This window comes from Acinetobacter sp. ANC 3882 (assembly GCF_022549545.1).
In the GTDB taxonomy this organism is placed as follows: Bacteria; Pseudomonadota; Gammaproteobacteria; order Pseudomonadales; family Moraxellaceae; genus Acinetobacter.
Genome location: NZ_JAKZGB010000008.1, coordinates 1 through 180,288 on the forward strand (window position 1 = coordinate 1; position 180,288 = coordinate 180,288).

Annotated in this window: 155 protein-coding genes, 1 tRNA gene, 1 other RNA gene and 9 pseudogenes; 108 read left to right on the plus strand and 58 right to left on the minus strand. The window is 40.3% G+C overall.

Annotated elements, in window-relative coordinates:
- The 4 genes and pseudogenes from MMO42_RS13920 to rimI form a co-directional block, all read left to right on the plus strand.
- A pseudogene (locus MMO42_RS13920) lies at window positions 1-95 on the plus strand (elongation factor Tu); the annotation flags it as partial.
- A 201-nt stretch (window positions 96-296) separates the two neighbouring features.
- Window positions 297-1,178, plus strand: coding sequence for a metal-dependent hydrolase (locus MMO42_RS13925; RefSeq protein WP_241320957.1), 882 nt, complete (start codon window positions 297-299; stop codon window positions 1,176-1,178).
- A 223-nt stretch (window positions 1,179-1,401) separates the two neighbouring features.
- Window positions 1,402-2,286 carry a metal-dependent hydrolase gene (locus MMO42_RS13930; RefSeq protein ID WP_241321087.1) on the plus strand — a complete coding sequence of 295 codons (885 nt, stop codon included), beginning with the start codon at window positions 1,402-1,404 and terminating at the stop codon, window positions 2,284-2,286.
- A 105-nt stretch (window positions 2,287-2,391) separates the two neighbouring features.
- Window positions 2,392-2,841, plus strand: coding sequence for a ribosomal protein S18-alanine N-acetyltransferase (rimI, locus tag MMO42_RS13935; RefSeq protein WP_005292259.1), 450 nt, complete (start codon window positions 2,392-2,394; stop codon window positions 2,839-2,841).
- Here the strand turns inward: rimI and MMO42_RS13940 are convergent.
- The 4 genes from MMO42_RS13940 to trxB form a co-directional block, all read right to left on the minus strand.
- Complete coding sequence (locus MMO42_RS13940) at window positions 2,827-3,642, minus strand: arginyltransferase (protein WP_005150985.1); 816 nt, start codon at window positions 3,640-3,642, stop codon at window positions 2,827-2,829. The two genes, rimI and MMO42_RS13940, sit on opposite strands and share 15 nt — an antisense overlap.
- 28 nt (window positions 3,643-3,670) lie before the next feature.
- Window positions 3,671-4,402: a leucyl/phenylalanyl-tRNA--protein transferase gene (gene aat, locus MMO42_RS13945; protein ID WP_241320958.1), complete on the minus strand. Its 732-nt coding sequence runs from the start codon at window positions 4,400-4,402 to the stop codon at window positions 3,671-3,673.
- A gap of 86 nt (window positions 4,403-4,488) precedes the next feature.
- Window positions 4,489-6,045: a class I SAM-dependent methyltransferase gene (locus MMO42_RS13950; protein WP_241320959.1), complete on the minus strand. Its 1,557-nt coding sequence runs from the start codon at window positions 6,043-6,045 to the stop codon at window positions 4,489-4,491.
- A 117-nt stretch (window positions 6,046-6,162) separates the two neighbouring features.
- On the minus strand, window positions 6,163-7,113 hold the full coding sequence (trxB, locus tag MMO42_RS13955; RefSeq protein ID WP_004805153.1) for a thioredoxin-disulfide reductase: 951 nt from the start codon (window positions 7,111-7,113) through the stop codon (window positions 6,163-6,165).
- A 252-nt stretch (window positions 7,114-7,365) separates the two neighbouring features.
- Between trxB and MMO42_RS13960 the strand changes: the two genes are divergently transcribed.
- Window positions 7,366-10,458 carry a DNA translocase FtsK gene (locus MMO42_RS13960; protein WP_241320960.1) on the plus strand — a complete coding sequence of 1,031 codons (3,093 nt, stop codon included), beginning with the start codon at window positions 7,366-7,368 and terminating at the stop codon, window positions 10,456-10,458.
- Between the two features lie 81 nt (window positions 10,459-10,539).
- On the opposite strand, the gene MMO42_RS13965 is transcribed toward MMO42_RS13960, so the two are convergent.
- The 7 genes and pseudogenes from MMO42_RS13965 to MMO42_RS13995 form a co-directional block, all read right to left on the minus strand.
- Window positions 10,540-11,076, minus strand: coding sequence for a hypothetical protein (locus MMO42_RS13965; protein WP_241320961.1), 537 nt, complete (start codon window positions 11,074-11,076; stop codon window positions 10,540-10,542).
- Between the two features lie 159 nt (window positions 11,077-11,235).
- Window positions 11,236-11,523 (minus strand): PA4642 family protein, encoded by a 288-nt coding sequence (locus MMO42_RS13970; RefSeq protein ID WP_005150979.1) that lies wholly within the window; start codon window positions 11,521-11,523, stop codon window positions 11,236-11,238.
- A gap of 122 nt (window positions 11,524-11,645) precedes the next feature.
- Window positions 11,646-11,918 (minus strand): cell division topological specificity factor MinE, encoded by a 273-nt coding sequence (gene minE / locus MMO42_RS13975; protein WP_004655180.1) that lies wholly within the window; start codon window positions 11,916-11,918, stop codon window positions 11,646-11,648.
- 2 nt (window positions 11,919-11,920) lie between these two features.
- Window positions 11,921-12,733 (minus strand): annotated as a pseudogene (gene minD / locus MMO42_RS13980) (septum site-determining protein MinD); the annotation flags it as partial.
- Window positions 12,734-12,806: 73 nt separating this feature from the next.
- Entirely contained in the window at window positions 12,807-13,526 is a 720-nt protein-coding gene (gene minC / locus MMO42_RS13985) for a septum site-determining protein MinC (protein WP_241320962.1), read from the minus strand.
- 116 nt (window positions 13,527-13,642) lie between these two features.
- Window positions 13,643-14,701, minus strand: a complete 1,059-nt coding sequence (locus MMO42_RS13990; protein ID WP_241320963.1) for a preprotein translocase subunit SecA — start codon at window positions 14,699-14,701, stop codon at window positions 13,643-13,645.
- 27 nt (window positions 14,702-14,728) lie between these two features.
- Window positions 14,729-15,643, minus strand: a complete 915-nt coding sequence (locus tag MMO42_RS13995; RefSeq protein WP_005292278.1) for an acyltransferase — start codon at window positions 15,641-15,643, stop codon at window positions 14,729-14,731.
- A 390-nt stretch (window positions 15,644-16,033) separates the two neighbouring features.
- On the opposite strand from MMO42_RS13995, the gene MMO42_RS14000 reads away from it, so the two are divergent.
- Window positions 16,034-16,687: an OmpA family protein gene (locus tag MMO42_RS14000; RefSeq protein ID WP_241320964.1), complete on the plus strand. Its 654-nt coding sequence runs from the start codon at window positions 16,034-16,036 to the stop codon at window positions 16,685-16,687.
- Window positions 16,688-16,799: 112 nt separating this feature from the next.
- Here MMO42_RS14000 and MMO42_RS14005 read toward each other — a convergent pair whose 3' ends face one another.
- Window positions 16,800-17,222 carry a hypothetical protein gene (locus MMO42_RS14005; RefSeq protein WP_241320965.1) on the minus strand — a complete coding sequence of 141 codons (423 nt, stop codon included), beginning with the start codon at window positions 17,220-17,222 and terminating at the stop codon, window positions 16,800-16,802.
- Window positions 17,223-17,472: 250 nt separating this feature from the next.
- On the opposite strand from MMO42_RS14005, the gene MMO42_RS14010 reads away from it, so the two are divergent.
- The 10 genes from MMO42_RS14010 to MMO42_RS14055 all read left to right on the plus strand — a co-directional run bounded on the left by MMO42_RS14010 (window position 17,473) and on the right by MMO42_RS14055 (window position 27,263).
- A complete protein-coding gene (locus MMO42_RS14010) occupies window positions 17,473-19,512 on the plus strand; it encodes a UvrD-helicase domain-containing protein (protein WP_241320966.1) in 2,040 nt (679 codons plus the stop codon).
- Between the two features lie 38 nt (window positions 19,513-19,550).
- On the plus strand, window positions 19,551-19,991 hold the full coding sequence (locus MMO42_RS14015) for a DUF695 domain-containing protein (protein ID WP_277603348.1): 441 nt from the start codon (window positions 19,551-19,553) through the stop codon (window positions 19,989-19,991).
- 59 nt (window positions 19,992-20,050) lie between these two features.
- Window positions 20,051-20,503 carry a dUTP diphosphatase gene (gene dut, locus MMO42_RS14020; RefSeq protein ID WP_005150972.1) on the plus strand — a complete coding sequence of 151 codons (453 nt, stop codon included), beginning with the start codon at window positions 20,051-20,053 and terminating at the stop codon, window positions 20,501-20,503.
- 222 nt (window positions 20,504-20,725) lie between these two features.
- Entirely contained in the window at window positions 20,726-22,123 is a 1,398-nt protein-coding gene (locus tag MMO42_RS14025; RefSeq protein WP_277603349.1) for a phosphomannomutase/phosphoglucomutase, read from the plus strand.
- 12 nt (window positions 22,124-22,135) lie between these two features.
- A complete protein-coding gene (argB, locus tag MMO42_RS14030; RefSeq protein ID WP_241320969.1) occupies window positions 22,136-23,035 on the plus strand; it encodes an acetylglutamate kinase in 900 nt (299 codons plus the stop codon).
- Between the two features lie 122 nt (window positions 23,036-23,157).
- Window positions 23,158-23,934: a GNAT family N-acetyltransferase gene (locus tag MMO42_RS14035; protein ID WP_241320970.1), complete on the plus strand. Its 777-nt coding sequence runs from the start codon at window positions 23,158-23,160 to the stop codon at window positions 23,932-23,934.
- Between the two features lie 99 nt (window positions 23,935-24,033).
- Window positions 24,034-24,882 carry a class II glutamine amidotransferase gene (locus MMO42_RS14040; protein WP_241320971.1) on the plus strand — a complete coding sequence of 283 codons (849 nt, stop codon included), beginning with the start codon at window positions 24,034-24,036 and terminating at the stop codon, window positions 24,880-24,882.
- Window positions 24,883-25,165: 283 nt separating this feature from the next.
- A complete protein-coding gene (locus MMO42_RS14045) occupies window positions 25,166-25,621 on the plus strand; it encodes a bacteriohemerythrin (RefSeq protein WP_005292286.1) in 456 nt (151 codons plus the stop codon).
- A 245-nt stretch (window positions 25,622-25,866) separates the two neighbouring features.
- Complete coding sequence (locus MMO42_RS14050) at window positions 25,867-26,949, plus strand: hypothetical protein (protein WP_241320972.1); 1,083 nt, start codon at window positions 25,867-25,869, stop codon at window positions 26,947-26,949.
- On the plus strand, window positions 26,949-27,263 hold the full coding sequence (locus MMO42_RS14055) for an RnfH family protein (RefSeq protein ID WP_241320973.1): 315 nt from the start codon (window positions 26,949-26,951) through the stop codon (window positions 27,261-27,263). Before MMO42_RS14050 ends, MMO42_RS14055 begins: the two co-directional genes overlap by 1 nt.
- Before the next feature lie 62 nt (window positions 27,264-27,325).
- Here MMO42_RS14055 and bamE read toward each other — a convergent pair whose 3' ends face one another.
- Entirely contained in the window at window positions 27,326-27,724 is a 399-nt protein-coding gene (gene bamE, locus MMO42_RS14060; RefSeq protein WP_004805189.1) for an outer membrane protein assembly factor BamE, read from the minus strand.
- 111 nt (window positions 27,725-27,835) lie between these two features.
- Between bamE and fur the strand changes: the two genes are divergently transcribed.
- Window positions 27,836-28,273, plus strand: a complete 438-nt coding sequence (fur, locus tag MMO42_RS14065) for a ferric iron uptake transcriptional regulator (protein WP_005150955.1) — start codon at window positions 27,836-27,838, stop codon at window positions 28,271-28,273.
- A 96-nt stretch (window positions 28,274-28,369) separates the two neighbouring features.
- Here fur and MMO42_RS14070 read toward each other — a convergent pair whose 3' ends face one another.
- Together MMO42_RS14070 and MMO42_RS14075 are read right to left on the minus strand one after the other, a co-directional pair.
- Entirely contained in the window at window positions 28,370-29,488 is a 1,119-nt protein-coding gene (locus MMO42_RS14070) for a PilT/PilU family type 4a pilus ATPase (RefSeq protein WP_241320974.1), read from the minus strand.
- 24 nt (window positions 29,489-29,512) lie between these two features.
- A complete protein-coding gene (locus MMO42_RS14075; RefSeq protein WP_241320975.1) occupies window positions 29,513-30,550 on the minus strand; it encodes a type IV pilus twitching motility protein PilT in 1,038 nt (345 codons plus the stop codon).
- A gap of 126 nt (window positions 30,551-30,676) precedes the next feature.
- On the opposite strand from MMO42_RS14075, the gene MMO42_RS14080 reads away from it, so the two are divergent.
- A complete protein-coding gene (locus tag MMO42_RS14080) occupies window positions 30,677-31,363 on the plus strand; it encodes a YggS family pyridoxal phosphate-dependent enzyme (protein ID WP_241320976.1) in 687 nt (228 codons plus the stop codon).
- 183 nt (window positions 31,364-31,546) lie between these two features.
- Window positions 31,547-32,284 carry a hypothetical protein gene (locus tag MMO42_RS14085; RefSeq protein ID WP_241320977.1) on the plus strand — a complete coding sequence of 246 codons (738 nt, stop codon included), beginning with the start codon at window positions 31,547-31,549 and terminating at the stop codon, window positions 32,282-32,284.
- Window positions 32,285-32,344: 60 nt separating this feature from the next.
- On the opposite strand, the gene MMO42_RS14090 is transcribed toward MMO42_RS14085, so the two are convergent.
- Genes MMO42_RS14090 through MMO42_RS14100 form a run of 3 tightly spaced genes read right to left on the minus strand, consistent with a single transcriptional unit; the run spans window position 32,345 to window position 37,908 of the window.
- A complete protein-coding gene (locus MMO42_RS14090) occupies window positions 32,345-33,010 on the minus strand; it encodes an HAD-IA family hydrolase (protein ID WP_241320978.1) in 666 nt (221 codons plus the stop codon).
- A gap of 41 nt (window positions 33,011-33,051) precedes the next feature.
- A complete protein-coding gene (locus MMO42_RS14095; RefSeq protein ID WP_241320979.1) occupies window positions 33,052-36,648 on the minus strand; it encodes an AAA family ATPase in 3,597 nt (1,198 codons plus the stop codon).
- 9 nt (window positions 36,649-36,657) lie between these two features.
- Window positions 36,658-37,908, minus strand: a complete 1,251-nt coding sequence (locus MMO42_RS14100) for an exonuclease SbcCD subunit D C-terminal domain-containing protein (RefSeq protein WP_241320980.1) — start codon at window positions 37,906-37,908, stop codon at window positions 36,658-36,660.
- 164 nt (window positions 37,909-38,072) lie between these two features.
- On the opposite strand from MMO42_RS14100, the gene MMO42_RS14105 reads away from it, so the two are divergent.
- From MMO42_RS14105 to MMO42_RS14115, 3 genes are all read left to right on the plus strand, one after another.
- On the plus strand, window positions 38,073-38,855 hold the full coding sequence (locus tag MMO42_RS14105; protein ID WP_241320981.1) for a crotonase/enoyl-CoA hydratase family protein: 783 nt from the start codon (window positions 38,073-38,075) through the stop codon (window positions 38,853-38,855).
- 65 nt (window positions 38,856-38,920) lie between these two features.
- Window positions 38,921-39,373 (plus strand): GNAT family N-acetyltransferase, encoded by a 453-nt coding sequence (locus MMO42_RS14110; protein WP_241320982.1) that lies wholly within the window; start codon window positions 38,921-38,923, stop codon window positions 39,371-39,373.
- 285 nt (window positions 39,374-39,658) lie between these two features.
- Window positions 39,659-40,102 (plus strand): ABZJ_00895 family protein, encoded by a 444-nt coding sequence (locus MMO42_RS14115; RefSeq protein ID WP_241320983.1) that lies wholly within the window; start codon window positions 39,659-39,661, stop codon window positions 40,100-40,102.
- Here the strand turns inward: MMO42_RS14115 and MMO42_RS14120 are convergent.
- Both MMO42_RS14120 and hemB read right to left on the minus strand, forming a co-directional pair.
- A complete protein-coding gene (locus MMO42_RS14120; RefSeq protein ID WP_241320984.1) occupies window positions 40,099-41,217 on the minus strand; it encodes an FAD-dependent oxidoreductase in 1,119 nt (372 codons plus the stop codon). The genes MMO42_RS14115 and MMO42_RS14120 overlap by 4 nt on opposite strands.
- Window positions 41,218-41,499: 282 nt before the next feature.
- The gene (hemB, locus tag MMO42_RS14125) at window positions 41,500-42,513 is read right to left on the minus strand and encodes a porphobilinogen synthase (RefSeq protein WP_241320985.1); all 1,014 of its coding nucleotides are present in this window, start codon (window positions 42,511-42,513) and stop codon (window positions 41,500-41,502) included.
- Between the two features lie 170 nt (window positions 42,514-42,683).
- Here hemB and MMO42_RS14130 point away from each other — a divergent pair, with 170 nt between their 5' ends.
- The 6 genes from MMO42_RS14130 to MMO42_RS14155 all read left to right on the plus strand — a co-directional run bounded on the left by MMO42_RS14130 (window position 42,684) and on the right by MMO42_RS14155 (window position 48,841).
- Window positions 42,684-43,181, plus strand: a complete 498-nt coding sequence (locus MMO42_RS14130) for a thioesterase family protein (RefSeq protein WP_241320986.1) — start codon at window positions 42,684-42,686, stop codon at window positions 43,179-43,181.
- A gap of 307 nt (window positions 43,182-43,488) precedes the next feature.
- Window positions 43,489-44,112 (plus strand): class I SAM-dependent methyltransferase, encoded by a 624-nt coding sequence (locus MMO42_RS14135; protein WP_277603350.1) that lies wholly within the window; start codon window positions 43,489-43,491, stop codon window positions 44,110-44,112.
- Between the two features lie 230 nt (window positions 44,113-44,342).
- Window positions 44,343-45,758, plus strand: a complete 1,416-nt coding sequence (gene antA / locus MMO42_RS14140; RefSeq protein ID WP_241320988.1) for an anthranilate 1,2-dioxygenase large subunit — start codon at window positions 44,343-44,345, stop codon at window positions 45,756-45,758.
- Between the two features lie 3 nt (window positions 45,759-45,761).
- Window positions 45,762-46,253 carry an anthranilate 1,2-dioxygenase small subunit gene (gene antB, locus MMO42_RS14145; protein ID WP_241320989.1) on the plus strand — a complete coding sequence of 164 codons (492 nt, stop codon included), beginning with the start codon at window positions 45,762-45,764 and terminating at the stop codon, window positions 46,251-46,253.
- A 12-nt stretch (window positions 46,254-46,265) separates the two neighbouring features.
- Window positions 46,266-47,309: an anthranilate 1,2-dioxygenase electron transfer component AntC gene (gene antC, locus MMO42_RS14150; protein ID WP_277603351.1), complete on the plus strand. Its 1,044-nt coding sequence runs from the start codon at window positions 46,266-46,268 to the stop codon at window positions 47,307-47,309.
- Between the two features lie 197 nt (window positions 47,310-47,506).
- Window positions 47,507-48,841: an MFS transporter gene (locus MMO42_RS14155; protein WP_241320990.1), complete on the plus strand. Its 1,335-nt coding sequence runs from the start codon at window positions 47,507-47,509 to the stop codon at window positions 48,839-48,841.
- A 60-nt stretch (window positions 48,842-48,901) separates the two neighbouring features.
- Here MMO42_RS14155 and MMO42_RS14160 read toward each other — a convergent pair whose 3' ends face one another.
- Window positions 48,902-49,888: an AraC family transcriptional regulator gene (locus tag MMO42_RS14160; protein ID WP_241320991.1), complete on the minus strand. Its 987-nt coding sequence runs from the start codon at window positions 49,886-49,888 to the stop codon at window positions 48,902-48,904.
- A gap of 483 nt (window positions 49,889-50,371) precedes the next feature.
- Between MMO42_RS14160 and MMO42_RS14165 the strand changes: the two genes are divergently transcribed.
- The 5 genes from MMO42_RS14165 (at window position 50,372) to MMO42_RS14185 (ending at window position 57,191) form a co-directional block, all read left to right on the plus strand.
- The gene (locus MMO42_RS14165) at window positions 50,372-51,520 is read left to right on the plus strand and encodes an HlyD family efflux transporter periplasmic adaptor subunit (RefSeq protein WP_241320992.1); all 1,149 of its coding nucleotides are present in this window, start codon (window positions 50,372-50,374) and stop codon (window positions 51,518-51,520) included.
- 6 nt (window positions 51,521-51,526) lie between these two features.
- Window positions 51,527-53,053, plus strand: coding sequence for a DHA2 family efflux MFS transporter permease subunit (locus MMO42_RS14170; RefSeq protein ID WP_241320993.1), 1,527 nt, complete (start codon window positions 51,527-51,529; stop codon window positions 53,051-53,053).
- Window positions 53,054-53,316: 263 nt separating this feature from the next.
- Entirely contained in the window at window positions 53,317-55,356 is a 2,040-nt protein-coding gene (gene ggt / locus MMO42_RS14175; protein ID WP_277603345.1) for a gamma-glutamyltransferase, read from the plus strand.
- A 156-nt stretch (window positions 55,357-55,512) separates the two neighbouring features.
- Window positions 55,513-55,871: a transfer-messenger RNA gene (gene ssrA / locus MMO42_RS14180) on the plus strand.
- Between the two features lie 183 nt (window positions 55,872-56,054).
- Window positions 56,055-57,191 (plus strand): tyrosine-type recombinase/integrase, encoded by a 1,137-nt coding sequence (locus MMO42_RS14185; RefSeq protein WP_241320995.1) that lies wholly within the window; start codon window positions 56,055-56,057, stop codon window positions 57,189-57,191.
- A 58-nt stretch (window positions 57,192-57,249) separates the two neighbouring features.
- On the opposite strand, the gene MMO42_RS14190 is transcribed toward MMO42_RS14185, so the two are convergent.
- The gene (locus MMO42_RS14190; RefSeq protein ID WP_241320996.1) at window positions 57,250-58,128 is read right to left on the minus strand and encodes a hypothetical protein; all 879 of its coding nucleotides are present in this window, start codon (window positions 58,126-58,128) and stop codon (window positions 57,250-57,252) included.
- A gap of 511 nt (window positions 58,129-58,639) precedes the next feature.
- Here MMO42_RS14190 and MMO42_RS14195 point away from each other — a divergent pair.
- Together MMO42_RS14195 and MMO42_RS14200 are read left to right on the plus strand one after the other, a co-directional pair.
- Window positions 58,640-59,581 carry an inovirus-type Gp2 protein gene (locus MMO42_RS14195; RefSeq protein ID WP_241320997.1) on the plus strand — a complete coding sequence of 314 codons (942 nt, stop codon included), beginning with the start codon at window positions 58,640-58,642 and terminating at the stop codon, window positions 59,579-59,581.
- Between the two features lie 69 nt (window positions 59,582-59,650).
- Window positions 59,651-60,505, plus strand: coding sequence for a hypothetical protein (locus tag MMO42_RS14200; protein WP_241320998.1), 855 nt, complete (start codon window positions 59,651-59,653; stop codon window positions 60,503-60,505).
- Between the two features lie 99 nt (window positions 60,506-60,604).
- Here the strand turns inward: MMO42_RS14200 and MMO42_RS14205 are convergent, their stop codons facing one another.
- The gene (locus MMO42_RS14205; protein ID WP_241320999.1) at window positions 60,605-61,105 is read right to left on the minus strand and encodes a hypothetical protein; all 501 of its coding nucleotides are present in this window, start codon (window positions 61,103-61,105) and stop codon (window positions 60,605-60,607) included.
- A 112-nt stretch (window positions 61,106-61,217) separates the two neighbouring features.
- Window positions 61,218-62,339, minus strand: coding sequence for a hypothetical protein (locus MMO42_RS14210; protein ID WP_241321000.1), 1,122 nt, complete (start codon window positions 62,337-62,339; stop codon window positions 61,218-61,220).
- Between the two features lie 762 nt (window positions 62,340-63,101).
- On the opposite strand from MMO42_RS14210, the gene MMO42_RS14215 reads away from it, so the two are divergent.
- The 8 genes from MMO42_RS14215 to MMO42_RS14250 all read left to right on the plus strand — a co-directional run bounded on the left by MMO42_RS14215 (window position 63,102) and on the right by MMO42_RS14250 (window position 71,372).
- Window positions 63,102-63,419, plus strand: coding sequence for a hypothetical protein (locus tag MMO42_RS14215; protein WP_241321001.1), 318 nt, complete (start codon window positions 63,102-63,104; stop codon window positions 63,417-63,419).
- A gap of 63 nt (window positions 63,420-63,482) precedes the next feature.
- A complete protein-coding gene (locus MMO42_RS14220) occupies window positions 63,483-64,532 on the plus strand; it encodes a DUF932 domain-containing protein (protein WP_241321002.1) in 1,050 nt (349 codons plus the stop codon).
- Window positions 64,533-64,682: 150 nt separating this feature from the next.
- Entirely contained in the window at window positions 64,683-65,810 is a 1,128-nt protein-coding gene (locus tag MMO42_RS14225; protein WP_241321003.1) for a lambda-exonuclease family protein, read from the plus strand.
- A 226-nt stretch (window positions 65,811-66,036) separates the two neighbouring features.
- Window positions 66,037-66,933, plus strand: coding sequence for a hydrolase or metal-binding protein (locus MMO42_RS14230; RefSeq protein ID WP_241321004.1), 897 nt, complete (start codon window positions 66,037-66,039; stop codon window positions 66,931-66,933).
- An 87-nt stretch (window positions 66,934-67,020) separates the two neighbouring features.
- Window positions 67,021-67,251: an AlpA family phage regulatory protein gene (locus MMO42_RS14235; protein ID WP_101237609.1), complete on the plus strand. Its 231-nt coding sequence runs from the start codon at window positions 67,021-67,023 to the stop codon at window positions 67,249-67,251.
- Window positions 67,252-67,759: 508 nt separating this feature from the next.
- Complete coding sequence (locus MMO42_RS14240; protein ID WP_241321005.1) at window positions 67,760-68,983, plus strand: ABC-three component system protein; 1,224 nt, start codon at window positions 67,760-67,762, stop codon at window positions 68,981-68,983.
- Complete coding sequence (locus tag MMO42_RS14245) at window positions 68,980-69,468, plus strand: three component ABC system middle component (protein WP_241321006.1); 489 nt, start codon at window positions 68,980-68,982, stop codon at window positions 69,466-69,468. The genes MMO42_RS14240 and MMO42_RS14245 overlap by 4 nt, the downstream gene beginning before the upstream one ends.
- Window positions 69,465-71,372: a DUF3732 domain-containing protein gene (locus MMO42_RS14250; RefSeq protein WP_241321007.1), complete on the plus strand. Its 1,908-nt coding sequence runs from the start codon at window positions 69,465-69,467 to the stop codon at window positions 71,370-71,372. Before MMO42_RS14245 ends, MMO42_RS14250 begins: the two co-directional genes overlap by 4 nt.
- A 943-nt stretch (window positions 71,373-72,315) precedes the next feature.
- Here MMO42_RS14250 and MMO42_RS14255 read toward each other — a convergent pair.
- Window positions 72,316-73,314, minus strand: coding sequence for an NADP-dependent oxidoreductase (locus MMO42_RS14255; protein ID WP_241321008.1), 999 nt, complete (start codon window positions 73,312-73,314; stop codon window positions 72,316-72,318).
- A gap of 56 nt (window positions 73,315-73,370) precedes the next feature.
- Window positions 73,371-74,171 carry an oxidoreductase gene (locus MMO42_RS14260; protein ID WP_241321009.1) on the minus strand — a complete coding sequence of 267 codons (801 nt, stop codon included), beginning with the start codon at window positions 74,169-74,171 and terminating at the stop codon, window positions 73,371-73,373.
- 235 nt (window positions 74,172-74,406) lie between these two features.
- Here MMO42_RS14260 and MMO42_RS14265 point away from each other — a divergent pair, with 235 nt between their 5' ends.
- The 4 genes from MMO42_RS14265 to MMO42_RS14280 are packed head-to-tail and all read left to right on the plus strand — an operon-like array spanning window position 74,407 to window position 78,020.
- Complete coding sequence (locus MMO42_RS14265; RefSeq protein WP_241321010.1) at window positions 74,407-75,420, plus strand: alpha/beta hydrolase; 1,014 nt, start codon at window positions 74,407-74,409, stop codon at window positions 75,418-75,420.
- 38 nt (window positions 75,421-75,458) lie between these two features.
- On the plus strand, window positions 75,459-76,322 hold the full coding sequence (locus MMO42_RS14270; RefSeq protein ID WP_241321011.1) for an alpha/beta hydrolase: 864 nt from the start codon (window positions 75,459-75,461) through the stop codon (window positions 76,320-76,322).
- A 51-nt stretch (window positions 76,323-76,373) separates the two neighbouring features.
- Window positions 76,374-76,760 (plus strand): helicase, encoded by a 387-nt coding sequence (locus MMO42_RS14275; RefSeq protein WP_241321012.1) that lies wholly within the window; start codon window positions 76,374-76,376, stop codon window positions 76,758-76,760.
- A 9-nt stretch (window positions 76,761-76,769) separates the two neighbouring features.
- Entirely contained in the window at window positions 76,770-78,020 is a 1,251-nt protein-coding gene (locus MMO42_RS14280; RefSeq protein ID WP_241321013.1) for an NADH:flavin oxidoreductase/NADH oxidase family protein, read from the plus strand.
- 52 nt (window positions 78,021-78,072) lie between these two features.
- Here MMO42_RS14280 and MMO42_RS14285 read toward each other — a convergent pair whose 3' ends face one another.
- Complete coding sequence (locus tag MMO42_RS14285; protein ID WP_241321014.1) at window positions 78,073-78,513, minus strand: helix-turn-helix domain-containing protein; 441 nt, start codon at window positions 78,511-78,513, stop codon at window positions 78,073-78,075.
- A 284-nt stretch (window positions 78,514-78,797) separates the two neighbouring features.
- Between MMO42_RS14285 and MMO42_RS14290 the strand changes: the two are divergent.
- Window positions 78,798-78,911 (plus strand): annotated as a pseudogene (locus MMO42_RS14290) (arsenical-resistance protein); the annotation flags it as partial.
- Between the two features lie 264 nt (window positions 78,912-79,175).
- Here the strand turns inward: MMO42_RS14290 and MMO42_RS14295 are convergent.
- The gene (locus tag MMO42_RS14295; protein WP_241321015.1) at window positions 79,176-79,352 is read right to left on the minus strand and encodes a hypothetical protein; all 177 of its coding nucleotides are present in this window, start codon (window positions 79,350-79,352) and stop codon (window positions 79,176-79,178) included.
- A 352-nt stretch (window positions 79,353-79,704) separates the two neighbouring features.
- Here MMO42_RS14295 and MMO42_RS14300 point away from each other — a divergent pair, with 352 nt between their 5' ends.
- Entirely contained in the window at window positions 79,705-79,914 is a 210-nt protein-coding gene (locus tag MMO42_RS14300) for a hypothetical protein (RefSeq protein ID WP_241321016.1), read from the plus strand.
- Between the two features lie 39 nt (window positions 79,915-79,953).
- Window positions 79,954-80,136 (plus strand): annotated as a pseudogene (locus MMO42_RS14305) (hypothetical protein); the annotation flags it as partial.
- Window positions 80,137-80,854: 718 nt separating this feature from the next.
- On the opposite strand, the gene MMO42_RS14310 reads toward MMO42_RS14305, so the two are convergent.
- Window positions 80,855-81,034, minus strand: coding sequence for a hypothetical protein (locus MMO42_RS14310; protein ID WP_005292361.1), 180 nt, complete (start codon window positions 81,032-81,034; stop codon window positions 80,855-80,857).
- Window positions 81,035-81,200: 166 nt separating this feature from the next.
- Here MMO42_RS14310 and MMO42_RS14315 point away from each other — a divergent pair.
- The 3 genes from MMO42_RS14315 to MMO42_RS14325 all read left to right on the plus strand — a co-directional run bounded on the left by MMO42_RS14315 (window position 81,201) and on the right by MMO42_RS14325 (window position 82,011).
- Window positions 81,201-81,277 (plus strand) — tRNA-Met (locus MMO42_RS14315).
- Window positions 81,278-81,425: 148 nt separating this feature from the next.
- Window positions 81,426-81,692, plus strand: a complete 267-nt coding sequence (locus MMO42_RS14320) for a transposase (RefSeq protein ID WP_241321017.1) — start codon at window positions 81,426-81,428, stop codon at window positions 81,690-81,692.
- Between the two features lie 109 nt (window positions 81,693-81,801).
- Window positions 81,802-82,011, plus strand: coding sequence for a cold-shock protein (locus MMO42_RS14325; RefSeq protein ID WP_241321018.1), 210 nt, complete (start codon window positions 81,802-81,804; stop codon window positions 82,009-82,011).
- A 241-nt stretch (window positions 82,012-82,252) separates the two neighbouring features.
- Here MMO42_RS14325 and MMO42_RS14330 read toward each other — a convergent pair whose 3' ends face one another.
- Both MMO42_RS14330 and MMO42_RS14335 read right to left on the minus strand, forming a co-directional pair.
- Complete coding sequence (locus tag MMO42_RS14330; RefSeq protein WP_241321019.1) at window positions 82,253-82,879, minus strand: SDR family oxidoreductase; 627 nt, start codon at window positions 82,877-82,879, stop codon at window positions 82,253-82,255.
- A 245-nt stretch (window positions 82,880-83,124) separates the two neighbouring features.
- Complete coding sequence (locus tag MMO42_RS14335; RefSeq protein ID WP_241321020.1) at window positions 83,125-84,225, minus strand: MBL fold metallo-hydrolase; 1,101 nt, start codon at window positions 84,223-84,225, stop codon at window positions 83,125-83,127.
- A gap of 131 nt (window positions 84,226-84,356) precedes the next feature.
- Between MMO42_RS14335 and MMO42_RS14340 the strand changes: the two are divergent.
- Window positions 84,357-84,605, plus strand: a pseudogene (locus MMO42_RS14340) (hydrolase or metal-binding protein); the annotation flags it as partial.
- Between the two features lie 97 nt (window positions 84,606-84,702).
- Here MMO42_RS14340 and MMO42_RS14345 read toward each other — a convergent pair.
- Genes MMO42_RS14345 through MMO42_RS14355 form a run of 3 tightly spaced genes read right to left on the minus strand, consistent with a single transcriptional unit; the run spans window position 84,703 to window position 87,066 of the window.
- A complete protein-coding gene (locus MMO42_RS14345) occupies window positions 84,703-85,629 on the minus strand; it encodes an alpha/beta fold hydrolase (RefSeq protein ID WP_241321021.1) in 927 nt (308 codons plus the stop codon).
- A 55-nt stretch (window positions 85,630-85,684) separates the two neighbouring features.
- On the minus strand, window positions 85,685-86,479 hold the full coding sequence (locus MMO42_RS14350) for an SDR family oxidoreductase (RefSeq protein ID WP_241321022.1): 795 nt from the start codon (window positions 86,477-86,479) through the stop codon (window positions 85,685-85,687).
- Window positions 86,480-86,499: 20 nt separating this feature from the next.
- Window positions 86,500-87,066, minus strand: coding sequence for a hypothetical protein (locus tag MMO42_RS14355; protein WP_241321023.1), 567 nt, complete (start codon window positions 87,064-87,066; stop codon window positions 86,500-86,502).
- A 146-nt stretch (window positions 87,067-87,212) separates the two neighbouring features.
- Between MMO42_RS14355 and MMO42_RS14360 the strand changes: the two genes are divergently transcribed.
- The 4 genes from MMO42_RS14360 to MMO42_RS14375 all read left to right on the plus strand — a co-directional run bounded on the left by MMO42_RS14360 (window position 87,213) and on the right by MMO42_RS14375 (window position 92,234).
- Window positions 87,213-87,746 carry a TetR/AcrR family transcriptional regulator gene (locus tag MMO42_RS14360; RefSeq protein ID WP_241321024.1) on the plus strand — a complete coding sequence of 178 codons (534 nt, stop codon included), beginning with the start codon at window positions 87,213-87,215 and terminating at the stop codon, window positions 87,744-87,746.
- 760 nt (window positions 87,747-88,506) lie between these two features.
- Window positions 88,507-89,892: an outer membrane protein transport protein gene (locus MMO42_RS14365; RefSeq protein WP_241321025.1), complete on the plus strand. Its 1,386-nt coding sequence runs from the start codon at window positions 88,507-88,509 to the stop codon at window positions 89,890-89,892.
- A 49-nt stretch (window positions 89,893-89,941) separates the two neighbouring features.
- Window positions 89,942-90,838 (plus strand): bile acid:sodium symporter family protein, encoded by an 897-nt coding sequence (locus MMO42_RS14370; protein WP_241321026.1) that lies wholly within the window; start codon window positions 89,942-89,944, stop codon window positions 90,836-90,838.
- A 37-nt stretch (window positions 90,839-90,875) separates the two neighbouring features.
- Window positions 90,876-92,234 (plus strand): amidohydrolase, encoded by a 1,359-nt coding sequence (locus MMO42_RS14375; RefSeq protein ID WP_241321027.1) that lies wholly within the window; start codon window positions 90,876-90,878, stop codon window positions 92,232-92,234.
- 74 nt (window positions 92,235-92,308) lie between these two features.
- Here MMO42_RS14375 and MMO42_RS14380 read toward each other — a convergent pair whose 3' ends face one another.
- Window positions 92,309-93,307 (minus strand): AraC family transcriptional regulator, encoded by a 999-nt coding sequence (locus MMO42_RS14380; RefSeq protein ID WP_241321028.1) that lies wholly within the window; start codon window positions 93,305-93,307, stop codon window positions 92,309-92,311.
- Window positions 93,308-93,523: 216 nt separating this feature from the next.
- On the opposite strand from MMO42_RS14380, the gene MMO42_RS14385 reads away from it, so the two are divergent.
- The 5 genes and pseudogenes from MMO42_RS14385 to MMO42_RS14405 all read left to right on the plus strand — a co-directional run bounded on the left by MMO42_RS14385 (window position 93,524) and on the right by MMO42_RS14405 (window position 97,412).
- Window positions 93,524-94,555 (plus strand): fatty acid desaturase, encoded by a 1,032-nt coding sequence (locus MMO42_RS14385; protein WP_241321089.1) that lies wholly within the window; start codon window positions 93,524-93,526, stop codon window positions 94,553-94,555.
- Window positions 94,556-94,691: 136 nt separating this feature from the next.
- Window positions 94,692-95,168 (plus strand): DUF2147 domain-containing protein, encoded by a 477-nt coding sequence (locus MMO42_RS14390; protein ID WP_241321029.1) that lies wholly within the window; start codon window positions 94,692-94,694, stop codon window positions 95,166-95,168.
- Window positions 95,169-95,570: 402 nt separating this feature from the next.
- Window positions 95,571-95,981, plus strand: a complete 411-nt coding sequence (locus MMO42_RS14395) for a hypothetical protein (RefSeq protein WP_241321030.1) — start codon at window positions 95,571-95,573, stop codon at window positions 95,979-95,981.
- Window positions 95,982-96,022: 41 nt separating this feature from the next.
- Window positions 96,023-96,322: pseudogene (locus MMO42_RS14400) on the plus strand (hydrolase or metal-binding protein); the annotation flags it as partial.
- A gap of 751 nt (window positions 96,323-97,073) precedes the next feature.
- Window positions 97,074-97,412, plus strand: coding sequence for a hypothetical protein (locus MMO42_RS14405; protein WP_241321090.1), 339 nt, complete (start codon window positions 97,074-97,076; stop codon window positions 97,410-97,412).
- Window positions 97,413-97,868: 456 nt separating this feature from the next.
- Here MMO42_RS14405 and MMO42_RS14410 read toward each other — a convergent pair whose 3' ends face one another.
- Both MMO42_RS14410 and MMO42_RS14415 read right to left on the minus strand, forming a co-directional pair.
- Window positions 97,869-99,077 carry an FAD-dependent oxidoreductase gene (locus MMO42_RS14410; RefSeq protein WP_241321031.1) on the minus strand — a complete coding sequence of 403 codons (1,209 nt, stop codon included), beginning with the start codon at window positions 99,075-99,077 and terminating at the stop codon, window positions 97,869-97,871.
- Window positions 99,078-99,231: 154 nt separating this feature from the next.
- Entirely contained in the window at window positions 99,232-99,765 is a 534-nt protein-coding gene (locus tag MMO42_RS14415) for an Rrf2 family transcriptional regulator (protein ID WP_241321032.1), read from the minus strand.
- A gap of 599 nt (window positions 99,766-100,364) precedes the next feature.
- On the opposite strand from MMO42_RS14415, the gene MMO42_RS14420 reads away from it, so the two are divergent.
- The 3 genes from MMO42_RS14420 to MMO42_RS14430 all read left to right on the plus strand — a co-directional run bounded on the left by MMO42_RS14420 (window position 100,365) and on the right by MMO42_RS14430 (window position 104,369).
- The gene (locus MMO42_RS14420; protein WP_241321033.1) at window positions 100,365-100,880 is read left to right on the plus strand and encodes a sigma-70 family RNA polymerase sigma factor; all 516 of its coding nucleotides are present in this window, start codon (window positions 100,365-100,367) and stop codon (window positions 100,878-100,880) included.
- Between the two features lie 4 nt (window positions 100,881-100,884).
- Window positions 100,885-101,835, plus strand: coding sequence for a FecR domain-containing protein (locus tag MMO42_RS14425; RefSeq protein ID WP_241321034.1), 951 nt, complete (start codon window positions 100,885-100,887; stop codon window positions 101,833-101,835).
- Window positions 101,836-101,924: 89 nt separating this feature from the next.
- Complete coding sequence (locus tag MMO42_RS14430; RefSeq protein WP_241321035.1) at window positions 101,925-104,369, plus strand: TonB-dependent receptor; 2,445 nt, start codon at window positions 101,925-101,927, stop codon at window positions 104,367-104,369.
- A 117-nt stretch (window positions 104,370-104,486) separates the two neighbouring features.
- Here MMO42_RS14430 and MMO42_RS14435 read toward each other — a convergent pair whose 3' ends face one another.
- Window positions 104,487-104,948, minus strand: a complete 462-nt coding sequence (locus tag MMO42_RS14435; RefSeq protein WP_241321036.1) for a helix-turn-helix domain-containing protein — start codon at window positions 104,946-104,948, stop codon at window positions 104,487-104,489.
- A gap of 162 nt (window positions 104,949-105,110) precedes the next feature.
- On the opposite strand from MMO42_RS14435, the gene MMO42_RS14440 reads away from it, so the two are divergent.
- The 4 genes from MMO42_RS14440 to MMO42_RS14455 all read left to right on the plus strand — a co-directional run bounded on the left by MMO42_RS14440 (window position 105,111) and on the right by MMO42_RS14455 (window position 108,241).
- Window positions 105,111-105,977 (plus strand): metal-dependent hydrolase, encoded by an 867-nt coding sequence (locus MMO42_RS14440; protein ID WP_005292424.1) that lies wholly within the window; start codon window positions 105,111-105,113, stop codon window positions 105,975-105,977.
- A 128-nt stretch (window positions 105,978-106,105) separates the two neighbouring features.
- Window positions 106,106-106,786 (plus strand): glutathione S-transferase family protein, encoded by a 681-nt coding sequence (locus MMO42_RS14445; protein ID WP_241321037.1) that lies wholly within the window; start codon window positions 106,106-106,108, stop codon window positions 106,784-106,786.
- Window positions 106,783-107,550: an SDR family NAD(P)-dependent oxidoreductase gene (locus tag MMO42_RS14450; protein WP_241321038.1), complete on the plus strand. Its 768-nt coding sequence runs from the start codon at window positions 106,783-106,785 to the stop codon at window positions 107,548-107,550. The genes MMO42_RS14445 and MMO42_RS14450 overlap by 4 nt, the downstream gene beginning before the upstream one ends.
- 1 nt (window position 107,551) lies before the next feature.
- Window positions 107,552-108,241 (plus strand): oxidoreductase, encoded by a 690-nt coding sequence (locus tag MMO42_RS14455; protein WP_241321039.1) that lies wholly within the window; start codon window positions 107,552-107,554, stop codon window positions 108,239-108,241.
- Between the two features lie 20 nt (window positions 108,242-108,261).
- On the opposite strand, the gene MMO42_RS14460 is transcribed toward MMO42_RS14455, so the two are convergent.
- Window positions 108,262-109,767, minus strand: coding sequence for a PLP-dependent aminotransferase family protein (locus MMO42_RS14460; protein ID WP_241321040.1), 1,506 nt, complete (start codon window positions 109,765-109,767; stop codon window positions 108,262-108,264).
- 38 nt (window positions 109,768-109,805) lie between these two features.
- Between MMO42_RS14460 and MMO42_RS14465 the strand changes: the two genes are divergently transcribed.
- Complete coding sequence (locus tag MMO42_RS14465) at window positions 109,806-110,585, plus strand: aldolase (protein ID WP_241321041.1); 780 nt, start codon at window positions 109,806-109,808, stop codon at window positions 110,583-110,585.
- A gap of 5 nt (window positions 110,586-110,590) precedes the next feature.
- Entirely contained in the window at window positions 110,591-111,472 is an 882-nt protein-coding gene (locus MMO42_RS14470; protein WP_241321042.1) for a dihydrodipicolinate synthase family protein, read from the plus strand.
- Between the two features lie 61 nt (window positions 111,473-111,533).
- Here MMO42_RS14470 and MMO42_RS14475 read toward each other — a convergent pair whose 3' ends face one another.
- Entirely contained in the window at window positions 111,534-112,583 is a 1,050-nt protein-coding gene (locus MMO42_RS14475; protein ID WP_241321043.1) for an AraC family transcriptional regulator, read from the minus strand.
- 110 nt (window positions 112,584-112,693) lie between these two features.
- On the opposite strand from MMO42_RS14475, the gene MMO42_RS14480 reads away from it, so the two are divergent.
- From MMO42_RS14480 to MMO42_RS14500, 5 genes are all read left to right on the plus strand, one after another.
- Complete coding sequence (locus MMO42_RS14480) at window positions 112,694-113,497, plus strand: SDR family oxidoreductase (protein WP_241321044.1); 804 nt, start codon at window positions 112,694-112,696, stop codon at window positions 113,495-113,497.
- The gene (locus MMO42_RS14485; RefSeq protein WP_241321045.1) at window positions 113,494-114,240 is read left to right on the plus strand and encodes an acetoacetate decarboxylase family protein; all 747 of its coding nucleotides are present in this window, start codon (window positions 113,494-113,496) and stop codon (window positions 114,238-114,240) included. The genes MMO42_RS14480 and MMO42_RS14485 overlap by 4 nt, the downstream gene beginning before the upstream one ends.
- Before the next feature lie 14 nt (window positions 114,241-114,254).
- A complete protein-coding gene (locus tag MMO42_RS14490; RefSeq protein ID WP_241321091.1) occupies window positions 114,255-115,115 on the plus strand; it encodes a metal-dependent hydrolase in 861 nt (286 codons plus the stop codon).
- Window positions 115,116-115,185: 70 nt separating this feature from the next.
- Complete coding sequence (locus tag MMO42_RS14495) at window positions 115,186-116,415, plus strand: NADH:flavin oxidoreductase/NADH oxidase family protein (RefSeq protein ID WP_241321046.1); 1,230 nt, start codon at window positions 115,186-115,188, stop codon at window positions 116,413-116,415.
- Window positions 116,416-116,447: 32 nt separating this feature from the next.
- The gene (locus tag MMO42_RS14500) at window positions 116,448-117,323 is read left to right on the plus strand and encodes a metal-dependent hydrolase (protein ID WP_241321047.1); all 876 of its coding nucleotides are present in this window, start codon (window positions 116,448-116,450) and stop codon (window positions 117,321-117,323) included.
- A gap of 20 nt (window positions 117,324-117,343) precedes the next feature.
- Here MMO42_RS14500 and MMO42_RS14505 read toward each other — a convergent pair whose 3' ends face one another.
- On the minus strand, window positions 117,344-117,970 hold the full coding sequence (locus tag MMO42_RS14505) for a TetR/AcrR family transcriptional regulator (protein WP_005292452.1): 627 nt from the start codon (window positions 117,968-117,970) through the stop codon (window positions 117,344-117,346).
- A 127-nt stretch (window positions 117,971-118,097) separates the two neighbouring features.
- On the opposite strand from MMO42_RS14505, the gene MMO42_RS14510 reads away from it, so the two are divergent.
- Genes MMO42_RS14510 through MMO42_RS14520 form a run of 3 tightly spaced genes read left to right on the plus strand, consistent with a single transcriptional unit; the run spans window position 118,098 to window position 121,399 of the window.
- Entirely contained in the window at window positions 118,098-118,937 is an 840-nt protein-coding gene (locus MMO42_RS14510) for an SDR family oxidoreductase (protein WP_241321048.1), read from the plus strand.
- A 12-nt stretch (window positions 118,938-118,949) separates the two neighbouring features.
- On the plus strand, window positions 118,950-120,437 hold the full coding sequence (locus MMO42_RS14515) for an NAD(P)/FAD-dependent oxidoreductase (RefSeq protein WP_241321049.1): 1,488 nt from the start codon (window positions 118,950-118,952) through the stop codon (window positions 120,435-120,437).
- Window positions 120,438-120,472: 35 nt separating this feature from the next.
- Entirely contained in the window at window positions 120,473-121,399 is a 927-nt protein-coding gene (locus tag MMO42_RS14520; protein WP_241321050.1) for an alpha/beta hydrolase, read from the plus strand.
- Between the two features lie 248 nt (window positions 121,400-121,647).
- On the opposite strand, the gene adeC is transcribed toward MMO42_RS14520, so the two are convergent.
- Genes adeC through MMO42_RS14540 form a run of 4 tightly spaced genes read right to left on the minus strand, consistent with a single transcriptional unit; the run spans window position 121,648 to window position 127,715 of the window.
- Complete coding sequence (adeC, locus tag MMO42_RS14525; protein ID WP_277603347.1) at window positions 121,648-123,093, minus strand: AdeC/AdeK/OprM family multidrug efflux complex outer membrane factor; 1,446 nt, start codon at window positions 123,091-123,093, stop codon at window positions 121,648-121,650.
- Window positions 123,090-126,173 (minus strand): MexW/MexI family multidrug efflux RND transporter permease subunit, encoded by a 3,084-nt coding sequence (locus MMO42_RS14530; protein ID WP_241321051.1) that lies wholly within the window; start codon window positions 126,171-126,173, stop codon window positions 123,090-123,092. Before MMO42_RS14530 ends, adeC begins: the two co-directional genes overlap by 4 nt.
- 13 nt (window positions 126,174-126,186) lie before the next feature.
- Entirely contained in the window at window positions 126,187-127,290 is a 1,104-nt protein-coding gene (locus MMO42_RS14535; RefSeq protein WP_241321052.1) for an efflux RND transporter periplasmic adaptor subunit, read from the minus strand.
- A complete protein-coding gene (locus MMO42_RS14540) occupies window positions 127,287-127,715 on the minus strand; it encodes a DoxX family protein (RefSeq protein WP_241321053.1) in 429 nt (142 codons plus the stop codon). Before MMO42_RS14540 ends, MMO42_RS14535 begins: the two co-directional genes overlap by 4 nt.
- Before the next feature lie 319 nt (window positions 127,716-128,034).
- On the opposite strand from MMO42_RS14540, the gene soxR reads away from it, so the two are divergent.
- Window positions 128,035-128,526, plus strand: coding sequence for a redox-sensitive transcriptional activator SoxR (soxR, locus tag MMO42_RS14545; RefSeq protein ID WP_241321054.1), 492 nt, complete (start codon window positions 128,035-128,037; stop codon window positions 128,524-128,526).
- 394 nt (window positions 128,527-128,920) lie between these two features.
- On the opposite strand, the gene MMO42_RS14550 is transcribed toward soxR, so the two are convergent.
- Window positions 128,921-129,082, minus strand: a complete 162-nt coding sequence (locus tag MMO42_RS14550; RefSeq protein ID WP_241321055.1) for a hypothetical protein — start codon at window positions 129,080-129,082, stop codon at window positions 128,921-128,923.
- 365 nt (window positions 129,083-129,447) lie between these two features.
- On the opposite strand from MMO42_RS14550, the gene MMO42_RS14555 reads away from it, so the two are divergent.
- The 8 genes and pseudogenes from MMO42_RS14555 to MMO42_RS14590 all read left to right on the plus strand — a co-directional run.
- A complete protein-coding gene (locus MMO42_RS14555) occupies window positions 129,448-132,267 on the plus strand; it encodes a type VI secretion system Vgr family protein (RefSeq protein ID WP_241321056.1) in 2,820 nt (939 codons plus the stop codon).
- A 15-nt stretch (window positions 132,268-132,282) separates the two neighbouring features.
- The gene (locus MMO42_RS14560; RefSeq protein ID WP_241321057.1) at window positions 132,283-133,785 is read left to right on the plus strand and encodes a hypothetical protein; all 1,503 of its coding nucleotides are present in this window, start codon (window positions 132,283-132,285) and stop codon (window positions 133,783-133,785) included.
- On the plus strand, window positions 133,782-134,909 hold the full coding sequence (locus MMO42_RS14565; RefSeq protein ID WP_241321058.1) for a hypothetical protein: 1,128 nt from the start codon (window positions 133,782-133,784) through the stop codon (window positions 134,907-134,909). Before MMO42_RS14560 ends, MMO42_RS14565 begins: the two co-directional genes overlap by 4 nt.
- A 25-nt stretch (window positions 134,910-134,934) precedes the next feature.
- Window positions 134,935-136,086: a hypothetical protein gene (locus tag MMO42_RS14570; RefSeq protein WP_241321059.1), complete on the plus strand. Its 1,152-nt coding sequence runs from the start codon at window positions 134,935-134,937 to the stop codon at window positions 136,084-136,086.
- 222 nt (window positions 136,087-136,308) lie between these two features.
- Window positions 136,309-136,953 carry a DUF1910 domain-containing protein gene (locus MMO42_RS14575; RefSeq protein WP_241321060.1) on the plus strand — a complete coding sequence of 215 codons (645 nt, stop codon included), beginning with the start codon at window positions 136,309-136,311 and terminating at the stop codon, window positions 136,951-136,953.
- Window positions 136,954-137,005: 52 nt separating this feature from the next.
- Window positions 137,006-137,282: pseudogene (locus MMO42_RS14580) on the plus strand (hypothetical protein); the annotation flags it as partial.
- A gap of 39 nt (window positions 137,283-137,321) precedes the next feature.
- A complete protein-coding gene (locus MMO42_RS14585) occupies window positions 137,322-137,750 on the plus strand; it encodes a PoNe immunity protein domain-containing protein (protein WP_241321061.1) in 429 nt (142 codons plus the stop codon).
- A 15-nt stretch (window positions 137,751-137,765) separates the two neighbouring features.
- Window positions 137,766-138,122 (plus strand): annotated as a pseudogene (locus MMO42_RS14590) (DUF1911 domain-containing protein); the annotation flags it as partial.
- 67 nt (window positions 138,123-138,189) lie between these two features.
- On the opposite strand, the gene MMO42_RS14595 reads toward MMO42_RS14590, so the two are convergent.
- The 3 genes from MMO42_RS14595 to MMO42_RS14605 are packed head-to-tail and all read right to left on the minus strand — an operon-like array spanning window position 138,190 to window position 144,081.
- Window positions 138,190-139,662, minus strand: coding sequence for an efflux transporter outer membrane subunit (locus tag MMO42_RS14595; RefSeq protein WP_241321062.1), 1,473 nt, complete (start codon window positions 139,660-139,662; stop codon window positions 138,190-138,192).
- A 10-nt stretch (window positions 139,663-139,672) separates the two neighbouring features.
- A complete protein-coding gene (adeG, locus tag MMO42_RS14600; protein ID WP_241321063.1) occupies window positions 139,673-142,852 on the minus strand; it encodes a multidrug efflux RND transporter permease subunit AdeG in 3,180 nt (1,059 codons plus the stop codon).
- Window positions 142,853-142,857: 5 nt separating this feature from the next.
- A complete protein-coding gene (locus MMO42_RS14605) occupies window positions 142,858-144,081 on the minus strand; it encodes an efflux RND transporter periplasmic adaptor subunit (RefSeq protein ID WP_241321064.1) in 1,224 nt (407 codons plus the stop codon).
- Between the two features lie 214 nt (window positions 144,082-144,295).
- Between MMO42_RS14605 and MMO42_RS14610 the strand changes: the two genes are divergently transcribed.
- Window positions 144,296-145,309, plus strand: a complete 1,014-nt coding sequence (locus tag MMO42_RS14610; protein ID WP_277603352.1) for a LysR family transcriptional regulator — start codon at window positions 144,296-144,298, stop codon at window positions 145,307-145,309.
- A 186-nt stretch (window positions 145,310-145,495) separates the two neighbouring features.
- Window positions 145,496-149,002 (plus strand): annotated as a pseudogene (locus MMO42_RS14615) (GLUG motif-containing protein); the annotation flags it as partial.
- Between the two features lie 193 nt (window positions 149,003-149,195).
- On the opposite strand, the gene MMO42_RS14620 reads toward MMO42_RS14615, so the two are convergent.
- Window positions 149,196-149,777, minus strand: a complete 582-nt coding sequence (locus MMO42_RS14620) for a GNAT family N-acetyltransferase (RefSeq protein ID WP_241321066.1) — start codon at window positions 149,775-149,777, stop codon at window positions 149,196-149,198.
- A 110-nt stretch (window positions 149,778-149,887) separates the two neighbouring features.
- Between MMO42_RS14620 and MMO42_RS14625 the strand changes: the two genes are divergently transcribed.
- Window positions 149,888-151,234: a sorbosone dehydrogenase family protein gene (locus MMO42_RS14625; RefSeq protein ID WP_241321067.1), complete on the plus strand. Its 1,347-nt coding sequence runs from the start codon at window positions 149,888-149,890 to the stop codon at window positions 151,232-151,234.
- 399 nt (window positions 151,235-151,633) lie between these two features.
- Here MMO42_RS14625 and MMO42_RS14630 read toward each other — a convergent pair whose 3' ends face one another.
- Together MMO42_RS14630 and MMO42_RS14635 are read right to left on the minus strand one after the other, a co-directional pair.
- Window positions 151,634-151,993, minus strand: coding sequence for a hypothetical protein (locus MMO42_RS14630; protein WP_005150841.1), 360 nt, complete (start codon window positions 151,991-151,993; stop codon window positions 151,634-151,636).
- A 370-nt stretch (window positions 151,994-152,363) separates the two neighbouring features.
- Window positions 152,364-152,756 carry a DUF4440 domain-containing protein gene (locus tag MMO42_RS14635; protein WP_241321068.1) on the minus strand — a complete coding sequence of 131 codons (393 nt, stop codon included), beginning with the start codon at window positions 152,754-152,756 and terminating at the stop codon, window positions 152,364-152,366.
- 387 nt (window positions 152,757-153,143) lie between these two features.
- On the opposite strand from MMO42_RS14635, the gene MMO42_RS14640 reads away from it, so the two are divergent.
- From MMO42_RS14640 to MMO42_RS14655, 4 genes are all read left to right on the plus strand, one after another.
- Complete coding sequence (locus MMO42_RS14640; RefSeq protein ID WP_241321069.1) at window positions 153,144-154,487, plus strand: MFS transporter; 1,344 nt, start codon at window positions 153,144-153,146, stop codon at window positions 154,485-154,487.
- Between the two features lie 92 nt (window positions 154,488-154,579).
- Complete coding sequence (locus tag MMO42_RS14645) at window positions 154,580-155,590, plus strand: AraC family transcriptional regulator (protein ID WP_241321070.1); 1,011 nt, start codon at window positions 154,580-154,582, stop codon at window positions 155,588-155,590.
- Window positions 155,591-155,673: 83 nt separating this feature from the next.
- Window positions 155,674-156,780 carry an NAD/NADP octopine/nopaline dehydrogenase family protein gene (locus MMO42_RS14650; RefSeq protein ID WP_241321071.1) on the plus strand — a complete coding sequence of 369 codons (1,107 nt, stop codon included), beginning with the start codon at window positions 155,674-155,676 and terminating at the stop codon, window positions 156,778-156,780.
- 1 nt (window position 156,781) lies between these two features.
- On the plus strand, window positions 156,782-157,771 hold the full coding sequence (locus tag MMO42_RS14655) for a 3-hydroxybutyryl-CoA dehydrogenase (RefSeq protein WP_241321072.1): 990 nt from the start codon (window positions 156,782-156,784) through the stop codon (window positions 157,769-157,771).
- 60 nt (window positions 157,772-157,831) lie between these two features.
- Here MMO42_RS14655 and MMO42_RS14660 read toward each other — a convergent pair whose 3' ends face one another.
- Complete coding sequence (locus MMO42_RS14660) at window positions 157,832-158,299, minus strand: hypothetical protein (protein ID WP_005211234.1); 468 nt, start codon at window positions 158,297-158,299, stop codon at window positions 157,832-157,834.
- Window positions 158,300-158,446: 147 nt separating this feature from the next.
- On the opposite strand from MMO42_RS14660, the gene MMO42_RS14665 reads away from it, so the two are divergent.
- The 12 genes from MMO42_RS14665 to MMO42_RS14720 all read left to right on the plus strand — a co-directional run bounded on the left by MMO42_RS14665 (window position 158,447) and on the right by MMO42_RS14720 (window position 171,254).
- Window positions 158,447-159,559, plus strand: a complete 1,113-nt coding sequence (locus tag MMO42_RS14665) for an amidase (protein ID WP_241321073.1) — start codon at window positions 158,447-158,449, stop codon at window positions 159,557-159,559.
- Between the two features lie 18 nt (window positions 159,560-159,577).
- Window positions 159,578-160,744, plus strand: a complete 1,167-nt coding sequence (locus tag MMO42_RS14670; RefSeq protein WP_241321074.1) for an acyl-CoA dehydrogenase family protein — start codon at window positions 159,578-159,580, stop codon at window positions 160,742-160,744.
- Window positions 160,745-160,790: 46 nt separating this feature from the next.
- Window positions 160,791-161,318: a nuclear transport factor 2 family protein gene (locus MMO42_RS14675; RefSeq protein ID WP_241321075.1), complete on the plus strand. Its 528-nt coding sequence runs from the start codon at window positions 160,791-160,793 to the stop codon at window positions 161,316-161,318.
- A gap of 31 nt (window positions 161,319-161,349) precedes the next feature.
- On the plus strand, window positions 161,350-162,627 hold the full coding sequence (locus tag MMO42_RS14680) for an aromatic ring-hydroxylating dioxygenase subunit alpha (protein WP_241321076.1): 1,278 nt from the start codon (window positions 161,350-161,352) through the stop codon (window positions 162,625-162,627).
- 10 nt (window positions 162,628-162,637) lie between these two features.
- On the plus strand, window positions 162,638-163,123 hold the full coding sequence (locus tag MMO42_RS14685; protein WP_241321077.1) for an aromatic-ring-hydroxylating dioxygenase subunit beta: 486 nt from the start codon (window positions 162,638-162,640) through the stop codon (window positions 163,121-163,123).
- A 10-nt stretch (window positions 163,124-163,133) separates the two neighbouring features.
- A complete protein-coding gene (locus MMO42_RS14690; RefSeq protein WP_241321078.1) occupies window positions 163,134-163,871 on the plus strand; it encodes an SDR family NAD(P)-dependent oxidoreductase in 738 nt (245 codons plus the stop codon).
- 33 nt (window positions 163,872-163,904) lie between these two features.
- Window positions 163,905-164,858: a PDR/VanB family oxidoreductase gene (locus tag MMO42_RS14695; protein WP_241321079.1), complete on the plus strand. Its 954-nt coding sequence runs from the start codon at window positions 163,905-163,907 to the stop codon at window positions 164,856-164,858.
- A gap of 69 nt (window positions 164,859-164,927) precedes the next feature.
- Window positions 164,928-165,884, plus strand: coding sequence for a p-hydroxyphenylacetate 3-hydroxylase reductase component (locus tag MMO42_RS14700; protein ID WP_005292528.1), 957 nt, complete (start codon window positions 164,928-164,930; stop codon window positions 165,882-165,884).
- A gap of 151 nt (window positions 165,885-166,035) precedes the next feature.
- Complete coding sequence (feaR, locus tag MMO42_RS14705; protein ID WP_277603353.1) at window positions 166,036-166,977, plus strand: transcriptional regulator FeaR; 942 nt, start codon at window positions 166,036-166,038, stop codon at window positions 166,975-166,977.
- A gap of 122 nt (window positions 166,978-167,099) precedes the next feature.
- Entirely contained in the window at window positions 167,100-168,704 is a 1,605-nt protein-coding gene (locus MMO42_RS14710) for a GMC family oxidoreductase N-terminal domain-containing protein (RefSeq protein ID WP_241321080.1), read from the plus strand.
- Between the two features lie 39 nt (window positions 168,705-168,743).
- Window positions 168,744-170,231, plus strand: coding sequence for an aldehyde dehydrogenase family protein (locus MMO42_RS14715; protein ID WP_241321081.1), 1,488 nt, complete (start codon window positions 168,744-168,746; stop codon window positions 170,229-170,231).
- 87 nt (window positions 170,232-170,318) lie between these two features.
- Complete coding sequence (locus MMO42_RS14720) at window positions 170,319-171,254, plus strand: transporter (RefSeq protein ID WP_241321082.1); 936 nt, start codon at window positions 170,319-170,321, stop codon at window positions 171,252-171,254.
- 82 nt (window positions 171,255-171,336) lie between these two features.
- Here MMO42_RS14720 and MMO42_RS14725 read toward each other — a convergent pair whose 3' ends face one another.
- The 5 genes from MMO42_RS14725 to pcaF all read right to left on the minus strand — a co-directional run bounded on the left by MMO42_RS14725 (window position 171,337) and on the right by pcaF (window position 180,118).
- A complete protein-coding gene (locus tag MMO42_RS14725; RefSeq protein WP_277603354.1) occupies window positions 171,337-173,769 on the minus strand; it encodes a penicillin acylase family protein in 2,433 nt (810 codons plus the stop codon).
- 321 nt (window positions 173,770-174,090) lie between these two features.
- A complete protein-coding gene (locus MMO42_RS14730; RefSeq protein ID WP_241321083.1) occupies window positions 174,091-176,280 on the minus strand; it encodes a TonB-dependent siderophore receptor in 2,190 nt (729 codons plus the stop codon).
- Between the two features lie 238 nt (window positions 176,281-176,518).
- Entirely contained in the window at window positions 176,519-177,928 is a 1,410-nt protein-coding gene (locus MMO42_RS14735) for an MFS transporter (RefSeq protein ID WP_241321084.1), read from the minus strand.
- A gap of 182 nt (window positions 177,929-178,110) precedes the next feature.
- Window positions 178,111-178,893: a 3-oxoadipate enol-lactonase gene (pcaD, locus tag MMO42_RS14740; RefSeq protein ID WP_241321085.1), complete on the minus strand. Its 783-nt coding sequence runs from the start codon at window positions 178,891-178,893 to the stop codon at window positions 178,111-178,113.
- A 10-nt stretch (window positions 178,894-178,903) separates the two neighbouring features.
- Window positions 178,904-180,118, minus strand: coding sequence for a 3-oxoadipyl-CoA thiolase (gene pcaF / locus MMO42_RS14745; protein ID WP_241321086.1), 1,215 nt, complete (start codon window positions 180,116-180,118; stop codon window positions 178,904-178,906).
- Window positions 180,119-180,288 lie beyond the last annotated feature (170 nt).

The window sequence follows — 180,288 nt, forward strand, 5'->3', positions numbered from 1 at the left end:
TTCACCCGATCGCAATGGACCCAGGTCTACGTTTTGCGATCCGTGAAGGTGGTCGTACTGTAGGCGCTGGTGTTGTTGCTAAAGTAACTGCATAATCGCTTAGAGTGAAAAAAAACACCCCTTTAGGGTGTTTTTTTTCGCCTATTGTTCGACAATCTTTTTGTTAGAGTGTCCTTAACTGATACTACGCTGTCCTAAACTGCACTTAATTGATTCCGATAAAACCGTAATATAAAACTCAAGAAAGCGAACAAAAGTGCTCAGTGGAAATACACCACTGAAAAGGAGTAGGCAGCATGAATGCTAAAGTAAATGTTTCGAATCGTGCAGGTGCAAGTTTCCCAGTACGTCGTATGAATTTTGATTTTAATGAAGTTCCTGAGTATTGGGTGAGTGGTTCTGCTGGATTAACTCATTTTATGACTGGCCTATCTGCCTTGTTTCCAGATGGTGAGAAATTATTTATCGATTCAGTCCGTGCTGTTCGTTATCACCCAGCCATTAAAGACAATGAAAAATTGCAAAAAGAAATCAGTGCTTTTATTGGGCAAGAGGCAATGCATACCCAAGAGCATGTCAATTTCAATGCTTCAGCTCAAAAATATGGTCATGATATTGAAACTCTGGAAAGAAGAACGGGTGTTGTCATTCAAACGGGTCGTAAATTATTTGCCAAATTGGTTAAACCATTCGGTATGACCCAAGAAATGGTGGACTTAACAGCCACAACAGCACTTGAGCACTTTACTGCCACAATTGCATCGGAACTATTGCGTAACCAATATATCCAAGAATTGATGCAAGATAAGACCATGGAATATATGTGGCTATGGCATGCAGTAGAGGAAAATGAACATAAAGCAGTTGCTTATGATGTTTATGAAGAAATTTTTGGACGTGGTGTGAAAGCTTACGCTTTACGCAATAGTGCTTTGGTTGTTGCGATGGTGGCAATTTTCCTGACCCAATCTTCATTTGTGGTGAAGCTTTTGAAAGATGATGGAAAATTGAATTTAAAAGAATTAGGCATGATTTATAAATATGCTTATAGTCCATCAAAAGGAATTATTTCGGGTATGGCAGGTGAAATGCTGGCTTACTTTAAACCAGGTTTCCATCCGAATGACTTAGACACCGTACAATTATTGCAAGATTGGAAAGCGAAATTAGGTTTGTAATCTGTATAAATTCATTCGACAAACATCGTTTATAAAAGGGCAACTTGGTTGCCCTTTTATATTTTTAATCTTTCATTTCATAGAATATTTTGAACCTGTTGACATGTCCTAAGATGATGCTTTTCTGACCTTATCTGCACTTATTACCTGCATTTAAAAGAGCGTATAAATGAAGTATAGAAAGTGATCAATGATGAATATCTATCGTATAGGAGAACAAGGAATGAATGCTAAAGTCAATATTTCAAACCGAGCTGGCGCCAGTTTTCCTGTACGCCGAATGGATTTTGAATTTGGTGAAGTGCCCCGTTATTGGGCCAATGGTGATGCAGCATTAACACATTTTATGACTGCGCTTTCAGCACTATTTCCAGAGGGCGAACAATTCTTTGTGAATAGTACACGTGCGGTACGTAATGACCCTAAATTGGCCGATCAGCGGCTACAGAAAGAGATCAGTGCCTTTATTGGTCAAGAAGCGATGCATTCTAAAGAACATTTGGCTTTTAATGCTTCAGCACAAGCTTATGGTTATGATGTTCGTGAATTAGAAGCTCAAACAGGGCGTTTGATTAACCGTACCATTGGTGTTGCTTCAAAAATCCTTAAACCTTTTGGTTTTAGTAAAGAGATGATCGGACTGACTGGGACGTGTGCATTAGAGCATTTTACCTCAACCATTGCAGAAGAATTGTTAAGCAATCCAGACATTCAAGCGATGTTTATGGATCAAACCATGTACCATTTATGGATGTGGCATGCGGTAGAAGAAAATGAACATAAGGCGGTCGCTTTTGATGTGTATGAAGCGATGTATGGTCAAGGTGCGAAATCCTATTTTATGCGCTCACTTGCATTGGTGGTTGCAATGGGGCTGATCTTTATTACCCAGTCTTATTTCACGGCGAAACTTTTGCGAACTGATGACAAGCTTACATGGCGTGATACCAAATACATGATCAAATTTATGTATGGTTATAAAGGGTTTATGACCCGTCAAATTCCAACCTTATTGGATTTCTTAAGACCGAAGTTTCATCCCAATGATCAGGATACCACTGCGTTATTGAATAAATGGCGTGCTGAGTTGGGCTTTAATCTGAGTTAATTTCAACGGGCAGTGAAAACTGCCCATTTTTTTATTCAAATTTTGCTTTAAATTGCTGATAATCTGCATCAGTATTTTTAAAGGTTGTAGATCGTGATTCGATTGATGCAAGAAAAAGATTTAGATCGTGTTGCTGCAATTGAAGCTTTAGTCCAAACCCATCCATGGTCGAAGCAGCAGTTTCAGGAATCCTTTGCTGCCTATCAATGTACAGTTTATGAACAAGCCAATCGAGTGGTGGGTTTTTGTATTTTGCAGCCAGTTCTGGATGAAGCAAATTTATTGTTGATGGCAATTGATCCTAGTCAACAGGGCAAGGGACTTGGTTATGCGTTGTTAGAAAGTTCAATTCAACAATTAAAAAATAATCCGATCCAGATTTTTTTAGAAGTACGTGAAAGTAATACAGCGGCTATTCGATTGTATGAAAAGACAGGTTTTCATCAAATTGATTTACGCAAAAATTATTACCCAAATACGGATGGCTCAAGAGAGCATGCTGTGATTATGGTCAAAACATGCACTGATGATTTTGCGGCTTTATTTAATAATTAAATTATTCCACTCAGAGGGTAGAGTACTCATCAATGAGTTGCCAAGTTGATGAATTTCATTATCTGAGAGTGGGCGGTTGAGTCTACGCCACTGACCATCTAGTAATAATTCCAGTGGTGTATATTGCGATTTATAATTCATTTTAGATGAATGTGGCACCCAGTAACCTAGATATAAGTAGTCTAGGTTTAATGTGCGTACATATTCGATTTGTTTGAGGATTGCAAACACACCTAAAGAGCGGCGTTGTTCATCTGGATCGAAGAAGGTATAAACGGCTGAAAGTCCGTCATCCATCAAATCACAAGTTGAAACACCAATCAGCTTTTGATCTTTCCAAAGCTCGATAAAGAAACTCTCTGTGCAGCTATGCACCAAAAATTTTTCAAATTGATCCAGACTGGCAGGATACATATCGCCATCTGAGTGACGTTCATTAATATAACGTTCATATAGGTCGTAGTGTTGTTGAGTGGCTTGCGAGGTCGGCAAAATACTCATTTGTAAATCTTGATTGCGTTTCCATGCCTTTTTCTGGCTACTGTTCATTTTAAACTCTTGAACGGGAACGCGGCAGGATAAACATTGGCGACATAAATGACATTCTGGACGATAGACAAAATCACCACTGCGACGAAAACCAACACGAGAAAGTTCTGACAAAGTCACCACATCAATACGGTGAATTGGGTCTAAGAACACCATTCGCGCTGATTTGTTATCAAGATAACTGCAGTCATGTGGTGGCGTAATGTAATACTGTAAGTCATTTAAAAGGGACTTGGGTTGATATGATTTCATTAATCTGTCCCTCCAAGGTGTTAATCCGTTAACCGTCTAATTTTGCAAAAACTGCTATTGTTTTACTTGAAAATACACGTTCTTGATAACTTTTCCAATTGATAGAGGGGGCAATAATTACATCTTGTAACGATTTAAGATAGTCTTGGCGAGAAAGTGTACTCGCGCCGAGGTTTAAAAGGTGATCATTGACCAATTGGCAGTCAATCCAAGGCAGTTGATTTTCCTGTCCGATCAGCATTAGCGTATAGAATGCCATTTTAGAAACATCAGTTTCAGTGCTAAACATCGATTCACCGAAACAGCCTTTACCAATACTGACACCATAGAGTCCACCGACCAATTTATCCTGCCGCCAGACTTCAACACTATAAGCATAACCAGCTTCAAATAGCGCACAGTAGCCATCAATAATATCGTCACTAATCCAAGTTTCGTTGGTGTAGCTTCGAGGCAATGAACAAGAACGGATCACCTCTTCAAAGGCATGGTTAATGGTAATTCGATAATCATGCTTTTTCATATTGCGGATTAAAGATTTACTCGGTGTATAGGCATGGGGTTCGATCACGCAACGTGGTTCAGGACTCCACCAACAAATCGGCTCATCTTCATTAAACCAAGGAAATAAGCCATGCGTATAGGCTTCAAATAAAGTCGAGGGTGAAAGATCTGCACCAATACAGATAAATCCTTGACCTTCGGGATCAGCTTCAATTGGATTGGGGAAAATATATTGTGAAGGGGGGAGCTGTTGCATAGAAGAAAAAATTAATGAGACTGATTCTAAGCTAACTGAAGTTGTATTGAATGGCAATCTTTGTCATTGCCATTCAATCGCTGGGCTTAGTTAAATAGACGCAGCTGTTTGGCAATTTGGAGTTTGTTGCTATCTAAGAAAAGCTGCGCTTTGCCTTGGATAATTTCGAGGCTTTTTTCTCGATCAGTGACGGTTTTTCCTTCACTGTCTAAAACCAACCAATTCAACTGACTGATGACATCCTGAACATAATCTGCAAAGTCACTTGCTGCCGCTAAGCCATCAACAAAATGTGCACGGTAGAACAATTGATGGAAATGCTCAGTTGGGATGCCAATACCCGTTAATGGACTGATTAAGACACTATAGTTTTGATGGAAGTTGGCTTGCTTGAGTAAATAGTGATTTAAGCGTTGGCACTGTTCCAGCGTTTCTTGTTTTGGTTCCAATATTTGACAAGGTTGCGCCAAACCGAGGTGCGATAAAATTACCAAGGCGTTGAGAATTTTTGCATAATTTAACTGTGGAAAACTTTGCTCTAATTCCGCAATGGTCAATGGTCGATAATTTTCCTGCGCGAACTTATCACCAATTGGTTTATAAATTTCTTCGATTAAATTAAAGGTGCCTAATAAACCATTGATGCTGGTTGGCAGTTGTTCTTTAGCCGTAAGCAAGACAAAGGCCGTCTTACGTAGTCGCTCTTGCACTTGCAAAGGCGTTAAATTATTTTTACCGCGAATAAACAAGTCACGTCTGAATTGTGTGTTGGCAAAATAATCTCGACATTGCTCTTTGAAAATTGGATGTTCAATGGCATTTAAAAATGCTTGGTGTTGTTCGGAGAAATTGATGTTATCTAGATGAGTACTTAAATCAGTTGAACCTGCATAAGACAGTTTAATTTCATCTAAAATACGGACAATTTGTTGAAAAGAAAAGCATTGCCAGTCTTGGTTTAGGTATTCATGAATCAAGTAATTTGGATTTTGTTGCTTTAAATCCGCGACTTTTTGCAGTGCATTCGGATTGCGTTGTGCAAAAATAGGATTCTGTTTAAGTAGTTCATCACTGAACTCTAGGGCTTCATTGACTTTTTGTAAGGGATTGGTGCTTTTGCTATTGAACTTGAAGTGACTATGAAATAACTCTCGGATCGGCATATTGGCTGCCCAACCTGTTACACAGTTATAGCTGATATAGACAATACCATTGGGTTTTAAAAATTTACGGATGAATTTTAAAATAATGTGCTGGTTTTCATAGCTAATCCAGCTCCAGATCCCATGCAAACTGATTGAGTCAAACATTGGTAAGTCTTGGCGATTGAGCAATTCTTCAAAGCTGTCATCATAAAAATAATGTTCAGTCTTACTTTGTTCAGCCAGCTGATTGGCATGTGCTGCATGGGCAGGGTTAAAATCCGTACCATAAAACTTTGCTTCATTACAGGTTGCATGAATATTGATGCTGACGCCTTGACCAAAACCAAGTTCGCAATGGGTTTGGTTTTCCTGAAAATCGGGACTATCAATACCGTTTAACAATAAGCAAAACTTTTGGAAATTCGGACTGAGATCTCGATAATAGCCGTAAGTATAATTCACTTCAGTTTGATAGCCGTTCGTCCAGGTCGTTGTCATTTATATATCCTATAGACTGATTGTATGAATGTTTAAAAAGTCGTCAATTTTTCGATTGTAGGGGGGCTGGTAAAAAAAAACCACCAAAGATTGGTGGTTTTAGTTATTCTGGCCTGATTAGTTTAAATTATCGAGATATTTCTCTGCATCTAATGCTGCCATACAGCCTGAACCTGCAGAAGTAATCGCTTGACGATAGATGCTGTCCGCAACATCACCCGCCGCAAATACGCCTTCAATTGATGCCGCTGTCGCATTACCGGCAGTACCACTATGCACCTGGATATAGCCATCACGTAAGTTAAGCTGGCCATCAAACATACCCGTATTCGGCTTATGTCCGATTGCAACAAACAAGCCTTGAACTTGAACATCTTGCGTGCTTGAATCTTGAGTTGATTGAATACGAACAGCGGTTACACCAGTCTTGTCACCCAAAACTTCATCCACTTGATGGTTCCAGATAATGCTGATTTTGCCTTCTTTTTCTTTGGCAAAAAGATGATCTTGCAAGATCTTTTCAGAACGTAAGCTATCACGACGGTGAACCAGTGTTACATGTGCTGCGATATTTGATAAATACAGTGCTTCTTCAACCGCAGTGTTACCACCACCAACAACCATGACATTTTGGTTTTTGTAGAAGAAACCATCACATGTTGCACATGCGCTCACACCTTGCCCCATAAAGGCAGCTTCAGATTCAAGGCCTAGGTATTGTGCAGTTGCACCTGTTGCAATAATCAACGCATCACATGTGTACTCTTCCATATCGCCTTTAAGTACGAATGGACGGGTTTTAAGATCTACTTCATTAATATGATCGTAGACAATCTCTGTACCGAAACGTTCTGCATGAGCTTGCATACGCTCCATGAGTACAGGACCAGTTAATCCCTCTGGGTCACCTGGCCAGTTATCAACTTCAGTGGTCGTTGTTAATTGACCACCTAATTGCAAACCCGCAATCAGTGTTGGCTTGAGGTTCGCACGTGCTGCATACACTGCTGCGCTATAACCTGCAGGACCAGAACCCAAAATAATTAACCGTGAGTGACGAGCGCTCATTAAAGAACATCCTTTTTATATCAAAACTGCTAAAATTATACGTGAATCCGAAGGGGAGTGGGCTAAATCCATCGGGATAATACTGATTAACTCAATCGAATTGAGCTATATCCGAGCAGGATGTTAACAACAACAGTAAACAATCGTGCATCTTTTTTGTAAGAACGAGTGCATAATATAAAACTTATTGATTAAGGTAATTTAGACCTTAAAAGATACTAACAAATAACGAATTGGGTTACAGGACTGTATATGACTGCGGTGTCAAGTGTTTATGCACAACGCTTTTTAATGACATTATTTTTGATTTCTTTTGGCATTTATTTATTTCTTGCCACAGTGACTTATACACCATTTGATCCGGGTTGGATGCATATTTCCAGTGATACCCAACAGGTCTCAAACGCAAGTGGTGTAGCAGGGGCTTGGATCGCAGATTTACTGTTTGGATTTTTGGGTTGGGCAAGCTTGCTCATTCCATTGTTCTTGTTTATCGAGGCCATTCAGGTCTGGTGGCCAAGAAGCTTTTTAAACCGTCCATTTCGTTATGCTGCCCAGTTCTTCTTAATTCTTTCAATTTCAAGTTTATTGTATCTGCATTGGAACACACCAGCGGATACATTGGACAATGCGGCAGGCGGCATTATTGGTTATGAGTTGGGGCAGAGTTTATCTCAATTATTAACCATTTACGGTGCAACCCTGTTCTTACTGGCATTTAGTATTTTATTGCTCACCTTAGCCTTTGGTATCCAGTGGAATAAGACTTGGATCACTCTGAAAAATACGCCTGCCTATTTACAAGATCTGTTTTATAAAAATGTGCCGCAGCACGAATCTGCTTATGATCTCACTGAGCAATTGGCAACAGCTGAAACACCTGCGATTAAAAATAAAGCACAGGCTCAGCTAGAGCCAGAACAGAATCCTGTTGAAGATAAGACAACTCAAGTTCAGGCGAAACTGATTAAAATTGATGATTCACATCATCAATTGATGGCTGAAAAATTATTTGCCGATGTTGTGGCGAAAGAGCAACAGCACAGTTCGCAACCTCAAACTGCAGAACAGGTCGAAGATTTTGAACAGACCTTACAACGCGCTCATCAGTTCGAGACAGAAAGTCAACGTCTGGTGCAAACCGGTGAAGTATGGCGCGCATTACAACGTGATGATGCCAGTCATAAGCAGGAGATTGATGCGCTATTAAGAGCGGCTGATGATTCAGCGAATGCTTCAGCACACTATGCGCCTGCGGCAGGGACCAACTTGTCAACACAGCAAGCGAACACCAGCAACTTAGATTGGAATGATGATCAAATCTTTGATGAATTGTTGGCTGCTGTACCGAACAGTAAGACAGCGACAGATTTGCATACTCCATTTACACAAGAGCCTGCCACAGTTGCAAACCATCATGTACCTGAAGCTGAATTTGAAGCAGATATCGAAGCTTTAATTACCGAATCTGCACGATCGACAGAAATAACACAGCAATCATATTCTTCTCCAATCCAAACAGTAGCTCATCCGACTCAAGACGAAACGCACAGTACTGTCCATGAAGAATTGGATGATTTTAATGATCTTCTGGTAGACGATGAACCTGAAAACAGCAGTCCTCGAAGCACCAGCTATGCGCAATCATCTGCTTTCGTGAAGGCACCGATTGAAGTCAACTCAGTAGCCAAACAGACTTTATCTAAAGAAGCTTTCATTGAAGCTTGGCAAGAAACCGCGGGTAAAGCCGAGCCTGAGTCTGATTTAGAAATTGAAGATGACTTTGATTTAGATGCACCGTTGACAGATGCATTTGGCCGTCCAATGTCACGTTCAATGCAAGTTGCACAAAAACGCCGTGATTTACCAACCTTACCTGGTTTAGAGCTATTGGATGAAGTTGATCCAAATAAGAAAGTGAACTTTACAGCCGAGCAGTTGTCACGTCTTTCTGAATTGCTTGAGATCAAGTTGCAAGAATTTAACGTAAAAGCACAGGTGGTAGAAGCTCAGCCGGGTCCTGTTGTTACGCGTTTTGAACTGGATCTTGCGCCTGGTGTGAAAGCGTCTAAAGTCACCAATATTTCCCGCGATTTAGCACGTTCTATGTCGATGGCTTCTGTCCGTGTGGTTGAAGTTATTCCGGGTAAACCGTATATCGGGATTGAAGTACCGAATAGTAGCCGTGAAATGGTACGGTTGATTGAGTTATTGAAAACGCCAGCTTTTGAAGACCCTGCGGGTTTGCTCTCTATGGCGATGGGTAAAGACATTTCAGGTAATCCAGTAATTACTGACCTTGGGAAAGCACCGCATATGTTGGTTGCGGGAACGACAGGTTCGGGTAAATCAGTTGCAGTCAACTCGATGATTCTTTCGATGTTATTGAAATACACACCCGACCAGTTACGTTTAATTTTAATCGATCCAAAGCAGCTTGAATTAGCCAACTATAATGATATTCCACATTTGTTAACACCTGTTGTGACTGACATGAAAGATGCAGTCAGCGCGCTCAATTGGTGTGTCAATGAAATGGAACGTCGTTATAAACTCATGTCATTCCTAAAAATTCGTAAACTGAGCGACTATAACCGTAAAGTTGAAGAAGCAATTGCCAATGGTGAGGATCTGATTGATCCAACATGGAAAGCCAGTGATTCAGTTGTTGGTGAGCGTGCACCGCGTTTAGCACCTTTACCGTCGATTGTGATTGTTGCGGATGAGTTTGCTGACATGATCATGCAAGTTGGTAAAAAAGCTGAAGAAATGATTACCCGTTTGGCGCAGAAATCGCGTGCAGCGGGGATCCATCTTTTACTTGCAACGCAACGTCCATCGGTAGATGTAATCACTGGTTTGATTAAAGCCAATATTCCGACCCGTGTTGCATTACGTGTTAACAGTAAGATTGACTCACGCACCATTCTCGATGCAGGTGGGGCAGAAGACTTGCTTGGCCATGGTGATATGCTGTTCCTTGGGCCTGGTAAGATCGAACCTGAGCGTGTGCATGGCGCCTTTATTAGCGATGATGAAGTCAACCGTATTTGTGATGCTTGGCGTGAGCGTGGTGAGCCAGACTATGTCGATGAAATTCTGACTCCATTTGATGAAGAACCGACATCACGTGGTTTTGAAGATGGCGATGGTGATCCAAGTCGTGATGCACTTTACGACCAATGTGTATCCTTTGTCTTGGAAACACGTAAAGCATCAACCTCATCGTTACAGCGTAAATTTAGCTTGGGCTATAACCGTGCAGCACGAATTATAGACCAAATGGAAGAGAACGGGATCGTGAGCTCGATGGGCGCAAATGGTAAGCGCGATATTTTGGTTTAATAGAAATTTTCTAATAAAAAAGCCTCTTGTATAGAGGCTTTTTTATTGATTAATCTTTAGGTTAGGGCAAACGATATTCCTTTATGCTGATCCCATCAATAGGCCCGCGAGTACTAATAGCCACAACAGTGAGCCAATAATAATGACAACCACATGTGCAGTACTAAACTTTTCTTGGATTAGGCTATTAACTTCATCAGACTGTGTTTTGGCATAGTTAAATGCGACAAAAGCAGGAATCATGAAAATAAAATTGAATAGGCTAATCAACCAATAAGGATCAGGCAGATTACAGGCAAATGTTATGAGTAGATAGCCAACGAACAGCCATGCTGCTGAGAATGATCGCGTATAGCCATTTTCTTGGGCATAGCTTTGAATCTTATTAAACAGCGAATATAAGAAGAAGATTGAAAAAATGGCACGCACGGCAGGCATAATTTTTAAATTATCTTTGATTGCAAAAAAACGCCATGCTTTAAACATCCACCAAATTTGATATAAGCCAAAAGAAATGATGGATAAGACGATAAACTTCTTCATGCTGATAATTTTCAGATCAGCAAGGTGGTGTTTTATTGGTGGGGCTTCAATTAAATCAATGTCTGAGTTTGTCATTGTCTTTCTTGGAAAATAGGTTGCTGAAAATAGAATTGTTTTGGTTTTATTTTAATAAATTGAAAAATAGTGAGATGGCAGTCTTTAGATGATGCCACATAATTGAAAGTCTGAGTATAAGTAGCACAGATACATTATGTGGCTTTATTCGAGAAGTACTTAAGCAAACTTTGCCAAAACTTCCAAGAAACCATCTTTTTGGCGTGGGAACTGCGCAATCACATCATGAATGCGTTGTCCTTCAGGATTGGTTGCATTGAGATCACGACCATCAGCCAAAAACTGGGTAATCAAGCGTTCATAATCATTTGGACGCATATGTTTGAATGCATGGTAGAGCACATGAAAGTCAGCATTTACGCCAGTTGGAGGAAGTTGGTTAAGGTAGGCAAACACACGCTCATCTGACCATTCTTCATTGAAAGTTGCTGGCTGTGATAATGCCATGACAATCTCCTCAGTCTTATAAAATAATAAAGGCAAAATACTTGGAGTGGGGAAAGTCCTACTTTCCAAATCCACCCGCGTATTCTGCCTTTATTTGCGAAAAATCGCTAATGAAAAAACTTCTATCGATCTTCAGGTAAATTGATATTCATTTCTAACATTTCGATATTTGCTTCTGAACGAACTTGCATTTGGATATGCTGTTCATCCACACCACGAACATAACGACTCACAACCTGCATGATTTCTTTTTTCATTTGGTCGATTTTGTCTTGGCCTAGGCGACGGCCTAAACCTTGTTCAGAGGCAACAATTACCTTTAAACGATCTTTGGCAGTTTGTGCACTTGATGGTTTTTCATCACTGCTAAAAAGTTTACTCCAGAATCCTGCCATAATTACGCTCCAAATAGTCTAGCTAACCAACCTTTTGGCTGTACTGCAATGTGTCGATAAGGACGGTCTTCGCCAAGGAAGCGAGCCACTAAGTCATCATAGGCTTGTCCAGCTTTTTCTTCTGTATAGAGAATCACTGGTTTACCTTCGTTCGATGCTTGAAGTACGCTCGGACACTCAGGGATAACACCCAAAGTTGGCACACGTAAAATATCTTTCGAAATATCATCGATCGTCAGCATTTCTTGTTTATCCGCACGCTCTGGGTTAAAACGTGTAATACATAGGTGCTTACGAATACGACCTTCGTTTTGTTCCACTTTTTTGGTCTTGCTGTCCAGCATACCAATAATACGGTCCGAGTCACGTACTGATGAAATCTCAGGGTTTGTTACAATGATTGCTTCATCCGCATGGTACATCGCTAAAATTGCACCGCGCTCAATACCCGCAGGTGAGTCACAGATGATGTAATCGAACTCTTGAGAAAGTTCATCAATCACACGTGCAACACCTTCATCGCTCAACGCATCTTTATCACGTGTTTGTGACGCAGGGAGAATGTATAAGTTCTCAATCTCTTTATCACGAATAAGTGCTTGTTGTAGGCGTGCTTCATTATTAATGACATTGACAAAGTCATACACTACGCGGCGTTCGCAGCCCATGATCAAATCAAGATTACGTAAACCCACATCGAAATCAATCACAACAGTTTTATGACCACGTAGGGCTAAACCTGTTGCAAAAGATGCACTTGTTGTAGTTTTACCTACACCACCTTTGCCTGACGTTACGACAACAATTTTGGCCACCGAATCCACTCCTATTTATGGTCATACGCCCCTAAAAGGGCTTATTGGTGCTTTTAAAACTTCATTTGTTAAATTAAAACTGCAAGGCTTCAAATTCAAGTTCTTGCTTGTTATTTAAATAAATATGTACAGGCTTTTTGATCATATCTTTAGGAATATCATCTGCTACACAATAGGTCCCTGCAATAGAGACTAATTCTGCTTCGAGCGAATGGCAAAAAATACGCGCTGCAGCTTGTCCACCTGCACCTGCAATGACTCTACCACGAGCATTGCCATAAATGTGAATATTTCCAGATGCAATCACTTCTGATCCACTATTCATGCCAGCATTTAAGATAATATCGCCTTGATCTTGTACCAAACATTGGCCTGTCCGCAAAATCTCATCATGATAAGAGGTGATATATGCATTCGATGTATTTTTTTGTGGTGTTTGTATTGCTGAGTTATCGACTGCTTTAGCAGGAGCATGCTCAACCACTTGTTCTTTTGATGCTTTAATCCGTTGTAACGGTTGATCTGTAGGAAGAACAGGGAATTGGATGGCACGCGCCTCATCACCCAAAATGCCATCAATAACGGCCATAGGCTGTAAACCTAAATCGATTAATAGCTGAATTAATGCGATCAGCTCTTGCTCAACGGTACTGTCTAGAATGACCAATGTTCCGAGATAAGAACCTTCGTTCAGCGTGCTGGTAAGTTGCTGTCGGATTGCATTATGGTCATTTGTGTCGAAAGTCAGTCGACTAAAATTCACCATTCTGCCCGTAATCCGTATATCAGCCATAATTTATCCTTCAGGGCTTTTTAAGCGCTCTATTGTGTTAAAGCAGTTGTAAATAAAAGCAAATGCTAGAACAAATTACACGAATTCTCTAGCTTGATTGGTAATTTTTCTTGTAATCATTCTGCTTTTTTATCCAATTGATCATATTCTTGCAAAGTTTGCTGCCATTGCTTTACTTTTACTTGTTTTCGAATCGCTTCAAGGCTTTCAAATACCACGGATTCGACCAATTCTTCTAAGTACTGATTATCGATATTCAGCTCACTGACTTTCTCTGCAATAAATTGATAATTTTCATTTGGTCTTTGAACTGAGCCCGATGTAAATGGTTCAATTAAACCTGCGCTAATATTTTCGCCTAAGCGTTGTCCAATACTTTGGATTTGCTGTTCGATTCGGCTACCCACAATAGGAATCAAACGCAATAATTGCGTCAGTTCAGGCGTATCTTCAATGGCTTGATTGACAATAACACCTACTTTTTGAGTAATCACAGGTTGTTGTTGCTGTAAAGCAGTCGCTAAAGATTCTTGCAACATGGATGAAAGTGTCACAGTGAACAATTGTCGATGATGGTCAACAAGGTCATGGATAATTTTTTTATGACTGGAACTGGTTTGCAGCTCATGTCGGATTCCATCAATGACGGTAATGACAACACGATCAGACAGCTCTTCCATCACCACGCGATAGTAGAAAAGGGCTTTGGTCCGAATTCCATCTGGGACCACTTTATAGCCCAGTTCATGCAGTCGGTAGGCGATAATACCCGCGCGAAATAAACGTAAAAAACGGAAATGCGGAATAATCGCAATGATTTCGTACCAATGAATAAAGGGAAAGAACCACCAGCGCGCATGATGCTTTTGTACAATAGAGAGGAACCAGCGAATCGAGAGTTCAGCAATCAAAAAGATAATGAACCATGCTTCGGTGGTAATCACCCAAGGATGTAAATAACTACGATAGAAATCGAGTACATTCGGGAGGTGGATGGTATTAAAAAACCATGCACCAATATTACTCATCAAGAAAAAGTTCATGCCTAGGCAGAACAAATTAAAAACAATAATAAACACCATGAAAATGTCATAGACAAGGAACAGCTTGAAGAACTTGCTGCTCGGATTGACATAGCTATATTTAGAGTTTTTTCCTGAGTCCTGCTGGGTCATGTTTGTGCTCAATCCCTGATGAGATTATTAATGATACTTGGATTTCATTTGGGTAATTAACTGATCTTTTTCAGTCCAGATTTGGTCAACCCATTTTTGGAAGCGTTCACGATAAACGGGATCATCTTCATAATTACCACTACGTGCCCAATCTGGAATATCTATTTTACGTAAATCGACGGCAATACGTGAGACATCTCCCAGCCAAAATTCACCATAACCTGGTGCACCATCAGGATAAACAATGGTCATATCCACAAAAGCATCAATTTGATTGCCCAAAATATTCAGTGCCAAAGCTAAACCGCCTGCTTTCGGTTTGAGTAGGTTTTGATAGGGCGATTGCTGTTGCGCATGCTTTTCAGGGGTAAAACGTGTGCCTTCTAAATAATTCAATAAAGTAAAAGGTTGGCTGAGTAACTGTTCACATGCTTTACGCGCTTCCAGCATATCACGTGATTTTAGCTCTGGATTTTTTGCAATTTGTTCTTTGGTATGGCGCTTCATCATCGGGAAGCCCAAAATTTTGAATGCTTGTCCAACGAAAGGAATAAAAATAAGTTCCCATTTGGTAAAAAAGCGGGTCAGCGGCATACGGGTTAAACCAAAATATTGATTCACCGTGGTATCCACCCAACTTTGATGGTTACACATCATGAGATATCGACCTTGTAAATTGAGATCGAGTTTTTCATCAATACTAATATCCCATTTTAAGTTGGGTAATATATGTTCAATGAGTTGGTTATTGACCTTAATCCAACTGTTGGCGAGTTGAATATTGGTTTCATCTATTTTCGCTGATTTTTTGAATAATTTGGTGAGACCTAAAGCCAGAACAGGAGGGCCATGAAAAAAAGTGCTGCCTGTAATCACTGAGCTGACGGCCAATCCTTTACTGGTCTTTTGCAATAAGGATGCTTTTTTATTTGCGGTAGACATAAATCAAACCTTGAGTGCAGATATTTGGAAAAGAGGTGGTTCAACTATAAACAACAGAGGTTGAAATACAACTGTATATTTGATTGATGTGACAATTTTTATATATTTAGGTGGCTTAGGGGCTTTTTTCCGATCAACGTTGCAAATCTTTCGCTTACCAATTACTAAAACTTGCAAGATGGTTTTGTGTGATGAATATCTCTAAAAATATTTTTTATGATAATTGATGCAACAATGAAGGGATTGTGTGGTTCTGTTCAAGTAAAATGCATCAAAATATTACAAAAATATAAATAAAGTGTTTATTATTAACAAAATATCAATGGTCTAGCTCAATTTTCTCATTCATTATTTGTCCAGACAACAAAATACATAGACAGGAGCTACGCGATGCGTGCATTAGTAATTTCAACACTCGTAGGGGCTGGATTGGTACTTTCTGGTTGCCAAACAACAGGTAATAACATTGGCGGCGTTGAGTATGACAAATCTGCTTTAGGTGCATTAATTGGTGCAGCTGCGGGTTATGGTGTATCTAAGGGTAACGCAAACTCAAGTAAGCAAAACAACCGTGCTGCGGCAATTGGTGCGATTCTCGGTGGTGCTGGTGGTTTATACCTCGACAACAAAGAGAAAAAATTACGTGAACAAATGGCGGGTACTGGTGTAGAAGTAGGCCGTAACCCAGATGGTTCTGTGCAATTGATCATGCCAGGTAGCATTACGTTTGATACAAACAAATCAAACATCAAACCTAATTTCTACGGTACTTTGAATAAAGTAGCGCAAACTTTAGGTGAAGATAACAAGAGTGCGATCCTTGTAACAGGTTATACAGATAACACGGGTAATGACTCAATCAATATCCCATTATCTCAAGCACGTGCTCAATCAGTTAAAAACTACTTAGCTGGTCAAGGTATTGCGGGTAGCCGTATTGATGCGCAAGGTTTAGGTTCAGCGAACCCAATCGCTTCAAACGCGACTGCTTCTGGTAAAGAGCAAAACCGCCGTGTAGAAATCAGCATTTATGCTAAACAGTAATTTTTACTGATTTGAAAAAGCCACCTTCGGGTGGTTTTTTTATTGGAATTAAAATTAAAAAGGAATTCTTTTGTAAAATGAAGAATTCCTTACTGAAAATTTTATAACTTGATTATTTGATTCTGACTAGACGAGCATTTGCATCAGATGGGAGAGATATTCTGTATTCTAGTTCAGCATTTGATTTAATATTGGCTTCTTGTGAGTCAACAATTGAGGGGCAAAGGTTATTTTTACTAGTTTCAAGTCTAAAAATATAAGAATCAGGTTTTAAAAAAATTGTTGCTTGTTCATTTTGTTTGAGCGAAAAAGATTTTTGATTATTAATATATAAATCGTACGAACAACCAAAGCCTGTTAATCCTTTATCTCGGAAGAACACAACTTTTGCTTCTAAGGTACCTTCACTTTTTGTAAAGTAACTTTGTTGATAGATTCTTTGAGGAGGTACAACATTTGCACTCTCAGATGTTGTTGGTGTGGTTGCACAAGCAGATAGAATAGTTATTAGGCTAAGTACCGCTAGAAACTTCATGCTAATTCCTTAATAAATATAGATGTTTGTATCTAATCTTGATTTATTTTTTAATCAAAAATTCATTTTAAGATAATTAAAACCAATATTCTAATTATACTTTTTGTATTGAGCGACAAATTGTGTCGTTATTAAAAGTTGAAACATCATAATTTATACATATCCCTAGATTTACTATTGGGATTCTAAAACAGAGATGTCTATAATTGTGCTCGAAAAAACAGGCTCGGAAACGAGAGAGGTACGTCCCATGTCATCTGCCAGTCAACTCAATGACAAGCAACTTGAAGCCATGAAATATGTTCAGGGGCCATTGCTGGTACTTGCAGGTGCAGGTTCTGGTAAAACCTCTGTAATTACCCGAAAAGTTGCGTTTCTGGTGCAGCAGTGTGGTATTCCTGCCTATCGTATTACGGCAATGACCTTTACCAATAAGGCTGCACGTGAAATGAAAGAGCGTGTCGGAAAGCTACTTTCTCGTGAAGAGGCAAAAGGTCTTTCGGTTTCGACCTTCCATACCTTTGGTTTAAACTTATTACGTTTAGAATTAAAACATCTACCGCTTAAAAATAACTTCTCTATTTTAGACGCCGATGACTGCAAACGAATTTTGATGGATTTGATGCAGCGTGACAATTTGTCTGGTGCAGAGAGTAAAGAACTTCTTGCTAAGGCAATGAAGAAAATTTCAGATTGGAAAAATGATCTGATCGTACCAGAACAAGCGCATTCGACCTGTGAAACGGTTGAAGACGTCCAATTTGCTCATCTTTATCAGCTGTATGAGCGAAATCTGCGTGCCTACAATGCAGTCGATTTTGATGACTTGATTGTAATGCCAACGCGTTTGTTACAGGAAAATGCCGAAGTCCGTGACAAATGGCAGAACCGTGTGCGCTATTTATTGGTGGATGAATATCAAGATACTAACACTGCGCAATATACGCTTGTTAAGCTGCTCGTGGGGGTGATGGGGCAGTTTACCGCTGTAGGTGACGATGACCAGTCCATTTACGCTTGGCGTGGTGCAAAGCCTGAAAACATGGCCTTGCTGAAAGATGATTTCCATAATCTCAAAGTTATTAAACTTGAGCAAAATTATCGCTCGACCAGTCGTATCTTAAAAGCAGCCAATGCCGTGATTGAGAATAACCCGCATATCTTTGATAAGAAATTGTGGAGTGATAAAGGTCATGGCGAAACCATTCGTGTCATCACCTGTTTAAACGATGATGATGAAGCTGAACGCGTGGTGAAAGATTTGATCACGCATAAGCTGATGAATGGTAAAAACTGGAAAGATTATGCGGTGCTGTATCGCGGAAACTTCCAAGCGCGTGTGATTGAGACGCAACTACGTCAAATGCAGATTCCTTATAAATTGTCTGGTGGTCAATCCTTCTTCGCACGCTCGGAGATTAAGGATGTGATGAGCTATTTACGCTTGATCATTAACCCTGAAGACGACAGTGCGTTCTTACGTATTATTAATACGCCAAAACGTGCGATTGGTCCTGTGACCTTAGAAAAACTTGGTTTATTCGCACAAGAGAATACCTTGTCTTTGCTGACAGCATCTTCAGATCAGCGTTTGGCAATGGTCTTGCCGAAGAAGGCATCAACTCAATTACATGAGTTTGCCGAATTTATCGCGACATTTACACGTGAATTACTCGATGATGATGAACCAATGCCAAAGGTTCGTCAGATGATCAATGAAGCAGGTTATATCGATTATATTCGTGAACAGGCAGCGACGCCTGCGCAGGAAAAAACCAAGCTCGACAGTATCGAAAGCCTTTATAGCAGCATTCAAAATTTATTGAATCGTACTGATGATGTCGATGAGAAGAATATTGAAAGCGTGATTCGTAAATTGGTGCTGCTAGATATGCTTGAGCAGCAACAAGAAGAGGAAGATACCGATAAGGTGAATTTGTTGACGCTGCATGCAGCGAAAGGTTTGGAATTCCCTTATGTGTATATGATTGGTTTGGAAGAAGAGTTATTACCGCATAAAAACTCGATCGCATCTGAAACTGTCGAAGAAGAACGCCGTTTGATGTACGTGGGCATTACCCGTGCACGTCAAGGCTTAACGCTAACCCTCGCGGAGCAGCGTAAGAATGGCGGGCAAATGCGTCAAATGACACCAAGTCGCTTCTTGGACGAGATGCCACAAGATGATCTGGAATGGCATGGTCGTAAAAAGAAATTGGCACCCAATGTTGATCCGAAAGAACAGGCTCAACAGTACCTCGCTAATTTAAAAGCATTGTTGAAAAGATAATTATCGTGAAGCAGTACATTTTTATCGCTTTTCTATCATTGCTGTTCTTTAGTCAAACTGTAGCAGCAGAGGAAACGTACTTTACTGCAAAAGGTCATGAAGATGGGAAAGTTCTAGTATTCCGTGGTAAATATGCAGAAGATGTTGTTAAATCAAATTATCCATATTTATTAAGAATTTATTGGGAATATTCAGATATAAACAAGAGTGGGATGCCCGATGCTACAACGATGGATTTACAATTTGATTTTGAAGAAGATATTTCTAAATTAGATACCAAAGATCTAAGCCAGCTTGTTTTAGTCGTAACTGGAAATTCTAGAAAAGAATGGGTTTGGTATGTAAAAAATCCCATTGTTTGGAAAAAGAAACTCTACCAAGTTTTAAAGGATAAGCAAACTTATCCAATAAAAATTATTGAGACTTATCAACCAGATTGGGATTTATTTTCAGATTTTATGAGAAATTTAAAAGATTAGTTGATTACATATCTTCGAGTCTTTGGAAGTAGAAGTTTTATATTTGAAAGGTTAGCTTTATGAAAGTTCAAGTTAAAGTATTAGACGCACGTTTAGGTCAAGAGTGGGCGTTGCCTTCTTATGCGACGACAGGTTCAGCAGGTTTGGATTTACGTGCGTGTTTAGATGAAGCGATTGATATTGCTGCAGGTGAGACGGTTTTAGTAAAGACAGGTTTGGCGATCTATATTGAAGATCCAAACTTTGCTGGTCTAATTTTACCGCGTTCAGGCCTAGGCCATAAACACGGTATCGTATTAGGCAACTTGGTAGGCTTGATTGATTCAGATTATCAAGGTGAGTTGATGGTGTCGGTTTGGAACCGTGGACAAAACACCTTCCGTTTAGAGCCTGGTGAACGTTTAGCACAGTATGTGTTGGTTCCTGTGGTACAGGCAGAATTCGAACAAGTGGACGAGTTTGTTGCGACTGAGCGTGGTGCAGGTGGTTTTGGGCACACAGGAAAACAATAAGTTTTTTCAGTAATTATCACTTTAAATGCAATGTTTTGCTGAAAAACGTTGCATTTTTCATATTGATTGTTGCCTCGATATATATTACAAAGCAGCTGACAAATTATTATTTTAATTTTTCTGAATAAGGGTGAGTTAATTTCTTAATAGTTTCTGCTTTTTTTATGGATCAAAAGATTATAAAAATAGGGGCTTACAGTGAATATAAAACATACATTTCCTCTGAATATTTTCCGCGCCTACGATATTCGCGGAAAGTTGAGCAATTTAACACCGAATATTATTTGTTCTATCGCCTATGCTTTAGCATCACAATATAAAAATGCTGAGCAAACCCATGTTGTGATTGGTTATGACGCACGTTTAACCAGTCCAACCTATGCTCATATCCTTCAACATATTTTTGAACAACAGGGTCTACAGGTGACCAATATTGGTTGTTGCTCATCCCCAATGATGTATTACATTGCCCGTGACTTTGGGGGTAATGGTGTGATGGTGACAGCCAGCCATAATCCGAAATCTGATAATGGAATTAAATGGATTTTAAAAGGTGAACCCCCAACCCCAGAAACCATTCAACAGGTGGGGCAGTTCGCACAAATTTCTATACCCAATCTTGAACATATTCTGCATTTAAAAAATACTGCACATCAGATTGTTGCCCAATATTGTTTGCAATATCAGGATGCATTGCTCAGTGACATTCAGTTAGCACGACCATTAAAAGTCGTTCTAGATGGATTACATGGTTCGGCAGGGCGTTGCGCCAAACTGGTTTTAGAAAAACTGGGCTGCAAGGTGATTGCTTTACGCTGCGAAGCCAATGGACATTTTCCTGATCACGCACCAGACCCGTCTCATGCAGAACATTTAGTAAAATTACAAGCCGCTATTTTTGCTGAAAAGGCCGATCTTGGTATTGCATTGGATGGTGATGGGGATCGTGTAGTTTTGTTGGATGAACATGCACATATTATTAGCCCTGACCGTTTACTTTCACTGTTTGCTCAGATGTGCTTGCAGCAACATCCACATAAAGAAATTGTATTTGATGTGAAGTGTTCTCGTATGGTGGCTGATACCGTACAGCGTTTGAATGGGCAAGCGAAAATGATCCGCACAGGCAGTAGTTTCCTGCGTACTTATTTGTCTCAATCGCAAGGACGTGCGATATTCGGTGGTGAATATGCAGGTCACTATGTTTTTAATGATGGACGTGGCTTTGGCTATGACGATGGCTTGTATGCTGCGCTACGCGTGATGGAGTATTTAACCCAATCTGAGGCAACCAGCCTGTCTGATTTATTGGCAGCGTATCCAGAACGGTTTTGCACTGAAGATACCTATATTGGGACACATGATACCAATCCTAAGCAGGTTTTAAATGATATTGAAATTTTAAGTCACCGTTTAGGCGCTCGTTTAAGTAAAATTGATGGCGTAAGACTTGATTTTGACGATGGATTTGGCATTATTCGAGCATCAAATACTGGTGAATATTTTACCGTCCGTTTTGATGCTGATAATCAGAACAGATTAATTGAAATTCGTCAGAAGTTTGTTTCTATGTTGCAAGACCAATATCCACAGATTGCACAAGAACTCGCACAGGCCTAAAAGGAGAGACGCATGCCACATGAGCATATCGGCATTGATAAAGCAAAAATTTTGATCGAAGCTTTGCCGTATATCCAACGTTTTGCAGGAAAAACGCTGGTTGTAAAATATGGTGGTAATGCGATGACTGATCCTGAGCTGGAAAGTTCATTTGCCCGTGACATCGTGTTGTTAAAAACAGTAGGTTTAAACCCTATCGTTGTGCATGGTGGTGGTCCACAGGTGGATTCATTGCTAAAACGTCTAGGACAAGAGTCTGATCGTATTGATGGCATGCGCGTGACCGATGAAGCAACCATGGAAGTGGTTGAAATGGTACTTGGTGGTAGTGTCAATAAATCGATCGTCAACCTGATTAATCAACATGGTGGTCGTGCGATTGGTTTGACTGGTAAAGATGGTAATTTACTACGTGCACGTAAACTGCTGATGGAAAAACAGGAGACGGACGGTTCTATTTCGCAAATTGATTTGGGTATGGTTGGTGAAGTTACTGGCGTGAAAACTGATGTGCTGGAAATGTTTACCCAAAGTGATTTCATTCCTGTCATTGCACCATTAGGTGTAGATGAAGAAGGCAATACTTATAATATCAATGCAGATCTCGTGGCTGGTAAAGTTGCCGAAGCTTTGGGTGCCGAGAAGTTGATTTTATTGACCAATATTACGGGTGTGTTGGACGAAAATAAGAACCTGCTCACAGGCTTAAGTACGCAAGAAGTTGATCGTTTGATCGAAACAGGCGTGATTTATGGCGGTATGATTCCAAAAGTTGGCTGTGCCTTAGATGCGGTTAAAGGCGGTGTGGTCAGTGCGCATATTGTCGATGGTCGTGTGCCACATGCGAGCTTGCTGGAAATCTTTACTGATCATGGTGTGGGTACACTCATTACCAATCGCGCGAAACATTAATTTTATTTGTTTTAAAGAGACCTCAAGCAGGTCTCTTTTTTTGTCATGACCTGTTCATGTTTTAGTCATCGCAATGTCATTTAAGCAATTTAAGGTAGGTCTAGTCATAAGGAGCTTTCATTATGCTAGAAAAACTAAATCAATATCGCCAGACATTGACTTTACCTTTACGCCACAAGCCAGCTCAAAATCAATTCCGTTTTGAATGGGTGGATAATTTAAAAGAATTACAAGAAGTACAACGCTTTAGAGCAACGCAATTTAGTCATCAATTTGGTATGAACTTTGAAGACGGTCTAGATCAAGACCTTTATGATTTTGGTTGTGAGCATGCGGTATTACGTGAAAAATGGACAGGCGAAATTGTCGCTTATACCCGTCTTAAATTGTTCCAAGGCAATGAGATAGGGCAAAGTTATAGTGCCCAAGAGTTCGAAATTGTCCCGCATTTATCTCACTTACCCAGTGTCTTAGAAATTGGACGTACTTGTGTGCACCCTAAATTCCGTTCGGGTAAAGCACTCTCAATGCTCTGGTTGAACTTGACCCCTAAAGTACTTTGGTCAATGCGTGCTAAGTATTTAATGGGCTGTGTCAGTATCCATTTGGATGATAATTTGGCACGTGCCTATTATACCCATCGTCAGATTCAACAGTTGGGTGATCATCAGACCATTGATATCCGTTCAAAACGTAGCTTTGAGCCAGAGCGTCCCGATTATAGCTTTCCACAAGATGAACGCATGCCAAAACTGTTTCAGACCTATTTAGGAATGCAGTCGAAACTATCGAAACAAGCATTTTATGACGAAGATTTTAAATGCTTGGATTATTTTGTTTTCCTTGAAGTGAATAAAATTGCTACTTCTTTTGTGATGAACAAAATGGTGCAACGTTAGTGCCTTATCATTCTTAATCTAATAGTGAGCACATATTAAGATTTACAAGGCATCTGCACCTCATGCACAATAGGCATAGATGTTAGATAGTTAAAAGATATGTGCCAGCTATTAGGAATGAATTGCGCCACCCCGACAGATATCACTTTTTCTTTTCGTGGTTTTTCTCAACGAGCAGGGGTGACGTCTGATCATTGTGATGGTTTTGGAATCGCTTTTTTTGAAGATAAAGCTTGCCGTTTGTTTGTTGACAATCAATCTGCGGTCGAGTCGCCAATTGCCGATCTGATACGTAATTATCCGATCAAGTCTCGCAATGTCATTGCACATATCCGTAAAGCGACACAAGGTAAAATTAACCTTGAAAATTCACATCCTTTCTTGCGTGAACTTTGGGGCAGACATTGGATTTTTGCCCATAATGGTGATTTACACGAGTTCAATCCTATACTAAGTGGACGATTTGAGCCTGTCGGTAATACGGATAGTGAACTCGCGTTTTGCTATTTACTGGATCAATTTGTGGAAGAATTTGGCTATGTTGAACCCAGTTTAGAAGAGATCTTTTCACTATTAGAACGCATCTCACCACAAATTGCAGAACACGGCACATTCAATTTCTGTTTGTCCAATGGCAAAGCATTATTTAGCTATGCGACCACTAAGCTGCATTGGTTAGTACGTGAATATCCATTTCAACCTGCGCATTTAATTGATCTCGATGTTGAAGTCGATTTTAGTCAGGTCACCACACCGGAAGATCGCGTTGCAGTGATCACTACAGAGCCTTTGACGCATAATGAAGCATGGAAGGCATACCAAGCAGGGGAAATGATTTTATTCCAGCACGGTAAACCGATTCAGCATGCGCTTACGCGTGTGGAACGTTTAATTCGAGAAGCAGAAAACCCAGCATTAAAACGAGTAACCAAAGCCGATCAGTATTAATATATAAGATATAACTAGAATATATATTTAGCAGGTTTTTTTGATGAAACCTGACTGCTGTTTTTCTAGTTATATCAATAAAATTAGATAGATAATTTTTCTTATTGGTTAAAAAATACTTGAGTGTTTTGATCGGTATAAATATTAAAATAAATAGAAAACAATAGGTTAATTTATTTCTTTGAAAATATTTAAATTCTGACAAAAATGCTGTGTTTTTATTTAATTCATTTGCCGATATTATATTCTTATTCAATAAATCAAATATGGTTTGGGGTTCGATATGGGTATGAAATGGTCTGTCGAATATAATACAGGAATCGAGGTGATCGATGATCAACATCGTCGTATTCTAGATTATATTAATGAAATTTATGAATTAAAAGATAGTGATGATCGTGCAAAATTAAAAGGTATTTTAGATAATATTATTGATTATACCCAGTCTCATTTCACTTTTGAAGAAAGCTTACAAGAAGAAGCAAACTATAAATATCGTGTACCACATAAACGTGTACATGACTTATTTATCAAAAAGATAGAGACTTATCGTCAACGTTTTGAACTCGGGCAGGAAATTGATAGCGAGTTGCATGAGGCACTATCAAAATGGTTGATTAACCATATTCGGCATGATGATGCTGATTATGTTGGAGCGGTAAAAGAAAATATGCTTGGAATCATTAAAGAAAATGAAAAGAAAAAAGGGAAAAACTGGTTTTCTCGATTCTTCTCATAATAATAAGACAATAATAAAAGATCCCTTATGATAAATAATAATAAGGTGTGGTATGAGTGATACATAAGGGATCTACTTAATAATATAATAATTCGTGCGCAGCAAATCACCGTAAGGTGATTTGCTTCTTTCTTTCGAGATCTTTTGTTTTGATTTTCAGGCTTGAGAAAGGCAAAATAGATTGAATATTTCATTGCAAACTCCATAAAGTGCAATGAGTTCAAAGATTTTTCAAGGAATGCATTATGCAGGACACAACTCTGTCACGCTGGCTTGCACCAGTGATGGCGTTTTGCCTATCTTTTGTCATGATTACGACATTGGCACCGACTGTTGGAATCCAGATTGATCGTCAATTCGATTTCTGGCTGCTTTGGTTAGGTACTATGATTCTGTTGGCATTACCCATCGGTTATCTTGAAATTGCTTTAGCAAAGCGTTCGCAGACCACAGCATTACAAGCACTTTCAACCTTAACACGTGATGCAGATGCTTCACCTAGATGGCGTCTTGTGGGCTGGTTGGCTGTCATATTCGTTCCATTCTTTGCAGGCAGTGTATTGACTGCGACCACACATGTGGTGAGCCAGCAGTTTACGCTTGCTGTATCTGAGCAGGTTGTTTTTGCAATCCTCGCCGTTATTGCGCTTGGACTTTCTTTTATTCCTCGCCAATTTTTAATTGCGTTGACAATGATTGGTGTGATTGCAGCCTTCATTCTTGCCAATGTCATGGGGACACATTTGCCAGCTTGGCACTGGACTGGACTTGAGTTTAAAGAATGGGGCAATGCCACGGTTCTTGCTTTGGTTGCGAGTGGTTTAGGGCTTGGTTTGTATTGGCAAACGAGTTTAGCCGCTGTGAAAAAGCAGGAAGCAGCAACAACGACAGCCTTGCCGATTTGGGTGGCGCAATTACTTGCTGTGATCGCCTTTGGTTTCTTCTCTGTCCAAGCACAGTTACCTGCATTGGCATGGGTGTTTGCAGCCATTATGTCAGCGGCACTTTTGATTCAATTTGCAAAAGAACAGTTGGCACAGCGTCAGCTGGCGATCGTGGTTCAATGGGCAATTTTGCTTGCTGCTATCGCTGTTTGGGCTGTACCACAAGTGGAACAAATTTTTAATACCGTGCTTATGCTTTGGGGATTGGTGATTTGTTTGATTTATGCCGTATTTGCTGGCTGGATTATGAAGATTAGCCATTTGCGTAAAGCAATGGGCTTTAGTAGTGAATTGTTTTATAACATCTGGCGTATTGCGATTCGCATCGTTTTACCACTTTCAATTGTTGTGGCAATCGTTGCTGTGATTGGACAAGTGGTCTAATGGAACAGGCGAAACAAGTTTGGGTCGCTTACTCAAGCCCTGAACAGCAATTCCATATTGCGGTCAGCTTTCGTGAGGGAATGACGGCCCAGCAGGCAATTGATACCAGTGGCATCGCAGTGCAGACGGTCTTACCAGAGGTTCTACAGTTAGGGGTTTTTGGTAGCCGGATCGAAGTAGATACAGTCCTGCATGCAGGTGACCGTGTTGAAATCTATCGGGCACTCACCATTAACCCGAACGACATTCGTCGTAATCGGGCAGCAAAGAACCCCGTTGGACGATTTATTAAAGGTAATCGCTTTAAGGCATAAAGCTGATAAGTAAAACCCCTCATGATTGACTCGATGAGGGGTTTCTTTTTACTGGAAAGCCGTTATAGTGGTGGCGCAGTCAAAATAGCTTCTTTTGATGCCGGTAAACCAGGTTGTGATTCTGGAATCGTATCTAAACCTTCTAAGCGTTCTACGTTACCATTTGCATCAAAATAAACTTTTAAATGTTGACCGTGTGCCGCAGGTATTTTTGCTTTTTTCGCATAAGTGCCTGGGATATAGTTGTAGATGTAGTCCCAACGTTGTGGATTCAGTGGATCTGTTACTGTTGGACTACCAAGCAAGAAACGGACTTGCTGAAAGCTCATGCCCACTTGTACTTGAGAAGCTTGTGCTTTGGTTAATGGTGTTCCTTGTGGAATATCAACTTTATAAACACCAAAGACTGAACAACCGCTAAGTACTGTAGTGACGAACAACGCCAGCATGATTTTTTGCATTTTGCTACACTATCCTGATAAATGATGATGCATTTGATTCAAGGATAGATCATACTGCATCTAAACTCTATTGCCTATTCCAACTTAAGATTTGTTGAGAGACCTTTTTTTATGCCGATTTCTAATCAAGACTTACGCAAAGCTGGACTTAAAGTTACCCTTCCTCGTATTAAGATTTTGGAATTATTAGAAAATTCAAAACAACATCATTTGAGTGCTGAAGATATTTATAAAACTTTGCTCGAGCAAGGTGAAGATGTTGGTTTAGCAACGGTTTACCGTGTGTTAACACAATTCGAAGCTGCGGGTATTATTCAGCGTCACCATTTTGAAAACAATCATTCAGTTTTTGAAATCATGCAAGAAGATCATCACGATCATTTAGTATGCTTAAACTGTAATAAAGTTGTTGAATTTACTAATGATATTATCGAGAAAGAGCAGCACTCAGTTGCAGATAAACATCAATTTGCCTTAACTGGACACTCGTTAAATCTATATGGCTACTGTAGCGATGCGGAATGCCAAGAGGCTTATCGTAAAAAATAAGCTGTATTGAGTAAAAATTTAAATGTTCACGAAAATTGAACAAATAAAAAAGGGAAGGTTACAAAAACCCTCCCTTTTTTAATGGCTTAGTTTTAATTATTGTCCATCAAAGGTAATATTTCGACTGGCATTTAATAACTGGTCTGCACCTTCTTCGGAAAGTTTGATGGTGAGGCGTAAGTCGTTTGGCGAATCTGCATGCTTTAACGCATCTTTATAAGTAATTTGTCCCGCTTTATAAAGATCAAATAATGCTTGGTCAAAGGTTTGCATGCCCAATTCGCGCGAACGTTTCATCAGATCTTTAATCTCATGAATTTCACCCTTACGGATATAGTCGGCCAGAAGCGGGGTATTAATCAAAATTTCAATCGCTGCACGACGTGAATTGCCATCAGGCGTCGGAATTAACTGCTGAGCCACCAATGCTTTTAAGTTGAGTGATAAGTCCATATAAAGCTGGCTGTGACGGTCAGCTTCAAAGAAGTGAATAATACGATCTAATGCTTGGTTGGCATTGTTGGCGTGCAGGGTCGCAAGTACCAAGTGACCTGTTTCTGCGAAAGCAATGGCATAGTCCATGGTTTCACGTGAACGGATCTCACCAATCAAGATTACGTCAGGCGCCTGACGTAGTGTATTTTTCAGTGCAATTTCAAATGAGTCGGTATCAATTCCGACTTCACGTTGAGTCACGATACAGCCACCGTGCTGATGTACAAACTCGATCGGGTCTTCAATGGTAATGATGTGACCTTTAGAATTTTGATTACGGAAACCAATCATCGAAGCAAGAGAGGTTGATTTACCCGTACCTGTTGCACCTACAAAAATGATGATGCCACGTTTGGTCATCGCCAATTCTTTGAGTACTTCAGGCAGTTTCAGATCATCCATGGTAGGGATATGGGTTTCAATCTTACGCAGTACCATGCCTGGCATATCACGTTGCTGAAATGCACTAACACGGAAACGTGCAGTCTTTTCGCGATTCATGATCGCGAAGTTGCATTCACGGGTTTCTGCGAATTCTTTACGTTGTTTGTCCGTCATAATGGATTGTACCAATTGACCGACAATTTCCCCTGAAAGTTTTGATTTGGAAACAGGCACAATCTGCCCGTTAATTTTCATTGAAGGTTCAACATCCGCAGTGACAAATAAGTCAGATGCATTTTGCTGAATCATCAAATTGAGTAAATCATTAAAGTCCATGATATTTCTCTAGTCCATTTATTTTTATAGGAATGATTCAGGTTGTTTTGCTGCAGTACGTGCAGTTTGTGGGCTAATTATGCCTTTAGACACCAGTGTTTTCAGACTTTGATCCAAAGTCGTCATACCGTAGTTGGCACCCGTTTGAATGGCAGAGTACATTTGTGCGACTTTGTTTTCACGCACAAGGTTACGGATTGCTGGAATCCCGATCATGATTTCATGTGCAGCCACACGACCACCGCCAGTCTTTTTCAATAGTGTTTGAGAGATGACCGCTTGTAAAGATTCAGATAACATGGCACGAACCATGTCTTTTTCTTCAGCAGGGAAGACGTCGATAACACGGTCAATGGTTTTTGCCGCAGAAGTCGTATGCAGGGTACCAAACACCAAGTGACCTGTTTCTGCAGCGGTCAATGCCAAGCGAATGGTTTCAAGGTCACGCATCTCACCGACCAGAATAATGTCAGGGTCTTCACGTAGCGCGGAACGAAGTGCGGCATTAAAGCCATGTGTATCACGGTGTACTTCACGCTGGTTGATCAGACATTTTTTCGACTGGTGTACAAATTCGATTGGATCTTCTACCGTTAAAATATGGTCATAACGGTTTTCATTAATATAGTCGATCATCGCTGCAAGCGTGGTTGACTTACCCGAACCTGTTGGGCCTGTGACAAGCACAATCCCACGAGGATAATCACAAATTTCCTTGAAAATTGTACCGAGTCCCAAATCTTCCATGGTCAACACTTTCGATGGAATGGTACGGAATACCGCTCCAGCACCACGGTTCTGGTTAAATGCATTGACACGGAAACGGGCAATATTCGGGACTTCAAATGAAAAATCAGTTTCTAGATCTTCTTCAAAATCACGACGTTGTTTATCATTCATAATGTCGTACACTAAACGGTGTACATCTTTATGTTCAAGTGCTGGTAAATTGATACGACGTACTTCACCATCTACACGAATCATCGGAGGCATACCCGCTGAAAGGTGTAAATCTGATGCACCGTTTTTAACCGAAAAGGCGAGTAATTCTGTAATATCCATAATTTCCCCGAAACAAACTCAAAAGTCTCATTATTTTGTAGAATAATATAAGGCTTTCATTCAGGCTTACCAACACCTTAAAGAATGGGAAAGCAAAAAAACATTTAGTAAATGAGAACTGTGTCAATGAATCAATCGCAACAATCCCGCCAAATTGTTTTAAATCAAATAGAACAAGCCTGTCAGCGTGTTCAACGTGATCCTGCGACTGTGCAATTGTTGGCTGTTTCAAAGACACATCCTACTTCAAGCCTGTGTGAAATGTACGCAGTTGGGCAGCGCTGTTTTGGTGAAAATTATTTACAGGAAGCCTTGGAAAAAATTGAAGAACTCAAAGAGCTGGAGATCGAGTGGCATTTTATTGGTCATGTGCAACGTAATAAAACCAAGCATCTAGCTGAGAAGTTTGATTGGGTACACGGGGTTGACCGTTTGATTATTGCCGAGCGTTTATCTGGCCAGCGTTTAGAATCGCTAGCGCCGTTAAATATTTGTCTGCAAGTGAATATTGATGGGCAAGATTCTAAAGATGGTTGTCAGCCAGAAGAAGTGGCTGAGCTAGTTCAACACATCAGCCAGCTTCCACAGATCCGTTTACGTGGTTTAATGGTGATTCCTGCGCCTGAAAATCATGCTGCATTTGCAGATGCCAAAGTTTTATTTGATCAAGTGAAATCTCAACATGTAAAACCTCAAGATTGGGATACCTTAAGTATGGGCATGTCTGCCGATCTGGAAGCTGCAATTGCGGCAGGTTCAACCATGGTGAGAGTCGGGACAGCGTTATTTGGTGCAAGGGATTATTCAAACTAGCATGAAGCCATTTTAATAAAGACTCGCAAATACAAAAACAAATTACAATTATATAAAATATATTTGCTGTTGAAAAAAACAGCATAATTTAAAATACCTTGTTTATTCATTTATATGGAATAGAGTTATAAATGAATAAACTTTTTTACAAAGATAAAAATTGAATTTAGGATCACGTTTAGAATGAAAAAACTTTATTTTTTAATCTCTTTTATTTTATGTTTATTTTTAGCAGCCTGTAGTAAAAAACAGAGTGATGTGGCTGCAGAAGCGAGCGATAGTAATGCTCAAGTAGCTGTAGAGGAAAAGCTCGGTACAAAATGGGGAGATGAAATTAGCTCACATGTTACTGAGGTTAATTTAAGCCGGTTAACAGAGCAACCTATTGCTGAATCACAAGTTCGCTATGCCAATAAACAATATCAAGGAAAGACGGTAAATAGTATTTCTTTGGCAGCTGGAAAAATTAGTTTTTCTATTATTGATGATACCAATCAACCCTTCGCTTTATCTCGAGATGGTCAAAATTATTATCTCTCAGCAAAAGACGGTCAAAGCTATCAATTAAAATATGAAAACCATTCAGATAATACTTATGAAGTCGTTGCAAGTGTCGATGGGATTGACGTTTTAGATGGCAGTGCTGCTTCGCGGAATAATGCAGGTTATGTGCTCCATCCGAATAGTGAGATTACAATAGAAGGTTTTCGTAAGAGTGACTCTGCTGTTGCTTCTTTTACTTTTAGTAAGCCAGAGGATGCTTATGCTGCAAATTCGGATAATGGCTCAATTCAAAATACAGGAATTATTGGAACAGCGATTTATCAAGTTGAATCATTAAATTCAACTGATGCAGCTGAGCAAGAAAAGTCATCTAAATATGCACCACCACCGAAGGCTTTTCCCGCAGATAAAAACTAAAAATGTATGAAAACACTTTAAAATTCATGGTTTTGAAGTGTTTTTTATGGAATAAGCTTGTTATAAATAATTTAAAATTTCGAGGAAATTTCTAAAGTGATGCAGATTTTGGTCAGCTGCAGCTGAGGAAATCGATGGATCAGGATGAAAGAAAATCGTTTTCATTCCTACCGCCTTTGCACCTTGTATATCTGCTAATTCATTATCCCCTACAAAGATACAATCTTGTGGCCTAACACCTAGTTGCTGACAAGATAATAGAAAAATTGCAGGATCTGGTTTTCTGAGTCCAACAGCCTCAGAAACAATAATGCTTGAAAAGAACTCCGTCAGACCTAGGGCATAAAAATTATGTTCTTGAAAAGGTGTTCTACCATTAGAAATTAAGCCAATTAAATATCCTTGCTGTTTTAATTGGATCATCGTTTTTTCTACATGTTCAAAGCAACATGAAAATTTATTAAAATCATTAATATAACTTGCTAAAAGAGTGTCTTTTGAAACATGGCTAATCTGAAACTCATGAATCAGGTTTTCATAAACACGATCTTTCCAAACTTTGCCATTATCATCTAACTCAACAAAGCGTTGAATGAATAGCTCCTTTTTGATTGCAGGAACGAATTGAAAGAAATTGATCTGCCAATTTAAGAATTTTATTAGGGAGGTTGTTCGATCCAGTATGGTTTGATCAAGATCAAAGATAACGGCTTTCTTCAGATTCATTAGAGCTCGGTATTGTGGTTATTTAAGCATCATAAAATGCTTTAACCAACAATTTCAATCCGACTCGAACCTGATCCAACAGGTTGTACCTGAATCTGTACGGGAATCCGCTCATGCATTTCCTGAATATGAGAAATTAAAATCACTTTACGACCTTGGCTTTGCAACTGATCCAGCGCATTCATTACCATATGCAATGACGAGGCATCTAAGGTACCAAAACCTTCATCAATAAATAGCGATTCGATTTTCATGGAACCAGACGCCATATTGGCAATCGCCAAAGAAATCGCGAGGGCAGTGAGAAAAGATTCACCACCTGAGAGTGAAGCAACCGAACGGATTTCACCATCCATATCATGGTCGATAATTGCCAAGCTGAGTGAGTTATCTAAACGCTTCAAGGTATAACGCTGTGACAACATCGCCAATTGTTGATTGGCATATTCCAGCAAAATATCTAAATTATATTGTTGTGCCAAATCACGGAAATCTTTTCCTTTTGAATCCCCAATCAAGCTCGAAATCTTATTCCAGCGATGCTCTTGCTGCTGAATTTGTAGAATCTGCTCGGCAAACTGTTTCTGTTTGGCGACATTCTGCTGATGAACTTCCAGTTTTAGTTTGTGTTGATCACGTTGCTCCAACTGCTGTTGCAAGTTTTCAAGATTTAGACGGATGTTCTCAGTGAGCTGCTCATGCTCGATTTCAGGTTGCTGTTGTTGATGTGCATGTAACTGCTCTTGTACGGTTTTCAGCGCAGATGCTGCTTCATTACGTAAGCGTTCCGCATTTTGTAGGGATAGACGTATCTGCTGCTCTTGTTCTGATGAAATTGCAAGTAACTCAAGCAATTGATCTTCATTAAAATCAGCGTGTTTTGCTAACCAGATACTGATTTCAGTTTTACATTCTGTCAATCTAGATTGGTTATGCTGTTGTTGTGTTTTGAGCTGTTCCAGTTCACTTTTTTGTTGCTCAAAGTTTTGGCGGGCATGCTCGAAATTCTGTTTAATTTGCTGATATTGGCTCTGTAATTGTTGACGTTGTTGATCATGCTGATTCAACCATTCATTGGCTTTAAGTTCTGCCAAACCCGTCATTGCAACAATCAACTGGTGCGCTGAATCTGTATTTTGTTTACCTTTAAGCTCAATGTCTTTGAGCTGCTGACTCAACTCAGTGTGTTGCGTTGTTAATCCAGCCAAATTTGATTTTAATAAATTAAGCTGCTGTTGCAGATGTTGTTGCTGCTTGTTTAAGTTTTCAGTTTGCTCAAGCTGCTGTGCACGTTGCTGTAGGCGGTGCAAGACCTGTTGTGAGCAGGAAACAGGGTGGTGTTGCCATACGCTTTTTTCATTTACATCCAGACAATCCACAATATGCTGAACCTGCTGTTGTAATTGTTGTACGTTCTCAAGTTGATAGCTGATATTTTGAATGGTTTGGTTGAGATGATATTGGTCTTTATGGGCTTGTCCCAGTCGTTGTAAATCCAATTCTGCTTGTTGCTTACTTTGTAGCGTATCAGCAAGCCACTGTTGCTGAGCTGTTGTGATCTGCGCTTGTGATTGGGTCAAATCGAGCGCGACTGTAAACTGTGCTGCTTGGCTAATTAATTGATGCTGTTGACTGTTGAATTTGTCTTGGCTTTGCTGCATCGCAGATTGTAATTGCGTATGCTCAGCTCGATTTTGAGTAAATTGTTGCTGAGTGTTTTGCCAACGTTGAAAACATTGTTGTTCATGTTGGATGGCTTGTTGTTCTTGTTGTTGCTGTAGCTCATATAAGGCTTTGGAGAGCTGACTGGTGTCATCACGATAGGGGTGTTCTATACTGCCACAGACTAAGCATGCTTCGCCTGGTTTTAATTCTGCGCGTAAATGTTCAATATTCTCTGCGTGGAGTAAACGTTGCTGCTGCAAAATCTGCTGTAATTTCTCACGTTCGGTCTTGGCGGACTGGAATTCTGTTTCGACTTTTTGCAGTTGTTGCTCAAGTTGCAACTGCTGCTGATGCGCTGTATCCAGTGTTTGATTGAGCTCAGTCCTTTGATTCATGACTTCAAAGTAATGCTGTAACTTCTGCTGAATCAGCTCCAATTGATTGAGTCGCGTTTGCTGTTGTTCTCTCAAGTTTTGTTTTTGTTCAAGTTGAGATTCGATCTGCTGAGTGGTACCAAACTGTTGGATGAGATCATTCAAAATGACTTTATCTTGTTCAAGTTTGGATTGAGCTTGCTGGATTGAACCTAAACTCTGTTCTACTTTTTGGTATTGCTGAATAAATTGATTAAGTTGTTGAATATGGGCATTCAGACCATTGTCCAACGTAGTAAATTGGATACTTTGTTGCAGTTGCTCAAGATTGGTTTGATATTGTATTGAGAGACTGTGATGGCTTTGTTCAAACTGTTGTTGTTGTTCCTGTAAAGGTCGTTGCTGGCTTTCAATCTGGTTTAAACGATTCTTTGTTTTTTTGTATTCATCTGCGATGTATTCGCGTTCCTGAACATATTTACGGACTTGTGCGAGTTCATTTTGATGGGTTTGCTCAAAGCTTTGAAATTGATGCAATGCTGTTTCAGCTTGAGTATAACGACTTTTTTCTTGCTCAAATTGGGTGATTAACGCCGTAAAGCTATTTTGCTTTTGCTGAATTTGTGGCTCGAGTTGCAGGATGTTTTTTTGAAGTTGCTGCTGCTGAAAGACAATAGGGCGAATAGCTGAGAAGCTTTCGAGTTGAGTCAACTGGATACGTTCAGCTGTCAATGCCTCATAGGTTTTGAACTGAAGATCGTACTGTTGTTGTTTTAGGCTAATTTCATAATTGAGCTTATGCTGCTGTTCAAACCATTGCAGTTGCTGATTGAGTTGAGTTTTCTCAGTTTCAAGTTGTTGAACCTGTTGCTGTGCATGATGAAAATGTACGTGTAATGCTGCAACTTCTTCATCTGAGCGGATTTCAATATGACCTAAAACATTTTCTAATTGCTTGCGTTGATCAGCTATTTCTTTGGTCTTTTGATAAGCCAATTGTCCAATTTTGGTAAAAATATTGGAATTGGTCAGATATTCCAATAGTTCACCACGTTCATTATCACGTGCTTTTAAAAATGCGGTGACCTCAGACTGAGCGAGTAAGACGGCACGGGTAAATTGCTCAAAGCTGAGTTGGGTAATTTGTTGAATATGGGTTTCAACGGCTTTGGTCTTATCGGCAATCACCACACCATCAGTGAGACATTTCAGAGAGCGTTGCACACTCTGTAATTTACCACTGGCATTTTCACGGGCACGTTTAATTTCCCAACGGGCCAAATAATGTTTTTGATCTTGTGCCACAAAACACAGCTCAGCAAAACCATGTCCTGTGCCACGACGTAAAACGGTAAGTGGTGAATTGGTCAGCAGTTCAGAACCATCTACATCCAAGAGCTTGCCATCACTTTCTTTCAGGCGTGGAATTTTATTAAATAGGGCAAGGCACATGGCATCTAGTATGGTAGATTTTCCAGCGCCAGTTTTTCCGACAATGGCAATCAAGCCCGCATTGGCTAAAGGTTCACTTTCAAAATCAATAAAATGCTCACCTGCAAGAGATGCCAAATTTTTCAGTCGGATCGATAAAATTTTCATGGCAAATCCTTAAGTACTCTGATCATCTTCAAGTTTTTTCTGTGCTTCAATGACCAAGCTTAAAAAGTCTTTACTGACTTCATCATCGGCGTGATAGCCCTTTTTCTCCCAGATCTGCTGGAATAATTTTTCTGGTGTTGGTGGCTCTAGGCTAATGCTCTGCTTATTTTCGGCATTATTTTCATTCGATAAATATTGTCTGGAGATACGCACCAGACGGTAGCGATCCTTCGGTAAGGCATCTTCGAATTGTTGGCGCAAATTCGGCTGTGGGGGAATCGCCGTATGATATTCGATATCGACATATTCACGGTGGTCAATATTTTCGATAGGCCCACTCGGTAGGTTTTTAAGCTGCTGCATGACCTTATTTAGCTCGCCGTTAATTTTATAGAGCTGAATGCTTCTTGGTACAGCCAGAGCGTCAAAGATAAAAGGGTCTTCAGCTTTTGTAGGATCAATACTGACCTCTACCACTTGATGATTGTATTTGATCTCACTAAATGACAAAGGGATCGGTGAACCACTATAACGAATATGTGGATGCTGTACCTTTTGCGGTTTATGCAAATGTCCAAGCGCAACATAATCGATACTGTCATCAAAAAGTGAGGTCGAAAGCGCTTCTTCATTGCCAATAATAATCGGTCGTTCTGAGTCCGAAGTTTCTCCACCTTGCATATGTGCATGTGACATCAGGATAAGGGCTTGATCATCAGTTTTGCGACGTTTAGCCTCGTCAATTAACTGCTGATGCAGATAAGCAATCGCATTTTGACTATTTGTGGTGTGTTCATTAAAACCAGTAATTTCAGCTGAACGTAAGAATGGTAGGGCAATGCACCACGCGACAATCTGTTTTTGCTCATCATAAATTGGCAGAATGAGGCGTTCTAGGTCGAGTGTTTTATCTGTATTCCAGCGAATCACACCGACGGTTTTGGCATTATATTTTTCTAAAAGAGGTTCTACCTGTTCAATGCGATAGCCTGAATCATGATTGCCTGCAATCATCAAGGTTTGCATGTGTGGTGCCAGCTCATGGGCATCGGCAAGGAATTGATAGAGCTGCTTTTGTGCCTGCGAGCTTGGATTGATGACATCGAAAATATCACCTGCAATCAGCAAGGCATGTGGCTGTTTTACCTTAATTTGCTCCAGTAACCATGCTAAAAATTGTTCATGTTCATAATGGCGGGAGTGATTATAAAAAAATTGCCCCAGATGCCAGTCAGAAGTATGAAAAAAACGCACAGTCATAAATGAATCTAAAAAAGAAATGAACCAGAATAAGGTAGCACGTATTTAAGTAGAAAGGAGGGTCTTGCCCCGTAGAAAAAGCAGTACAAGATCCAGCTTGATCATTTTTAACCGATCCACTAGTTTGTTATCGAGGTTATTATTTTAAAAATGAGGAAATATAAATGAGCTTAGGTAAAGTAAGCCGCGAAATTATTGATCACATTATGTTGATTGGTTTAGATCGAGTTGCAAAGCGTAATGCCTTTGATAGTCATATGATTCAGGATTTATCCCTTGCTTTAACAGAATATGAAAACAATGCTGAATTACGTTGTGCCGTGATTTTTGCGCATGGCAACCATTTTACCGCAGGCTTAGATTTAGTTGAATTACAGTCTAAAATATCTGAGGGTATTTTTAATTTTGCAGCAGAGCAGATTAATCCTTGGGGAACAGCGGGTCGGCATAGAACCAAACCTGTTGTGGTGGCGGTACAGGGGATTTGTTATACCGCTGGGGTGGAGTTAATGCTCAATGCCGATGTGGTCATCGCCAGTGAAAATACCATATTTGGTCAGCTTGAGGTACAACGTGGCATCATGCCATTTGGTGGTGCGACGGTGCGTTTTGTACAGGCTGCCGGTTGGCAAAAAGCCATGCCGTATTTATTAACGGGCAAAACCTTTGACAGCAAAATTGCTGATCAACTGAATCTTGTTTCTGAGGTGGTTGCAAATGGTCAACAACTAGAGCGTGCGCTCGAAATTGCTAAAGAAATCTGCATTTCTGCACCACTTGCCATACAGGCGTTATTGGCTTCCGCAACTGATGCAGTAACGCAAGGTCAGACTGTCGCATTTGAGAAAATGAACAACTATTTAATGCCATTGTTTGTATCACAAGATGCGCAGGAAGGAATTCGTGCCATGTTAGAAAAACGCCCACCGCAGTTTAAGGGGCGGTAAGTTTGGACTTTTATTAAACGACGATTAATAGCCTAGCCAAAAATGAAGGGATCAATTCAAAGTTGATGAATATTATTAAATTAGTCAATCGACCAGAACTTTTGCAGCAAGCGGCAAGTTGGTTTTCAAATAAATGGGAGATTCCAGTTGAAGCCTATCGAGAGAGTATGCAGAGCTCGATAGAACAGCAGGGGGGAATTCCACAATGGTATGTGATGTTGGATAATGATCAGCAGATTATTGCTGGCGCGGGGGTGATCGAAAATGATTTCCATGATCGCCAAGACCTTAGGCCAAACCTATGTGCATTATTCGTTGAAGCATCTTACCGTCAGCAGAATATTGCAAGGCAACTATTAGACTTCGCCCGAATGGAGATGCAAACTTTAGGTATTGAAAAGTTGTATTTAGTGACTGATTTAAATAATTTTTATGAAAAGTGTGGCTGGTCATTTTTAGCAATGGTTAAAGATGATGAAGGTGTGCCGATCAAAATGTATGTTGCCGATAGGGTTTAAACATAAATCTCAGGCAAATAAAAACCGACGATTCGAGTGATGATAAATCGTCGGTCAAAATCTTTTTCAATGGTTCTGGCTGCTAACACAACCATTGTTAAAGATGGAGAGTCATAATGAAAGGTCACCGAAAACATTGCGGATGCCGTGCAATGTCCAATCGGTTGCTGCGACCTTGTACCCTATATAACGCTGCTGGTTGAGGATTGGTTGACATAAAAATGAAAAAAAAGTGAAAAAAATTTATAATTATTTCTTAAAGCCAGTCTAATTAGGTTTATCTTTATGATTTCATTGCGTTTGTACTATATCTGGTTTTTTATTATTTGTTTAGCTTCTACTTTATTGGCAGGTGTATTGGCAGCTATTTTACCGAATAGTATTGGTGGGGTGCTCACCGCGATTCCTTATTTAATTGCAATCATTGTGGTGTTATTCAAATTTTTGAAGAAACAACGCCGTGCGCCAACGGTACAAGAAAAAAAGCGCTTAACCATCGGCTTTAGTCTGATTTTCTGGGGCTACAATGCATGTGGTCTACTACTGGGGCTGTTAATATTTGCACGAAAAGATCCTGAAATCTGGCAGATCTTTTTACTCTATTTGAAACAACCACAATTTTTACTCACCGTATTGGCCATGTGGTTTGTCATTGCCGTGCCACTATTCTTAATTACCTATTGGTTTTATGGACCGCAAGCACAAAGAATGGCTAACAAAATGTTCTAAACAGCCAGACTTTCTTTTTTCAGGCGTAGGGGCGAGTAAGCGGTTGGATTGACAATCGTCTCTTGCCCGAACATGAGTTGACGTAATAGTCGGGCAGAACCAGCACCCATACATAGTCCGTTACGGAAATGTCCAAAATTGGTCCATAAATTCTCTAGCTCTGGAACGGCGCCGATATAGGGAATACCTTGTGGGGCACTTGGGCGGAGACCTGCCCAACGTTTTACAATTGGAAATTGTGCCAACTCAGGGACCATGTCCAGACAGGCGGTTAAAATATTTTGTTGCGTCTGCTCATCAACTGCCGTGCTAAAGCCACTCTCTGCCATACTAGAACCACAGACAATGTGACCATCTTGACGTGGGATCAGATACATCACGCGATTCATACACATGGTGGGTAGCCAGTTTTCAGGAGTTTTAAATAATAGCATTTGCCCTTGTATAGGCCGCACGGGAATGCTGCGCTGTAATTGCGTAGCCCATTGCTGACTCCATGCACCTGAAGTAATAAGCACGTGATCTGCCATAAATTTTTGGCCATCTTCAGCTTCAATGCCTTGGACTTTTTTATTTTGAATGATCAGCTTTTCAATCGGGCAATGCTCAAAAAAACGGACCAATCGATGTTGTTTTAAATAGCAGATCAGGGATTGTAATAAACGTGGATTACGGACATTGGACAGTTGTGGAAAATAGATCGCTTGCTGGAATTGTTGGGAAATATGGGAATTAACTTGTTCGAGTTGCGGGCGATTGAGCAATTCGCATTGTTGCATGGGCTCTTGGTATCGAGAGGCATAATTAAGACCGATCTCGAAATCTTCCTGATCAAAGATCAGCATCCCTGTATCGTGGATTTGAAAATCAATGCCAGTGACGGGAAGGAGCTTCTCATTCCATGTCTGGTAGAGTGACTTTCCGTATTGGGCCAGCTGATTGACTTCGGACGCATAACGCCATGGATACATCGGAGAGAGGATGCCTCCACCTGCCCATGAAGCGGCTTGGCCTGCGTGTTGTTGGTCAAAAATATCGACAGAGCAGCCTTGTTCAGCTAGTTCTAATGCTGACATTAAGCCGCTAATACCCGCACCAATGATGGCAATATGCATAACTTTAATTTAAGTGGTTTCTAAGATAAAACGTATCTTGAAATTTGCTACACGGAAAACGTCATTCGCAACCTGCGTGATATACGCTAAAAGAAGTCCTCTTATACATCCTCAATATCAGAAAAATGTAAGCAGTGAACAGGTTTTGCGAATGACAATGGTTTTGCCTACTTTTCCCGAAAGAAAAGTATGTCGAGCCGAAGGCTAATCCTGAAAAAGGATGAGAGCTCAACAAGACTCTGGAGTAGATACTATCATTTTCAGACAGATGAAATATAACTTCTATCTCATCTCTTTTAATTTACGTGCTGCATCTTCAGCAAAATACGTCCAGATCCCATCAGCACCTGCACGACGGCAGCACATCAATGACTCTAAAATCACACTGTCAGATAACCAACCGTTCTGAATGGCACCAGCAAGCATGGCATATTCACCACTGACTTGATAAATAAACGTTGGAACACCAAAAGTATCTTTTACTTCACGCACCACATCCAGATAAGGCATACCTGGTTTGACAATCACCATATCTGCACCTTCTTGTAGATCAAGTGCAATTTCATGCAGTGCTTCGGCACGGTTGCCAATATCCATTTGGTAATTGTATTTATTGCCGCCTTTTAGATTGCTGGCAGAACCGACTGCATCACGGAAAGGGCCATAAAAGCTAGAGGCATATTTTGCAGAGTACGCCATAATATTGGTATAGATAAAATCATTTTGCTCAAGCGCTTGGCGAATGGCACCAATACGCCCATCCATCATATCACTTGGTGCAATCACATCTGCACCTGCCGCAGCATGACTCAATGCCTGTTTCACTAGGCATTCCACGGTTTCATCATTCAGCACATAACCTGTATCATCGATAATGCCGTCTTGACCGTGTGTGGTATAAGGGTCCAATGCGCCATCGGTAATCAGTACCATTTCTGGTAATTCTTTTTTGAGTAGACGACAAGTGGCTTGAACTAAACCGTTTTCATCCCAAGCGGCTTCTGCCGTTAAACTTTTATCTTGTTGTGGTGTTACAGGGAATAAAGCAAGTTTTGATACACCGAGTTCAAGTAAGGTTTCTGCTTTTTTAAGCAGTAAATCAGCCGACAAACGTTGCACATTTGGCATGCTTGGAATGTCTTGAGTTTGTTGTTGTCCTGGTAGTACAAACACTGGATAAATCAAGTGATCTGCCGTTAAATGAGTTTCGCTGACCATGGCACGAAGTTGGTCATTTTTACGGATACGGCGCATGCGAGTCGCAGGAAAAGCTGGACGATTGAACGTATAAGTCATAACAATCTCGATGTTCAGTATTACACTATAGGAATAATTGAGGTATTAAGTCACGCTAGGGAGAGCTTAGCTGTGTTGCTCAATTACAGAACCCCGCTATTGTAGCCCCATATTTTTAGATTTGTGCAAAATAATGGAAAGTTCTTCTTTCCATTGAGTGTAGGCCGCGTATGAATGATGTAAAGAGAAACTGGACTGGCAATATTCAGCTAGGTACAAAAGCAGATCACCAAGTGGTCTTGAAACAGCTGTGTAAAGCATTTAATGCCTGTCCATTTTTTAAATACAGTGGCATGGTCATGCGAGTGGTCGATGATCAAATTGAAGCTTATGTGGAGATGCAGCCTGAGTTGGTCGGCAATGTGGCGTTTCAGATTCTGCATGGTGGTGTGGCGGCCACGATTCTGGACAGTATTGGTGGTGTTGTGGCGATGGAGCAGCTGTATCGCCGCGCCACACCAGAAGATTTACCAGATACCATCAAAAAAGTTTCACGCTTGGCCACGGTTGATATGCGTGTCGATTATCTGGCACCTGGGCGGGGAAAATTCTTTATTGCGCGTGCCGAAACCTTACGTTTAGGTCGTAAAGGCTGCACCATGCGCATGACCATGGTCAATGATGAAGACAAGCCCATTGCGACTGCAATTGCCTCTTATGCTTATTAAATTGGAGGGTATAGCTTAAATTGTCTTTTCGGCACGTATTTCTGTCTTTAACTCAACTTCCTTTTTCTGCTTTGATATCGTATTTCTATGTAGTCAGTCATGTGATATCGACTGAGAAAAAGGAGCTATTGTTGTGCCTAAGCCAACGTACCATTTCGATTTTATCAAACATAATCGTGCAGCTTGGGATAAGCAGGCGCAAGAACAGCAACCGTGGTCACGTCCTGTCAGTCATGAACTGATTACCGCAGCACGTAATGGTGATTGGGATGTACATCTCACACCCCAACCCGTTCCAAAGGCATGGTTGGGCGATATTGTTGGGAAAAATATTCTTTGTTTAGCCTCTGCCGGTGGACAGCAAGCGCCTGTGTTAGCCGCAGCAGGAGCCAACGTCACGGTGTTTGACCTGTCCGATCAGCAGTTACAGCAAGACCGAATGGTGGCTGAGCGAGAAGGGTTGAAGCTCAACACGGTACAGGGTGACATGTCTGATTTACAGATTTTTCGAGCAGCTGAATTTGATCTGGTATTTCACCCTATTTCAAATCTATATGTCTCCGATGTTAATGCCGTGTGGAAAGAATGTTTTCGGGTATTAAAACCTCAAGGTGTGCTGCTTGCTAGTTTTTATAACCCTGCAGTTTTTATAGGAGACCGTGATCCTGAATACGCCAAACAAGGGTTGATCCGACCAATTTATAAATTGCCATATTCTGATCTTAAGGATCTGAGTACAGATGTGCTCAATACCAAGCTACAACGTGGTGAAGCAGTGGTTTTTGGGCATAGTCTAACTGATTTAATTCAAGGGCAATTGGCCGCAGGCTTTCTACTTCAGAGCTTTTTTGAAGATGATCAACCAAATCCTCGCTTTCTACTTGATCAATTTATGCCAACTTTTCTAGCCACTCGCGCCATTAAAAATTAATTATGCATACTTGATTGATTTTTGATCAACGATTCTCATTTATCCTGCACCTCGCTTTTAGATCGGCTTTTAAAAGTGATTCATCGCTCATTCTTTTCAAATAGGCTTTGCTCGGTAGTCTCATTAAAATTATTCACAAACTGGATAGAGATCTGGAAAAAGTGGATAGAGCCAAGAACTAAATCACGCTTCAATCAAGAAAAGGTTTTTATTGATTGGAGGACATAAAAATGACAACACGTAATATTGCCGAATGGCAGGATTTTATTACAGGATGTCTCGATTTTCGCCCTAAGGATGGGGTGTTTCGTATTGCACGTGATATGTTCACTGAGGCTGAACTTTTTGATTTGGAAATGGAATTCATTTTTGAAAAAGTCTGGATTTATGCCTGCCACGAAAGTGAAATTCCCAACAATCATGATTTCCTAACGGTTCAGATTGGACGACAACCCCTAATTATTAGCCGTGATGGTCAAGGCCAATTACATGCCATGGTCAATGCCTGTGAGCATCGTGGTGCGACCCTAACGCGCGTTGTCAAAGGTAATCAATCGACCTTTACCTGTCCGTTCCATGCGTGGTGCTATAAATCAGATGGCCGTTTGGTCAAAGTCAAAGCGCCTGCTGAATATTGTGAAGATTTTGATAAGTCCAGTCGTGGTCTCAAGCAAGGGCGTATTGCCAGTTATCGTGGTTTTGTCTTTGTTAGTCTTGATACGCAGGCAACGGATAGCCTTGAAGATTTCTTGGGGGATGCCAAAGTCTTTCTGGATTTAATGGTGGAGCAGTCACCTACAGGCGAGCTAGAGGTCTTACAAGGAAAGTCGGCCTATACCTTTGCAGGAAACTGGAAGCTGCAAAATGAAAATGGGCTTGATGGCTATCACGTCAGCACGGTGCATTATAACTATGTCTCGACCGTGCAACACCGTCAGCAAGTCAATGCAGCCAAAGGCGATGATCTGGATACTTTGGACTACAGTAAATTAGGGGCAGGCGATAACCAGACCGATGATGGCTGGTTCAGTTTTAAAAATGGTCACAGTGTTTTATTCAGTGACATGCCTAATCCAGCGGTGCGTCCAGGTTATGACACTGTCATGCCTTATCTCGTCGAAAAATATGGTACCAAGCGTGCGGAATGGGCGATGCACCGCTTAAGAAACCTGAACCTATACCCAAGTTTATTCTTTATGGATCAGATCAGTTCACAACTGCGTATTGTCCGTCCCGTGGCATGGAATAAAACTGAAGTGGTGAGTCAATGTCTCGCGGTAAAAGGAGAGTCAACAGAAGCGCGTCGTAATCGTATTCGACAGTTTGAAGACTTTTTCAATGTCTCTGGCTTAGGTACGCCAGATGATTTGGTGGAGTTCCGTGAACAGCAAAAAGGTTTCCAAGCGCGTTTGGAACGCTGGAGTGATATTTCTCGCGGTCATCATACTTGGTGTTATGACATGACTCAAAATGCACAAGACTTGGGGATCAAACCCGTGATTACGGGGCGTGAACTGACGCATGAAGGTTTGTATGTCAATCAACATGGTCAATGGCAACGCTTAATGCTGGATGGTTTAAATCGCAAAGCCTTAAAAATGCAGGATATTACTTATCAACTTGATACAGCAACTGAAGAGGTATAAGTCATGACTGCTGAATTACATTTTGCTGTTTCGCAATTCCTTTATCAGAAATCAGAACTATGCGACCGTTATGATTGGGATGCCTATCTGGAACTTTATGATGAAGATAGTGAATATCACATTCCGCAATGGATTGACGATCATCAGTATGTCGAAGATCCAAATCAGGGTTTGTCTTATATCTATTATGCAGATCGATCGGGTTTAGAAGACCGCGTATTCCGTATCCGTACAGGGAAAGCGGCATCGGCGACACCATTACCACGCACTCAGCACAGTATTCAAAATGTACAGGTTAAAAGCCTGCAAGATGGTTTGATTGAAGCCAAAGTCGGATGGAGCACCTTATATAATCGTCAAGGTTTGGAAGGTTGCTTCTATGGGCATGCCACTTATTTGTTAAGACAAACTGCTGAAGGATTCCGTATTCGCCGTCAGCACACGATTTTGCTGAATGACAAAATTGATTCGGTGTTGGATTTTTATCATGTTTAAGGGAGCATCATGATGGGACATTCAGTTGCACTTAATTTTGCCGATGGGAAAACCTTCTTTATTTCGGTACAGGAAGATGAACTGTTACTCAATGCTGCCATTCGTCAAGGCATTAACTTACCTTTGGATTGCCGTGAAGGCGTGTGCGGAACCTGTCAGGGACAGTGTGAAACAGGCAGTTATGAACAGGAATATGTGGATGAAGATGCCTTAAGTGAGCGTGATTTGGCAGAGCGTAAAATGTTAGCTTGTCAAACGCGAGTCAAATCCAATGCTGCATTCTATTTCGATCACAGTTCTGAAATCTGTAACGCTGGCGAGACACTGAAAATTGCAACGCAAGTGACTCAGGTTGAGCTGGTGTCCGAGACAACCGCGATTTTGCATGTCGATGCCAGTTCATCTACTAAGCAGTTAGAGTTTCTACCCGGTCAATATGCACGCTTACAGATTCCTGATACTGATGACTGGCGTTCTTATTCTTTTGCCAATCGTCCGAATCAGAGCAATCAATTGCAGTTTTTAATTCGCCTATTACCCGATGGGGTCATGAGTAATTATTTACGTGATCGTTGCCAAGTGGGTCAAATCATCATGATGGAAGCACCTCTCGGCAGTTTTTACCTCCGTGAAGTTGAGCGTCCTTTGGTATTTATTGCTGGAGGAACGGGGCTGTCGGCTTTTTTAGGCATGCTCGACAATATTGCAGAACAGGCGGACACACCTGCAATTCAGTTGTATTACGGGGTCAATCAAGAAGCTGATTTATGTGAACAATCTCGATTGCAGACTTATGCTGAACGTTTGCCGAATTTCAAATATCAACCTGTCGTGACTCAAGCATCTGATGTGTGGACAGGTAAAACAGGTTATATCCATGAGCACCTGAATCGAGATCAACTCGCGGAACAGGCATTTGACATGTATTTATGTGGCCCGCCACCGATGATAGAAGCCGTCAAAAGTTGGCTCGATCAACATGCTTTAAATAACTATCGACTATATAGCGAAAAGTTTTTACAGAGCAATACTGCTCGTAACTCAGCAGAGACTTAGTCAAATGAAAAGGATGGTGGACACAAGCAACCATCCTTTTTCTAAATGATTGAGAACAAATATTTGTAAAAATTTAAAAAGCCTTTCAATGGAATAAAGCATTGAATGTATTGAATAAGTAGGTCGTGTAGTTCACCTGTTGAAGGGTTTAAACATAGGAAAGTTTTAACAGAATTTGCTTTTTTAAGGGAATAAAGATGAAGACAGTTGATGTTAATACAGTGATCAATCGTGATCAGTTATCGCCACTGCAATGGTTGGTTTTTGCATTGGGTTTCTTGGTATTTTTTTGTGATGGTTTAGATACAGGGATTATTGGTTTTATTGCACCTGCTTTGCTGGATGATTGGGGGATTACCAAACCACAATTGGCACCTGTGCTCAGCGCGGCATTGGTGGGGATGTCAATTGGTGCAATTATTTCAGGGCCACTGGCAGATCGGTTTGGCCGTAAAGGGGTGATTGTATTCACGACTTTATTATTTTCTATATTTACCATTCTGTGTGGCTTGGCTTCTTCCACACAAGATTTGATGATATACCGTTTTATTACCGGTGTTGGGCTGGGTGCGGCGATGCCAAATATCAGTACCATTGTTTCAGAGTATATGCCCGCAAAACGTAAAGCCTTTCTGACGGGTTTAGCTGGTTGTGGTTTTATGCTGGGGATTTCCTGTGGTGGTTTATTGTCTGCGTATTTACTGGAAAACTTAGGCTGGGCCAAGGTAGTGATTTTAGGTGGTATTATTCCTTTGTTCCTCGTGGTGGCTTTGCTGCTGAAATTGCCAGAATCAGTCCCGTATTTGATTAAAACAGAACAGCAAAATAGAGCCCAAAGCATTCTTGAAAAAATTCAAGGCCACTCGTTCATCGACAAGGTCAGGATTGAACTCCCTCTAGTGGGTGTCAATCATGCTGAAAGCCCAGTCAAAATGGTTTTAAGTAAATATCTATGGGGGTCAGTCATGTTATGGCTGTGCTGTTTCATGAGTCTTTTGGTGTTCTATTTACTGACCAGCTGGATGCCAACGATTTTAAAAACAGCAGGTTTTAGTACCCAGCAGTTTAGTCTCATTGCTGCAATCTTCCCATTTGGTGGGGTGATTGGCGCTGTCATCATGGGTTGGTATATGGATAAACTTAATCCAACCATCGTGATTAAATATGCGTATTTAATGGCATTCATCCTCTTTATCGTTGCAGGTTTTGTCAGCTCAAGCATTCTGCTCCTTGGGATCGGTATTTTCCTGATAGGTGCTTTGCTCACTGGGGCACAATCATCATTGTTACCATTGGCTGCATTATTCTATCCGTCACAATGTCGTGCGGTTGGCGTGTCATGGATGCATGGCATTGGACGCGTCGGCGCAATTTTTGGGGCATTCTTCGGTTCTTATATCTTTACCTATGAAATTAGTCTCGGTGGTATTTTCTATCTATTAGCTTTGCCGACCTTTATTGCCTTTATTGCATTGAGTTTGAAAGCAATGCGTCAAAACAATAAAGCCAATGCTGTCTTAAGTATCAATTAACCGATGCCTAAGAAAAAGCCCAGTGCTTTCAGACACTGGGCTTTTATCTTTTTTGATATTTCATTCGGTTTTATTACGGGTTTCACTCGGTTTTTCGCCAAACTCATCTTTATATTCTTGAGCAAAACGGCTGAGGTGGTTAAAGCCCCAATCATAGGCCAGTTTGGAGATCGAAATTTTTTGATGTTTGGTGGTATGACTCAATATTTTATAGATTTGCTGCAGTCGATATTTGCGTAAATAGGCCATCGGACTGAGACCATAATATTGCTGAAATTCCTCATAGAGTTTGGATTTAGATACACCTGCTAAACGGTGTAGACTTTCTGCATCGAAGGAGTCTTGGGCATGTTGTACAATAAAATTCTTCACTTTTCGGATATATGCAGGTTCCATTTGATTACAGCGGTCATGCAATGCCGCAGAATAATTATTCTCCTGAGACAGCAGTAGCGCTTTAATCACAAAATTTTCATAATCCTCAGAAAACATCGGTAAGCCAGAAAAGTCAGCATAATGTGATTTGAGTTGTAAAAAGTTTTCGATGTTATTCCACCAAGCTTTCATTAAACCCGTCATGCTGAGTGAGATTTCAGGATTAAATACCAATGCTTGTTCAAGTGGTTTATTGAGGAGTTCTGACAGGACTAAATGCAGACTTTTTTCAGGAATCACCACCTGAAATTTTTGACAATCCTGATTAATGACCAAGTCCTGCAAATCTTGATTAGAAACGATGAGGCCTGTATCGGCATCAGATTGATATTTGGCGCCGCGGATGCTGAGTGTTTGCTTGCCATGAAAAGGCAGGCTGATGCTATAGGCTTTCAAATTAGAAATATTGATCGCAACATTGGCGCCATAACTGATGGTGCCAATTGCCATTTGTTTATGCGGTAAGCGCATACCATCATAGTGAAAGTCGAGTGTATCTCGAGATAGTGTATCTAAACGATGTTCGCCACAGATCATCGACATCACATTTTGGGCAAAGTCGGCCTGATGCGAATGATGGATAAGATCCATTTTTTGGCTGAGTGATGTCATAGTCCTTTCACCTAGCTAAGAGCTTATTGTTTTAGCAGCAAGAAAAATGCCATTTTGATCCATAAATGACAGCGGTTTTCTGGCCTGAGAGGATAAGGGCTTTGCGAGAAACACTTATCCACTCTAGCTTATTAGAGCAAATTTTGACAAATACACAAGTATTGAGAGGATATATCTTTATGCTTTATAGGTATGTCGAGCTATGTTGCCATTTAGGCGGCTATTCACCGGTTTCAACATGCTGAAATTAAAAACCAAACTTTAAGTTTTTGATCATTGTTGAAATATCAATTTATAAGAATTGAACGCATCAGTTATTTTTTTTAATCTCGCCATGTGATTTTTTGTCGTTAAAATGCAGAATAATTTTTTGCTCTTATTTTGCGTTTTGGTTTTTTTAACATTCAGTTAAGTTTGCAAAATTAAACTGATCGGCTGATTAAACCAAAAGTTAAAAATCTCTTTAATTTTCAGGAATAACTTATGACTGACGCTCAAGCCAACCAACAGGATGTTGCTTCAGATTCGGCATCAGATGATGCAATGAAAGCAAAACGTAAAAAATTCCTCGGATTTTTCGCGCTCATTCTCATTCTCGCTGCAATTCTGTATGGCATTTGGGCGTTATTCTTTAATCATTCGGTCAGTACAGACAACGCTTATGTGGGTGCAGAAACTGCACAAATCACGTCTATGGTCAGTGGGCAAGTGGCTGAAGTGTTGGTGAAAGATACACAACAGGTCAAACAAGGCGATGTACTGGTCCGTATTGATGAGCGTGATGCCAAGATTCAACTGGCACAGGCACAAGCTGAGTTAGCCAAAGCGCAACGTCAATACAAACAAAGCCAAGCAAATAGTAGTTCATTAAATTCTCAAGTCGTGGTTCGCAACGATGAGATTACCAGTGCACAAGCGCAAGTGACCAAAGCCCAAGCGGATTATGATCGTGCGGTATTGGAGCTGAAACGCCGTAATGAACTTGCTGCGACAGGCGCCATTTCTAAAGAAGAGTTGAGTAAGGCGCAAAGTGCAGTGTCTACAGCCAAAGCCAGTTTAGAGCTGACTCAAGCAGGTTTGGCGCAAGCAACTTCTAGCCGCAAAGCAGCGGAAAGTACCTTTGCTGCAAATGAAGCATTGATTCAAGGTGTAAATGAAGCATCAACACCAGATGTATTGGTGGCGAAAGCACATGTAGAACAGGCAGCACTGGACTTAGAGCGTACTGTGATTCGTGCACCAGTTGATGGTGTCGTAGCGCGGCGTAATATTCAGATTGGGCAACGTGTTGCACCAGGTACGGCAATGATGTCAGTCGTCCCTGTTTCAGCACTATATGTCGATGCAAACTATAAAGAAAGCCAGCTCGCCAAGGTGAAAGCAGGGCAGAAGGTAACACTTCGTTCTGATTTATATGGTGATGATGTGGTTTATCACGGTACTGTGCAAGGTTTCTCGGGTGGTACTGGTGCAGCATTTGCCTTGATCCCTGCACAAAATGCCACAGGGAACTGGATTAAAGTGGTACAGCGCCTACCTGTACGTATTAGCCTTGATCCGAAAGAACTTGAAGAACATCCATTGCGTGTGGGGCTCTCGATGCAAGCGGATATTGATCTCGTATCGAAGTAATCAGCCATGAAAACGCAAAACCCTTTTGCAGAACTCAGTGGCGGGCGATTACTGCTTGCAGCTTTCGTGATCGCACTCTCAAATTTTATGGTGGTACTGGATACCACAATTGCCAACGTTTCTGTACCTCATATTACAGGCAACCTCGCTGTGTCCAGTTCTCAAGGGACGTGGGTGATTACCTCCTATGCAGTTGCTGAAGCGATTTGTGTCCCTTTAACAGGGTGGCTTGCAGGACGCTTTGGTACGGTACGAGTCTTTGTGTTCGGATTGATTGGTTTCACCATCTTTTCATTTCTGTGTGGTTTAGCGACCTCATTGGAAATGTTGGTGTTTTTCCGAATTGGACAAGGCTTGTGTGGTGGCCCATTAATGCCACTCAGCCAAACTTTATTGATGCGAATTTTCCCACCTGAAAAACATGCACAGGCGATGGGACTTTGGGCCATGACCACAGTGATTGGGCCCATTCTAGGGCCGATCCTTGGTGGACTGATTAGTGACAATCTGTCTTGGCACTGGATCTTCTTTATTAATATTCCAGTTGGTATTTTCTGTGTTTTAGCCTCTATTCGATTATTGTCTGTGGCTGAAACCAAAACTGAAAAAATGCGCATCGATGCGATTGGTCTGGGTTTATTGGTGTTGTGGATTGGTGCATTGCAATTGATGCTGGATCTAGGACATGAACGCGATTGGTTTAATAGCAGCAGTATTATTATGCTGGCTTTGATCGCGGTGGTCGGCTTTATTGTATTCATGATATGGGAACTGACCGAAAAGCATCCCGTGGTCAATTTGTATGTATTTAGGCATCGGGGCTTCGCTGTTTCAGTGTTGGCACTGGCCTTTGGATTCGGCTCCTTCTTTGGCAGTATCGTATTGATTCCGCAGTGGTTACAGATCAATTTGGGCTATACCGCTACCTGGGCAGGTTATCTCACTGCCACCATGGGTTTTGGGAGTCTCACCATGTCACCGATTGTGGCCAAATTATCGACTAAATATGACCCTCGGGCATTGGCCAGTTTTGGTCTGGCTTTACTGGGTGTCGTGACTTTAATGCGTGCCTTCTGGGTGACTGATGCTGACTTTATGGCCTTGGCATGGCCACAAATCTTGCAAGGTTTTGCAGTGCCATTCTTCTTTATTCCATTGTCAAATATTGCAATGGGCTCAGTACTGCCACAAGAAATGGCATCGGCCGCTGGTCTGATGAACTTCCTCAGAACCATGGCAGGGGCGATTGGTGCTTCAATTGCAGTCACCATTTGGGATGATCATGCCAAAGTGGCGCGTAGCGAAATGGTCAATAATCTACATCCGCAAGAAGTCCAAAATAACCTGCTTCAGAATGGATTCTCACCCGATGCAACGCTGGGTGTGATTGCCAATTTGGTGGATAAAGAAGCGATTACCATGTCGGCCAACCATGTGTTTATGCTGTTGGCGATTGTGTTTGTATTTGCTAGTGCCTTGATCTGGTTGAGTCCAAAACCGAAAGGGAATACGGGTGGCATGCCGACCCACTAGAAATTCTGAATTGAAAAGCATCTCTTAGGAGGTGCTTTTTTTATGTATAAAAATGGTGTTTTAACTTGGAATTGATAGATTTTGCCTGTTTTTTTGCGGAGAAAGCATGCCAGAATCCACTTGAAGGCGATAAGGATAGCAATGCAATAACAAGGAGGAGCATTACTGGGCTCAGGAGATAAAGCCAAAAATCATTCAATATTATTAGAAGTTAATTTTTATCAAAGATTAAAACCCTTATACCTAAAAACAAAGAAACTAGCATGACAATTGCATGGATAGGCAGGTATATAAAATGGAGTTATCACGTGAATTATAGATATTCATTTTTTTTCAGCAGTTTATTGGCTGTTGGTGTATTGCAGGGATGTGGAAATGACTCCTCATCAGATCAATCAAGTAAAGATTCAAATACAGATCATCCTTCCAAGCCCAATCTGATCATTGATCAAGACCCAAGTAGTTGCAGCAAATTGGCACAGGATGGTTCCAGTGTTGTCGTAGGTTCCAATCAGAATGGTGATCCAGCCGCGCCTGAAGGTGCATCGGGTTATCGCTTAAATAATACGGTGAAATATGCCGATAAATATATGGTGGTTGCCAATACACCGTTGGCAGTAAAGGCCGGCTGTGAAATTTTAAAAGCGGGCGGAAGTGCAGTCGATGCGGCAGTTGCTGTACAAGCAGTATTGGGTTTGGTTGAGCCGCAATCCAGTACCATCGCAGGTAGCGGTTTTATGATGTATTACGATGCGAAAAGTAAAACTGTCACAGCATATGATGGACGAGAAACTGCACCAGCGGCGGCCAATGAGTACTATCTGATTCGACAGGATATACATGATCCAGGGTCTCCAGCACCCGTACCGAGTGCCCGTCGCAGTGGACGTTCTATTGGTGTACCTGGGGTAATGCGCTTGCTGGAACAGGCGCAGCAGGAACATGGCAAACTGAAATGGGATCAACTTTTTAATCAAGCGATTGATTTGGCTGATCATGGCTTTCGTATTCCTGGACGTTTGGCTGATGCGATTGCCAGTAATGCAGGCCATTTGGCACTCGATGCAAATGCGGTAGCAACCTATTTCTATCCAGATGGTACACCTCGTAAAGTCGGTGAGACCATGACCAATAAAGCGTATGCCAAAACATTGGAAGCACTTGCAACCCAAGGCGCAAAAGCGATGTACAGTGGGCCGATGGCTAAAAATATTGTGGTAAAAGCAGGTCAGACCATAGGGGATGATGCAGCCCGTACGCCCATTACGCCTAGCTTAATGACTTTACAGGACTTATCAAATTATCAAGTTAAAAAACGGACGCCAATCTGTACCACTTACCGAGACCGTTTTTATGTTTGTACCATGCCACCGCCATCTTCTGGTGGAATTGCGGTTGCACAAACGCTGGGTATTTTAGAAAACTTTGAAATGAATAAATATCCACCTAAAAATCCAGAAAATGAAGGTGGGGTGCCTGATGTCATGGGTGTACATTTGGTCTCTGAAACAGAACGCTTGGCTTATGCAGACCGTGATAAATATGTTGCAGATACTGATTTTGTGCCTTTACCTGCCAAAGGAATTGCCAGTCTGATTGATAAAAACTATTTAAAACAACGTGCTGCATTGATTAATCCTAATCAAAGTATGGGTGTAGCGCAAGCCGGTCAATTCGATTCAAATGCTGGCATCGATAAGACTGTTGAGCATGGAACCACTCAGTTCACGATCGTCGATGCGTATGGCAATGTAGTTTCGATGACATCGACCGTTGAATCCAGCATGGGTTCATTCCATATGGTCGATGGTTTCTTGTTATCCAATCAGTTAACTGATTTTAGTGCGAATCCTGTCGATCAAACTGGCGCATTGTTGGCGAATCGGGTCGAGGGTGGCAAACGTCCGCGTAGTACTATGGCGCCAACTTTGGTGTTTAAAGGTACGACAGCGGATGAGTTTTACATGGCAACAGGTTCACCGGGCGGCGGTACCATCATTCAATATGTGGTTAAAACCTTGGTTGGGGCATTGGACTGGAACTTGAATGCACAGCAGGCAACTTCATTGGTGAATTTTGGTGCAACCAATAGCCCAAATACCAATATTGATAGCTCAAATGATCAGTTATCTTTAGTTGAATTGATTCAAGCTTTGAAAGCAAAAGGGCATGGGATTTCCAACACTGCACAAACCAGCGGTATTGCGACGATTATGAAAGTCAAAATTGATGATCAAAGTAAATACGCGGGTGGAGTCGATCCTCGACGTGAAGGCATTGTTTTAGGTAATGGGGCACTATAGTTCACATTTAAAAGCTGTCATTGCGGCAGCTTTTTAGTTTGGGGCTTGAAAAAACAAGTTGAGACACAATATTGATGAATAAGCGTATATTTTGCTGATTGGTTAGAAATTGAGATTTAAATTTTAACTATCTATGCTATGATTGCGCTGTACTTTGGGGATGTTCCTGGCTTCGACGCTGGTGATGAAACTCATAGATGCATGCCGAGAGCGCATTTCCTCTCGTAAATCAAATTTGCATTTTTTAGTCGCAAACGACGAATCATACGCTCTAGCTGCCTAAGGGCAGCTTGTCCGCCTCTCTGAATACTTGTGGTTAGAGAGTCCGACTGAAGCGCACGCACACAAGTCCGTATAAAGCCAAGCCTCGGGGCTTTGTACTAAACTTAGAGGATCGCGATTTGTACCCTGTTCGTCGGGTCACAAAGAGTTAAAACAGTAGACGATATCTAAGCATGTAGTATTCTCGGGCGTAGTGCTGGCGGACGCGGGTTCGACTCCCGCCATCTCCACCAAAATATTATTCGGGATTGTTCGATCCGATATAAAAAAGCCTTTAAGTTCAATACTTAAAGGCTTTTTTATTTGCCTGTTAGTCCGATATTATCCGACTTGATTTGACCTTATTTTTGCCTTATGTGGGTAATTATTGGGAAAATTTACCCAATTATTTTAGTCTAGATAAAGGGTAAATACAGATGAAGCTTACTGATACAGAATGCAGAAAAGCACAGCCAAAAGAAAAGCGATATCGCCTTTCGGATGAGAACGGTCTATCACTTCTCGTAACGCCATCAGGGCAAAAATACTGGAACATACGCTTTACTGTTCTTGGTGAGCGTAAGTCAGAGTCACTTGGTCCATATCCTGATATGAGTTTAAAGAAAGCAAGGGAGCTTGCACTTGAACTAAAATACAAGTATTCCAAGTCGGTGTTGCACGAGGACATTAAGCCATTCTTTAAAGAGGTGGCTGAAGACTGGTTTGAGAACCAAAGAGAAACTTGGTCTTCTAAACATATCAGTAATGTGCGGGCATCCTTAGATGAGCTTTATATTGCTCTGGCTAATAAACGTATTAATCAAATTCAAGCACCAGAGATATTGCAGATAATCAAAAAGATCGAAGCTAGAGGCTCATTAGAGGTGGCTAAGCGCACCTTGTCACGTTGTGGTATGGTCATGAAATATGCCATAGCTCATGGCTATAGATACGATAATCCAGCAAGTGATTTGGTCTATGCACTTAAGAATAAAAAAGTGAAGAACTTAGCTTCATTATCAGAAAGCGAAATGCCTGAATTCCTTAGACGTATCAAAACCTATCCAGCAGATGCTCAAACCCATCATGCAATTATTCTGATCATGCTTACTGGCGTTCGAGTAAGTGAATTACTGCAGGCGCGTTGGGATGAATTTGATCTAGATGAGCGTAAATGGGACATCCCTGCTGAGCGTATGAAGAATGGTTTACCCCATCGTGTACCCTTAACAGACATGATGATCGATGAGCTTCAGGCATTGCGTCTGACACATAATCAGGATCTATTATTTCCACACCGACTAAATAACAAGCAAGCTATGCGCAGCGAATCAATCTTAGCTGTAATTAAACGTTCTGGCTATGCAGGAAGAATGACTACACATGGATTTAGGTCTTTATTTAGTACCGTGGTGAATGAATCTAATTTATTCAATCCTGATGCGATTGAACGTCAGCTTGCACATGTACCTCAAAATCGTATTCGCTCTGCTTACAACCGTGCACAGTATTGGGACGAGCGTGTAAAAATTATGGAATGGTATGGGGAATACGTTAAAAGTTGGTTTCAATAATAGATTAAAAATGGATTTAGAGATCATTAGTTTAACGATCTCTATCTATCAAAAATATTTAATATTTAGTTTTCCCTCTCTCATCTATCAGCGTAGATTCGTATTCTTTCATGATTAATTCTTCTATGACCTGATCTTTACGTAGATTTTTAAATTCTGCTAATTTTTCTAATTGTGTCCGAGTACTTTTTGTAAGTGGGATATGATATGGTTTTTTCGCTTTTCCAGAGTCTCTAAATTTTTTTTGGCTCCAAGTTTTTTTCATACGATCCATAAATAACTTTTTATCTGATATATTTTCATAAGACATATTATCAAATGAAGAAAGTACCGAATTATAAAGCTCATCAATATTTTGAGGTGGATGAAAAGGGTCAATACTTTTGTAGAATTTTTTTAAATATTCCCACGCCCAAGATAATTGTATTTCGTTTGACTTATCTAGCCATTTAATTTCTTTTTCTGGTGTTTTAATTTTTTCCCACTCTCTTTTTTTAATTTGCATAAAGTTTATTTTTGAGTTTGCATCTAAAGGGCAGGAGTCTAATATTAATAAGAAATCTTTATATAAAGTACTGTTAATTCCAATTGGTATTGTAGTATTAAGTTCCAATGGACATTTGGTTAATAACCATATTAATTTTCTATTATCATCTTTTTGTATCCAATTTAGATGCTCAAGGGGTATCAGATAATTTTCAATACTAATTTTAAGATTTCTTATGTGTTCATTTTTATTTTGATGATTATTAATATGATTTATTAGTATTTGCTTTTTTTGTGTGATTGAAGAGTTTATTCCTAATGGATATAAATTATACATCTGTGTAAAAGACCATAACCATTGAAATTCCCTGTCTCCAAAACTTTCAAGACCTAATGGAATTGGTCCTTCTCCAGTTAGTACCATCCAATCGTCATTACTATGATTATTCATTTTTTTATCACTGTGTAGAATTATTTATAAAATATTAATTGTTTTTTTATAAATTTCAAGTGTAATTTTGGTGAATCATAAATAAATTTTAAGTAATTATCATGTACTATTATATGTAGATATAGAGCCTTTTATGCTAAAAATAGGCCTTTTATAAGCACAGAAAGTAAAAATTATGTAGCCAAATATCAATTTTCTAAAAATTAAGCTGATGTAAATTTTTAACCTATCCCCATAAAGAAGGATCAAAGTCAGATGGTGAATTACAGATTGCTGCTTAAAACTAACTTTAGCTTGTTCATGTTGAGCAAGTTTAGGCTAGGGAAGTGTCGAGTTGTAAGGTGTTCTTAGAGACGAGTAGCTATCCAGCTTAGCTGGTTATTAATATTATTAAATACTTCTATATATTTTGATTCATATGTATAGGCTATATTTTATAAGCTAATTTATGGCTATTAATTTTTTACAGATCAGTCAGTGATATGAATCCTAACATGATGAGTATCACGACATGAATTTGACTACAGTTCTTTGGGATGAATCTAGTATTTGTACTGCGATAGAAGACTTTGTTTACGACGTTTGTTTTGAGCAGATGGGTGAACAACAATTCAAACAAACATTGAGTACATTATATGAAGCCTTTCAGTACTTCTATTCAACACAGCTTCACTACACTGTATCCACCCAATATTTTATTCAGTGTAAGGACTGGGTTGATCATTTTCTGAATGGGCAATCTACATCACAGATTTTAAATTTTAATATTCAACAGGTTCAAACCCTATGTTGTGTACTCAGCCAATATCGAAACGATTATTGGAATGAGCATGTTCGCTTTATTCAGCAAGAAGAGCAGAATCGAAGGTCACTGTATCAGTATCTGACTAAACTCATTACACATTATTCTGAGTTGTTATTTGTACGTGTCGATTTAGGCTATCTCAAAGAGCAACAGGTCTATATTGGTATCGAGAATGTTCAACAACATATGAACATTTTAAGAAATCGTATAGCCAATCAAGATAGTTGTTTCATGGGGTTACAAGGATATGCATGGGCATTAGAGCAAGGTGTAGATAAAGGCTACCATTGCCACTTATTGCTGATTTATGATCCATCCAAACGTCAGAATGACTGGTATCTTGCTGATCAGGTTTGGCAAATGTGGAACAGTATTACGGGTAATATCGGCGTGCACTTTAATTGTAATACTACGGAATATAAGCAGCATTTTATGCTGAATGATCGCTTAGGGGTAGGACCTATTCGATGCGATAATCCCGTGGAAGTAACGAATGCATTAAATGCTGCCATGTATCTGGTCAACCCTGAAAAGTATGCACAACATCTACGAGCAAAGATACCGTATATGCGTAGCTTTGGTACAGGTCAATTTGAAGTGCATTGGCGTAGAGGTGTTGCTCAAACCTTGCAGATATGTGGATTTTAAGTCAAACAACAATTAAAAAACTACGGCACTCCTAGTGATATGAACAAATAACCTAGGATGTGTTTTCTCATGACGACCTACAACGAAGCTCAAACCTTTTGTGAAATTGAAAAATTTATCAAGGATGTGGTAGATGACCAAATCAGTTGTGAACAATTCAAGGAACAAATTGTTCCTTTAATCATCAAGTCTAGACGTTTTTTTATTGCGGGTTATGACTATGTTGATTCCATCATTATTTTTAAGCAGATTGAACGAGCCTTGTTTCAAGCCAATAAATTTAAGCTGTATGAAAATATTAAAGACCTACCTGATCATGTGATTCAGTTGATGATCGCTGATATCCAGTCAAAATCTGAATTGATACAGCATGGTCATCAATACGATCAGAAGCAGAATAAAGCTGAAATGAAAAAGGTTGAACGTTTCTTCTTGGATTTAGTACAAAACAAGGACTGCTTAATGATCTTTCCAATGCGGTTGGGTATCAGGGAAGATGTATCGTCATTAGCATTTCACGAATTTGAATGTTATGTCTATGCCTTGTTAAGAGAGGTTAGGGCAAGGGAGATCAATTTATTCCGTTGCATCCATTCAGTGATCTGGAAAATGAAACATCATCCTGAACGAGGTTACTACCTCCAGATCTACTTCATTTACGCAGGGCAAGCACAGTTATCTGACCATGCCAATAAACTGGCAGCGAAGTGGGAAGAACTCAGTAATGGTTATGGTGAAGCCCACATTGAGGAGCAAGCCAAGAAAGGCTGGTCAGTGAATTGCCAAGATGACAGGCAGATTCAGCGTATCCTGCAATTGCTCAAGAGTGATTTTAATGCGAATAGTAAAAATCATTATTTGAGGGTGATGCGAACTCGTCGCAAAACTTTTGACTGCGAACGCATCCCTTTAAAGCTGAATTAGTTTTGTTTAGTAAAATCAATTGAGTTGTAGTTCAACAGTGGTCTAAGAAAAACAATGCGCTTAGACCACTAATCCACTGAAGCATGAATGGGCGAATGCCTAGAAATTATAGGTATAGGTCAAGCCACTATTAGTGGTGACCGTTACTTCACGCACGTATTCTGCGGAACAGCCTAAGTAGACCTTTGCCACAGAGCCATAACGCATATTTTGGTAATCATAAGTGCCTTTGCTTCTACAATTGCCACGGTTGATTAAAACGCCTGTGATGGTGGTTGGAGCATCGCTCAAGGACATAATGTTCAATAGGTCAGTATAACCTGTCATAGAGTATTGTGATTCTTCACGACGGACACGGACTTCAAATTGTTCCTGCACCGTGGGTTCAGTCACTTCCTCAGCATTATATGATTCATCTTCTAAAAAGGATTTATCAACGGCTGGAAAATCATCCTCGGATTGAGGGGGCGTTTCAGTAGCATCAGCATTGCTATGCTCGCTTGTTTGAGTGTCTTTTTTTGATGCATCATTGCCTGAATTACATGCGGTTAAAGTCAGCAGCAACACACTGGATAAAACAACAGATGGAATAAAATTCATTACACATGCCTATATTTAATCGAATATTGTGATCTACAGGGTTGGGCGAAAGCCTAGCCCTGTGTATTTAATTGTTAGGTCAATCAATTTCTTACTTTTATAAAAGTGGGAATTACTCATCGATCTTTTTAAATACCTTCTCGATCGGCGTGTAGTTATCCAAGCTAAAATCAAAAGGGATTGGCTTTTTAAGTGTCACATCAAATTTCTTTAATGGCGCATTTTCTATGCCGTCGAAATGTTTGCGTTGAAAGGACATGGTACTTGGTTCAAGGATTGCGATCGGTTCATTTGCTGAATCAGCTTGCGTATTGTTGGCTTGATAAATGACTAAGCTATCTAATTCCAATTTATGATTGTTGAAGTTAAAAATGTAACCGACATATTTTTGTCCACCAGCCGTAATGATATTTTGTGCTAACTCAGGCGTAGATGGGGCAGTAAAATTCACAATAAGATCAGATGAGAAATTCATATTCTCAAAATGTAATTGTTTCGAGTCAGCATCGTAGTAAACAAAATCATCAATCGGACCACTTGGTCGATCATTGGGTGTGTAGCTGCTCGGTATGAACTGACTTTGTGAAGAAGTCGCATTTAGACTGATTTCTAAAAGCTTTAAGTCATAATTGAGATTGGCATTTTTAGTATCCAGTTCTTTTTGAAGTGTCTGAATACGTTGTTGATATTGTTCTGTACTCTCAAATTGATCTTTTTGCGGTGGAGTCACCTGCATCGTCGATCTTATATAATTGATAGCTGTATCATGAGCTGCACGCAAAGAGTAGTCATCACCTAAAGCAAAAGTGAATGCTGGAAACTGTTGACCTGTATGTCCGATTACTAAAACTTGATTATTTTTTAAAGCCAACACATTTCTTAAATCATTCAGAACGGACTGGAAATGCAGGCAGTTTCCACAATACTCTGCAACATCGTCATTTTCAGCAAACATCTGTAATCCAGAGATGGTTTTATACGGCGGATAAAAAGAAAAATATCCCTCATCTTTGATGAGTTCCTGAAAGTTTTCTCCAGTCTTTGTTAGCGGAGGTGTAATTTGATTGCGAGCGATAATCAAAGGAGAAGAAACAGCCTGTGTAGGGGTATCATCATCCAATGACATTTTTTCAGTCTTTTGAGATAGCTCTTCTTTCTGTACATCATCTTGTTGTGGTTTTGAGCAGCCGACCAACGTAAGGCTGGTGAGCAGCGCAATTGAAACGTATTTCATCCTATTATTTCCCCATCCAATATTTTTTAAGTTTTTAAAATGAATTATGAAATTGACTGTAATTTCAAATACATTCTGCTTGGCTGTCATAGGCTCTAACTATGCTGTTACTGAGCACAATTAGGACAAGCCAATTAAGCGGTGCATTGAATTTCATGATTTTTATCCAGCACAAAACACCACTGACCAAAATGGATGCAGTAGTTGATTAATGCCTTGAATTAATCAGGACACAGCGAAAGCGTGCGATAAATGAATTGGCATGAAATGCCAGAGAGGCTTAGAAAGTGCAGGGGAATAAAGCACAGTAAAATGTGTCATGGTTGACTCCTATATGCATTAGAAGTTCTACCGCATTACTGCTAAATAATGGTGGCAGAACGAAAAGGGGTTAGCAGACTGGGCATATAGAACCAGCACGCGCGAACGCGTCCCCCTCCCGTTCTACCGTAAAGGGGGACGAGAAGGTTTCACATAGAACTTACCCTCAGAAGAGAATAAGTCTGATGCGCTATATACAACGGTCTGCTAAAACCGACTGACAATGTAGGTCAGCCCTTGCATCATAATCGTTGATAAAAAACAGGTCAATTGATCTGTTTAACCTTCATTCAAAAATCACCTAAAACTGATGATAAAAAACGCATTCTAAAAAAATACAAATACATAGCATCTAAATGAGAGCAATGCTTCAAATACACAACCATCATTTTACCTGCTTCCCCAGCAGGCTTTTTTTATTCATTTAGAGGAAATACCACAATGAGTTTGCCATGTCCTTATTGCCAGTCCCGAGAGACGGTACAACTACAATCCCCGCAACATTTACCCAGTACTTCAACCAATAACCCTATTTCCAATAGCGTGATGTCACCGATGGCACTTGCCACCTTGGGTGTCAGTGTTTCCAAAAGTTTAAACATTCCTCCGATTGCAGGTGCAATTGTTGGAGTGTTGATTGGCGGTATTTGGATGTTGATCACCGAGGATGAACAGCAACAACCGCTACACCCAACTTATCGCAGACAGTATTACTGCAATCACTGTGACCGCAGCTTTAGCCCTAATTTACGCAATTAAGTATTCAGCAAAATTCAAACCGAACCTTTTACCCATTTTAAAATTGATACAGGAATTATTCTTATGGCACATTTAGTTGAAACAATGGCATTCACTGGACAAACCCCTTGGCATGGCTTAGGTAATCAACTGAGCCCAAACCAACCGATTGAGGTGTGGGCAAAGCAGGCAGGTATGGATTGGCGGATTGAGTCCTCCGATGTCAGTTATATGGCTGAAAACCACAAACAGCAAAATCTGATCTTGCCGTATCAGGAACAACGGGTCTTATATCGCTCAGACACGCATGAGCCTTTATCTGTGGTGAGTCAACGCTTTCAAGAAGTCCAACCGATGGAAATTATGGAGTTCTATCGAGACTTAACAGAACAATCTGGCTTTGAACTGGAAACCGCAGGTGTGTTGAAAGGTGGTAAGAAATTTTGGGCATTGGCTAAGACTGGACAGACATCAGCACTCAAGGGTAAGGATGTCAGTAATGGCTATATTTTATTGGCAACTGCGTGTGATGGCACATTAGCTACCACGGCACAATTCACCAGTATTCGAGTGGTGTGTAACAACACCTTAGCCATTGCCTTACGCAGTCAGCAAGGTAGTGCAGGTGTGGTCAAAGTGCCACACAGCACTCGATTCGATGCAGAGAAAGTCAAACAGCAACTTGGTATTTCCGTTCGTGCATGGGATGAACACATGTATGAAATGAAACAACTGAGTCAGCGTAAAGTGACACAGCAAGAAGCGGCAGCTTACTTTGATGCAGTATTTAACAATACCAATCTCAGTGTGGCAGAACAGGATGAAAGCATTATTCAGTTTTATCGAAATGCAGCGATGCCGAAGCAAACTCAGTCATCCAGATCAGACAATAAAACTGAACCGAATGGACGAGCTATGTCTAAAGTGATGACCATGTTTAATGGACATGGACGAGGGGCAGAACTTAGTTCAGCCAAGGATACCGCTTATGGATTATTGTGCAGCATCACAGAATTTTGTGACCATGAACGTCGAGCCATGAGTACCGATCACCGACTCGATTCAGCTTGGTTTGGAGCAGGAGCAGCAATTAAGCAACGAGGCTTGGAACAAGCACTTCGAATGATTGCCTAAATTCAGTTTCAATTAAGCCAGCTCCTTTAGCCTAAGCATACGGTAACACCGTACAAGCACAGCAACACCTTTTAGCCACATTTCCAGATGTGGCTTTTTTTATGCTCAAAATTCAGCTTTTACGATTTTACTCATACAGGAATAGATGTAATGAATAGTCTTACTCAAATTCAAAACACTTTAAATCATCCACCGCTACAGCCTTATTTCCCCAACTTAAATCAATCCACTCAACAGATTGAAGTAGGAACTCGAACCAAACGAGACCGACTGAATAAACAACCACGAAAAACTAAAGCCCTTACAGCAAAACGACTTGCTAACACCAAAAAACTGAACTACCAACAATGGCTAGAAGTCAGAAAACAGGGCATTGGCAGCAGTGATGCAGCAACGGCCTGCGGACTCAATCCGTATATGTCGATGCTAGAGTTGTGGATGATCAAAACAGGAAGGATGCAACAAAACATTGAGGATGAAAGTGCAGGCTATGCACCGTTATATTGGGGCAAGCAGCTTGAACCGTTGGTGGCGCAATACTACAGCATGCATACCAATCACAAAGTTCGTCGCCTCAATGCAGTGCTACAGCATCCTGATGAAGACAAACATTTTATGCTGGCTAACTTGGATTATGCCGTGGTGGGTCATGAAGAAGTTCAGATCTTGGAATGTAAAACAGTAGGGGAATATGGTTCAAAACTCTGGCGGGATGGTGTACCGCTTTATGTTTTATGCCAGGTACAACATCAACTGGCAGTCACAGGAAAACAGGCAGCCCATATATGTGCCTTGATCTGTGGACATGAAACCCGAATCTTTAAAGTGACGCGCAGTGAAACAGTGATCAAATACATTGTGGATGCAGAGCGCTACTTCTGGGAATGTGTAGAAAAGGATGTACCGCCTGATGTCGATGCATCTGAATCAGCAGCCAAAGCACTACAACTTTTATATCCAGTCCACACACCACTCAGCACTACCGATCTATCTGAGGATGTCACAGCCAATCATTACTTTGAGCAATTACTGCAACAACGTCATCTGCTGGAACAACACCAGAGCAGTTTTGATCAGTTGAAGTATCAAATCCAAGTCAAGATGCAGGACTCAGAACGAGCCATATTTAAGGCAGGTTCAGTCACTTGGAAGAAATCGAAAGATTCGGTCAGTTTAGACAGTAGAACCTTACTGCAACAGCATCCTGAGTTTTTACAACAGTTCCCACAAAACAAACAGGGCACACGTCGATTCCAGATTTATACAGATGCTGATTAATCCAACTGAATTAGCCTAAGCAAATCCTACTGAACTTCCACATCACTTCCCCAAAGCCGATTTCATCAAAAAAGCGCAAAACAGCCCCCGTCGCCAGCAAGTACCGTGAAGTACTTACTGACGACTAAATGGACTGTTCTGCGCAGAATTTATGCATTTAAAAAATGTTTGCTTCTTACACATATCAAAGGGGCAATCGTCAAAAATTACCGCAGAGGAAAACAACATGATTAAAGGTTTAGCAATCACGCCACCCGTATTGGGACGTATCAGTATTGGCAAGATCGTCGAGAAAAATGGCAAGCGTGTCCCTGAAAAGGATGATCAATTTACGATTACTAGCCAAATTCAGAATAAGGATGGCTGGGTGAAACACCCACTGGATGAGCAGCTAAGAGCCAAGGCACAAAACCAGAAACTCAGAACTATTCCAGTCCGTATGATCTTTAATGATCCAGAACTCAATCTACGAGCTGAGTACACTCTATTCGACCGACAAACTGGTCGGCCAATCTGTACTGGTAATGGTGAAACCTGTCAGCGACTTGGACAAAACGGAGTTGAACAACATCCATGTCCATCACCTGATTTATGTCCTTTGGCTCATGGTGGACAGTGTAAGCCTTATGGCAGACTTTACGTCAACTTAGATGAGTCGGATGAGCTAGGGACATTCATCTTTAGAACCACAGGCTTTAACAGTATCCGGACTTTGGCAGCACGACTACGTTACTACCATGCAGCTTCAGGTGATCTACTTTCATGTCTGCCATTGCAACTGACCTTGCGGGGTAAGAGCACGACGCAAAGTTATCGAACACCGATCTACTATGTGGACCTGACACTACGGGATGGTATCAATTTGCAGGAGGCAATTACTTCTGCCAAGCAGATTGAGGAACAAAGCAAGGCAGTAGGGTTTTATCAGGAGGCTTTAGATCATGTGGCACGGCAAGGTTATGGCAACGCTAATTTTGAGGTAGGAGGTGAAGAGGGCTTGGATATTGTTGAAGAGTTTTATACGGATGAAGCGAATTCAAAGAAGGGTCAGCAACCTAATGATTTAACTCATGTTCAGGACATTCAAAAAGGATTACAGCAGTCGGTCCAATCGGTGAATTGATCGGATGAAAGCAGAATGTTTTTTCTTACGGCGAGCTCTATTATTTGAGCGAAATTGCGCTCGCATCATTGATTGGGAGAAAACATCATGAATGCGTTCACAGGTCAAACTTTTCAAATGAATCAACTTATTAGTATTAAAAAGGTTATTGAATTTACAGGCGTAAGTCGTTCGACAATATATGAAATGATGGATGAAAACTCGCCTTACTATGATCCAACCTTTCCAAAGAAAGTTACGATCTCGAAAAAACGTATTGCTTGGTCAGCTTGGGAGATTCATCAATGGATTGAAGCTAAGTTAGCTAGTCGTGAATAGGGAGCAGATGCTCCCTATTTTTTTCAATTGAATTTATTTTTTTGATAAAATTGAAATCAGAGTTGAATCATAGAAATAGTAAAATTAAAGAATAACAATGGTAAGCTTTCTCTAATGACTGGATATGATTGAATAGAGTAAATACAAACAGTATTAGCCGTAGGGAGTATCATGTTACATGGGAAACAGCTTTGAAGTGAAAAGTGAGGAAGACTTGCTTACTTATAGAATAGTTTTAATTTAAATTAATATATTATTTCTATGAATCATATTAAGATTTTATTGGATGAAGTCATAACCTAAGATAAATATTTTTAAAATTTATTATGGTTTAGACTGAACTTGTAAGGTAAAAATAATCCTTTGATCACGCTGAAAAAGACATTCTAGGCTCATATAATTTAATTTTTTAAGATTTTTAAGGTTAGATTGATAATTTAGATTGTTTTTGGATTATTAATAATTTAATATTTATAAAAAATAAATTATTAATTTCAGAGGCTGGGGGATGGCGACTAAGCAAGACAAGTTTTCAGCAGGGGCGCAAGGAATTGGTTATATTTACCAACCTAGATTTGCTTTATATCACTTGCTAGAGCTTCCAGAAAGTATATCTGTTTTTATTGAAAAAGATGATGACTTAGACTTTGTCGATAATGAGAAAAATATAAAGACTTTAGCATCATTAAAGCATAAGGCAGAAGGTGAAAGATTAACTAATTTAGCAACTGATTTCTGGAAGTCGCTCAGAGTTTGGTGTGATCGTTATGAAAAATATGGTTTCGAAAATAGTAATCTTCAATTTTATTTAATGACAACTAATACCATTAGCGAAAGCTCTATTTTAAAATATTTCAAACCTGGTTTTGATAAAAGTGGATTAGAAAAATCATTAAAAGAGCAGCTAACTCATATAGCTACAGATAGTGAAGCTAAAATTGTACGAGAAGTATTAGTTAAATTTAAAGAATATGAAGAAAGAGAAATATTAAATGACTTTATATCCAGAATAGTCATTGTCGAAGATAGCCCACGTATTGATAAAATTGCAGAACTAATAAAAGAAAGACATTTAAGGACTATACGCCGTGAGTGTAAAGCATATGTTTTTGAAAGATTGGAAAGTTGGTGGAATCAAGAAATTATTGCATTGTTGATAGGAAAAAGAGAAGAACCGCTTAGCGGCTATGAAGTATCTGACAAAATGACTTCTTTAGCTGATGAATACAAATTAGATAATTTACCAATTACATGGAGAGATATTGAGCCAGATGATATCGATCCTGATACAGATAATAGGAGATTCGTAAGACAGTTAAAATTAGTAAATATTTCTACTAATCGTATCCGTTCAGCAATTATTGATTATTACAGAGCATTTGAACAGCGAGCAGAATGGCTCCGTCATCACCTAATCTTATCTAGTGAAATAGAATCATTTGAAAGAAGGTTAGTTGATGAATTAGTAAGATATAAGGACGTCCTTATAGATGATTGTGATGATATTGCTGTTGAAGAAGAAATGATAAAAATTGGTAAAAAATTATATAAATGGGCTGAAATGGATACAGGCAACTATCCAGCTTTGAGATTAAGAGAAAGGGTAAGTGAGCCCTTTGTCGTTAGGGGGGGATATCATATTCTAGCTCATGATAAAAATAGTTGCGTAGGGTGGCATCTTGAATTCAAGGAAAGACTAGAATCGTTATTATTATCTGAGAGTATAGAATGAATATTTGGCAAGAACGGCCTGTTGAGGTAAGAAATCTATTTAATCCGGCTTTTTGTGCACTTAATATTTATCATGCTATTAAGAATTATCAAATAGTAAGTGGTGAAGGTATGCCATTTTCTCTTAGTTTATTAATCTTACCATTATGCTTTCATGAACCTACATCTTTATATTTGTTATCTAAGAATAGAACTTATCTTTTAAAAAATATAAAAGATAATCCTGTAATAGTCTGTGGACTAGATAAGAGAGTTAAAGATTTAAATTTTTTTACGTTAGAGGCAATTGTTTTCCTACTTTATGCTGATGCTATTCATATTGATGATAAAGGTAAAGTCAATGTTAAAAAAATTAATTTTAAGAAATTAAATTTTAACAGTAAGATGTCACAAGACAAAATTAAATTAGCTTCATACTTGGGAAAACAGTTAGCAAAAATTAAAGATCGTTCAACTATATACATTTCATTGGGGATTAAACCTTGAAAATTAAGTCCATACATTTATTTAATAATTCTGGGGAAAGACGGGATTTGAATTTTAACTTAAATGGCTTAAATGTGATTACTGGTAAATCCTCAACTGGTAAGTCTGCTATTTTTGAAATAATAGAGTATTGCATGGGACGAAGTAGTTTTAATGTTCCCGAAGGTGTTATAAAAGAAAAGGTATCTTGGTTTGCTGTCATATACTCTTTTGAAGATGAGGAGATAATGATAGCAAAACCATCACCTGTTCATGGTAACTCCTCTTGTTCAAAGGTAATGTTCAGAAGAGGAGTGAATTTAATTCCACCAGAATATGAAGACTTAGACCCAAATACAGATGATGATTACGTAGTAGATACACTTTCTGATGCTTTGGGTATAAGTAATAATCATACTAATGTAGCAGTTCATCACTCACGTGATAATTTTAAGGTAAATGTTAAACATACATTTTATTACTTATTTTTAAAACAAGGCCTTGTTACTAATAAAGATCAATTGTTATATAGACAAAATGAGTCCTATCAGCCTCAAACTATAAAAGATAGTTTTCCAATAATATTTGGTGGAGTAGATGATGAACAAATTGCCAAAGAGCGTAGATTAAGAGATTTAGAAAGAGAGTTGAAAATCTTAAATAAAAGGGTTAAAAATTTACAGGATGATAGTGCTGAGAATTTGCAGCAAGCAAAACAACTATATTTAGAAGCATTAAGTGTTAACTTAATTGAAAATAAATTAGATGAAGTATTCTCAATTTCAGAGGTTATAGATGCTTTAAGTGGTGTTCAGGATTATAAAGGCAATATTGTAAGAGGTTTAGTTGATTTAGATATAAATCTTATTGAAGGTGAATTGAAGGATTTGAAACATAAAAGAAGAGAGTTGTTAGATAATCTTAAGTATTTAAGGGAAAATGAGAAATATACTTTGGGTTTTAATCGGGAAGTAGATGAACAAATTGATAGGCTGAGGTCTATATATGTGTTTAATAGTATAAAAGAAAGTATGTTTGATAACTTTCCCGACGGTAATATTTTTACATCTATAAATAATGAAATTAAATCTTTAGAAGAAGAATTGAACTCTTCTAACGTAGAGATTCCATTTTTAGGTGAATTGATAGAAAATATAGAGAATAAAATATTTAATATTAATAGTGAAATCGAAGAAAAAGAATTAAGATTATCTTCTCTTTTAGTTTTGAATGGTGATGGAAATAATACTATTGTAGATCAACAAAACCTAGTTAAAGGGAGAGTTAGTTTCTTTTTAGAAACATTTCAATTCTCCTCAATTGACACTGGAGTTGTGAACGATCGTGATAGGTGTCAAGATTTAATAGAAAGGTTAAAAAAAGATATTGATAGTGAGTCTATTGATATTAAATTAGATTCTGTTTTATCAAATATTTCTATCTATTTAAGTCAATATCTTAAGAATTCTGAAACAGAATTTAGTGAATATCCCGCTAGATTTGACTTGAAAAATTTAACTGTTGTATTTGATAGGCTTGGTAGCCCAATTAAAATGAATAGAACTGGTAGCGCTCAGAATCATTTAAGCCATCATGTGGATACATATCTTGCTCTGCATAAATATGCTCATACAGCAAATAGGCCGTTACCAAAATTTTTAATGATAGATCAGCCATCACAAGTTTATTTTCCTACTGTTGAAAGCTATCAACAACTTGATGGAACAGTTGAAAGTATGGTTGATGGTGATATTGAAGCTGTAACAAAGTTTTTTAAAAAATTATATGATTATTCTAAATATGAAGTTAAAGATTTTCAAATTATTGTTACAGAACATGCAAATTTAAGTGATGATTGGTTTCAGCAATCACTAGTTGAAATACCTTGGAAAAAACCTCCAGCTCTAGTTCCTTTAAATTGGTAAAATTTGATTAGGATAAGATTAATGTAAAAAGTTACCAATATTTTAGAGATAAACTTCTACAAAAATTGGTAACTATTTAAATTTCTTAAAGTTATTTTAATCTATTACATATATTATTTTTTAATGTGTTTGAAAATTTCAAGGGGATAGAGTTACTTTAGGAACTGATTTTTTTAACTTTCTAAATGAGCAGATTTTTGGACATTTTTAGGTGTGTAGTTACTTGATTATTTGAACTTATTTGAGTTATTAAAGAGTATTAATTTCGTTAGGTTGAAGCTCCCATATAATTTATATTTGGCTTGTGATCTGATGTACTAATCATCGAAGAGTAAAAACTCACCCTACGTTTGGATTGAGAAAACGTGTATCCCCTCTAATATTATTAGATAAGAATTTTAATCTATAAAGAAAATTTCAAAAAGATGAGGGGGAGAAAGGGTAAATTTGGTCTATTTTTTATGAATAGAACTAATATAAAACAATGTGTTATTGGTTTAGTTAAACTGACGCCACCTCCACCAAAATTCTTTATCTAAATCAGCCAATTTATTAAAAATATTTTTATTAGAAAGGCTTTTAACAGTCCTAGTTTTGACCTTGGTTACTATGGGCACCTTCTTTTGGTAAAGATGCAGTTGATTTTAATTTAATGCGAGCACAATTATTAGCGATTGGTGATACTGTTTTTGCTTTGTAAAATCATACCAAAAAAGATATTGATGGGCTTTACACCACATGGAGAGCAGCTGGTGAGTAGGGAAAACTCATTTGTTTACATACCAATAGTAGTGGTATCGAAGATGCACCTAGTGCTATGCGAGAGTAACATCAACAGATTAATTATTTAAAGTCTGTTCTAGACATTCAGAAAGGTTTACAGCGATAGGTTCAGGATTGGAATAAAAAAAGGCATCAAAAATGCCTATTTTTATCTGAGAAACTAGTCTGCGATTTGTACAACGACTTTGCCTTTTGCACGTCCAGTATTTACATATTGAAGAGCTTCATTCATTTGTGAGAATGGATATTCTTTATCAACGATAGGTTTAATTTTCCCAGCCTCAACAAGATCGGCTATTTGATAGAGCTGATGACCATTTGGCTGCATGAATAAAAATGAATAGGTAATGTCTCTTTTTTTTGCTTTATTACGAATTGACCAGCTTAAAAGCGGAATGATAAATTTTAGTAACCAATTTGCATTAATTGCATCAGCAAAAGTACGGTCAGGTGGTCCAGAAATACTGATAATACGACCACCACGCTTTATAACGTTCAACGATTTTTCTAGAGTTTTTCCTCCTTGAGTGTCTAAGACCACATCGTAATCTTTCAATTCTTGCTCAAAATCCATGGTTTTGTAGTCAATAATAATATCTGCGCCTAGTTCTCTGACCCAGCGAGTATTTTTACCACTTGTCGTTGTTGCAACAGTTGCACCGAGATGTTTAGCAAGTTGAATTGCAATCGAGCCTACACCACCTGAGCCAGCATGAATCAATACTTTTTGTCCTGATTTAACTTTTGCAATTTCTACTAATGCTTGCCATGCGGTCAAGGATACAAGTGGCAGTGATGCAGCATGCTCCATAGAAATATTTTGAGGTTTTAGTGCAAGTGAGGATTGCTGAACGATTGTGTATTCGGCAAAAGCACCATTTAAATCTGTCTTGGCATAGACTTCATCACCGACTTTAAACTGAGTAACATTTGAACCAACTTGAGCAACTACTCCTGCAAAGTCATTACCTAAAATAAATGGAAACTTAACAGGTAAAATCGCTTTGAATTCACCTTCTAATATTCGTAAGTCAAGCGGGTTGATACTTACAGCATGAACTTTAACAAGTACCGAATCTTTTGAAATAGATGGTTTAGGCTGTTCATCTAGCTGTACATCATCGATTTTCCCATAACGGTTAATATAGGCTGCTTTCATTTGGGACCTCTATATATTTCTTTTTTAATCGTTAGAAATGGATTTATTAAGTTGGGCTAAACTTTCAAACTGCGTTGAATCAATGTGTCAAAGATCTTTACTGGGGCAAATCTTCGTAAATTCTTTAAGTATCTTGCTGTCTTGCCTGATGTATAACGAGGCAAAATGTTTTGACTGTTGATTACCATTAAAATTGTCTTAGCAACAACACCCGGATCATCTGACTTATTAATTGCTTTTATCATGTGTTGATGGAGCTTCTCGCGAATCTGGTCATAGGCTGAGATTTTTGCATCTGCTTCTATTAAGTTTATGCCTAATGAAGTTTTGGTGTAAGCAGGTTCTATTAATGAAACACGAATCCCTTGTGTTCTCAATTCATGATCTAAGGACTCTGAATAACCTTCAAGCGCATGTTTTGATGCTGAATAAAGCGCTCCAAAGGGCATTGGTAGAAGTCCTAAAACAGAGCTAATGTTTAAAATAAGTCCAGATTTTTGTTCACGCATCACTGGAAGGACTGCTCGGGTCATTCGGACAACACCAAAGAAGTTGGTATCAAAAATAGCTTGAGCTTGTTGCATTGAACTTTCTTCAGCGCCAGCAGGTGCGATTGCAAATCCTGCATTATTGATCAAAACATCAATTCGACCTTCATTTTGAATCACTTTTCCAATTGCATGATTAACCGAATCTTCATTATTTACATCTAGCTCAATCAGATTGAATTTATATTGAGATGAATCACTACGTCGACTCGTACCATAAACAATAAAGCCTTCATCATGCAAAAGGTCTGCTGTTGCTAAACCAATACCAGAAGATGCACCTGTAATAAGAATCACTTTACTCGTCATACAAATTTTCTCACACGTAATAGGTTGGTGATGGAATAACCAATTTCACCTTGATGTTTTGATCATAATCTAAAATTAAAATAGTTACTACTAAAAAGATAGTGACATTACATTTTTGTTGATGTATTGTTGATATTAAATTGATACTGACCTGATTTTTTATTTCCTTATCACAAGAAATAATTCATGAAATTCAGTGAAATCGACTCTATGTATTAATCCTGAGGATTAAAAAATGAATTTTTTATTAAATACAATTGCGATGGGATTGACGGTGGTCTCTGTTTTTATTTCGCCATTAACTCAAGCCGAAACAGTGGCATCGATCTCTTTTAGTGACTCGGTGGCTAAAGGTGAAGACCTGTCAAAAAAAATTATTATCAATCAGCAAGCTGTTCAAAATCCTCTGTTAGCTACGAATTGGACGAATGTACCCACTCAATTTATAAATGCTGGTGGAGTTAATTTCGCCTACAGAGAATATGGTCAACAAAATGGTGGAACACCTATTATTTTTCTGAATCATTTAGCTGCTGTATTAGACAATTGGGATCCAAGAATTATTGATGGAATTGCCGCAAAACATCATGTGGTGGTTTTTGATAACCGAGGTGTTGGTGCTTCTACAGGTAAACCTACTCAGTCGATTGAGCAAATGGCAGATGATGCAATTACCTTTATTCAAGCAAAAGGTTTCAACAAAGTTGATTTATTTGGTTTTTCAATGGGAGGCATGATTTCACAAGAAATCGTATTGAAACAACCAAACTTAGTAAGAAAGATGATCCTATCAGGAACAGGACCTGCTGGAGGAACTGGCATCAGTACAGTTGGCCGTGTTTCTAATTGGGATTTAGTCCGTGGGATGGCAACGCGCCAAGATCCTAAAGTCTATTTGTTCTTTACTCGGACTGACAATGGTAAAGCAGCTGCGAAACAGTTTGTTCAACGGATTAATGAACGTACTGAAAATCGTGACAAAGAAATCACCATTTCTGCGTATCGTGCTCAACTAAAAGCATTAAAAAAATGGGGAAATAAGAAACCAGCTGATCTTTCTATCATTCAGCAACCTGTCTTAGTTGCTAATGGTGATCATGATCGAATGGTACCCACTATAAATACTTATGATTTGGCAAAACGCCTTCCAAATAGCACGCTCATCATCTATCCAGATGCAGGACACGGTGGAGTTTTTCAGTTTCATCAAGACTTCGTAAAGCAATCTTTAGCTTTTTTGGCGAAATAAATTTCAACTTAATCATGTATAAAAATAGGAAAACCACTATGACAACGATTAATCATCAAACCGCTGAAACACAATTTATAGAAGTTGATGGAGCCAAATTTGCTTACCGTAGATGGGGTAATGCAAATACACAGCAATTGCCTTTGTTTTTTCTACAACATTTCCGTGGTGGTTTAGACAATTGGGATCCATTCATTACAGATGGATTAGCAGCGGATCGAGAAGTTATTTTATTCAATGGGCGAGGGGTCGCTTCATCAACTGGACAACCTCGAACTCGGATTGAAGATATGGCTGACGATGCAGCAGCGGTGATTCGGGCATTAGGTCTGAAACAAGTTGATTTACTAGGCTTCTCTTTAGGCGGTTTTCAAGCACAAGATTTAGTACTTCGCCACCCTGAATTAGTCAGAAAATTGATGCTCTTAGGGACAGGTCCTCGAGGTGGAAAACCTAGAGGTGATGATCCTGATGTTGCTGCTTTAGTATTGAAGCATGCTACCAGTGCTGTACCGTCTGAAGATGACTTTCTATTTTTATTTTTTGGTCGATCAGCAACAGCAATTCAAGCAGGACGTGATTTCTGGCAACGTCGCCATCAACGTAAGAATCAGGACCCACCAAGTTCAGACAGCGTAATGCAGGCTCAAATTGAAGCCAATATGCACTTTTTACCGAAACTTGATGAACAAGATCCTTTTGCTCATTTACGCGAGATTAAACAGCCAACCTTTATTCTTAATGGTGTAGATGATGTGATGATTCCAACCATCAATGCCTATCAGATGGCACTTAATATTCCAAATGCACAGCTGTTTATTTATCCCGATGCTGGTCATGGAGCACAGTTCCAGTACCCAGAACGTTTCCTCAAGCATGCAATACAGTTTCTAAATGAGTAATGCATCAGGATTCCCTAAGTATCTTCATATATTGATGAACAGAGAACTAAAATGATGAAATTTAAATTATTACTGTGGATGCTGTCTAAGCTTTTACAACGAACTGTAAAAAATAATCCAAAATGTGCTGCTTATGTGAAAGATAAAAATGTCACATTCCAAATTCAAACGGCTAGGGGTGAAGGACGTTATTTTGAAGTCAAAAATGGCAAAATAAAGTCTCATGCTGGACGAAGTAAATCCCCAAGTTTTACATTCACTTTTAAAAATGGCAGTACAGGTTTTGCTGTGCTATCAGCTAAAGATAATGTCAATACATTTTTAACAGCCCTTAGGACACAGGATCTTGTGATTACTGGAAACTTTGTCGATGTCATGTGGTTTCAAAGTCTAGTCGACTTTATTCAACCTCAGCCTAAATCATCTTCAATTTTGTGAGCGAAGCCCATGACTGACTTGCCATTAAAAACAAATCTCCTGAATCAGCCTTTAACGTTACCGAATGGTTTCGTAATTCCAAATCTTTTGGCTAAGGCAGCAACCAGTGAAACGCTAGCAACCTATTCCAATAACCCAACTGAAAAGCATATACGACTATACCAGCGTTGGGCGGCATCAGGGATTGGCATGATTATCACGGGCAACATTATGATCGACCGACGTGCCTTAGGGGAGCCTGGGAATGTTGTTATAGAAGATGAACGGGATTTTGCAATTTTAAAGCAATGGGCGAAAACCGTGACTAAGCAACGCTCTCAATTATGGGCACAACTCAATCATCCTGGAAAACAATCACCAAAAGGATTAAATGTACGAAACATTTCTTCGTCAGCAGTGCCATTTGGGGCTGAAATGCAATCTTTATTTGCGACTCCAGATGAAGCCACCCATCAGGAAATCATAGAGATCATTCAGCGCTTTGGTCGTAGTGCACTGATATGTAAAAAGGCTGGATTTAGTGGTGTTGAGATACATGCTGCACATGGTTATCTGATTAATCAATTCTTATCACCACTACACAATTTAAGAAATGACGAATGGGGCGGTACTCCAGAAAAACGTCGTAAGTTTCTAATGGACGTTTATGCAGAAATAAGAAAACAAGTCGGCGCAGATTTTCCAATTGCGATAAAGCTTAATTCAGCGGATTTTCAAAAAGGTGGGTTTACAGAAGAAGATTCTTTAGCAACCATCAAAGCACTGTCTAAAGCAGGCATTGATTTAATTGAGATTTCAGGTGGTACTTACGAATCAGGGGTAGCTAAAGCACCTCAAAAAGCATCGACTATTGCCCGTGAAGCATTCTTTATTGATTTTGCTGAAAAGGTTAGAGCACAAGTAAAAACACCTTTAATGATTACAGGTGGTTTTAGAAGTGTTGAAGGCATGAATCAAGCTTTGGGATCAAATTCTTTTGATGTAGTCGGGATTGCTAGACTGATGGCAATTGATCCTGATGCTCCCAAATATCTATTAGCAGGAACCAATAGTAAGCAAACAGTTCAACCAATTAAGACAGGCATAAAAAAGATTGATCAACTTGGGATTATGGAAGTACTTTGGTATACCCAACAACTCAATCGTATTGCCAAAGGTAGTAATCCAAAACCTAATGAAAGTGGCCTATGGGCATTTATCAAATCAGTTTTAAGAAGTGGTTGGGGAACGTACAAGACACAGCGTACTCGAATGAAATAATAATTTAGCATTTAAATTTATAAAAAAGCACTCCTATGAGAGTGCTTTTTTATTATTCAGCTTTTTGGTGAATAGTTCGAGAGCCAATTTCAGCACCTGTCACTTGATCAATCACAATCGGTATAATTTCTGTACCTTGTTCAGCATCAAGAAATATAGGCATTTTTTCAGGATTTTCAAAAGGTTTATGCTTACGACCCCAAGCACCTATTATAAATAAAACAGGTAAAAAATCTTTACCAGCTTGAGTGAGTATATATTCTTCACGAGGAGGATGTTCAGAATATTGTCGTTTTTCAAGTAATCCTTCATCTACTAAAGCGGATAAACGTTTAGTTAGCATCGTGGGAGCAATGCCTAAACTTTTACGAAACTGATCAAATCGTGTAAATCCTGCATGGGCATCACGTAATATCAACATGCTCCAAGCATCGCCAAGAATGGATAGACTTCTTGCAATAGGGCAGATTTCAAGGTTGGTATTTTTAGTCATAAAATTAACAAACTTTACAGTTACTACTTAAATGATATTAACATGATTGGTTTTTATAAACTATGAAAATTGGTGATCAAGAGCAATATAGATACATTGTATTTAGATTGATTACCTCAACTTAACTGTACGGGATGGGAGCAATTAACAAGAGGTCATTTGTTTAGCCAAACAGGGTTGTGAGTAGATTAAGCGGCTGGGTCTTAAGCGAAGTTGGGTCATCGTACATGTCATAATTTTTTTGTATGAGCTATCATTTTTTGCATAGCTATACTGCATAGTAGACAGATTTAACCTTGATGGGTTTCGCCCAAGGTTGCAATGGTTTGGTTTAGAACGGTTTAGCATGTGGCGATAATCAATTCGTTGCTGCCTTGGTCGCTTTTAACAGTGTCTTCTAAATTTTATTTTTAGCATGTCTGCTTGTTTTTTCTTAACCTTATCTAGTGATGTTCAATTATAGGAAGTAAATCATTAAAAAAGCCCCCCATATCTGAGAGACTAGTTATATCAATTTTCTGGTATGAATGGCTGCAATTTCTTAAATAACTAAACAAATCAAATTGATAAAAGTAGTTGATAGGATAATAAATCAGTGCACTAATTTATTCTTTATAGTCACAGAGCCTTAAAATTTCTTCTGCGGCGCTGTTAATAAGAAATTATTTGTTATTAGGATCAGGTTGTTCATTATTCTCAGGCAGATCTTTTACGGTGCCAGGAACTTGTGAAGGTTGAGAATCATTAGGGGAATTTACTTCTGTATGCTCATTTGATTGAGCTTTGATGACATTGGCATGGTCAGTTGTATTTTGAGAAAAACTTTTAAAACCTGACATTTTTATCTTCTTATCTTTACTAGGGAGAGTTCATAGTACACTTTAAACGTCTTTACAATGCGGTAGTTTTAAGACTTATATGTGTAGATATGTCCTAGAAGAGATGTTTATCTCGATGACTTATTTCATAAATAAAATCAATTATATATAAGCTTTTGAGTTTTATCCTTTAAATCTTGGAATTGCACTTTCTAAATTTCAAGAGGGAGTACATAAAGAACACATATATAAATTTTCTCAGTATATTTAATTGAAAAGTTATAAAAATTAATTATTTCTAATTGTCTGCAAAATATTGATAGTATAAAAATGTGGTTAAGCATAGTATGTATGATTAAATTGGAGCATATTAATGCTAAAAGACATTACAATTGTTGATTTCCATGGTAAAGAAAAAAGAGCACAGGCGCACTATACAGAAGTAAATACTAATAAAATCAATCATTCAGCGAGAGTTCAGAAACCTAACGTTGAATATATCCTGTTAAAAGGTGAATTTATTTTTCCTACTCTAGATTTAGTTTTCAATAGCTCCGATGGCAATAGCTATTATATAGAATAAACATGACCCACTTCGGTGGGTTTTTAATGGGTGATATTTATGAATATAGCCAGATACTTCCAATTTATAAGAAAAGGTCAGCATAAAACAAAGCCATGTAATATGCCTTTGCCGAAGGCTAAATAAAATTATTTAGAGGTTTGGCAGCTTTAAAAGAAAGAATTATCTGATCAAGGAGTAGGTTTTTAAAGTAAATTCCAGCCTATCCATACAAAGCATAAGTAGTTCGATTTTCATATTGTGAAATTACGATTGCTTATCGAAATTGAGGGTAGACCTTTAATAATGAGATCCGCTTAAAAGGTGGTGAAACAAACGAACCTGCAACTAAAATTAACGACCATTTTTGCCTGATAAAGGTGGGGTTGTATATAACAAAGATGGTGTAAAGATAACGGCATTTCTTGTTGATCATGGATATGTTGAGCCAGCTTATGGTTTTCACGTTGATTATGAAGGACATTCTATTGTATACAATCTATTCATCACATTTAGTTAAGCGAGCTAAAGGTGTGGATTTATTGGTACATAGCTTATCGATTGGTAGTCGAGAGTTAGAAAAGCTCATCCTGAATACGTTCAACATTTCTATTCATATTTAGAAAATATCGAAAAACTAGGTCAAGTTCTAAAAGAGGATAAGCCTAAAGATGCAGTAATTCTACATATACCATTGTATAGTAAAGGAAATATCGGTAGGGCAAGCGGGAAAAATACTTTCAAGACTAAGCGATAGTTACAAAGGTTAGTTTACGTTAGGACAAGGCCTAATGACTTTGGTTATTAAAAAAATGGAATGACAAGAATTCCATATGACTCAAAAATTCGCCAATACGAACCAGTTAAATAGAAAAACTAACAATTGAATTTCAAGTTAAGTTTTTGCTCATTCACTCCTATTCTGAAGTTTTGAATATGTATAAAAAACCTCTAAGGAGGGTTATTTTTTACAATAAATGGCTTTGATGCCATCAATAATATGTTCATATCTTAATAATGTATATTGAGTATTTTTTTCAAAGAATTCCCAGAATTCGATAATTGGGTTAGAAAATTCTTGCTGTGTGAAGTCCTTTTGAATTTCAAGCTGTTTTTTTATTATCTTAAAACTTGTCAACATATCAGTTCCTTATTTTGTTAGGAATTCATACTAGCGTAAACTTGAGTAAATAGGTGTTTAAACTCTTAAATATAGATAAATACTCTATAAATTGATCTTATTTCCCTTATATTCAATATTAAGCTTGCTTATTAAGGTTAAAGAGCCTATAAAGCTAACTCGTCGGTGCGGGATGGAGCAGTCTGGTAGCTCGTCGGGCTCATAACCCGAAGGTCGTTGGTTCAAATCCAGCTCCCGCTACCAACCGACTAAATTAATTTGCTCTATGATGTATTTAAAGTTGCTATTCTGGAAAGAAAAAATAGCAATTAAAATTAGCTTATATAATCCTAAATAAAGCTAAATATTATTAAATTCTAGAAATTCAGTTATTTTTTATCTGTCTAGTGTTATGGTAAATAAAATCAATCATTTGAGCTCTCAAAAGAGTGATTTTGTGTTAAAAATTATTAATGATTGGCGTGTAGCCAAAGCCAGTAATGGTAATGAAATTTGTGTGAAAATCATCCCACTTAAACGTCAACAAAATACGTTGAATGGTTCTAAATGGGTAGAAGTAGGAAAAAAGATACTTTTAGATTCTGGTCAGGAGATTGACTTCAATTTAGATGGGAACAGTTTCTATACTGATGTTAATCAGCTTTATCGATTGATGTAGAGAATTCACACAATAGTAGTATCTTTTTTAATAAAGATTAATTGGATTGAATCAATAGAAATGGTTTGATTTGATCCATAAATAAACGAAGTTTAAAAGGTTTTAAAATATGTCTGATAAAGCTACTGGTACTGTTAAGTGGTTTAACGAAACTAAAGGTTTTGGTTTTATTCAAGCTGATTCTGGCGAAGATCTATTTGCTCATTTCAGCGAAATTCAAAGCAATGGTTTCAAGGTTTTGAATGAAGGTCAACGTGTTTCTTATGTTCCTGGACAAGGTAAAAAAGGACCACAAGCAACTCTTATCACTGCTATCTAATTAGTTTAGAACAGTGAAAGCCCACTTTATGTGGGCTTTTTTTGTTTTCTAATAAAATCAAACCATTGTGCTTTTGAGGTAACTTAAAAAATTAATATAGCTTTTCTCCCCATTGGGACGATTTTTGAATCTACGTGGGCGGTGAAGAAAACCTAGATCTAGATATTGTTGAGGGGTTTTATACGGAGGATTCCAAATCTGAACATCAAAAAAATCATGATTTGACTAATGTTCAGAACATTCAGAAAGGGTTATCTGCATCTGAATTTGGCTTATTGACGCCCAAATTTTGATGAGATGCAAAGCTTGGATTTTGAATTATTTTAACCACTAAAGCAGCAACACTTTTACGAGAGATGACTGTACCTTTGAAGTTTTCATTACGTTCAGTTGTTTCATAATCAACTTCATCTTCGTCCATTAACCATGCAGCACGTAAAATCGTATAATCTAGATCAGAAGCTTCTAATAAATCAGCAGCTTTACGATATGGACCTAAGTAGGCTCCAATTTCTTTGGTATTCCATTCACCAAACTTACCTTTAACTTCATCATAGATGCCCAGTGAGTTGATAAAGATAATTCTTTTTACGTCTGCTTCTTTCATCGCTGAAATGATATTTTGAGTTTGTGTTTCAAGTTCGCCTGCTAAGTTTACGTAGACAATATCTTGACCTTTTACAACTTGCGTTAATTGCTCAAGATTAAGCACATCACCTTCAACAACTTTAGCATTTGTTGGTATCGTAGCTAATTTTTTAGCATCACGGACAAAAAGGGTTTGTTGAATATCTGCCTGATTTCCTAGCATTTCTACGGCCCATTTTGCGATTTGGCCTGTTGTACCAAGAACTAATACATTTTTCATTTCATTCACCTGATTTGTTATATTACCTAAAGAAAACGGCTTTTAGACTCCCGTTCTCTTTATTTCTGATAGATCTATTTAATAACAAATAGGAATGAGTGGTTTACCTGAAATGGTGAGTTGTTTGTCTAATTTAACGAATTATATTTCAAAGAAGAAAAACTATAGAAATAATAAACTTGGAATAAAAAATGCCTCATCAAATGATGAGGCAAAGGGGGGGGCTTATAGTAAATAGAATTTATTTATCTAACTGTTTCCCACCATTTTTTGAATACTTGCTGTTCATTATCTAATTCCACTAATTCACCGATCATAGGGGTAGCAAGACGATAGTCTCTATTCTTTGAATATTCTGAAATACGAGTAATCGGCTCAAACCAAGCATGTTTGGCTAAGCTAAATTTAGAGTGGTGTACTGGAATCATATTACGAGCATTAAGCTCTTCTGTTGCTTGGGCAACTTCATCAGGATGACAATGGACTGAATGCCAAGCAGGATCATATTGGCCATTTTCCATAAATGCCCAATCGAATGGACCGTATTTCTTACCAATATCAGCAAAATGACGGTCATAGCCACCATCCCCAGAATAAAAAATCTTTCTTTCTGGAGATTGGATAATAAACGATACCCATAAGTTTTTGCCGCCCCCCAAAGCACGACCCGAACCATGATGTGAAGTCTCAGTAGTGATGGAGATACCATCATCTAATTCAACTTTCTCTCCCCAATCTTTTTCAATAAGCTTATCTTTAGGATAGCCCCAATATTCAAAGTGTTCGCCTACACCAAGACCAGTCACTACTAATTTCACTTTGTCTTTTAATTTCAAAATAGTTTCATAGTCTAAATGGTCATAATGATCATGTGATATGAGGAGATAATCAATTTCTGGTAAGTCATCCACAGTGTAGATGTCTGTCCCTTTATAGGCACGTGTCCCCCAAGGAAAAGGAGATGCTTTACCACTCATGACTGGATCAATTAAGAATTTTTTGCCATGTAATTGCATGTAAATAGTTGAATGTCCGAACCATATAACTATATCTTTATTGAGGTCGAGACTTTTTAGATCTGTTTTGATTGATGGAATCGGATCTGTTGGTTCCCGATTTGGAATAGTTTTGAAAAATGTTTTATACACTTCCGCAATAATATTTGAACGTTCTGTCATACCTGGTTTTTCAATCAGATTTCGAAATTTACCATATCTATAATGATCTGATTTTTGTACATCCTCTAAACGTTGGCCCGATGGATTTTTACCAAAAATAGGATGTTGCATTGATAGACAACCTGTCATAGTAATTAATACGAGAATAAAAGCAAAAGCAAACCACATAGAGTTAGCGAACCTTTTCATATTGCGAAGGGGAGAGAAATTTTTATTATTATCAATGTATCTACTTGTTCGTGCTTGCCTATTCTTTGGATTTCATTGCCTAATTTGATTGAAGTGTTTATTTATAGAAGGCTATCAGCTCTGTTAAACAGATTGATGACCAGAGCAATGCAGTAGGGTTTTATCAGGAAGCTTGGGATTATCTGGCACGACAGGGCTATGGTAATGCCAATTTCGAAATGGGTGGTGAAGAGGGGCTGGATATCATTGAAAAGTTCTGTACAGATGAATTCAGATTAGAGCTGCAGCAAACGCATGATCTTAAACATGCACAGAATACCCAGAAAGGGTTACAGCAGTCAGTGCAAGTTTTCAATTAAATGATATTGGTGCTTTATAAAAATAACCCAAGAACATATTTGGGCTATTTTTTTTAACATAAAAAACTAATAGTATTAGTCATGAGGTTTAGGATGTTTACATAGTTTGTATCTGTTCTAAAAAGTTCAATTGATGTTTAACTGTCTTTGGAAAACAGGGTTCGAAGTATGGATCAAAATGATCAGCATCCATTTCGATCACCTTAAGTAATGGATTACCAGCATCTTTTATTTTTTCAGGTACAAATGGTGCTACCGTGTCATGTGTTGCACCAATGATTAACATTGGAATTTTTATATCTTTTAATTTTTTCCACGATCGATAAAAGCTTACTGTTAATAAAGAACGAGCGGTTACACGATTATCGTATTTCTTAGCATTATGAGCATGTAATGCCGTTTGAAGTGCTTCCCAAGCTCTATCTTTATCCATTGAGCCAAATTCTCCTGCCTCTGATAAAGTTGGTATATGTACAGGTGAACCTGGTTTAACAAAGTCTACAAAGCCCAGACTGATAAATTTTGCTAATTTGGTAATTGGGACAGCCCGAACTGCTGCCAAGCCATCTAGCATAGGAACTTGGATAATGGCGCCTTTTAAATCAGGATGCTGCTCAGCAAGGTCAACAACATGCCCACCCCCAAATGAAGTGCCCCATAAGTAAATCGCATGTGCATCTACTTGCGTTTGATTTTTTAGATGTGCCAAAGCAGCATTAGCAGTTTTTACACGTGTCCATGGATTAATATCCTGACGAGGCCAGCCACTGCTTAACCCCCAACCAGGATAGTCAAATTCCATTACAGCAAATCCTGCTTTAACAAAATGATTAATGTAAGGGAGCGTTAGTAATTGTTGAATGCTTCCCCATCCACCTAGCATTAGAATTGCGGGATATTGCTTTTTATCTGTTTCCAACGGGGTGTGGAGTGTCGCAGCACATGTTATACCATCCATCAAGAATGTAGATTTTTGGGCTAAGTTTTCTATTTTTGATATGTCTGGATAAATACGATTTGACATAGTTTTCTCACTTTTCTCTGCTATTAAAACGGTAACAAATTGAGCCAGCTCACTTTTATTGTTTAAAAGGATTCATGTGATTACCAAGAAAATATTGAAGTGAAATTGGTAAAGGACGAACACTACTCGCAATCACTTTATTAACTAAACCTGGTACGCATACAGGCTTACCATTCATGACAGCATCCCAGCCTTCTTTGACGACTTGTTCTGGTTCCTGCCAAAGAACTGAGGGTAGGTTATTCGCTGCATCACGAGTACCCATCACGTCATGAAATTCACTATGTGTGAATCCAGGACAAAGTGCCGTGACATGAATACCCTGTGGTTTCAATTCCATATCCAGTGACTGAGAAATATCTAAGACGTAATGTTTGATTCCAGTGTAAAGAAGACTTGCACCTGGCGGCGAAAATGCTGCGAGTGAGGAAAGGTTAATAATACGTCCCCAACCATTTTCCTGCATTTTAGGTAGGACTCTATGGCAAAGTTCTGTCACACTCGTGATCATCAATTGGATTTCGGCTGCTAGTTTTGACCATGACGTTTCAGCAAATGCAGTTTTGCCCGACAGACCTGCATTATTAATAAGAATATCTATGGTGATTCCTAAGCTATCAGCATAAGACATAATTGCAGCTGGTGCGGATGGGTCATTCAAATCAGCAGCAAAAATATTGCAGGTGATATTGTATTTTTCAACTAATTCAGCAGCTAATTCTTTCAATCGCTCTTCACGTCGTGCGACTAATAATAAAGAATACTTTTCTTTAGCTAAATGATGGGCAAATGCTTTACCAATCCCAGCAGAAGCACCTGTAATAAGTGCAGTACGATTTTTCATAGTCATTTTATTTACCTATATGAAATTTAAAATAGTCTTGGAATTTCTCGCGGACTGATCTGAAAACCATCCCGTTTACGACCAATATCACCTCTGTAAGGCGTATGTGGACCTTTTAATAAGAACGGATAAGGAATATGGCGTTGATGATGGGTAAAGCCATATGTACCAATGCCGAGATATAAATTGGGTGAAACTCTTCTAATCTCATCGACCATATTGATACTGCCGCAAGTCGAATGAAATTGACGGTAAACAAGTTGGTAGGCAGGTTGGTTGTCGAAGCGAGAGGGAGCAATCATGGTCATCATTGGATAACACTGCACAATGCGATGGCCTTGCTGGAATGTGTTGTAGCCTTGACCAGTTGTTGCATTTAAAGGCCGAAAGGCTTTACTCAGCCACTGACGAAAAAAATTATTTAAAGTGATATGACCGATTTTATCTGCTAGCCAATTCGGTTGAGATAACAGATATGCAGCGTATTCACCATTCATTTCTTCAATACTTGGTGAATTAAGTGTATGAAACAAATCAAGAAGCTCCTGCACTGAAAGTAGTCGCAAATCTTCTTCTGTATAGTTTTTCTGCATATTACGGCCTCATTATTTTCTTGAATGCCATTCAAGATTGAGCTGAATTTAATCATTTCTTGAACGGTATTCAAGATGGTGTAAAATAAAACCGATAAATGGTTTTCTGAGCTATAAATTTTTGTGCTGAGAAATAGGGGATATTGATGGCTCGTAATAAACGTTTACAAGACCGTGAAGAGAAACAAAAAGAAATTATGAGTGCCGCACGTACTTTATTCTTAAATGAAGGTTATGACGCAACTTCTATGAGCCGCATTGCGAATATTGCAGGAGTCGCACCAAACACAATCTATTGGTATTTTAAAGATAAAGATGAATTATTAATCACTATCCTCAATGCCGAACTTACTGAGCGCTTTTCGGGTTATATAGAGCTTCAAGAAAAAAACATAGTTGAGCGTTTATTATGGGTAATTGATCAGTTTAAATTGGTAAAACAACTCGTGACTACAGTTCATGCACGATTGCATGTGTCTCCAGAAATTAATATTTGGCATGAACGCTTTCATATTCTTGTTGAAAACTTATTACGGCAAGAGTTGCAACAATCGGGAGTTGAAGAGCAAAGAATTGAAGCGAAAGTAAAAGTTGCGATTTTTACGGTGGAAGGATTGTTGGCACATGAACTAACGAATGAAGAAAAGCACTCAATTTGTAGTGAACTATTCAAATTATAGAATTTTTGAACGGCCTCATTGATCATGAAAAATTCGATCAAAAGGTGAGCAGATGTGCTTAGAATTTCAGCTAGTATTCATATTTTAAGTGGCTATTATTTTGAAGTTATTCGATGTTGAATATGTTTGTTTCTCCCAGCCTATGGTAATTCCAGTTCTGAGGTAGAGGAAGAAGCGGGGATAGAATTGTTGATGAGTTTTACACGGATGAGCCAAAATCAGAGCAAACTTAGAGTATTCTTGAATAGACCCATCCTCAGGATATTCAGAAAGGGTATAGAGCCAAAACTGGGTAAATTTGATTTTTATCAAAATAAAATTTAAATAAAACAGTATGTTGTTGATCTAGTTCAACTGACGCCATCTCTATAAAAATTCGTTATATAAAAACATGCACCTAACTAGGTGCATGTTTGCTTTGACAGGTTTAGTCTTTCTTGAGTTTTCCCAGCTCGATCTTATTTTTGTCGTCGTGCATCCACTTTGCATGGCGCTTCATCATCTGCAAACAAATCTCTGAAAAGAGCAAGGCAGTAGAATTTTCTCAGGAAATTTTAGATCACGTAGCAAAGTTATGCTAATGCTAGCTTAGGGTCTATTGATATTTAAAAATAATCTGAAATTTTAATTTTTGACTCATAGGAGATTTTGATTATTAAAACATCTTGGCATGTACAGCCAAGTGTTTGGCGTTCAGGGTTAAGCACATTTTTGCATAGTTCCATATATTTATAAAAGAAGATAAAAAATCCAGGATGGATTGGGAGTTATGATGAAAAAGAAAATATTGGTAATAGCTATATCATCAGTTTGTACAAGTTATTTGTATGCAGCTGCATTTGATAAAACAGGTCAATCAATTTCTGCATTTTTACAGCCTGGTAATTATTTTGAAGCCAGCCTTGGTGTTACGGATGCATCTTTAAAAGGTCAGGAAGCGGGTACTAATACGGGGAATAGTACGATTTCTGATATCGCTCATACTGATTACCGCCCAACAGCGGCTTTGAAATTACAGTTAGCTCCAGAGTTTTCATTTGGGTTGCTATATGACCAACCCTTTGGCTCTGATACAGAATATACGGGAAGCAATAATTTTGTTGCTACACCCAAAGATACAGTGATGTTACCTGGTATTACAACAGCTCGACTTGCTAAGGCAACCACAGGAGAAGTGCCCGAAGGTAATTCTAAATCGAGTTTTGATATCCAGAGTCTCAGTTTAATTTTTGGGTATCAACCAAATAAGAACTGGAACATTTATGCAGGTCCTGTATATCAAAGCTTTAAAAGTCAGGTTGATTTAAGAGGGAATGTTTTTAGTGTTTACAATGGCTATGACTTTCATGCCAAGAGCGTCGCTGATTGGGGATGGTTGGCTGGATTAGCCTATCAAATACCTGAAAAAGCGATTAAAGCTTCTGTGACCTATCGATCTGAAATTAAGCATAAAGTGAATGCAACCGAAAATGCACCGTTGATTGATATGTTGAAAACCCAGCAAGGACGTAGTTTGGTAGATCAACATTTAGATTACATGATTTCTATTGGGCAAATGACTCAACAGAAAAAAGCTGCGTTGAACCATATCGTTGCAGGATTAGCGAATACGCAAGACTCAGGCACTACAGAATTCAAAACTCCAGATTCAGTCAACCTAGAATTCCAGACAGGTTTACGTCAAGGTACATTGTTATTCGGTAGTGTACGTTGGGTGAATTGGAGTGAATTGAATTTTCAACCTTACCGCTTTGGGGAAATTTCGAAAGTCGTAGGTGCTCTATCTACACCTAGTCGACCAGATGGCTTTAGTTTAGTTCGTTTTTATGAGGATCAATGGTCTGCAAATCTCGGGATTGGACAGCGATTTACACATAAATGGCTAGGTAATGTCTCTGTGGGCTGGGATTCTGGAGCAGGTGATAAAGTTTCAACAGGTGGTCCAGTCAAGGGATATTACAATCTAGGGATAGGTGCTCAATATAGCCCGACACCACAAACTTTTATCTCAGGCGGAGCAAAATATTTCTGGCTGGGTGATGCCAAAGGGCAACTTGGTGCTCAGGCGGGAAGTGACTATTACGTTGCTGAGTTCAAGGATAACCACTCAGTCAGTTATGGCTTAAAGATTGGTTATAAATTTTAATTAATACAATGGAATTGCCAAAAGAATAATTTAAAAAAGGGATTAGACAATGGATTCAATGCTGATTACGGTATTTTTACCTATCGCTTTAGCAATTATTATGGCTGGTATGGGCTTAGAGCTCACACTCAATGATTTTAAACGTGTTCGTCAGCATCCGAAAGCAGTGTTTATTGCCTTGTTTTGCCAGTTGGTTGTTTTGGTAAGTATTGCATTTCTGATATGCAAAGTTTTTGCTTTGCCGCCGATGATTGCTGTGGGCCTAATGTTACTAGCCGCTTCACCAGGCGGTCCGACCGCCAACTTATATAGTTATTTATATAAAGGTGATGTTGCGCTCAATATTACACTCACTGCAATTAATTCAGTGATCGCTGCTTTTTCATTGCCTTTGATTGTCAACTTTGCTCTACAGCATTTTGTGCCGGGCGAACAAAATGTTGGATTACAATTTTCCAAGATTGTTCAGGTATTTATCATTATTGTTGTTCCTGTAACTATTGGGATGTTCATTCGACACTTGTCTCCGTATTTTGCAGAGAAACTAAATAAACCCATTCGTATTTTTGCCATCGTCTTCTTACTTTTTATTGTTTCACTTGCTATTGCCAAAGATTATCAAAAATTATTGGCTTATTTGGGACAAGTTGGCAGTGCAACATTTCTGTTCTGTATCTGTAGTTTGATAATTGGTTATTTTGTACCTCGTTTATTTGGTATTAGTAACTTCCAAGCGAAGGCATGTGCTTTTGAAATTGGTATTCACAATGGCACATTGGCATTAACAATAGCACTTACTGTTATAGCTAATTCAATGGCAGCGATGCCCGCGGCAATCTATTCAATATTTATGTACATTGTGGCGGCTTTATTTGGCATGTTATTAAACAAATTAGAGAAGAGAGATGTTCCTCGGAGCATCAATAGTACAATCAATCAAGCTTAATGGACGACCTATTAAAAGGATAGATACCTTGAATAACATGACTAAATTTTTATTCCAATTGCTGGGCGGCTCTACACTAGTCATCAGTACAATGGTAAGTGCGACACAGGATACACAGCAAAATTTGCCAGCCGTCTCTGTGAAAGCACTGTCAATTATTGATGATCAAACGGAATGGCTGACTAAAACGTATAAGGATATCCATGAGCATCCTGAACTTGGATTCATGGAAACACGTACCTCTGCCATTGTTGCCAATGAGCTAAAATCACTTGGCTTTGAAGTGACTATAGGGGTTGCCAAAACAGGTGTCTTGGCAGTTTTAAAAAATGGTGCAGGCCCTACGGTTATGTACCGAGCTGATATGGATGCCTTGGCGATTCAGGAGGAAACTGGTTTACCATACGCCAGTAAAGTTCGCTCTCGCCTTCCTGATGGTACAGAAACTCCTGTTGCGCATATGTGTGGTCATGATGCACATGTGACATGGATGCTGGGTATGGCTCGCACAATGGTAGCGCTGAAAAATGAATGGAGTGGCACCATTGTCCTGATTGCCCAGCCTGCTGAAGAACCTGTTTCGGGTGCAAAAGCAATGTTGGCTGATGGTTTATGGAGTAAATATAAATTACCAAAACCAGATTATTTCTTTGCTGTACACACGACACCTGTACCTGTGGGCATGGTTTTAAATGCGCCTGGGCCAAGAATGGCGGGCACAGACCAGTTGGATGTATTGTTTAAAGGACATGCTGGGCATAGCTCAGCACCACACTTAACTAAAAACCCAATCAATATGGCGGCTAATGCGATTACCCAATATCAGACGATCGTTGGTAATGTGGTGAGTCCGCAAGAGCCAGCAGCATTATCTGTTGGAGCTATTAATGCGGGTGCGACAAACAATGCAATTCCATCTTCTGCAAATGTGAAGATGAATATTCGTTGGTTCAAACCAGAAGTACGTGATGGTATGCTGGAAAGTATTCATGCAATGAGCGATGGTGTGGCACAAATGCAGGGTATGGAAAAAAATGAACTTCCTGAGATTAGTATTAGAAGCTCAACACCGCCTTTGATCAATGATAAAGCACTTTCAGAGCGTTTAAATGGACCTTTGAAAGCATTATTGGGAGATAAAAAAGTTGTTAATGATTTCCCAGCATTTATGGCATCCGAAGATGTCCACAATTTAACAGGTGAATATAAAGATGTTCCATTCACCTTTATGTTTGTGGGTATTGCTAATCCACTAACCTTTGCAGCAGCAAGACTAAAAGGGCATCCTGTACCTTATCTTCCTCATAGTCCAAATTATGTGGTGGATTTAAAAGCCTTACCAATGGGAGTAAAGATCTCAACGGTTTCGATGTTAGAACTCTTAAATAAGAAATAATCACTTAAAAAAGCTGCCTCTTTCAAGGTAGCTTTTTTTAATACTTAAAAAAGTGTTGCACAATGAATCCAAACTTAATTACATTGTTCTCGATAGTGTAAAGGGGAGAAGTTGGTCCAGCGTCGAAAAGCCCGTGTAAAGCTACTCACATCTGTAAAGCCAAGAATATAAGCAATCTCCGTAATACTATATGAATTGTTTTTAATATAAGAAATAGCTAGTTCCTGCCGAGTATTATCCAATATTTCACTATAAGATGTGTTCTCTAACGAAAGTTTACGTTGCAGGCTACGCGTACTAAGTCCAAGGCTTTTTGCAATCTCTTGTTGTTGAATTTCGCCAGCCGCCAAATTTTCAATGATTTTTACCTTGATACGTGCCTGAATATTTTCCTTATCAAAGCGAGCTAGATAGCGCATGATAATTTCATCATATTCCTGAGAAAGTATGGGGTTAGCGCCCTCTAATGGCAGTTCTATACTTGCTGTATCAAAAACAATCATGTCTTTAGGAGCATCAAAAATCAGTGGCGCTTTTATAATACTCCGATAGGTTTCTATATCCGTTGGTTCAGAACGTCTCAACTCTATTCTTAAGGGAGAGAAAAGTGAACCCTGTAAAGCTCGACTGGAACGGATAAAAACTGAAATAAAAGCATCTATTGATTCGGGCTGAACCTCATCAGGAACATGGATAACAAAGTAGTGATTTTGACCTTTCTCATAAAATTCTAGATTAGGAATATCGGTCACTAACCTAAAATATCTGATTATTCTTAAGAACAGTTCTTTCAACGTGGTACTTGTGGCAAGAGAATGTCCGAGTACATGAAACGTATGTTGATTGACTTGGCTGGCGACTTTAAGTCCAAAACAGGAGTCTTGAGTCGCTTCCGTTGCTAATTTCCATAAATGTGCTGTCTGCTGTAATGAGTATCGAGCATCTGGATTATTAAGCGCCTGAATATCTAAACCAGCTTGTTCAATTAAACTTTTACTATCACAACCTGCTTTTTCAAGGGCTTTTTGAATTGCCTTAACCCAACTCGTCAAGGCTGTTGCAGTCTGTGGCATGTTATATCCTATAACTTTTAATTCAATTTCCTCAGTTCAGTATAAAAGATTTTTTTAAAATAATTTTAATGATTTCTATCTTCAATAATGAATTGGCATCAATAGCCAATAAATTGGCGTTTCCAGTTAAGAACACTTTTAAGGATCTGAATAAAGTAGAACCATTAGGAGATTAAGGAAAAATAAATGAGCTACTCTTATAAAGATCCAACAGGTATGACTGATGCTCAAAAAACTGAGCATATTAAACGTGTGGTAACAGCTGAAGGTGTTGCCTTGCGAAAACGCTTTCCCATTTTGAATCATCAAAATGCGATTGGCGCTTTTATTTTAGCTTTTTCATTACTAGGGATGGTGGTTACTGCTTATTTCTATATTGAACAGCAACTCTCTGTCTGGTGGACTATTCCACTGATTGCCTTTTTTGCATCTTTAACCCATGAGTTAGAACATGATTTAATTCACTGGATGTATTTCCGTAAAAAGCCTTGGGCTCATCATTTAATGATGGGATTGGTTTGGTTGGCTCGTCCAAGTACCATTAACCCATGGGCACGTCGTGAATTACATTTCAACCACCACAAAACCTCTGGTACAGAAAGTGATATTGAAGAAAGAGCATTGTGGAATGGAGAGCGCTGGGGAATTCGTCGTTTTTTTGCGACTGGTGATAATGGCCTCGCTGTTTTATTTAGAGCACTTTCGATCAAAGATTGGGATACACGTAAACGCATTATCAAACGTAGTTTGGCAGCTTATTTTCCAATGGGTTGGATTCACTGGGGACTTTGGTACGTCTTCCTTGGATTCCACGCACTCAGTTTCGTTTTTAGTCTAGCCGATGCACCGATTGCATGGTCAGCAACCACATTACAAGCAATGAGTATTGTCAATATTTTAACTGTGATTTGGGTTGCCCCTAATGTATTACGTACCTTCTGCTTGCACTTTGTCACCAGTAATATGCACTACTATGGTGACGTTGAACTAGGGAATGTGATTCAGCAAACGCAGGTGTTGACACCTTGGTGGATGATGCCATTTCAATTGTTCTGCTTTAATTTTGGTTCAACTCATGCAATTCACCACTTTGTTGTCAAAGAACCATTTTATCTTCGTCAAATGACAGTACCTGTTGCACATAAAGTCATGCGTGACATGGGGGTAAGATTCAATGATGTGGGGTCATTTAAACGTGCCAATCGTTGGAATGACGTGAAACTTTCACAACAAATTCAACAACAATAAAAATTTCAAGGCGGTAAGAGAAAGCTAGGTCTTTTTCTTACCGTAAGAATGTTAATTCGATTCTTCATGGAAAAGAGACGGAGTAACTCCCTTAAAAAACTAAATCAGCTTAAATTTATGAAAATATGGAGTAAACATGTTTAAAAAAGTGCTCATGAAAGGAATCGTGTGTCTCACTATTATGTCCACAAGCCTAACAACTTTTGCAGCTTCGGTTGAGGGGTATTGGAGGGTTATTAGTGACCGTACAAGTGAACAATCAGCCATTATCGAAATCAAGAAAGCTGGGGATGGAACTTATCGGGGAAAAACGGTTTATATTTATCCGAATCTTAGAGGTGGAACAGGTTCAGAAAATTGTACAAATTGTCCAGCTCCTTATACCAATAAACCACGCTTAGGTTTAGAGTTCATGACAAATTTGATTCAAGATCCTAAAGATCCAAGTACCTATGTAAAAGGTAAATTTATTGATCCAACTTCAGGAAAAATCTATTCAGGCAAGATGCGATTATCTGAAGATGGTAAACGCCTCAAAGTAAGAGGTTATATCGGTGTGTCAGTATTAGGGCGTTCTGCGGTTTGGATAAGGACTGATAGTCCAACATCATAATTTAGTCTTCAGTTACTTAGAACCTCTAGTCTGAATAATTTTCAACAATAATGAATCTTCGGGCAGAATATACCCTATTTGGCAGCTAATCTATTTGGGCAATGGTGAAATGCCAGAGATTTAGATAAAACTGTATGGAACAACATTCATGTCCAAGGGGTTTACATGAGTTCTGTAAATATTAGAAATAGACTTTCCATCATTCAAAATTAGTCTGATGAATTGAGTATGTTCATCTGTAAGTGTATTCATGTGATTACTAATTATCTTAGGTAATTTGTATTAAGGTGATAACTTAAATAATTCTGACAGTCCTTGGTTCGTTATCATTTACTAAATAGTTCCCTTTTTTGTTTTTGAAAACAATCGTAAGAATAATTATCTGATTAACAATGGAGTGTTATGGGATCAATTATAAGTTTCATCTTTTTACTGCTCATGATTCAATGTTTGTTTAGTCTAAAATATGGCTATGACTATAAGACGGCGAGTTGGACATTGTTATTTACAGCCACAATAATCCCGCTATTATACATTATAGGCAAATACAACAATGAAGTATTGATTGTTTCCAGAATAACTTTCTTTGCAATTTCAGGGGCAGTCGCTACCCTGTGTTTCCATCCTTTACTAGATTTCTATTCATTAAAAAGTTCTAGCTATTCCTTACTTGACTGGGCAGCAGCTAATGATACTAAGATTATCGTTACGCAGCAAAAAGCTTGGTATGGCATGTGGTACATGAAACTGTTATTGGCTGTGTCTGGTTCACTGGTCGCCATGACTATACAGCAGCTTTTTGAAGATGACTAATCATCTGTTTTCTCTGACATATTCTTCCTTTCGCGTCATATGAATCCAATGTGTAGGACTCATTTATCTTTAGAACTACTAGCTTTAACAGCATCTGAACTCTGGCAGCAAAACTGAGTTGCTACCATGCAGCAGCAGGTGACGTACTTTCTTGTTTACCCTTACAGTTAACCCAGTGTGGAAAAAGTACAAGTCAAGTTATCGTATTCTGATTTATTATCTTGACTTAACCTTGTGTTATTCAGCTAAACAGATTGGTACACAGCAAGGCAGCAGAATTTTATCAAGAAGCTTTGGATCATGTATCAAGACAGGGAGAGAGTAATGCTAGCTTTAAAATACGATTGATATTTTTGAGGAGCTCAATGTGGATGAGACAAGATCAGAGCAATAATCAACATCGAGATAATGGGTCAAGATTGGGTAAATTTGAATTGCATGAAAATAAAAAATAAATAAAACAGTAGGTTATTGATTGAATTCAACTGACGCCATCTCCACCAAAATTCGTTATATAAAAAAGCCACTTTTTTAAGTGGCTTTTTTATTGCCACATTTTCCCCACATTAAAATGTGGCGTAAAAAAAGAGACCTAAAAAGGTCTCATGAATAGAAATCAGTTTTAATCAATTTTCAGCTTTGCAATTTCAGCCTTATTTTTATCTTCATGCATCCATTTTGCATAGCGTTTCATCATCTAGCAAACTAATCAATAAAAAGAGCAAGGACGCAGGATTTTCTTAAGAGCCTCTGGATTTGTGGCACGACAAGGTTACGGCAATACCAGTTTTGAGGTGGGAAGTGAAGAGAACTTGGATAGTGGATCAAAAAACAGAAGTACGTCAGCAACTGTATGACCTGCCTCGTATTTAATATATTTAAGAGCTTTATAACAGCCATTGCAGATTGCTTTCAGAAGGGAGCTTAATTTCTTAAGTATTTAATTTGTATTGTGAAAAATAAATAATGAATAACTTTTAATGATTATGTGTAATCCTGAATGAGTGCTGTTACAACATGTATAAATAGCTAGATTCCCTCATAGGATTATTTAGTATGGATTCAGATAGTAGAATTTATAGGACAAGTATCATGGCAGTACCGCATAGTATCTTTTTTAAATGTTTTTCTATTTTGGGGCTTGTGGCAAGTTCTGCCATCACAAGCGTGACTTTTGCAAGTTCTGAGCAGGCGTGGAACAAACATGATCAAGAAATAAAAATGGCTTGCATAAAAGCTAGCCAACTTAAAAATGCCAAGCCAGTGAGTAATATCATGCTGTTTGATGATCGTGTTGGATACTCTGCACTCCTGATTCAGGGGCAATATCCGCAAGCACATATGAAAAACAAAACGGGTCAAGAACTCTGTTTATGGAACAAAACTAGCAAGAAAGCTTACTTAACTGAAGCAAACATGAAAGTACATTAGAAAGTAAATATGCTCCTTTTAAGCTTATGCAGTGAGCGTTTTTAACCCATTAAAAATGTACAAAAGGGTGTGGAGCAAGATTGGGTAAATTTGAATTCTTAAATAAAATTAATATAAAGCATGACATTATTGATTTAATTCAACAGATGTTATCTCTACCAAAACTCCTCATATAAATCAGCCATTTTTTAAATGGCTTTTTATTGGACAGGCTTTCGACAGGTTCAGTCAGTCTGTAATTCTCCCATCTCTATTTCATTTTTACCGCCATGCATCCAGTTTGCAAAGCGTTTCATCATATGGTTATTGGGTTTGATACAAAGACTGAATTAAGTCTTTCCAATGTCATACCTTTCTAATGACTGATTAACCAAAAAGCTTAACGCAAGTCAAAAAATGAGCATGTTGAAATTGTAAAGATACCTCTCAATAGCAGTATTGAGAGGTGTCTAGCATTTATTGAACAATAATATAGTCAGGATTTGCGATAGCAAAAGCCGCTTCACGATCAGGTGCTGGTGGGTAGATCCAGACAGTATTAATTTCTTGTTTAACTTTCTTTGCTTCGTCTCTTACTATACGAACTTGACGATCCCAACCTTCGGTAAATAAAGCACCCCAAGCGCCTAAATCTAAACATGTTACATATTTAGGTTGGCTGTAGGGATGAGAAGCTAACCCGACTAGTTCAGCAGCAGCATTATGACCTGCAACGCGGCCTAGACTTAAGGCATGTTGGCAGGACATAACGGTAAAGTTGCCATGCTCATCTGTAGCGGCTTTGACCGTATCACCTGTGACAAAAATATTTTTTGCAGCAGGCGCATGCAAGAAAGAATCACCAAGTACGCGACCTAGATGATCTTTTTCACCTGAGATTTGGGCGGTGAGTGGATGTGCACGCATACCTGCTGTCCAAATAATGGTATCACTTTCAATTTTTTCGCCATTTGAAAGTGTTACACCAGATGAATCTAATGCGGTAACCACAACATTTGCTTTGCCTTCAATGCCCATTTCAGTGAATGCTTCTTGGACAATAGTTGCTGCTGTATTGCCCATCGCACTCCCAATTTCTTTAGATGAGTCAATCAGCACAATACGAAGACTATCAGTTGAACCTAAAATATTGCGTAATCGTTCTGGCATTTCAGTTACAGTTTCGATTCCAGTTAGACCACCACCAACCACAACCACGGTATTCCGAGCTGTACTGAATGGTTTTTGAGCTAAGCCTTTGAGATGTTGTTCAAGTTCTTCTGCTCCTGCTAGATTGCTGACGTTGAAAGCATATTGAGAAAGTCCTGGGATATTCGGTAAAAATGCAGTGCTGCCTGTCGCTAAAATAAAACGATCATAAGCAATAATCGTATTTTTACCATTGGACTCTTTAATTTGAACCTCCTGCTTATTTTCATCAATGTGTTCCACAATGCCCGCAATATGCTTTACGCCGATTGCATTAAGCAGTGGAGAAAGATCAGGATTCATATTTTCAAGTGATTGTTCATAAAGTCGTGGCCGAATCGCTAGGTGAGGGGATGGTGAAACCATGAGTACTTCAATGTCACTTTCTTGATCTGCGAGGGCAATTGCTCTTTGAGCAGAGATCGCAGCCCACAAGCCAGCGAAGCCAGAACCTGCAATGATGATACGTTTAGTCATGAGTTTATCCTTTTTGTTCCGCAAATAAGTTTGTTTAAATTGTGTTCAAACATTAAATTCAGGGTGAGCAAATTCTTTCCCGTATAAATCGAGAAATAAGAGAAAAAATAAGGTGTTAAAAAATAGATTTATCTGGAATGAACTAGGGTTTGTCTCAAGAAGAGGAGCTTTTCCGCATTTTTGAGGTTCTTCCATTCATACGGTTATTAATCCAGCCATTCACATCACTAAAGAATACGTCTGGGGCTTTTCTACCAAAGCGTTCCGAAACATCGGCCAGAGAATGGGTCGATAATGCAGTTCTCATGGCATTTTCTGCTTGTTGCATGACCGCGTGTACTGCACAAACACCATCAGTCGCCCATGCAGGAGTTTCATTGTTAAAAACAGCACATCTTCCGCGAACTTCTTGACAGTCAAAAAGAGGTTTAACACCCTCAATCGCATCAATAATATCGAGAAAACTGATTTCATTGGCAGGACGTGCAAGTAAATATCCACCACGGATACCTTCTTGTGCGACCACAATTCCAGCTTTTTCTAACTTGGGAAATATCTTTGCTAGAAAGCTCGGTGAAACACCTTGTAATTCAGCTAAGTCACGGCTGCTAAGTGGTCTTTCTTCATTGTTTACAAGGAACAGAAGGCAATGAATTCCGTATTCCACACTCGAGGTTATATATGCCATGAAGACTCAAAACAGTTATTGCTTAAACAGAGATTAACTTTGTCTTAGTTATTTGTCAACAAAACTAGGGCTAAATTAGTCTTAGTTTTATTTTATATATAGCTAATGTCTTTAAGGAAGAGAGGGAAATGGAAAGAGATTGAATAAAAAATGAAATTAAATATAAGTAAAAATTGATATATAACATTGTGTTATGTGATTTATTTAACTTGAACTATACAGCCGAATTCGCCATCAAAATAAGCCTCTAATGTGATATTTATTTTTTGATTGCCTCTTTATTTTGCACAGCTTTTCACTATCCAATACGGTCCGTTCTGACTAAAACATCTTCCTTAAAGTGATTTTAAGCGTAGAGATTATGCAATGATTTCTACCAGATTGATTGGTGCATAATGTCGGGCTGTCAGTTTTTAAAACCGTAAAAGATAATAATTATTTAAGATATTGATTTATATTAATTATATTTATGGAGTGTGGTAGAGAGTATCAATAGAGTAGAGCTTAAGCTGAGGCTATATTTTGCGATAAATTACAATTGAATTTAAATAAACTTTAAATGATAATAATTATTATTTATATGATGGAATGGCTATTCCATGTCTTCTTCCGCAATCAACCAACAGCTTACAACATTATATGAGCAACATCATACGTGGATTTATCATTGGTTGTATAAAAAATTAGGAAGCTCAGACGATGCTGCTGATCTCGCGCAAGACACTTTTGTTCGGATTCTGGCTCGGCAACAACAACTCGAATTACAGCAACCCCGTGCTTATTTAGTCCATGTTGCAAAAGGACTCATGGTGAATTGGTTACAGCGGAAGGAGATTGAGCGAACTTATCTTGAGATTCTTGTTGAACAACCTGCACATGAACATCCATCACCAGAGCGTCAAGTTTTAATTATTGAAACATTGACCGAAATTGTGCAGTTACTGGCGGAGTTACCTTATACGGTACTTTTAACTTTTCTTTATGCTCAGTTGGAAAAATTAAAATATCAAGAGATTGCGGATAGGCTCGGTATTTCAGTCAGTACGGTAAAACGTAATATCCAGCGAGCGTATCTGCATTGTTTGAATGCAATGTTGGCTGCTGAGGATATTTAGACTTATGTCCAACGTGGATAAGCAGCAAATTTTAGAGCAAGCGATTGCATGGCTTATGCGTATGCAGGAAAGGGAACTTTCATTAGAGGAACTCGAACAGTTACAGAAGTGGCAGCAAGAAAGTTCTCTGCACCAAAAAGTTTGGCAAAAAGCGTTACTGCTACAATCCAAATTTTCAGATGTGCCAATTGAAGTTGCGATACCGGTTGTACAAAAAGTCAGCTACTCATCAAAGCAATATGATAAGAAATATCTCTGGTTATTGGCTTTGTTCCCTATTTTTTCAGGCCTATATTTGACTAGTCAACAACAACAATGGTTTGCCGATTATCGTAGTGGAATTGGGGAACGGAAAAGCATTGTTCTACCAGACGGCGGAAAGCTCTTACTAAATGCAGCTTCTGCAATTGATGTTGAATATACAGATCATCAAAGAAAGATTATTTTGCGTAAAGGTGAAATCTGGATCGAAACGCAACATGACTCACTCAATCGTCCATTTATCGTGACGACTCAACAAGGGACGGTACAAGCATTAGGGACAAAATATCTGGTCAAAATGATGCCTGAGTCTTCTTATGTCACGGTTACCAAAGGAAAGGTGCTGGTTTCTCCCTATCAATCACAACAAAAGCAAATTGTTGAAATCAAACAACAGCTCAGTTTTGATAAGCAAAAAATCGACAAAATAAAACCGCTTGATGAGAGTCATATAGCTTGGACAAAAGGCTTTTTAATGGTGAATGATCTGACAGTAAAAGAATTTATTAGTCGTTTACAGCCTTATCAAAAAGGTTTAATTCGTGTAGATGCTGAAATTGAAAATATAAAAATATCGGGGACTTATCCGATTGATGATTTGCCTAAGGTTTATGCAATGCTTGAGCAAACCTATGCTTTAAAGGTTGAGCAATATGCAGGCGGTTATTGGACCATGATTCAAAGTGCAAAATAAAAACAAAAAAATCTGTTTTCCGTGAGCTGATTTCTTTTTTTAACTGGCATAGATAAGGAAGGTACCATTCTTATTGATAAGGGGGGAATATGTACGCTCAACAGGGAAAAACTGTGCTCACACGAGCAATTAGGATCGCTTTACTCACAGCCGTATGTGGCATTTCGGTTGCAGTCCATGCAGCAGATGAACAAGTACAGCATCATTATGAAATTGCTTCAGGACAATTGGGGCAAGCATTATCCAGTTTTGCAATGCAATCAGGTATAGCATTGTCATTTGACCCTGCATTAACCAAAGGAATCAATACACAAGGTTTAAGTGGCTCTTATAGTATTGCTCAAGGGTTTGAGCAACTTTTGAAAGGGACCAATCTACAACTGGTTCAGCGTGATCATGGCGGCTGGAGCATTGAAAAAATTAAAAATCCTCCAGCAAAACAGGTTCGTGAAGTTGGACAACTCAAAAATATTGCGGTGAATGGCTCAGCACAGGCGGCGATAGATAACACCTCCCAACTTCCAGTGATTAAAGTAGCTGCGGATGATCTACAGACAGGCTTAAAAAAACAAACAAAATCAGGTGTATTAGGGAATAAAACTATCTTAGATACACCGTTTTCTATCACGGTGGTTGAGCGCAGTGATATTGAAAAACGTGGTGCGAAATCTATTGGGCAAATTTTTGCCAATGATGCCTCTGTTTATACGCCAACCAACTCGATGACGACAGATTGGTGGGGAACACAAATTCGAGGACTGGGGGTCCGTAATTATTATGTTGATGATGTTCCCATGTATTTATCTTGGGGTGGGGATTTCCCTGTAGAAGTTACTGATAGTGTCACCGCCTTGAAGGGATTGACAGGTTTTATGTATGGTTTTGGTACCCCTGGAGGGGCGATTAGCTATCAAACCAAGCGACCAACAGCGACGCCACAAAGTAGTGTTCAGCTCGACTATCGTGACAGTAGCTTATTTTCTGCGTACGTAGACAACAGTAATCATCTGGATAGCCTTGATTTAGATTATCGTTTTACCATCGGTGGGGATACAGGGAAGGCTTATAATGATACAGACAATAGCCGTTTCTTGACATCGCTTGCAGTGGATAAACAACTGACAGATCGTATAACCTGGCAAGCAAACGCGATTTATGAATATAACGATAGAAAGCATGAACCGATTCAATTCTACCTCGATAGTTATGACGTGCTAGGTAGTAAAGGCAAGCTACCCAAAGTTACCTATGATTATTCTAATTTAAATATTGATGGTTCTTACTACAAGACAGCCACTTTAGTCGCATCTACAAATTTAAAGTGGCAGATTAATGATGACTGGACTGCTAAATATGACTTTGGATATACCCGCAAAAAGCATTTATCCAATAAAATATTTGCCAACATTGCAAATGAACAGGGCGATTACGAAGGAAATTTATATAGCTTTGCAGGCTTGTCCCAATACTTTCTGAATCAGTTGCAAATCACGGGCAATGTGCAAACAGGATTCATCAATCATGAGTTGGTTGCAGGCACGGGTTTTATTAGAAACTTTGATAAATATTCAGAATTTTTCTGGGGAGATTATTTCAAGGGAAACATTTACCGCAAACCAGATTATAGAATCACCCATAAAGCTGATTTTGCTTTATCTCCAGAAAGCACACCAGAAAGCCAGACTTATGGCTACTTCAGTGACACCCTTCATTTTGGTCCAAAGTGGCAGGCAATTCTAGGGCTTCGTTATACCTATTTTGATAACGAAGCTGCTAGTGGTGCTGCAAATGGCTATAGTACTAAAAAGGCAACACCTACCGTCGCACTCATTTATAAACCGATTCCAGAAGCCACATTCTATACCAGTTATGTTGAGGGAATTGAACGGGGGCAGCGGATCGAAGCACCTTATGCGAATGCGGGTGGTCAGCTCGACGCAACGGTCAGTAAACAATACGAAGCTGGATTTAAATATGATCTTGATCAATTCAGCTTGAGCTCTGCATTATTCCGAGTTGAGCGTGTCGAAGCGATGGATATTATTCGAGATGGCCTAAAATATTTGACCCAAGATGGTTTGACCACCTATCAGGGTGTAGAAATGAACGGGAGTTATAAACCGTCAGACCAATTAAAGCTCGGTTTAGGATTTCTTCGTTTAGATGGAGAAATTAATCGTGTCTCGGATGAGAACAAAGCAATTGAAGGGAATAGCCCTGCATTTGCTGCAAAATGGCAAGCGGTTACCAGTGCTGAATATACATTGCCTATGCTTGAGGGCTTAAGTGTACATGGCAATGTCCGTTACAACGGATCTTCGTATATTACCAATAGCAACGAAATGAAAGTGCCCGCTTATACGGTTGTGAATTTGGGAACATCGTATAATTTTAAACTGAATAAATACGATGCGGTATTGAATGCCAATATTAATAACCTATTCAATAAAAAATATTGGGCAGGGGGGGGATATGGTGCAGGCAATTTTGGTGAAGCGTTGAATGGTTCACTGGGGTTGAAAATTAACTGGTAAGTGAAACGTATAAAAAATCCAGTTTAGATACTGGATTTTTTTATTGTAATTACTGAATTTGATTTAAAAATTGTTAAACCTTCATTACTGAATATAAATAAGCATATTTAAATATCCTTATTCTTCATCACCAATTGGCACGTAAACAGGCGCCATTTCTCTGGCATCAATGGGTTGCTTACAACAATCACAAGTCAGACTTGGGCTGGTTAGCTGACCACAGCTTTTATGCAGATAGCGCAGTTCGGGAAATTGCTTATTTTCATTCTGCCAGATATTGCCCCAAGTGCTCATGGTGACAATAATCGGGTACAGGGCTAAGCCTTTTTCCGTTAATTTATATTCATAGCGTTTTGGTGCTTCGTGATACAGCACCTTTTCAAAAATCTTGTGTTCCACCAAACGGTTAATACGCTCGGTCAGCAAATGACGGGTAATCCCGAGTTGCTTTTGAAAATCATCAAAACGTCGGGTTTTCATAAAGGCATTACGAATAATCAGCAAGGTCCAGCGGTCGCCAAAAATCGACAAAGTCCGCGCAATTGGACAATTCATTTCTCCGAGCTCATGCCATTTCATCGCAATACCATCTATATGTCTTTACAGGAAGCAGGCTGTCATTTTAGGACAACTTGAGTGATTAAGATATTCTCTTTATTGACAACTTATCAAGCCATCTATATTTTTCTATTAAGTTCTTTTTTGGAACTTATTATTTTGAGATCTATCTTGAGGTGAGTTATGTCTATGTCAGAGTTGAAAGAAAAATCAAAGCAAAAGATACCTGCATCATTTCCAGTACGCCGTATGGATTATGAATTTCAGGACATGCCAAAATATTGGTGTAATGATGAACCGACGTTTACCCATTATTTCACAGGCCTTTCCACGCTGTTCCCAGAAGGAGAGTCTTATTTTGTCCGTTCAGTAAGAGCTTTACGTGATCAAGTCAAAAGTAACCCTCAACTCGATCGTGATATTGGGGCTTTTATTGGTCAGGAGGCGATGCATTCCAAAGAACATCACGCTTTTCATGTGAGTGCGCAACAATATGGTCTAGACCCAGAATCACTGGAGAAAGTGACAGGCATCATCCTCAAGGCGATTGAACGCACCTTTCCGAAAAAGTGGAATCTCTTGGTTACGGTTGGTTTGGAACATTACACCGCGGTACTGGTGGTGGAAATGATGAAAAACGTCAATGAATTAATGACTGATACCACGATCCGTAATTTATGGCTGTGGCATAGTGTTGAGGAAACTGAACACAAAGCGGTTGCCTATGATATGTATGAATATCTCTATGGCAAAGGTTTGGATGCCTATATTCCACGCGTCGCAATTTTTAGTTTGAGCTTGGTACTCATTACAACCTTCTCGAATGTCTACCAAGTGGTGTTGATGTCCAGAGACAAACAATTACTCAATCTGAAATCGTGGGCTAAGTTTGCAGGATTTACCGTGCAGGCCTATCGCAAACTGGTGCCGCAATTTTTCTCTTATTATCGTCGTGATTTCCATCCGAATGATACTGATGAATCTGAAATCGTAGCAAAAACCAAAATCAAAATTGGTTTATCGCCTGAACAATCGACTTTTATTCATTAATCAGCGAGAAAAAAATCATCCTCGCTTACACATCGCCAAAGGGATAAATATCTGTAAGATAAGTTGAGCCAGCATTGTGCTGCTTGCTTGTCATTCAGATTAATTCAATAAAAGATGGAAATATAAAAATGAGTACAGTGGTCTTACATCAATGGGAAATTTCACCGTTCTGCAAAAAAGTCGCACGGATGTTGCAGTTTAAAGGAATTCCATTTCAAACAGTGAATTACAACGGTGTATTGGGGGCTAAAGTGCCAAGGCTGAGTAAAGTCGGTAAAGTCCCTGTACTGGATATCAATGGACAGCGCATTCAGGACAGTACTCGAATTGCCCGTTATCTGGATGACGCTTATCCAGATTTGCCACTTTTATATCCTAAGGATCCGTTGCAAAAAGCCTATGTTGAATTGTGGGAAGATTGGTCTGACGAGTTGTTATATTTTTATGAAGTGTACTTTCGGGTGAGCGATGCTGATGCCTTGAATCATGCGGTAGCCATTAGTGCTGAAGGTCGTCCGAAGCATGAGATTGTATTGATGAAACCTTTGCTCAAAGCAGCTTTGAATATGCAAGTGAAGATGCAAGGTACGGGGCGAATGGCAAAGGCGGATATCGAAGCAGAATTTACACGTCACTTAGAACGGATTGAGCTGGTATTAGGCCAAACAGGCTGGTTGGTCGGTGAGACTAAAACCATTGCTGATATTGCAGTGGGTTCTCAACTGTTAGAGGTGGTTCGAACCAGTAAAATTTGGGGACCAAAAATTAACAGCTATCCACATATTCAGCATTGGATACAACTATTATGAATCGGTCGAGTCAAGATATAGCGCAGCCAATTGCTATTGTTGCAGTGGTTGGCGTAGGTGCGGAGCAAGGGATTGGTGCAGCTGTCTGTCGCCGTTTTGCTCAGGAAAAATTCAAAGTCTATGTGGTGGGGCGAACGTTAAAGAAGGTCGAAAAGGTCGCTGCAGCGATTAATCGCCAAGGTGGACAGGCTGTTGCCTATGCGCTGGATGCTGAAAACGAGCAGCAGGTGCAGACCTTATTTGATCATTTAAACAATCAGCCAGAATCATTGGCAGCGGTGATTCATAATGTTGGCGGTAATATTCCCTCTATCTTTTTACAAAGTAGTCTGAAGTTTTTTAGCCAAATGTGGCGTTCCACCTTTTTGTCTGCCGTGTTGGTGGCGCAGCGTAGTTTAAGCATTTTTCAAAAACAGCAGCAGGGCACGCTGATTTTTACCGGTGCCAGTGCATCTTTGCGAGGTAAACCTTTTTTTGCTGCATTTACCATGGGCAAGTCTGCGTTGAGAAGTTATGCCTTGAATTTGGCTGAACTCTATCGCCCGCAAAATATCCATGTGGCGCATGTGGTGGTGGATGGAATGGTCGATGGTGATCGTGTTAATAAAGCCTTATGGGGCTTGGGACGGCTGGCACGGTTAACCCGTGGCACGGGTGGTTTAAATATTGAGGCGATTGCTGAAAATTACTGGATGCTGTATCAGCAAAATGTTGACTTATGGACGCATGAACTAGATGTACGTCCTTATCAGGAGAAATTCTAAGATGAGTAAGTTACTGCCACAATGGTTTCAATCCAAACAAAAAGTTCAGGCCTGCGTGGTGATTGTGGGCAATGATGTGCAAGCATTGAGTCAACTTTTTGCTGAGCAAGCTCAATATGGTGATATCCCTGTTTATCAACTCCAGCATGATGCGACCCAAACACAGCTACAAATTGAAGCTCAAGCAGAAGGACTGATCGGTGTGCGACTGAATCTGTTGGATGCTGCTGCGCTAAAAAAATGTATGCAACATATTCAAACAGCAGGGCATTTTGTCGATTTGTGTATTTTCCAACCTGACTTTGTATTCCCTGAAAATAGCCATGCATTGTCCGCTGCACAGCTTGAGTTCCATTGGCAAAACACTGGTCTAAGTGCGGTCAGTATTGCTCAAGTTGTGATTCGGCGGATGCTGCCCAAACAGCAAGGCACCTTGATTTTTTTAGGGCAGCAGCAGCCTGTTCAATCCGAGCAAGATTTATTCGGTCAAAGCCTATCTGACAGTATTCGAGCCTTGGCACAGTCGTTAGCCCGAGAGTTTCATCCCAAGGGAATTCACGTGGTCTATTGTGCGTTACCACATTGGCAAAGTGCCAATCGTGAGTTTATGCAATCGCTGCAACAGACCTGTTGGCATCTGTATCAGCAGCCTAATTCGACTTGGAGTCAGGAGTTGCGCCTTGGCGTATAAAACTTCGCTTTTTGAATCACTCATTGATTAGAGTCAAACGCCTCATAAAGCAGGCTGACCATGTGTGAAATTTCAGTTTCATTGATGGCGGCATAACCAAAACGGATATGAAAATGCTGATTTGATGCTTGGCTTTCAGCAGCAAAATGCGCTTCTGCATCAATATGCAGCTGATTCAAAAGTTCGTCATATTCAGCACGATAAGGAAATTTGAATTTGACCCACAGCGCCATCCCTCCCAACGGAGGGCTAATGTCTACTCGATCTTTAAATAAAGCCTTGAAGTTATTCACTGCAAAGTCACGTCGTTGTTGATAAATCTTACGCATTTTTCGAATATGGCGCTTAATTTCACCTTGTTGCATCAGCTCCGCCATCGCCAATTCAGTGATGATATTGCCTTGTTTATCAATCAATAATATGTCCTGATTCATGGCTTGGATGATGTCTCGATTGGCAACCACATAACCAATTCTTAAACTTGGGGCAAAGACTTTAGACAGTGATCCAATATGAATGACTTTTTCTGCATGCGGCAAGCTAATGAGTGGCGGAATCGGGCGGCTGTCATAATGAAATTCATGATCATAGTCATCTTCAATAATATAAAAATCAAAAGTTTTCGATAGTTCCAATAATTTTAAGCGCCGATCCATCGGCATGGTCACTGTAGTCGGATATTGATGATGCGGTGTGGTGTAAATCGCAGCGACAGCATGATTTTCTAATAGTTCTTCAAGATGCTCAATATCAAGACCATGTTGATCCAGCCGAACCCGAACGATGTGATAATGATGAGAAAGAAAGGTTTCAATCGCGGGGGGATAAGACCATTGCTCTACCACAATCACCTTGCGTTGAGGGGATTGTTTAGCAAGAACACGAGCTGCCAAAAAAATCCCCATTTGGCTGCCGCGAACCACACAGATATTGTCCACGCTGGTTTTGATAAAGCGCTCCATTGACAGCATTTGCAGCAATGCCTGACGTAATTCAATACTGCCTTGTGGATCGCCATAACCCATGATTTGAGAACGGGTCACTTGGATCAAAGCATGTCGATAAGCACGGGAAAATAGTTCATAAGGAATCAGTCGCGTATCTGGAATGCCATCATTTTTGATTGGTATTGGGCTTGCTGTGCTGAGTGAAGGCGTGAGTTTTGGCGCAGCATTCATTTTTTTATGTTTTAACTCAGGCAAATTTTCTGCCACAAACGTCCCTTGCCGTGGCTTGGAGATGAGCCAACCTTGCGCTTCTAAATCTTCATAAACCGACTGTACGGTTTTACGATTAATCTTTAATTCATCCGCAAGCGAGCGTGAGCCTGACAGGCGCGAACCTGAGCCTAACCGTCCAGACAAAATGTCTTCGATAATCTGATTGGCCAACTTAAGAAAGATGGTTTTTTCTTCTCGCTCTTCAAGATGAAGACGGATCTTCCATGGTTGCTGCATGCGGATCTGGACCATATAAGTTTTATAAACTGGATATTTTAACTCATCCACAGACTTCGTATTCTGCATCTGTCCCATCCACAAATCAACAGTAGCGAGGTGGTCTTATGCAAACCGCATTACTCAGCAAACAGCAATTGATGCAAAGCGCACAGCAGAACATGAATTTGATCCAAGAGATCAATTACACGGATCGACAGAAATTGGCGCTGACCTGTCGTATTTTATTTGATCATGGCCACGATGCAGGCTTGGCCGGGCAAATTACCTGTCGTGCCGAGCAAGAAAATACCTTTATCACACAACGTTTTGGTCTGGGTTTTGATGAAATTACCGCAGCCAATTTATTGGTGGTCGATCAAGACCTTAAACCTTTAGATCAGCAAGGTATGGCCAACCCAGCCAACCGTTTTCATACTTGGATTTACCAGCAGCATCCAGAAGTGAATTGCATTATCCATACCCATCCCACCCATATTGCAGCCTTGTCGATGTTACGTGTGCCACTGGCTATTTCGCAAATGGATACCTGTGCCCTCTATGAAGATTGCTCTTTTGTCGGTGAATGGCCAGGGGTGCCAGTCGGTAATGAAGAAGGCATTTTTATTTCTGAAGCACTGGGAAAAAATCGGGCGGTATTGTTATCTCATCACGGTCAGTTGGTGGCAGGCAAGACCATTGAGGAAGCTTGTAATTTAGCGTTGTTGATTGAGCGTGCAGCACGTTTGCAATTGTTGGCGATGTCAGCAGGGCAAATTCAGCCGATTCCACATGAACTGGCAAAAGAAGCACATGACTGGTTGTCTACTGATAAGCGAAACAAAGTCAATTTCGCCTATTACGCGCGTAAGGCTTTGAAAAACCATCAAGATTGTATCGAGGAGTGAACCACATGAAAATTGAAGGCATTATTGCTTATCCGGTGACACCATTTAAAGCAGACAGCCAAGAACTTGATCTTGAAGCCTTGAGCATGAGTTTGAATGCACTATTGCAATCGCAATGTGATGCGATTGCACCTTTGGGCAGTGCAGGAGAAAGTGCTTATTTGTCGTGGCAAGAGTGGCAACAGGTGGCGCAAACCACAATTGAAGTGGTGAATCAGCGTGTTCCCGTAATTCTTGGAATTTCTGAACTGACCACTGCAATGGCGATCCAAAAAGCCAAGAAAGCAGAGGAATTGGGTGCAGATGTGATTATGGTGATTCCAGTGTCTTATTGGAAACTCACTGATCAAGAAATTTATGATTATTATCAGCAGATTGCTGCATCGGTAAAGTTGCCGATTATGGTCTATAACAATCCAGCCACCAGTGGGATTGATATGTCACCTGAATTGATCGTGAAGATGTTTAACGAGATCGATAATATTTGCATGGTCAAAGATAGTACGGGTGATATTCAGCGTATGCATAAATTTCATGCTTTAACGCAGGGTCAGTTGCCATTTTATAACGGTTCTAACCCCTTAGCATTGGAAGCCTTTTGTGCTGGGGCGACAGGATGGTGTACTGCCGCACCGAATTTACTCGGTGTCCTGCCAAAGCAATTGTATCAAGCGATTCAACAGGGTGATTTGTCAAACGCACAGGCTCTATTTTATAAGCAACTCCCTGTACTGAGTTTCATTGTCAAAGGTGGCTTACCGAAAACAGTGAAATCGGGGCTCAATCTCTTGGGCTTTTCAGTTGGGTCACCAAGACAGCCTTTGCAAAGTGCGACAGCTGCTGAAATCGAGCAATTAAAAGGTTTGATACAGGCTGCGGTAAACTAAAACTGTTTTGAAGTTAGGTCGATGTGTGATCGCAATCGGCCTGACTTCACTTGTTCGTGTTTTAAATTTGGGTTTGACGAAATTGGCTCGGTGTCACACCACTCCATTTTTTAAAGGCACGGGCAAAGTTGGCAGGCTGTAGATAGCCTAAGTACAGCGCAATATCTTGTATTTCCATATGCTTGTTGTGCAGAAGTTTTTGTGCTTCCTGATATCTTATTTCATCTAATAGCCCCAGATAAGAATAACCTGCTTCATCCAAATGTCGTCGCAAGGTACGACTCGACATATGCAGACGTTCCGCAACATGATCTAGACTTGGATAACCTTTTTGCGGCATGAGAACTAATTCTGTTTTAACACGTAAGCCAATATCTTGAATGGTTTCGGAAAAGCGGATTTGTTCAGCTTCACATTGTGCTAAAGCCTGTTGAAAAGCAGTAGGATCTGCCATTTTGGTGGTATGGTTGAGGATGGATGCTGGGTAGCAAATCTGGTTTTTGGTTTGATCAAAATGGATTAGTGGAAGCTGAGTTTGAAATTGTTGATGGTAAGGTGGCTCAGACCAATCCACCTGAAGTTGAACATCTGAAAAATCACGCTCGGTTAGTGAGCGTCCCGTTTGTACAATACCAATCATCAGACATTCATAAAAAAATCGTCTTAAAATTTCCGCCTGTTCGGCATGCTGACTGACGACAGGATGGGTTTGCTTGATTTCAATAATGGAATGTTGTTCTTGTTCAAAAAAATCAATTCGGTAATCTTTGAGCCGCATATTGAAAAATTGTGTTGCGAGTTCAATCGACTGTCGTAAAGAAGCGCTGCTCATCAGAGCATAGCCCATTGGGCCATGGGCGGTGAGACGTAGTTTCAATCCATATTCATAGCCTAATCCTGCATCTTTGGCCAAGCTTAAACAGATCCAGGCTAATTTTGACCATTGCTTTGGGCTAATGCGTGCATCTAATTGATGTAGCAGGGAAGATGGGATTCTACTCTTCTGCAAAATTTCTGATGCCGAAAATTGCTTTTCAACCATAATTTCCAAGAGTAAATGCACATAAGAAATCGGAATACTGGCTTTGGATAAGCCATAGGGATCTTTCATTTCTTGTTTTAATTTGGCCGAAAATGATTAGCAGTATGGCTGAATTACCGCTCACGCTCAAGTTTTAGCTCTTAGATACTAGGATTATTCTATTGATCTGAGTATTGGTAATGAGTTTACCTCTTCCTATTAAAGATTCCCCCGTTGTAATTACCGGCGCGTCCTCTGGTATTGGAGAAGCATTGGCAAAACAATTTGCAGCACGAGGCTATTCACTTATTTTGGTTGCCCGACGTGTCGATAAATTAGAAGCACTTGCCAGTCATCTACGTGAAAAATACCAAGTTGAAGTTACTTTACGTCCTTGTGATCTTGCGGATCGTCAAGATAGAACCGCGTTCCGCAAAGAGTTAGAGCAGATCAATGTCGCTGTGCTATGCAATAACGCAGGTTTTGCCACTTTCGGACGTTTGCACGAATTGGATGCAGATCGGGAACGTGAACAGACCGAAGTGAATACGGTGGCAGTGCAGGATCTGACTTTAGCGGTATTGCCGAAAATGATTCAGCGTCGAACAGGTGCAATTCTGATTGTGGGTTCGACCTCAGGTCATCAACCAACACCAGCTAACGCAACCTATGCCGCAAGCAAAGCCTTTGCCAACTCTTTTGCTGAATCACTGCATAGTGAGCTGAGCGGCACGGGTGTGAGCTGTACCTTATTGGCACCTGGCCCAACCAAAACAGGGTTCAATGAAGTGGCAGGCATCAGCAAAATTGATGGAATTGGGGGCAATCTGGTCTGGGTGTCGGCAGAACGTGTTGCCAAAGAGGCGATTCAAGGCATGCAATGCAATCGTCGGATTGTGATTCCTGGATGGCTTGCTCAAGCCCAAACCCTTGGTGGACGCTATACCCCGCGCATCATCCTGTTACCGATATTAAAGCAAGTCTTTTCGAGGTTAAAAGCATGAGACAGTTGATTAATGACCTGCGAACACCCATCGGCCTTGCTAATCTGGGAAATAAGCTCTATCACAATGCGCAATATTTAACTGCTGTCGTCGAGGTGAATGAGAAGGCGATGGCTCGTTGGTTACCTGCTGGCATGAAGCTGGCCAAACCTGCCAGAGCGGATTTGTTTTGTGCCTATTTCCCAGAAAATGTCTATACAGGGGCGTATCACGAGGCAGGTTTATTTGTGCATATTCAGGTCGGCAATAAAACAGGCATCTTTTGCCCGTGGATGATCTTGGATGATGATCGCGCCATGATTATTGGGCGTGAATTGCTGGGTTATCCGAAAAAAATGGGGGAAATCAGTTGGGACAATAATGGTTCTCGCATTCTCAGTCAGGCATCGCGCCGTGGAACGGTCTTGATTGAAATGGAAGCCAAACTGGGTGAGTTAATAACGGATGCACCACCCATTTTAGGTTTGCCGCATCGCAATATGACAGGTGGTTTAGGCTTAGGTTTACCAAGAGAAGTGCGATTTACTCCAAAAGAACATCCTGTTGAAGTTCGCCGTGTCGAAATGAAATTACGCTTTACCGGTACGGTGAATGATCCTTTGCATGAAATGGGCTTAGGCAAGTTGGTGGATGCGCGTTTGCATCGGGTGGATTTGTCTGGTGGCCTTATTCCGCCCATTCAGATTCCACGGTTACGCACCCCATTATTTTTACTGCGCCAATTTAATCCGCGTGTTTTATAACGGAGGGTCAGGTGATGAATATTGTTGCTGTTTCTTCAAAGCCTACGATTGCTGACTATCGTCAAGTTTCTGCTTCGATTGAGATTCATGTACGTAACATGGATTTTTCTTTTCCAGATGAAATCCCAGAGTTTTGGTTTCACCAGAATCCTTTACTGAGCATGTTGCTGACTGCCTTATCCAGTGCATTTCCTGATGGAGAGCGGCAGTTTATTCATAGCGTGCGCCTTTATCAATCACAGATCAAAGATCCTGTTTTACTGAAACAAGTGCGTGCCTTTATTGGTCAAGAAGCACACCACGGTAAAGAACACGATGTATTGAATGCCATGATGCTGAAAAAGGGTTATCCAGTCGATCGAATTTATAAGCGATTTAAAAAGATGAATCGTTTGATGCAGACACAATTTTCTCCTGCGCATCAGTTGGCGTGTACGGTATGCATGGAGCATCTAACGGCAATTCTTGCGGATTATTTTATTGCGACTGCACCTGAAGATTTGGCTTTGTTTAATGCGCAGGTGAGAAAAATCTGGGCGTGGCATGCCATAGAAGAAACCGAACACAAAGCGGTGGCATTTGATGTGTATCAAAGTTTGGTTAATCGACCTTATTTCCTGAGGTTGGTGATGCTGGAAACAACTCTTTCTTTTGTGATGATCACTATGCGTGGAACCATCGAGCTTTTACAGCATTCAGGCAAACAAGATGATTTGAAAGGGCTATATCAAGGGCTCAGTTATTTGTTTGGACGAAAAGGTTTAATCAGAAGGATTGGCAGGCCGTATCGCGATTTTTTCTCAGCAGATTTTCATCCTTGGCAGCATGACAATCGTAATCAGGTCAATCGACTCAAACAGCAATATTTAGCGTGACCTTTTGGCATCGCAGAGGACCAGCAATCGCGTGGTTTATCTATACATGAATAATTTAGGAAGAATGAAAATGACACAATCTACGTTCTCAAATCCTGCTTTACAGCAACCGCTGCGTTTGGCATGTGGAACTAGCATTCCCAACCGAATTGCAAAGTCCGCCATGAGTGAACAATTGGCAGATCGACATGGCTCGCCGACCACTGATATACAGCAGCTTTATGCCGAATGGGCCAGAGGTGGAACAGGTCTGCTAATCACCGGCAATGTGATGATTGATCATCGTGCCTTTGTTGAGCCAAGAAATGTGGTTTTAGAAGATGAGCAATTCTTGCAGGCCCATAAACTCTGGGCACAAGCAGCACAGGCCAATGGCAGCAAGATTATTATGCAAATCAACCACCCAGGTCGTGTTGCGGTCTTACCCTTATTGAAAAAGCCCATTGCACCATCAGCAGTGGGGCTAGATTTGCCTGCAATGAATCTGATTCGTGTGCCACGTGCGATGTCTGAAACAGAAATATTGGAACAAATTCAGCGTTTTGCAACGACTGCGGCACTTGCTGTAAAAGCAGGTTTTGATGGGGTACAAGTCCATGCTGCCCATGGTTATTTGTTGTCGCAATTCTTATCACCTTTGGCGAATACCCGTACCGATCAATGGGGTGGAAGCCCAGAAAATCGCCGCCGTATTTTGATCGAAACGGTTCGAGTTGTGCGTCAAGCCATTGGTAAAAATAAAATTCTCAGTGTCAAACTGAATTCTGCCGATTTCCAAAAGGGGGGCTTGAGTCAGGAAGAATCGGTGCAGATTGCCTTGGCCTTAGAAGCTGAAGGTATCGATTTACTGGAAGTGTCAGGTGGGAATTATGAGTCACCAGCTCAATTGGGATATGCACCTGAGCGTCAGGCTCAGCGCGATGCCTACTTTCTTGATTATGCCAAGGCATTGCGTCAACACAGCAAATTACCATTGATGCTCACGGGTGGGTTACGCAATGTAGAGCTGATGAATCGTATTGTGGCTGATGGCACTGTAGATTTGGTGGGACTTGCTCGACCATTTGCAATGCAACCTGATCTAGCCAAACAGCTCTTGGCGGGTAAATCCGTTGTTGCTGATGCAAAAATTCCAGCTATTGGCTATAAGCCCGTCGATGCCTATCTGCAACTGGCTTGGCATGCCGCCCAATTCCGTCGTATCAGTCGTGGGCAAAAACCGAAAGCGATTAAGGGCTTGATCAAAACCTTGGTGGCCTTTGGTCCGCGTATGGGATTCAATATTTTGACGCAGGAATAGTGGTCACGAGCTTTTAGATCAGGAGCTAACTTATGAAAGGTTTAATCAAGGAAACCCATCCTATTATTCCTCGACGTCCAGTATTTGATTTTGCAGAAACACCGAGCCACTGGATTTATGATGATCCAATGGCAACGCAGATGCTGAATTTAATTAATCCGATTACCCCTGCACCTGAGCGTTGGTTCTGCCAGACTTTTAGAGATGCACTACCTTTTATTCAAGATGAGCAATTAAAAATAGCTGTGATTGCTTTCATTAAACAGGAAGGTGCGCATAGCTATGGACATACTTTAGGGACGCGGCATATCGAAGCCTTAGGGATTGATTTAAGTCGCTATAGTAAAATGATGAACTGGATATTTAACGACCTACTTGGCCCAAAACCATTGGGTTATGCATTAAAGCACACTCGGTTAAAATCCACGTGGTTAAACACACGCCTTGCCATGGTCGCAGCTGCGGAGCATTTAACCGGCGTGCTAGGACATTGGGTGCTCAATGCTGAGGGACTACAGCAAGCACCTGTCGATGAACAAATGCTACGTTTATTGCAATGGCATGGCGCTGAAGAAGTAGAGCATCGTGAAGTGGCAGATGCGATGTTTCGACACTTTAGTAATAATATTTTGCTACGCACGGGTGCAGCTGTTTTTACTTTTCCTTTATTTATTGTATTGGCCTATATCACCGTAGAAACTTTGGTGGCTAAAGACCCTCAATTGCCACATCGTTTTCGCTATAAAGATTATTTTCGTGCAGCGAGACAGGATCGCGTGCCGCGAGCAAGCTATATTGCACGTGCCTGTTTACGTTATTTTAACCCGAATCATAGTCCCTTAAATGAAGGCTCAACAGCACAAGCCTTGGCTTATTTAAACAATATGCCTGAGTTTAAGCCAACTTAGATAGGAACGCTTCTTTCACTTTAGGCGATGCCTGCCATCATCATTTGAATAGCAGCATCGCTATATTTTTTGAGCACATCAGAATCAGCAGGTGTGGATAAGAACTTAAATGCACCTGCGATAATCATACCGACGATGGCATGCCCAGTCATTTCGGTATCCAGATCCGCTTTTAAATAACCGCATTTAACGCCATTTTTTAAATAGTCTGCGGTAAGTAAGCCACCGAGGTGTAGCAGGTTATGCACCTGTGCTGTCATTTCTTTATCAATTGAAGTGGCTTCGAGCAGAATTAAGCGCACAGCGCGTGGGTTATCTTTGGCAAATTCCTGAAATTTACTGGAAATCCTTTCACATTGCGTTCGATAAGCGTCTAAGGTCGATACTGCATCTGGCGCATTTTCATCGGCCAACAAAGCTGTAATTTTAAACATGGTATCGACAATGACTTTATCCAGAATATCTCGCTTATTCTCAAAATGACGATAGAAAGTACCATGACCGATACCCAGTCTTTTGGCAATGTCAGAGATCGCAGTTTGATGATAACCGCGTTCAGAAAATTCCAAAAAAGCAGCTTCAATAATTTCTGCTTGTAATTGAATACGTTGGCGCTCAGCACGCGAGAGAGTTGTTTGATCATTCATGCCAAAAATTTTATCAGAACTTTATCGGAAATACGATAAAACAAAATTTAAGAAAATTGACACATCATTCCGCAAATGACATTATGTTCCGAATTGGTGATTTTTAACTCAACAAAGGATGTTTAAAATGGGGAATAAACTCAGTTTTTTAAACAAAGTTGTACTCATCACGGGTGGTGGGCGAGGGATTGGTTTAGCCACAGCAATCGCATTCCGAAAACTTGGCGCTAAAGTGGCAATCGGTGATATTGATCTGGAACTGGCGCAACAAGCGGCCATTAAAGTGCAAGGTTTTGGTGGCTATTTGGATGTGCGGGTACAAAACTCATTTCATGAATTAATTGAACAAATTGAAAAAGCACTTGGGCCCGTAGATATCTTGGTGAACAACGCAGGCATTATGCCGATGGGCGCAATGATTGATGAAAGCCCTGCGATTACTGATGCGCAAATTGATATTAATTTACGCGGTGTGATTCATGGCATGAAAGCAGTACTGCCTAAAATGCTGCAACGCCAAACAGGTCATATCGTCAATGTGGCTTCTCTCGCTGGTAAATATCCGATTCCAGGTGCCAGTATTTATTGCGCGACGAAATTTGCAGTGGTAGGACTCACTGCTTCAATGCAACAGGAATTAAGAGACACGCCGATTGGTGTATCCGCTGTTTTACCATCCAAGGTCTTAACCGAATTGTCCTCTGGAACAGGAGACAGTTTGCCGATTCCGACCGTAGAACCGCAAGATGTAGCGAATGCGATTATCAAAGCAGTAGCGCATAATCTGGCTGAAATTGCGGTGCCGAATTATTTAACCCATACCCCGAAAGCTTATGGATTGGTACCGCACTGGTTGAATACAGGGTTCCGTAAATTCATTGGGGATGATCGCATTTTAAAAGGTCTCGATCAGAATGATCGAAAATCCTATACCCAGCGTTTAAACCAATTGGCGCAATCAAAATAAGGATAAGCACTTATGGCTCAAATAGAAAAATTTCATGTGGTGATTATCGGTGCTGGTTTTGCAGGAATTGGCGCAGCGATTAAGTTACAGCAAGCAGGTTTCACCGATATCGTGATCTTGGAAAAAGCCGATGAAATTGGCGGTGTTTGGCGTGCCAATACCTACCCAGGCTGTGCTTGCGATGTTCCATCAGCGCTATATTCCTATTCTTTTGCACCGAATCCACAATGGAGTCGGGTCTTTGCACCGCAGCAAGAGATTAAGACCTATATTCAGACTGTAGCCAGACAATTTGATGTCGAAAAATATGTACGATTTGGTTATGAAATGCAGGAAAGTGCTTGGAATGATCAGGCCAAACATTGGGTCGTTAAAACCAATCAAGGTTTAATTCATGCTCGCTTTGCAATTATGGCGGGTGGACCAATGCATGAGCCTGTGTTGCCAAAAATTACTGGCTTAGAAAGCTTTAATGGGGTTCATTTCCATTCAGCAGAATGGAATCATGATTTTGATTTAACCGGTAAGAAAGTTGCCGTTGTCGGGGCAGGTGCTTCGGCAATTCAATTTGTTCCTGAAATTCAAACCAAAGTTGCAAAACTGACTTTATTTCAACGGACACCGCAATGGGTACTGCCAAAAATGGATCAGAGTCTACCCAAGCTTGCGCAGGCACTGTTTAAAGTATTGCCGGTCACACAGCGCCTAACTCGCTATGGCGTATATGGGGTGTTTGAATCATTAAATTCAAGCATGCATCATCCGAAATTGGTTGGTCAGATTGAGCGTTTAGCCAAGTGGAATATCCGTCTAGGGGTAAAAGACCCCGCATTAAGAGCAAAACTTTTGCCTGATTTTACCATTGGCTGTAAACGGGTGTTGCAATCGAATCAATGGTATCCCGCATTGGCACAATCGAATGTGGATGTCCTACGTAGTGGGGTAAAAGAAGTTCGCGGTAATACCGTGATTGCCAGTGATGGATCGGAACATGAAGTCGATGCCATTATCTTTGGTACAGGCTTTGAAGTGAGTAATCCACCCATTGCCAAGCAGATTCGCAATAAGCATGGCAAAACCATGGATGAGGTGTGGCAGGGCAGTGCCAAAGGTTATCTCGGTACTGTAGTTGAAGGCTGTCCAAATGCTTTTGTGATGTTTGGTCCTAATATTGCCGTGAGTTCATCAGCATTGATCATCATTGAGGCGCAATTGGCGTATATCTTGGATATGTTGAAGAAGGTGCAGGCACAACAGATTGAAAGCGTTGAAATTCGTACTGAAGTATTGCAGCAATATAATGATGAAATCCAGGCAGCATTAAAAAATACAGTCTGGAATACGGGTGGGTGCAGTAGCTATTTTATCGATCGTAATGGACGTAACAGTACTTTATGGCCGTGGACGACTTTTGAAATGCGATCCCGATTATCACAATGTGATCTCAAAGACTATGTACTTGGTTTTACGGATGTCGAAATCAATAAAAAAGCCAGTTAATTCAAAACTGTTTGAGGTAATGTTAGGAGGGATGAATGCAGCAGAAACTAATTGAAACGGGCCTGAAAATAGGTTTGCGGCTGAGTTTTAAGCTGGCCAGTGGTTTGGCTTTGCCTTTTCCTGTTTTGCGTACCGCAATGGAAGTGGGCTCAACTATTTTTAAACCAAGAGCCGATGTTTGGGTCAAACAGATTAAATTGAGAGACTCATTCGACCAACGTATTGTGCATGCTGAAGTTGCAACGCCTGAAGATGAAACTCATGGAGTGTTATTACACTGTCATGGTGGGGCATTTTTTGCAGGTTCATCGAGAACACATCGCGCTTTATCGACCGAGTTCGCTGTACGAGGCAAGGTAAAAGTGTATATGCTGGATTATCGTCGAGCACCAGAACATCCATATCCTGCCGCATTAAATGATGTTAAATCGGTCTATCAACATTTATTGAATGATGGTTGGAAGCCTGAACAGATTATTTTTGGGGGAGATTCTGGTGGTTGTGCTTTGGCCTTAGCCTTAGCCCTTGAACTGAGATCAGCAGGGCATACTTTACCTGCTGGAATGGTGATGATCTCGCCCTATGTTGATATCAGCTTAAGTTCAGCTTCTATTTATAAAAATGCCAAACGTGATCCGATGATTAAAAGCTATGCCTTGAAACGTGGTGGCGATGGGTATCGAGGGCAGTTAGCAGCCCGTAATCCGCTGATTTCTCCAATTTTTGCTGATTTAACCGATCTTCCACCGATGTTGATTCAGGCAGGAAGCGAGGAAATCTTGGTCGATGATGCGACCCATTTAGCTGAACGTGCCCAACAATCTGGTGTGCAGGTGAGTCTGCAGATTTATGAAAATATGTGGCATAACTTCCAGATGTTTAATCGCTTTATTCACAAGTCTGAACAGGCCTTAGATGAAATTGGTAGTTTTATGCAGAAGGTCTTAATCAAGGAGAAATAATTGTTTAGCGTTTTAACTTAAATTTTTAACAACGGTTCATTTTAATTTTAAAGCCTATATTTTTGATGGAGATGAAAGCCATCAAAATTTTAAAAATAAAAAACAGGCATGCAATTCGAATAAATTTAAAACGCATAACTTCACTGCGCATTCTTTTTTTATTCTGATCCATCTTAAACATATTGTTTATTTGTGGACATGTCGTGTGCTTCAAGAATAGCCTAAGCTACTCTTGAAACCTCTCAGGTTTATGATCGCGCTGAGCCTCCACCTAAGACTTTATACAGTTCAATTTGGTTATTGAGCTGAGCTTGTTCGAGTAACAATAACGCTTGTTCAGCTGCATAAGCAGAACGTTGAGCATCCAAGACACTCAAATAACTATCAATTCCTGTACGAAAACGAGCCATTGAGAGTTGATATGTTGCACGACTGGCATCGACTAAACGTCGCTGCGCTATCATCCGTTGGTCCATATTGGCACGAGTGGCGAGAGTATCATTGACCTCGCGAAATGCGGATTGAATCGATTTTTCATAATTCGACAGCGCGATTTGCTGCTCGATTTTTGAAATCTTGAGATTGGTTTGGCGTGTTCCCCAATCAAAGATCGGTAGATCCAGACTGGGGCCAATCGACCAGACCGCATGACCAGATTTAAACAGATCACTGAGTTTGGTCGAAGCATATCCCGTTGAGCCCGTTAAAGAGATGCTTGGAAATAATGCGGCTTTGGCAACTGCAATATTGGCGCCAGTTTCCTGTAATTGATATTCAGCAAGCTTGAGATCAGGACGATTATTGAGTAAATCACTGGGTAAGCCTGTGCCAAAAATGTCACGTGCCGTCATGGTTTTAATAGGCTGTTGTGCCAATAGATGGATTGGAAGCTGTTGACCGACCAACAGATTGAGTAAATTTTGTGCCTGAGCAATTTGGGTCTGATAACGTGCGGCGTCGTGACGCGCTGTTTCGACCGAGATTTCAGACTGGCGTAATGGAAGCTCACTTTCAATGCCTGTGCTGAAACGCTTTTGATTGAGCTGATAAGCATCAAGTTGGGTTTTAAGGGTTTGCTGGGTAAGTTTTAAATGTGCACTGGCAAAGGCGTAATCCAACCAAGCTTGACTGACTTGGCTGATCAGACTGATCTGCATTGCATCACGAGCACTTTGTGTTGCCAGATAGCGATCCAGTGCAGCACCTTTCAGATGACGTATTCGTCCCCAAAAATCCAGTTCATAAGCTGTGATTCCGAGACCCACTTGAAAAGTTGAGCTTGGATTGTTTGGATTACTGACAGAGACTTGGCGTGTCATATTGGCATTCGCACCAATGACAGGCAGCTGATTGTTTTGCGTAATTTGGTACTGTTGCTGTGCCCGCTGAATATTCAGCGTTACCGTCCGCAAATCACGATTATTGCTAAGAGCAAACTCAATCACTTGCACCAAACGAGGATCGGAAAGAAACTCCCGATAACCCTGTGTTGCAATCGAGCGAGCATTAACTTGATGGTTAAAAGTTTCGGCAATATTTGCTTGGATCATCGGTTTTTTGGGGCTGATATTTTGGCATCCACTCAGCGAAATGCCCAAAGTTCCGATCATCATTGCAATACTTGAAATTTTCGACCATGAATCGTGCTGATTCGACAGATTAGAGGGCATGCCGAAGGATAATTTTTTGTTCATGCTTTGTACTCCATCGCCTCAATTTTCTCTAGTTCCTGTACGCGAGCAGAGCTGTGGTTATGTTGTCGTGCCAGCAGACTATAAATGGTCGGTAACACAAACAGCGTAAAGAAGGTGCCAATCAACATTCCACATACAATCACCAAACCAAGACCAAAACGACTATGCGCGCCTGCACCCGTGGCAAACAGTAATGGAATAAGACCAAACACCATTGCTGCCGTGGTCATGAGAATAGGGCGTAAACGAATTTGCGCTGCCTTAAGAATGGCAGCTTGTTTGTTTAGCCCTTCATGGATTTGCAACTCATTGGCGAATTCAACCATCAAAATACCATGCTTACTAATCAGTCCAATTAATGTGACCAGACCAATTTGGGTGTAGATATTGACAGTGGCAAAGCCGAGTGCCAAAGGAATTAATGCTCCACAAATTGACAGTGGCACAGTAATTAAAATAATGAATGGATCAACCAGGCTCTCATATTGCGCAGCCAAAACCAAATAAATCACCACCAATGCAGCCATGAATGCAAATAACAGGGTATTTCCTTCTTGCATATATTGACGAGCATCAGCTTGCCAGTCATGGCTAAACCCTGTGGGTAGTTCGGTGGTGACTTGTTCAAGAAAGGCCAAGGCTTGACCTAGAGAAACACCAGGAGCTGGAATGGCTTGGAAGGTTGCAGCATTTTGTTGATTAAACTGTGTCAGCTTATTCGGTTCGACTGTTTCATTTAAATGCACAACGGTAGAAAGGGGAATCAGTGTGCCTTGATCGGTACGAATAAACTGACGTGTTAAGGCTTGCGGGGTTAAGCGTTGGCTATTGATACTTTGCGGAATGACATCATAGGCACGTCCCAGCATATTGAAACGATTGACATAGTTTTCACCCACCAAGGTTGCCAATGCCTCTCCAATATCTTGCATACGGATACCCAAACTATTGGCTTTGGCCCGATCTACCTCAATTTTCATCATTGGATTATTGAAATCCAGATCACTGTCGACCACCACAAATAGGCCACTTTCACGGGCTTTTTGTTTAATACTCTCCATGGCTTGGTAAATCGTTGAATAGTCTTGAGCACTGCGCAGTACCATCTGGATTGGGAGTCCACCGGTTGAACCTGGCAAAGCTGGATTTTGGAACACAAAAATACTGGTGCCTTCTACCGAACCAACTTTGGCTTGCAGTTCCTGCTGGATGTCATCGGCAGAGCGCGAACGTTCCGCCCATGTGGATAAGGTCGTGCCACCAAAGCTTGCCGCTGGACCATCGGTTCCATTGATAATCCATGTGGTACTGGTTTCGGGCAGTTCCCAGAACACTTTATCCAATTCATAATTGAAGTGTTCTGCATAATTTAGATTGGCATGTTGAGGCGCTTTAATTGCAGTGAGCACACTGGCTTGATCTTCCAGAGGCGCTAACTCTTTTTGTGGCAGTTGATAGAGCAAAGGCAGGCTGGCAAAAACAGCCATGGCAAAGACGACGGTAATCCAGCGATGTTGTAGTGAAAATTGTAGTAAGCGGTGATATACCTGAGTTAAGCGTTCGAAAAACCATTCAGCAGCTTTGGCCATTCGGCCTTCATCCTGTTTGGATTGCAGTAAATAAGAACTCATTACAGGCGAAAGGGTCAGGGCAATCAGCCCAGAAACCAGAACTGCACCTGCAAGCGTTAAGGCAAACTCTTTAAATAATGAGCCTGTTAGTCCCCCCATTAAACCAATCGGTGCATAGACCGCAGCGAGGGTAATCGTCATGGCGATCACGGGACCCGCGACTTCTCGCGCACCCATTAAAGCGGCTGCGATAGGAGACAGACCTTCCTCAATATGACGATGCACGTTTTCTACCACCACAATGGCATCATCCACCACCAATCCAATTGCCAGTACCATGGCCAAGAGGGTAAGTAAGTTAATACTAAAACCAAACAGCAGCATGAGCCCCAAAGCACCGAGCATGGAAAGCGGAATAGTCACCACAGGAATCAATACACTACGTAGCGAACCCAGACAGAGATAGATCACTGCAATCACGATAAGCAGTGCTTCGATAAATGTGTGTAGGACTTCATCAATTGAAGCATCGATAAATCGTGCAGTTTCATAGGCCAGATTGACCTTTACGCTGGGCGGTAAGGTTTTTTCGATCTCAGGTAACTTATCTTTAATGCCTTGTACAATAATAAGCGGATTACCTGTAGGCGTGGCTTGCAAACCAACGAAAATGGCAGGTTTACCATCCATTGAGGCACTGGTTTCAGTTGAAGCTGCACCGAGTTCAACGGTTGCTACATCCTGTAAATGAATGAGGTTTTGACCATCATTGCGAATCACCAGATTTTTAAAATCCTGAATACTGGTGAGATTGGTGGAAACATTGACATTGGAAACCACCAATTCGCCTTTAACCTGACCAGGCGCTGCTTGATAGTTATTTTGTCGAATGGCATTGGCAACATCAGCCGCAGTGACACCGCGACTAGCCAAGCGATCTGCATCCAGCCAAATACGCATGGCTAGACTTTGGCTGCCATAGGTCTGTACTTTGGCTACACCATCAATATTTGACAGCATCGGCTCAACCACTCGTGACAGATAATCCGTCAATTCAGGCATAGACAGTTGTTCGCTTGAAAAGCCAATATAGGCGACATCCGTCGATTCACCCGATGAACGTTCAATTACGGGATCAAATGCCTGTTCGGGTAACTTGTAGCGAACCTGATTCACTTTGGCCATGACTTCAGTTAAGGCTTGGGTTGAGTCACGATTTAGCTGCATGCGTAACGTGATACTACTACGCCCTTGCACTGAGGAAGAACTGAGATAATCAATTCCTTCAACAGAGGAAACCGCTTGTGCAATCGGTTGTGTAACGAAGCCCTGCATCAGTTCAGCAGATGCGCCAGGATATTCGGTACTGATGTTGATGGTGGAGCTTTCAAGCAGAGGATATTGGCGAATCGGCAATTTATTCAGGGAAAATAGGCCAGCCAACAAAATCAGCGTACTCACAACCAAGGCCAGTACAGGGCGTTTCACAAAAAGATCGGTAAATTTCATGCTAGGTCGCTCCTTAGATTTTGGCTTTTGCTAAGGTGGATTGCGACTGTTGCAAGGTGTCTTCTGTTGCTTCAACCTGCATACCATCGCTTAATCTCAACTGACCAGATACGACAACTTGATCGCCTGCTTTAACACCAGATTGAACTTCGACCCAACCTTGATGACGCTCACCAAGCTCTACTGCCACACGTTGTACGGTAAGTTTCTTGTTGTCATGTTTAACTAGAAAGACTGTATTGCCATAAGCGGTATAGGTAATCGCAGTTTCAGGCAGCACGAGACTCGGAAGATTGGCTTCTTGTATGTCCAATTTTGCATACATTCCTGGCTTTAACTGCTGATGCTGATTATTGAGCGTGGCTTGCCCTGTGATCGTTCTTGATTTGGAGATCATGGGTTCAATCGCATTCACAACCGCAGAGAAACTTTGCTCGGGAAATGCATCTATTTTAAGTTGCACCGATTGCCCCGTTTTTAAACGGGCCGCCAGTTGTTCATCCAGTGTGAAATTGGCAAGCAGTTGTTGGGTATCGACCAAATTGGCAATGCCTGTACCTGCCTGTAGATATTGGCCTTGGTGGACTTGACGTATTCCAATAATTCCCGAGAATGGTGCACGGATTGATTTCTGTTGAATGGTCGCTTGCAGTTGCTGAATTTCGGCACGCGTCATATCTCGATCGGCCAAGGCGGTATCCATTTCCGCACGCGAAATCGCATGGCTATCGATTAACTGTTTGGTCCGGTTATAGGTCATTTCGGCCTGTTTCAGCTTAGCTTGCAGTTGACCTAGATTGCCTTGTTCAACATTGGTTTTGAGCTGAACAAGCAATTGTCCTTTTTTAACGTACTGTCCAGATTGGAAATAAATTTGTTCAATGACACCTGTGCTTTCAGATGAAACTTGGACTTGTCGTATCGCCTCTAACTCGCCAATACTGGATAATGTTCGAGGCGTAATCTGTTGTTTGACAGTGCTGAGTGCAACTTTGACAGGTGGGTAGCTATAAGATGAAGGACTGTTTGCTGAACGTGATTTAAAATAAAAATAAGCTGCAACAGCAATGACAACTAAAATCATGATGATGAGCAAAATACGCAGTTGAGTTTTCATGCGAGTACTCCACAGAGCTTAAGCTGTTGACGAAAATGGCTGGCAATTGCAGTCCCGATAAGACCACCAATCACCGAGATATGTTCAAGCGCGAAATAGAGAGAAATTTGCGCTTGCAGACCAGACATGTTCCAGAAGGTATGTACGATAAAAATCGTCACTGTTAAAAAGACTGAAAGTAGGGCAGCACCAAGCCAGATATGGCGATCAAACAGAATGCAATAGGCACCAGCCAGTAGAATCAGCGCAGAGCCATAATTAAACAGCCAAGTGGGTTCTAAACCCGCGGCTTGCATTTCTTGAAATCCCGCTTCCACATCGAGCACTTTGCTGAGGCCTGAGCTGAAAAATAAAAGTGCCAGACAGCATCTGGACAGTGTCCATAACCATTGGCTTTCCAAACTCAATTTAATGAAGTAAGGCATGAGCGTTTTTCCCGAAGAATCAGACTGAATGATGAAAAACATTAAAAATTAATTGCTTATTTGCATTTACGAATGCAGTGCCAAGCAGTCTAAAACCTCAAGTTATATTTAGGTCAATGGGTTTTGATGAGAAAAATGAGTCATTAAAAGGTCGGTTTAAAAGTGGAGTAAGAGGCGTAGGATGCTTTGTATCGAAATGATTTTGGTTGTGTGAATGTAGAGGAAAAGTCGCATTTCAGAAGGATAAACTGTCGCTTGAATTGACAAAGTTCTTTGCTCTGAACTATAAAACCTAAAGTAATATTGAGATATGCAGTAAATGACACCAGAACGAAAAATAAATATCAATCGAATGCTGACCGTAGGAGAAGTTGCTAAACGTAGCGGTGTAGCGGTTTCAACGCTGCATTTTTATGAGTCAAAAGGATTGATTAAAAGTATTCGAACCAACGGCAATCAACGCCGTTTTCCTTTGTCTGTGTTGCGCTATATCGGGATTATCAAAGTTGCACAAAAAGTTGGAATTTCATTGGATGAAATTAAAAATGCGCTGAGTATTTATCCTGTAGGCAGTAAGCTCACTGCAGAACAGTGGGCTGAACTTTCTTCACGTTGGCGTGAGGATTTAGATGCACGGATTCAAAAACTGACACGTTTAAGAGATGAAATGGACTGGTGTATTGGCTGTGGATGTTTATCTTTGGAACAATGCCGTTTGCGCAACCCCGAAGATATATTGGGTGAGGATGGCGCAGGTCCACGTATTTTAGAGCGAGAGGATGATTCAATGCTAAATTTATTAAATGATTGAAAAATAATAATTATAAATAGTATCTAAGCTTACTCTATTTGAGACTTTTAAGCTGCTTTTGTGGTGTGTATTGTCTTACTTGAAAAAATCTGGATACGCTATTTATGTGTATTTTTTGATCTGTAGATAAAATTATGAATTGTAGTGGCCGTGGCGAAGAGTTATTAAACTACTAAGATTATAGTTATTAAAAATAATCTCAGTAATAATATATTTATAAAGAAATAGTTAGACTAAATCAGTTTAGATATAATTTTTATACTAGATTGCATATTTAAATTAACGAATTGATATTTAATTTATTATTTTTTCAAATAATCTTTATTTTGTCAAAAATAGTATGGCATACAGGTTGGAGTAGAGATTTTCTAAACCAACCCTATGAGGTTTTAAATTATCGAGCGTGGCAAGTTGTTACTTCATTCTGGCAACTACATTTACCAGCAGGTGGTAATGGACCATTTGGTTGGCCCAAGCATTGATCATAAGCAAAAGTAGTCGTTGAAAAGAAAGAACAAAGCAAGCTTGATAGAACAATTTTACGTAAAGTTTTCATATTTTTTCCATTTATAATAAAAATAACATTTTATTGATAATAATAATCATTATCAATTTAATTGTAAAAGTTTTCTCTTTTTTTGCAATAGATAGAAAAAGTTTAGTAAGTGTTCAGTTTTAGCAAAATGAAGGGTTGTATATGGATAACAGTGATCAAAAAATTGAAACAAACGTAAGGCTGTTTCATTTGAGTATTTTATAAAAAAACTTTTAATTCAAAATCATAGGTGAATTTTCCCAATTCGGTAAAATAAATCCAACAAAAAAGTGACGTAAATTGTCATAAATAGACGGTTCTGTATGGAATGAAATCAATATTTTGATTAAAATTCGCTAAATTTAAGCAGATAATCTATAAAAAAGATGTCGAATAATATATTTCAGGCTTTAGAGAGTTTGGGGCTTACAGCACAGAAACGTGCGATTCATGCCCAGTTTTCAAATTCATCTTTGAATAGTCAAGTTTTCTTGCAACGTATCGATGGTCTCCATCAGCTGAATCATGGCATTGATCTACAGTTACTTTGTCTTTCGACCAATGCGATTATCCCTTTAAAAAGTTTTATCGGCAGTCAGGTTGCGATTGATATTGTAACGGATAAAGCTGAACTTACGCGTATTACAGGTATCGTAACCCACGCTGATATTGGTGCAAGTGACGGTTCACTGACGATTTATCGACTTGGTGTGCAAGATCCGACCGCCTTATGGAAACACCGCCGTAACAGCCGTGTTTTTATGGCGAAATCAGTGATCGATGTAATTCAGACCATTTTTAAAGAATGGCAATCCAAGAATTCATTATTTGCGGCGAGTTTAAGTTTGGATTTAAGTGGTTTAAGTCAGCAATACGACATTCGACCCTTTATTATGCAGAGTAATGAAACTGATTATGACTTTCTCACGCGTTTGATGCGAAGCGAAGGGATTAACTGGTTAATTGATGAGGCTCAACTCAAAGTATCGAATTCAAGCGAACAAATTCAGGCGCAGAAACTTCGATTAATCGATGACAATAATCAATATAAAGCCTTAGACCGCCGTAATATCCGTTTTCATCGTAGTAGTGCCACTGAAACACAAGATAGCATCACCACATTTGTGGCACAGCGTTCACTACAACCGAGCGCGGTACACATGCAACGTTGGCAAGCCGATGCTTTGGAACAGGATGAAGGTGCAGGGAGTGTTCAAAGTAAACACAGCCATAGTGATCAGCACGATAACCAGCAACTTGCTTTAGAGCAGGCATGGCATTTTTCACCTGCATGGATTCAAGATTTAAACGGTGAGGATGGTACGACCAAAGCGGGCAATGCTCAGATAGAGAAACTGAATCAGAACTTAAGCCAATATTATGATTCGCAGGCCAAGCAATTTGTTGCGACATCTACAGTGCGCGATACTCATGTCGGCTACTGGTTTGAACTGAATGAACATCCTGAGATTGATCAGCATTCAGGAGCAGATAAAGAGTTTTTGATCAGCTCGAAAACCTTTTATAACCAGAATAATTTACCCAAAGATTTAAATGATCAAGTCGCGACTTTGCTTCAACAAAGTCATTGGCAAAGTAGTCCTTTCCATCATGCTGAATCTGATGAACGCCAAGCGAATCAATTAACACTGCAACGACGAAATATTAGTCTGGTACCAGAATACAACCCGCTACAACATCGACCTGTGACACATCCACAACGCGCCAAAGTTGTGGGGCCAAGTGGAGAGGAAATTCATGTCGATGAATGGGGCAGAATTAAAGTCCGTTTCTTGTTTACCCGTACAGAAGACCATAGCCATGATGGTGGTGCGGGTGCCAATGACAATGATACCGATTCTGCATGGGTTGATGTATTAACCCCCTGGGCAGGTGAAGGCTATGGTGCACGGTTCTTGCCGCGGATTGGTGAGATCGTGGTGATCAACTTCTTTGATGGCAATATTGATCGTCCTTATGTGGTTGGGCGGATACATGAAGCACAGCGCAGCCCAACCAAGTTTGACAATGCGGGCAAGTTGCCTGATACCAAGAAACTAGCAGGAATTAAATCTAAAGAATATCAAGGTGAAGGTTTTAACCAACTTCGTTTTGATGACACTACGGGTCAGATCAGCGCACAACTACAAAGTAGCCATGCCGCTAGCCAACTCAATCTCGGTAAACTCAGCCATCCCAAAGATAAAGCTGAAAGCGAAGATCGTGGTGAAGGCTTTGAACTTAGGACTGACCAATGGGGGGCAGTGCGTGCAGGGCAAGGCTTATTGCTCAGTACACAGAAACAGGATCAGGCGCAAGGTGAACATCTCGATGCTGAAGCAGCTAAACAGCAGATTGAAAGTAATCAAAGTAATGCCAAAGCATTAAGCGAAGTTGCCAAGAATCAACAAACGGATGAAATTGAATCAGTTGAGCAATTAAAACAATTTGCTGAACAGATTGAGGCAAAGATTGCCAAATTTAATAAAGCGTTGTTGTTACTTCATTCGCCTGCAGGCATTGGTTTAAGTAGCAATGAAGATATTCATATTTCTGCAGATGGGCAGATCAATCAGATTGCAGGCGATAGTATTAATTTAAGTACGCAGAAGAATCTGATTGGCCATGCTCAAAATAGAATTAGTCTTTTTGCAGCGCAGAATGGCATTAAGCAGGTGGCTGCCAAAGGTAAGTTTGAAGTGCATGCTCAATCGGATGGGATGGACTTGCTCGCCAAACAGGGGATTCAGATCATTTCGACCGAAGACCGTATTGAGATCACCAGCCCTAAGGAAATTGTGATTACCGCAGGTGGTTCTCAAATCAAGTTGAATGGCTCAGGGATTTTCCCGACAACGGGTGGCAAGTTTGAGGTGAAAGCGGGGCAGCATTTATTTATGGGTGGGGCGAAAGCAAATTCAGTATTACCTCATTTACCTGTGATGAATTTAAAACCTGATGATTTGGTTCTGGAGTATTTACATAGTGATGGTTCGCCTGTTAAAGGCGCTGACTTTGAAGTCTTGCTTTCAGATGGATCTATACGAAAAGGAAAATTAGATGCATTGGGCAAAGCTGTGGTGAGTGGTGTTCCCGCAGGCAAAGCCAAAATACAGTATGGAGAAGACCAAAGTAAGGATGAATATCCGTCTGCAGAAGTTGATGATTGGTTTTTAGATTCTGATTCAGATAGTAGTAAAGAATAAAAACGAGAGAAGAAAATGCCAAATCCTCAAAATCAACAATTCTGGAATCAAATAGCTAAACGTTCTACTGAAATTCAGAAAGAATTTTGGTATGGAGCAGAAAAATTAGCGAAATACTTGAACGATAATCCTGCTCAATATAGTCGCTATATGACTTATGATACGAGCAAACCTGATCCTAAGTGGCCTTGGTGGAAAACAGCATTATTTTATATTGGACAGTCTCAATATAATCAGAGCGTGACAAGTTACAATAGTAGTCAAATTATTTTGGAAAAGAGTAGTTGGCTATGGGGAATGTTACAAGGGGATTTTAATAAAAGTCCGTCGATGTCTCAATTAATAGTTGGTGGCTTAATCAGTTTAATTCCTGTTGTTGATCAGGTTTGTGATGTTCGTGATTTAATTGCAAATAGTATTACCTTATCTGATGAAAAAAGTAGAAACACAGAGAACTATATGGCACTTGCACTTACTTCTATTGGAGTGATTCCAGAGGTAGGTTCTGCTATTAAGTCCGTTGTTCAGTTAAGGAAAGCAAAGGATTTCTCCAAAATAAAGTTATTTAAAACGATGGAGTACTATGAAGAGCTACTTAGTAAATTTAAGGTGAATTGTCCTTGGGGCAAAGCACCAGAGGCATGGTTAAGGTCCAAGCCTTGGAAGGCGATGGCAACCAGAGCTTACAATGCATTAAAAAATAATATTAATCGTATTTTGACCGTCATTAATGAGTGCTTAAAGAAATTTAATGGTGCTTTGAGAAATGCCTTGGTTCGATTCCAAGCAACTTTGAATCATATTCTTAAAACGATTAAGCAATATATTGATAAGCTTTGTGATGAAGTCGAAAGGGCAATGGCAAGTATCTTACCTCAACCACCACTAGCGATGGCAGGGGCTGGAAATGCAGGTAGGCATAATACTCCAACAGGACGTTATGAGGCGAATGTTGGCTCGGGTAAGAAAACAGAAGTTACTAATAAGCAAAAGAAAGAAGTACCAGAAAAAGAGAAACCAAAAGATAAAGATATAAACAATCCTTGTACTTTAAGACCTTATAAGCCTGATACATGTAAACCACAAGGTAAAACAGGTCATCATGTGGTACCTGATAGAGCTTTTAGATTAGGACTAAGGACAGATACTAGTAATCGGATTCCAGGAGCAATTACAGAAGGGCAAGGCTTGGTTGTATGTGTAACTGGAAAAGGGCGGCAGCTTCAGCACGGACAAATCCATTCCTATTATGATAAAAAAGAAAGGGTATTAGGAAAAGTATCAAATCCTAAAGGTGTGACAACATTGGAAAAGCTTGAATTAATAGGGGCAATTTCAGTTTCAAAAGTGTTGAAATGTAATAAAGCTCTACTTTTAGCAGAATTAAGAACTTATCATTTAGGATATGGTATGGGACCTGATTTTAAAGTTACAGCTGATCCAACTGGAAAAATGTCAATAGACTCAAATATTTTTAAACCAGCTTCCAATACAAAACAAGGTGGGAAAAAACTATGACGCAGATATCATCTGTAACTTTCAACGCAGCATGTGCTATCTCAGATGATATGGTATATGTATCGAGCTCATTGGATAAATTTGATGATAATCAGCAATTTAGTCGATTGTTTATGTATGATTGTACTGAAGATAATGGGCAAGGATGGTATTATCATGATGTTAATTTTATTGTAGTGGATGTATGTTTCTATAATGTTGAAAATAATAAAAAGTTAGTTGCATTAAGTGATGAAGGTGAGATTGAGGAGTTTGATGGTGAAAATAGTAAATTTAAACATATAGATGGAGCTGGTTTAAATAACGATCGTGGTTATCTCTCTAAAATAAAATTTCAAAATGGCAAGTTATTTGCTTGTGGATATGATGGTCAGGTTTATGTTAATGATTTTAAGTGGTCTGACATCTCAAGTGGTTTAAATATTAATGATAATCAGGCGTTAGATTTTGATTCGCTTGATCATGAAGATGATATTTCTGTTATTGATATATGTGAGGTGGATGGTAATTATTTCTGTGTAGGTCGTATTGGAGATAATGGGCTAATTGCTAATTATGATGGTAATCAATGGAATATATTGAAAAAAGTTACACCTGCTACACTATATTCAATTCTTTTGAAAGAAGATGGTAAATTAATTGTATGTGGAACATATGGGAATTTAATAGAAATTAATGATAATACTGATTTTAGCCGTAAAACAAACTTAAGTATAAAAGATGATTTCTATTCTTTAACTGAATTTAATGGCGTAGTTTATATAGGTTCAGCATGTGGTCTATATAAATTTCATGAAAATGAAATTACCAAAGTTAATGTTCATGAGGAGATTGATAGTAATCTTGTATTTAAAGTGGATTGTACTGAAAATATTTTATGGATTTTTACGAATAAGCTTGTGGGCAGATATGATGGGGTTTCTTGGAGGATTTTTGATCATCCTGATAATAAAGAATACCAGAAAATATCTTTAACTGTTAGTGCTAATGAAAAATGTCCTAAGTCAGGATACTGGTATACGGTTGCGAAACCTAATTCAAGAGATTATTTTAGACAAGGTGATTCTTTCCCTCAATTAGTCACTGATTGGGGCGAAGTATATTGGCAATTCGATGGTGAGTAATGGTTATATTTATTAGATCAAATATATGAAAAATCCTATTACATTTACTTCAGGATGCGCTATTAGTGCCCATAGATTCTGTTTATCAGCAAATATTGATGAATTGGATACATGGGATTGCTTTAGTAAAACAATAATTTATAAACATTTTGAACAGCAAAACTGGTCATGTTTGGATTTGGAAGGATGGAAAGTTATTTCAGTTGCTTACCAAAGTAGAGAGGGCGAACCTTCCATTATATCGCTTGATCAAGAGGGGGATGTAGGAATATTTCAACAAAGCAATAATGAGCATCAAGAAATTAGATATAAATTAGAAGAAAAAGTTTATGGGAAATTTAATCATATCCGTGTAATTAATGGTGATCTTTATGCTTGTGGAGATGGAAGTCAAGTCTATAAGAATAACCAGAATGAATGGAAATCTATTGGAGTAGGACTGGAAGAAGACCCTATTGAATTGAAAAATCAGGATTTATCCTTTTTAGAATATGAAAGTGATTTAGATTTTAATCGATGCTTTTATGATATAAATGGATTTAATAACAATGCTTTATATGTATGTGGGACAAAAAAAGAAGATGAATTTATTGCTTTCTTTAATGGTAATAATTGGATAGAGGTTAATCGAATTTCGACATCTGCATTGTATGGGATTACGTTATGTCCAGATGGGAAAAATATTTTAATTACTGGGCAAGATGGCACACTTCTGGAAGGGAATATAGATGATGGGTTTAAAAGTCTAAAAAATAGAAGTATAAATTCGACTTTTTATAATGCAGCATTTTATCAAGAGGCTATATATATAGCTTCAGAGCAGGGACTATATGTATATGCAGATTCTGATTATTCCATCGTTCCTGAGTTAAGTGATATACAAGGGGTCATCTCTGTTGACGAAAAAGATGGAGTTCTTTGGGTACTTAGCTATAAGCAATTGATTCGATTTGATGGAAAAACATGGGATAGAATTAATCATCCAGATAATGATGAAATACAATATGGGCAATTAAAATGTAGAGTTGGAGAAATCTGCCCTAGGTCAGGAGATTGGTGGAGTCCAGCAATTAATATGGAAAAACGTCATTTTGATCAAGGTGAAACAATGCCTGAAATTCCGAATAATCCTTGGGGTGAAACCATTTGGTATTTAGATATAGAGAGCAATGATTGAATCATTTGAGAAAAAGCCATCCTCATTTGGATGGTTTTTTTTAATTCTACTAAGTAATCTAAGAATATGGTGGAGGAACCAGTTCAATCAGTTAACAAATGAATATTCATAAGCATCTAAGTAAAAGCAATGAAGACATATTGTCATAGCAAAAGAGGCAGACAATAAGGCAAAAATTTTTGACAAATCACGCGATAAAAGAATTAGATAAAGGTACTTTTTATGAGTTTTTTGACTGAAAGAAGACAACAGTTTTTGACGGAAGTAAATTTTCATGGCACTAGGGATTTAACTTTGCGTGTAATGCAAAGGCAAAAAGATAATTTGAGTAAATCAGAAGGTGCTGATGTTGGATGGCATTTATCAATGTGGTTTGGTATAGCTGAAGGGACATTTAATAATTTTATATTGTCATATACCGCTGGTGAGTCTATTGAAAGTTTACGCTATGCATTAGAAAATGTAGTTGTTGCTTATGAAAATTATTTAAAGGCATTATTACAAAATAGCGGTGATCCAAATGAAATGGCATTTCCAATAAGATCTTTTGATGGGTATTGTCCTTATTTATGGCTAATAAGCTTATGTTATTTATTGCATCGACAGGATTTATTACCAAGAGTTGCTCGTCTAGTTGATGGTGAGGATGAGGAAAATGCAGGTATTGATTTCAATATAGAAGAGCTTCTTAATTACTCTAAAGAGTTAGAGCGGTATGAAACTGATGATTGTGTTTCTGGATGTTACGGTCTTTTTGCTGATGCATTAAGTGAACCTAATAAAATACAAGCATTAAACTTATTAAATGATTTTCTAAAAAATGGTATAAGGATTTATCAGCAGCTCCTTGACATGATAGTCATTTAAGTGATGACGGAAATTTTGGGTATTGGGCTTTCGAAGCAGGTGCAGCAGTCTACTTATTAGAAATTGAAGACGATAGCAGTCTTCATCAATATTTATATTATCCGAAAGATTTAGTTCAATTTGCGAAGACTTTTGTACCACTAGCAAATGATGTTAGCAATAAGCAAGGAAATCAGCTTAGATGTGAAGCTGGTGAAAATTGCCCAAAAACAGGTGACTGGTATAGTCCCGCTAATAATATGGAAAAGCGTCATTTTAAGCAAGGCGAAAAGATGCCTGAGATTAAAAACAATCCATGGGGATTGACGATTTGGTATTTAGTGGAATAAGAATAGTGCCCTATAGGGCATTATTTGTTTGGAATAAATATGGATTTTGAAAATAAGAAAAGACAGCTTTTTATAACAGAGAGATATTGTATAAAATCGAAGGAATATCATGAAGAAGGAATTTCTTTATATCTAGAAAGTGATGCATATGAAGATGATGAATATAATTGTGGCGAGGCATCTAGATGGCAATCCATTACACTTACATATTGGGATTTGCTTCTTTTAGGGTATACGTCTGGAGAACCTATAGAAGAGCTTATTTCTTCATTTGAAAATATAGTAGCTGGTTATACGAAACAGGCAGAAGCATTAGCAGTTTTTAAAGGAACAGCTAAGCCATCAGTTATTAATGGTGAAGGTGGTTTTATTGCATTAACAATGATTAGTTTGGCTGTGTTACTTAATCAGAAAAACACGTTGCCAACTATAAAAGAGCTAATCAATGGAGGAAATGAAGACCAATAAGGAGAGGATAAGGTAATAAATAAATTTTTCAAAATTTTAGACTCTAAGCATCCCGATACAAATAAAGATGGAGTTTACAGTTATGATTACTCTCATTTATGCGATGTGATAGACAATCTTTTAGATAAAGATGATAAAGCGCATGCTCTTGAAGTACTAGATAATTATTTATCAGATTGGTATGGGATTCATAAAAACACGCTTTGGTATAATAGTCACTTAGATTTAGATAATAGTTTTTCATATGTGGGATATTGGGCATTTGAGGCCGCTTTTTTAGTGTACATGTTTGACTTGGATGATACTTCTTTACATAAGTATTTATATTACCCAAAAGATATCGTACAGTGGATTAGACATATTGAAAAATAACAATTGGATTAAAGCCCCATACATGATGAGGCTTTAATTTTTTGCACTAATCTATTTTAAATCTACTTTATTGCCTTCCTAGCTCCGCTTGTCCTGTATGCCAACCACCACCTAAAGCACGGATGAGATCCACACTGGCAATCATCCGGCTGCCATGAAGCTGCGCAGCCAATTGTTCCTGTTGCAAGATACTCCGATCAGAATCAATCACATCCAGATAGCTGATACTGCCTTCACGATAACGCAAATGTGAAAGCTGATTGCCATGTCGGGATGAAGCAAGTGCCTGACCCTGTGCCTGTATTTGCTGATCCAGAATACGTTGATCAGACAAACCATTTTCAACCTCACGGAAAGCATTCAGCACGGTCTGTCGATAATTGGCCACGCTTTGCTCATAGCCTGCACGTGCCTGAGCGACGCCCGCCTTACGTTGTCCGCCGTCAAATAACGGTAAAGACAAAATTGTACCCGCAACAGGGCCGAGTAAAAAAGTTCGACTCGACCATTTGCCTAAATCACCTAAACTTGCAGATTCATAACCCAGTGCACCTGTAAGATCAAGTTTGGGGAAAAAGGCAGCACGTGCAATACCGATTCGGGCGTTATCGGCTGCCATAGCGCGTTCTGCGGCAGCAATGTCAGAACGACGTTCAAGCAGCGTCGACGGTAAACCCGCAGGCAGGCGAATTGCAACGGCCGACAAGGGTTGAATCGCTAAGCTGAAATCAGCAGGGGGTTTACCAAGTAATACCGCCAATGCGTGTTCGGTATTGGCTCGACTCCGTGCAATGCTGAGTGCATTGGTCTGTGCGGTAGAAAGTTCAGTCTGTGCACGAGAAGCATCAAGATCACTGACCAAGCCATTGCGATAACGTGCTTGAATCAAATTTTGATTCTCTCTCAGTAATTTGATGTTTTGCGCATAGATTGCTTGTTCAGCATCGAATTGACGAATCAAAAAATAAGCTTGGGCAACATCGGCTTGCAGTGCTAACAATGCTGAATGATACAAAGCTTCTTGTTGCTGCACATCAGCCGTTGCTGCATTGACACTACTGGCAATCCGTCCAAATAGGTCCAGTTCATAGGAGACATTGGCTTGTGCTCGCCACAGTGTACGTGCAGAAGTCGATGCATCCGAATCAAGTCCTAAAGAAGCGGGTGAAGGCTTTTGACGGGTCGAGCCAAAACCTGCGCCGATGCTAGGTAAGCGTTCAGCTTGCGCAGCAGACCTCAAGGCGCGTGATGCCTGAATATTGGCTGCTGCCGCTTTTAGATTCTGGTTCCCCGCAATTGCTTGATGTTCCAGATCATTCAGCTGTGGATCATTAAAAATTTGCCACCATTCACCACGAGATTGTGTATCAGCGGGTTGGGCAATGCTCCAGTTAGGATCATCCAGTTTGGCATCCGCTTCTTTAAATTGTAGTGGAATAATAACCTTGGCTGGCTGATATTCAGGTGCCAATGAGCAGCCTGCAAGCAGCAGGCTTCCCATGAGCGAGGAGAGTATCCAGTGTGGTTTGAATCCTGTCATATCCTGCTCCTTAGTGATCATGTGAACTGTGCAATGGTGCTTCATGCACAGCTGCCGAATGCAGTTTATGTTTGCTGTTCAGGGTACGAATCAACACATAGAAGGCAGGCGTCAGGAACAAACCAAAGAAGGTAACCCCAATCATGCCAAAGAATACGGCAACACCCATGGCATGGCGCATTTCAGCACCTGCGCCTGTTGATGTGACTAACGGTACTACACCCATAATGAAGGCGATTGAAGTCATCAGGATCGGACGCAAACGTAAACGGCTGGCTTCTACCGCGGCATTGAATGCAGTCGCGCCTTGCATTTCCAGTTCTCGGGCAAATTCGACAATCAAAATGGCATTCTTACAGGCTAGCCCGACCAGTACCATCAAGCCGATTTGGGTAAAGATATTGTTATCTCCACCTGTGAGCCAAACGCCTGTCAGTGCTGCCAAGATACCCATTGGGACAATTAGGATCACAGCCAATGGTAAAGTGAGGCTTTCATATTGAGCTGCCAAGACCAAGAACACCAACAACACGCTGATCGGGAAGACCCACAATCCAGCATTACCTGCCAAGATTTTTTGATAGGTCAGGTCGGTCCATTCGAATTTTACGCCACGTGGCAAGGTTTCAGCGGCAATTCGTTCAACTGCTGCTTCGGCTTGGCTCGATGAATAGCCCGGTGCAGGACCACCGTTAATATCCGCTGCGGTATAGCCGTTATAGCGCACCACCATTTCTGGGCCATAGGTTTCAGTGACATTGACCAGAGAAGACAGTGGCACCATTTGCCCAGCATTGTTACGGGTTTTAAGCTGTAAAATATCTTCTGGATTGGCACGGAATGGTGCATCGGCTTGAGCACGTACCTGATAGACGCGACCAAAGCGGTTAAAGTCATTCACATATTGTGAACCGAGATAAATCTGCATGGTGCTAAATACATCGGTGACTGCAACGCCTTGTTGTTTGGCTTTGACCCGATCCAGATCAACATTCAGTTGCGGCACATTGATTTGATAGCTAGAGAACATTGGCCCCAACTCAGGTGCAGATTGTGCCGCTTTCATAAAGGATTGTGCTGCATTATTTAACTCGGCATAGCCTAAAGCACCACGATCTTCCAGCTGGAGTTTAAAGCCGCCCATGGTGCCGAGACCCATCACGGGTGGTGGTGGGAAGACCGCAATATAAGCATCTTGAATCGCTGAATATTTCTGATTTAAGGCACCAGCAATGGCATTGGCAGAAAGATCAGCTGCTTTGCGTTCAGCGAAAGGTTTTAAGGTGACAAAGACGATCCCGGCACTGGAACTGTTGGTAAAACCATTAATCGATAAACCTGGGAAAGCCACCGCACTTTCTACACCAGGCTGTTTTAGCGCGGCATCACTCATTTTACGGATGACATTTTCGGTTCGATCCAGTGAAGCACCATTGGGTAGTTGGGCAAAGCTGATCAGGTACTGCTTATCTTGCGCAGGCACAAAACCACCCGGAACAATATAAGAAATACCAATGGTCAGGCCAAGCAGGGCTGCATATACGCCCATGGCTGAGGCTTTATGGGAAATGACTCGATTCACCCCTCGACCATATTGATCCGAGGCACGTGAGAACACACGGTTAAACAGTGCGAAGAAGCGTCCGAAGACACGGTTCATCACACGGGTCAAAAAGTCAGGTTTAGCATCATGTCCTTTGAGCAACATGGCTGCTAAAGCAGGAGATAGAGTGAGTGAGTTAAACGCTGAAATCACGGTTGAGATGGCAATGGTCATGGCGAATTGCTTATAGAATTGCCCAGTTAATCCTGTCATAAAGGCGAGTGGGACAAACACGGCAACCAGTGTCAACGCAATCGCGATAATCGGTCCGCTGACTTCACGCATGGCACGATAAGTGGCATCCCTTGGACTCAGACCTGCTTCAATATTTCGCTCGACATTTTCCACCACCACAATGGCATCATCGACCACAATCCCGATGGCGAGTACCATCCCGAACAGTGACAGGGCATTGATGGAATAACCAAAGGCCAGCATCAAGGCGAAGGTACCAATGATTGAAACAGGCACTGCCAGTAACGGAATAATTGAAGCACGCCATGTTTGTAAGAACAGGATCACGACGACAACCACCAGCGCAATCGCTTCAAGCAAAGTGTGAATCACTGCTTTAATACTTGAGCGTACAAATTGGGTCGGGTCGTAAACGATGTCGTATTTAATCGAAGATGGAAAATCTTTGGACAGTTCCGCCATGGTGCTACGTACTTGGTCAGAGACCTGTAAGGCATTGGCACCCGGTGCTTGGAAAATTGGAATCGCCACCGCCTGTTTATTGTCCAGCAATGAGCGTAAACCATATTGCGAAGCAGCAAGTTCAACACGCGCGACATCACCGAGTCGAGTCACTGCACCATCCGCAGCTGTTTTTACAACAATATCGGCAAATTCCTGTTCGGTACTTAAACGACCTTGTGCATTCACCGAGAGCTGTAAAGGCGAATTGTTTGGCGCAGCACCGATGGTTCCTGCAGCGACTTGAATATTCTGTTCACGAATCGCGTTGACAATTTCAGTGGCGGTGAGGTTACGTTGCGCCACTTTTTGTGGGTCCAACCATACGCGCATGGCGTAATCACCAGAACCAAACAGGCCGACTTCACCCACACCTTGTAAGCGTGCCAGACGGTCTTTGACATTGAGTACGGCATAGTTACGCAAGTAGGTCATGTCATAGCGATTGTCTGGTGAGGTGAGATGCGCCACCATGGTCAAGGTTGGTGAACTTTTCAGCGTAGTCACGCCGAGACGTTGTACATCTTCAGGTAAACGTGGCAAAGCCTGAGAAACCCGATTCTGTACCAGTTGTTGTGCTTTATCTGGATCAATCCCAAGCTTGAAATTGACGGTAATGGTTAAGTTACCATCGCTGTTGGCTTGAGACTGCATATACAGCATGTTCTCAACACCATTGATGGATTCTTCCAACGGAGAAGCAACAGTTTCAGCAATAACTTTGGGGTTGGCACCCGGATATTGTGCACGCACCACTACAGAGGGCGGCACCACTTCTGGATATTCAGAAATCGGCAATTTGAAAACAGAGAGTAAGCCCGCCAGTAGAATCAGGACGGACAGCACCCCGGCAAAGATCGGACGATCAATAAAAAACTTAGAAATATTCATAAGGATTAACCTTTTGCCGAAGTTGGGGTTTTATCTGTAGGCTGAGGTTGTTGTGCGCTGTTATCGACAGTAATTTGAGGGTTTGGCATAGCAATGAGGTGAGGTTTGACAGAATCACCTGGTCGAATACGTTGTAATCCATTCACGACAATGCGATCACCCACTTGCAGACCACTATTAATGATTTGCAAGCCATCTTGCTGAGCACCCAATTTAACTTCGCGATAAGCGGTTTGGTTTTTCGCATCGACAACGACTACAAAGCGTTTGTCCTGATCAACACCAATCGCCGTTGGGCTAATTAGAATGGCTGCGCGAGGTTGCCCACCGCCCAAACGGATGCGTGCATAGAGTCCTGGTAGCATCACACCTTTGGGATTATCAAATGTCGCACGTACACGGATCGTGCCTGAGGTGGTATTTAAATTGTTATCGATAGAACTGATATAGCCTTCTCGGCTAAAACCAGATTCATTGGCAAGACCAAGATAAACTGGGACTTGGGCTGAATTCCGTTGATTGCTGATATATTTCAGATAAGTTTGTTCATCCACATCGAAAGATGCATAAAGACGAGAAACGGATACCAAACTGGTTAGAACCTGTGCGCCATTACCTGCTGAAACCACGTTACCCACCGTGACTTCGGCACGGGAAATGCGGCCACTGACAGGTGCGGTAATACGGGTGTATTCCAAATTTAAACGGGCGGTTTCGACAGCGGCTTTGGCTGCTTGTAGATTAGCATTGGCTGAACGCGCTTCATTTTCTGCTTGATCGAGTTCTTGATGGGCAATCGCATTACTCTGGATTAAACGCTGGTTTCGTCCCAAGTTTGCTGAGCTATAAGTCACTTGTGCTTCAGCAGAAGCCAGTTGTGCTTTGGCCCGATTCAATTCTGCTTCAAAAGGACGTGGGTCAATGGTGAACAGTAAGTCGCCCTTGTTCACCAAACTGCCATCTTTAAAGTGGACTGCGATCAGCTTGCCTGAAACTTGGGGGCGAACATCAACCTGATCAATCGCTTCGAGACGTCCGGAATATTCTTGCCAGTCCGTAATGGTTTTACTGAGTACACTGGCCACATCCACGGTTGCGGCTGGCGGTGAACTTGCTTTTGGAGTAGCTTTCGCATCTGCATTTTCTTGGAAGAGAATAAAACTGCCACCTGTTGCTAAAATGGCAATAATGACAGCAGACAGCGTCAGCTGTTTGCGGGAAAGTGACATGGGATGCTCCTGGTTATTTGAATCCCTGTTTTCAGACTTTTTGTTTTGGTCTGTATGGGAGAAACAGGTTTATGGAATGAAAGGAGCATAAAAGTTTGTCAATTACGAATAAATATACTAAATTTGATAACACTATTCGTATTTTTATAATAATTGATGTGTCACAGCCAAAAAATGCATCAATGGGAGTGGGCCCGTGGATCTATTTCATGCAATGAAAGTCTTTAATAAAGTGGTTGAAACCAACAGCTTTAGTCTGGCTGCTGATAGTCTTGGACTACCACGTGCATCGGTCACGACCACGATTCAGGCTTTAGAAAAACATTTACAAGTTCGCTTACTGAATCGAACCACGCGTAAACTCAGCCTCACACCTGATGGTGCAGTGTATTATGATCGTACGCTTAGAATTTTGGCAGATGTCGAAGACATTGAAGCGTCTTTCCATGATGAAGAACGAGGACCGCGAGGACGATTACGTATTGACGTGCCTGTGTCGATTGGTCGTTTGATTCTCATTCCACGATTAAGAGAATTTCATAACCGCTATCCCGATATTGATTTGGTGATCGGGATGAATGATCGCCCTGTGGACTTGGTGGGCGAAGCTGTAGATTGTGCAATTCGAGTGGGGGAATTACAGGATTCGAGTCTGATTGCACGCCGTATCGGAACTTTTCAGTGTGCAACAGCGGCATCCGCATGCTACTTAGAAAAATATGGCGAACCTAAAACACTTCATGATCTGCAAAAAAATCATCAAGCCATTCATTTCTTTTCCAGCCGAACAGGACGTAATTTTGACTGGGATTTTGTGGTCGATGACTTAATCCAAAGTGTCAGTGTCAATGGACATGTGTCTGTTAATGATGGCGACGCTTATATTGATTTGGCCTTGCAAGGCTTTGGTCTGATTCAAGGCCCACGCTATATGTTGACCAATCATTTTGAGGCGGGGACCTTAAAAGAAGTCCTGCCTCAATGGACACCTGCACCGATGCCAATATCGGTGGTTTATTTGCAAAGTCGGCATTTATCACACAAAGTCAGAGTCTTTGTTGATTGGGTAGCGGAGCTGTTTGCTGGTTGTCCATTGCTTGGCGGTAGTGCGTTGCCGTTGGATCAAAAATGTGAATTTGCTTGTGACCAGAAAACCAATCATGAATATACCATTCGTACTTTGGTTGAGCAGCATAATATTGCTGAGGCACGAGCGTTAAAGACCTGAATATAGGCTCAGCAAGCGTCATCTTACTCATTATTCGTTTCAATAAAATGCTCATCAGGGGAATCAAGTAGGGGGTTCCTACTGCATGCGCTTTATCCGAAAAATGATCAAAAAAATAAAATATATGGTAAAAAAAATGCTCAACAAAAAGTTGAAATAATATTAAAAATCAAAGGGGAAATATAAGTGAATAAAATTTATAGAATTGTTTGGAATGCGACACATCTTTGCTGGCAAGCCGTGAGTGAAATGGCGAAAGGTGGCATTGTTGCATCGCAATCAACAACAAAAATCAAATCTAAAACAGTAGTGGGTGACACAGCAAAACGAGCAGCATTCTTTGCTGTGAATGTATTGAGTGCAAGTATTGCATTTGCAGGGCCAACAGGTGGCGTGGTGAGTTCAGGCACAGCAAGTATTTCAACTGCAGGAAGCACAACAACCATTAATCAATCAACGGCAAAAGCCGCGATTGATTGGAGCAGTTTTTCAACCAATAGCAATGAAATTGTGAATTTCGTTCAGCCAAGCAGCAGTTCGATTACTTTAAACCGAGTTACAGGTACCAGTGCATCAAACTTAAATGGTCAGTTAAATGCCAATGGACAGGTATTTATTATTAACCCGAATGGGGTGTTATTTGGCAGCACATCACAGGTGAATACTGCGGGTTTAGTCGCATCAACCCTCAACCTGAGTAATAATGATTTTAATAATAATTTATTCAATTTTAACAATACTGGTAATAATAAAACGGTTGAGAATCGAGGCAAAATTACTGTACCCACTGGAGGTACAGTGGCTTTAATTGCACCAACAGTCAAACATACAGGCACCATTAAAGCAGCGCAAGGCAATGTATTATTGGCGGCAGGTGGTGATATTACCCTGAATTTAAATAATGGTAGCTTGCTGGGATACACCATTAATCAGGGTAAGGCACAAGCCTTGATTAACTCAGGCGGAATGATTCAAGCTGATGGTGGTAAGGTGGTACTTACAGCCAAAGGCATTGATGAATTAAGCAATGCCGTGGTGAATAGTGTTGGAGTGATCCAAGCGCAAACGGTGAATAATGTTCGCGGTGTGATTGAGCTCGGCAGCGATTTAAGCAGCGGTACGGTAAATGTTAGCGGCACCTTAGATGCATCAGCCCCAAATGGTGGCAATGGTGGGCAGATTAAAACTTCTGCGGCAGAGGTACATGTTAGTTCGGGTAGCAATATCACAACACAGCGCAATAGCACGACCAGTTTACCGCCGACCACTAGTGGCTGGGAGCTGAAAGCCAAAAATATCGATGTCGATTTCTTTGGCGGCAGTGTGAGCAGCAGTACATTAGGGGATGCCTTAAACAAAGGCAACGTCAGCTTGAATGCAATCGGTACAGCAGAAGGCCAAGGCAATATCAATATTAATGATGCCACCAGTTGGAATGCCAATACCGCACTGACATTAACCGCAGGCAAAGATATTAATTTTAATAGTGATTTGGATTTAAGTGGAGATAAGGCCAAACTCGCCATGAACTATGGTGCAGGCTCGGATTACAACTTAAACAATGGTGCCCAGATTAATATCAGTGGTGCATCCCCGACCTTATTGGTCAATGGGACCTCCTACATTGTGATCAATGATTTAGGCGAAGAAGGTGATGCCAATATCAATACTTTGCAAGGAATGAATAATAACCTGACTGGGAATTATGTCCTAGGTAGCAATATTGATGCATCAGACACAGTCAATTGGAATAACGGTAAAGGTTTTGACCCAATTGGTAGTTTTGGCACAATCCTCACGATATTAAATGACCCAAATAATCCAGGTGGAATAACTGCAACTCAAACAACAATTGATAAACCTTTTACGGGGGAATTTCATGGACTTGGGCATACGGTTAATGGACTATATATAAACAGGCCTAGTCCATTGCTGTATGAAATTCCGACACAACTACCAGCAGTTTTTGATGCTTATTCAGTGGGTTTGTTTGGCGCAACGACAAATACGGTGAGAGATGTTGGAACGATTGAAGGAATGGTAAGTGGTACTAGTAATGTTGGTAGCTTAATTGGGTTCCAAAAATCTGGTGTAGTAAAACATGCTTTCAGTTCCAACGCAGTGCAAGGAACCTCAGGAATAGGAGGACTCATCGGTGCAAGTGGCTACCGAGATGAAAATCATCAACAAAGTACAGCTTCTATTTTGAATTCGTATGCGACGGGCGAAATTACACTGTTAAGTCTCCCTGCTCCACTTATTGGAGGAAATGCTGGTGGATTGGTCGGTAAAAGCTATAGTTTAATTAAAGAGAGTTATGCGACGGGAAATATTCATTCAGAACAAAGCAACTCCTCAACAGTTGGCGGACTGGTTGGACAACAAATAAATAATGACATTATTCAGAGTTATGCGACGGGCAATATTTCTGGAAACATTGACAGCTTAGGCGGTCTAGTGGGTTCAATATTATTTTCTCAAGGAAATACTAAAATTTCTCAAAGCTATGCAACTGGGGAATTGGATGGTAATGCTAGAGTTGGTGGCTTAGTTGGTTCTATTGGTCTGGAGGCCGTTTACAATAATCCGACTCGTGATATCAATGCGATTGCATCAGTTGAAGACAGTTTTTCCACAAGTAAAGTAACGGCTTCTAATCTGTCTTCCTTTGCAACAACAGGAGGATTAATTGCTTCAATTAATGGTGCTGTCAAAGTTAAAAATAGTTACTCAACAGGAGAAGTGATTGGGACATCTAAAACTGGAGGTTTAGTTGGTTCAATCAGTAATAGTTTCCCAAGTTTGCAAAATAAGACTGAAATTGAAAATAGCTATGCAACAGGTAAAGTCACTGGAACCGAGTATACAGGCGGTTTGGTTGGCTTTAATTTATCTGAAAGTGTTATAAAAAATAGCTATGCTCAAGGCGATGTTCAAGGAACAGACAGTGTAGGCGGTTTAGTTGGATATAATTCAACAGAGATTCTCAACAGTTCAGCTCAGGGTCATGTCACTGGGGAAAAAAATGTGGGTGGCTTAGTTGGACAAAACGCTGAAAAGATCAGTCATAGTTTTGCGACAGGGAATGTAACGGGAACAGAGAATGTTGGTGGTCTTGTCGGTTTTAATGAAAGGTGGACAAGTGCCGAAGAGGGTGTAATTCATAATAGCTATGCAAAAGGGATAATTAATGGAAGTACCAGCGTCGGAGGTCTAATTGGATTGAATAATTTGGGGCTTGTATCTTCAAGTTATGCGATTGGTGATGTGAAGGGATACCAAAATACAGGTGGCTTAGTAGGAAATACTAAAGGTGGATATCTTTTAAACACTTATGCTTTGGGTAATGTTACAGGGCAAAATTCTACAGGTGGGTTACTTGGTAATGCATCTTTAACTTATTCATCAAAAGTTGAAAATAGTTTTTCTTCTGGTTTAGTAACTGGCATCACACACACAGGAGGACTGATTGGTAACATGAATGGTGTTTCTGTCGATAAAAATAGTTATTGGAATATAGAAACTTCTGGGCAAACCCAAAGTGATGGAGGGGATGGAAAAACCACGGTTGAGTTACAACAAATTCTGACCTTTGCAGGCTGGGATATCGCAGATGTTTCAGATCCGAACTCAACCTCAATTTGGGTAATTGATGAAAATCATAGCACCCCATGGTTACGTTATAATCACTGATATTCAAAAATGATGAACAAATAAAAACAAGAGGTTTCGACCTCTTGTTTTGATGTATGAGTAATGAATTAATATCGAATAACAATACTGTTGGTTTATTTACTATGAAATAAACGTATATGGTTGCGATTTGCTCAAATAAAAGCTTTGAACAACATTTTACAGATAGTCAGTCTCTCTATTGCTTTGAGTCTTAAATTTCACATAGCAGATGAATATCTTCAGGTTCTAACTGCCACAATTGCTGGTCTGGATGATCGAGTAGTTTAGCGCCATACTTCATGTAAAAATCGACCGTTCTTTTGCTCGGTGTGGCTGAAATATAAAGATATTTAGCCCCGAGCTTATGTGTAGAATGTGTTGCGCTTTGCATCAACAATACACCGATTCCTTGCCCTTGATGATCGGCATCGACATAAAAGTACTGTAAAAGTTTAGCCTCAGGATAATCCTGAATCACTTGATTGGACACGACTGATACGCCAAGCAATGTTCCCTTTGAGTTGAACGCGCCAACCATATCAGCCTGTTGCTGATAAAGCTGTTTTAATTTTGGCGGATCATGCTGTAGATGGTCATCATCCCATTGCTGTACGTCATAGAAGCAGTCCTCTAGTTGCAAGGATTGCTTGACATAGTTTTGGGTAATCAGCTCACGCCGACTAATCTGTTGCCAGATGAGATCAATTTCTGAATATTGCAGTGGTCTTAAAATAATATTGATACTGTTTTCCTTTATAGACGGATGAGGCAACAGGGTCGTGAGCAAGTGCATTTTAATATGATTGATTTACATGAGAGACAATCTGTTAAGCAAATCAACTATTTCTCAATCATACATCGAATTATTCTTGTGGTAGTGAGAAAAATAAAAGGAGATCCATCATGTTGACTCGGTTTGCCCATTCTGTTTTAGCTTCAAGTCTTGTGCTGACTTTCTCGGGGTGTACCGCATCATCTCAGCAGCCAAGTACAGCAAGTTATGGTTCACAACCTGTATTACCAAAACCTCAAACCAGTTTAGTGCCTACAGTCAATATTGCCCCTGCCAAAGGCTGGCCGAAAGGGGTGATGCCTAGGCCAGCAGAAGGTTTAAAAGTTCAGGCATATGCTCAAGGACTAGATCATCCAAGATGGCTCTATGTCCTACCCAATGGAGATGTCTTGGTGGCTGAAACGGATGCGCCAGTTAAACCTGATGATAGTAAAGGGATTCGCGGAAAAATCGCAAAAATGGTGATGCAGCGTGCGGGGTCTTCATTTCCCAGCGCGAATCGTATTCGTTTGCTTCGTGATACCAATGGTGATGGTATTGCCGATAAAAATACGGTTTTTCTCGAAAACCTAAATTCTCCGTTCGGTATGACCTTGGTGGGAGATACACTTTATGTCGCCAATACCGATGCACTGATGCGTTTTCATTATCAGGAGGGTGCAACAAAAATTACTGCGCCTGGCACCAAGGTCTTGGATTTGCCCGCAGGAAAACTCAATCATCATTGGACCAAGAATGTGATTGCTAACCCAGCAGGCACGAAATTGTATATTTCGGTTGGTTCGAACAGCAACGTGGCTGAAAATGGCATTGAGCAAGAGCAGGGTCGAGCACAGATTTTAGAGTTTGATATCGCCACAGGTAAAGCTAAACCATTTGCAACTGGACTGCGTAATCCAAATGGAATGGGATGGCAGCCGCAGGGTGGTCAATTGTGGACCGTAGTGAATGAACGTGATGAACTGGGTAATGACTTAGTTCCTGATTATATGACCTCAGTCAAAGAGGGTGCATTTTATGGTTGGCCCTATAGCTATTATGGTCAGCACGTGGACACTCGAGTAAAACCACAGCAACCTGAGATGGTCAAGCGTGCGATTAAACCCGACTATGCATTGGGCAACCATACCGCATCTTTAGGTTTAGCATTTTATGCGACTGAATTGATGCCGCAGTATCGGGGTGGGGCCTTTATTGGCCAGCACGGCTCATGGAATCGTAAACCGCATAGTGGTTATAAAGTGATTTTTGTCCCGTTTAGAAGTGGTCAACCCTCTGGACCACCACAAGATGTATTGACTGGCTTTTTAAGTGACAAGGGTGAGGCATTTGGAAGACCTGTTGGTGTTGCGATTGATTTCTCAGGTGCGCTTTTAGTGGCGGATGATGTCGGTGATGTGATTTGGCGTGTATCTCCTGTCGCTCAAACCACGTATGAAACGCCAATGCGAGAGTAAATGGTAGGCTTAATCACAACCAAAATGTAAGCATGTTGGATCGAATTTAAAAATTTTGGTCTTTCTGCAAGAAACTTTAGATAGACAGTTATGTATTTATTTTGTGACTAATATCTATTTATAATATATTTATGTGATATAAGTATCGTATTCGCGATGAGCTTCTCTGTGGAATGTCTATTATCGTAATCTCATTCTCTTCCCCAAGGGTGTGAGATTTTTTTTATTTGAAAAATACCGACCGACTATTTGGGCTTAAAGTAGACGCTGTAAAAACGACTGATCGGGCTTATCGAACAGGGAGAGAGGTATTATTTATTCAGATCGGGAGCTAATCTAGAGGTGTTTGGAGAACTGACTTAAATCTGTTCCCCACATTGATTTGAATTCAATGACGTCTTATTTCTTTTGTTTAAAACGATACTTGCACTTTAAGCAGCGGTAATCCTGAAAAATATTTTTATCGACCATTACGCCTGCTTTTTTTCCAAAAATATTACCAATGACGCCACCTGTAACACCTGCACTGATTGCACCAACAAAAGTGCCTACCGTTCCACCGACAATTACACCGAGAGGCCCAGCCACAGTTCCAATTGCCGCGCCAACAGAAGCACCACTTGCTGCACCACCAACTGTTCCTGCAGTTGTTCCAGCCGCCATCAGTAAAACGCCACCTGTGGTTCTGAGTAACTTGTCATGATTGCGTGTTTCAATTTCTGTAGAACCGCATTTAGGGCATAGTATAGGTTTGTCCATAAAACTATCCTGTCTTTGTTTATTGAGGAGCAAATTTATTTTGCTGAATCAGAAGCATGTTTAACCACGTTGAGCACGAAGATATGTCATCTATCAGCAACGTGAGAGACCCCACTTATTGGCTTTGATTTTAGCTGAACAATGCCATAAATATTTATCGTTCATGTAAATACTTGTACTTTAATAATTATCCAGACATCGAAATGAGGAGATTCAGAGTAGATTAGCGTTTGCTACGGAGCTGACTGAGATTTTCCTGTTGGCTTGAAATGGATTGAAAACCAGAGGATGGGCGTATTGTTATGGTTGGTTTGGGCGATGTTTGGCATGTAAAAACTCTTGTTTTACAAGAGCTTTTACATGATTTTGTTTAAGCTAGAAATGTTTCTTGCAAATAGCTCCAGACCATTTTGCCATTAATTTCTTCAATCAAAGCGCATGAACGTCGAATTAAGATACCTGATTCTTTGGTATGTTTTTCCGTATAGGTCAAAACAATTGCATCTTCTTTTTGCATCAAGACTTGTTCGTCATAAATTTCAATTTGGATATCAGGCATTTTTCCTTGATTGTTGCTAAACAAGCCTTTGACATCTTCAAGTGAAAAACGTTTGCCCGCGGCACCAACCATCTCAAAATGATCAGCAAAATAATCAATTAGGAGGGGAAGGTCTTGTTCAGCGTGTTTTCCATTAAAAATTTTCTCAATCAAGACATGCATACTATGAATGCTTTCGATTGCCTGGTCTTTGATAAGTGCCATATCCTTTTCCATTGAAAACTAATTATCTCGCTTTATTTTAAAACAAAAATAAATGTAAAATTCAATATAATTTTAAAATAAATTTATCAGTCTTATTTTAGCTAACTTAGAAAATTTTGATCTAATATTTTAAAAAATTTATCATATCAAATATTTAGACTGTTAAAGTGAACTTTTAGTTAGTTATTCAAATTTTAAGTTCTAAAGATCGCAAAAAAGGTATAACTTTATACCTGAAATATTATGGAAAATTCCATGTAAAAATAATAAATATACAGAGGGATGATTGACCTTATTGAGGATGGATCAGAAAAGGAGCTAGGTTCTGATCATTTCATCTTGCAATAAGAAGACATTAGAAAAATGGCATGGACACAAGGAAGAAACATGGATACTCATTCAACTGAGCCAGCACGTGCTCAATCAAATATATATGCTTGGTATGTAGTCCTGCTATGTATGTTGGCCTATATTTTTTCATTTATTGATCGGCAAATACTCGCACTCATGATCGAACCAATTAAGGCAGATCTCGGCATTTCAGATACACAATTTAGTTTATTACATGGTTTAGCCTTTTCTCTATTCTATGCCTTTATGGGACTGCCCTTGGCATACTTAGCGGATCGCTTTTCTCGTCCAAAAATTATTGCAGTCGGTGTGGTGTTTTGGAGTATCGCAACTGCATTCTGTGGTTTGAGTAAGAACTTTATCCAACTGTTCTTGAGCCGTATGGGCGTCGGTGTCGGAGAAGCGGCACTTTCACCAGCTGCATATTCAATGTTTAGCGATATGTTTAGTAAGGATAAACTAGGACGTGCTGTTGCCGTTTATTCGATTGGTTCATTTGTCGGTGGAGGCATTGCCTTTTTAGTCGGTGGTTATGTCATTGGTTTGCTTAAAAATATGGATGCGATTGTATTTCCTGTCTTTGGTGCATTAAAGGCATGGCAGGCGGCATTTATTATTGTGGGTTTACCCGGTGTATTTATTGGATTACTGGTTTTACTTACCGTAAGAGAGCCGCAACGTAAAGGTCAGCGTCTAAATGCACAGGGACAAGTTGAAAAAACCAGCATAAAAGATGCTTTCAAATTTATCAAAAAGCATAGTCAGACTTTCCGTTGTCATTATTTGGGTTTTACCTTTTATGCAATGGCATTGTATTGTCTAATCAGTTGGACACCCGCATTTTATATGCGTAAGTATGGCTTAACCCCAACTGAAGCAGGCTACATGCTTGGGACAGTGTTGTTGGTTGCAAATATTCTTGGTGTACTTTGCGCAGGTTGGCTCAATGACTGGTTTATTCAAAAAGGACGTAAGGATGCGCCGATGATTACGGGTGTCATTGGTATTGTCGGTCTTGTTTTACCGATTATGATCTTTACCCAAGTAAATGAATTATGGCTTTCAGTGGTGTTTCTGGTCCCGGCCATGTTTTTTGCTTCTTTTCCGATGCCAATTTCAACCACAGCAATGCAAATGTTGGCACCGAATCAATTGCGTGCACAAATTTCAGCGATCTTTTTGTTGATCAGTAATCTGGTTGCCGTTGGTATTGGTACCACTTTGGTGGCATTAATTACTGATAAGATTTTTGAAAATCCACTCATGGTCGGTATGTCACTCTCGATTGTCGGTTCAATTTCATGTGTCTTGGCATTCTTCTTACTGAAAAAAGGTTGCAAAGCATTTAGTGCCAGTATGCAATTGGAACATGGATCTTGATTGGATCAGTATCTGATGCAATACCCAAGCCCATTCGATTGTAGTGGGCTTTGGCTTTTTCTCTGCGCAATCAATCGCAATGGAGTGAAGTGATGGGACAGTCTCTCAATTTGGATCATCTGCATTATCTGGATGAGTTTTTATTATTCAAATCAGATGATTATAAAATCATTAAAGATCAAATCAGCCATTATCTTTGCCCGCACCAATTTGATGTGGAAACTGTTGAGCCGTTAAATACGCGGTTGAATGGTTTTAGCTTTGGCAATTCGGCATTGTATGACTTGAAATATAGTGCGCCTGTGATGATCACGATTGATGAAGCATCCAACTTTTATTTATTTCGCATCACTCTGGAAGGGCAATGCAAGGTCGGGCTGGAAAATGAACAGCTGCTACAGTCGCCTGGCATTATGTCGGTCACGCATCCGAATACCCGACAGCAAATTGTGACCAATCAGCATTGTCGAAATATTATTTTAAAACTGGCCCGACAAGATGTGGAAACACAATTGTTCAAGATGTTGGGCCATACCAGCCATGATGCGATCTTGTTTGATACAGGATTGTCTTGTACTGCGGAAGGGATACGTTCGATTGTCGAAACACTCAATTATCTGTGTCATGCCTATTATAATATTCAGAACTGGAGCTTTATTTCCGCGAGCTTCACTGAATATCTGATTGAATTAATTCTACTTAAAATTCCCAATAACTTTAGTGCCTTGCTCAATGTAAAAAGACAGCAGGTTCTGCCCGGTTATATCAAAAAAGCACAACAATATATTCAGGATCATCTGCAAGACCCGATTTCTCTATCGTTATTAAGTCAATGCTGTGATGTATCTGTACGTACCTTGCAAAAAGGCTTTAGTCAGTATTTGCAACAAACACCTGTGGAATATATTCGTGACCAACGAATTGAGCGGGTGCATGCCGCATTGCAAAATTGTCATGGCAATGAAACCGTGACCGAAATCTTATTACGTCATGGCATCCAAAGCTTTGGGCATTTTTCTACGTTCTACAAGAAGCGTTATGGCTGCCTGCCTTCTCACACCCTAAAAATGAATCCTGTGCAAATTGCCGAGATGGTTTCGTAAATTGAAGCAAGCTTGCGTATTTGGATAAGCCTGATGCGTGCTGGTCTTCTATGATGAGTTGAAATCAATCAGGAGGATGTAGCATGAAAATTACAGTATTGGGCGGTGGTCACGGATGTTATGCAGCTGCGGCAGAAATGGCAGAAAAAGGCCATGATGTGGTGTTATGGCGTCGAGATACGCAAGCACTGGAGCAACTGGCTGCAACTGGGGTTTTGAATATTAAAGATTATCGGGGGGATCGCAGTGTTACCGTCGGTTTTTCGGATTCGCAGATCAACCTATCAGATAATTTAGAAAAAGCCATACAGCATGCCCAGTTGATTATTATCCCTTTACCTGCCACCACACATGTTGATTTGGCTCGCCAAGCAGCACCTTTTTTTAAAGCAGGTCAAGTGGTGTATTTACCGCCTGCAACTTTCGGAACTTTTATCTTTGCAAAAGCCATGCAAGAGGCAGGCAACACGGCACCAGTCGCGTTTGCGGAAACTGGCACATTGCCTTATCTGGTCCGTAAACATGGCGTGAATCAAATTGTAGTGAGTGGTTATGCTACCCGTTTACCTACAGGTGTATTCCCGAGTGTACTTTCAGCACATGCATTTGAGCTGTTAAAGCAGGCCTACCCAAGCGTTGAACCGATTGAAGACAGTTTAAGCGGTGCTTTAATGAATGCGGGACCGATTATCCATCCGCCTTTGATTTTGATGAATGCTGGACCATTAGAGCATTTTGAGGCATGGGATATTCATAATGAAGGCACGCAACCTTCAATTCGTCGTGTCACCAATCAGCTTGACGCAGAACGGATGCGTGTAAGAGAAGCATTGGGTTATTCTGCACCACATTTCCCACTAGCAGATCATTACAATAAAGATGGGGAAGGTGATGAATGGATGTATGGGCGCGGGGCACATGGCAAATTAACGGATAGTGGTGACTGGCGTGAGGATATTGATCTTCAGTCGCATCGTTATATGCTTGAAGATACGCGTTTGGGATTGTCGTTCTTGGTTTCTGTGGGTCGTTGGGCTGGTGTTGCAACCCCTGTTGCAGAAGGTCTGTTGAACCTTGCCTCTGCCGTCACAGGCAAAGATTTATATCAAGAAGGTCGGACACTAGAAAGTTTAGGTCTTGCGCAAAAAACCAAAGCTGAATTACAAGCGACCTTACAGCAAGGAGTCTGATATGACATCGATTCGACAGGTTGCCGTATTGGGCGCGGGTCGTATGGGAAAGGCAATTGCAATTGCCTTTGCCTATGCAGGGTTGAAAGTAGCTTTGATTGATGCCCGACAACGTACAGAGGCTGAGTTTGATCAATATCAGGCGCAGATCCAAGTGGACTTAAAGCAAGAGTTACAGTTACTGGAAAGTATCCAATTTGTTCAATCTGAACAAACGGCTTTTATTCTGGGGCAGATAGAGATTTTAAGTAAAGTCGGTTCTATACCTGCTTTGGCGAACTGTGATCTTGTTCTGGAGGGTGTGCCTGAGGTGAGGCAAGCCAAAGAAGAGATTTTTGCCTGGCTGGATCAATATATTACGCCAGCCTGTATTGTCGCATCGACCACATCGACTTTTTTGGTTACCGATATTGCGCAAATGATTTCTCATCCAGAACGGGTGGTTAATGCTCACTGGTTAAACCCAGCCTATCTGATTCCGCTGGTCGAGTTAAGTCGCTCTGAGCAAACCTCAAATGAGGCCGTAAACACTCTGAAAAGCTTCTTGCACGCAATTGGCAAAGTTCCAGTGGTCTGTAATGCCAAAGCTGGCTATATCGTTCCTCGGATTCAGGCTTTAGCCATGAATGAAGCTGCGCGGATGGTTGAAGAGGGAGTTGCTTCCGCAGAAGATATCGATATCGCCATTCGTACGGGCTTTGGTTTGCGTTTTTCAGTTCTAGGGCTATTGGAGTTCATCGACTGGGGTGGTGGGGATATTCTGTATTACGCTTCCCAATATCTAGAAAAGGAGTTGGGTGATCGTTATCGTACGCCTGAGATTATTGCTGAAAATATGCGTAGGCAACGTAATGGTTTAAGAGAAAAGCAAGGTTTTTATAATTATCACGACATTGATGTGATGCAATATAAATTACAGGTATTGCGTACATTTTCAGACCGAATTGAAAAAAATGACCTGAAACCAAAATTCAACGTTACACAAGCTTGATGATCGCTCAGCCTTGATAAAAGCCCATACATATTGTGATGGGCTTTATTATTTAGATTTTTAGCTGGATGGCATCAGATCAAATACCTTCTTCAATTGTGCATTGAGCTGATGCAGCTCCTCATCATCAAAAGCATTCAGAATGCCAGATAAAGTGACCTGACTGATTTGATTGATTTGTTCTACTAGCTCTTTGCCTTTTTCTGTCAATTTCACCATCGAAATACGTTCATCTGATTCTGAAGAAAAAACCTGAACAATATCATCCTCTACCAAGCGATAAATCGCTTTGGTTGCAGTGGTTAATTTTAGGGTAGACAGGTTGGCAATTTCGGTAATGCTCGCTTGCTGCAAGGCATTGGTGCTTAAAATAATTTTACGTCGAGTATTGTCTATACCTAGTTTTTTTATAGATTTTTCAATAAGTTGCGTGTACTTTCCATTTACTTGAGAGATCCAGAAAAATGGATAGCTTTGTAAACTGCTAGGTTCATTATTGGGTAGAAATTGTTCTAAATGAGTAAGCATAGCAAAGTGATAACTTTATAAAAAAGGATGTGACCTATTATACAAAAATTCGAAACAATTTCTTTGTTCTTAATCATGAAAAATACTTGACAATTACATTACTTTTTCCGATATTGGTGTTAGGAATAAAAATACATGGAAAAGTGAATGAATATTATTGTACAAGATGTACAAAAAGGAATGGGTACCTTAAAGGTCATGGTGAAAGATTCCATTGATATTCAAGGTATAAAAACGATGGCAGGCAGCAAAGCCCTGATGCAAAGCCAACCTGCAATCGAAAATGCAGACGTCGTTAATCGTATTTTGGCAGCAGACTGTCAAATTACGGCAAAAACCAATTTGCACGAATTGGCATTTGGTATCACAGGCATTAACCATACCTTTGGTACAGCCATCAATCCTAAATATCCAGCACTTATTCCAGGTGGTTCATCTAGCGGTTCTGCGGCAGCGGTTGCAGCAGGTTTAGCAGATTTTACGTTAGGAACGGATACTGGTGGCTCGATCCGTATGCCTGCGGCATGTTGTGGTGTTTTTGGATTAAAACCGACCTTTGGGCGTGTTAGCCGTAAAGGTGTACATCCAGCCAGCAGCTCACTGGATTGTGTAGGTCCTTTTGCAAACTCAGTCGAGATGATTGAAACAGCAATGCAGATCATCGACCCAACTTTTAAAGTAGCTAATGTATTGCAGCAAGCACCCAAGCTTGCTTGGTTACAGGTGGATGCGGATCCACAAGTCATCGCTGCAATTGAGCAATATTTGGCGCAGCTTCATTTACAGCCTACTCCCGTTGAAGCGTCTTCTTTTGAAGCTGCGTTTCATGCAGGTATGCAAATTATTAATTATGAAAACTGGCAGGCTTATGGCGACTTAACCAAAACAGGTTTGGTGGGTGCCGATGTGAATGGACGTTTACTCAAGGCTGCCGAGACAACATTGGCACAAGTCAAACAAGCCAAGCAGGTCAAAGCGACTTTCACTGCCGAAATCGATCGTTTGCTTGAGCAATACGATGCGCTGATTTTACCGACATTACCGCAGATTCCACCCCAAGTGGTGGATGCGGAAAACACAGTTGCGCTGTTGAATCTAACAGGTTTGGTTCGTCCTTTTAATCTTTCGGGACACCCTGCGATTTCAATACCACTGCAAACAAAGGAAGGATTACCTGTGGGTTTACAGGTTGTAGGGAAAACCAATGCCGATGCGCAGTTGTGCGCAATTGCGAAATATATCAAGGCGGCGGTGTTGTAAATAACAAGGAGTTAGGTGATGAATAATTTATCTATGCAGGAATTTGTTGCTGATACCAATGCCACCGAATTGGCAGCTTTGTGTCAGGAAATCCGTGAACGTGCCTGTACTGGCGAGTTTGATGATCAAGCCTATGTCAGTCAGGACATTATCGATAAATTAAAAAAACTCGGTGTCTATCGTGCACTCGTACCGAAGCGTTTTGGTGGCAATGAATGGTCGCCAAAACAATTTTGTGAACTGATTGAGCAGTTGTCTAAAGCAGATGGGTCAGTGGGATGGGTGGCAAGTTTTGGCATGAGTCCCGCTTATTTAGGCAGCTTACCAGAAGACACCTTGAAGACTTTATATAAAGACAGTCCAGACATCGTATTCGCTGGCGGCATTTTCCCACCGCAACCTGCCGAAATTACCGATGAGGGTGTTGTCGTCCGCGGTCGCTGGAAATTTTCGAGTGGCTGTATGGGGGCAGATATTGTCGGTGTCGGGATTTCGCCTCAAAAAGACAATGAGGCACAAGGTTTACCACGCATGGCGGTGATGCCAGCCAATCAGGCCAAAGTTGATATGACTTGGGACACGGTTGGCTTAAAGGGAACAGGAAGCCACGATTTGGTGGTAGAGAATGTTTTGGTCAGTAAAGAGTGGACCTTTGTCCGCGGTGAACCGTCAAAGTTACCTGAACCTTTTTTTAAATATCCTTCTTTATCGCTTGCTACCCAAGTGTTGACAGTTGTTGGTATTGGTGTGGCAGCGGCAGCGCTGGACGAATTTAAGCAACTTGCGCCAGGTAAGGCTTCGATTACAGGTGGTGCTGAAATTGCCAGTCGTCCTGTCACTCAATATGAGTTTGCTCAGTCAGATGCCGAGTTCAAAGCAGCACGGAACTGGTTCTACGACACGATGGACATTGTTTGGACAGAAGTGGTTGCAGGTCGTACACCGAGTGTTGAGCAAGTGAGTGATATGCGTTTGGCCTGTACACATGCTGCGCGTGTTTGTGCTCGAGTTGCACGCAAAATGCAAATGCTGGCAGGCATGACCGCGATTTATAGCAATAACGTGTTTAGCCGTTTTGTGAATGACACCAATGTGGTAACCCAACATGCATTTATGGGTGATGCCACCTTACAAAATGCAGGTCTCGTCAGCTTTGGTCTAAAACCAGCACCAGGCTATTTATAAACCAAGGTTTATAAATCGAGATAGAAAATGGATGTGAGATCAGAGGATGAATGAGCAAATGGATTTGAGCACAGTGCTACAACGTTTGGCGCAACTTGAAGCACAAAATGCGATTCGTAACTGTATCAATCGCTATATGGAAATATGTGATGCGCTAGATGCCAATACTGACCTAGATGAGCTGATGGACTTGTTTGATGCCGACAGTATTTGGGAAGGCATTGGCGAGAAATATGCCAAATCTTTTGGTCGATATGACTCATGGCACACAATTTACAGCATGTTTAAAAGTTATACCCAAAAGCAGTCTCATTTCGTTATGAATGCTCACTTTGTCAGTTCTGAACAAATTTACATTGAGCAGGATCAAGCCAATGCAACATGGCTGATGTTGCAAACCTCAACCTTTAGAGATGGTCGTAGCCATTTAAATGCTGCCAAGCTCAGCGTGAAATTTAAACAGCAAAATGATGGTCGTTGGAAGATCAAACATTTCCAGACGGAAAATATTTTTAGTCGCCCAGTCGCGCATTGGAACAGTACAGCTGAATTGCCAGTACCAGACCAGCGTTAAGGCAAAGGACAAATTGAAAAGGATCAGTGACATGAATCAGATTATCCCAATGCAAAATATTGATATCGATTACAGTAGCTTAGTGCAAAGTGATCGTGCGCATACCTCCCTTTATAAAGATGAACAGATCTTTGAAGATGAGATGGAAAAAATTTATTACAGTACCTGGGTTTGGGTGGCACATGCCAGCGAGATTCCAGAAGGTGGTAGCTATAAAACCATTAATATTGGTAAGCAACCTGTTGTTGTAGTCCGTGATCGTAAGAAAAAAGTGCATGTCTTACTCAATCGCTGCCGTCACCGTGCTGCAACGGTCTGTGAACATAAAAAAGGTAAAACCAATAGTTTTGTCTGCCCATACCATGGCTGGAGTTATGCACTTGATGGTTCATTACGTGGTGTACCTTCTCCAGAAAGTTATGGTGAATGTCTGGATAAATCAGAATTTCCATTGATCAGCCTTCGTGTTGAAGAATACAACGGCATGATTTTCGCGACCTTCAAACAGGATATTGAACCCTTAGAAGATTTTCTGGGTGCTGCAAAAAAATGGATTGATCTGTTCATGAAACAAGGTGCTGGTTATCCAATTAAAGTCTTGGGTGAACATCGTTTCCGTTTCCCAGGTAACTGGAAAATTCAGTTGGAAAATACTACGGATGCTTACCATTTTCCATTGGTGCACAAGTCATTCTTAAGTTCTGTGGATGAAAAGACTGAAGAATTATTTAACTTTGAAAATCAACCTGGTTATGTCGAAGACTTAGGCAATGGCCACAGTGTCATGGTGATGATTCCTGAGCTAGTTGATTTAGATGAAGAGTTAATGGAACGTCCGATTCAGGAGCGTTTCGAAGATTTAGCACAAGCACTACGTGACGAAGGTCATGCTGAACTTGAAGTTCGCCGTATGGTTCGTGCAGTTGGTGGTTCTGGATTCAACTTGAACTTGTTCCCGAATATTGCCTGTTCAATGGCATTCTTCCGAGTGATGCAGCCGATTTCTGCACATGAAACTGAAATTCACCATTCTGTGATTACCATGGATGGTGGTCCACAAATTGCCAACCAATATCGTTTACGTCTGCATGAACATTTCCAAGGCCCATTTGGTTTCGGTACACCAGATGATTCAGAGGCTTGGGAGCGTGTACAGCACGGTGCCAACGCAGGTAATGATTTATGGATCATGTTGAATCGCGGTCTGCCTGGCGAAGTCAAAACTGAAGACGGTTTAAAGAGCGATGTGAGCGCTGAAACAGGCATGCGTGCTGCATATCAGCAGTGGAAAAAGTTGATGACGGCTTAAGGAGAGCGCGATGAAAATTGATTTAAATTTATTGAATGAAGTGACCGCGTTTATCTGGGCTGAAGCCGATATGTTGGATCATTCTGAACATGATGCGTGGCTTAATTTATGGAATGAAAAGGGTGTTTATATCATTCCAATCGACTCAAGTTTGACCGATTACGAAAATAATTTGAACTATGCCTATGACGATCATCATATGCGCAAATTACGTGTTGCCCGTTTAGAAAATGGTGAAGCGATTTCAGCATCTCCAAAGGCCAATACCGTGCGTAGTGTGTCACGTGTTCGTATCATCAAAGATCAAGATGGTGAAATTATCTTACGTTGTGCACAAAATTTACGCGAGTTCCGTAAAGAAAGTTTGAAACATTACACTGCTGATGTGACCTTTCATTTAGCTCGTGATACCGATCAGGGCTTTAAAATCAATCGTAAAATTATCAATTTAGTTAACTCTACCGATACTTTAGCGGGTATCAGTTACATTCTCTAGGAGAACAAAAATGAAACAGGTTGTTTTAGTGACTGGCGCCGCTTCTGGTTTGGGTAATGTCATTGCAGAATATTTTGCCAGTCAGGGTCATCAGGTCATTCTGTCTGCAAGTACCTTGGAAAAGGCTGAGGCTGCCAAAGCACGTAGTCCACATGCCGAAAATCTGTTCCCACTGAAATTAGATATTTCAGTTGAAGCTGATTTTCATGCAGCTGTGCAGTGGATTACACAAAATTTTTCCAAGCTGGATGTGCTGATTAACAATGCCACGGTCACCAAAGCAACACCTGTTTTGGACATCACTGCTGCTGATTTTGATTGGATTACGCAAGTCAATCAACGTGGCACTTTTCAAGCCTGTCAGATCATTGGCAAATATATGGCAGATCAAGGCTATGGCCGTATTGTCAATATGGCTTCTTTAGCCGGTCAAAATGGCGGGACGGCAACAGGTGCGCACTATGCAGCGACTAAAGGTGCCATTGTGACATTGACAAAAATCTTTGCCAAAGAGTTTGCAGCTAAGGGCGTTACTGTGAATGCCATTGCTCCTGGACCTATGGAATCGCCAATCGTACACAGCGTGGTATCTGACGAAAAAATGTCGCAGTTTATTCAAAATATACCGGTCAAAGCATTGGGTAGTATGGAATTCATTGCTGAAACCTGTGCTTTATTGGCAAGCCCAAGTGCAGCCTTTGTGACGGGTGCGACATGGGATATTAACGGTGGATTATTTATGCGTTAAGCCATTGGTTTAACGCGTAAAAGGAGATTAATCATGACTACACTTTATAATGTTGTTGTCAAAAACCGACATGTTGAAGGTGAAAATGTTGCAGTCATGGAATTTGAATCTGCAACATCGACAGCTTTGCCAAAAGTTGAGGCTGGTGCCCATATTGATGTGCATTTACCCAATGGCATGGTACGTCAATATTCACTTTGCCAAAATCCGAATGACCTCGGAAAATTCCGTCTAGGGATTTTACGTGATCCAGAATCTCGTGGTGGCTCAATTTCTGCATTCGATGAATTGAAAGACGGCATGCAGATTCAGGTCAGTGAACCTAAAAATCTTTTCCCTTTGGTGAAAGCAAAACATTCAGTGCTGATTGGCGGTGGTATCGGCATCACGCCATTAATCACCATGGCCTATCAATTGGCGCAAGAAGGCGAATCTTTTGAGTTGCATTATTGTGGTGCTAGCCCTGAACGCTGCGCTTTTGTTGATGAAATTAAAACAGGCGCATTAGCACCCTTTACCACCTTTCATTTTAAATCTGAGGGTGCCAGCCATCGTGAATTTTTCCAATCCGCAATTAAGGGCATTGATGCTGCAAGTCATATTTATACTTGTGGGCCCAATGGCTTTATGGACTGGGTGATTAATTTGGCGGTTACACAAAGCTTTCCTGAACAGCAAATTCATAAAGAATATTTTCAGGTTGAAGTGGAAACAGGTGGTGAGGCTTTTGAAGTGGTGGCTGAACGCAGTGGCAAAATCATTTTGGTCAACTCTGAAGAAACCATTTTGCAAGCCTTGGCTCGTGAAGGCATTGAGATTGAGATGTCATGCGAGCAAGGCGTTTGCGGTACCTGCATGTGCGATGTGATTGAAGGTGAACCAGACCACCGCGATGTATATTTTACCGATGAAGAAAAAGCCAGCAACGAGCAAATATTGGTGTGTTGTTCCCGCTCTAAGTCAGCACGGTTGGTACTCGATATTTAAGGGATTTAAATAGGATAAATCCCTATCAGATACAGGCCGAAAATAGGATAAAAGATTCAGGAGAGAATAATGAACTCATTAAAAACAATGGATGAAATCACAATAGATCCAATGAAGTTCAGACGTGCCCTAGGTAATTTTGCAACAGGCGTCACCATCATGACCGCGCAAAATGAACAAGGTGAAAAAGTGGGCGTGACGGCCAATAGTTTTAATTCAGTGTCTTTGGACCCACCGCTGATTTTATGGAGTATTGATAAAAACTCATCCAGTTTCCCCGTGTTTGAACAGGCTTCGCATTTTGCCGTAAACATTTTGTCAGGTTCTCAAATTGACCTGTCCAATAAGTTTTCACGCCGTAATATTGATAAGTACGAAGGTACAAACTATCGGGAAGGCGCTGGTTCTGCACCAATGTTGGAGAATTGTTCAGCAGTTTTTGAATGTGAACGCCATCAGATTATTGAAGGTGGTGATCACTGGATTATCGTTGGCAAAGTAGTGAATTTTCATGATCAAGGACGTAGTCCTTTGGTTTATCACCAAGGCGCATATTCTGGTGTCATTCCACATCCGTTATTGCAGTTGAAAGAGACAGGTGAAGACGAGGATGTAGGCGAAATGTATCAGGGCCATTTATATGGCAATGTTTGCTATCTGATGAGCCGCGCATTTAAATTTTATCAAACTGACTATATCCCAAAGCAATTAGTGACAGGATTCCGTACCAGTGAGGCACGTCTGTTATTAGTACTAGGCAGTGGAACAGCTTCAAACAAAGCGGATTTGCCACGTGATATTGCCATGCCAATGCGTGAAGTCGAGCAAGCTGCGACAATCTTGAAAAAAGATGGTTTGTTACTTGAAAGTGATGGCTTTTTTAAATTGACAGAAAAAGGCAAGAAAACAGCCCATTATCTGTTTGATATTGCAGACAGCCATCAAAATGAGGTGTTTGCAAAATATCCAGATGATGAAAAAGAGATTTTCATCAAGATTCTGAAAGATATTGCCGGAATTGCATAACCTGCTGAAAACCGGCAGGAATGTATGTTCTTGTCGGTTTTTTAATTGGGCATTGATTTTAGATGATGATAGCCAGGCCTAATCTCAGGTTTTTCTTCTTTCTTTAACTGTATAGGCCAAATGTTTTAATTAGAGGCAGGATGCCTTAAAACTGATTTCATCGATCTATTCGAGGGAAATAAGGGTGGATAAGCATAAAAAAAGTGAAATGACACAATGGTCTGAAAATATTCAAAATGTTTGTGGTGACTTTAAAACCAGTTTTGATAAGCAACCTGATTTATTTATTGGTGAAGTACAGTCTTTTTTATTGGGCGAAACTGAAATTGTCTTTATTAAAAGTAATGCGATTTATTTTTTAAGAAAAAAAGGAATGGCGGACCGAGTCAACGATCGTTTCTGTTTTCTGGTTTTGCAACATACGGGGAAAATGCGTATTAGCTATAAGAATCAGGACATTAGTTTAAATGAAGGGGATATCGTTCTACTGGACCCGAATGAAACGATTGAAATGTATCCTCAAGGGCTATTTACACATATTTCTGTACACCTCTCTCGCGAAAAATTATTCAAGCAAGGTATTACAACTGATTATTTTGGCAAATTAATTACCTCAAATATGAGTGGTCATCTGCTCAAATGTTTATTGCAAGGTTTATCAGCAGCAAACATTGAACTTTGGTATGCAGAAGAAGATGGCAATGCATTTGAAGATGCCCTAATTGCTTTAATTAAACCGACCATTAATTATAAAAATATCGAAATGATCGACCATCACAGGTTGAAAGCAGAACGATTTATTTTAGAAAATTTAGTCCATCCTAATTTGAATGCCCAAATGATTGCGGATCATTTAAATATTTCTATCAGACAGCTATATCGTTTATTCAAGAACGAAGAAACCTCAATCCATAAATATATTCAAATGCGTAGACTGGAAAAAGTTCAATATGATCTTAAAGACAATAAAAATAAGAACTTATCTATTACAGAAATGGCGATGAAATGGGGCTTTGGAGACAGTGCGCATTTTTCAAAATTGTTTAGAAAGATCGTAGGGATCTCTCCTAAAGCGTTTAGAGCAAAAACATAAGCTTATTATTGTTATTTATAGTCTGCATGTCACTTTTTTACCCTATCTCCGTCGCATTTTGACAAGAACAAGTGACCCAATAAATGTCAAATTCTACTAAAGGATTTTAAGTAGAGACAATTATGAAAAGCGAATACGACTACATCATCATAGGTGCAGGTTCAGCAGGTTGTGTCGTTGCAGCTCGGTTACTAGAGGCAAAAGCTGGCTCGGTACTCGTGTTAGAAGCAGGTGAAAAGGACAGCAGTATTTTCCATACAATTCCAGCAACCGTGATTAAAGTATTTCAGCAAAAGTCTTGGCCGTATATGACGGTACCGCAACAGCATTGTAATCAGCGTGAAATGATTCTTGCACAAGGCAAAGTACTCGGTGGTGGCAGTTCAGTGAATGGCATGATTTATTGCCGTGGTCAGCGTCATGACTATGATTTATGGGCTTCAGAATGGGGTTGTAATCAATGGTCCTATCAGGATGTCTTACCTTTTTTCAAAAAAGCTGAAAATAATGAAAGTTTAGGTGATCAATATCACGGGCAAAATGGCATTTTACCTGTGAGTGAAAACCGTTACCGTCATCCATTAACTTTGGCCTGTATTCGAGCTGGTCAGGAAATGGGTATGAAATATGTTACGGATATTAATGGTTGGGATCAGGATGGCGTAGGTTTTTATCAAACCACAACTAAAAATGGTGAGCGTGCTAGCACATCAAAAACCTATTTAAAGTCTGTCCTTAATCATCCTAATTTAACCGTTCAAACCGAAGCATTGGTTCACAAAATTGAAATTGAAGGGCATGTTGCCAAAGGCGTGACTTTTAGTGTGAAAGGTGCCACACCTGTCACCGTAAAGGCTAAAAAGGAAGTGATTGTAAGTGCGGGTGCAATAGGAAGCCCGAAAGTATTGATGTTATCAGGCATTGGGCCGAAAGCACATTTGGAAGAACTCGGGATTACCTGTCGACAAGATTTACCTGTGGGCGATAATTTTCATGATCATTTACACGTCTCTCTCAATGCCACAGTCACGACACAAAATAGCCTGATTGGAAATGACAAAGGTTTTAAAGCACTTAAACATGGAATTCAATGGTATTTCACCCGTTCAGGATTACTGACAACCAATATTTTAGAAGGTGCGGGTTTTATTGATACTTCTAATTTTGGGCGACCTGATGTCCAGTTCCATTTCTTACCTGTGCTGGATAATTTCGATAATACCCCTGGCGAAAAAGCGGAAACGGAAGTCCATGGTCTTACGATCAAAGCAGGGCATATACAGCCAAAAGCACGAGGCAAAATTCGCTTAAAAAGCTCAGATCCTAAAGCATTGCCGATTATCGATCCTAATTTTTTGGGTCATCAAGATGATATTGATGCCAATATTCGTGCGATTCAGGCCGGTCTACGTTTGCTGCAACAACCTGCTTTAAAGGCGGTTGTAAAAGAGGTTATTGAGCCTGCAAATGTTGAACCAGATGATATCGCCGGGATTGATAAATGGATGCGCCAAAATATCAAGACCGTTTATCACCCAGCAGGTAGCTGCAAAATGGGGAATTCTGCACAGGATTCCGTCACGGGCCAAAACTTAAAAGTACATGGATTCCAAAATTTAAGAGTCATCGACTGCTCAATATGTCCACAAGTTCCAAGTGGAAACACCAATGCCATCGCAATCATGATTGGTGAGCGCGGTGCTGATTTTATCGTCAATAATGCTTGATGATTTTATTTTTAGTTGTATTAAAACGAGGATAGAAAGATGAGTGAAGTACAAGTTTTAGCGAGTGTTCAGCAATTTATTGAGCGTCAACATGGTCATTTTATTGATGGTAAATGGGTTAATGTAGACAATCAGCAACGTATAGAATTAATTAATCCTGCAACTGAACAGGTTGTTTCAACCATTGCTGTGGGCAGTCAGGGTGATGTCGAAAAAGCAGTACACAGTGCACATGTTGCATTTACCAATGCGTGGGCCAACACCTCGCCTTACGAGCGTGGTATCAAACTGAATAAATTGGCAGATTTGGTTGAAGCGCATTCTGAAGAATTAGCACAGTTGGAAACCTTGACTACAGGTAAGTTAATTAATTTGGCTAGACATCTGGAAGTAGCCAATACTGTTATTTTTCTACGTTATTTTGCGGGTTGGGCGACCAAAATTCATGGTCAAACCATGCAGCCATCGATTCCATCCGCAAATGGTGAAAAATACACTGCGTATAGCATACGTCAACCTGTTGGTGTAGTGGCAGGCATTGTGCCATGGAATTTTTCATTGATGATTGGGATCTGGAAGATTGGTTCAGCACTCTCTACAGGCTGTACTATTGTTGTGAAGCCGAGTGAGTTCACTACACTTTCTTTATTACGTTTAGCTGAGCTTGCGATTGAAGCGGGAATTCCAGCGGGTGTCATTAACGTCGTAACAGGTGCAGGACAAACAGGTCAGCACTTAATCGACTCGAAGTTAGTCAAAAAAGTTTCCTTCACAGGTTCTGTGCCAACAGGAATTGCGATTGGTAAGCAGGCAACTGGCAATGATTTAAAACATATCAGTTTAGAACTCGGTGGCAAAAATGCAGCGGCAATTTTAGCGGATGCCAATATCGATGAAATTTTACCTACCTTGTTGCAAGCAACTTATGTGCATCAAGGGCAAGTCTGCGCAGCACCTGAGCGTTTCTTGGTCCACCGCTCTAAATATGATGAGTTGGTACAAAAGGCAGCCGCTGCAATTCAACAACTGAAAATTGGTTCACCGCTAGATGAATCAAGCATGCTTGGACCTTTATCGAATAAACCACATCTTGAAAAAGTAAAACATTATCTTGATTTGGCTCAGCAAAATCAGCAGATCATTTCAGGCGGAAAGGTACTGGAGAAAACGGGTTATTTTGTCGAACCAACTTTGCTTGCGGTGAAAGATATCAATGATCCTTTATTTTTGGAGGAAACTTTTGGCCCTGTGATTTCTGTAACGCCATTTGACAGTGATGATGAGTTAATTGAAATGATGAATCATTCACGCTTTGGCTTAACCGCAAGTTTATGGACTAATGATTTGTCGAAAGCATTACGATTAATTCCTCGTGTGGAAGCAGGTTCTATCTGGGTCAATATGCATACCTTCCTTGATCCAGCAGTGCCTTTTGGCGGAGTAAAAGCATCAGGAGTGGGACGTGAATTCTCGGATGCATTTATCGAGGACTATACCGAGTTGAAATCGGTAATGATTCGCTACTAAGTCAATTCATTCTAAACAGCAAAACGAGGAGATGTCGGCATTTGACATCTCCTTGAGGATCTTTTTGCGTAAAATAAGGATATTAAAATGAAAAAACAATCGATCGCTTTAACTTTGTTGTGCAGTTCTGGTGCTGTTTATTCCGGTGATCTACCCACCATTAATTTAGGTATGTCGAGTTTCGTCGATGGTGCTGTTCCTGCAGGGACAGGTTGGTATGCACAAACCTATTTCCAAAATTATAGTGCCGATAGTATTCGAGATGCACAAGGCAACAAAATTCCACTACCTCGATCAGAAATTGATTATCAGGCGATCGTCCAGCAAATCAGCTATATGTCTGATATTAAAGTGGCGGGTGGAAATATCGGTTTAAATATGTTGGTACCTATCCTTGGGCATATTGATGTGGATGATGGTTTGAATCATCAGGCAATTAAGGCTCAACGAGGATTAGGTGATTTGCTGATTGGGCCATTTATTCAGTTTGATCCGATTATGGGAGAAAATGGACCAAAATTTTCTCATCGTTTTGAATTCCAAATGAATTTTCCAACAGGACGCTATGATCGCAACAAAGACATTAACCCAAGTGCAAATGCCGTGTCTTTAGATCCGTATTGGGCTGCGACTTATTGGTTAAATCCTCAATGGACGGTATCAACGCGATTACATTATCTGTATAACTTTAAAAATGATGATCCAAATTCTAGTTTTGGCAATGCTGATGACATGCAGGCAGGGCAAGCTTTCCATGCAAACTTTGAAACCAGCTATGCAGTGAATCCGCAACTCCGTTTGGGGCTAAATGGGTATTGGTTAAAACAAATCACTGATACAGAAGTCGATGATGAAAAGGTGAAAGGTCGCCGTGAGCAAGTCTGGGCCATTGGTCCCGGAGCAATGTATAGCTTTTCACAACATGATCATTTGGTTGCAAATGCCTATTTCGAGCAAGATGCCGAAAATCGGCCACAAGGAACCAGTGTGATTTTAAGATTTGTGCATCATTTCCATAAATAATGATTTAAATGTAATCTAAGCAGCAAAATATCTTGTGGATATTTTGCTGCTTTAACAGAAGCCTCAATGTCAGCTGAGTCTTTTAATAGTCTAAAGTTATACTTTGTTGACTGGATTGCTCAATTTGCTTCTGATCAACGGCATCATCCTTACATGTGTAGTTTTCAAATAATGACAATTGGTCTGCAAAATGGGCATCAGGTTTGCCGTGTCGATCAATGAAACCACTTTGGCCTGGGGCTAAGATTGAACACATACTGACCTGATTCGGATTGAGTACCACTCTAAAGGTTGCACTGCCTGTATTGCCATACGTGCTTAGCTTTTGTTGATGTGCAAGATCAGCCCATGGAATACCCACTGAATTTTTGGCAGAAAAACCCATGGTCGCAACAGGAATTTTCCAGTCACTCGGTTCAGTCGACTGGTATTGCTTGGATAGCTCATTTAAAGCATTCTCCAACGCAGTCAACACCACCTCATCTGCGCTTTGACCTTTTAAGAAATCAACATGTTGTGGAACACTTGCCTGTTTGCCTTGTAGGGCATTCCAGATTAATTTTGATGCGCTAGCTGGTTGAGCACTGCGAGGATCATTATTGACTGGATAAAGGGTGTCGGTATAACGTTGATAAATACTTTCGGATAAGTTTGGTTTTAATACCAATACAATCATTTGATTCAGCCATGCACGCATGATGGCAGGTGCTGCACCTTGATAATATTTAGCTTCACTGTCTGGGCGTAATTTGAGATCCCAGCCCGCCAATAGCGGAGCAACTTTTTTAGCCAAAGGGGATGCTTCTTCGCTTTGCGCTGCCTTGATCATGTACGGAATAAAATAGCGCGCATTTAGATCCGACCACGCACCTGTTTTATTGATGTCCCAAATGTCCTGTTGGCTTAATTTCTGTTTGCTTTGCAACGGTTCAATCAGTTCATTGACGCGATCTACATGTGAAAAATTGGATGAATCAGAGCGTAAACCTGCATACGCTTTATTATTCCAACTACTGATATAGCCTTTTTCAGGATTATATTGTTTAGGATTATGCGAGAAATCGTAGAAACCTTGCCATTCCATTGAGCCGTCACCTTGTGCAGGCAGCTGAATGTGCTGGTTTTCTAGACGGATTGGTAAACGTCCCAACGCAGCGACACCAATATTGTTTTTGGTATCGGCATAGAACCATGTGATGGATGCTGCAACACGTTTGGCTTGGTTGAGAAACTCCTCCCAATTGGTCGCTTTCGCAGCATTGGCCCAACCCAATAAGGTATCAACTTCGACACCTTCCCAGCTCCGTTTTTGTGCATAGGCGGTATGATTTTTTTCATCCCGTGCACTGACAAAACCTTGTTTGCTCTTATAGACATCCAATACATAGTCGGCTTGGCTGCGGACTTTGATTTTGACCTGTCTATAGTCAAATGGAATATAGCTGCCTTTATACAGGTATTGCTTGGCATTACTTGGGTTGACATTGAGTTGATAGACATCATTGGTGTCTAGGGATCCAACTGTTGAACCCCATGCAATTTTGCCGTTGGTTCCAAATAAAATAGCAGGTAAGCCTACAGGGGTAATGCCTGTTAAATTATAGCCAGCGCCGTGTAAACCAATCCCATAGGTAATGGCAGGGGTGTACCATCCTTGTTGCGGGCCATTATATAAAACGGTTTGTCCTTCTACCGTCTTGTCACCTGTTAAAACCCAAGCATTACTTGCAGTCGGTACCCCATCAACCACACTTTTACCCATGGCAATACGTGCTTGAGCTAAATAGTGCGCTGTGGCTGTGCTTGATATCGGCAAAATCTGCTTGGTCTTTGCTTGCTGGCGGGCTGAAAATTGTGGTTTCTGGTCAGATTGGATAATGGTCGGGGCAGTTGGGTCATCCAACCAACGTAACTGTTGATAGACTTTTAAGCCTTGCTCTTGACCTTTTTCCTTTTGTAATTGGGTGAGCAGATCTAAATTTGCGACTTCTGAACTTGCCGAGAAGAAACGGTTTAAAATTAAGCCAACCCATACCAGTGCAATATCTTCTGACTGCCATGTAGAGGGTTTGAAGTCATAATCGATGAATTCTTTTGGCATGAGTTCTGGATTGGCTAGGACCTCTTTGACCCGTTTATTAAACCCAGCTGCATAACCATCAAAAATAGCTCGGTCTTCTGGGGAAAGTTGGGCAAGTTGCTGTTTGATATTTTCTGGATCAAAACGGCTGTGTGTTGCAATATCGTATTGCAGATAGTCAGGCCCTAGTACTTCGGCAACAGTGCCTTGGCCTGTACGTTTTGACATTTCCATCTGAAATAAGCGATCGGTTGCCACTGCATAACCATAGCCATAAAAAAGACCATAGGTGTCATTTGCATAGACATGTGGCGTACCAAAGCTATCTCGTTTGATGGTGATCTGTTTTGACGTAGGAGGCGTTTCTAAATTTGAAGATGAATTACATCCTACCAGTAAGGCACAACTTAGACCTAAAATTCCATTTCTAAACAGAGCATGTTGATAGATTGACCGATAAGTAGGTTCATGATTTTTCAATTTTTAGATATCCTTATTTCGCTATGATTTAAGTGTGAATAATTTGAAAATCTTATTTCTGATGCTGAAATGATTCACAGATGAACATGCCTTGTTCATTGAATAAAATTATGATGATTTATCTATGTAATTTTCCATTACCTTGTGGGTATATCTTTATACTTTAAAAGCGTTTTAATTATTTTAAATAAGAGAGCTTTAATATTTTTCTTCTATTGGAAATGAAAAAAGTCTTGTATTGGCAATACTTTAATGAAGGAAGCTAGGTTGATAACTTTAAAAATTGAAAGTCGTTGAGAGTAACAGCGTTCTTGGTGTACTCATCGTCATATAGCTACTAGGATTGGCTTCCCAATAGGCTTTATTAAAAACATTATTTAAGTTGGCCTGAAAGGTAATAGGTGTATGACCAATTTGGGTACGATATCGAGCACCTAAATCAAAGCGTGACCAGTCTGGTACAGATTGGCTGTTATCTGTGCTTACATAAGCTTTTGCGCTATGTATGATACGACTTGTTAGTGTCAATTGAGGAGCAAAAGAGGTATCCCATTCCAGACCCAAATTGGCAAGGAACTGCGGTGTAGCAATCGCATGATTATGGTCATGTTCACGATTTTGTGTCCGACGTAATCTCCCATCTAAATAAGTCACACCACCTAGAAAATGCAGTGTAGGACTAATATTTCCAAAACCATTTAACTCAACACCTCGGTTTTGTTGTTCACCTTTTAGACTATAAATATTGGTTTCTGGGTCGACTATGCCTGTAGGCATACGGATTTGAAAAAGTGCGAATGTACCACCAAAAGCACCTAGGTCAAATTTACTCCCAATCTCATATTGCTTAGATTTATAAGGGGCGAAGACCTGATTAAAATTTGCCGCATCGGCTGGCGGTTTTGCACCTGCGGTTAGGGCCTCAATGTAGTTGGCATAAAAAGAAAGCTGTTTAAATGGTTTATATACCAAAGCAAATGAAGGGGTTGTCGCACTTTCATGATAAGGATTAGTTTTTTCACCATTAGCTGAAAAGTTACTGGTTTCAACCTGCTGATGACGTAGACCGATTGTGAATTGAACTTGCTCTTGGGGCGAAGATAATGTGTCTGCTAAGACGATACTTTTTAAAATGGTTTCATTACTTTTTGACTCTGGTGTAATAGAAATGGGCTCTCCTGGACTATCTGGATAAGTTGGATGATAAATATTGGTGAGGTAATTACCATATTTAGTTTGGCCAAACCATCCCTGTTGGCGGAAGGTATTTGCAGCTAAAACCAATTGATATTGAAGGGGTCCCGTAGATACTGTAGCTCGAGTGCCAAGCTCAGCTGAGACCGTTGTGTTATGGCCCTGCTGGAAGTTTGAGTTCGAACGTGTATCGCCATTACTATTTAATATCGTTAGCCCTGGTGCTTCTTGTTTGTCATATTCAAAGCGATTATGGCCAACTGCACCGTATATCTTGAAAGTATCATTGAGTTGATATTCGCCACGGGTCAAAAAAGTTAAGCTGTTAGCATTAGAATAATCAAATAAAGCGGATAAGTTAATGTTGGGGTCTGGTGCTTTGGGGATGCGAATTCCTACGATAGGCGTTAGACCGCGTACCGCTCGGTTCATCATATCTTTTTGATAAATGATATCTGCGGAAAGATTGAAACGATCTGCTTGGTAGTCTATTCCTAAAGAGTGTGAACTATTCCTTGAATTTTGATGGTCAATACTGGTATCACCATCACGATATGCTGAGTTCAGTCGTAGACCAAACTCTTGATTTTCACCGAAACGTTGTCCTAGGTCAGCATGGATACCGAAGTGTTGATCAGAACTATATTCAGTTGTCACTTGGGTGAGCGACTGCTTATCCGCTCGCTTTGTTACGACATTGACATTGCCGCCAATGCCACCGAATGGAGACATTCCATATAAAAAAGCACTGGCACCGCGAATCAGTTCAATACGTTCAACAGGATCAACACCAACACGATAAGCAGGAACCAGACCAAATAATCCATTTAAAGCCATATCATCATTTTCAATCCGAAAGCCACGGATGGTGAGTGCGTCGTAGCGATTGGTGCTCCCCGTGGTTGTACGAACAGAAGCATCAGCTGTAGTCAGTGTTTCAGCAACACTGAGCGCTTGTTGGTGGCGAATGGTATCTGAGCTATAACTGACCTGACTGTAGGGCGTGTCCATATAATCCTTATTGCCCAAAATTCCAATTTGCCCAGTTCGAGATATTTGGCCGCCCGCATAAATTGTGGGATTAACCTGATCAGCAACCACCTTAATCGTCGGAAGCGTCGATTTAGCAACTTTTGAAGGAGCCTGATTCATTGGTATGGAATGATCATCAGCCATGGCAGTCTTTGCAGAGTTACAAAGTAAGGTCATCATGGTCAGTTGAAAGATACGGATTATTTTTTTGTTGCTAGCTTTAGATGAGGGTAACAACATGCTGATGTCCTGTTAAATCTAGATAAATGTCCTTTTGCCTTGATCAAATCAACAATGATGATTTGGCATTGACTAAATTTAAAACAGGATAATATGGGATTTGATTTTAATGCTAATGATTATTGTTTTTGATTTCGGAAAAGCTATAACTGGCATAGCTTTCCCGAAAAAATGCAAGAAATATTGTCCTATTTAGTATTATTTTTTTGCTTGTATCGTTGATTAACGTGCTGGAAAATCAGCGCATCAATTTTTTAGCTAAACGGTCTGGATTGAGAAAGAAAATATTGATTAGACCAACGACCACCAAATAGAGACCAATATAATGAAAACCTTGGTTCATTCCTGTAGTCAGGTTTTCTAGCATTTGTGCTGTGAGTGGGACACCTTTGGCCGGGCTGATATAACCTGCGTGATCCATTAAATATCCCACCATTGTTGGTGAAATCATTCCACCAATGGATGCCGTTGCAACTAAGGTTGCCATAACGGCGGCACGTTGTTGAGGGCAAACGCTATAACTGACCGTCATTGTCGCCAGTGGAAAACACATGGAAAATCCAGCTGCAACTGTGATGAGGAGTAGATTAAGGTTTCCTGTTGAAAGAGGTAGCAGATAAAAGGCAAAACCTGAAAATAATAAAAGTAAGCCAAAGACCACGCCAAAAGCGACATGAACACTTCTCCCTTTTTGCAACAGCACTTTAGAAATATAGCCTGCGATTGCCAAGGTAATCGCACCTAGAATCCAAGGGAAACTGGAAATAAAAGCAATCATTTCAGGAGAGAATTGGTGACTCGATGCAATATATTTAACGGCCCATGTGGTTAGAAAACCCAATGACCAAAAACAGCCTAGGCCAGCCAGAAAAGCGGAGATAAACATTTGCGAGAAAAAAATCTTGAAAATAGGGACAGGTTTTAAATGATCAACAAAAGAGATAATACTTTGACTGTTGTGCTCAACCTCTTTGGTTGCGGGAACAGGAGGAGTCGCTGAGTCTTGAATTTTATGAAAATGACTATAGGGACCTTCTTTGCAAATACAGAGCCACAACAGACTCCAGATGATACCTACAACACCGAGAAAACCAAAAGCCCAACGCCAGCCCCAATTCGGATGGGCAATGATGTAAGCCAAAATGGGTGCTGCAACAATCGGTCCAAGCATTGTTCCTGAAGCAACAAGGCTACTCGGAAAACCCCGAGCGCTGGGTTCAAACCAACCTTGGACATGGGTTAATGAGATTGATGAAGCAGGGCCTTCTGCTGCACCGAGTACAATACGTGTCACCAATAATGTGGTGAGGCCACTGCCTAAAAGCATAGGAAACTGTAACAGTGCCCAACTCAAACCCATGATTAAAAGTAACCAGCGTGTTTGAACTTTTTCTGCCATAAAGCCAACGGCAATCCCAGAGATTGCGAACAAGAAGAAAAAGGCACTGCCGATAAAACCAAACTGGGTCGCCGTGAGTCCTAATTCCGCCATGACTGGTTCGGCAACAAGGCCTAAGACTGCTTTATCAGCAAAATTAATCATTTGAAACAGTACTAAAAGTGCTGTAATTAACCATGCCCGTTTCATATTTTTAGGCGTAAATAACGGGTTTGAAACTGTATTATTCTGAGCTGGGTTGATATGCATTGCATCATCCTTATGCTGAGAGCCACTGAACTTCGATCAAAGATTCAATAGGCGCTAAATCCATTTAAAAAATCAAATATAGGTATCCATGTTCTAAGCCCAAACTGTATTGGACAGGGTTGATCTGTTTTCTAATTCTATCGGGTTATTGCGCTGCTCATGCAGCAGCGCTTTGTTTTGACTTAGGTTTTGTTAATAAAGTTGAATAATGCTTGGTTAAATGCATCTACCTGTTCAATATTCGAAATATGTGATGCATTGATTTCGACCAGTTGAGCATTTGGGATCTGCTGTTGCATAAATTGTCCATCTGTCACTGTGGTCACAGGGTCTTGTGTGCCTGCAATAATTAAAACCGGGATGGGGATTTCGAAAAGCTGATCACGAACATCCGCCTTAGCCAAAGCTTCACAACAATTGGCATAGCCTATAGCGCTGCCAGCACTTAAGTCGTTACATAGATTATTTACAATCGCTGTTTGGCTTTGGATAAAGGGATCTGTAAACCATCGCGATGCGGCAGTGGCTGCGATGGGTTGTAAACCTTGTTCACGGACTAATGTTGCACGATCCAACCATGCTTGTTCTTGACCAATTTTTGCCGCAGTATTGGCGACTATGACGTGGCTGAATCGTTGTGGATAATGAATTGCCAACCATTGACCAGTCAAACCTCCCATGGAAATGCCGCAAAAAATTGCCTTATCAATATCTAGATGATCAAGTAAGCGGACGACATCTTCACCCAGTTGTTTGAGCGTATAGGGGCCTGTTGGGGTTGATGATGAACCATGACCACGGGTGTCATAACAAATCACATAAAAATGTTGTTTAAAATAATTGAACTGCTTCTGCCACATTCCATAGTTGGTGCCTAAGGAGTTGGAAAATACTAGAGCAGGGGAAGAGGAATCACCAAAAGTTTGATAATTGATCTGTGTATCGGCAGATTGAAAAACTGACATTCGCTATTCCTTAATTTTGATCAACACGTTGAATAATCAGAGCAATGCCTTGACCGACACCAATACACATCGAACACAAGGCATATTCACCTTTGATTTGTTCAAGCTGGTTTAAAGCTGTGGTCACCAGACGCGCGCCTGAAGCACCGAGTGGATGACCCAAGGCAATTGCACCACCATTCGGGTTAATTCGTGCATCATCATCCGCCAAAGCTAAATCACGGGTCACAGCTAGGGCTTGTGCGGCAAAGGCTTCGTTTAACTCAATCACGTCCATTTGATCTAAAGTCAAATTGGCCTGCTTGAGCAGTTTCTTGATGGCAGGTGCAGGTGCAAAACCCATAATCCGTGGTTCAACACCCACTGTGGTGGCTGCAATGATTTTGGCACGTGGCTTGAGTTGATATTTTTCCACCGCTTCGTCTGAAGCAATCAATAAGGCAGCAGCACCATCGTTGATCCCAGAAGCATTACCTGCGGTGACTGTACCTTCGGCTTTGACCACACCTTTGAGTTTGCTTAAAGCTTCCAATGTCGTTGATGCACGTGGATGCTCATCACTCTCTACCACAATGGCATCGCCCTTACGCTGTGGAATCGTCACAGGCACGATTTCGTTCGAGAAGAAGCCCTTGGCTTGTGCGGTTGCAGTACGTTGCTGGCTGTTTAAGGAAAACCTATCTTGATCGGCACGGTTAATATTGAACTGTTCTGCCACGTTTTCTGCAGTTTGTGGCATGCTGTCCACACCATACATTTCTTTGAGTTTTGGATTGATAAACCGCCAACCCATGGTGGTGTCTTCAATCTTTTGACTACGTCCAAAGGCACTGTCCGATTTGCCCATCACATAAGGGGCACGGCTCATGCTTTCCACACCGCCTGCAATAATCAAATCTGCTTCATTGGCTTTAATGGCACGGGCAGCCATCGCAATTGCATCCAGTGACGAACCACATAAACGGTTTACTGTGGTTGCTGGCACTTGATAAGGTAAGCCTGCCAATAATGCTGACATACGTCCGACGTTACGGTTATCTTCACCTGCCTGATTGGCACAGCCATAGATCACATCATCGACTTGCTGCCAATCTACACTTGGGTTACGTTGCATTAAGGCCTGAATGGGAATAGCTCCCAAATCATCTGCACGTACTGGTGCAAGACCGCCGGCATAACGACCAAATGGGGTACGGATGGCATCGATGATATAAGCATTTTTCATATTCTTACATTTCCATTTCTAAATCTGTTGTGATCACTGCCACAAATTACGGGTTTAGTCATTCTTCCTTTGCGTAGGCATTGCCTATACAAAAAACCTCTGCTTTAACCCGTAATTAGTGGCTGTGTAAACATTATCCTTGAGTCACATCAATCAATTGAGCACCTGTC

Coding starts and splice junctions, on each gene's coding strand:
- MMO42_RS13925 (WP_241320957.1), top strand. CDS start 297: ATGAATGCTAAAGTAAATGTTTCGAATCGTGCAGGTGCAAGTTTCCCA.
- MMO42_RS13930 (WP_241321087.1), top strand. CDS start 1,402: ATGAATGCTAAAGTCAATATTTCAAACCGAGCTGGCGCCAGTTTTCCT.
- rimI (WP_005292259.1), top strand. CDS start 2,392: ATGCAAGAAAAAGATTTAGATCGTGTTGCTGCAATTGAAGCTTTAGTC.
- MMO42_RS13940 (WP_005150985.1), bottom strand. CDS start 3,642: ATGAAATCATATCAACCCAAGTCCCTTTTAAATGACTTACAGTATTAC.
- aat (WP_241320958.1), bottom strand. CDS start 4,402: ATGCAACAGCTCCCCCCTTCACAATATATTTTCCCCAATCCAATTGAA.
- MMO42_RS13950 (WP_241320959.1), bottom strand. CDS start 6,045: ATGACAACGACCTGGACGAACGGCTATCAAACTGAAGTGAATTATACT.
- trxB (WP_004805153.1), bottom strand. CDS start 7,113: ATGAGCGCTCGTCACTCACGGTTAATTATTTTGGGTTCTGGTCCTGCA.
- MMO42_RS13960 (WP_241320960.1), top strand. CDS start 7,366: ATGACTGCGGTGTCAAGTGTTTATGCACAACGCTTTTTAATGACATTA.
- MMO42_RS13965 (WP_241320961.1), bottom strand. CDS start 11,076: ATGACAAACTCAGACATTGATTTAATTGAAGCCCCACCAATAAAACAC.
- MMO42_RS13970 (WP_005150979.1), bottom strand. CDS start 11,523: ATGGCATTATCACAGCCAGCAACTTTCAATGAAGAATGGTCAGATGAG.
- minE (WP_004655180.1), bottom strand. CDS start 11,918: ATGGCAGGATTCTGGAGTAAACTTTTTAGCAGTGATGAAAAACCATCA.
- minC (WP_241320962.1), bottom strand. CDS start 13,526: ATGGCTGATATACGGATTACGGGCAGAATGGTGAATTTTAGTCGACTG.
- MMO42_RS13990 (WP_241320963.1), bottom strand. CDS start 14,701: ATGACCCAGCAGGACTCAGGAAAAAACTCTAAATATAGCTATGTCAAT.
- MMO42_RS13995 (WP_005292278.1), bottom strand. CDS start 15,643: ATGTCTACCGCAAATAAAAAAGCATCCTTATTGCAAAAGACCAGTAAA.
- MMO42_RS14000 (WP_241320964.1), top strand. CDS start 16,034: ATGCGTGCATTAGTAATTTCAACACTCGTAGGGGCTGGATTGGTACTT.
- MMO42_RS14005 (WP_241320965.1), bottom strand. CDS start 17,222: ATGAAGTTTCTAGCGGTACTTAGCCTAATAACTATTCTATCTGCTTGT.
- MMO42_RS14010 (WP_241320966.1), top strand. CDS start 17,473: ATGTCATCTGCCAGTCAACTCAATGACAAGCAACTTGAAGCCATGAAA.
- dut (WP_005150972.1), top strand. CDS start 20,051: ATGAAAGTTCAAGTTAAAGTATTAGACGCACGTTTAGGTCAAGAGTGG.
- argB (WP_241320969.1), top strand. CDS start 22,136: ATGCCACATGAGCATATCGGCATTGATAAAGCAAAAATTTTGATCGAA.
- MMO42_RS14035 (WP_241320970.1), top strand. CDS start 23,158: ATGCTAGAAAAACTAAATCAATATCGCCAGACATTGACTTTACCTTTA.
- MMO42_RS14040 (WP_241320971.1), top strand. CDS start 24,034: ATGTGCCAGCTATTAGGAATGAATTGCGCCACCCCGACAGATATCACT.
- MMO42_RS14045 (WP_005292286.1), top strand. CDS start 25,166: ATGGGTATGAAATGGTCTGTCGAATATAATACAGGAATCGAGGTGATC.
- MMO42_RS14050 (WP_241320972.1), top strand. CDS start 25,867: ATGCAGGACACAACTCTGTCACGCTGGCTTGCACCAGTGATGGCGTTT.
- MMO42_RS14055 (WP_241320973.1), top strand. CDS start 26,949: ATGGAACAGGCGAAACAAGTTTGGGTCGCTTACTCAAGCCCTGAACAG.
- bamE (WP_004805189.1), bottom strand. CDS start 27,724: ATGCAAAAAATCATGCTGGCGTTGTTCGTCACTACAGTACTTAGCGGT.
- fur (WP_005150955.1), top strand. CDS start 27,836: ATGCCGATTTCTAATCAAGACTTACGCAAAGCTGGACTTAAAGTTACC.
- MMO42_RS14070 (WP_241320974.1), bottom strand. CDS start 29,488: ATGGACTTTAATGATTTACTCAATTTGATGATTCAGCAAAATGCATCT.
- MMO42_RS14075 (WP_241320975.1), bottom strand. CDS start 30,550: ATGGATATTACAGAATTACTCGCCTTTTCGGTTAAAAACGGTGCATCA.
- MMO42_RS14080 (WP_241320976.1), top strand. CDS start 30,677: ATGAATCAATCGCAACAATCCCGCCAAATTGTTTTAAATCAAATAGAA.
- MMO42_RS14085 (WP_241320977.1), top strand. CDS start 31,547: ATGAAAAAACTTTATTTTTTAATCTCTTTTATTTTATGTTTATTTTTA.
- MMO42_RS14090 (WP_241320978.1), bottom strand. CDS start 33,010: ATGAATCTGAAGAAAGCCGTTATCTTTGATCTTGATCAAACCATACTG.
- MMO42_RS14095 (WP_241320979.1), bottom strand. CDS start 36,648: ATGAAAATTTTATCGATCCGACTGAAAAATTTGGCATCTCTTGCAGGT.
- MMO42_RS14100 (WP_241320980.1), bottom strand. CDS start 37,908: ATGACTGTGCGTTTTTTTCATACTTCTGACTGGCATCTGGGGCAATTT.
- MMO42_RS14105 (WP_241320981.1), top strand. CDS start 38,073: ATGAGCTTAGGTAAAGTAAGCCGCGAAATTATTGATCACATTATGTTG.
- MMO42_RS14110 (WP_241320982.1), top strand. CDS start 38,921: ATGAATATTATTAAATTAGTCAATCGACCAGAACTTTTGCAGCAAGCG.
- MMO42_RS14115 (WP_241320983.1), top strand. CDS start 39,659: ATGATTTCATTGCGTTTGTACTATATCTGGTTTTTTATTATTTGTTTA.
- MMO42_RS14120 (WP_241320984.1), bottom strand. CDS start 41,217: ATGCATATTGCCATCATTGGTGCGGGTATTAGCGGCTTAATGTCAGCA.
- hemB (WP_241320985.1), bottom strand. CDS start 42,513: ATGACTTATACGTTCAATCGTCCAGCTTTTCCTGCGACTCGCATGCGC.
- MMO42_RS14130 (WP_241320986.1), top strand. CDS start 42,684: ATGAATGATGTAAAGAGAAACTGGACTGGCAATATTCAGCTAGGTACA.
- antA (WP_241320988.1), top strand. CDS start 44,343: ATGACAACACGTAATATTGCCGAATGGCAGGATTTTATTACAGGATGT.
- antB (WP_241320989.1), top strand. CDS start 45,762: ATGACTGCTGAATTACATTTTGCTGTTTCGCAATTCCTTTATCAGAAA.
- antC (WP_277603351.1), top strand. CDS start 46,266: ATGGGACATTCAGTTGCACTTAATTTTGCCGATGGGAAAACCTTCTTT.
- MMO42_RS14155 (WP_241320990.1), top strand. CDS start 47,507: ATGAAGACAGTTGATGTTAATACAGTGATCAATCGTGATCAGTTATCG.
- MMO42_RS14160 (WP_241320991.1), bottom strand. CDS start 49,888: ATGACATCACTCAGCCAAAAAATGGATCTTATCCATCATTCGCATCAG.
- MMO42_RS14165 (WP_241320992.1), top strand. CDS start 50,372: ATGACTGACGCTCAAGCCAACCAACAGGATGTTGCTTCAGATTCGGCA.
- MMO42_RS14170 (WP_241320993.1), top strand. CDS start 51,527: ATGAAAACGCAAAACCCTTTTGCAGAACTCAGTGGCGGGCGATTACTG.
- ggt (WP_277603345.1), top strand. CDS start 53,317: ATGACAATTGCATGGATAGGCAGGTATATAAAATGGAGTTATCACGTG.
- MMO42_RS14185 (WP_241320995.1), top strand. CDS start 56,055: ATGAAGCTTACTGATACAGAATGCAGAAAAGCACAGCCAAAAGAAAAG.
- MMO42_RS14190 (WP_241320996.1), bottom strand. CDS start 58,128: ATGAATAATCATAGTAATGACGATTGGATGGTACTAACTGGAGAAGGA.
- MMO42_RS14195 (WP_241320997.1), top strand. CDS start 58,640: ATGAATTTGACTACAGTTCTTTGGGATGAATCTAGTATTTGTACTGCG.
- MMO42_RS14200 (WP_241320998.1), top strand. CDS start 59,651: ATGACGACCTACAACGAAGCTCAAACCTTTTGTGAAATTGAAAAATTT.
- MMO42_RS14205 (WP_241320999.1), bottom strand. CDS start 61,105: ATGAATTTTATTCCATCTGTTGTTTTATCCAGTGTGTTGCTGCTGACT.
- MMO42_RS14210 (WP_241321000.1), bottom strand. CDS start 62,339: ATGAAATACGTTTCAATTGCGCTGCTCACCAGCCTTACGTTGGTCGGC.
- MMO42_RS14215 (WP_241321001.1), top strand. CDS start 63,102: ATGAGTTTGCCATGTCCTTATTGCCAGTCCCGAGAGACGGTACAACTA.
- MMO42_RS14220 (WP_241321002.1), top strand. CDS start 63,483: ATGGCACATTTAGTTGAAACAATGGCATTCACTGGACAAACCCCTTGG.
- MMO42_RS14225 (WP_241321003.1), top strand. CDS start 64,683: ATGAATAGTCTTACTCAAATTCAAAACACTTTAAATCATCCACCGCTA.
- MMO42_RS14230 (WP_241321004.1), top strand. CDS start 66,037: ATGATTAAAGGTTTAGCAATCACGCCACCCGTATTGGGACGTATCAGT.
- MMO42_RS14235 (WP_101237609.1), top strand. CDS start 67,021: ATGAATGCGTTCACAGGTCAAACTTTTCAAATGAATCAACTTATTAGT.
- MMO42_RS14240 (WP_241321005.1), top strand. CDS start 67,760: ATGGCGACTAAGCAAGACAAGTTTTCAGCAGGGGCGCAAGGAATTGGT.
- MMO42_RS14245 (WP_241321006.1), top strand. CDS start 68,980: ATGAATATTTGGCAAGAACGGCCTGTTGAGGTAAGAAATCTATTTAAT.
- MMO42_RS14255 (WP_241321008.1), bottom strand. CDS start 73,314: ATGAAAGCAGCCTATATTAACCGTTATGGGAAAATCGATGATGTACAG.
- MMO42_RS14260 (WP_241321009.1), bottom strand. CDS start 74,171: ATGACGAGTAAAGTGATTCTTATTACAGGTGCATCTTCTGGTATTGGT.
- MMO42_RS14265 (WP_241321010.1), top strand. CDS start 74,407: ATGAATTTTTTATTAAATACAATTGCGATGGGATTGACGGTGGTCTCT.
- MMO42_RS14270 (WP_241321011.1), top strand. CDS start 75,459: ATGACAACGATTAATCATCAAACCGCTGAAACACAATTTATAGAAGTT.
- MMO42_RS14275 (WP_241321012.1), top strand. CDS start 76,374: ATGATGAAATTTAAATTATTACTGTGGATGCTGTCTAAGCTTTTACAA.
- MMO42_RS14280 (WP_241321013.1), top strand. CDS start 76,770: ATGACTGACTTGCCATTAAAAACAAATCTCCTGAATCAGCCTTTAACG.
- MMO42_RS14285 (WP_241321014.1), bottom strand. CDS start 78,513: ATGACTAAAAATACCAACCTTGAAATCTGCCCTATTGCAAGAAGTCTA.
- MMO42_RS14295 (WP_241321015.1), bottom strand. CDS start 79,352: ATGTCAGGTTTTAAAAGTTTTTCTCAAAATACAACTGACCATGCCAAT.
- MMO42_RS14300 (WP_241321016.1), top strand. CDS start 79,705: ATGCTAAAAGACATTACAATTGTTGATTTCCATGGTAAAGAAAAAAGA.
- MMO42_RS14310 (WP_005292361.1), bottom strand. CDS start 81,034: ATGTTGACAAGTTTTAAGATAATAAAAAAACAGCTTGAAATTCAAAAG.
- MMO42_RS14320 (WP_241321017.1), top strand. CDS start 81,426: ATGGTAAATAAAATCAATCATTTGAGCTCTCAAAAGAGTGATTTTGTG.
- MMO42_RS14325 (WP_241321018.1), top strand. CDS start 81,802: ATGTCTGATAAAGCTACTGGTACTGTTAAGTGGTTTAACGAAACTAAA.
- MMO42_RS14330 (WP_241321019.1), bottom strand. CDS start 82,879: ATGAAAAATGTATTAGTTCTTGGTACAACAGGCCAAATCGCAAAATGG.
- MMO42_RS14335 (WP_241321020.1), bottom strand. CDS start 84,225: ATGTGGTTTGCTTTTGCTTTTATTCTCGTATTAATTACTATGACAGGT.
- MMO42_RS14345 (WP_241321021.1), bottom strand. CDS start 85,629: ATGTCAAATCGTATTTATCCAGACATATCAAAAATAGAAAACTTAGCC.
- MMO42_RS14350 (WP_241321022.1), bottom strand. CDS start 86,479: ATGACTATGAAAAATCGTACTGCACTTATTACAGGTGCTTCTGCTGGG.
- MMO42_RS14355 (WP_241321023.1), bottom strand. CDS start 87,066: ATGCAGAAAAACTATACAGAAGAAGATTTGCGACTACTTTCAGTGCAG.
- MMO42_RS14360 (WP_241321024.1), top strand. CDS start 87,213: ATGGCTCGTAATAAACGTTTACAAGACCGTGAAGAGAAACAAAAAGAA.
- MMO42_RS14370 (WP_241321026.1), top strand. CDS start 89,942: ATGGATTCAATGCTGATTACGGTATTTTTACCTATCGCTTTAGCAATT.
- MMO42_RS14375 (WP_241321027.1), top strand. CDS start 90,876: ATGACTAAATTTTTATTCCAATTGCTGGGCGGCTCTACACTAGTCATC.
- MMO42_RS14380 (WP_241321028.1), bottom strand. CDS start 93,307: ATGCCACAGACTGCAACAGCCTTGACGAGTTGGGTTAAGGCAATTCAA.
- MMO42_RS14385 (WP_241321089.1), top strand. CDS start 93,524: ATGACTGATGCTCAAAAAACTGAGCATATTAAACGTGTGGTAACAGCT.
- MMO42_RS14390 (WP_241321029.1), top strand. CDS start 94,692: ATGTTTAAAAAAGTGCTCATGAAAGGAATCGTGTGTCTCACTATTATG.
- MMO42_RS14395 (WP_241321030.1), top strand. CDS start 95,571: ATGGGATCAATTATAAGTTTCATCTTTTTACTGCTCATGATTCAATGT.
- MMO42_RS14405 (WP_241321090.1), top strand. CDS start 97,074: ATGGCAGTACCGCATAGTATCTTTTTTAAATGTTTTTCTATTTTGGGG.
- MMO42_RS14410 (WP_241321031.1), bottom strand. CDS start 99,077: ATGACTAAACGTATCATCATTGCAGGTTCTGGCTTCGCTGGCTTGTGG.
- MMO42_RS14415 (WP_241321032.1), bottom strand. CDS start 99,765: ATGGCATATATAACCTCGAGTGTGGAATACGGAATTCATTGCCTTCTG.
- MMO42_RS14420 (WP_241321033.1), top strand. CDS start 100,365: ATGTCTTCTTCCGCAATCAACCAACAGCTTACAACATTATATGAGCAA.
- MMO42_RS14425 (WP_241321034.1), top strand. CDS start 100,885: ATGTCCAACGTGGATAAGCAGCAAATTTTAGAGCAAGCGATTGCATGG.
- MMO42_RS14430 (WP_241321035.1), top strand. CDS start 101,925: ATGTACGCTCAACAGGGAAAAACTGTGCTCACACGAGCAATTAGGATC.
- MMO42_RS14435 (WP_241321036.1), bottom strand. CDS start 104,948: ATGAAATGGCATGAGCTCGGAGAAATGAATTGTCCAATTGCGCGGACT.
- MMO42_RS14440 (WP_005292424.1), top strand. CDS start 105,111: ATGTCTATGTCAGAGTTGAAAGAAAAATCAAAGCAAAAGATACCTGCA.
- MMO42_RS14445 (WP_241321037.1), top strand. CDS start 106,106: ATGAGTACAGTGGTCTTACATCAATGGGAAATTTCACCGTTCTGCAAA.
- MMO42_RS14450 (WP_241321038.1), top strand. CDS start 106,783: ATGAATCGGTCGAGTCAAGATATAGCGCAGCCAATTGCTATTGTTGCA.
- MMO42_RS14455 (WP_241321039.1), top strand. CDS start 107,552: ATGAGTAAGTTACTGCCACAATGGTTTCAATCCAAACAAAAAGTTCAG.
- MMO42_RS14460 (WP_241321040.1), bottom strand. CDS start 109,767: ATGCAGAATACGAAGTCTGTGGATGAGTTAAAATATCCAGTTTATAAA.
- MMO42_RS14465 (WP_241321041.1), top strand. CDS start 109,806: ATGCAAACCGCATTACTCAGCAAACAGCAATTGATGCAAAGCGCACAG.
- MMO42_RS14470 (WP_241321042.1), top strand. CDS start 110,591: ATGAAAATTGAAGGCATTATTGCTTATCCGGTGACACCATTTAAAGCA.
- MMO42_RS14475 (WP_241321043.1), bottom strand. CDS start 112,583: ATGAAAGATCCCTATGGCTTATCCAAAGCCAGTATTCCGATTTCTTAT.
- MMO42_RS14480 (WP_241321044.1), top strand. CDS start 112,694: ATGAGTTTACCTCTTCCTATTAAAGATTCCCCCGTTGTAATTACCGGC.
- MMO42_RS14485 (WP_241321045.1), top strand. CDS start 113,494: ATGAGACAGTTGATTAATGACCTGCGAACACCCATCGGCCTTGCTAAT.
- MMO42_RS14490 (WP_241321091.1), top strand. CDS start 114,255: ATGAATATTGTTGCTGTTTCTTCAAAGCCTACGATTGCTGACTATCGT.
- MMO42_RS14495 (WP_241321046.1), top strand. CDS start 115,186: ATGACACAATCTACGTTCTCAAATCCTGCTTTACAGCAACCGCTGCGT.
- MMO42_RS14500 (WP_241321047.1), top strand. CDS start 116,448: ATGAAAGGTTTAATCAAGGAAACCCATCCTATTATTCCTCGACGTCCA.
- MMO42_RS14505 (WP_005292452.1), bottom strand. CDS start 117,970: ATGAATGATCAAACAACTCTCTCGCGTGCTGAGCGCCAACGTATTCAA.
- MMO42_RS14510 (WP_241321048.1), top strand. CDS start 118,098: ATGGGGAATAAACTCAGTTTTTTAAACAAAGTTGTACTCATCACGGGT.
- MMO42_RS14515 (WP_241321049.1), top strand. CDS start 118,950: ATGGCTCAAATAGAAAAATTTCATGTGGTGATTATCGGTGCTGGTTTT.
- MMO42_RS14520 (WP_241321050.1), top strand. CDS start 120,473: ATGCAGCAGAAACTAATTGAAACGGGCCTGAAAATAGGTTTGCGGCTG.
- adeC (WP_277603347.1), bottom strand. CDS start 123,093: ATGAACAAAAAATTATCCTTCGGCATGCCCTCTAATCTGTCGAATCAG.
- MMO42_RS14530 (WP_241321051.1), bottom strand. CDS start 126,173: ATGAAATTTACCGATCTTTTTGTGAAACGCCCTGTACTGGCCTTGGTT.
- MMO42_RS14535 (WP_241321052.1), bottom strand. CDS start 127,290: ATGAAAACTCAACTGCGTATTTTGCTCATCATCATGATTTTAGTTGTC.
- MMO42_RS14540 (WP_241321053.1), bottom strand. CDS start 127,715: ATGCCTTACTTCATTAAATTGAGTTTGGAAAGCCAATGGTTATGGACA.
- soxR (WP_241321054.1), top strand. CDS start 128,035: ATGACACCAGAACGAAAAATAAATATCAATCGAATGCTGACCGTAGGA.
- MMO42_RS14550 (WP_241321055.1), bottom strand. CDS start 129,082: ATGAAAACTTTACGTAAAATTGTTCTATCAAGCTTGCTTTGTTCTTTC.
- MMO42_RS14555 (WP_241321056.1), top strand. CDS start 129,448: ATGTCGAATAATATATTTCAGGCTTTAGAGAGTTTGGGGCTTACAGCA.
- MMO42_RS14560 (WP_241321057.1), top strand. CDS start 132,283: ATGCCAAATCCTCAAAATCAACAATTCTGGAATCAAATAGCTAAACGT.
- MMO42_RS14565 (WP_241321058.1), top strand. CDS start 133,782: ATGACGCAGATATCATCTGTAACTTTCAACGCAGCATGTGCTATCTCA.
- MMO42_RS14570 (WP_241321059.1), top strand. CDS start 134,935: ATGAAAAATCCTATTACATTTACTTCAGGATGCGCTATTAGTGCCCAT.
- MMO42_RS14575 (WP_241321060.1), top strand. CDS start 136,309: ATGAGTTTTTTGACTGAAAGAAGACAACAGTTTTTGACGGAAGTAAAT.
- MMO42_RS14585 (WP_241321061.1), top strand. CDS start 137,322: ATGGATTTTGAAAATAAGAAAAGACAGCTTTTTATAACAGAGAGATAT.
- MMO42_RS14595 (WP_241321062.1), bottom strand. CDS start 139,662: ATGACAGGATTCAAACCACACTGGATACTCTCCTCGCTCATGGGAAGC.
- adeG (WP_241321063.1), bottom strand. CDS start 142,852: ATGAATATTTCTAAGTTTTTTATTGATCGTCCGATCTTTGCCGGGGTG.
- MMO42_RS14605 (WP_241321064.1), bottom strand. CDS start 144,081: ATGTCACTTTCCCGCAAACAGCTGACGCTGTCTGCTGTCATTATTGCC.
- MMO42_RS14610 (WP_277603352.1), top strand. CDS start 144,296: ATGAAAGTCTTTAATAAAGTGGTTGAAACCAACAGCTTTAGTCTGGCT.
- MMO42_RS14620 (WP_241321066.1), bottom strand. CDS start 149,777: ATGCACTTGCTCACGACCCTGTTGCCTCATCCGTCTATAAAGGAAAAC.
- MMO42_RS14625 (WP_241321067.1), top strand. CDS start 149,888: ATGTTGACTCGGTTTGCCCATTCTGTTTTAGCTTCAAGTCTTGTGCTG.
- MMO42_RS14630 (WP_005150841.1), bottom strand. CDS start 151,993: ATGGACAAACCTATACTATGCCCTAAATGCGGTTCTACAGAAATTGAA.
- MMO42_RS14635 (WP_241321068.1), bottom strand. CDS start 152,756: ATGGCACTTATCAAAGACCAGGCAATCGAAAGCATTCATAGTATGCAT.
- MMO42_RS14640 (WP_241321069.1), top strand. CDS start 153,144: ATGGATACTCATTCAACTGAGCCAGCACGTGCTCAATCAAATATATAT.
- MMO42_RS14645 (WP_241321070.1), top strand. CDS start 154,580: ATGGGACAGTCTCTCAATTTGGATCATCTGCATTATCTGGATGAGTTT.
- MMO42_RS14650 (WP_241321071.1), top strand. CDS start 155,674: ATGAAAATTACAGTATTGGGCGGTGGTCACGGATGTTATGCAGCTGCG.
- MMO42_RS14655 (WP_241321072.1), top strand. CDS start 156,782: ATGACATCGATTCGACAGGTTGCCGTATTGGGCGCGGGTCGTATGGGA.
- MMO42_RS14660 (WP_005211234.1), bottom strand. CDS start 158,299: ATGCTTACTCATTTAGAACAATTTCTACCCAATAATGAACCTAGCAGT.
- MMO42_RS14665 (WP_241321073.1), top strand. CDS start 158,447: ATGAATATTATTGTACAAGATGTACAAAAAGGAATGGGTACCTTAAAG.
- MMO42_RS14670 (WP_241321074.1), top strand. CDS start 159,578: ATGAATAATTTATCTATGCAGGAATTTGTTGCTGATACCAATGCCACC.
- MMO42_RS14675 (WP_241321075.1), top strand. CDS start 160,791: ATGAATGAGCAAATGGATTTGAGCACAGTGCTACAACGTTTGGCGCAA.
- MMO42_RS14680 (WP_241321076.1), top strand. CDS start 161,350: ATGAATCAGATTATCCCAATGCAAAATATTGATATCGATTACAGTAGC.
- MMO42_RS14685 (WP_241321077.1), top strand. CDS start 162,638: ATGAAAATTGATTTAAATTTATTGAATGAAGTGACCGCGTTTATCTGG.
- MMO42_RS14690 (WP_241321078.1), top strand. CDS start 163,134: ATGAAACAGGTTGTTTTAGTGACTGGCGCCGCTTCTGGTTTGGGTAAT.
- MMO42_RS14695 (WP_241321079.1), top strand. CDS start 163,905: ATGACTACACTTTATAATGTTGTTGTCAAAAACCGACATGTTGAAGGT.
- MMO42_RS14700 (WP_005292528.1), top strand. CDS start 164,928: ATGAACTCATTAAAAACAATGGATGAAATCACAATAGATCCAATGAAG.
- MMO42_RS14710 (WP_241321080.1), top strand. CDS start 167,100: ATGAAAAGCGAATACGACTACATCATCATAGGTGCAGGTTCAGCAGGT.
- MMO42_RS14715 (WP_241321081.1), top strand. CDS start 168,744: ATGAGTGAAGTACAAGTTTTAGCGAGTGTTCAGCAATTTATTGAGCGT.
- MMO42_RS14720 (WP_241321082.1), top strand. CDS start 170,319: ATGAAAAAACAATCGATCGCTTTAACTTTGTTGTGCAGTTCTGGTGCT.
- MMO42_RS14730 (WP_241321083.1), bottom strand. CDS start 176,280: ATGTTGTTACCCTCATCTAAAGCTAGCAACAAAAAAATAATCCGTATC.
- MMO42_RS14735 (WP_241321084.1), bottom strand. CDS start 177,928: ATGCATATCAACCCAGCTCAGAATAATACAGTTTCAAACCCGTTATTT.
- pcaD (WP_241321085.1), bottom strand. CDS start 178,893: ATGTCAGTTTTTCAATCTGCCGATACACAGATCAATTATCAAACTTTT.
- pcaF (WP_241321086.1), bottom strand. CDS start 180,118: ATGAAAAATGCTTATATCATCGATGCCATCCGTACCCCATTTGGTCGT.